Here is a 228,005-nt window from a genome sequence, read left to right on the forward strand (position 1 = left end):
CGCACTGCACGGCTCTGCGCAACCTGGCGCAGCCATCGACATGCCTCAGCAACGCCGGAACGAGGACAACCGTGACTCCTCCACCCCCTGACGAGGGCGGCTTCTCACTCGGTCGCCGTGACGGCCTCATGACGGCCAAGCCCTGACCGCTGCCCTGGGGCAGGCTTCAGACACCAGCGCTGTGCCGGGCTGACGCCCGGAGATTCTCATGAAGGAGTACACAATGGAGTCGGCTGAGATCCGCCGCCGCTGGCTGCGATTCTTCGAGGAGCGCGGTCACACCGTCGTCCCTTCGGCGTCGCTGATCGCAGACGACCCGACGCTGCTGCTGGTCCCCGCCGGCATGGTGCCCTTCAAGCCGTACTTCCTCGGCGAGGTCAAGCCGCCCTTCGCGCGTGCCACCAGCGTGCAGAAGTGCGTCCGCACGCCGGACATCGAGGAGGTCGGCAAGACCACCCGGCACGGCACCTTCTTCCAGATGTGCGGCAACTTCTCCTTCGGTGACTACTTCAAGGAGGGGGCGATCGGCTACGCGTGGGAGCTGCTGACCGCCTCCGTCGCCGACGGCGGCTACGGCCTTGACCCGGAGCGGCTCTGGATCACCGTCTACAAGGACGACGACGAGGCCGAGTCGATCTGGCGCGACAAGATCGGCGTCCCGGCCGAACGTATCCAGCGCCTGGGCAAGAAGGACAACTACTGGTCCATGGGCGTCCCCGGCCCCTGCGGCCCCTGCTCGGAGATCAACTACGACCGCGGTCCCGAGTTCGGCGTCGAGGGCGGCCCCGCCGTCAACGACGAGCGCTACGTGGAGATCTGGAACCTGGTCTTCATGCAGTACGAGCGCGGCGCGGGCGACGGCAAGGAGGACTTCCCGATCCTCGGCGACCTCCCCGCCAAGAACATCGACACCGGCCTCGGCCTGGAACGCCTCGCGATGATCCTGCAGGACGTGCAGAACATGTACGAGACCGACACGCTGCGGGTGGTGATGGACACGGCCACCGCGCTGACCGGCGTCCAGTACGGCGCGGCGCACGGCTCGGACGTGTCGCTGCGCGTCGTGGCCGACCACATGCGCACCTCGGTGATGCTCATCGGCGACGGCGTCACCCCCGGCAACGAGGGCCGGGGCTACGTGCTCCGCCGCATCATGCGCCGCGCGATCCGCAACATGCGGCTGCTCGGCGCGCCGGGCCTGGTCGTCGGCGAGCTGGTCGACACCGTCATCTCCACGATGGGGCAGCAGTACCCCGAACTGGAGGCCGACCGGAAGCGCATCGAGGCCGTTGCGCTGGGCGAGGAGGGCGCGTTCAACCAGACCCTGAGGGCCGGCACCAGCATCCTGGACAGCGCCGTCGCCGAGGCCAAGTCCGCAGGCAGCACCACACTGGCCGGCGACAAGGCGTTCCAGCTCCACGACACCTACGGCTTCCCCATCGACCTCACCCTGGAGATGGCCGCCGAGCAGGGCGTCTCGGTGGACGAGGACGGCTTCCGCCGCCTGATGAAGGAGCAGCGGGACCGGGCCAAGGCCGACGCCAAGGCCAAGAAGATGGGCCACGCCGACGTGTCGGCGTACCGGGACGTCGCCGACCGCTCCGGCACCACCGACTTCATCGGCTACACGGGCGTGATGGGCGAGGCCACCGTCGTGGGCCTGCTGGTGGACGGGGTGCCGGCTCCGGCCGCGCACGAGGGCGACGAGGTCGAGGTGATCCTGGACCGCACCCCCTTCTACGCCGAGGGCGGTGGCCAGCTCGCCGACCACGGCCGGATCCGGCTGGACTCCGGCACCGTGGTCGAGGTTCGCGACGTGCAGCAGCCCGTCAAGGGCCTGACCGTGCACAAGGGCAGCGTGCTGGTCGGCGAGGTGGTGCTGGGTGCCATCGCGTACGCGCAGGTGGACGCCGACCGGCGCCGGTCGGTGTCGCGCGCCCACTCCGCGACCCACCTCACCCACCAGGCGCTGCGTGACGCGCTCGGCCCCACGGCCGCCCAGGCGGGTTCCGAGAACGCCCCTGGCCGGTTCCGCTTCGACTTCGGCTCGCCGACGGCGATCCCCGGCTCTGTGCTCACCGACGTCGAGCAGAAGATCAACGAGGTGCTGGCCCGTGAGCTGGACGTCACCGCCGAGATCCTGACCATGGACGAGGCCCGCAAGCAGGGCGCCATCGCCATGTTCGGCGAGAAGTACGGCGACGCGGTGCGGGTGGTCACCATCGGCGACTACTCCAAGGAGCTGTGCGGCGGCACGCACGTCGCCAACACCTCGCAACTGGGCCTGGTGAAGCTGCTCGGCGAGTCCTCGATCGGCGCCGGTGTGCGCCGGGTCGAGGCGCTGGTCGGCGTGGACGCCTACAAGTTCCTGGCGCGCGAGCACACCGTGGTCGCGCAGCTCACCGAGCTGGTCAAGGGCCGTCCCGAGGAGCTTCCGGAGAAGATCGCCGGGGTGCTGGGCAAGCTCAAGGACGCGGAGAAGGAGATCGAGCGCTTCCGCGCCGAGAAGGTGCTGCAGGCCGCGGCCGGGCTGGCCGCGCAGGCCGAGGACGTCGCGGGCGTGGCACTGGTCGCCGCGCGGGTGCCCGACGGCACGTCGGCGGACGACCTGCGCCGGCTCGTGCTGGACGTGCGGCAGCGGCTCGCCCAGGCCGCCGGCGGGAGCGACCGCCCGTCCGTGGTCGCGGTGTTCACCGTGGCCAACGGCCGTCCGCTGACCGTCATCGCCACCAACGAGGCGGCGCGCGAGCGCGGCGTCAAGGCCGGTGCGCTGGTGCGGACCGCCGCGAAGACCCTCGGTGGCGGGGGTGGCGGCAAGGACGACGTGGCCCAGGGCGGCGGCACCGACGCGGGCGCCGTGGACCAAGCCATCGCTGCGGTGCGGCGCGAGATCGGCCAGGCATGACCGACGGCGCCATGACCGAGCGTACGTTCCGGCGGGGGCGGCGGATCGGCGTGGACGTGGGCGACGCCCGGATCGGGGTCGCCTCCTGCGACCCTGACGGGATGCTGGCCACGCCCGTCGAGACCGTCCCCGCCGGGCCGGCCTCCCAGGCGCGGCTGGTGGCCATTGCCGAGGAGTACGCGGCGGTCGAGGTGGTGGTCGGGCTGCCGCGCTCCCTGAACGGGGGCGAGGGCCCGGCCGCCGCCAAGGTGCGGGTGTACGCGGGCGAGTTGGCGGCGCGGCTGGCCCCGGTGCCGGTGCGGCTGGTGGACGAGCGGATGTCCACGGTCACCGCCACGCACGGGCTCCGTGCGTCGGGAGTGAAGGCCAAGAAGGGCCGTTCGGTGATCGACCAGGCCGCGGCCGTGGTGATCCTGCAGAGCGCGCTGGACGGGGAGAAGGCGGCGGGCCGCCCTCCTGGGCAGCGAGTGGAGCCGGCGCAGCCCGCAGCAGGGGACGATCCGGGGAGGCCGAATGAGTGAGCTGGGTCATACGAGTGGCGAGGGCACCGTGTGCTGACGGCCCCTTAGCGGATGATTTGTCCTACTGCGAAACCAGGTCCCGGATACTTTAGGGTAACGTTCCGCAGCACGGCGGGCCGATGGCACGTCGGTTCGATCGTCGGCGGGGAAGTCCCGTCCGGCCGGAGGGGGATACCGGTCGCCACGTCGTCCAAGGGGAAGCATGACCGACCAGGGCCGGGGCTACGGCACCGCACCATGGGGCCACGGGGACCCGAACCAGGGCGCTCCCTATCCAGGGTCCGTCGGCTACCAGCACGCCCCGGGCTGGGGTGACCCGCAGACCGAGGACCCGTACGGCACCGGACGGCAGCCCGTGTACCCGGGCCAGCAGCAGGCCCCGCAGCCGCAGCAGCCCATGCACCCCTACCCCCAGCAGGCGCCGCAGCCGCAGCAGCCAATGCGGCCCTACCCGCCGCAGCCGTACCCCCGGCAGGCGTATCCGCAGCAGGCTCGCCCCGCGCCGGCTCCCGGCCCCATGCTGGGCCCGGACGGCATCGACTGGGAGGCCGAGGCCGCCGCGCTCGACGCCCAGGCCGAGGCCCCGGTGTACGCGGGCGGGGAGGGACACGGAACACACGAGGAGTTCCCCGAGGGCGGTCACGACGCCGGATCGCACGACGGCGGGGACCACGACACCGGCGGCTTCTTCGCCGGGCACGAGGACGGCTACGACGACGAGGAGGAGGGCTACCAGCCCTTCCTCGCCGCGGAGGACGACAGCCGCAGCGGCGAGCGCCGCCGCAAGCAGCAGGGCCGGTCCGAGCGCAAGCGCAGCGGGGTGGCCTGCCTGGGCATCTCGCTGCTGCTGGTCGCGGGCGTCGCGGCCGGCGGCTACTACGGCTACGGCTTCTACCAGAAGCACTTCGGGCCGGCGCCGGACTATGCGGGCGCCGGCATCAACGGCACGGTGACGGTCACCATCCCGAAGGGCGCGGTCGGTTGGGACATGGCCAACGCGCTCAAGACGGTGGGGGTGGTGAAGAGCGCCCAGGCGTTCGTCGACGCCTACAACAAGAACGCCAAGGCTGCCAGCATCCAGCCCGGCTCCTACACCATGCACCTGCAGATGTCGGGCACTGCCGCGGTGGCGTTCCTGGTCGACGCCAACGGCGGCGACGCGCTGATCATCCCCGAGGGCCTGCGCGCGACGGACATATACCCGAGGATCGACGCCAAGCTCGGCCTGCCCGCGGGCAGCACCGCCGCCGCTGCCAAGGCCGATGTCGGCAAGCTCGGCCTGCCCGCCTACGCGAACGGCAACATCGAGGGCTTCCTCTGGCCGACGCGCTACTCGGTCGCCAAGGGCATGACGCCCGACGACCTGCTGAAGCAGATGGTCGCGAACACGGTCGAGAAGTTCCAGTCGCTGCAGATGGACGCGGGCGCGTCCGGCGCCAAGCTCACCACGGGCTACCAGGTGCTGATCGAGGCGAGCATCCTGCAGGCCGAGGGCAACAACTCGCAGGACTTCGGGAAGATCGCCCGGGTGCTGAACAACCGCCTCAACAGCACCGCGACCCAGGGCAAGCTCGGGCTCGACACGACCCTGCAGTACTTCCTGAACAGCAAGACCTTCACCAACAAGCAGAAGGACTCGATCACCTCCGGCTACAACACCTATGTGAGCAAGGGCCTGCCGCCCGGGCCGATCAGCAACCCGGGTGACGCGGCGATCGAGGCGGTGCTCAACCCCACGCCGGGCGGCTGGTTCTACTTCATCGCGATGAACCAGAACGACACCCGCTTCGCGACGACCTTCGACGAGTTCAAGACCTATGTGAAGCAGTACTGCACCGATCACCACCAGGGCTTCGACGCCACCGCCGGACAGTGCAACTGATGCGCGCCGCCGTCCTGGGCTCGCCGATCGCGCACTCGCTCTCCCCGGTGCTGCACCGGGCGGCGTACCGGGCGCTGGGGCTGACCGACCGCCGCTACGACCGGTTCGAGGTGGACGAGGCCGCGCTGCCGGGGTTCCTCGCGGCTCTCGACGTCGAGGGCGAGGGCTGGACCGGCCTGTCGCTGACCATGCCGCTGAAGCGCGCCGTGATCCCGCTGCTGGACGAGGTCAGCGACACGGCGCTGGCCGTGGACGCCGTCAACACCGTGCTGTTCACCGCGGACGGACGGCGGACCGGTGACAACACCGACGTCCCCGGCATGGTGGCGGCGCTGCGCGAGCGCGGGGTGACGACGGTCGGGTCCGCCGCCGTGCTCGGGGCAGGGGCCACGGCCTCCTCCGCGCTGGCGGCTCTCGCTCAGGTCTGCACGGGCGAGGTGACCGCGTACGTCCGCGGCCCCGAGCGGGCGGCGCAGATGCGCGAGCTGGGGGAACGTCTCGGCGTGAAGGTCACCGCCGCGCCCTGGGAGGGCGCGGCGGAGGCGTTCAGCACGCCGTTGACGATCTCCACGACACCGGTCGGGGCGACGGACCATCTCGCGGCCTCCGTGCCGCCCTCTCCTGGCGCACTGTTCGACGTGCTCTACCACCCGTGGCCGACTGCGCTCGCCGCTGCCTGGTCACACTGCAATGGCACCGTTATGGGAGGCCTCGACCTCCTGGTGCACCAGGCAGCACTGCAGTGCGAGCTGTTCACCGGCATCACCCCGGCCCCCCTCGCGGCCATGCGCGCCGCCGGCGAGGCCGCCCTCGCCGCCTGACCGCGCAGGTCCGCAACCTGGACGGAATTCTGACCTCCGGCTCCTGTCGTGGGAGGATCGTTCCGACGCACGACAGGATCTAGAAGGAGCACCGTTGGGTACCTTGCGCTGGCTGACGGCGGGGGAGTCGCACGGCCCCGCACTCGTGGCGACGCTGGAGGGCCTTCCGGCCGGCGTCCCCGTCACCACCGAGACGGTCGCGGACGCGCTCGCGCGGCGCCGGCTCGGCTACGGACGCGGTGCCCGGATGAAGTTCGAGCAGGACCAGGTCACCTTCCTCGGCGGCGTCCGCCACGGCCTGACCCTCGGCAGCCCGGTCGCCGTCATGGTGGGCAACACCGAGTGGCCCAAGTGGGACCAGGTCATGTCGGCCGACCCGGTCGACCCCGAGATCCTTGCCGGACTGGCCCGCAACGAGCCGCTCACCCGTCCCCGCCCCGGTCACGCCGACCTCGCGGGCATGCAGAAGTACTCCCTGGACGAGGCCCGGCCGATCCTGGAGCGCGCCAGCGCCCGCGAGACCGCGGCCAGGGTCGCCCTCGGCGCCGTCGCCCGCTCCTACCTCAAGGAGACCTGCGGCATCGAGCTGGTCTCGCACGTGGTCGAGCTCGGCGCGGCCAAGGCCCCCGCCGGGCTGCTGCCCCTGCCCGCCGACGAGGCGCGGCTGGACGAGGTGCCGGTGCGCTGCCTGGACGTGGACGCCGCGAAGGCGATGGTCGCCGAGATCGACCAGGCCCACCAGGACGGCGACACCCTCGGCGGGGTCGTCGAGGTGCTGGCCTACGGCCTGCCGCCGGGCCTCGGCTCCCACGTGCACTGGGACCGTCGCCTGGATGCCCGGCTGGCCGCCGCCCTGATGGGCATTCAGGCCATCAAGGGCGTCGAGGTCGGCGACGGCTTCGAGCTCGCCCGAATCCCCGGCTCGCAGGCCCATGACGAGATCGTGCCGGGACCGGACGGCGTGCGCCGCACCTCGGGACGCTCCGGCGGCACCGAGGGCGGCCTCTCCACCGGTGAACTACTGCGGGTCCGCGCCGCGATGAAGCCCATCGCCACCGTGCCGCGTGCCCTGGCCACCGTCGACGTGCGCACCGGCGAGCCCGCCAAGGCCCACCACCAGCGCTCCGACGTCTGCGCCGTCCCGGCAGCCGGGATCGTCGCCGAAGCGATGGTCGCGCTGGTGCTCGCCGATGCCGTCGCCGAGAAGTTCGGCGGCGACAACGTCAGCGAGACCCGCCGCAACGTCCAGGGTTACCTCGACAACCTCGTCGTCCGATGACCGGCGGGTCGAACGGCCCCTCGGTGGTCCTGGTCGGTCCGCCGGGTTCCGGCAAGTCCACGGTGGGCGCGATCGTCGCCGAGCGCCTGGGCGCCGCCTACCGCGACACGGACGCCGACATCGTCGCCACCGCGGGCAAGCCCGTCGCGGACATCTTCCTCGACGAGGGCGAGCCGCACTTCCGCGCCCTGGAGGCGGCCGCGGTGCGCACCGCCCTGGTCGAGCACGAGGGCGTGCTGTCGCTCGGCGGCGGCGCGATCCTGCGCGAGGACACCCGAGCGCTGCTTGCCACCCACCCCGTGGTGTTCCTCGACGTGACCCTGCACGACGCGGTCAAGCGCGTCGGCCTGGACGCCCCGCGGCCGCTGCTCATCGGCAACCCCCGGGCGCGCTGGCGCGAACTCATGGCCCAGCGCCGTCCGCTGTACTCCGAGGTCGCCCGCGTGGTCGTGGCCACCGACGGCCTCACGCCCGAGCAGGTGGCCGACGCCGTCCTCACCGCCCTTGAGCTGGAGAAGGCATGACAGACAGTCAGGCAGCGAATGCGCACGACGTGACCCGGGTCCGCGTCGGCGGCACCGCGGGCACTGCCCCGTACGACGTGCTGCTCGGCCACAACCTGCTCGGCGAACTCGCAGCGCTGATCGGCGGCTCCGCCCAGCGCGTCGCGGTGATCCACCCCGAGGCGCTGTCCGCCACCGGCGACGCGATCCGCGACGACCTCGCGGCGCAGGGATACCAGGCCATCGCCCTGCAGGTGCCCAACGCCGAGGAGGCGAAGAGCGCCGAGGTCGCCGCGTACTGTTGGTCGGTGCTGGGGCAGACCGGCTTCACCCGCACCGACGTGATCGTCGGCGTCGGCGGCGGGGCGACCACCGACCTGGCCGGCTTCGTCGCCGCGTCCTGGCTGCGCGGGGTGCGCTGGATCGCCATGCCCACCACCCTGCTGGGCATGGTGGACGCCGCCGTGGGCGGCAAGACCGGCATCAACATCGCCGAGGGCAAGAACCTCGTCGGCGCGTTCCACCCCCCGGCCGGGGTCCTCGCCGATCTGGCGACGCTGGACTCACTGCCGCGCAACGACTACATCAGCGGGCTGGCCGAGGTCATCAAGACCGGCTTCATCGCCGACCCGGTGATCCTGGACCTGGTCGAGGCCGATCCGCAGGCCGCCACCACGCCCCAGGGACCGCACACCGCCGAGTTGATCGAGCGGTCCATCAAGGTCAAGGCCGAGGTCGTCTCCGGCGACCTCAAGGAGTCGGGCCGCCGCGAGATCCTCAACTACGGCCACACCCTCGCCCACGCCATTGAGCGCAACGAGCGCTACAAGTGGCGGCACGGCGCGGCGGTCAGCGTGGGCATGGTCTTCGCCGCCGAACTCGGCCGCCTCGCCGGGCGGTTGGACGACGCCACCGCCGACCGTCACCGGGCCGTACTGGCGTCCGTGGGCCTGCCGCTGACGTACCAGGCCGACGCCTGGCCGAAGCTGCTGGACACCATGAGGCTCGACAAGAAGTCCCGCGCGGACATGCTGCGGTTCATCGTCCTGGACGGTCTGGCCAAGCCGACCGTGCTGGAGGCCCCCGACCCCACGCTGCTGGTCGCCGCATACGCCGAGGTGGCGAAGTGACGGAGCGTCAAGCGGGGCGCACGGACGGACCGCAGCGGGTGCTGGTGCTCAACGGGCCCAACCTGGGTCGGCTGGGCAGCCGCGAGCCCGACGTCTACGGTTCCACGACCTACGCCGGTCTGGTGGAGCGCTGCACCGCCCTCGGCAAGGAGTTGGGCCTGGCCGTCGAGGTCCGCGAGACCAACGACGAGGGCGAGATGATCCGCTGGCTGCACGAGGCGGCCGACGGCCGACTGCCCGTGGTCATCAACCCCGGCGCGTTCACCCACTACTCGTACGCTGTGCGGGACGCCGCCGCGCAACGCACGGCGCCGCTGATCGAGGTCCACATCTCCAACCCGCACGCCCGTGAGGAGTTCCGGCACACCTCGGTGATCTCGGCCGTCGCCTCCGGCACCATCGCCGGTTTCGGCATCGGCTCCTACGAGCTCGCCCTGCGCGCCCTGGTCTGAGACCTCCGAGCCGGGCCCTCTTGCATGAAACCCCGCGCCCACTCGTAACGTTGACAGGGTGAAGGCTGCCGGGCGGCGCGGTATCGTCACCCCAGTCGTGCGGGCGAAGCGGGAGGTGGGCGGTGAGCGAGGGGCACTATCCGGGCAGTCTGCCCGCACCCACACCGGGGCCGCCCAGGGCCACACTGCAGCTGCGGGCCGTCCCCGCGTCCGCCGCCCAGGCCCCGCACACCACGCATGACACAGATGCCACACATGTCACCCAGGGCGGGCAGGGCGGGCAGGCCGGCGGCTACGGCGAGCTGCCCCATCCGCACCCGCGGCATTCCCAGCACCCGCAGACCCCGGTCGCGACCGGCCACTTCCTGCTTCCCACCCCTCCCACCGCGCCGCTTCCGCCCGGCGTCGGACACCCGCACGCCGTCCCCCTCGGCCCCGTCGCGGTCCTGCTCATCGGCCCGGCCGGCGCAGGCAAGACCTCGGTCGCCCGCCACTGGGCCGACCACCGGCGCACTCCGACCGCGCACATCAGCCTCGACGACGTCCGCGAATGGGTGCGTTCCGGCTTCGCCAACCCCCAGTCCGGGTGGAACGACCAGTCCGAGGCCCAGTACCGGCTGGCCCGTCGCACCTGCGGTTTCGCCGCCCGCAACTACCTCGCCAACGGCATCTCCTGCATCATCGACGACGCGGTGTTCCCCGACCGCCCCGCCATCGGGCTCGGCGGCTGGAAGCGCCACGTCGGCCCCGAACTGCTCCCCGTGGTCCTGCTCCCCGGCCTGGATGTGGTGCTGGCGCGCAACGCCCAGCGCTCCGGCGTCCGCCGACTGGAGGACGAGGAGGTCGCCCGGATCCACGGCCGGATGGCCGGCTGGTACGGCTCCGGACTGCCCATCATCGACAACTCCAAGCTGGACGTCCCGGGCACCGCCGCGGCCCTGGACCAGGTTCTCGCGCAAATCCTGGTAAATCACAGCCTCGCCCGACCGCGCAGCTGGTAGGCCGCAGCTGCAGCCCTCGGGCCCGCCCGGCCCTCCCGGGCGGCGGTATCCGCCGGGCGTACCTACCCTCGGAAGCATGTCCGACGTGCACGTAGAACGCCGTGACCGGCTGCGCGAGCGCTGCAGCGCCACCGGGCTCGACGCGGCGCTGATCACGCACCCCGCGAACCTCCGCTGGCTCACCGGCAGCGCAGGCGGTGCCGGTGTCGGCAGCGACAGCGCCGAAGGAGCGCGGGCGCTGCTGGTCACCCCTGCCGCGGCCGTCCTCGCCGCAGCGGGCCTGTGGTCCGACGCGGACCTGGGCGGGGGCCTCACCCGGGTCGGCACCGGTCCCGCCGACGACCCGGCGGTGGTCCTGGCGGCCCGCTGCTCCGGCGGCAGCAGCCTCGGGGTGGAGGAGCACGACCTCACCGTCGCCCGCCACCGGGCCGTCACCGCCGCTGCCTCGCTGCGGCAGATCCGGGACCTCGGCTGCGCCGTCGAGCAACTGCGCACCGTCAAGGACGAGCAGGAGCTCTCGCTGCTGCGGATCGCCGGGGAGATCGCCGACCAGGCCCTGGGCGAGCTGCTGGAGTCGATCGTGGCCGGCCGCACCGAACGGCATCTGGCCATGGAACTCGAACGGCGGATGATCGACCACGGCGCCGACGGCGCGGCCTTCCCGGTGCGCGTCGGCACCGGTGACCACTCCGGGCGCGCCGCCCACGCGTCCGGTGACCGAAGGGTCGAGGAGGGAGACTTCCTCACCGTCGCCCTCGGAGCCTGCTACCGCGGCTACCGGGTGTCGGCGACCCGGACCTTCGTGGTCGGCCTCGGGCCCGCCGACTGGCAGGCCGAGCTGCACCGGCAGGTGTTCTCCGCGCAGCGTGCCGCCCGCGAGGCCCTCGCCGTCGGAGCCGGGCAGGACGCGGCCGACCGCGCCGCGCACCGCGTGCTCGACTCGCTCGGCCACGCTTTCGGGCACCCGTACGACACCTCCGGCGCCGGTGTCGGGCTGGAGATCGGCGAGGAGCCGCACCTCGGCCTCCAGGAGTTGGGTAAGCTTGACAATCGTGTGCCGGTAACCGTCGGCGTGGGGGTCTCTCTCCCGGGTCGCGGCGGGGTCCGGATCGAGGACACGCTCGTCGTCCGGCCGTCCGAGGACGGAGGACCCGAGCTGCTCACCATCACGACCAAGGAGCTCCTCGCCCTGTGACCCTCGCGGGTCCATGGACACGACTCTTGGTTCTGTTGCTTGACAGACAGCGATATCTCAGGAGTTAGTGCGACCGTGGCTTCCACCAACGACCTCAAGAACGGCATGGTGCTCAAGCTCGACAACGGCCAGCTTTGGTCCGTCGTCGAGTTCCAGCACGTCAAGCCCGGCAAGGGCCCGGCCTTCGTGCGCACCAAGCTGAAGCACGTGCTGTCCGGCAAGGTCGTCGACAAGACCTTCAACGCCGGCGTGAAGGTCGAGACGGCCAGCGTCGACAAGCGCGGGATGCAGTTCTCGTACAAGGACGGCGAGGACTTCGTGTTCATGGACATGGACACCTACGACCAGATCCACATCACCCGCGCGGTGCTCGGCGACAACGCCAACTACCTGCTCGAGGGCTTCGAGGCCACCGTGGCCATGTACGAGGGCGCGCCGCTCTACGTCGAGCTGCCGACCTCGGTCGAGCTGGTCATCGAGTACACCGAGCCCGGTGTCCAGGGCGACCGCTCCACCGGCGGCACCAAGCCCGCCCGCCTGGAGACCGGCCACGAGATCGGCGTCCCGCTGTTCATCACCACCGGTGAGAAGATCAAGGTCGACACCCGCACCGGCGACTACCTCGGCCGGGTGAACAGCTAACCGTGTCCACAGCACGCAACAAGGCCCGCACGCGCGCCTTCCAGATCCTCTTCGAGGCGGACCACCGGGGCGTCGCCCCGCAGTCCGTCCTCGCTGACTGGGTGCGCCGCGCCCGGACCCCGGACGAGGGAACGCCGCAGGTCAGCGAATACACGATGGAGCTGGTCGAGGGCTACACCCAGCACGCCGCCAGGATCGACGACCTGCTCGCGACCTACGCGGTGGGCTGGACGCTCGACCGGATGCCCATCGTGGACCGCAACGTGCTGCGCCTGGGCGCGTACGAGCTGATCTGGGAGGACGGCGTCCCGGACGCGGTCGTCCTGGACGAGGCCGTGGAGATCGCCAAGGAGTTCTCCACGGACGACTCCCCGGCGTTCGTCAACGGGCTACTGGCCCGGTTGAAGGAGCTCAAGCCCTCGCTGCGCGCCACGCGCGACTAGCCAGGGCCTGTCCGTAAGGCCTCGGAGGCCCGGTTCGACCCGGACGGGACGTGCCGGGCTTTCTCTGCGCCACGGAGCGTCACGTTTGGTGACAGAGTTGTGACAGAGAGTGCGTATGGGCTGCTCGGGGCGGGGGAGGACGGGAGTAGCGGCCCACCGGCCGCACCCCTTCCCGCGGTTCCCCCCAGAACCGCACCCTTGCCCAACAGGAGACCCCCATGGCCGCCAGGCACGCCCGTACCCGCCCCACCACCCGCCTCGCCGCCCCCGCGCCGTCCCCCTGCCGCGGCGTCTCCCGCCGCCACGAGGACTCCCGCTCCCGGCGCTGCGCACCCCCGGCGGCACCCGCGCCCACCCTGCTCGGCGTCATCACCAGCTGGGCCGACTTCGAGGGGCTGCGCCGCGACGGCGGTACGGAGTACGCCTCCTTCGCCGACTACCTGCGCGACCTGGAGGAACTGCTGGACGAGCTCAGCGCCGCCGGGGGCGTCGTCCGCGGGCGCGCCTTCCATCCCGGCGACCTGGTGGACTACTGCGAGCGCTGGGGCCTCTCGCCGGCCGATCCGGAGAGCCACACCGCCTACACCGCCGACCCGGCCGCCGACGTGGAGTGGGTCACCTACGAGGAGGAACCGCTGCCGGAGTTCCTGGGGCGGCTGATCCGGGCCCGCGAACGCGGACTGGTCCACCGCCGGCTGGAGCGGATGCTCGCCGAGACCGCCGAGGCCGCGCTGACCGGGACCTTCCCGCAGGAACTGCTGCGCCACGCCTACGAGCAGGGCGCCGAGGCGCTGCGGCGGATGCTGGTCGGCGCCGGCCCCGGCCGGTTCCGGTTGGTCTGCTCGGTGCGACCGCCGGAGGGGCCGGTGGAGGCCTGGGCGGACCTGCTGCTCGACCGGGACTCGGTGCTGCGGATCGAGGAGGCCGACCTGGACCTGTTCTGCTCGCTGCTGTGCACCGCCCACGCCCTGGGGCTCCCCGGCGGCGTGCTGCTGTCCGGGCACTGTGACGAACGCGGATCGGTGGCCTGGGGCTGGGCCTTCGACGGTAGCGGCTACGCCCCGAGCAACGCCGCGGACGTGCTGCTCGACCTGTCGGCGTCGGCCACGTCCTGGATCGCGGTCTGCCTGTCGGGCGCGTCGGCGGAACCCGGCTTCGCGCTTGACGAAATCGCGCTGGAGTGACCCCGGAACCGCAGGGCGGGGCGTCACCACCCAGGTGGTGACGCCCCGCCCTGCGGTGCGGACGTCAAGACCGCCGGGGTCGGGCGGGAGCAACCGCATCAGCGTCCTGAAGGTGACGGTGAGGACGACGAGAAGCAGGCGCCGGGGAGGCGGCGCCGGATCGGTGGGGTGCGCGACGATGGCTGGGGCGGTGGAGGTCGTCATCAGGTCGCTTCCGAAGTCTGCTGTGGGGAGGGGGCTGCGGGTTCCGCGCGGGACTGTGGGAGCAGCCCCGCGCGGAGATCGCGGAGGCGCCTGCTGTCAGGCCGAGGGCACCTTGTCGAGGAAGCCGTGCACGTTCTTGATCCGCCCGTCGGCATCGGCGACCAGCACGTCGAAGCCGATGACCAGCGCCTCGCCGCCCTGCGGGCCCAGCTCCCAGGTGAAGCGCGCGATGTCGTGGTGGGCGTCGACCGGACCGCCGAGGGTGAAGACCAGTCCGGAGAACTGGCCCTGCACCGCCCCGAGGGTGGCGTCGATCGCGTCCGGGCCGTCGGCGGAGACCAGCGGGTCGGTGTAGTTGCCGTCCTCGGCCCACAGGTCGGCGACGAGCCGGCGGCGGGCAGTGGGGTCGGTCTCGTTCCAGGTGGCGAGGTAGCGCTCGGCCAGGTCCTGGAGGCTGCGAAGGTCGCTCATGGCTGGTGCTCCGGTTCTCTTCTCGACTGCCGGCCGGCTGCCGGTCCGCAAGCCGGGGACTCGTTGTCCCCGCAGGTCAAGAAGCTACGCAGGAGCGGAAAACCGGGAATCTGTCGTGCTTAGGTACTTTCCGAAAGGCGATGACCGGCCAGGCTGGATAGGGTTCGCGGGAGGCCGAGACCGGGGGAGTGGCGAGTGCTGTACGGGCGTGAGGACGAACAGGCGTCCATCGACGCGCTGTTGACCGCCGCCACCGGCGACGGCACCAGCGGGGTGCTGGTGCTGCGCGGGGAGCCGGGCATCGGCAAGTCCGCCCTGTTGGAGCACGCCGCCGCGACGGCCGGCCGCAAGGGGTTCCGGATGCTCCGCGCGACCGGTGTCGAGTACGAGGCCGAACTCCCCTTCTCCGGGCTGAGCCTGCTGCTCGCCCCCGCCCTGGACCGGCTGCCAAGCCTGCCGGGACCGCAACGCCGGGCCCTGGAACGTGCCTTCGGCCTCGCCGACACCGGCACGGACGCCCCCCAGGCCGGTGACCGGCTCCTCGCCGGGCTCGCCGTGCTCACACTGCTGGCCGAACTCGCTGAGGACCGGCCCCTGTTGTGCCTGGTCGACGACGCCCAGTGGCTTGACCGGGCCTCCGCCGAGGCGCTGCTGCTCGCCGCGCGGCGGCTCCAGGCGGAGGGCGTCGTGCTGCTGCTGGCAGCCAGGGAGGGTGAGGGCTCCTGGGCGGCACCCGGACTGCCCGAACTGCGGCTCGGCGCGCTCGCCGAGGCCGCCGCGACCGCCCTGCTCGCCGCGTCGGCCACGACGCTCACGCCATCGGCACGCCGCCGGGTGCTCGCCGAAGCGCACGGCAACCCGCTGGCGCTCAGCGAGCTGCCCGCGGCGCTCGGCGCCCGACAGCCGGGAACGCCAGGAGCGGCGGGCCTGGTCGAACCGCTCGGGCCGACCGGCTCCGTCCCGCTCGCCGGACGGCTCCAACTCGCCTACCACGGGCAGGTCAGCCGCCTCCCGGCCGCGACGCAGACCCTGCTGCTCGTCGCCGCCGCCGAGGAGACCGGCGACCTCGACGTGGTCCTCCGCGCCGCCGCAACCCTCGGCGCTGCCGCCGAGGACCTGCGTGCCGCCGAGGAGGCCGGACTGGTCCGGCTGGCGTCCTCGGCTCCGGTGCCCTCCGACGGGCCGTCGGAGGTCGGGCAGCGCCTGGTCTTTCGGCACCCGCTGCTGCGCTCCGCGGTCCACCAGCGCGCCCCGCTGGTCCAGCGCATGGCAACCCACCGAGCCCTCGCCGAGGCGGTGAGCCGCGGCCCGGACGGTGCCGGCCGCCGCGCCTGGCATCTCGCCCTCGCCGCCACCGGCCCCGACGAAGCAATCGCCGCCGAACTCGAACGCACCGCCGAGCACGCGGCCCGGCGCGGCGGCCACGCCGGAGCCGCAGCCGCCTACGAACGCGCCGCCCGACTCAGCCCGGACACCCGAGACGCCACCCGGCGCTACGCCTACGCCGCAGAGGCCGCCGCCGAGGGCGGCGAACCCGACCGCGCCGCCGAACTCGCCGAGCGGACCCTGCAGCGACTGCGTCAGGACGCCGATTCCGCCGATGTGCTGACCCAGGCCCAGCTGCTGTTCGTCCAGGGCACCACCCGGTTCTGGCACGGCTCCCACCAGGCCGCGCTCGACCTGCTGCTGCGCACCGCCGACCTGATCGCCGACACCGCGCCGCAGCACGCCGCCCGGGTCCTGATCCAGGCGTTCCACGCCGCCTGGTACCTGGGGGAGGAACCCGTCGGACTGGTCCGGGACCGTCTCGCGGCGCTCCCGCTCGGCCCCGACGAGCCCGCCGCCCCGCTGGTCCGCTACCTGGTCGATGTCACCGGGCTGCTGCTCGGACGCGCCGACGGCGCCGCGCCCGCTGCGGCCGACGCCGCCGCCCGCGCCAGGCACGCCGGAGCGGTCGTCCCCGTGGACCTGGTCACCGTGTGCGGCGCCGCGCTGATCCTCGGCGGCGACGACGAGACCGCCCGCCTCGCCGGGGAGCTCGTCGCGGAGGCCCGCGCGGTGGGCGCGGTGGGGGCACTGCCGACGCTGCTGTTCTTCCTGGCCGAGGCGGAACTGTTCACGGGCCTCCAGCAGGAGGCCCTGACCCACGCCACCGAGTCGCTGCGGATCGCCGAGGACATCGGCCAGCGCCAGTGGGCCAGCCAGATGCACAGCTTCCTCGCCCACCTGGCGGCGACCGGCGGTGACGAGCAGGCGGCCAGGGACGCAGCAGACCTGTCGCTGGCAGCGGGGCCCGCGGGCAGGCCGTGGACGCAGTGGGCGCTGGGCCTGCTCGACCTCGGCCACGGTCGCGCGGAGGATGCCCTGACCCGGCTGGAGGCGCTGGTCCACGGCCCGCAGCGGCACCACGTCGCTGCGCTGCGCGCGGTACCGGACCTGGTCGAGGCGGCGGTACGGCTGCGCGAACCGCAGCGCGCCGCCGATGCCTTCGCCTACTTCGCCCGCTGGGCCGGGCACACTGGACAGCCCTGGTCGGCGGCGCTGGTCCTGCGCTGCGAGGCCCTCCTGGGCGATGACGCCGAGTCCGAACAGCGCTACCTCGCCGCGCTCGGACTCCACGCCGAGCAGCACCGCCCCTGGGACCTGGCGCGCACCGAACTGCTCTACGGGGAGTGGCTGCGGCGGGAGCGCCGGAGGTCAGAGGCGCGCACGCCGCTGCGTTCGGCCCTGGCCCGCTTCGAGCAACTCCGCGCCGCGCCCTGGGCCGGTCGGGCCCGCAGCGAACTGGGCGCCACCGGAACCGTCGCCCCGCAGGGCCGCACCCCCGGCGCGCCGGCGTTGCTGACCCCGCAGGAGTCGCAGATCGTCCGGCTCGCCGCGCAGGGCCTGTCCAACCGCGACATCGCCGCGCAGCTCTTCCTCAGCGCGCGCACCGTCGGCTACCACCTCTACAAGGCGTACCCGAAGCTGGGCGTCGCCTCCCGCGCCGAACTGCCCGGGGTCCTTACGAACTGAGCCCCCGCTCCAGGGGCGTGCGGAAGCGCGGCGTGATCCGTACGTCGCCGATGAAGGCGGACAGCCGCTGGGCCTCCGCCTCGACGGCTGCGGTGGCGTCGCCGCCGACGTCGTCCAGCAGCCGCCAGACGAGCTCGCCGTCCGGGCGCTGCGCCCAGCCGCCGACGATCCGCCCGTTCCACCACACGGTGGGGCCGATGTTGCCGGTGCGGTCGAACAACTCGGCGGTGTGCCGGGGCGGGAGGTACCAGTCGCGGTCGCGCCAGCCCATCCCGGTGGGGTCGAGGGCGGGCAGCAGCGCCGCGTAGGGGGCGGGCGCCGGGGTGGGTTCGTCGTCCCCGTCCCCGGGGAGGACGAATCCCGGACCCTCGTCCTCCAGCTGCACCTGGCGCGCGCCCACGGCGGCCAGTGCTTTGCGCACGTCGCCGAGGGTCCAGCCGGTCCACCACTTGAGGTCGGCCTCGGTGCCGGGGCCGTAGGTCGCCAGCCAGCGGCGCACCAGCTCCGCCTTGGCCTCGGCGGCCGGCAGCTGCGGCAGGGGTTCGCAGGGGACCCAGCGGAACTGGCTGGAGGCCCAGGTCCCGCGCGGCCGGTCGCGGCGGATCCGGTTCTCTGCGGCGAGCACCCGGAGCACCCGGCTGGCGACGGCCTGAGTCGTCTCGTAGGGCTTGCCCACGGCGACGAGGACCTGCTCACGCAGGGCGGGAACAGCCTCACCGAGCTCCGCGCCGGTACGCGGCGTCCCGTCCGCGAGCGCCGCCAGGGTCGCCTCCTCGGCGGCGGCCAGCCACCGGGCGTCCCAGCCACCGCCGTCGGCGAGAAAGGCCAGCAGGCCCTTGCGCTCCTTCGCGGCCACCGCACGGGCGGTGGAGGAGTCCACGATCGGCGCGAGCTCGCGGCCGACGACGAACATGGTGCGGCGCATCGCGAGCAGCCGGTGCAGTGCCGGATCGTCGTACAGCGCGGCTTCGATCGCCCCCGGGCTCGGTTCGACCATGCGCGCCGCCACCGCCAGGAACACGGTCGCCGGGTCGGTGGCGTGCAGACCGACCAGCGTGTCGGCGACGGCCTCCGGCCCCCGGGCGCGCGCGGAGGGGGCGAGGAGATGGCGGCCCGCCAGGCGCGCCCGGCGTTCGGCGGCGGTGATCTGCACGGCACCACGTTAGCGGCTTGGGGAGCGGTAGGGCTCGGGTCAGTGCACGCCGTCGCCGTGACACTGTGCGGCTCCGCCGCGTGGCTTCGATGGCAAGGCGCCGGGATGCCTTTGTGGCAAGGCCCCGCGGCGCCGGCCGCTGATGTCAGAGCGGCAACGCGGCAAGCGGAGGTGCCGGACGGTGGGCGCCCGAGCCCTACAGCTCCCCAGGCCGCAGGACCGACCGCTACCTCGGGGGCGGATCCTGCCTGCGCAGATCGCGGCGTCGCGTTTATTGATGGTTCGTCAGATTCTGGCTAGCCTCGCGGAAACCGGTGAACGAACGGCCGCACTCCGCGTGGCCGGACCGGAGAGGAGCAGTCATGCCCGAGGTATCCGTCAGCGCGTCCGTGCCCGCTCCCGCAGACAAGGTGTGGGCGGTCATCACCGACTTCGACCGCTTCCGCGAGTGGAACACCATCCACACCGCCTTCCCGAACGGCGGTCCCGCCGAACTCGTCGTCGGGGCCGTCTACAGCGAGAAGATGACGCTGATGGGGATGCCGTCCGAGGCCGCCTGGACCGTCACCGAGGTCGAGCCGGGACGCTCCTGGCGGCTGGAGGGCAAGGGCCCGATGGGCATCGCCCTGCGCCAGCACTACGCGCTCGCCGACGAGGGGGAGGGGACCCTGGTCACCGTGGAGAGCGAGTTCAAGGGCGCGGCCGTCAACATGATGGCGGCGCGGGTCAAGGACGCGACCACCACCGCGCTCACCGAGTCGCTGCGGAAGCTGGCCGCGCTGGTGGCCTGAGCGGCCGGTCCTTCGCGCGTGCGCCACTTCTCCCGCGCAGGTTCGCCGCCTGTCCACCGCGGCGAACCGGTCGGTAATGTGCCGGGTATGCCCACAGCACTCATCACCGGCGCGACCGCCGGAATCGGCGCGGCCTTCGCCCGACGCCTCGCCAAGGACGGCCTCGACCTGGTCCTGGTCGCCCGCGACGCCACCCGCCTGGCGGACACCGCCTCCGAGTTGACCAAGCAGTACGGCGTATCCGTGGAGACCCTGGTCGCCGACCTCGCCACCGACGATGGCATCGCCGCCGTGGAGACCCGGCTGAGCGGCGCGGAGCGCCCGGTGGAGCTCCTGGTCAACAACGCCGGATTCGGCTTCAAGGACAGCTTCCTGAAAGTGCCGATCGCCGACGAGCTGGCGATGGTGAAGCTGCACATCGAGGCGGTGCTGCGGCTCACCGCCGCCGCTCTGCCGGGGATGCGCGAGCGGGGGCGCGGGTACGTCGTGAACGTCGCCTCGGTCGCCGCGTTCGTGCCGCGCGGCACCTACGGGGCGAGCAAGTCGTGGGTGGTGCAGTTCACCCAGGGCGTCGCCCGCGACATGGCGGGGACGGGCGTGCGCCTGCTCGCGCTGTGCCCAGGATTCACGCACACCGAATTCCACCAGCGGGCCCAGGTCGACATGTCGGACGTGGGCGGCTGGATGTGGTTGTCGGCGGAGCAGGTCGTCGACGACGCGCTGCGGGATCTCGCGCGCGGCAGGACGGTCAGCATCCCGTCGCGTCGCTACAAGGTTCTGGTCGCCGCCGCCAGGAAGGCGCCGTTGGGGGCGCTCGGCGGTCTCTCCTCGCGCGCCGGACGTCGCCTCGACCGTCGCTGAGCGAGTCTGGGATGGCTACTGGTACCACTTAATGGTGTGTGACATAGTACAGAGGTGAGCGGGAGTCGGACCTGGGACGTCGTCGTCATCGGCGCGGGCATGGTGGGCGCGGCATGTGCGCACCATGCCGCCGCGGCCGGGCTGCGCGTCGCCGTGGTGGACCGCGGACCGGTGGCCTGCGGTACCACCGGTGCGGGCGAGGGCAACCTGCTGGTGTCGGACAAGGAACCCGGACCGGAACTCGACCTCGCCATGCTCTCGCTCCGGCTGTGGCACGGACTCGCCGAGGAACTCGGACGCGACGTCGTCGAGTTCGAGGCGAAGGGCGGTCTCGTGGTCGCCTCCTCTCCGGACGAACTCCTCGGGCTGAAGCGACTGATGGCTGGTCAGCTCGACTGCGGGGTAGGGGCCGAGGAGGTCCCAGCGAAGCAACTGCGCGAGCTGGAGCCCCACCTGGCTCCCGGTCTCGTCGGCGGCGTGCTCTACCCGCCGGACGCCCAGGTGCAGCCCGCGCTCGCCGCGGCCCATCTGCTGCGCGGCAGCGGAGCGCTGACCCTGTTCACCGGCACCGAGGTCACCGGGGTCGACCTCGGCGCGGACGGTGCGGTACGGGGAGTGCGCACCGCCCGCGCCGGGACCCTGGCCTGCGGCGCGGTGGTCAACGCGGCGGGTACCTGGGGTGGGCACATCGCCGAACTGGCGGGCAGCAGCCTGCCGGTGCTCCCGCGCCGGGGCTTCGTGCTGGTCACCGAGCCGCTGCCGCGCCTGGTCCGGCACAAGGTCTACGCGGCGGACTACGTCGCCGACGTGGCCAGCGGCTCCGCCGAACTGCAGAGCTCCGCCGTGGTCGAGGGAACCGCCGCAGGTCCGGTGCTGATCGGGGCCAGCCGCGAACGGGTCGGCTTCGACCGCACCCTGGCCGTGCCCGTGCTGCGGCGGCTCGCCGCCCAGGCGGTGGCGCTGTTCCCGGTACTCGCAGGCGTGCGGACGCTGCGCGCCTACCGGGGTTTCCGTCCCTACCTGCCGGACCGTCTCCCCGCGATCGGCCGCGATCCCCGGGTGCCGGGGCTCTACCACGCCTGCGGGCACGAGGGCGCGGGCATCGGCCTGGCCCCGGCGACCGGGCTGATCCTCGCCCAACTGCTGTGCGGCGAACGGCCGGAGCTCGACATCACCGCGTTCGACCCCGGCCGGTTCGCGCCGCACGACGCACGGGAGGCCCGTTGAGCCGCAATCCACTCGACCTGGTGCGGGCCCGGCCCGAGCCTGGCTTCTCCTTCACTTTCGACGGCGAGCCGGTGCCCGCACTGCCGGGGCAGACCGTCGCTGCGGCCCTGTGGTCGTCCGGCCGGATGTCCTGGCGGACCACCCGCGACGGCGGTCGCCCGCGCGGCGCGTTCTGCGGCATGGGGGTCTGCTTCGACTGCCTGGTGGTTCTGGACGGACGGCCGAACGTCCGTGCCTGTCTCGCCCCCGCACACCCGGGCGCGCAGGTCACGACCCAGGAAGGGGACGGCCATGCCGGGCTCGGAGCATGACATTGCATTCGACCTCGGGATCGTCGGTGCCGGACCGGCCGGCCTCGCCGCGGCTGTCACAGCCGCCGACCTCGGTCTGCGTACGGTCCTGCTCGACACCGCACCCCGACCCGGCGGCCAGTTCTATCGGCAGCCCGCCGCCGGGCTAGGCGCACGGCGCCCGCAGGCGCTGCACCACCACTGGCGCGCTTTCGCGCAGCTCGCACGGCGCTTGCGTCGGCACATCGGCGACGGCACTGTCCTGCACCTCGCGGAGCACCACGTCTGGTCGGTCGGCGCGGTGGGTTCTGCCGGCTCTTCCGCCTCTTCCGCCTCTTCCAGCTCTGCGGACTCGGCAGGCTGGCTGCTGCACGCGGTCTCGGGACCGGAGGGCCTGGCCGCCCGAACGGTCCGCGCACGGGCGGTGCTGTTCGCCACCGGGGCGTACGAGCGGCAGTTGCCCTTCCCCGGTTGGACGCTTCCCGGAGTCGTCGGGGCGGGCGGTGCGCAGGCCATGCTGAAAGCCGGGCTGGTACTGCCGGGGCAGCGCGTGGTGGTGGCGGGCAGCGGTCCGCTGCTGCTCGCCGTCGCCGCCTCGCTGGCCGCGGCCGGCGCCAGGGTGCCGCTGGTCGCGGAGGCAGCGGGCTATGCCGGCTACACCCGTGGGGTCAGCGCCCTGGCTGCCAATCCGGGCAAGCTCGCCGAGGGCGTTTCGTACGGCGTCCGGCTGTTGCGGCGCCGGGTCGCGGTGCGTACTCGGAGTGCCGTCGTGGCGGCGCACGGAGCGGACCGAGTCGCGTCGGTGACGGTGGCCCGCCTCGACCGGGACTGGCGTCCGGTCCCCGGCAGCGAGCGGCGGGTCTCCTGCGACGCTGTCGCGGTGGGGCACGGGCTGCTGCCGCAGCTGGAACTCCCCGTCGAACTCGGCTGCCGCACCCGGACCATGCCGGACGGCGGTCCGGCGCTGGAGGTGGACGCCTGCCAGCGCACGTCGGTTCCGGGGCTGTGGGCGGCGGGGGAGTCCACCGGCGTCGGCGGAGCCGAACTCGCCCTTGTCGAAGGCGAACTGGCCGCCCGGTCGATCACTGCGGAGCTGGGTGGACTGCCGCCGACCGGTGGCGGAGACCATCACGGGGGCCGCCGACTCGAGCGCCGACTGGACCGCCGCCTGGACCGCCGCAGAGCGCGGCTGCGGGACTTCGCCGAGCTGATGGCGACCGTGCACCGCCCCGGCCCCGGCTGGAGCGACTGGCTGACCGCGGACACCGAGGTCTGCCGATGCGAGGAGGTCACCGCCGGGCAGGTCAGGGCGGCGGTCGACCAGCTGGGCGCGGGCGACCAGCGCACCGTCAAGCTGTTGACCAGAGCCGGAATGGGCTGGTGCCAGGGGCGGATGTGCGGATCTGCGGTGGCCCGGCTCGCGGGCCAGGACGATCCGGTCGGCGGCCGGCCGTTGTCGTGCCCCGTCCCGCTGGGCCTGCTCGCGCAGGAATGAAACCCAGAGACCTGCGTCTGACGCTGCATAACATGTCACATCGCATAAGGAGCTCCTGTGTCGCACACTCCACCGAACACCGCCGTAGCCGACCCGCGCAGCCGCCCCTGGCGCGGCGTCATGGTCGCCACCGCGCTGCCCTTCCGGGACGATCTCACCGTCGACCACGACGCCTTCGCCGACCACGTCCGCTTCCTCATCGACAACGGCTGCGACGGCGTGGTGCCCAACGGCTCCCTCGGCGAGTACCAGACCCTCACCGACCAGGAGCGGGCCCAGGTCGTCCGCACCGCCGTCGAGGCCGCCGGCGAGGGCTCCAGGGTCATGGCCGGAGTCGCCGCCTACGGCAGTGCCGAGGCCCGCCGCTGGGCCGAGCAGGCAGCCGGGGCGGGTGCGGGCTCCGTCCTGCTGCTGCCGCCCAACGCCTACCGCGCCGACGACGACGCCGTCATCGACCACTACGCCGAGGTCGCCAGGGCTGGCCTCCCCGTCGTCGCCTACAACAACCCCCACGACACCCGCATCGACCTCACCCCGGCGCTGCTCGCCCGGCTCTTCGCCGAGGGCAGCATCGTCGCCGTCAAGGAGTTCAGCGGCGACGTCCGCCGCGCGTACGAGATCGCCGAGCAGGCTCCGGGGCTGGACCTGCTGGTCGGCGCCGACGACGTGCTGCTGGAACTGGTCCTGGCGGGGGCCGTCGGCTGGATCGCCGGATACCCCAACGCCCTGCCCAGGTCCTGCGTCGCCCTCTACCAGGCAGCCGTGGCCGGGGACCTGGGAACCGCCCTGCCGCTCTACCGGGCCCTGCACCCGCTGCTGCGCTGGGACTCCAGGCCCGAGTTCGTGCAGGCCATCAAGCTGTCCATGGACCTCGCCGGTCGCCGGGGCGGCGCCTGCCGCCCGCCCCGCCGCCCGCTCGACGCCGCCCGGCACGAGACCGTGACCCGCGCCACCGAGAAGTCCCTCGCCGAAGGCCTGCGCTGACGCCGCACCAGGTCCTCACGCCCACGCCCGCACTGAACCCAGAGGGGAGCTGCAGCACCATGCGCAGCCGACTCGTCCTGCACGCCGTCGACTCCCACACCGAGGGCATGCCCACCCGCGTCGTCACCGGCGGGGTGGGCGTCGTCCCCGGCGACACCATGGCCCAACGCCGCGTCTGGTTCCGCGAGAACCGCGACGACGTGCGGACCCTGCTGATGTACGAGCCGCGCGGTCACGCGTCCATGAGCGGTGCGATCCTCCAGCCGTCCACCCGCGGCGACTGCGACTGGGGCGTCCTGTTCATCGAGGTCTCCGGCTACCTGCCGATGTGCGGCCACGGCACCATGGGCGTGGCCACCGTCCTGGTGGAGACCGGAATGGTGCAGGTCGAGGAACCGGTGACCACCATCCGCCTGGACACACCCGCAGGGCCGGTCACGGTGGACGTCGCCGTCTCCGACGGAGCCGCGACCGCCGTCACCCTGCGCAACGTCCCCGCGTTCTGCGAGCGCCTCGACGCCGTCGTCGACGTACCGGGCCACGGCAGCATCCGCTACGACCTGGCCTACGGCGGCAACTTCTACGCCATCGTCGAGCTGACCGACTACGACCTGCCGTTCGAGCGGGCCGCCAAGAACGAGATCCTGGCGGCCGGCCTCGCCACCATGGCGGCGATCAACGCCGAGGACGAGCCGGTCCACCCCGAGGACGACCGCATCCGGGGCGTCCACCACGTCTACTTCACCGCACCGGGATCGGACGCCCGGTACTCCCGCCACGCGATGGCGATCCACCCCGGCTGGTTCGACCGCTCACCCTGCGGCACCGGTACCTCGGCCAGGATGGCGCAGCTGCACGCGCGCGGCGAACTGCCGCTCGGCCAGGACTTCACCAACGAGTCCTTCATCGGCACCACCTTCACCGGCCGCCTCGTCGAGGAGACCACACTCGGCGGACGCACCGCCGTGGTGCCCACGGTCACCGGCCGCGCATGGATCACCGGCACCGCCCAGTACCTGCTCGACCCGACCGACCCCTTCCCCGCCGGCTTCCTGCTCTGACGTCGGCCCGCGGGCGCTCCGGCACCCGTGGCCTGCGGCGTCCCCGGCGGTGCGGGGTATACGGTGTGCTGGTGAATCAGGACATCAAGGATCTTCCGGACATCGGATTCGTGCTGCCATGACCCCCGCCACCAGAGGCGACTTCGCCACGCTGCCGGTGATCGGCGCCGAAGGGCTCGCCGAACTCCTGGACGAGAGCGCCGCCGTCGACGCGATCGAGGCCGCCCTGCTGGGCGGCCTCGACCCGGCGTCCAGCGGCCCGGCCCGCACCCGGGTACCCGTCCCGGCGGGTGAACTCCTGCTGATGCCGGCCCAGTTCGGCGGCTATGCCGCGGTGAAGATCGCCGGGTTGGCCCCCGGCAACGCCTCACGCGGGCTGCCCACCGTCACCGGCGGCTGCCTACTGCTGGACGCGGACACCCTCCAGCCGCTGGCCCTGCTGGACGGGGCCGCCCTCACCGCGCTGCGCACACCGGCCGTCTCCGCCCTCGCCGCGCGTCACCTGGCCTGGCCCGGCGCGACCCGGCTCACCCTCTTCGGCACCGGCCCCCAGGCCCACGGCCACCTGCGCGCCCTGGCCGCCACCACTCCGACGCTGCGCCAGGTCACCGTGGTGGGGAGGAACCAGGAACGGGCCCGAGCCCTGGCCCACCAGGCCACCGCCCTCGGCCTCAGCGCGCGCCTCGGCTCCGCCGAGGACGTCAAGGACGCCGACCTGGTCTGTTGCTGCACCAGCGCGCGCGAGCCCCTCTTCGACAGCGAACTGCTCGCCTCCGAGGCGACCGTGCTTGCCGTCGGTTCCCACGAGCCAGAGGCACGGGAGACCGACACAGCCCTGGTCCGCCGCTCCACCGTGGTCGTCGAGGAGGCCGCCATCGCCCTGCAGGAGGCGGGGGACCTGCTCATCCCCATCGCCGAGGGTGCCTTCAGCGCCGGACAGATCGCCGGGGACCTCGCCGAACTCGTCACCGGGGGCCTGATCCTGCCCGCCGGGCAGCCACGCCTCTTCAAGGCCGTCGGCATGGCCTGGGAGGACCTCGCCGTCGCCGCTGCCGCCTACGAGAACCTCTCCCGCTGATTCTTCGGTGCCGCGTCATGGTGCAGGATGACGTTGTACACCGTGCCGCGGGAGGACCCCAGTGAACAGCCAAGCCGCCAACGCCCAAGGCGTGGCCGCGCTCAACCTGCCTTCGGTGCAGGAGCGGCGCAGCCTGCGCGAGCAGGTCACCCACGCCCTGCGCGCCGCCCTGGTCGCGGGCGAGCTGCGTCCCGGCATCGTGTACTCCGCCCCGGTACTGGCGGCAGAGTTCGGAGTCTCGGCCACCCCCGTGCGCGAAGCCATGCTCGACCTCGCCAAGGAGGGCCTGGTCGAGGTGGTGCGCAACAAGGGGTTCAGGATCGTCGGCCTGACCGAGCAGGACCTGGACGACTTCACCGAGATCCGCGAGATGATCGAGGTCCCGGCCACGGTGCGGGTCGCTGAGATCGCCACGCCCGAGCAGCTGGAGCCGCTGCGCCGGTACGCCCGGGAGATCGTGACGGCGGCGCTCGCGGGCGACCTGATCGGCTACGTCGAGGCCGACCGCCGCTTCCACCTGGGCCTGCTGGCCCTGCACGGCAACCGGCACCTCGTCGAGACCGTCCGCGACCTGCGCAGCCGCTCCCGACTCTACGGGCTGACCGCCCTGGTGCAGGCCGACCGGCTGTTCGACTCGGCAGCTGAGCACGAGCAGTTGCTCAACGCGATGATCGCCAAGGACCTGCCCCTGGTCGCCGAGCTGATCAGCGCCCACCTCGGGCACGTCCGCAGGCTCTGGGCGGCCGGCCGCGTCTAAGACCGACCGGCACATGGAGGGCGGCGTCGCGGGCAAGGGGGCACCTCCCGCCCGAAGGGTGGGGGAGGCTCTCGCCCAGACGGCTTCTCCTCAGTCGCCAGGGCTCCGCCATGGCTCCTTCGTCGGCACCGCCTGGACTCGGCCCTCGACCCTCCCCCAACCTTCGGCCGGGGGGACCCCCTTCTTCTTCCGCCCTCCATTTGCCGGTCGGTCTAAGCCCGACCGGTCTAAGCCCGGCCCTGCCGCCCGGACCGGAACGCGCGACGGCCGGCCCGCCCCCGAAGGGGCGGGCCGGCCGTCGCGATGGGAGCAATGATTCTGCTGTGACGTTTCTGCAGTGCAGCCGAACGGCTCAGACGGAATCGTCCTCGCGGACCGCGCGGCGCGCGTCCGGGTCGAGCACGCCCCAGTTGATCAGCTGGTCCACCAGAATCGAGGCGGGCTGGTCGTAGATCACGGCCAGGGTGCGCAGGTCGTCCTGGCGGATCGACAGCACCTTCCCGTTGTAGTCCCCGCGCTGGCTCTGGATGGTCGCCGCGTAGCGCTGCAGCGGTCCGGCCTTCTCGGAGGGGACCTGGGACAGCCGCTCCAGGTCCAGCACCAGGCGCGGCGGCGGCTCGGCCGCACCGCCCGGGGTGCTGCCGGGCAGCAGTTCCTGCACCGGGACGCCGTAGAACTCCGCCAGCTCGGCCAGACGCTGGACCGTGACGGCGCGGTCGCCGCGCTCGTACGAGCCCACGACGACGGCCTTCCAACGGCCCTGGGACTTCTCCTCGACGCCGTGCAGGGACAGCCCCTGCTGGGTGCGGATCGCACGCAGCTTGCCGCCGAGCTGCTTCGCGTAGTCGCTGGACAAATGGTCTCCCCGGACGAGATTGGCGTGACGCGGTGACTGCCTGAGACGGCACGTCCGGGAGGCACCAGCTGACACCAGCTGAGAGGTTCTCGTGGACATCCGTCGTCCGGCCGTAACTCACTGTGAGGTTACGCAGAGTGATATGACTTCGTCAAGCCGAATGGGGCAGTCGTGCGAGGGCCCGGCCTGCGGCGTCCTGCCGGGGGCCGGCGGCGGCCTGTGGCGTCGGGGAGCGGCATGATCGCCCTGGTAGGGTTGACAACGGCCACCGCCACGACCGGGGCGGCCGTCCACGAGACATCCTTTAAGGCCCGTCCGGTGAGGCGGGGAAGGAGGTCGGCTTCGGCATGACCACATCTGCCCGTAACCACAGCAGCAGCATCCCCGCGGGTGCCCGTCAGGTCCTCGACGAGGGCGACATCGCCCGTTCGTTGACCCGCATCGCCCACGAGATCGTGGAGCGAGCCAAGGGCGCGGAGGACGTCGTCCTCCTCGGCATTCCCACTCGCGGCATCCATCTCGCGCGCCGTCTGCACGCCAGGCTGGCGCAGATCACCGGCCGGGACATCCCCTTCGGGACCCTGGACATCACCATGTACCGGGACGACCTGCGGCTCAAGCCCGCCCGCGCCCTGGAGCACACCGAGATCCCGCCCGGCGGCCTGGACGGCAAGCTCGTCGTCCTCGTCGACGACGTGCTGTTCTCCGGACGCACCATCCGCGCCGCCCTGGACGCCCTCGGCGATCTGGGCAGGCCCCGCGCCGTGCAACTCGCCGTCCTGGTCGACCGGGGCCACCGCGAACTGCCCATCCGCGCCGACTACGTGGGCAAGAACCTGCCCACCTCGCTGCGCGAGGCCGTGAAGGTGAAGCTGGCGGAGATAGACGGACACGACGCGGTCCTCCTCGGCGAGCGCGGGCCCGAGCCCGGGCGCGGGAGCGACTCCGACAAGACCACGGGGAGTGCCCAGTGAAGCGACACCTGATCTCCACCGCCGACCTCACCCGCGAGGACGCGCTGCTGATCCTGGACACCGCCGAGGAGATGGCCCAGGTCTCCACCCGCGCCGTCAAGAAGCTGCCGACGCTGCGCGGACGCACCGTCGTCAACCTCTTCTTCGAGGACTCGACCCGCACCCGCACCTCCTTCGAGGTCGCCGAGAAGCGGCTGTCCGCCGACGTCATCAACTTCTCGGCCAAGGGCTCCTCGGTGTCCAAGGGCGAAACCCTCAAGGACACCGCGCTGACCCTCCAGGCCATGGGTGCCGACGCGGTCGTCATCCGGCACAGCGCCTCCGGCGCCCCGCAGCGGCTCGCCGAGTCCGACTGGCTGCACGGCAGCGTCGTCAACGCCGGCGACGGCACCCACGAGCACCCCACCCAGGCCCTGCTCGACGCCTTCACCATGCGCCGCCACCTCAACCCCGGTTCCGGCCGCGACCTTGAGGGCAAGCGCGTCACCATCGTCGGCGACGTGCTGCACAGCCGCGTCGCCCGCTCCAACGTCCGCCTGCTGCACACGCTCGGCGCGGACGTCACCCTGGTCGCCCCGCCGACGCTGATGCCCTACGGCGTCGAGTCCTGGCCCTGCTCGGTCTCCTATGACCTGGACGCCGTGCTGCCCAAGAGCGACGCGGTGATGATGCTCCGGGTCCAGCGCGAGCGCATGAACGCCGCCTTCTACCCCACCCAGCGCGAGTACTCGCTGCGCTACGGCCTCGACGTCGCCCGCGCCGCGGTGCTGCCCGAACACGCCATCGTGATGCACCCGGGCCCGATGGTCCGCGGCATGGAGATCGCCTCCGAGATCGCCGACTCGGCCCGTTCCACCATCGTCGAGCAGGTCGCCAACGGCGTCAGCGTCCGGATGGCCGTGCTCTACCTGCTGCTCGGCGGCTCCGAGCCAGCCATCGCCCAGCCTTCCCCTGCCGTCGGCGGGGAGACCCCGTCGCCCACCGCCACCCCTGTCGGAGGCGCTACGCGCCGTACCTCCGACGCCCCCGAGGAGCAGAGCACGTGACCAGCTACCTGATCAGGAACGCCCGCATCCTCGGCGGGGAGCCGCAGGACCTGCGCCTCAAGGACGGCGTCATCGCCGAGATCGGCACCGGCCTGGCGAGCAGCCCGGACGACACGGTCGTCGAGGCGGAGGGGCTGATCGCCCTCCCCGGCTTGGTCGACCTGCACACCCACCTGCGCGAGCCCGGCCGTGAGGACGCCGAGACGGTCCTCACCGGCACCCGCGCCGCCGCCAAGGGTGGCTTCACCGCCGTCCACGCCATGGCGAACACCTTCCCCGTCGCCGACACCGCCGGCGTGGTCGAGCAGGTCTGGCGGCTGGGCCGCGAGTCCGGCTACTGCGACGTCCAGCCCGTCGGAGCGGTCACCGTCGGCCTGGAGGGCAAGCAACTCGCCGAGCTCGGCACCATGAACGACTCCGCCGCCGGAGTCCGGGTCTTCTCCGACGACGGCAAGTGCGTCGACGACGCCGTGATCATGCGGCGCGCCCTGGAGTACGTGAAGGCGTTCGGCGGCGTCATCGCCCAGCACGCCCAGGAGCCCCGGCTCACCGAGGGCGCCCAGATGAACGAGGGCGCGGTCTCCGGCGAGCTCGGCCTGCGCGGCTGGCCGGCCGTCGCCGAGGAGTCGATCATCGCCCGCGACGTGCTGCTCGCCGCCCACGTCGGATCCAGGCTGCACGTCTGCCATGTCTCCACGGCCGGCTCGGTCGAGATCATCCGCTGGGCCAAGTCCAAGGGCTGGGACGTCACGGCCGAGGTCACCCCGCACCACCTCCTGCTCACGGACGAGCTGGTTCGTTCCTACGACCCGGTCTACAAGGTCAACCCGCCGCTGCGCACCGAGACCGACGTGATGGCCCTGCGCGAGGCGCTCGCCGACGGCACCATCGACGCCGTCGCCACCGACCACGCCCCGCACCCCTCCGAGGACAAGGACTGCGAGTGGGCCGCCGCGGCCATGGGCATGGTCGGCCTGGAGACCGCCCTCTCCGTGGTCCAGCAGACCATGGTCGACACCGGTCTGATGGGCTGGGCCGAGGTCGCCGAGCGGATGTCGTACCGGCCCGCCGTCATCGGCGGTCTCGCCGGACACGGCCGCCCCGTCTCGGTGGACGAACCGGCCAACCTGGTGCTGGTCGACCCCGCGTACCGTGGAACGGTGAACCCCGACTCCTTCGCCACCCGCAGCCGCAACACCCCCTACCGTGGCCGTGACCTGCCCGGACGCGTGATCGCCACCTTCCTGCGCGGCAAGGCGACCGTCCTCGACGGGGAGCTGGTATGAACGTCCTCGCGGTAGCCCCCCACTCCGCCCCGGTCACCCACGTCGCCGACCTCATCGGCTGGGTCATCGGCCTGCTGCTGGTCATCGGCCTGCTGTACTGGCTGATGCGGCAGGGCTGGCAGTGGCGCAAGACCCAGCAGTCCGGTCTGCCGGACCTGCCCGTCGCGCCGAAGCGCAGCACCGAGCCGATCCTCGAGCTGGAGGGCCGCTACCACGGCAGCACCTCGGCGGGGGACTGGCTCGACCGCGTCGTCGCGCACCACCTGGGCGAGCGCAGCCTGGTCGAGCTGACCCTCAGCGCGGAGGGCCTGAACGTGGTCCGTCCGGCCTCGGCGAGCTTCTTCGTCCCCGTGGCCGCGTTGCGCGCCGCGCGCACCGACCGGGGGATCGCCGGCAAGGTCGTCCCCGAGGGCGGCCTGCTGGTGGTGACCTGGGAGCACGGCGGCAAGCTGCTGGACACCGGGTTCCGGGCGGACCACCCGGCCGAGCACGAGAACTGGGTCACCGCGATCGAGGTCCTCATCAAGGCCCACGCCACGGTGACCGTCGAACACAAGGAAGGCGCATGATGACCGCACCGGCATCCACCCCCGAGGCGCGGCGGCGCGAGCGCGTCCCCGCCGCCTACGTCCTGGAGGACGGGCGGATCTTCCGCGGCCAGGCCTACGGCGCGATCGGCGAGACCTTCGGCGAGGCCGTCTTCAACACCGGGATGACCGGCTACCAGGAGACCCTCACCGACCCCTCCTACCACCGCCAGGTCGTCGCCATGACGGCCCCTCAGATCGGCAACACCGGCGTCAACGACGAGGACCCGGAGTCCTCCCGGATCTGGGTCGCCGGATACGTCGTCCGCGACCCCGCCCGGGTTCCCTCCAACTGGCGCTCGCAGCGCTCGCTCGACGCCGAGCTCGTCGCGCAGGGCGTGGTCGGCATCAGCGGGATAGACACCCGCGCGCTCACCCGCCACCTGCGCGAGCGAGGCGCGATGCGCTGCGGCATCTTCTCCGGGCCGGCGCTCGCCGACGACGCCGTGCTGCTGGAGCGGGTCCGCCGGTCCCCGCAGATGGAGGGCGCCGACCTGTGCGGCGAGGTCGCCACCGACGCGACCTACGTCGTCCCGGCCATCGGCCCCAAGCGCTTCACCGTGGCGGCACTCGACCTCGGCATCAAGGGCATGACCCCGCACCGGATGGCGCAGCGCGGCATCGAGGTGCACGTGCTGCCCGCGAACGCCACGGCCGAGGACGTCTACGCCGTCGGTGACGACGGCAACGGGCCCGACGGGGTGTTCTTCTCCAACGGCCCGGGCGATCCGGCCACCGCCGACGGCCAGGTCGCCGTGCTGCGCGAGGTGCTGGGCCGGAAGACCCCGTTCTTCGGGATCTGCTTCGGCAACCAGCTGCTCGGCCGCGCCCTGGGCTTCGGCACCTACAAGCTGAAGTACGGCCACCGCGGCATCAACCAGCCGGTGCAGGACCGCACCACCGGCAAGGTCGAGATCACCGCGCACAACCACGGCTTCGCCGTGGACGCCCCGCTGGACGGCGAGTCGCAGACCCCCTACGGCCGGGTCACGGTCTCGCACGTCTGCCTGAACGACGACGTGGTCGAGGGCCTGCAGTGCCTGGACCAGCCCGCGTTCAGCGTCCAGTACCACCCGGAGGCGGCGGCGGGTCCGCACGACGCCGCCTACCTGTTCGATCGATTTGTCGAGCTCATGCGAGACAACGACCAGCGCAGCATTGAGCTCATGGAGGGCCAGCGTGCCTAAGCGCACCGATATCCAGTCCGTTCTGGTGATTGGTTCCGGCCCGATCGTGATCGGCCAGGCGGCCGAGTTCGACTACTCCGGCACCCAGGCCTGCCGGGTGCTCAAGGCCGAGGGCCTGCGGGTGATCCTGGTCAACTCCAATCCGGCCACGATCATGACGGACCCGGAGATCGCCGACGCCACCTACGTCGAGCCGATCACCCCGGAGTTCGTCGAGAAGATCATCGCCAAGGAGCGCCCCGACGTCCTGCTGCCCACCCTGGGCGGCCAGACCGCGCTCAACACCGCGATCTCGCTGCACGAGTCCGGCGTACTGGAGAAGTACGGTGTCGAGCTCATCGGCGCCAACGTCGAGGCGATCAACAAGGGCGAGGACCGCCAGCTGTTCAAGGGCGTGGTCGAGGCCGTCAAGGCGAAAATCGGCTATGGCGAGTCCGCCCGCTCGGTGATCTGCCACACCATGGACGAGATCATGGCCGGGGTCGAGACCCTCGGCGGCTACCCCGTCGTCGTCCGCCCCTCCTTCACCATGGGTGGTGCCGGCTCCGGCTTCGCCCACGACGAGGAGGACCTGCGCCGCATCGCCGGACAGGGACTGACCCTCTCGCCGACCACCGAGGTGCTCCTGGAGGAGTCCATCCTCGGCTGGAAGGAGTACGAGCTGGAGCTGATGCGCGACAAGCACGACAACGTCGTGGTGGTCTGCTCCATCGAGAACTTCGATCCGATGGGCGTCCACACCGGCGACTCCATCACCGTCGCCCCCGCGATGACCCTCACCGACCGCGAGTACCAGCGGCTGCGCGACATCGGCATCGCCATCATCCGCGAGGTCGGCGTCGACACTGGCGGCTGCAACATCCAGTTCGCGATCGACCCGGTCGACGGCCGGATCATCGTCATCGAGATGAACCCGCGGGTCTCCCGCTCCTCCGCGCTGGCATCCAAGGCCACCGGCTTCCCCATCGCGAAGATCGCGGCCAAGCTCGCCGTCGGCTACACCCTCGACGAGATCCCCAACGACATCACCGAGAAGACACCGGCCTCCTTCGAGCCGACGCTCGACTACGTCGTCGTCAAGGTCCCGCGCTTCGCCTTCGAGAAGTTCCCCAGCGCCGACGCCACCCTCACCACCACCATGAAGTCGGTCGGCGAGGCCATGGCCCTGGGCCGCAACTTCCCCGAGGCGCTGAACAAGGCGCTGCGCTCGCTGGAGAAGAAGGGCAGCCAGTTCACCTTCGTCGGCGAACCCGGTGACAAGGACGAGCTGCTGACGCTGGCCCAGGTCCCCACCGACGGCCGGATCAACACCGTCATGCAGGCAATCCGCGCCGGGGCCAGCCAGCAGGAGGTCTTCGACGCGACGAAGATCGACCCCTGGTTCGTCGACCAGCTCTTCCTGATCCACGAGATCTCCGAGGAGCTCGCCGAGGCCGAGCGGCTCGACCCCGAACTGATCCGCCACGCCAAGCGCCACGGCTTCTCCGACCTGCAGATCGGCGAGATCCGCGGGCTCAGCTCGGACGTCGTCCGCGAGGTCCGGCACGCGCTCGGCATCCGCCCGGTCTTCAAGACGGTCGACACCTGCGCCGCCGAGTTCGCCGCGAAGACCCCGTACTTCTACTCGTCCTACGACGAGGAGACCGAGGTCGCGGCGCGCACCAAGCCCGCCGTGCTGATCCTCGGCTCCGGCCCCAACCGGATCGGCCAGGGCATCGAGTTCGACTACTCCTGCGTCCACGCCTCCTTCGCGCTCAGCGACGCGGGCTACGAGACGGTGATGGTCAACTGCAACCCGGAGACCGTCTCCACCGACTACGACACCTCCGACCGGCTCTACTTCGAGCCGCTCACCCTGGAGGACGTGCTGGAGATCGTCCACGCCGAGACCCTCGCGGGTCCCGTCGCCGGCGTCATCGTCCAGCTCGGCGGCCAGACCCCGCTCGGCCTCGCGCAGGCGCTCAAGGACAACGGCGTGCCGATTGTCGGCACCCAGCCCGAGGCCATCGACCTGGCCGAGGAACGCGGCGCCTTCGGCCGGGTGCTTCGCGACGCCGGACTGCCCGCGCCCAAGCACGGCACCGCCTTCTCCTTCGAGGAGGCCAAGGCCATCGCCGACGAGATCGGCTACCCGGTGCTCGCTCGCCCCTCCTACGTGCTGGGCGGACGGGGCATGGAGATCGTCTACGACGAGCCCTCCCTCGCCGACTACCTCAAGCGCCACGCCGGACTCATCTCCGAGCACCCGGTACTGATCGACCGCTTCCTCGACGACGCCATCGAGATCGACGTCGACGCCCTCTACGACGGCACCGAGCTCTACCTCGGCGGGGTCATGGAGCACATCGAGGAGGCCGGCATCCATTCCGGCGACTCCGCCTGCGCGCTGCCCCCGATCACCCTCGGCGGCTTCGACATCAAGCGGCTGCGCACCTCCACCGAGGCCATCGCCAAGGGCGTCGGCGTGCTCGGACTGATCAACATCCAGTTCGCCATGGCCGGGGACATCCTCTACGTCCTCGAAGCCAACCCCCGGGCCTCCCGCACCGTGCCGTTCACCTCCAAGGCGACCGCGGTCCCGCTCGCCAAGGCGGCGGCCCGCATCTCACTCGGCGCCAGCATCGCCGAGCTGCGCGCCGAGGGCATGCTGCCCAAGGAGGGCGACGGCGGCACGCTGCCGATCGGCTCGCCGATCGCGGTCAAGGAAGCCGTCATGCCCTGGAGCCGCTTCCGCGACATCCACGGACGCGGCGTCGACACCGTCCTCGGCCCGGAGATGCGCTCCACCGGCGAGGTCATGGGCATCGACACCAACTTCGGCACCGCCTACGCCAAGTCCCAGGCCGGCGCTTACGGGGCACTGCCGACCAAGGGCCGCGTCTTCGTCTCCGTCGCCAACCGCGACAAGCGCAACCTGGTCTTCCCGGCCCGCGCGCTGGTCGAACTCGGCTTCGAGGTGCTGGCCACCTCCGGCACCGCCGAGGTGCTGCGCCGCAACGGCATCGACGCCACGGTCGTGCGCAAGCACAGCGAGGGCGAGGGCGTGGGCGCCGAGCGCACCATCGTCCAGCTGATCCACGACGGCGAGATCGATCTCATCATCAACACGCCGTTCGGCACCGGCAGCCGCCTGGACGGCTACGAGATCCGGACCGCCGCCGTGGCCCGCTCAGTCCCCTGCCTGACCACCGTCCAGGCCATGGGCGCGGCCGTGCAGGGCATCGACGCGCTGATCCGCGGCGACGTCGGCGTCCGCAGTCTGCAGGAGCACGCAGCGCTGCTCAACGCCTCGCGCTGAGGGAGGGTCCGGGGGCCGAGCCCCCGGACCCTCCTACCGGGGCTGCGCGCCCCCTCCGGGGCTCCGCCGGCCCCGGGCACCAGGCACCCGTCCCGCTGGAAGGCGAACCCCCCTTGTACCGCTTGTTCTTCAACCTCGTCTTCCGACGCCTGGACCCCGAGAAGGCCCACCACATGGCCTTCTTCTGGATCCGCTGCGCGAGCTCCGTCCCCGGCCTGCGCACCCTCGTCGCCCGCGTCCTGGCCCCCCAGGACCCCGCGCTGCGGACCCGGGCCCTGGGCCTGGACCTGCCGGGCCCCTTCGGCCTCGCCGCCGGGTTCGACAAGAACGCCGTCGGGATCGACGGCCTCGCCATGCTCGGCTTCGACTACGTCGAGATCGGCACCGTCACCGCCCAGCCCCAGCCCGGCAATCCCACCCCGCGCCTCTTCCGCCTGGTCGAGGACCGCGCCCTGGTCAACCGGATGGGCTTCAACAACGAGGGCTCCGCCGCCGTCGCCGCCCGCCTGACCGCCCGCGGCCGTGACTCGAAGACCGTCGTCGGCGTCAACATCGGCAAGACCAAGGTCGTCCCCGAGGCCGAGGCAGTAGCCGACTACGTCACCAGCACCGAGCGACTCGCCCAGCACGCCGACTACTTCGTGGTCAACGTCAGCTCGCCCAACACGCCCGGATTGCGCAACCTCCAGGCCGTCGACCAGCTCCTCCCCCTGCTCACCGCGGTCCGCGCGACCCTCGACGCGAACAGCCCGCAGGGCCACATCCCCCTCCTCGTCAAGATCGCCCCCGACCTCGCCGACGCCGACATCGACGCGGTCGCCGACCTCGCCCTGGAACTCGGGCTCGATGGGATCATCGCCACCAACACCACCATCGGCCGCGAGGGGCTGCGCACCGACCCGGCCAAGGTCGAGGCCGCGGGCATGGGCGGACTCTCCGGGGCGCCCCTCAAGGCGCGCTCGCTCGAAGTCCTGCGCCGCCTGCACGCCCGCACCGGGTCCCGGCTCACCCTCGTCTCCGTCGGCGGGATCGAGACCGCCGACGACGCCTGGGAGCGGATCCTCGCCGGAGCCACCCTCATCCAGGGCTACAGCGGCTTCATCTACGAGGGCCCCTTCTGGTGCCGCCGCCTGCACCGGGGGCTGGCCGCTCGGCTGCGCGTCAGCGAGCATGCAACCCTGAGCGAAGCTGTCGGCGCGTCCAACGGAAGGTGATCGAATGGCGCACCCCCTCCAGATCCGAGCCGAGATCCTCGAGATCTCGCAGGTCGGGGCCTATCACCGGATGGTGCTGCGGGCCCCCGGCGTCGCGGCCCGGGTCCGCCCCGGCCACTTCGCGGCCCTGGCCGTCGGCGGGGCGGACTCCGCGATGCTGCTGCGCCGCGCCTTCTCGATCCACCGCGCCGACCCCGACGCCGAGACCATCTCGCTGATCATCGCCGAAGCCGGCCGGGGCACCCGTGAGCTGCTCCGCGCCCGCGCCGGCGACACCGTCGACCTCGTCGCGCCGCTCGGCACTGCCTTCCCGCACCCGGCCGGCGCGACGACGGCCCTGTTTGTGGCGGCCGGCTACGGCAGCGCCCCGTTGTTCGCCCTCGCCGAGCAGGTCATCGCGCAGGGCGGTTCGGCCGGCTTCATCCTCGGCGCCCCCACCGCCGACCGCCTCTACGGTGTCGAGGCCGCCCGGCAGCTCACCCCGGACGTCCTGGTCACCACCGACGACGGGTCCGGCGGGATAAAGGGCCAGGTCACCCTGCCGCTCGCCGAAGCGATCAAGGCCATCAGCGCCGAGGCCGTCTACTCCTGCGGCCCGATGGGGATGCTGCGGGCCGTCACCGAGATCGCCACGGCCGAGGGGGCGCGCAGCTTCTGCGCCGTGGAGCAGGCCATGGCCTGCGGCGTCGGCGTCTGCATGGCGTGCGTGCTGCCGGTCGTCGGCGAGGACGGCGTCAGCCGCCTGGTCCGGTCCTGCGTCGAGGGGCCCTGCTTCGACGGAACCCGGGTGCGCTGGACCGACGTCGGCACCATCCCGGCCGACCTCCACGGCGCGGCAGCGATGGGAGTGCGCTGACATGACCGACGACATGATCCCGGCCGCGAACCTGCTTCCCGACGACGTGGACCTCACCGCGCCCTTCGGTAACGGCACTCTGCCCAACCCGGTCACCACCGCCTCCGGCTGCGCCGGATACGGACGGGAGATCGCCAAGTTCCAGCCGCTCACCGAGTTGGGATCGATCACCACCAAGACGATCATGCCGTATCCGCGCGCGGGACAGCCCACCCCCCGGATGGCCGAGACCCCCAGCGGGATGCTCAACTCCATCGGCCTGCAGGGCTCCGGCATCGAGCACTTCGTCGAGCACGAGCTGCCCTGGCTCGCCGAACGCGGAGCACGGGTACTCGTCTCCATCGCGGGGGAGCGCGTCGAGGACTTCGCCGACACCGCGCGGCAGCTCAACGGACGGCCCGGCGTCATCGGCATCGAGGCCAACCTCTCCTGCCCCAACGCCGCCAACCGGGGCCTGGTCTTCGCCTGCAACCCCGCCACCTCCTACGACGTGATCGCGGCGATCAAGGAGGTCGCCGACCCGGCGCTGCCGCTCTACGCCAAGCTCTCACCCGACGTCACCTCCGTCACCGAGATCGCCGCCGCCTGCGTCAAGGGCGGCGCCGACGGCCTGTCGATGATCAACACGCTGCTCGGCATGGCCATCGACACCACCACGCTGCGTCCCGCCCTCGCCGGGGTCACCGGCGGCCTCTCCGGGCCCGCCATTCGCCCGGTGGCCGTGCGCTGCGTCTACCAGGTCCACGCGGCAATGCGCGCCGGGGCCGTGCCGGAGGTGCCGATCCTGGGCATGGGCGGCATCAGGACGGGCCTGGACGCCCTGGAGTTCGTCCTCGCCGGAGCCGCCTGCGTCGCGGTGGGCACCGCCGTCTTCAACGACCCCACAGCGCCGCTCCGGGTCCTCATCGAACTGCGCGAAGCCCTCGCCGCGCGCGGCTTCGCCAAACTCACCGACGCGGTCGGCTTCGCCCACCGCTGATTCGCCCACCACTGATTCGCCCACCTGAATCGCCACCACTGAATCGCCACCACCAAGGAGACCCCACAGATGACCGCGCCCTTCGGCACCCGGCTGCGCGAAGCCATGGACACCCGTGGCCCGCTCTGCGTCGGCATCGACCCCCACGGCTCGCTGCTGCAGGCTTGGGGTCTCGGCGACGACGTCGCGGGCCTGGAGCGGTTCACCCGGACGGTGGTCGAGGCGCTGGCCGACCGGGTGGCCGTGCTGAAGCCGCAGAGCGCCTTCTTCGAGCGCTTCGGCAGCAAGGGCGTCGCAGTTCTCGAACAGGCCGTCGCGGACGCCCGCTCGGCGGGCGCGCTGGTGCTCATGGACGCCAAGCGCGGCGACATCGGCAGCACCATGGCCGCCTACGCCGATGCCTTCCTCTCACCGACCAGCCCGCTGTTCTCGGATGCTGTCACTGTCTCCCCCTACCTCGGCTTCGGCTCGCTGCGCCCCGCCTTCGACGCGGCGCGCGCCAGCGGCTCGGGGGTCTTCGCGCTCGCGCTGACGTCGAACCCGGAGGGCCACGAGGTCCAGCACGCGATCGGCGAGGACGGCACGACCGTCGCCCAGTCCGTCCTGCGCCAGCTCGCCGCCGAGAACGCGGACGCGTACCCGCTGGGCAGCTTCGGCGCGGTGGTCGGCGCGACGCTGAAGAACATCGACGCGGACCTGGACATCAACGGCCCGCTGCTCGCCCCCGGCATCGGCGCCCAGGGCGCCACACCCGCGGACATCCCGATCCTCTTCGGCGCGGCCGCCGCAAACGTGGTACCCAGCGTGTCGCGCGACGTTCTCAAGCAGGGGCCGTCGGTCGACGCGCTGCGCGAGGCGTCCGCCCGCTTCGTGGACGAGGTGCGCGCGGCGATCGGATGAACGTGCGAGGCATCGCCCGTTGGTGTGATGGTTTGGTGAACGCCCTGTGAGGGCCTGAGCAGCGGATTCGGTCGGATCATGCTCACCGCTGAGGCGGGGGTGAGTCGAACGGCCTCAACCGCTGTGGTGTGCGTCTGCGATCCGCCTGCCGAAGGCGGGGGTTATGCCCGGAAAAGTCCTGGTCGGCAGAGTCTGACCAGGACTTTTCTGCTGTTTTTCATGACGCGGCCCGTCTGGAGGGGTAGTGTCCGGCGATAGGTCCACTGAGGAGCGTGTTCCTCGTTGCTCTCGCAGGTCAGAGCCGCTAGGTTCCTCGACGGTCCACAACAGCACGGTCCTATTCGTTCGAATCACTGAGGTGAACGGCGTGGCACTTCCGCCCCTTACCCCTGAGCAGCGCACCGCTGCGCTCGCCAAGGCAGCTGAGGCTCGCCGGGAGCGCGCCGAGATCAAGAACAGGCTGAAGCACTCCGGTGCGAGCCTGCACGAGGTCATCAAGGCTGGCCAGGAGAACGACGTCATCGGCAAGATGAAGGTCTCGGCCCTGCTCGAGTCGCTCCCGGGCGTCGGCAAGGTCCGTGCCAAGCAGATCATGGAGCGCCTCGGGATCAGCGAGTCCCGCCGCGTCCGTGGTCTCGGCACGAACCAGATCGCCTCCCTGGAACGTGAGTTCGGCAGCACCGGAGCCTGATCCGGTACCGGTCGTGTGCCGGTGGTTCGAGAACCCTCCCGGTTCCTGGATAATCGGTACATGAGTGAACGTCCGCGGCTGACCGTGCTCTCCGGCCCCTCCGGTGTCGGCAAGAGCACGGTCGTCGCTCATCTGCGCAAGCGACATCCCGAGGTCTGGCTCTCGGTCTCCGCCACCACCCGCAAGCCGCGGCCGGGTGAGCGGGACGGGGTCCACTACCACTTCGTCGACGAGGACCAGTTCGCCAAGATGGTCGCCAACGGCGAGCTGCTGGAGTGGGCCGTCTTCGCCGGGAACCACTACGGCACGCCGCGCAAGGCCGTCCTGGACAAGCTGGAGGCCGGGGTGCCGGTGCTGCTGGAGATCGACCTCCAGGGCGCTCGCCAGGTCCGCGAGTCGATGGCGGACGCCCTGCTGGTCTTTCTGGCCCCGCCCTCCTGGGACGAGCTGGTCCGCCGCCTGACGGGTCGTGGAACCGAACCACAGGAGGTCATCGACGAGCGGCTCCGCGCCGCGACGGTCGAACTGGCCGCCGAAAGTGAATTCGACGTGACTCTGGTCAACACCTCGGTCGAGGGTGTAGCGGCGGAACTGCTAGCCTTGCTCAACGTAGTCTGATCTTTTTCAGGCTGTTGTCCCAGTCACCATCCGGAAGGTTCACGTGTCCTCTTCGATGACAGCGCCCGAAGGCATCATCAACCCGCCGATCGATGAGCTGCTCGAGGCCACCGACTCCAAGTACAGCCTGGTGATCTACGCGGCGAAGCGCGCGCGCCAGATCAACGCCTACTACTCGCAGCTCGGCGAGGGCCTGCTGGAGTACGTCGGCCCGCTGGTCGACACCCACGTCCACGAGAAGCCGCTCTCGATCGCGCTGCGCGAGATCAACGCCGGTATGCTCACCGCCGAGGCGATCGACGCCCAGTAGCGCGTCCAGCAAGAGCAGCAAGAACAGGATTTCAACGACGCCGCGGTCCGTAGACACCTACGGGCCGCGGCGTTCGTACGAGCAGGGTACGAGGCACGGAGTGGGAGTCGGCATGAACGTCGTCCTGGGCGTCAGCGGTGGCATCGCCGCCTACAAGGCGTGCGAGCTGCTGCGGCGCTTCTCCGAGTCGGGCCATGACGTGCGGGTGGTGCCGACCGCCTCGGCGCTGCACTTCGTCGGCGAGGCCACCTGGTCGGCGCTCTCCGGCAATCCGGTCTCCACAGAGGTCTGGGAGAGCGTCCACGAGGTGCCGCACGTCCGTATCGGCCAGCACGCCGACCTGCTGGTGATCGCCCCGGCGACGGCGGACCTGCTGGCCAAGGCTGCGCACGGCCTCGCCGACGACCTGCTCACCAACACCCTCCTCACGGCCCGTTGTCCGGTGGTCTTCGCCCCGGCGATGCACACCGAGATGTGGGAGCACCCGGCGACCCGCGAGAACGTCGCCACGCTCCGCCGGAGGGGCGCGATCGTGATCGAGCCCGCCGTGGGCCGGCTGACCGGGGTGGACACCGGCAAGGGCCGCTTCCCCGACCCCGAGGCGATCTTCGAGCTGTGCCAGCGGGTGCTGACCCGGGGCGCGGACGCAGGGCACACCGATCTGGCGGGCCGTCATGTGGTGGTCTCCGCTGGGGGAACCAGGGAGCCGCTGGACCCGGTGCGCTTCCTGGGCAACCTCTCGTCCGGGCGCCAGGGCTACGCGCTGGCCTCGGTCGCCGCCGCGCGCGGGGCCCGGGTGACGCTGGTCGCCGCCCACACCGAGCTGCCCGACCCGGCCGGGGTCGACCTGGTCCGGGTGGGTACGGCGGCGGAGATGCGGGAGGCGGTGCTGGCCGCGGCGGCGGACGCGGACGCCGTGGTGATGGCTGCCGCGGTGGCGGACTTCCGGCCGGCCGAGTACGCAGCCGTGAAGATCAAGAAGGTCGAGGGCGCCGAGCCCGCGCCGGTGGCCTTGGTGCGGAACGCCGACATCCTCGCTGAGATCTCCAGGGGCCGGCCGGTGCCGGGCCAGGTGATCGTCGGCTTCGCCGCGGAAACCGACAACGCCCTGGTCAATGGGCGTGCCAAGCTCGCCCGAAAAGGCTGCGACCTGCTCGTGGTGAACGAGGTCGGCGGTGGCCGGGCCTTCGGCAGCGCCGACAACGAGGCCGTGATCCTGGCCGACGACGGCTCGGAGACGCCGGTGCCGTTCGGTCCCAAGGCGGCGCTGGCCGACCTGCTCTGGGACCGGGTCGCCGCGCGGCTGGCCTGACCCGGCCGCCCTGCGGCGGAGCAGGCCGCCGAAAGACGGTCACCGAGAAGGGTGCGGAACAGTTGCAGATCGGGGCGATCCGCGACACGGTGACCAGCGGGAGATCCACAAGGTGAGACCGGGTGATTCACCCGCGGCTTCCTTTGGTTACACTCCCCGCAGTAGTCCTCCATAAGTCTTTCCGGACCGTCGGCACCTTTCCTGGGTGCTGCACGGTTCAGTCAGCAGCCGCTGCAACCCAGGGAGCGCTGTGTCTCGCCGCCTCTTCACCTCGGAGTCCGTGACCGAGGGTCACCCCGACAAGATCGCTGACCAGATCAGCGACACCATCCTGGACGCACTCCTCAAGGACGACCCCACCTCTCGGGTCGCCGTGGAGACGTTGATCACGACCGGCCAGGTGCACGTCGCCGGTGAGGTCACCACCAAGGCGTACGCGCCGATCGCCGCTCTCGTCCGGGACAAGATCCTGGAGATCGGCTACGACTCGTCCAAGAAGGGCTTCGACGGCGCCTCCTGCGGCGTCTCGGTGTCCATCGGCGCACAGTCCCCCGACATCGCCCAGGGTGTCGACGCGGCGTACGAGAACCGCGTCGAGGGCGACGAGGACGAGCTCGACCGGCAGGGCGCCGGCGACCAGGGCCTGATGTTCGGCTACGCCTGTGACGACACGCCCGAGCTGATGCCGCTCCCGATCACGCTGGCGCACCGCCTCGCGAAGCGACTGTCCGACGTGCGCAAGAACGGGACCATCCCCTACCTGCGTCCCGACGGCAAGACCCAGGTCACCATCGAGTACGACGGCGACAAGCCCGTGCGCCTGGACACCGTCGTGGTCTCCTCGCAGCACGCGTCCGACATCGACCTGGACTCGCTGCTCGCTCCCGACATCCGCGAGTTCGTCGTCGAGCCGGAGCTCAAGGCGCTGGCCGACGAGGGCATCGACCTGGTCACCGACGGCTACCGGCTGCTGGTCAACCCGACCGGCCGCTTCGAGATCGGCGGCCCGATGGGCGACGCCGGCCTGACCGGCCGCAAGATCATCATCGACACCTACGGTGGCATGGCCCGTCACGGTGGCGGCGCCTTCTCGGGCAAGGACCCGTCCAAGGTCGACCGCTCCGCCGCGTACGCGATGCGCTGGGTCGCCAAGAACATCGTCGCCGCCGGGCTCGCCCGCCGCGCCGAGGTCCAGGTCGCCTACGCCATCGGCAAGGCCGAGCCGGTCGGCCTCTTCGTCGAGACCTTCGGCACCGAGACCGTGCCGGTCGACAAGATCCAGGACGCCGTCACCCAGGTCTTCGACCTGCGCCCGGCCGCGATCATCCGCGACCTGGACCTGCTGCGTCCCATCTACTCCCAGACCGCGGCGTACGGCCACTTCGGCCGCGAGCTGCCGGACTTCACCTGGGAGCGCACCGACCGCGCCGAGGCACTCAAGCGCGCCGTCGAGGCTTGATCCGCGTGGCCTGTCCTCAGGCCTGAGCAGCACCGCGCCGCAGGGCGTCATCGAGCGGGCCCGTCCGGAGTGATCCGGGCGGGCCCGCTGCTTGCCGTGTCCTGCTGTCAGCTGGTCGGACGGATCACGGCGGCGGTGCCGTACGCGCAGATCTCGGTACCGTTGCCGCCGGCCTCGGTGACGTCGAAGCGCATGGCGAGGACGGCGTTCGCACCCCGGGCGCGGGCCTGCTCGACGAGCCGGTCCATGGCCTGGTTGCGGCTCTCGACCAGGGTCTTGGTCAGCCCGCGCAGCTCGCCCCCGGCGAGTGACTTGAAGCTCGCACCGAGCTGGCTGCCGATGTTGCGGGAGCGCACGGTCAGCCCAAACACCTCTCCGATGACCTGCTCCACCTGGTGGCCCGGTACGTCGTTGGTGGTCACCACCATGACGTCGGGAGTGTGCTGGCCGCCGCCGTGCTCGTCAAGGTTCGTCATGGCTCGCATTCTGCCTGCCGGCGGCGGTCTCAGCAGCGGAGCTGTCGGTCCTTTCTGGTAGGACTGGGGCCATGAACGGCTCCGCCAGCACCCCAGACCCGGCTTCGGCACCGCCAGCCGCCGGCGGCGCGGGGGAGCAGTTGGAGTTGATCCGCGCGGAGCTGAAGAAGTCCAGGTCCAGGCCCGGGTCGTCGGCCGCGGTGCGGCTTCCGGTCGCCCGCATCGTCGTCGACAAGGGCCTGTCGCACCTCGACCAGTTCTTCGACTACTCCGTGCCGGTTCGTCTCGACGAGGTGGCCCAACCGGGTGTCCGGGTCCGGGTGCGCTTCGGCGGGCGGGTGGTGCAGGGCCAGGGGCGGCGCGAGGGCGGCACCCTGATCGACGGCTATGTCGTGGAGCGGCTGGCGGCCAGCGACTACGCCGGTCCGCTGGCCCCGCTGAGTCAGGTGCTGTCGCCGGAGCCGGTGCTGTCGCCGGAGCTGCTGCGGCTGTGCCGCGCCGTCGCCGACCGCTACGCGGGGACCCTCGCGGACGTCCTGCAGTTGGCGATCCCGCCGAAGCACAACCGGGCCGAGGCGGATCCCTCGCCGGAGCCACCGCCGTCGCCGCAGCCGCCGGAGGCGGGTTCCTGGCTGCGCTACGCGCAGGGGCCGGCGTTCCTCACCGCGCTGGCGGCGGGGGAGTCGCCGCGCGCGGTCTGGTCGGCGCTGCCCGGCGGCGAGTGGGCGTCTGAGCTCGCCCGGGCAGTGGCGGCGACCCTGGCCTCCGGTCGGGGGGCGCTGGTGCTGCTTCCGGACGGCCGGGCCGTCGCCGGGCTGGACGCGGCCCTGCTGGACCTGCTGGGTTCGGGGCACCATGTCGCTTTGACCGCTGATCTGGGTCCGGAGGAGCGCTACCGACGCTGGCTGGCAGCGAGCCGCGGCTCGGCCCGAGCGGTGGTGGGGACACGTGCGGCGATGTTCGCGCCGGTGGCGGAGCTGGGTCTGGTCGCGGTCTGGGACGACGGCGACAGCACCCACAGCGAGCCGCGCGCCCCCCAGCCGCACACGCGCGACGTGTTGCTGCTGCGTGCCGCCGAGGCAGGCGCGGCCGTGCTGATCGGCGGTTTCGCGGTGACGGTGGAGGCGGCGCAGCTGCTGCGCACGGGATGGGCGCGTCCGCTCGCGGGGGAGCGCGAGCAGGTGCGGACGGCCGCTCCGCTGATCCGTACGGTGGGTGACCACGACCAGGCAGCCGACGCCGCCGCGCACGCGGCCCGGCTGCCGACGCTGGCGTGGCGCACGGCGCGCGAGGCGCTGACGCGTGGTCCGGTGCTGGTGCAGGTGCCGCGGCGCGGCTACGTGCCCAGGCTGGCCTGTGCCCGCTGCCGGGAGCAGGCGCGCTGCGTGCACTGCGCCGGGCCGCTGGAGGCCAGGGACGCCGACGGGCTGCTGAACTGCACCTGGTGCGGGCGTCCCGAAGCCGACTGGCGCTGCCAGGAGTGCGGCGGGGTGCGGCTGCGCGCCCAGGTCGTGGGTGCCCGGCGCACGGCCGACGAGCTGGGGCGGGCCTTTCCCTCGGTGCCGGTGCGCACCTCGGGCCGGGACGGCGTGCTTGTGTCGGTGCCGGACGCTCCCGCGCTGGTCGTCTCCACGCCGGGGGCGGAGCCGGTGGCCGAGGGCGGTTATGCGGCGGCGCTGCTGTTGGACGGCTGGGCCTTGCTGGGCCGCCCCGACCTGCGGGCGGGGGAGGAGGCGCTGCGGCGCTGGCTCGGCGCTGCGGCGCTGGTCCGGTCACAGCGGCAGGGCGGCTCGGTGGTGGTGGTGGCCGAGGCGACGCTGCGTCCGGTGCAGGCGCTGGTGCGCTGGGATCCGGCGGGCTTCGCCGCAGCGGAGCTGGCCGAGCGCGCCGAGCTGGGCTTCCCGCCGGTCTCCCGGATGGCGTCGGTGACCGGCAGCCCGGCGGCGGTCGCCGACCTGCTCGGCCTGCTGCGGCTGCCCGAGGGCGCGGACGTGCTCGGCCCGGTGGCGGTCCTCGGCGGCGCCCGCGGAGGCGACGGACCTGGGCGCGAACGTCAGGACCGGGTGCTGCTGCGGGTCGCGCCCGGGCGCGGAGCGGCGCTCGCCACCGCCCTGAAGGCGGCTCAGGTGGCGCGGTTGGCCAGGAAGCAGACCGAGCCGGTGCGGGTCAGGATCGACCCGCCGGACATCGGCTGAGGCTCGGGCTGCCGGGCTGCCGGGCTGCCGGGCTGCCGGGCTGCCGGGCTGTCGGACCGCGCGGGATGAGCGTGGCCGCTCACGGCCTGCGGAGCGATGGGGCTCGGGCGCCCACCGTCCGGCACTTCCGCTTGCCGCGTTGCCGACCCTGACATGAGCGGCTGGCGCCGCGGGCCCACGTAGCTGCGCTACGAGGACGTCCCGGCGCCCTGCCATCGAAGGCCACGCGGCGGAGCCGCACCGTGTCACGGCGACGGCGTGCGCTGACCCGAGCCCTGTCGCGCCCCAGGTCGTCAGCTGTTCGGCGTCAGCTGTTCGTCGTCAGCTGTTCGGGGTCAGCACGGGAGCGTCCTCGGTCTGCAGCGCGGGGTCGCGCCGGGCCGAGGGGATGGCGGCCCGGGACAGGCCGCCGGGGATCGGCACGCCGGCCGCCGGCGCGCTCGGCTGCGCCGCCAGGACCTCCGCCAGGGCCTCCACCGCTGTCCGCTGCCCGCTCGACTGCTCGGGCAGTCCTGGGCCGACGCCGTCGGCGGAGCGGCGGGCGCCGTATCTGCGGTGTACGGCCTGCTTGGTGACGCCCAGTGCGGAGCCCACGGCGTCCCAGGAGAAGCCCAGCGAGCGGTCGAACTCGACCGCAGCGGCGACCAGGCCCTCCACGCTGTCCCGCAGTTCCTGAGCGAGGCGCACGGTGGGGGCGGGGGCGCGGCCGTAGACGACGAACCCGGCCGCCGTGGTCGGGCGACGCGGACGGTAGACGTTGCCGAGCTGTGCGGTGAGGGTGCGCAGCGCGTCCACCTGGCGGCGCACCCGCTCGATGTCCCGTACCAGCAGGTGCAGGCTGGCCCTGGCGCGGGCGTCGTGGGTGGCGTGTTCGGCCATGATGTAGGAGACCCTCTCGGAACCGGCGGTCAATCTTCCTTGACTTCCCTGACCAACGGCTGATGTGCCCACGGGGTCACGGAGGGGGCGTGCGGAGTCATTCGTACGGCTCGCGGGCGCGGACATGCGGTGCCGGTGCCCTCAGTACACTGGTGCGTCTGTGCACGAGGTACATCTGCACGCCCCCAGCCTGACCGACGGGAGCCTGTTCCGTGGCGATTCAGCCCATCCGCATCTTCGGCGATCCGGTGCTCCGGCTGGCAGCGCAGCCGGTGACCACGTTCGACAAGGAGTTGCGCATCCTCGTCAGGGACCTCACCGAGACGATGATGGACGCCCCCGGTTCCGGCCTGGCGGCCCCTCAGCTCGGCGTCTCGCTGCGCGTGTTCACCTACCACGTCGACGGTGTGACCGGGCATCTGATCAACCCTCAGCTGGATCTCAGCGAGGACGAGCAGGACGGCCCGGAGGGCTGCCTGTCCCTGCCGGGGCTCACCTTCGACTGCGTCCGCGCCTACGGCGTCGTCGCCAAGGGTTTCAACGAGTACGGCGACCCGGTCACGGTGGAGGGAACCCAGTTGCTCGCCCGCTGCGTCCAGCACGAGACCGACCATCTGGACGGCATCATCTTCATCGACCGGCTCGACCGCGAGCAGCGCAAGGCCGCGCTTCGGGCGATCCGTGAGGCGGAGTGGGCGGGGGACTCGACGCCGCAGGTCAAGGTCTCCCCGCACAGCACCTTCGGCCGCGCGCTCTAGCCCGCGCAGCATCCGGCAGCCCCCACTGGACGCGGCCCCCGCCGGACCCCGGCCGCACCCGCCCGCAAGACTTCGTCCGTCGCCCGCCGCTCCGAGAGGCACCACCCCCGTATGAAGCTCGTCTTCGCCGGAACCCCCGAGGTCGCCCTGCCCGCCCTGGAGGCGCTGATCGCGTCCAGGCACGAGGTCGCCGCCGTCGTCACCCGCCCCGACGCCCCGGCCGGTCGCGGCCGGAAACTGGTCGCCAGCCCCGTGGCTCAACTGGCCGAGCAAGCCGGAATCGAGGTGCTCAGGCCCCGCCGTCCGCGCGAGCCCGAGTTCCTGGAGCGGCTCGCCGAGATCGCACCGGACTGCTGCCCGGTCGTGGCGTACGGCGCGCTGCTCCCCAAGGCGGCCCTGGACATCCCCCGCCACGGCTGGGTGAACCTGCACTTCTCGCTGCTGCCCGCCTGGCGCGGCGCGGCTCCGGTGCAGCACGCGGTGATGGCCGGGGACGAGGTCACCGGCGCATCGACGTTCCTGATCGAGGAGGGTCTCGACTCGGGGCCGGTCTACGGAACCGTCACCGAGCCGGTGCGCTTCGACGACACCAGCGGCGACCTGCTTGAGCGCCTGTCGCGGTCGGGCGCGCGGCTGCTCGTGGCGACGATGGACGGCATCGAGACCGGCGACCTGGAGCCGCGCACCCAGCCGGGCGACGGCATCAGCGTCGCCCCGAAGATCAGCGTCGAGGACGCCCGCGTCGACTGGAACGCGCCCGCACTGCGGGTGGACCGGGTTGTGCGTGGCTGCTCCCCTGCCCCGGGCGCGTGGACGCTGTTCCGGGGCGAGCGGCTCAAGCTGGGCCCGGTCCGGCTCGCGGCCGGTCGCTCGGAGCTGGGTCCGGGGGAGATCGCGGTGGCGAAGAACACCGTGCGGGTCGGTACGGGCAGCCACGAGATCGAGCTGGGCGAGGTGCAGCCGCAGGGCAAGAAGCGCATGGCGGCAGGCGACTGGGCACGCGGCTCGCGCCTGGAGCCGGGCGAGAGGCTCGGCGGGTAGGCCCGCGAGCGCGGCCCGTCGAGCATCCGGTTTGTCCCGTTCGGCCGGACGGGGGAGGATCGGGTCCAGCTGAGCGGGGCAGGCTCCCGCTCCAGATAACCAACGTCAGCACCTTTCCGTGAGGCCCCCATGAGCACTCAGCGCACCCCCGGCGCTTCCCGCACGCCGAACCCGTCCGGCGCATCCGGCACGCCCGCTTCCGGCTCGCCCAAGGGCAGGCCGGCGCAGGGCGGCAAGGCACCGCGCCCGCACCGCAGGCCGAAGAAGGACCCGGCCCGCATGGTCGCCTTCGAGGCGCTCCGTGCCGTGGACGAGCGCGACGCCTACGCCAACCTGATCCTGCCCTCGCTGCTCCGCAAGGCCGAGCAGCGCGAGGGATTCGAGCGCCGCGACGCAGCCTTCGCCACCGAGCTGGTCTACGGCACGCTGCGGATGCGCGGCAGCTACGACGCGATCATCGGCGCCTGCATCGACCGCCCGCTGAGCAAGGTCGACCCGCCGGTGCTCGACATCCTCTCGCTCGGCGCGCACCAGCTCCTGGGCACCCGCATTCCCGCGCATGCGGCCGTCTCCGCCACCGTGGAGCTGGCCCGTGTGGTGCTGGGCGACGGCCGCGCCAAGTTCGTCAACGCCGTCATGCGCAGGATCAGCACCCAGGACCTCGACACCTGGCTGCAGCAGGTCGCCCCGCCCTACGAGGCCGACCCCGAGGACCACCTGGCGGTCCTGCACTCGCACCCGCGCTGGGTGGTCGCCGCGCTCTGGGACTCCCTCGGCGTCTGGCAGCCGGAGCACTGCGGCCGGGCCGCCGTCTCCGAGCTCCTCGCCGCAGACAACGAGCGGCCCGCCGTCACCCTGGTCGCCCGCCCCGGCCGCTCCACCGCCCAGGAGCTGCGCGACTCGCTGCCCGAGGAGTCCACGGCTCCCGGACGCTGGTCGCCGTACGCCGTGCAACTGGCCGAGGGCGGCGACCCGGCCGGCGTCGACGCCGTCAGGGAGAACCGCGCCGGGGTCCAGGACGAGGGCAGCCAGCTCGTCGCGTCCGCCCTGGCCGCCGCACCGCTGGCCGGGCGCGACGGCCTGTGGCTGGACGGCTGCGCGGGCCCCGGCGGCAAAGCCGCGCTGCTGGCGGGCCTGGCCTCGCAGCGCGGCGCGACCCTGGTCGCCTCCGAGTCGCAGCCGCACCGCGCCGCACTCGTCGCCCGCGCCCTGGACGGCAACCCCGGCCCCTACACCGTGATCACCGCTGACGGGCTGCGCCCCGCCTGGCGGCCCGCCAGCTTCGACCGGGTCCTGGTCGACGTTCCCTGCAGCGGCCTCGGCGCGCTGCGCCGCCGCCCCGAGGCCCGCTGGCGCCGCCGCCCCGAGGACGTGGCGAACTTCGGCCCGCTCCAGCGCGGCCTGCTGAACTCGGCAGCCGACGCGGCTCGCCCCGGCGGCGTCGTCGGCTACGCGACCTGTTCCCCGCACCTCGCGGAGACCCGCGCCGTCGTCCAGGACGTGCTGCGCGGGCGCGACGACCTGGAGTGGATCGACGCCAGGCCGCTGCTGCCCGGCGTCCCCGGCCTGGGCGAGGGCCCCGACGTCCAGCTGTGGCCGCACCTGCACGGCACCGACGCGATGTACCTCGCGCTGCTGCGCCGAAAGGGCTGCGCCGAAAGGGCTGAGCCGACAGGGCTGAGCCGACAGGGCTGAGCCAGAAGGGCTGAGCCGAAAGGGCCATGCCGGGCACGGGATACTGTCCCCATGAGTCCTCAGATCAGTCCCAGCATCCTCTCCGCAGACTTCGCCCGCCTCGCCGAGGAGGCCGAGGCCGTACGCGGCGCCGACTGGCTCCATGTGGACGTGATGGACAACCACTTCGTGCCCAACCTCACCCTGGGCCTGCCCGTGGTGGAGTCGCTGCGCAAGGCCACGGACATCCCGCTGGACTGCCACCTGATGATCGACGACCCGGACCGCTGGGCGCCGCAGTTCGCCGAGGCCGGGGCCGGTTCGGTGACCTTCCACGTGGAGGCCGCCGCAGCGCCGATCCGGCTCGCCCGCGAGCTGCGCTCGCTCGGCGCTCGGGCGTCGATGGCGCTGAAGCCGGCGACGCCGATCGAGCCGTACGAGGACCTGCTGCCCGAGCTGGACATGCTGCTGATCATGACCGTGGAACCGGGCTTCGGCGGCCAGCCGTTCCTGGACATCATGCTGCCCAAGATCCGCCGCACCCGGCAGCTCATCGAACGGCACGGCCTCCAGCTGTGGCTGCAGATCGACGGCGGGGTCTCCGCCGAGACCATCGAGCGCTGCGCCGACGCCGGCGCGGACGTCTTCGTCGCGGGCTCGGCGGTGTACGGGGCGGACGACCCGGCCGAGGCGGTGCGCGGCCTGCGCGCGCTCGCCGAAGCGGCCACCGCGAACGCCTCCTGGGCCTGCCGGCACTGACATTCTCCGCAACGGGGCTTGTGGGAAACCACAAGCCCCGTTCGGCTCAGTGGCAGCGCGCTTGTGCGGACCCGCAACATATGCCGCTGAACTGGAATAACGCGCCCCTGTACGTGAGAATCGAACGTTGGGTGCAGGCGCCCGTGTTGCGCTCCCGACGGCACCTGAGGTCTACGCCAACCGCAGCCAGAGAGCCCCCTTACATGCGCTTCTTGAACCCCCAGACCGGCAGTTACGACGAGCGCCCGATGGTGCCGTACGACCTGACCTACGACGACGTGTTCATGGTGCCCAGCCGCTCGTCCGTGGGCTCCCGCCAGGCTGTGGACCTCTCCTCCGCCGACGGCACCGGCACCACGATCCCGCTGGTCGTCGCCAACATGACCGCCATCGCCGGCCGGCGTATGGCCGAGACCGTGGCCCGTCGCGGCGGCCTGGTCGCCATCCCGCAGGACATCCCCTTCGACGTGGTCGAGGACGTCGTCCGCTGGGTCAAGCAGCGCCACCTGGTGCACGACACCGCGATCACCCTGGCCCCCGGCGCCACCGTCGCCGACGCCCTGTCGCTGCTGCACAAGCGCGCCCACGGCGCGCTGGTCGTGGTCGAGGACGGCAAGCCGGTCGGTGTGGTCACCGAGACCGACTGCCAGGGTGTGGACCGCTTCACCAGCCTCTCCCAGGTCATGTCCACCGACCTGCTGTTGCTGGAGGAGGGCATCGCCCCGCGCGACGCCTTCGAGCGCCTCAACAACGCCCACCGCAAGCTCGCGCCCGTCGTCGACGGCAAGGGCGAGCTGGTCGGCATCCTGACCCGGAAGAACGCCCTGCGCGCCACCCTGTACACCCCGGCCGTGGACGCCAACGGCAGGCTGCGCATCGCCGCGACCGTCGGCATCAACGGCGACGTCGCCGCCAGGGCCGAGTCGCTGCTCGCGGCCGGAGCGGACGTCCTCGTCGTGGACACCGCGCACGGTCACCAGGAGTCCATGATCAGTGCGCTCAGGGCGGTTCGCGCCCTGGACCCGCGGGTCCCCGTCGTCGCGGGCAACGTCGTCGCCGCCGCCGGGGTGCGCGACCTGGTCGAGGCAGGAGCGGACATCCTCAAGGTCGGCGTCGGCCCCGGCGCCATGTGCACCACCCGGATGATGACCGGCGTCGGCCGCCCGCAGTTCTCCGCCGTCCTGGAGTGCGCAGCCGAGGCCCGCCGCCTGGGCAAGCACGTGTGGGCGGACGGCGGTGTTCGCCATCCCCGGGACGTCGCCATGGCGCTGGCCGCCGGCGCCTCCAACGTCATGATCGGTTCCTGGTTCGCCGGCACCTACGAGTCGCCGGGCGACCTGCAGACCGCCGCCGACGGCCGGCAGTACAAGGAGAGCTTCGGCATGGCCTCGGCCCGCGCCGTGCGCAACCGAACCTCCGAGGAGTCCTCGTACGACCGCGCCCGCAAGGCGCTGTTCGAGGAGGGCATCTCCACCTCGCGGATGTTCCTCGACCCGGCCCGCCCGGGCGTCGAGGACCTGATCGACTCGATCGTCGCGGGCGTCCGCAGCTCCTGCACCTACGCGGGCGCGAACTCGCTGGAGGAGTTCCACCAGAAGGCCGTCGTCGGCGTCCAGAGCGCCGCCGGCTACGCCGAGGGCAAGCCGCTGCACGCCAGTTGGTAGTCGCCAGTTGGTAGTTCTACGGCCGCTGCCGACTCGTACCGGCAGGACTCATACCCGCAGGGACGCCAGCGGGGTGAGCAGGCAGCGGCTCACCAGCCCCGCCGCGTCGTCCAGCGCGTCGGCCGCCACGCCGTAGGCGGCCGGCCGGTCGCGCAGCTCCCACAGCGTGACCGCCGACGCCCACGCGGCGTCCCTCGCCCGGTCGATGCTCCAGGAGCTGACCAGGTGCAGCAGCGGCTCGGCCACGTCCAACTGCTCCGGCGGCGGCATCAGCCGGTCCCGCACCTGCTCCTCGACGTCCGCCAGGACGTCGTTCACCCGGTGGAAGTCGGCGGCTAGCTCCTCGGGTGAGCAGCCCAGCGCGGTGCAGGCGTCCACGACGGCCAGCGGCAGGTCGTGCTCGATGTGCGCGTTCATCCCGGCCAGGGCGTACTGCAACGGCAGCACGCCCGGGTGCAGCCGCAGCTCCAGCAGCGGGCGCCAGCAGGCCGGGGCCCGATCGGCGGCGAGTGCGTCGAGGAAGCGGTCCGCGAAGAGCACGTCCAACTCCGCGACATCGGCGGGGTCGTGGAAGTAGCCGCCCGCGTCGAGATGCTCCCGGACGGCCTCGGTGACGGTCAGGTACGCGCCGCCGAAGACCGCCACCCCGTCCTGCGGTGGGAGCCCCGACACGAGCAGCCGCAGCCGCTCCACGATCGCGCCGACCTCCGCGCCCGGCTCGACCGCGATCTGCTCCGCTCCTGTTGCCATGCCCTCCAGCTTGCGCCGTCCCCGGCCGCACGGCGATCCACCGTCCGGGCGACGACGGCCCCAGCAGGACCGGCCGGACTGGCAGGACCCGCGCGACCCGAGCGACCCGCAGGGATTACAGCGCTCCGGCGTCGCGGGCGGTCCACACGGACGGGTAGACCGGGCGCCAGCCGAGGTCCTCGCGGAGTGGCAGGTTGTCCGCGACGCCGTTCCACGGGTCCGGATCCTGCCGGTCCGCCGCGCCCTCGGGGAGCGGGACGCCCGCGAGGCGGTAGAGGTCGAAGGCGGTGACCGGCGCGTCGTCGGTGGCGTTGAAGACCCGGCCCTCGACCCCGGGCACGCGCAGGGCCCGGAACAGCGCCTGGGCGACGTCCGCGTGGTGCACCACCGGCATGCGCTGGTGGGCGGCCCAGTCGCGGGCGAACCGCAGCGCGCCGCTCAGGTGCGGGTCGCCCTCGCCGTAGACGTATGCCAGCCGGACCGTCACCAGCGGCAGGCCGTGGCGGAGGTGCAGCTCCCGGAGGCCCGCGTCCGCCTCCGCCTTCGAGGGCGGGTAGGCGCTCCAGTCGGCCGAGGGGTGCAGTTCGTCGTCCTCGCGGGCGGGGCGGCCCTGTCCCGGCCCGTACACCAGGTTGGTGCTGGTCTGGACGAAGCGGCTGACCCCCGCGTCGAGGGCCTGGCGGCCCAGGGCGATCGCGGCGTCGCGGTTCACCGCCCACGCCTCCGCGTCGGGGACGCCGCGAAAGGCGGCGGCGACGTTCACCACGCTGTCGACGCCGTCGAGCGCCTTGGCGCGGTCGTCCTCCTCGCGGAGGTCGCCGATCACGGCTTCGGCGCCGAGCGCGGTGAAGCGCTCCGCTCGCGCCTCGTCCCGCACCAGGACCCGGACGCGCTCGCCCTCCGCCCGCCACTGCAGCAGTCGCGGGACAAAGCGCCGTCCGACCTGGCCGGTGGCGCCGGTCACCAGAATCGTGTTCATGTCCTTGGTGGTCATCTTCGAGTTCCTCACGTCGGGCTTCCTCATCTCGGGGCTCCGCGCTCCGGGTTGATGCCACAACTCTGCGCGGCCGCGAGTCCGGGCGGGAGAGACCTCCCGATCGGGGGATCGGCGATCCCTGGATATCCGGCGGCCCCGGCGGCGATGCTGGGGTATGGACCGCGCCCAGCTCGCAGACTTCCTTCGCCGCTCCCGGGTCCGCCTCGCGCCCTCGGACGTGGGCCTGCCGGAGGGAGCCAGGCGGCGCACCCCCGGGCTGCGCCGGGAGGAGGTCGCCCAGCTCGCCGGCATGTCCGTGGACTACTACACACGGCTGGAGCAGCAGCGCGGCCCGCACCCCTCGCCCCAGCTGCTGGCGTCGCTGGCCCGCGCGCTCCGGCTCAGCAGTGACGAGCGCGACCACCTCTACCACCTCGCCGGGCAGGTACCGCCGCGCGCCTCGGGCACCGAGGGCCATGTTCGTCCGGGCCTGCTGCTGATCCTGGACCGGCTGTACGACACCCCGGCCCAGGTGCTGTCCGACCTGGGGGACGTGCTGGCGCAGAACCGGATGGCCATGGCGCTGTTCGGCGACCGCAGCGCCCTGCCGGCGGACAGCCGGAACATCGTGCTGCACTGGTTCGTCGACCCCTCCTCCCACGCCCTGTTCCCCGAGGCGGACCGGGAGCGGCTCGCGCGGACCCATGTCGCGCAGCTGCGCGCGGTCGTCGCGGCCCGGCCGGACGACCGGCGCGCCGCGGCGCTGGTGCGGAGGTTGCTGGCGGACTCGCCCGAGTTTGCCGCGCTGTGGGCGGAGCACGACGTGGCGGTGCGCCGCAGCGACACCAAGACGATCGTGCATCCGGTGGTGGGCGAGATCGAGCTGGACTGCGAGGTGATGCTGAGCGGAGCCCACGAGCAGCGCCTGATCGTCTACACGGCGCGGCCCGGCAGCGTCGGGCAGGAGCGGCTGGAACTTCTGCGGGTCGTGGGCCTGCAGGACCTGTCCCGCTCGGAGCCGGCGTCCGAATCGCGTGGAGCGAAGCCGTAGCCGAACGGCGGGTTGAGCAGACGGGCTGACCGGACGGGGGGCTCGGGCGCCCACCGCCCGGCACCTCCAGCCCCAGTAGCTCCGCTACCAGGGCGTCCCGGCGCCTCGCCATCGAAGGCCACGCGGCGGAGCCGCACAGTGCCACTGCGACGTCACTGCGACGGCGTGCGCTGACCCGAGCCCTACCGCTCCCCAGGTCGTTAGCGACCGCTCAGCGCGCCGACCGTCTCGACGCGCGCTTGCCCAGCCGCAGCCCCGCGAACAGGAACGCCAGGACGAACAGCACGCAGCCGATCACCAGCAGCCACAGCAGGCCCTTGACGATGGCGCCGAGGAATCCGAACACGACCGCGACGAGCAGAATGAACAGGAACACAGCCATGAGGGCCTCCTCGGCGAAGGGGTTCCTTCTCGGTCGCGTCCGACTGGCCGCATCATGCCGCGCACGCGATCCTTGTCTTGCTCTCACCTGCAGTTTAACCCGTGCAGGTAGGTTGCGAACGCTTCCTCACCTGCTGCTCTCGCAGCGTCCGAGCGCCGGAAACGGCCCTGCCTCACCCCCTTGCGAAAGGTCGGCCGGATCTCATGGCCACTGGCCCCCGTGAATCGATTCGGACCGCACGTGAGCCGGCTCCCGACCGCCCCCGGATAGCCCGCGCGGCGGCCGGGATCCGTGCCCTCCCGGCCGGGCGCAGGCTGGCCTGGGCGGTGTTCCTCACCACGCAGCTGCTCCTGCTGGTCCAGTGGGCCGCGTTCTACCCGGGCATCTTCAGCTGGGACTCGCTCACCTATGTATGGCAGGTCACCACCGGCCACTGGGTCGCCGACCACTCCGTGGCCTACGACGCCCTGCTGTGGCTCTCGCTGCAGGTCACAGGGGGTGTCGCGGCGCTGACCCTGCTGCAGACGGTCGCCGCGGCCGCCGCGCTCGCCTACACCGCCACCGGGCTCCACCGGCTGGGTGCGCGGGCCCGCTGGATCTGGGCCGCCACCACGGTGGCCGCAGTGATGCCGTCGACGGCGTCGTTCCTCATGTTCGTCTGGAAGGACGTGGGCTTCGCGCTCAGCGCGCTGCTCGCGTTCGCCGCTGTCGCCCACCTGGTCGCCGCCCGACTCGACGGCAGCCGCAGGCGCCGCCGGGACCTCTGGCTGCTCGCCCTGGGCTTGTCCGGTCTGGGCCTGTTCCGCAACGACGGCCTACCGGTGGTGCTGGTCGCAGTGGTCGTGCTGATCATCTTCCTGCCCGGGTCCCGCCGGGTGCTGACCGCCATCGGCGCCGGCGTCTGCGCGCTGACCGCAGGACTCACCCTGGTGGTCTACCCGGCGCTGGGGGTCCAGTTGCCGCACGGGGACTCCGTGGTCGCGCTCAACCTCGCCGACGTCGCCGTGGTCTACGGGGAGGACCCGAAGAGCTTCACCGCGGCGGACCTCGCCCTGATGACGCAGGTCGCCCCGCTCTCGCACTGGAGCGGCCAGGCGGCGAACTGCTGGTTCGCCGATCCGACGATGTACCCCCCGATGGACCGCCGCGCCGTCGACCGCCTGAGTGGTCCGCTGCTGTCGCTGTGGACCCGGGTCCTGGAACGCACGCCCCAGCTCGTACTGAAGGCGCGACTGTGCCGCGGGCAGATCGCCTGGTCCCCGGTGGACGGACCGTCGAACATACCCGGCGCCGCGACCGTGGTCGCCGGACCGGAGATGCCCGGTGGACTGCCCGCGGGATGGAACGACAACTTCAACTGGTCCTACCCGAACGCCAGCCTGCACGGAAACCCCTACCTTCCGGCACTGGTCTCCCACCCGTTCTCCGCGACCCTGCGCAGGGAACTGGTCAGTGTGTACAACCACAGCAAGTCCAGCACCTTCCAGTGGCTGTTCTGGCGGGGCGCGAGCTGGTGCTATCTCACCTACGCGGTGCTGCTCTGGACCGCCTTCCGCCGCCGGGCCCGGCCGGTCGTCGGCCTGATCGGGGTCACCCTGGGGCTGCAGCTGACCGTGCTCGCGGCCAACCCGTCCCAGCTGGCCCGGTACATGATCGCGCCGATCTTCATCGGGCTGATGTGCCTGCCGCTGCTCTCGGTACGGCGGCGCAACCGCGTGTCCGTGAGTCCGGAAGGCCCCGAGAGCCCTGAGCCCTGAGCCCTGAGCCCTGAGCCCTGAGCCCTGAGCCCTGAGTTCTGAGGCGGAGCAGGCTTCGCCGGCCTGGGCATGAGTCCGATGAGAAGCCGTTCGGCGTCAGCCTTCGGCGAGGTGGGCCGGGAAACCTCCGGTGGCGACCGGGCCCCAGCGCTCGGGGGTGATCCGCAGCAGCGCCTTGCCCTGCTTGAGCATCGCCGCGCGGTACTCGTCCCAGTCGGGGTGCTCACCGGAGATGCAACGGTAGTAGTCGACCAGCGGCTCCACGTCCTCGGTCGCGTCGATCACCTCGGCGGTTCCGTCCACCTGGACCCATGGGTCGTCGAAGTCCTGGGACAGCACGACGATGCTGACGCGCGGGTCACGGCGGGCGTTGCGGGCCTTCGCCCGCTCCGGGTAGGTCGACACCACGATGCGCCCCGAGGCGTCCACTCCGCAGGAGACGGGGGAGGCCTGCGGGCGTCCGTCGGCCCGGGTGGTGATCAGCAGGCCCCGGTGGCGGGGGCGCACGAAGTCGAGGAGCGCATCGCGGTCCACTGCGGTGTTGGTGGCGACTCGTCGCGTCATGCGGGCAGTCTAAGACCGACCGGCACCATGTGCCGGTCGGTCTAAGCTCGGGCGGACGCCGCCACCGGGTCGGCGGCGGCGGACGGATCGTCAGGAGTTGCGGCGGGAATGGCGAAGAAGGCGAAGCGGGGCGGCCAGGGCACCCCCGCGACAGTGGCGCTGGAGGCGGCCGGAGTGGTGTTCACGGTCCACGCCTACGAGCACGACCCGGCCGCGGACTCCTACGGCGAGGAGGCAGCTCAGGCCATGGGGGTGAGCCCGGAGCGGGTCTTCAAGACCCTGCTCGCGGAGGTGGACGGCACCCTCACCGTCGGGGTCGTCCCGGTCGTCGCCCGGCTGGACCTCAAGGCCCTGGCAGCCGCCGTCGGCGGCAAGCACGCCGCGATGGCCGACCCCGTCGCCGCCGAGCGCAGCACCGGGTACGTCCTCGGCGGCATCTCCCCGCTGGGCCAGCGCAAGCGGCTCCGCACGGTCGTCGACGCCACCGCGCTCGGGCACCCCACCGTCTTCGTCTCGGCGGGCCGGCGCGGTCTCGAGGTCGAGCTCGACCCGCAGGAACTGGTCGCCCTGACGGCCGCGACGGCAGCGGCGATCTCGCGACGCGGCTGATCCCGGGCGGCCCTAACGACCTGGGGAGCGGTAGGGCTCGGGCGCCCACCGCCTGGCACCTCCGCTTGCCGCGTTGCCGACACGCCCCAGTAGCTCCCCTACAAGGGCCTCCCGGCGCCTTGCAATCGAAGGCCACGCGGCGGAGCCGCACAGTGTCACTGCGGCGGCGTTCGCTGACCCGAGCCCTATCGCTCCCCAGGTCGTAACTCTCGGCGGCCCTACTCCCGGCGGAGTACGCACAGCTCGCCGTTGCGGCTGACGAGCCGTTTGCACCGCCTGGTTACCGTAGAGAGCATGCACTTCCTCCAACGCTGCCGCGCTGCGGTGCGCGCGCACCCCTACTGGGCGGACGGGCTGCTGGCGGTTGTGCTGTACGCGGCCACGCTGCTGAACCCGGTGACCCATGACCCCGCCAAGGCGTGGTCCGACCTCGACCCGTCGATCGTGCTGCTGATCGCCGGGATCCCGGTCTTCGCGCCGCTCGCCTGGCGCCGCCGCTATCCGATCGGCGTCCTGGTGGTCACGGTCGTCGGGACGCTCGGCTTCATGGTCATCGGACCGGTACGCGGACCGATCCTGCTCGGTTCGGCCCTCGCCGTCTACACCGTGTCCTCCGTCGTCGAACGCCGCATCGCGCTCGCCATCGGCGGCGTGTCCGTGCTGTGCCTGGGCGGCACCAGCATGAGGCTGTCGGTCGAGGCGTGGGACCAGCCGGTCAACGCTGTCGCCTTCGTCTGGATCGCCCTCGCCGTCGCCGTCGGCGAGGCCGTGCGCAACCGCCGCGCCTTCGTCGCTGCGATAGAGGAGCGTGCCCGGCGCGCCGAGCACACCCGCGAGGAGGAGGCGCGCCGACGGGTCGCCGAAGAGAGGATGCGGATCGCCCGCGAGCTGCACGACATCGTCGGCCACCACATCGCCCTGATCAACGTCCAGGCCGGCGTCGCCTCGCACGTCCTGGAGACCCAGCCGGAGCAGGCCCGGCAGGCGCTGGCCCATGTGCGCGAGGCGGGACGGGCCGCGCTCTCGGAGCTCAGCGCGACCGTCACCGTGCTGCGGCAGGGCGACGAGTCCGACGCCCCGCACGAGCCCGCGCCGGGCCTCGACCGGCTGCCCGCCCTGCTCGACAGCTTCGACCGGGCCGGGCTGCGGGTCAGCCGCTTCGACGAGGGCGAGCCGCGGGCGGTGCCGACCGCCGTGGACCTCACCGCCTACCGTGTCGTGCAGGAGTCGCTCACCAATGTGCGCAAGCACGCCGGGACGTCCGAGGCGACGGTGCGCCTGGTCTACCGGCGTGATGAGTTGTGCATCGAAGTGGAGGACGACGGCCCCGGCGCAGTGGGAGCGTCGAGGTCGTCGACGGGCGGCGAGTACGGCGGTGGCACCGGGCACGGCCTGATCGGGATGCGCGAACGTGCGGCCTCCGTCGGGGGCCGGTTCCGGGCCGGCCCCGGGCCCGACGGCGGATTCCGGGTACGGGTCGACCTGCCGCTGCCCAGGGTCGTGGCGCCCCGGCGAGTGCGGGCGACGACTCTGGGCAGCGCGACGACAGGAGCGGTATGACGATCAAGGTGTTGCTCGCGGACGACCAGGTGCTGGTCAGGGCCGGGCTGAAGGTGCTGGTGGACTCCGCGCCGGACCTGGAGGTCGTGGCCGAGGCCGCGACCGGTCGCGAGGCGGTCGCGCTGGCCCGCGAGGCGCGTGCCGACGTGGTGCTGATGGACATCCGGATGCCCGACATGGACGGCCTCGCCGCCACCCGCGCCATCATGGCCGACGAGGACCTCGCCGGGGTACGCGTCCTGGTGCTGACCACCTTCGAGGTCAACGAGTACGTCTTCGAGGCGTTGCGCTCCGGCGCCAGCGGCTTCCTCGGCAAGGGCGCCGAACCGGACGACCTGCTGGACGCGATCCGGGTGGTGGCCAGGGGCGAATCGCTGCTCTCCCCGGCCGCCACCCAGGGGCTCATCACCCGCTTCCTGGAGCAGCCCGACCGCCCCCCTACCCCCAGCCCGTCGAGCCTGTCCGCGCTCACCGAGCGGGAACGCGAGATCGTCGCCCTGGTCGCGACCGGCGGCTCCAACGACGACATCGCCGAGGAGCTGGCGGTGAGCCCGCTGACGGTGAAGACGCACGTCAGCAGGGCGCTGCTGAAGCTCGGCGCGCGGGACCGGGCCCAACTGGTGGTCCTCGCCTACGAGTCAGGACTGGTCCGCCCCGGCGAGCGGTGACCCGGTGACGGACGCGCTGACGAACGCGGTGACGGACGCGCTGACGTGAGACAGGCCACAGCGGACCGCCTTGCCAAAACGAGGCGGGATCATGGCAGACTGTGAGCAGTAGTACGACGTTTGCGCACTCCGGGGTCGGTGAAAGTCCGAACCGGCGGTTACAGTCCGCGACCCGTCCGCTTCCAGTGGCCGGTTGACCAGGTGAAATTCCTGGACCGACGGTTAAAGTCCGGATGGGAGGCAGTGCGCGGCGGACGTCGGGTTTGTGCTGCGCCAGAGGTGGCTCTGGCGGCGTTTCCGCGCCGTCTCCACCCCTCCCGCGATCATGCCCGTGGCTTGTCGTCCGCGTTTTCTCCCTGACAGCCCCCGGAGCCCGCGCCTGGTAGCGCGAGGAGGACCCGGTGGGCATTTCTTTTGAGCTTCAGCTGTTCTCGCTGGACGTCCGCGCGCTGCACCCTGCCGCTGTCGACTCCGCCGCTGTCGAGGAGAGCTGAGCATGTTCACGGGAATCATCGAAGAGCTGGGCGAGGTCCTCGCCGTCGAGGATCTGGGGGACTCCTCGCGCATTCGCCTGCGCGGCCCGGTGACCACCGGCGACGCTCGCGAGGGGCAGTCCATCGCCGTCAACGGCGTCTGCCTGACCGTCCTTGACAGCAACGACCAACTCGCGGCCGCTCCGGGCGAGTTCAGCGCCGACGTGATGGCGGAGACGCTGCGCCGGTCGAGCCTCGGCGCGCTGCGGGTCGGCTCCCGGGTCAACCTGGAGCGGGCCATGGCGCTCGGCGCGAGACTCGGCGGCCACCTGGTGCAGGGACACGTCGACGGCACCGCCGTACTGCTCTCCCGCGAGCCCGGCGAGCCGGGCGCGGACGGCACGCCGCAGTGGGAGGTGCTGCACTTCAGCCTCCCCGCCGCGCTGTCCCGCTACCTGGTCGACAAGGGCTCCATCACGGTGGACGGCGTCAGCCTCACCGTGGTCCAGGCCGCTGCGGAGTCCTTCTCGGTGAGCCTGATCCCCGCGACGCTCGCCCACACCACGCTGGGCCTGAAGCGGGTCGGCGACACGGTCAACCTCGAGGTCGACGTGCTCGCGAAGTATGTCGAGCGGCTGCTCGGCGACCGCGCGGCGACCATCGAGGGCACTTTCGAGACCACCGTCGAAACCGGAGCCTGAGCCGCGATGAGCTTCGTCAACGACCTCAACAGCCAGGCGTTCACCGTCCTGGGCGAGCACATCAAGTGGTCCGACATGCTCGGCAACCTGCTCGGCCTCGGCGCCCTCGCCCTCGGCTGGCGGCGCTCCGTGATCACCTGGCCGGTCCAGCTGCTCTCCGGCGTCGTCCTGGTCGCCGCCTACGCGTCGGCGCACCTCAGCGGCGGCATAGGCAAGCAGCTCATCGTCATCGCGGTGTCGGTCTGGGGCTGGCTGCGATGGCAGCGCGGACGCCGGGACTCGGGCGAGGTCGCCGTCCGCTTCGCCTCCTGGACCGAACGCGCCTGGCTGGCAGGCGGAACCGCCGTGGGCACGATCGGTGTCGCGCTTCTCTTCCAGGCCTACAACCTCTCCTGGGCCCCGTGGGCCGACGCCTACCTGTTCGTCGGCACCCTCGCGGCGATGGTCGCCCAGGGGCGGGGATGGGTCGAGTTCTGGTTCGCCTGGCTGGCCGTGGACGTCGTCGGCGTCCCGCTGGCCTTCAACAGCGGTCTGGCCTTCTCCGGCCTGATCTACATCGTCTACTTCGTCCTGGTGATCGCCGGGATGCGGTCCTGGTGGCTGCGCACCCGCGCGCCGCAGCCGGGTACGCCCGTCCTGGAAGGGGCAGCAGCATGACCGCCGTAACGGAACTGACCGTGCATCACAGCGAGCTCTACGAGGACCTGACCCTGGACACGGTCGAGTTCGCCATCGAGCAGATCGCCGCCGGCCGTCCGGTCGTCGTCGTGGACGACGAGGACCGCGAGAACGAGGGCGACATCGTCTTCGCCGCCGAACTGGCCACGCCGGAGCTGGTCGCCTTCGCCATGAGCGAGTGCCGCGGACTGCTCTGCGTGCCGATGACCGGCGCGGACCTCGACCGTCTCGACCTGGAGCAGATGGTCGAGCAGAACACCGAGAGCTACCGGACCGCCTTCACCGTCTCTGTGGACGCCAGGGACGGCGTCACCACCGGCATCTCGGCCGCCGACCGCGCCCGCACCATCCGGCTGCTCGCCGACCCGGAGAGCACCCCCGGCACCTTCGTCCGCCCCGGCCATGTCTTCCCGCTGCGCGCCAAGGACGGCGGTGTCCTGGTCCGCAACGGGCACACCGAGGCAGGACCCGACCTGTGCCGCCTGGCCGGGCTGCGCCCCGCCGCCGCCATCTGCGAGATCGCCAAGGCCGACGGCACCATGGCCCGCTTGCCCGACCTGGTGCCGTTCGCCCGCCGCCACGGACTCGCGATCATCTCCATCGAGGACCTGATCGCCTACCGCCTCCGCACCGAGCCGAAGGCTCCGCGGACGTCCGCGTCTCAGACCACGACACCGCAGGAGTCCACGCCCGAGCCATCCACCCCGCAGACCTCCACCCCGCAGACCTCCACGACAGGCGTGACCCGCGCCGCCGTCACCGCGCTGCCCACCGTCCACGGGGACTTCACCGCTCTCGGTTACCTCGGCGAGCCCGACGGCGTGGAGCACATAGCCCTGGTAGCGGGCGGTCTCGACGAGGAGGGGAAGCTCCCCGACGGCGAGGACGTCCTGGTCCGGGTCCACTCCGAGTGCCTCACCGGCGACGTCTTCGGCTCGCTGCGCTGCGACTGCGGCACGCAGCTCACCGCCTCCCTGGACCGGATCGCCGCCGAGGGCCGCGGCATACTCCTGTACCTGCGCGGACACGAGGGCCGCGGGATCGGCCTGCTCCCCAAGCTGCGCGCCTACCAGCTGCAGGAGGCGGGACGGGACACCGTCGACGCCAACCTGGAGCTCGGCCTGCCCGCCGACGCCCGCGACTACGGCGCGGCGGCGCGGATCCTGGACGACCTGGGCGTGCAGACGCTGCGGCTGCTCACCAACAACCCGGACAAGCAGGTCGCACTGGAGGGCTTCGGCCTGAAGGTCCTCGGTCGCGAGTCGGTGCCGGTCCAGGCGGGCGAGCACAACCTGCGCTACCTGCTGACCAAGCGGGACCGGATGGGGCACGAGCTGCCCTGGCTCGCCTAGTTTGTTGCTTTCCACCGGACCATCAGAAGAACGATCGAGAGGACGACGCCCGTGAGTGGCGAGGGTGCACCCATCCTGACCGTGCAGGACTGCCGGGGGCTGCGGGTCGCGGTGATCGCGGCGCAGTGGCATGAGAAGGTCATGGACGGGCTGATCGACGGCAGCCTGCGGGCGCTGAAGGAGTACGGCGTCGAGGAGCCGACGGTGCTCCGGGTCCCCGGCAGCTTCGAGCTGCCCGTAGTCGCGAAGCGGCTGGCGGACCGGGGCTACGACGCCGTCGTCGCCCTCGGCGTCGTCATCAGAGGCGGCACGCCACACTTCGACTATGTGTGCGAGGCGGCGACGATGGGCCTCACCCAGGTGTCGGTGACCACCGGGGTCCCGGTCGGCTTCGGCCTGCTGACCTGCGACAACGACGAGCAGGCGCTCGACCGTGCGGGTCTGCCGGGCTCCAAGGAGGACAAGGGCCACGAGGCGACCACCGCCGCGCTGGCCACCGCCGCCCTGCTGCGCGGCGTCTCGGGTCCCCGGCGGTAGCGCGGACGCACGCGGATGTAACCGTCCGTTCCCTGGGACACCGACGCGTCGCGGGGAACGAACCGCGTAGGGTGGGGCACATCATGGCGCAGAAGACATTCGAGGAGCTCTTCGTCGAGCTCCAGCAGAAGGCAGCATCGGGCGAGCAGGGCTCGCGTACCGCCGAGTTGGTCGGCCAGGGCGTGCACGCGATCGGCAAGAAGGTCGTCGAAGAGGCCGCCGAGGTCTGGATGGCGGCCGAGCACGAGTCGGACGAGCGGACCGCGGAGGAGATCTCCCAGCTGCTCTACCACCTGCAGGTGATGATGGTCGCGCGCGGCCTCACCCTGCAGGACGTGTACGCCCATCTGTAGACCCCGCCCTTGAGTTCGACGGGAGCGGGGCACCGAGCACATCCGGTGCCCCGCTCTTCGCATGTCCGCACCCCAGCGTTCCCGTCCGTCCACCGTTCCGTCGAAAGGCACCAGACTCATGTTGCGCATCGCCGTTCCCAACAAGGGGTCCCTCTCCGAGCCGGCGTCCGCGATGCTCCATGAGGCGGGCTACCGCCAGCGCAAGGACTCCAAGGAGCTCGTTCTCGTCGACCCCGAGAACAACGTCGAGTTCTTCTTCCTGCGCCCCCGCGACATCGCGATCTACGTCGGCTCCGGCCGGCTCGACATCGGGATCACCGGCCGCGACCTGCTGCTGGACTCCGGCGCCGACGCCGAGGAGGTGCTCGCGCTCGGCTTCGCCGGCTCCACCTTCCGCTTCGCCGCCCCCGCCGGGACCGCGAACAGCGTCAAGGACCTGGAAGGGCGCCGCATCGCGACCTCCTACACCGGTCTGGTGGAGGCGCACCTCGCCGAGCACGGCGTCACCGCGGCGGCCGTCACCAAGCTCGACGGGGCGGTGGAGACCGCCGTTCAGCTCGGCGTCGCCGACGTCATCGCGGACGTGGTGGAGACCGGCACCAGCCTCCGCAACGCCGGGATGGAGGTCTTCGGCGAGCCGATCCTGGTCTCCGACGCCGTCGTGATCCGGCCGACCGGAGCCCCGGAGGACAACGGGGCCGACCAGTTCCTGCGCCGCCTGCAGGGTGTCCTGGTGGCCCGCCGGTACGTGATGATGGACTACGACATCCGTGCCGAGCGCGTCGCGGAGGCGGTCGCGCTCACCCCCGGCCTGGAGTCGCCCACGGTCTCGCCGTTGCACAGCGAGGGCTGGGTCGCCGTGCGGGCGATGGTGCTCCGCAAGGAGGCACAGCGGATCATGGACGACCTGTGGGCCATCGGCGCCCGCGCCATCCTGGTGACCAACATCCACGCCTGCCGCCTCTAGTCCCACGGAGGCCCTCGCATGACCGTCCAACCCAGCCGCGCCACCGCCGCGCTGCCGAGCCTGCCCAGGACCTGGCGGCCGGTGCTGACCCGCGTGGTGCTGCTGGGGCTGGCCGTGGTCAGCATCGGCTTCTTCAGCGCGATCGCCGCGCTGGGGCCGAGCAACTGGCAGCGCCACGACCGGATCGGCATCGCCGTCAGTGGGCTGCTGTTCGCACTGGTCCTGAGCGTGCTCGCGCGCCCTGCCGCGAAGGCCGACCGGCAGGGGCTGACCGTGGTCAACTTCGTCCGCAGCCGCCGGCTGGAGTGGGCCGAGATCCTCGGCGTCAACCTGCGCCGAGGCGACCCGTGGGTGCTGCTCGACCTGGCCGACGGCGGCACCCTGGCGGTGGTCGCCATCCAGCCGGGAGCGGGGCTGCGGCAGGCCGTCCGCGCCGCCCGTGAGCTGCGCGCCTGCGTGGACGCGTACGGGACCGCGCGCCGCTGAGCTCTGCCGGGCGTCGCGTGCCGAATAGGTGCGCATGATCCGATCAGGCATTCTTGGGGGACGCCGTACCCGAGCCTGGAGACGATTCCGCCCCGATGGAACCCCCTAGTACGACCCCCTGCAGCGGCGGTGCACTGTGAGCACCGCCTGGCTGCTGCTGGGGGTGGCCCTGCTGCTGATCCTCGCGAACGGGCTGTTCGTGGCCGCCGAGTTCGCTCTGGTCACCGTGGACCGCGGCGCGGTGACCCGTGCTGCCGAGGGCGGGGACCGGCGGGCACAGCGGGTGCTCGCCGCGCTGCGCAGGCTCTCCTTCGAACTGTCGGGGGCTCAACTCGGCATCACCGTCACCTCGCTCATGGTCGGCGCGCTGGCCAATCCGGCCCTGGCGACGTTGCTCGCCCCGCCGCTGACCGCCGTGGGCGTGCCCGCCGGAGCCGTGCGCGGCGTCGCCGCCGTGGTCGGGATGCTGGGCGCCACCGTCGTGCAGATGGTCATCGGTGAACTGGTGCCCAAGAACTGGGCGATCTCCCGCCCGCTCCAGGTCGCCCGGGCCGTCGTCGGACCGCAGCGGATCTTCTCCACCGTCTGCCACCCCGCCATCGTGGTGCTCAACGGCTCGGCGAACCGCCTGGTCCGGGCGCTGGGAATGGAACCCGCAGAGGAGCTGGCCTCCGCCCGCAGTGCCGAGGAGCTCGTCGCCCTGGCCCGGCACTCCGCCAGCGAGGGCGCGCTGGAGGCGGACACCGCCGACCTGTTCGTCCGGACCCTGGGTCTGGGGGATCTCACGGCGGAGAGTGTGATGACGCCCCGCGTGGACGTCTCCGCGCTGCAGGACCTGGCGACCGCGGCGGACGTGCTCAACCTCACCCGCGCCACCGGACTGTCCCGGTTCCCGGTCTACCACCAGAGCATCGACGAGGTCACCGGCGTCGTCACCCTCAAGGACGCCCTCGGCGTTCCCGCCGACCAGCGCTCGAGCGTACCGGTCACCAACCTGATGTCAGCCCCGCTGCTCGTCCCCGAGACCCTCCCTGCCGAACGCCTGCTGGAACTCCTGCGCCGGCAGCAGCCGATGGCCGTGGTCGTCGACGAGTACGGCGGAACGGCCGGGGTCGCCACCCTGGAGGACATCGTCGAGGAGATGGTCGGCGAGGTCATGGACGAGCACGACGCCGACGAGCACCCCGAGTTGAGCCCCGTGCCGCCGGTCGACGGGCACCCCGCCTGGCAGGTCGACGGACGCTGCCGGATCGACCAGCTGGAGGCCATCGGCCTGTACGCGCCCGAGGGCCCGTACGAGACGGTCGCCGGGCTGGTCGCGGACCTGCTCGGCAGGCTCCCGGCGGAGGGCGACAGCTGCGCCGTGCCCGGGTGGCGGCTGATCGTGGTGGCCGTGGAGCGGCGGCGCACCGAGGCCGTGCTGCTGGTGCGGGACGGCGGCACCGGTGACGGCGCCGAGGGGGCGGAGCGTTGAGCGCCGTCCAGATCGGCTTCTCGATCCTGCTGCTGTTCGGCAACGCCTTCTTCGTCGGCGCCGAGTTCGCGCTCGTCTCCGTGCGCCGCAGCCAGATCCAGCCGCTCGCGGAGGCGGGCGACCGCCGGGCGCGCACCGTGCTCTACGCGCTGGAGCACGTCTCGGCGATGATGGCGGCGGCGCAGCTCGGCATCACCGTGTGCTCGTTGCTGCTCGGCGCGCTCGCCGAACCCGCGATCGCCCACCTGCTGGAGAGCCCGTTCCACGCCGTCGGCGTCCCGGCCGGGTGGATGCGTCCGCTGTCCTACGTGGTCGCGCTGACCATCGTGGTCTACCTGCACATGGTCATCGGCGAGATGGTGCCCAAGAACATCGCGCTGGCCGGCCCGGAGCGGGCGGTGCTGTGGCTCGGCCCGGCGCTGGCGGCTGTCGCCCGACCGCTGCGGCCGGTGATCCACTTCCTGAACGCGCTGGCCAACCTGGTGCTGAGGCTGCTCGGGGTGGAGACCAGGGACGAGGTCGAGTCGGCCTACACCAGCGAGCAGCTGGCGCATCTGCTGCACGACTCGCGTGACGCGGGCCTGTTGGGCCGGGTGGCGCAGGAGCGGCTCGAGGACGCTTTGGAGCTGGGCCGGCGGCCGGTCCGCGAGGTGCTGATGGCGGGGGACGAGGTGGTCACCGTGGACACCGAGGTGACGGCGCTTCGGATGGAGCAGCTGGCGGTGCGGACCGGCTTCTCCCGCTTCCCTGTGCTCGGCGGAGACGGCACGTTCCTGGGCTATCTGCACGTCAAGGACGTGCTGGAGCTGGAGGACCGGGAGGCGCCGGTGCCCCGGCGGCTCTGGCGGCCGATCCTCACGCTGCCGGACCGGATGCCCCTGGACGACGCGCTCGGCGCGATGCGCCGGGCCACCTCCCACCTCGCTGCGGTGGTGGACCCGGACGGGCTGCCGCTGGGGCTGGTCACCATGGAGGACGTGCTCGAGGAACTGGTCGGCGAGGTCCACGATCCCGACCACCGCCGGGACCACCGCTCGCTCCCCGGGTCGTAAGAGCTCAACAGCTGCTCAAATGCCGTACGCAGCCGGCGACGGCTGCGGGAGCATCTCTTCGTACGGCAGTACGACAAGAGCACACCACGGGGTGAGGAGAAGCGCGTGAGCGACCGAAGGCTGGAGGTCGACGGCGTCACCAAGCGGTACGGCGAGACGATCGCCCTGCAGGAGATGACGTTCGACGTACGGGCGGGGGAGATCTTCGGGTTCGTCGGCAGCAACGGCGCCGGCAAGACCACGACCATGCGCATAGCGCTGGGCGTGCTCGCCGCCGACGCGGGGGAGGTGCGCTGGGACGGTTCCCCGGTGACGCTGGAGACCCGCAGCCGGATCGGCTACATGCCCGAGGAGCGCGGGTTGTACCCGCGGATGAAGGTCGGCGAGCAGTTGGAGTACCTCGCTCGGCTGCACGGGCTCAGCCGCGCCGACGCGGTCCGCGCCACCAGGGAGTGGACCGGGCGGCTCGGGGTGGACGGCCGGATGGGCGACGAGGTGCAGAAGCTCAGCCTCGGCAACCAGCAGCGGGTGCAGCTCGCCGCGGCACTGGTGCACCACCCGGAGATCCTGGTCCTGGACGAGCCGTTCTCGGGCCTCGACCCGGTGGCCGTGGACGTGATGAGCGAGGTGCTCAAGGAGAAGTGCGCCGACGGCGTACCGGTCATCTTCTCCAGCCACCAGCTGGAGCTGGTCGAGCGGCTGTGCGACCGGGTGGGCATCATCCGGGCCGGCAGCATGGTCGCCTGCGGATCCGTGGCCGAGCTGCGCGGCAGCGGCACCGAGGAACTCGTCGTCGAGGCCCCGCAGGCTCCGCTCGGCTGGGCGGACGGGCTGCGCGGTGTGACGGTCAGGGAGTTCGAGGCCGGCCGAACGGTGCTGGCGCTGGGCGACGCGGCCGGCGACGCCGACGACCAGGCGGTCCTCCGGGCAGCGCTGGCGACAGGCCCGGTCCGGGAGTTCGCCCGACGGCTCCCCTCACTGACGGAGCTGTTCCGGCACGTGGTCAGCGCGGAGTCGGCGGGCGCGGAGTCGGCCGGCGCGGAGGCGGCGGACCTGACCGACGTGGAGGCGGCGGCATGAGCGAGAAGGCACAGCGGCTGCGGATCGGCTCGCGCGAGGCGGTCGTCCTGGTCGCGGCCCGCGAACTGAAGGTCCGGATCCGCAGCAAGGCGTTCCTGATCCTGCTCGCCATCACCGCCGTCGCGGCCGTGGCCATGCCGCTGATCTTCCACTTCACCAACCTCTCCGCGGGGCCGACGAAGATTACGGTCGTGCAGCAGGACACCACCCTGGCGCCCACGCTGGAGGCCACCGCCGCGCAGCTCGGCCAGAAGGTCAGCGTGAGCACGGTCGCCGACCACGCGGCCGGAGTGGCCGAGGTCCAGTCGGGCCGCAGCGCGGTGCTCGCCGAGGCCGGCCCGCAGGGCGGCATCCAGGCCACGGTGAAGAAGAGCCTCAGCGACCCGCTGAAGCAGCTGTTCCAGGTGGTGGACCAGCAACGGGCGCTGAGCGGGCAGATCACCAGGCTCGGCGGCGACCCGGCGCAGGTGCTCCGGGCCGTCGGCAGCGCACAGGTCGAGGTGACGGCGCTTCAGGCGAGCGACCCGCAGAACGGCCAGCGGATTGCCATCGCCATCGTCGCGGCCCTGTTGCTCTACATGACCCTGATGTTCGTCGGCCAGTCCGTGGCCCAGGGCGTGGTGGAGGAGAAGTCCAGCCGGGTGGTCGAACTCCTGCTCGCCACGCTCAGGCCCTGGCAGCTGCTCGCGGGGAAGGTCCTCGGCGTCGGCATCCTCGGACTGCTGCAACTGGTCGTGCCCGCCGTGCTCGGCGTCGGCGTCGGCCTGGCCACCGGGGCGATCAGCCTCTCTCTGGGCAGCTCGGTCGGCACGGTCGCCTGGGCGCTCGCCTGGTACGCCGTCGGCTTCTCGCTGTACGCGCTGGTGTTCGCCGCGCTGGGGGCCACGGTGTCCCGACAGGAGGACGTCGGCGGGCTCACCTTCCCGGCGACCGCGCCGCTGATCCTGGCCTGGGTGGTGGGTATCTCGGTGGTGCCGACCAATCCGGACAGCACGCTGGTGACCTGGCTGTCCATGGTGCCGCCCTGCGCGCCGGTACTGATGCCGATGCGCATCGCGATGGGCGTCGCACCGCTGTGGCAGGTGCTGCTGTCGCTGTCGCTGGCGGCCGGCTTCTGCGTGGTCCTGCTGCGCTTCGCCGGGCGGATCTACCGGAACTCGGTGCTGCGCAGCGGCGCGCGGGTACCGCTGCGGGAGGCGCTGAAGGCCGCCTGACGCCCGGTCGGGCACCGACGGGCGGAGCCGCGGGTCAGCTCCGCCCGTCGATCAGTTCCCCGTACGCCTGCAGCACGTCCGGCAGGCGCAGCGTCGCCAGGTCCTGGCGGGTCGGCGGCTCGGCGAGGACGGAGAGCCGCAGGTCGCGGTAGGCGCAGGACTTCTCGTACAGGGTGCGCATGAAGCGGCCGTTGCCGAGGTCGTCGATCCAGCCCTCGTGGACCACGTGTGCGCAGATGCTGCGCAGCTCCTCCAGCGCCTCCTCGTCCCAGTAGTCCCCGTCGCTCGCCGCCAGGGCCTGGCCGATCGCGGTGAGCTCGGCCGGACGGTAGCTGGGGAAGTCGACCCGGCTGGTGAAGCGGGAGTTGAGGCCCGGATTGGCGGCGAGCAGCCGGTTCATGCCCTCCGGGTACCCGGCCAGGATCACGACCAGGCGGTCGCGGTTGTCCTCGGCCCGCTTCAGCAGCACCTGCAGAGCCTCGTCCCCGTACGCGTCGCCCTTGCTGTAGCCGGAGTTGGCGAGGCTGTACGCCTCGTCGATGAAGAGCACGCCGTCCAAGGCGGAGTCGATCAGCTCGTTGGCCTTCACCGCCGTCTGGCCCAGGAACTCGCCGACCAGGTCCGCCCGCTGCGCCTCCACCAGATGGTCGCCGGAAAGCAGCCCGAGGGCGTAGAAGACCCGGCCGAGGATCCGCGCCACCGTGGTCTTCCCGGTGCCGGAGGGGCCCGAGAAGACGAAGTGTCTCTTCGGCGGCTGCACCGGCAGGCCCTGGTCGGCACGCAGCTGCGCCATCCGCAGCTGCGCGGACAGTGCCAGCACCTGGCGTTTGACCGGTTCCATGCCGACCATCCGGTCGAGCTCGGCCAGCGCGGCCTCCAGCCGCGGCCGGTCCGGCTGCGAGGTAGTGCCGGGCGGCAGCGCCGCGGTGGGGAGGGCGCGGTGCCGGGCGGCGGTTCCGCCGCGGCCGTCGGGCTCGCGGTCGGCGTCCGGGCCGAGGCCGTCCTGCGGTTCGGCGTCGGCGTCCGGGTCGGCCCCGGACGGGACCGCCGACTGCTGCCCGGGTTCCAACAGCCCCGGCAGGTAGGAGCTTTCGCCGTCCGGGTTCTCCCCGAAGGTGTCGTAGAACGCGCTCTCGAACGCCTGCTCGCCGCCAGGGTCAAGCCCGCCGAGATCGGATCCCCCCAGCTCGAGACCGCCGAGGTCGAGACCGCCCAGCTCCGGACCGCCCGGCTCGGTCCGGCCCGGCTGCCCGCCGCCCGGCTCCGTACCGCCCAGCTCCGCGTCGCCCGGGTCCAGCCCCAGCGGGTCGCCCAGCTGCGCGGACCCCGCTCCGCTCGCGTGGCGCGGCCGCTGCAGGCTCGGCGGCGCCGGAGCCTCCAGCATCGCCGGGTCGACGCCGTCCTCGGCGGTGATCGCCGCCAACCGGGCGGCGGTGTCCATGAACCCTGGATCGACCCGGTGCACCGCCCGGTACAGCGACAGGGCGGCGGCGCTGCGCCCGCCGCCCTCGTACGCCCGGGCCAGCCAGTACCGCAGCTCCTTGCGCTGGGGCTGCTCCGAGCGGCAGCGGGCCAGCGAACCGGCCAGCGGCAGTTCGGCCTGGCCGCACATGTCCAGTCGGACCCGCGCCATCCCGCCGAAGAGCCCGGCCTCGATCCCCAGCAGCGGATCGTCCAGCAGTCCGTCGGTGTCCCGGATCAGCTGCTCCCAGTCCTTCAGCAGGTAGGAGCGGCAGGCGTGCAGAAAGCGCACCGAGTTGTCCTGCTCCCGGGGCGGGCAGTCGCCGAGCGCCCGTTCCAGCTCGGCCAGGTGCCGACCGTCCAGCCAGTGCGAGGCGTGGGCCAGGGCGAGGTCCCTCGCGTCCTCCAGGACCGGCTGCACCCACCAGCCGAGCCAGTACCAGGAGCTCAGTGGCCGGCGGTGGCGGCGGCGCTGCTCCCCGAACCGCGCTCGGTGCCGGTGCATCGCCAGCAGTGCCGCCGAGGTCTCCGAACGCAGCGCGTGCAGGCCCAGCCAGGCGTCGGCCATACCGGGGTCAATCCGCACGGCCGCGCGAAACTCCTCCTCGGCGCGGGTGTAGGCGCCCGCGGTGTAGGCGTCCATGGCGCGAAGCCAGGCGCGGTCGGCCAGGCTGCGGAGGCGCCTGCCCTCAGTGTCCTCAGTCCCCACCGGTCAGTCCCCCTGCTGTGCGCGGCTGTGCCGGTCACGGAGCAGCTGACCGCGGGCCGGCCCCCCGGAAACCCATTGCGGACAACGTTCCATGACGGTCCGTCGGCGCACCCCAGTCACGTGTGCGCTCTGGGGGCATCGTACCGGTGACGTGCTGATCCGGAAGGGTGCCGCGCATCGACCGGGGCCAGAGCTTGGTCGGAGAGTCGTGCGCGAAGCGGGGCGGGCGGGGCTCCGGTGACCCATGTGATCACGGGGAGTCACCGGACGATGTCCCAAGGCCCAGCGGAGACAGAACGATCTGCCGGCCACGGGGGAACGGCCGGCAGATCGTGTCCTGGAGCGCACGCTTGCCTCTGTGTGCGCTGAGGAGAACGTAGTTGGTGTCGAGGTGGCAGGTCAAGAGACTCCGGCCGGGGAGGCACGGCGACACCGGCCGCGGAACGGCGGCGGACCGGGAGGTGTGTGTACGTGTCAAGACTGGCTGCGAGTCAGGCCACCGGGCCTCGGCTCAGGTGATTACCCGGAGTGACTGTGCGGTCGGTTTGAGTGCGATCGTAGGGCCAGGGTGATTCCGTCGACCAGCAGATCGGCGTAGGGCCGGCTTGGGTCCGTGGCGAAGTGCGACGCCTCCGCGCGCGCCCAGGCCCGCCAGAAGGAGGCCAGGGCCGGGCCGTCTCGGGCCTCACCACGGGCCCGCGCCGCCGCTGCGGACAGATCCATCCACACCAGCCCGGCCAGGTACGGCCGGACAGCGCGCCGCCCTGCGCCCACGCCCTCGATCAGCACCACAGGGGCGGGCAGGATCTCGTGCACACCCGCGAACCGCCGCTCGCTCCAGTCGTACACCCGGTGCCGGGCCGTCTCGCCCCGCTCCAGCGGTTCCAGGACCTCGCCGCACAGGCGATCCGTCCACTCGAACGGTTGCTCGTGGGTCGCCAGGTCGTCCAGGTGCACCACGGGGGCACCGCCGAGGGCTGCGGCCAGCGCCTCGGCGAAGGTGGTCTTGCCGGAACCCGCGTGCCCGTCCACGCCGACCAGGCGCACCGCGCCGCAGGACGGCGGCAGCGCGTGGATCCGCGCGGCGAGGGCGTCGAGCTGCGTGCCGGGCTGCGTGCCGGGCTGTGTGCTGGGCCGGGTCGTGGGCCCGGGACTGAGCCGGCTCGGCGTGCCCGGTGCGGGGGAGTGGTGCATGGCGCTCCAGGGTAGCGCCCACCTGGGGGTGAGCTCTGGTGACGGCAGGGCCCGAATGGGGCATACTCACCTCGCCATGAAAGTTAGCGCTCGTTCACTGAGACCCGGTGACGGCGCCCGGCGCACCCCTCCCGGGGCGCGCCCTTGGCCGGCACGGCGCCCGCGACCCGGAGGTGCCCGCGCTGCGGAACAGGAGGCATGAGCCCGCGATGAGCCAGCAGAAGCAGTCGTCCACGTCGTCCCCTTCGTCGTCCACACCGTCGTTCAAGGCGCTGGACCGTCAGCTCCCCACCGAGGAGGCCGCCGAGCTGCTGGCGCTGACCCGGGACCTGGTCGACCGCGAGCTGCGTCCGCACGCGGCCGACGAGGAGGCCGAGGCCGTCTTCCCGCGCGAGACCTTCCGGGTGCTGGGCCGGGCCGGCCTGCTCGGGCTCCCCTACGGCGAGGAGTTCGGCGGCGGCGACCAGCCCTACGAGGTCTACCTGCAGGTTCTGGAGGAGCTCGCGGCCGGGCGGCTGACCGTCGGCCTCGGCGTCAGCGTGCACACCCTCTCCTGCCACGCGCTGGCGACGTTCGGCACCGAGCAGCAGAAGCGCGACTGGCTGCCGGAGCTGATCGGCGGCGAACTCCTCGGGGCGTACTGCCTGTCCGAGCCCCAGTCGGGCTCCGACGCGGCGGCCCTGCGTACCCGCGCCGAGCTCGACGGCGCCGGAGACGCCTACACGGTGACCGGGACCAAGGCGTGGATCACCCACGGCGGCGTCGCCGACTTCTACAGCACCATGGTGCGGACCGGCGTGGACGGCCCGCGCGGCATCAGCGTTCTGCTGGTGCCCGCGGACACCCCCGGGGTGGTGGCCGACGCCCCCGAGCGCAAGATGGGCCTCAAGGGCTCGCCCACCGCCCAGGTCCGGTTCGAGGGTGCCCGCGTCCCCGCCGAGCGCCTGGTCGGCGCCGAGGGGCAGGGCTTCGCCATCGCGCTCTCCGCCCTCGACTCCGGCCGCCTCGGCATCGCCGCCTGCGCGATCGGCGTCGCCCGCGCGGCGCTGGACCACGCGGTGGAGTACGCGCGGACCCGCACTCAGTTCGGGCGGCCCATCGCCGAGTTCCAGGGCCTGTCCTTCATGCTCGCGGACATGGCGACGGCGGTGGAGGCCGGTCGGGCGCTCTACCTCTCGGCCGCGAGACGCCGGGACGCGGGACTGGCCTTCGGCAAGGAGGCGGCCATGGCCAAACTCTTCTGCACCGACGCGGCGATGCGCGTCACCACCGACGCGGTGCAGGTGCTCGGCGGTTACGGCTACACGGCCGACCACCCCGTGGAGCGGTACATGCGCGAGGCGAAGGTACTGCAGATCGTGGAGGGCACCAACCAGATCCAGCGCATGGTGATCGGCCGCAAGCTGACGGGCTGAGCGGAGCAGCCCCCACTAGGTCGGCGGCGGCGCCGGTCAGCGGCGCTGCTGCGCGGGGATCCGGATCCGGACCGGCCGCGAGCCGGGACCGCCCACGTGCGAGAACGGCTGGCGGCGCCAGTCCAGCTCCGGCGGCAGCGCCAGCAGGGCCTCCAGCGACGGCTCCGGGTCGAAGTCGGGCTCGTCCTCGAGCTCGTCGGCCTCGTCCACCAGGGTGCCGGAACCGGCGCACACGGCGGGCGAGAAGGGATGCCAGGCTGTCGGCAGCATCGCGTGCTGCGGGAACCGCTCCTCGTCGCCGACCAGGGCGATCGGGCGGTCGCACTCGGGGCAGCGGAGCCGCTGGATGTCCCAGGTCTCCCCCTCGCCGGGGTCGACCCCCGGCAACTCCGGCAGCTCCGACGACGGTTCGACGGCAGGCGTCAGCTCATCAGTGGCAGACATGTGATCCCCCTCGATGAAGGATGGCGACGGCCCTGGCGGTACGCGGCAGGAGGTCGATCGCCACAGTGGTGCGTCCTTCCGCGCCAATGTCATCCCCGGGCGGTGGAAGGAGTCACACCCAGGACTTCCCGGCCGAGCCAGGAAATAATCCTGCGAACGGACATCCCTCGGCGCAGGCGCTGTGGCCTTGGTCACAGTGCGGCGGCGCTTCTCCGCCCGCCGGGCCTCGCGCCGCGCGCACGCGCCTTGGACCGCCCGGCACCCGTAGGCCGGCGTCGTGGGGAAGGGGGCACCTCCCGCCCGAAGGGCGGGGAGGCTCGCCTGAACGGCTTGTCGTCAGTTGACCGATGCTCCGGATCGACTCCCTCCCCGGCACCCCCGCCCGTCGCCCGACCACCACCCCCAAGCGAAGCGCTTCGCGCCCACCCCTCGGCCCTCGCCCCGCTCACGCATCCAGCCACCAGGTGCCGGTCGGTCTTAGACCGACCGGCAAATGGAGGGCGGCGTCGCGGGCAAGGGGGCACCTCCCGCCCGAAGGGTGGGGGAGGCTCTCGCCCAGACGGCTTCTCCTCAGTCGCCAGGGCTCCGCCATGGCTCCTTCGTCGGCACCGCCTGGACTCGGCCCTCGACCCTCCCCCAACCTTCGGCCGGGGGGACCCCCTTCTTCTTCCGCCCTCCATTTGCCGGTCGGTCTTATGCGCCCCCGTGTGCGCCCCCGCGCTCTGCATACGCCCAGTGCACGCCGTGGTGGACGACCGCCGCGTGAACTCCCGGAGTCGGATAGCCTCCCCTGTCGTGGAGGATCTCGACCGTCAGATTGTGCAGCTGCTCGTCGCCGACGGGCGGATGAGCTACACCGACCTGGGCAAGGCCACCGGCCTGTCGACCTCGGCGGTGCACCAGCGCGTCCGCCGCCTGGAGCAGCGCGGGGTCATCCGCGGCTACGCCGCGATCGTCGACCCGGAGGCCGTCGCGCTGCCGCTGACCGCCTTCATCTCCGTCAAGCCCTTCGACCCCAGCGCGCCCGACGACGTCCCCGAACGGCTGGCCGCGCTGGAAGAGATCGAGGCATGCCACAGCGTCGCCGGGGATGAGAACTACATCCTCAAGGTCCGCGTCGCCGTCCCGAGCGACCTGGAGCACCTGCTCACCCGGATCAGGACCGCCGCAGGCGTCTCCACCCGCACCACCGTCGTCCTCAGCACTCCCTATGAGGCCCGCCCGCCCCGGCTGCACTGACGGGGCCTCGACCCAGACTGCGGCGACCCGCCACCGACTCGCCGGCCCGCGCGGGGCAGACTGGTTCCCATGAACCAGGCAGTGACCCTCCCCGGCCCAGGCGAACCCACCGTGCGCACCCTCCTGCTCCGCGGCGGCGACGTCTACAGCCCCGCAGACCCCTTCGCCACCGCTCTGCTGGTGCAGGACGGTACGGTCGCCTGGGTCGGTTCGGACAGCGCCGCGGACAGCTACGCACGGGACGCGGACGCCGTCGTCGACCTCGCGGGCGCCCTGGTCACCCCGGCCTTCGTGGACGCCCACGTCCACGCCACCTCCACCGGGCTCGCGCTGACCGGCCTGGACCTCACCGGCTGCCCCAGCCTCGCCGAGGCGCTGCGCCGTATCGAGGACTTCGTCCGCACCGGCGGCGGGCCAAGCGGGCTCAGCGTCGGCGGGCTCGGCGTGCTCCGCGACGGCGTCCTGATGGGCCACGGCTGGGACGAGACCACGTGGCCGGAGAACCGCCCGCCCACCCTCGACGAGCTCGACCGCGCCTGTGCCGGTGCCGCCGTCTACCTCTCCCGCACGGATGTCCACTCGGCCCTCGCCTCCACCGCGCTGCGCGCCCTCGTCGGGTCCGGCCTGGCCGCGCGTCCCGGCTACCACCCCGAGCGGCCGCTGACCCGCGCCGCCCACCACGAGGTCCGCCGAGCCGCGCTCGCCCACCAGACGCCGGAGCAGCGCGAAGGGGCGCAGCGGGCGATGCTGCGCCGGGCCGCCGAGCTCGGCATCGGTGCGGTCCACGAGTGCGCGGGTCCTGACATCTCCTCACCCCAGGACCTCACCGCCCTGCTGGCCCTCGCCGCCGAGGGCGACGGGCCGGAGGTGTTCGGCTACTGGGGCGAGTTCGGCGCCGTGGACACGGCCCGCCGCCTGGGCGCCGTCGGCGCCGGCGGAGACCTGTTCGTCGACGGCGCTGTCGGCTCGCACACCGCTTGTCTGCATCACCCCTACACGGACGACGACGCGCATGTCGGCGCCGAGTACCTGACGGCGGCGCAGATCGCCGAACACGTGGTCGCCTGCACCGAGTCGGGGCTCCAGGCGGGCTTCCACGCCATCGGCGACGCCGCCCTCACCGCCGTCGTCGAGGGCGTCCGCGCGGCAGCGGACAAGCTCGGCCCGGCCCGGGTCCGTGCCCTGCGGCACCGGGTCGAGCACGCAGAGCTGCTCGGCCCCGACACCATCGCCGGGTTCGCGGACCTCGGACTCACCGCCTCCGTCCAGCCCGCCTTCGACGCCGCCTGGGGTGGCTCCGACGGCATGTACGTCACCCGGCTCGGTGCGGAGCGTGCCCGCGCGATGAACCCGTTCGCCGCGCTGCTGCGCGCCGGGGTGCCGCTGGCTTTCGGCTCCGACGCCCCGGTCACCGCGCTCGACCCCTGGGGCGCCGTCCGCGCCGCGGCCTTCCATCGGACGCCGGAGCACCGGATCTCGGTGCGCGCCGCCTTCACCGCGCACACCCGCGGCGGCTGGCGCGCGCTCGGCCGGGACGAGGCGGGGGTGCTGGTGCCGGGCGCGCCCGCCTCCTACGCCGTCTGGGCCCCGGCGGACCTGGTGGTCCAGGCCCCGGACGAGCGGGTCGCGAACTGGTCCACGGACCCGCGCTCGGGCGTCCCCGGCCTGCCCGACCTCACACCGGGCGGGGCGGTGCCGACCTGCCTCGCGACGGTGGTGCGTGGGCGCACGGTGTACCTGGCCGGCTGACACTGGCGACCTGGGGAGCGACGGGGCTCGGGCGCACGACCCGAGCCCCGTCGCTCCCCAGGTCGTTACCTGTCGGTGCGCCGTCCGAGTGGTCATCGGTGTCCGGATACCGCCGAACGAAGGGTGTCCCGATCGCCGCTCCAACCGCGTCCGCAGCGCGCTGACCTGGCCGTTGTCTTCGTTTGGGCTGGTCGGAGGGCGGTTGACAGCGGACCGGCGCGGGCGAGTAGGTTCGGCGGCGTCCACCTTCCGGAATCCTCCGCAGGACCGACCGACCGGAACACCTCCACGCAAAACCCGGGACCACAACTGGGCCAACGAGCGGCGCCCCCAGGGACGCCGACAGGCAGCCAGGTCCAGTGGCTCCAGGCCTGGGGAGCGCGGGCGCCGGCAGGCCACCGGGTCCGGTCGGCAGGTGCGACCCGGGCACGGCCCGGACGCTCAGTAGACAACGGCCCTCGGTCGATCCGCAGCCGGCGGGTCCCAGGTCGGACCGAAGAGCGTTCGGGCCGCGCCCGTTGCCGGGGCCTGAAACGGAGTCAGAAGCCCCCGCCGTCTTCCTACCGCCGTCGTCCGCCCGGGTCTCCGCCCGCGTCCGTGCTGCGCCGGGCGGGGGACCGTCCGGCGTGCCTGGGCGCACGGGAACGGGGTTTGCGGACGTTCTCGGCGAGGTTCACACCCGGCCGGGCGGCGTTGTCGGGAGTATGAGCGGGCTGGCAGGTGGCGCAGAACACCTCCGACGCAGGACCGGACGCCTCGTAGGCCATGTCACCGGGCGGCAGGTAGTGGGTGCCGCAGTCCTGACACACGAACAGCGGCCGGCTCACGTCGTCGGTGGTGGCCATCAGCCGATCCTTCCGGTGCCGCCGCAGTTGGTGCAGGCGGAGGTGTAGTTGCGCTGTACCGGGACCTGGTTGCCTGTGTCGTCGAGCTCGAACTCGTAGCTGGTCTTGTCGGTGAGTCCGGTGCCGCCGCAGGCGCTGCAGGGCTGGTCTCCCATGGTCACCTCCCGCTCACGCATATGACGGTAGCGCGTGACCCGGCGCGCGGGGGAGAGGACCGGCGCACCGGGGCGTAGGGCGGCGAGACGTTCGAGCACGCTGCCTGCCGGCAGTCAGCTGAGCGATTTCCCTCTATCGATCGGGTAAGCGGGAGTCAGCTGTAGTGGCGCAGTTCGACGGTGTTGCCGTCGGGGTCGGCGACGTAGACGGACTGGCCGCTGCCCCGGGCGCCGAAGCGTGGTCCCGGGCCGTCGACGACCTCGAGCCCACCAGCGGCGATGACCTCCTGCCAGTCGAGGGGCTCGACCTCCAGGCAGAGGTGGTTCATGTTGTCGCCGGTACGCTCCTGGAGGAACAGGTCGATGATCGTTCCCGGGTCGATGCGGACCGAGGGGAACGGGGCCTTGCCCGCTCGCCATTCCTCGACCCGTACGGGTTCCAGTCCGAGCGTGCCGCAGTAGAAGTCGAGCGAACGCTCGACGTCCGCCACGTTCAGCACGATGTGGTCAAGGCCGATGACGCGCACGTGGTCCTCCAGAAGATCGTGTGGTCCGACGGGCAGCGTAGCCGCGGTTGATCATGGACGCACGGGCCGTTCCGGAGCGGGACGTCAGGTCGCGGTGAGGAGGTCGTGCAGGCCGGTCACCGCGAGCAGCCGCTGCAGCCGGGGGCGGACCTGGGTCAGCCGCAGCGGGACGCCGTGGTGGGCGGCCATGCGCTGGGCGGTGATGAAGGCGCCCAGGCCGGCCGAGTCGCAGAAGTCCAGCAGTGCGGTGTCGACGTCGATGCGTCGCACCCGGGGGTCGCCCAGCAGTTCGGCGATGTCGCTGCGCAGTCGCGGGCCGGTGAGGAAGTCGAGCTCTCCGGCAAGGAGGATCTGTACGCTGCCGTGGTCCTCAAGGATGGCCAAGTACAGGGGCGGGGCGTCGCTCATCGGCATCCTCTCGCACGCACCATAGTCTCGTCGCCAGCCCGTACGCCGCAGAGGTGTGAATGGTTCACCCGATCGAGGCCGGGTTTCGTGGAGGGCTCGGAACTCCTGCCGCCGGAGCTGCTGCCGCGGCGCTCTGTGCAATCCATCGTGCACATGCCATGATCGCGGGGCGTTCAATTGGCCCTGGACGCCCGACGGCGCCCCACCTGATGGTGGGGCGCCGTTTCCTAAGACCGACCGACAAATGGGGGGTGGGTGAAGGAGGGGGTCGAGGGAGGGGGCACCCCCGGACGAAGTTTGGGGGAGAGTCTGGGCGGGGCGGAGGAGGGAGCCATTGCGGAGCACTGGCGACCGACGACAACCCGGTCAGGCGAGAGCCTCCCCCACCCTTCGGGCGGGAGGTGCCCCCTTGCCCGCGACGCCGCCCCCCATTCGCCGGTCGGTCTAAGCCCGGCGGCATCGGGTCGCCGCTCGCATTGACGGGTGGCGAGCGGGTAGATCTCCGGCATGGCTGACGTCTTGGTGGAAGAGAACTTCGCGCGGATCGCAGGGGAGGACATGAGCGTCATCCTCGACATGTTCAACCGGATGGGTATTCGCGCCGACCCGACCGGACCCCGCATCATCAGCGAGCGACGGCGCTGGGTGCTGTCGCTGCACTGGCTGCGGCAGGGGCCGGTGCCGGAGGCGACGCAGGAGAGACTGCCGCAGGCGCTGGTCGAGGTGCGGCGGCACCTGGTGGCGGTGGGGAAGGTGCCTCCCATGCGCCTGGATCTCTACGGGCCCGGCGAGCAGCTGCTGCTGAGCGTCGAACCGCAGGCCGAAGCGGTGTAGTGGCAGGCCACGGGGCCCGCCCTGGGGATGCGGGCACGATGCAGCGCGGTGATCCTGGTGGTGCAGGTTATCCGTGAGGAGGGCAGTCATGTCCGTGCTCGAAAAGATCAAAGGCATGCTCAAGGGTCACGAGGACCAGGCCCAGCAGGGCGTGCAGAAGGCCGGAGACTACGTCGACCAGAAGACCCAGAACAAGTACAGCGGGCAGGTCGACACGGCCCAGGAGAAGCTGGACGAGCAGCTCGGCAACCGTCCGCCCACTGACCCGCCGGCCTAGGAACGGGCGGCTGACGGCCGGCTGACGGCCGTCTTCGTCGCGGTGCGGCGCCAGCACCGCGGGGACCCGCAGTACCCGGTCACTCTCGATGACCTCGGCCCCGCTCCGGCAGCCCGGCGCGGGGCCTCCACGATCCCGCCCTTGTCCCTCCTGGGAGTTACCGTAGGGCCCCGCGCGCCACGTACCCAGCTGGAAGCTGTACCGTCGTCGCACGCCGTGCGCTTCGCGTCGCGGCGCCGAAATGTACCCAAGTGTGAGTGAGTGTGGCGTTCGTGGCCCTGCCTCTCGACCCCGGCCGCTCCGTCGCCGCCGAACCGGCTGCCGACCGGGGCACCGGCTCGGGCGCTCAAGCGGGCCCTCCGTCCGCACCGGCAAGGGCCGCGCGGTCGGGGCGCTCCCGGCTCGCCCGCCGTTGGACGACCATCCGCGCGGGACTCCCGCGTACCGGCCTCGCCGTGCTCTGCGGGCTCCTGCTCGCCCTCTCCTTCCCGCCCTACGGCCTGTGGCCGCTGTCGCTGGTCGCCGTCGCCGGGCTCAGCCTGCTCACCCGTCGGCGCACCCCCCGGCAGGCGGCATGGACCGGCTTCGTCTTCGGCGCGCCCTTCCTGCTGTGGCTGCTGTTCTGGCTGAACGTGATCGGTCTGGACGCCTGGTCACTACTCGCCCTGTTCGAGTCGCTGTTCCTGGCCGCGATGGCCGCCGGGCTCGCGATGGTGTCCCGACTGCCCGGCTGGCCGTTGTGGACCGCCTGCCTGTGGGTGGCCCAGGAGTGGGCACGGGACCGGGTACCGCTCGGCGGCTTCCCCTGGGGAAGACTCGCCTTCGCCAACACCTCGACCCCCTACACCCCACTCGCGGCGCTCGGCGGCGCGCCCCTGGTCAGCTTCGCGGTGGCACTCAGCGGCGCCCTCCTCGCCGCGGCGGTCCTCGCCGTCGCCCGACGGAGCGAGGGACCCCGGTGGCAGCTGCGGGCGTCGGGTTTCGCCGCGCTCGGCCTGGTCACGGCGCTTGTCGGCTACGCCGTGCCGCTGCCGACGGCGGGGACGACCGCGGGCGGCCCGGCCTCCGCCGAGATCGCCGTGATCCAGGGCAACGTGCCACACGCCGGGATGGACTTCCTCGGCCGCCCGATGCAGGTGCTGCAGAACCACGTCCAGGCCACCGAGAAGCTGGCACTGGAGATCGCGGCCGGGCGGGCGCCCAAGCCCGAGCTGGTGATCTGGCCGGAGAACTCCTCCGACGTCAACCCCTACCTGGACCTGAACGCCTACTACGCGATCCAGCAGGCGGTCGACTCCATCGGCGTGCCGATCCTGGTCGGCGCGCTCGTCGACGGCCCCGACGCGCAGCACGTCCAGAACGAAGGCATCGTGTGGGCGCCGACCGGCTCGGCCAAGCCGGGCCCCGGCGCGCACTACACCAAGCAGCACCCGGTGCCCTTCGGTGAGTACGTCCCGTTCCGATCGGTGCTGTCGAAGTACATCACCCGCCTGCAGCGGGTGGCTCGGGACTTCGCCCCGGGGAAGGGGACCGGTATCCTACAGGTCGGTCCCGCAAAGATCGGTGACGTGATCTGCTTCGAAGTGGCGTACGACGGCATCGTCGGCGACGCGGTCAGCAAGGGAGGCCGCGTGCTGGTGGTGCAGACGAACAACGCCACCTATGAGCACACCGACCAGCCTGACCAGCAGTTCGCCATGTCGCGCCTGCGCGCCGTCGAGCACGGCCGGGCCGTGGTGATCGCCGCCACCAGCGGCATCAGCGCGGTCATCGAGCCCGATGGCAGCGTGCTCCAGCGTACCCAGCTCGCCACTGCCGCCGAGCTGGAGGCAAGGGTTCCGCTCCGTGACGAGCTGACCGTTGCCGACCGGGTCGGTGCAGCCCCGGAGTGGTTCCTCTCATTCGTCGGTCTGCTGGCCGTCGCGGGCGCAGGGCTGATAGCCAGGCGACGGCGGTCGCAGCGCATCCAAGAGCGCACAAGCTGACGAGAATCCACGAGAACTGACGATGCTGAAGAAGGGGCCGGTCCGTGACGGACAGCACCACTGAGGGCACCGAGACCTTTGGTGACCTGGGCAAGATCCTCGTGATCATCCCGACGTACAACGAGATCGAGAACATCTCCCGTATCACCGCCCGGGTGCGCGCGGCGGTGCCCGAGGCGCACATCCTGGTCGCGGACGACAACAGCCCTGACGGGACGGGCGAGGCGGCCGACCAGCTCGCTGCCGAGGACCCCAACCTGCAGGTGCTGCACCGCAAGGGCAAGGAAGGACTGGGGGCGGCCTACCTGGCCGGCTTCCGCTGGGGGATCAGCAACGGCTACGACGTCCTGGTCGAGATGGACGCCGACGGCTCGCACCAGCCTGAGCAACTGCCGCGCCTGCTGACCGCGCTGCGTGGCGCGGACCTGGTGCTCGGCTCGCGCTGGGTGCCGGGCGGGCGGGTCGTCAACTGGCCCAAGAGCCGCGAGTTCCTCTCCCGTGGCGGCAGCACCTACTCCCGGATCATGCTGCGGGTGCCGATCCGCGACGTGACCGGCGGCTACCGTGCCTTCCGCAAGCAGACCCTGCTGGGCCTCGGCATGAGCGAGGTCGCGTCCCAGGGCTACTGCTTCCAGGTCGACCTGGCCTGGCGCGCGGTCCGGTCCGGCTACCGGGTGGCGGAGGTGCCGATCACGTTCGTCGAGCGCGAGTTCGGCGCCAGCAAGATGAGCCGCAACATCGTGGTCGAGGCACTGTTCCGGGTCACCTCCTGGGGCATCAACAGCCGCCTGGGCCGCATTCCCGCACCCGTCCCCGACCGCGACGCGTAGGGCCGGTCCGGCCGCGGTGAGCCGGCACACCCGGCACCCTGGTCGGCAGCGGGTCCCGGGCGGAACATGCGCCCGGTCCCGCACGTTGACCAGGGCGCAGGCGTGCGCGAGGCACGTGGGACCCAGGGAAGTGGACGGCACCGTGAGCCAGGTACGAGCGAACAGCGGGACAGGTCGCCCCCGCCCGCGCGGGGTGCGTCGGTTCCTGCCCCTCGTCGTGGCGGCCTGGGTCGTGCTGGAGATCTGGCTGCTGATCGCAGCGGCTCAGCTGATCGGGTGGTTCGGCCTGCTGTGCCTGCTGATCGCCTCCGCCGTGCTCGGCGGCTGGGTGATCAAGCGGGCCGGGCTGCGGGCGCTGCGCTCGACCGCCGCGGGGATGCGCGGCGGGGCCCCCAGCGGCGACCCCGTCACCTCCGAGACGCGCACGGCGGTCCTCATCGCGGGCGGGCTGCTGCTGATCCTGCCCGGGCTGCTGTCGGACGTGCTGGGTCTCGCCTGCCTCTTCCCGCCCACCTCCGCGCTGCTGCGCCGGATCCCGGAGCGGTTGCTGCGCCGCAGCGGACCGCTGGGCGACGCCTACCGGCTGCAGGAGCAGCTGCGGATCCACCGGCCGGACGGCAAGGTCGTGCCGGGAGAGGTCATCGTCGGCGAGGTCGTGGACCCGCCGTCGCAGGAGCGGGGGCAGGAGCACACCCCCGAGGACCCGTACGGCTACGGCGGCGGCCGCGACCAGCTGCGCTGAGCGGGCGCCACGAACCGCCGGCGCTGAGTCGAACGACGCCGACGCGGACCCAGACGCGGACTCAAGCCGACGCGGACACATACGACAGGGCCCGGGACGCGGCGCTTACTGGAAGCGCTGCAACCCGGGCCCTGTCGTGCCCGCCCCAGGGGGCGGGCGGGCTGGATCAGGCGGACTTGCGGGTGTCGCGCGGGTGGACGGCGATGTTCATGCCGCCGGACCGCAGGACGGCGAGCCGCTCCGCGAGGACCTCCTCCAACTCCTCACGCGTACGCCGCTCCATCAGCATGTCCCAATGCGTCCGGGCAGGCTTCGCCTTCTTTTCCTCCGGCTCCTCGCCGTCGAGCAGTAGTGCCTCGCTGCCGCAGAAACGGCATTCCCACGCGGTCGGAATCTCGGCCTCTACGGAGAACGGCACCTCGAAGCGGTGTCCGTTCTGACATGCGTACTCGACGGTCTGGCGCGGGGCCAGATCGATGCCGCGGTCGGTCTCGTAGCTGGTGGCCCCGAGTCGCGTGCCGCGGAGAGCTCGCTCACTCATGAATCGTGCCTCCCGGGCTTATGGCCCACAGGACTGGATGTCGCTGTCTTCGTCGGTTGGTGCAACGTGCGGCAACCGTCGAAGATTCCCGTTCGGGACCAGCGTCTTCCGTCGTGCCGCCCCTGTTTGTACCCACACCTGCCCGATTTGTCACATCTGAACGCTGATGTCACCCTAAGTTGCTGACATTTTGCGTGCCGTGACCATACCGAAAGGCTGTTTGCGGCGTACACTAGCGGCCTTTTGGCTGTCTGTCGTCCGCGACTCGGCTGCGGACGCGATGTGACTGGTATCTCACAGTCGCTCGGGGACCGGATTGCCCACCGCCTCGATGGCGCGGCGGACCGGTACCTGGAGCAGCAGTGCGAAGCCGATGGCGAAGAAGACCAGCAGCGAGATGATCGCCGAGCGGTAGCTCCCGGTCAGCTGGTAGGCGAGGCCGAAGACCAACGGGCCCATCCAACTGGTGCCCCGGTCGCTGATCTTGTAGAGGCTGAAGTACTCGGCCTCGCGGCCGGCCGGGATCAGATGCGAGAAGATCGACCGGGACAGCGCCTGGCTGCCGCCGAGCACCAGTCCGATCAGGCACGCCAGTACGAAGAACCAGACCGGTTGCCTGGCGGGCATCAGATAGCCGAGCGTCAGCGTGAACACCCAGCCGACCAGCGAGCCGAGCACGGTGCGCTTCGCGCCGTAGCGGCGGGCCAGCCGCCCCAGCAGCAACGCGCCGCCGATGGCGACGATCTGCACCAGCAGGATCGCCACCACCAGCGTGGTCTGGCCCATGTGCAGTTCGGCGCTGCCGTACAGGGAGGCCTGGGAGACGACGGTCTGGATGCCGTCGTTGTAGCAGAGGAAGGCCACCAGGAAGAGCAGCGTCAGCGGGAACCGCCGCATCCCGCGCAGGGTCGAGAGCAGTTCCCGCAGCGTGCCGGAGCTGCTCCCCGCCTGCTCGCCGCCGGCAGGCCGGGCGACGCCGGTTCGCGGCCGGGCGGGAAGGCGCAGCATCGGGGCGATGGTGAACAGCGCCCACCAGGCGCCGGCCGAGGCCAGGCAGAGCCGTACCGCCGTACCTGAGGAGAGGCCGAGGGCGGCATGGCCCTCGAACATCGCCAGGTTGACGACGAGCAGCAGACCGCCGCCCGCGTAGCCGAAGGCCCAGCCCTTGGACGAGACCGCGTCCCGGTCGTCCGGTGCGGCCAGTCCGGGCAGGAAGGAGTTGGCGAGCGCCGCCGACACCGCGTAGGAGATGTTGGCGACCAGCAGCAGCGCCCCGCCGAGCAGGTAGCGGTCCCCGCGCAGGAAGAACATGCCGAGAGTGGCCGCCGCGCCCAGGTAGGCGAAGCAGCCCAGCATCCGCCGGTGCCGGCCGGTGCGGTCGGCCACCGCCCCCGCGAGCAGCATCACGCCGACGGAGAGCAGCACCGAGGCGGAGATGGTGTACGGGAAGAACGCGCCTGCCCGTACCGGGATGCCGAACGGGTGGACGTCGCCGTGGGCGTCTGCGGCGTTGCCCGCGACGGTGGTCAGGTAGGGGCCGAGGAAGACGGTCAGGACGGTCGCGGAGAAGGCGGCGTTGGCCCAGTCGTTGAGGTACCAGCCGTACTGCTGGCGGCGCAGCGTGCGCGCGGCCTGGGTGTCCCCGGTGGCCGTGGCGTCGCTGACGGCTCCTGGCGCCGGGACGACCGGGTTCTGATGGGTGCTCACGTGCGACGTACTCCCCCTGGGCCGGTCGGACTTACTGGGACCAGGCTCCGCGCTGGATCAGTGCATCGCGCAGGATGTCGATGCGATCCGCCATGATGCCATCCACGCCGAGGTCGAGGAGCGCGTGGATCTGTTCCGGGGTGTCCACGGTCCACACGTGCACCTGGAGGCCGAGCCGGTGGGCGGCGTTGACGAAGGGGCGGTCGACGACCGGGAGGCCGGAGGCGGGCCAGCGCACCGGGACCTGGACGCAGACGGCCTGTCTGCGGGCCGCTGCCCCCAGTACCCGGTCCACCGGCACCGGGCCGCTGAGCGAGCGCAGCCGCAGCCCGAGGACGCCGCGCGGGGCCAGCGAGGTGGCGAGTCGCGGGCCGGCCGCCGCGCGGACTGCCGCGAGCCGTCCGTCCGAGAAGGAGCCGACGCAGACCCGGTCCCAGGCGGAGGCGCGGCGGATGACGTCGGCGAGGGGCCGGACCGCGCCGGGCGCCTTGACGTCGATGCTGAAGCGCGCCTGCGGGAAGGCGCCCAGGAGCTCGTCCAGGCGCGGAATCGGCTCGCGTCCGGCGATCCGCGCGGTGGAGACGGCGCGCCAGGGCAGTGAGGCGATGGCGCCGACCCCGTCGGTCATCCGCTCCAGGTGGCTGTCGTGGAAGGCGACGAGGACGCCGTCCGAGGTGGCGTGGACATCCGTCTCCAGGTACCGGTAGCCGAGCCGGACCGCGCGGGAGAACGCCGCCATCGAGTTCTCGGGTCCGCCGAGCGCGCCGCCGCGATGGGCGAAGGCCAGCGGTCCTGGGTTGTCCAGGAAGGGGTGGCGCGGGAGGCGTCGGCTGTTCACGGGCAGAAGTATGCATCCCGGCACGGCGTGGTGGGGGGTCCTCCGCGATCGGATTACGACAGGGGTTCGAGGCCGGATGCCGGGCCGGCCCGGGTGGCCGTCGTAGCGTTCCGCGTGGCTGCCGCGGAGCCGATTCATCCGATCGGGGTGCGCGCCCCGCTTGACGGTCGCCCACGTCGGCGACCTGGATGAACAGAGGATGTCGCCCGCCCGTCATCCGGGCTCCGGCGGCTGGCGGCCGTTCGCCAGGCGGCTTCCCGCCAAAGTACTCCGCTCACGAACAGTCGTGTACGTGCCATTCTGGTGTGGCCCTGGACGGAGGTGGTGCTCAGCCAGGGCACACGATGTCCCGCTGCTCTGTGGGGGAGCAGCGGGACACCTTCGTCTCGGACCGTACCGACGTCTCAGACCGTACCGAGGTCGCGTTCGACGGCGGCGAGCTCCTCGGCAGTGCCCTGGACCTTGGGCCCGGTGAACCACTCCCGGGCTGAGGCGGCCCACCAGATCCCGGCGAAGCCGATCACTGCGACGACGGCGATGGGCGCGTAGTTGAAGGTGTGCACGGTCACCGGGCTGGCCTGGGGGAGCATGAACAGCACGGTGATGATCACGACCCAGCCCACCGCGAGCACGCCGACGATCCCGCTCCAGCGGCCCAGGTGCCATGGCCCGCGCTGGAAGGCGTCGCCCTGGCGGAGCCGGAGGAAGGTGGGGATGACGTAGGCGATGTAGAGGCCGATGACGGCGATGGAGGTGACCGCCGCGTATGCGGTGGCGTTCCACAGGTAGGGCAGCCCGAGCACGAAGGCTCCGGCGGCGGCGAGCCACACCGCGTTGGTGGGGGTGCGGGTGCGCCCGTTGATGCGGTGCCAGAGCGCGGATCCGGGCAGCGCGCCGTCGCGGGAGAAGGCGTAGATCATCCGGGAGTTGGCGGTCACCGAACTCATGCCGCAGAACAGCTGGGCGCCGATGACGACGAGCAGCAGCAGCTTGCCGCCGGTGGCTCCGACGGCGTCGATGAAGATCTGCGCGGGCGGCACGCCGGTGGAGCTGCCGAGCTCGCCGGCGTAGTTCTGGATCGCGTAGGTGATGCCGATCAGCAGCACCCAGCCCGCCAGCAGCGACACCACGATCGACATGACGATGCCGCGCGGCCCGGAGCGGGCGGCGTCGTGGGTCTCCTCGGTCATGTGGGCGGAGGCGTCGTAGCCGGTGAAGGTGTACTGCGCCAGCAGCAGGCCGAGGGCGGCCACGTAGAGGGTGCTGTGCCAGCCGGTGGTGTTGGCGAAGTGGGTGAAGACGAAGGAGGTGGACTGGTGATGGGCGGGGGCGATGGCGAGTGCGCCCACGATCAGCAGGACGCCCACGACGTGCCACCAGACGCTGATGTTGTTGAGCAGTGCGACCAGACGCACGCCGAAGGTGTTCAGCGCCCCGTGCAGGACCAGGATCAGCCCGAAGAGCAGCACGGTGTGGCCGGGCGTGGCGGTGAACCAGCCCTGGATGTCGAGCAGGGCGTTGAGGAACTGGGCGGCGCCGAAGTCGATGCCTGCGGTGACCGCGACCTGGCCGATGAAGTTGAACCAGCCGGTGAACCAGCTCCACAGCGGTCCGTGGCTCGGGGCGAGCTTGGCGGCCCAGTAGTAGAGGCCGCCCGCGGTCGGGAAGCTGGAGCACACCTCCGCCATCGACAGGCCGACCAGCAGGGTCATCAGTCCGACGAAGGGCCAGCCCCAGACGATGAGGACGGGTCCGCCGGTGATCATGCCGTAGCCGTAGAGGGTGAGGCAGCCGGAGAGGATGGAGATGATCGTGAAGGAGACGGCGAAGTTGGAGAACCCGGACATGGTCCGGGAGAGTTCCTGGGCGTAGCCGAGTTCGTGCAGGCGCTGTTCGTCGGCGGTGCGGGCAGGGGCGCTGTCGGCCGGGGCGGGGGGAGGAGTGGGGGCAGGGGCGGGGGCGGGCTCTGAGGACATGTGCACCTCTCGTCGGGTGCGGGCTGCTCAATGGTCTGAGAGCAGTCCATTGGCGCACTATTGAGCCTGCATCCGGAGGGGCCGTCAAGAGGGTGCGCCAGTCGTCGTATACGGAGCAGAAGCCCCCGGCGGGACCGCCGGGGGCTCAGCATGGTTGATCTGCCTGCTGGTTGACGGTATGTCAGGGGAGTTGCAGGGCCGAGGGAACAGGTTTTTCGATTTCCCCGGTGCGCTCCTCGTCGCTCTCCGGCTTGGCGAGGGACAGCATCGCGGGGGCCTCGGTCCGGCTGTCGTCGTGCGGGAGCAGCGCGATCACGGCGTCCCGCTGGTCCGGCGGGGTCTCCTCGTCCAGCGGGTCCGGCGCGGCCGGGACCTGAAGCCGCACAGGGGGATTGACGCCCAGGTGGGCGTAGCCGCGCCCGGGGGGCGTGTGGCTGGACGGGGTGATGTCCAGCGGCGCGCCCAGGGCCTCCGGCGCGAGGTCCGGGTCGAGGGCGCCCAGGACGACCCGGGCGCGGGTGGCGGACCGCACCGTCGGCTTGATCCGGTCGAGCGCTTCCAGGTGGTCGACGACCACGACGGTGATGTGCGCGGTGCGCCCGTGCCGCAGCGGGATCTCCAGCAGGTCCTGCGGGTCGGGCCGGTCCTCGGCCTGGGACAGCTCGCTCAGCTCCACCGGGTGGTCCAGCATCAGCCACAGCGGGCGGGTGGTGTCCGGCGGGGGAGTGCCGCCGGTGCGCTTCGCCAGGTTGTGGGCGTCCAGGCGGCGCTGGGTCTCGTGCACCGCCCATTCGAGCGCGGCCAGCGCGCCGTGCAGGCTGGTCTCGACCGTGTGCACGCCCGGCCGCCCGACCAGGCAGGCGTGTTCGCCGGTGCCGGCGCCGTCGATCACCACGATGTCGCCGTACGGGAGGACCTGCAGGGCGAGCGACCGCAGCAGCGTGGACGTGCCCTGGCCGTGGGTGCCGAGCGCCAGCAGGTGCGGTTCGCTGGAGCGCGGTCCCGTCCGCCACAGCACCGGGGGCTGGTGGGCGGTGCCCGATCCCTGCCGTACCGGGATCATCCGGTTGGTGCTGGCGGTGTCGGTGAAACCGAGTACGACCTCGCCGTGGGCGGTGACGTAGGGCTGCGCGACGATGTCCGTGGGGAGCGGGGGCAGCGCGGCGACCTGGAGGTGGTTGGTCTCCTCGTCCCAGGTGAAGCGGTACTCGCGGCTGCGCCCCGCCTTGCTGTGAATCACGTGTTCGATGCGCGCACGGGCGTGCGGCTCGGTGTCGGTGAAATAGGCGGGGTAGCGCAGGTCGAGCGTGGCCAGCCGGCCCTCCGCGTCGAACTCCCAGCTGCCGAAGGCGTCCTTGAAGTCGCCGCCGTGGCTGTAGAGCGGAGTCGGGTCGGAGTCGTGCACGAGGTACGGGGTGAGCGCCGTGTAGATCGCGGCGAGCTTCAGCTGGGTGGTGTCGGGGGCGGGCGGGGCGGCCGGCGCGCGGTCCCGCCCGGCCCAGGCGGCACTGCTCATCAGGGCGAGCAGTGCGAGCAGTGGCCCGTACGGGAGCAGGGCGATCGCGGCGACCGCGGCCGCGGCCAGGAGGACCGCCGGGCCGCGGCGGTCCTTGGGCAGGCCGCCCCACCACCTCACGGTCCACCGGCCGTGCGACCGCAGGCCGCGGCCGATGGTCAGCAGCGGGCCGAACATGTCAGCGGCGTGGTCGCCGGCGGTGCGTGCGAACTCGCGCCCACGGGCGAGATGCTCGGTCAGGGTCATCGGTCTCTCCGGCAGCGGTGCTGTTGCTGGGGACGGGCAAGGGCGCACGCAGACGGGCGCGGTCGGTCACGGTCAGGGACCTGATCAGAACTTGATGCCGCCGAGGAGGCTGGCAAGGCTCGCGCTGCCGGCCTTGATGCTGGGGGCGATGGCGGTGCCCGCAAGGTAGAAGCCGAAGAGCGCGCAGACCAGGGCATGGGAGATCTTCAGGCCGTCCTTGCGGGCGAACACGAAGACGACGACGCCGAGCAGGACGACTCCTGAGACGGAGAGGATCACGGTGGGCTCCTCGGGTGCGGGGACATTGCTCTGGGTTGTGGGCGACGCCGTGGGGTGGCGCCGGGACAGGATTGCCAGCAGTCCATCACAGAATGTCTCTTTATGGTGACAAAAAGTAATAGCTGACGGATAGCCGCAAATGGGTGGTTTTCGAGAGCCGCGGCGGGCTGCGGGCCGCTGGTGGCCGCCCTGGTGCTGATCGTGTCCCGCCACCCGGGGCCGTCGCCGCGCGACGCGCGGCACGTTCGCCCGTATGGGTGCCGTGGCGGGCGCCCGGGGGCGCGCCCGAGCGAGGCGGACGCCGAGGAGCGGCGTGTCGTGCTGCGCGGCACGGGCCCGACCGCCATCGGCTTCACTCTCGCCGACCCATTCCAGGTACCTGAGGGCCTGGACCCGGCACAATGGCGTGGCTCGCACGACCGTGCGGGCGTCGAGCGGGAGTGAGGAGCGGCGTGATGACTGAGCCGGTGGACCCTGGACTGAGAGCGGCCGACGAGGCGGTCGACCCCGAGGTGGTGGAGCTCGCCGGACGCGTCTTCGATGCGGCCCGTGCCGGGGACGCTCCCGCACTCGCGGCCTACGTCAACGCGGGTGCGCCCGTGGACCTGTGCAACGAGCGGGGCGACAGCCTCGTCATGCTCGCCGCGTACCACGGCCACGCGGACGCGGTCCGGACCCTGCTCGAACGCGGGGCCGATGCCAACCGCGCCAACGACCGCGGGCAGACGCCGCTCGCCGGCGCTGTCTTCAAGGGCGAGGACGCGGTCATCGAGGCGCTGCTCGCCGGCGGAGCCGACCCGCACGCCGGCCAGCCCTCGGCCGCCGCGACGGCGGAGATGTTCGGCCGCACCGCGCTGGTGGAACGCTTCGCGGCCTACTGAGGCGCGACCGGAAGGCGCGACCGGAAGGCGCGACCGAGTCGTCCGGTTAGGATCTTCGGATGGATATTCGAGTCGTGGGCTACGCCCATCCCGACGCCCGGCGTCTCGTCGCGGAGGTCCAGCAGGAGTACGTCCGCCGCTACGGCGATGTCGACCTCACCCCGGTGGAGCCTGCGGACTTCGAGCTGCCCCGCGGGCTCTTCGCCGTCGTCTACGACCAGGAGGGCCGTGCCGTGGGCACGGGTGCCTGGCGCGCTCGCGAGGCGGGGGAGCAGGGCCTCGCCGACGGCGACGCCGAGCTGAAGAGGATGTACACCGTTCCTTCGGCGCGTGGGCGCGGACTCGCCCGGCTGATGCTGCGCTTCCTCGAGGACGAGGCCCGCCGCGCCGGGCGGCGCCGCGTCGTCCTGGAGACGGGGAACAAGCAGCCCGAGGCACTCGCGCTGTACGCGTCCGAGGGCTACCTCCCGACGGAGAAGTTCGGCATCTACCGCGACCACCCGGACAGCGTCTGCCTGGCCAAGCAGCTGGACGACGAACAACCCGGGCCGGCGACCGAACGGCAGGCGGACCGGCAGCCTGGGCAGCACACCGAGCCGCAGGCCGAGCGGACCGGCGCGCCCGTCGCGGCCCAGGCCCGGATGGGCTAGCCGGAGCGGGCGGCGACCCGGACCGGGCCGCAGACTGTGGGCACAGACTCCTGCCCCAGCCGCCGGAAAGGCCGCGCCATGCCCTGCTGCATTGACCGCAAGGACCTCGGACTCCTGGCGCTGCGCCTCGGCACCGGCGGGGTGCTGTTCGCGCACGGCTCGCAGAAGCTCTTCGGCTGGTTCGGCGGCGGCGGCCTCCAGGGCACGGCCGGGGCGATGGAGCGCATGGGCTTCAGTCCCGGCGGGCGAAGCGCGCTCGCCGCAGGGCTCGGCGAGGCGGGAGGCGGGATGCTGCTCGCCCTCGGGCTGGCCACCCCCGCCGCCGGCGCCGCCGCCGCGGGCGCCATGGCGGGTGCCGTGTCCGTGCACGTCCCGGCCGGGTTCTTCAACCAGTCCGGCGGCTACGAGTACCCGGCCTATCTGGGCTTCGTCGCGGCGGGCATCGGCATCACCGGACCCGGCAGGTACTCGCTGGACCACCTGACCGGCCATCGTATGAACGGCGCAGCCGTCGTCCTCCTCGCCTTCGCCGCCAGCGCCGCCGCCGCAGGCGCGGTGGTCAGCCGCCGCGCCGCCGCCGCAGCGCCCGTACCCGGGCCGGACGGTGACGACGAGTCGGACGACACGCTGTGAGCGGCGGCGCACGACCTAAGACCGACCGGCAAATGGAGGGCGGCGTCGCATGCAAGGGGGCACCTCCCGCCCGAAGGGTGGGGGAGGCTCTCGCCTGGCCGGGTTGTCGTCAGTCGCCAGTGCTCCGCAATGGCTCCCTCCTCCGCCCCGCCCAGACTCTCCCCCAAACTTCGTCCGGGGGTGCCCCCTCCCTCGACCTGCTCCTTCACCCACCCTCCAATTGCCGGTCGGTCTAAGGCGTAGTGTCGTGCACAAGGCCGCCTCCCGCGGACGGGAGCCGGTTCCGGCGCGACGGCGGGACGGCGGGACGCCATGTGCTGGAACTCGACTGCTGACCTGGTCGCGGGCGGTGTGGTCACCCTGGTAGGTGCCGCGGCGGTGGCGAGCACCCGCAGGGTCCGCGATCTACCGCTGGCCGCGCTGCCGCTGATCCTCGGCGTCCACCAACTGATCGAGGCGCTGGTCTGGTGGGGGCAGGAGGGGCGGATCGGCACGGGGGAGGCGGCAGCGGCGCGGACGCTGTGGGCGGGCATCGCGTACCCGCTGCTCCCCGCCCTGGTCCCGATCGCGGTCCTGTGCGTGGTGGACCCCGCACGTCGGCGCCGGATGCTCGGCTTCGTCCTGGTCGGGCTGGTGACCTCGGCTGCGCTGGCCCGCGCGGTGGCCACCGGGCCGGTCACGGCCGAGGCCGTCGGGCACACGCTGCGCTACGGCGTGGGCGTACAGATGGCGCCGCTGGTCACGGCCGGGTACCTGGTCGCCACGGTCGGGGCGCTGCTGGCCTGCGGTCAGCGAGACATCCGTCTGCTCGGCGTCGTCTCCGGTGTCGGGGCGCTCGTCTGCGTGACGCTGTGGCAGGCCGCGTTTGTCTCCACCTGGTGCGCCCTGGCTGCGGTGAGCAGCCTGTTCGTGCTGCGCTGGGTCCGGCGGACGCGGCCCGCGGGCCACCTGTTCGGCGACGGCTGATCCCTACGGACATGTCAGCAGTCCTGCGGTAGCGGTGGGGCGGGCGGCGGTGCTGTGCTTGGCTGGAAGCCCCTCGGAAAGGAGCACGACCATGGTTGAGTCCGCTCGCGGACGCGTGCGCGTCGAGCCCGGCTCCAAGCGGGTCCGGGCGTTTCTCGACGGCGGCCTCGTCGCCGACACCGTCCGGCCGGCCCTGGTATGGGAGAAGCCCTACTACCCGACGTACTACCTGCCGCTGGAGGACGTCCGGGCCGAACTCGACGACACCGGCAAGGTCGAGCGGTCACCGAGCCGCGGTGACGGGCACGTCTACGACATCCGGTTGGGGGAGCGCACGGTCACCGGCGCCGCTCGGCGCTACCCCGACTCGCCCCTGGAGCCGCTGCGGGAGCTGGTCCGGCTGGACTTCGACGCGCTGGACTGGTTCGAGGAGGACGAGCCCATCTACGTCCACCCGCGCGACCCCTACACCCGGGTCGACGTTCTCGGCAGCAGCAGGCACGTCCAGATCGAGGTCGACGGAGTCACCGTCGCCGAGTCCCGCCAGCCGCGCATCCTCTTCGAGACCGGGCTGCCGCCGCGCTACTACCTGCCGATCACCGACCTGCGAATGGACCTGCTGCGGCCGTCGGACACGCAGAGCCACTGCCCCTACAAGGGAACGGCCGCCTACTGGTCGCTGCAGGTCGGCGACACCCTGCACCGCGACCTGGTGTGGATCTACCGCACGCCGCTCCCGGAGAGCCAGAAGATCGCCGGCCTGGCCGCCCTCTACAACGAGAAGGTGGACCTGTACGTGGACGGCGTGCTGCAGGAGAAGCCGCGGACGCCGTTCAGCTGACGCTGCACCGGAGTCCGGTCGGCGCCCGCGAGCAGCCCGCTGCCCGGGCGCCGACCAGCCCCCGGCGGTAAAATTGCGTCCATGGGAGAGCTTCCCGCCGCGCCGCAGCTCCTGCTTGAGACCGACGGTGACTCGCAGCTGATCAGCCCGAGCCGCTCCTACAACGTCGGGCGGGACCCGCTCAGTGACATCGTCCTCGCCGACCCCCGGGTCTCCTGGCACCACGCCGTCCTGCACGTGAGTGACGGCCACTGGACGCTGGACGACATCGGCAGCTCCAACGGCACCTACACCGACGGCCGCCAGGTGCGGCACCTCGACGTCGGCCCCGGCTGTCTGCTGCGCTTCGGCAATCCCACCGACGGCCCCTGGGCCGCGCTGAGCGACCTCCCCCGCCCGACGGGCCGCCTGCGTACCCCCTCGGCGCTGACGTCGATCACCGGGTCGTTCCGGCAGCCGACCAGGATCCGCGAACTGCCGGCCCGCACCATCCGGATCGGCCGCGCCCCGGGCAACGACCTGGTCGTGGACGACCTCGTAGTCTCCCGGAACCACGCCGAGCTTCGCGCCCGCGAGGACGGACGCTACGAGATCGTCGACCTGTCCAGCCACAACGGCACCTTCCTCAACGGCCAGCCGGTGATCCAGGCCCTGGTCGGTCCGGGCGACCTGGTCGGCATCGGCCACTCCGTCTTCTGCCTCGTCGGCGACGAGCTCCAGGAGTTCGTCGACACCGGCGAGGTCACCCTCGATGTCGAGGGTTTGGTCGTCCGCATGGGTGAGGAACAGCGCACCCTCCTCGACCACGTCTCCTTCCCGGTGGGGCAGAAGAGCATGCTGGCCGTGGCCGGCCCGAGCGGCGCGGGAAAGTCCACGCTGCTCAACGCCCTCACCGGGCTGCGGCCCGCGGACGAGGGAACGGTCCGCTACGACGGCCGCGACCTCTACCGGGACTACGCCGAACTCCGCCAGCGCATCGGCCTGGTGCCTCAGGACGACATCCTGCACACCCAGTTGACCGTGCGCCGGGCCCTCGGCTACGCCGCCGAGCTGCGCTTCCCCGGCGACACCGCCAAGGTCGAGCGACGTGCCAGGGTCGAGGAGGTGATCGAGGAACTCGGGCTCCAGCAGCGGGCGGACCAGGTCATCTCCAGCCTCTCCGGTGGCCAGCGGAAACGCGTCAGCGTCGCCCTGGAACTGCTCACCAAGCCCTCCCTGCTCTTCCTCGACGAGCCCACCTCGGGCCTGGACCCCGGCATGGACCGCTCGGTGATGCACATGCTGCGCGGCCTCGCCGACGACGGCCGCACCGTCATCGTGGTCACCCACAGCGTGCTCAGCCTCGACGTCTGCGACCGGCTGCTGCTGCTCGCCCCGGGCGGCCGGATCGCCTTCTACGGTCCCCCCGGCGAGACCCTCCCCTACTTCGGCTTCCCCGGGTGGCCGGACGCGTTCGAGGCGTTCGAGAACGATGCGGACCGCGACTGGGCGGGCGAGTACCGGAACTCCAACCCCTACCGCCAGTACATTTCCTCGGCCATGGAGCACGCCGGACGGAGCGTCACCTCGGCCAGGCCCTCGCTCCCCTCCCCGACCGCCCAGAGCTGGGGATCCCAGCTCCGCACGCTGATCCGGCGCTACGCGGCAGCCCTCGCCGCCGACCGCACCTTCCTCGTCATCATGGTGGCGCTGCCCTTCGTCATGGGCGCCATGGCGCACGCCCTCGCCGGCAGCCGGCTGACCCAGACCACGGCACTCAACGCCCTGCTGATCCTCTGCGTCGGCAGCGTGCTCACCGGAGCGGCCAACGCCGTGCGCGAACTGGTCAAGGAACGGGTGATCTACCAGCGTGAGCGCGCCGTCGGCCTGTCGCGCTCCGCCTACCTCTGCTCGAAGGTCGTGGTCCTCGGAGCGGTGACCGTCGTCCAGGCGTTCGTCCTCACCATGGTGGCGCTGTTCGGCGTCCGGCTCCGACCACACGGCGGGGGCGTCTTCCTGCCTCCCCTGATCGAGATCACGCTCGCCGTCGCCCTGCTCTCCTTCACTGCGATGATGCTGGGCCTGCTGGTCTCCGCTCTGGTGAAGAAGGAGGAGGTGACCATGCCGCTGCTGGTGCTGCTCGCCATCGTGCAGGTGGTGTTCTGCGGTGCGCTGCTCCCGCTCAACGGCGTTCCCGGGCTCCAGCAGCTGTCCTGGCTGGTTCCCTCGCGGTGGGCCCTGGGAGCCATGGCCGGCACGATCGACCTGCACCAGATCGTCCCGGGGAAACTCACCTCCGACCCGCTGTTCGCGCACAAACCCGGCACCTGGCTGCTGAACATGGGCATGCTGGTCGTCCTGTCCGCGTTGCTCGCCTTCTTCGTCTCCCGCCTGCTGCGCCGGCACGAACCCGCCGTCATGCGGAGATAGCCGGTGAACACGCTCGAGTTCCAGCCGACCCACGTGGTGCCGCCGGAGGGCCTGCCCACCTGGGCCAGCCCGGACCCGTCCGATCCGTCCGCCCGGCTCGATCCGCTGCTCCCGGTGCAGCTGGCCGAGAACCGGGGAGACTGGGCCCGGGTCGTCTGCTCCAACAACTGGTCCACCTGGGTGGACGGCCGGCTGCTCGTCGCCCTGCCGCACAGCCCTCCCGGGACCCAGCAGCCGCTCACCCGTACGGAGGATCCCCGCCCGCTGCTGGCCAGGGTCGAGCACGCCCTGGCGGAGTACCGCCGGCAGGTCGACGAGCTCGCGGACGGGCGGACGGACCTGGAGACCTTCCGTCGCCGCACCCGGGGGTTCCGGCTCGGCGCCGTCGTCGACGGTGACGGCGCCTGGCTGCTGGACCTCGAACAGGGCCGCTGGTACTACAGCGACGGGCTGCAACTGCAGACCTACGCCACCGTGGACGTGCCGCCCGCCGCCGCCGACGACGGCGTCGAGGAGCCCAGCCCGCCACCGGGCCCCTCGCCCACCCAAGTGGGTGACCCCTGATGCCCGCCACGACCGACGGCATGATCGGCCGACAGATCGCGGGCTACCGACTGGAGCGCGAACTGGGCCATGGCGGCATGGCCGTCGTCTACCAGGCCAGGGACCTGGCTCTGGGCCGAACGGTCGCGGTCAAGCTGCTGGCGCCGGAACTCGCCCGCAACGACGTCTTCCGGAAGCGGTTCGAGCACGAGTCGAGGGTCGCCGCGGCCATCGACCACCCGCACATCGTCCCGGTTTTTGAAGCCGGGGAGGCGGAGGGGATCCTCTTCATCGCGATGCGCTACGTGCAGGGACGCGACCTGCGGGCGCTGCTCGACCGCGCGGGGCCGCTCTCCGTGCGCCAGGCCGTCCGCATCGCCGCCCAGGTGGCCTCCGCCCTGGACGCGGCGCACGCGCACGAGCTGGTGCACCGGGACGTCAAGCCCGGCAACATCCTGGTGGCGGAGGGAACCGACAGCGACCATCCGGAGCACGTTTACCTGACCGATTTCGGCCTGACCAAGAAATCGCTCTCGCTGACCGGCCTCACCACCGTGGGCCAGTTCGTGGGCACGGTCGACTACGTGGCGCCCGAGCAGATCTCCGGCCGCCCCGTCGACGGCCGCTGCGACGTGTACAGCCTGGGCTGCGTGGTCTTCGAGAGCCTGGCCGGCGTGACCCCGTTCCGGCGCGAGGACGACTTCGCCCTGCTCTGGGCCCATCTCCACGACCCGCCTCCGGCGCTGACCGCCCACCGGCCCGAGCTGCCGGTCGAGGTGGACCAGGCCATGGCCAGGGCGCTGGCCAAGTCGCCGGACGACCGCTACGACACCTGCCTGGACTTCGTCACCGCCCTCCGCCGAGCGGTGGCGGGCCGCGGACCGCACGCCGGCCGGCCGCAGGTGGGCTGGGCTCCGACCGAGGTGGCTCCGGCGCTCCGGCTACCGCCCCCGGAGCCGCCCGTGCCGCCCCGGCCGCCGCAGTGGGCGACTCCGGTGTTCGCAGTACGGGAGTCGGCGTCCGGCCGGCCGTTCCTGCCGTGACTCCTCCTGTGACGCAGTGCCAGGCGGGTTCGCCGCGGTTGCGGGCAACCGGGATCGGGTGCAGACAATTGGGGATGCGGGAAGGGGCGCGATCGGGCGGCCGGGAGAGCAGCTCCCGAGTCTCCCTGCCGCCCGGTGGGGTACAGACGGGTCGCACATCACTGCGGCGCCGGTCGTCCATGCCTGGGAGGCAAGGCTCGTGAGTTCCCAACCGCCGTCAGGGCCCCCGTCCGGCCCACCGTCAGGTCCACCGTCCGGCCCTCTCTCGGGCCCCTCGTCGAACCCACCGGCGTCGGGGCAGGTCCCGGGTTCCCCGTCCGGGGGCCGGCCGGGGCCGGTGCCGCCGTCCGGCCCGCCGACCCAGGCGTCCGGGCCGCCCTCGCAGCCTCCCGGCCCCTACCGGGTCTCCGCCGCCTCGTCCGGCGGGCCACCGCGCCCCTGGTGGCGCCGCGGATGGGGGCTCGTGCTGGCGACAGCCGTCGTGGCGGCCGCGGCCGTGCTGGCCGTGGTACTCACCAGGCCGTCGACCGCCCAGGCCGTCACCCTGCAGCCGGCCGGCTCGACCGGGCCGGACCCCTTCACCCCCTCGGTGGCCGGGAAGGCCACGGCCTCCGCGTCGGCCGCCCCCGGATCGGGTGCCTCGACCACCGGCAACCGCAGCGTGCACGGCTCGGACGTCGGCCTCTACGGAGGGACGGAGCGGCTCTCCAGCTGCGACGTGGCGCAGCTCTCCGCCTTCCTCGTCGCCAACCCGGACAAGGGAAGGGCCTGGGCGGGCGTCGAGGGCATCTCGCAGAACTCCATCGCGCCCTATCTGCGCTCGCTCACCGCCGTGGTGCTGCGCATGGACACCCGGGTCACCAACCACGGATTCAGCAACGGCGCCGCGACCGAGTTCCAGTCCGTGCTGCAGGCGGGCACAGCGGTACTGATCGATCCGCGCGGGCTGCCCCGGGCGCGGTGCGCCTGCGGCAATCCGCTGCTGCCGCCGGTCGGGCTGGACTCCTCGGAGACCTTCACCGGTACCGCCTGGCCGTCGTTCCGCCCGACGGACGTCGTGGTCGTCGTGCCGTCAGTGACGCAGGTGACCGTGATCGTGCTCTTCGACCCGTCGACCGGGGCGTGGTTCTCCCGCCCCGTGGGGGGTGCCGGAGAGACGGACCACCGGGTGCCGCCGCCGAGCCCCACGGCGACTGAGTCGTCGAGTGCGTCGTCCAGCGCGTCGTCCAGCCCGTCCGGCAGCCCGTCGGGCAGCCCGTCGCCGAGCGCTTCCTCCGGCTCGCCGACGTCTCCCTCGTCCTCGCCCTCCCCGTCGCCCTCGCCCTCGGCGTCCTCTTCCGGACCACCGAGCTCGTCGTCCGCGGCGTCGAGCGGGACTTCGTCCTCGGCGGCGAGCTCGCTCACCACGAGCTCATCCGCCGCGGTCTCGCCGCTGACCGGAAGTCAACTCGCTCCGCCCTCCTGAACTCCCGCACCAGCCACCGACCGAAGGAGCCTTTGGTGCCGATCTATCAAACCGCCCACTACCAGGTGAGAGCAGCGGCCGTGGACAAGGTCGTCGCGGCGGTCAGGACGTTCGTCCAGTACGTCACCGACAACGAGCCCCGCACCCGGATGTACGCAGCCTGGCAGCAGCAGGACGAGCCGACGAAGTTCGTCCACCTGTTCATCTTCGAGGACGAGGCGGCGCACGAGGCGCACGGCAGGTCCCAGGCGGTGCGGGAGTTCGAAGCCGTCTACCGGCCGGAGCTGGTCGGCGGCCCGGTCGTCTTCACCGACTACGGGCTCGTCGCGGCGAACAGCTGAGGCTATCGCTCCCCAGGTCGTAAGACCGACCAGTCCAAGACCGGTCGGTCTACCCCGCGCCGGTCCGCGCCGCGTCGGACTCCGAGCCGACCACGTTCTCAGGGAAGTGGCAGGCCACCACGTGCCCGGTCCTCAGCTCGCGCAGCGGCGGTTCCTCCAACCGGCAGATCTCCTGGGCCTTCCAGCAGCGCGTGTGGAAGCGGCACGCCGGCGGCGGGTTGATCGGCGAGGGGACGTCCCCGGTGAGCAGGATGCGCTCCCGCCGTTCCTTGCGCTTGGGGTCGGGCACCGGTACCGCCGACATCAGCGCCACCGTGTAGGGGTGCATGGGGGAGCGGTAGAGGGAGTCCCGCTCGCCCAGCTCGACGATCTTGCCGAGGTACATCACCGCCACCCGGTCGGAGACGTGCCGGACCACCGACAGGTCGTGCGCGATGATCACGTAGGTGAGGCCGAGTTCCTGCTGCAGGTCGTCCAGCAGATTGACCACCTGCGCCTGGATGGAGACGTCCAGCGCCGAGACCGGCTCGTCGGCGACGATCATCTTGGGCCGCAGGGCGAGCGCGCGGGCGATGCCGATGCGCTGCCGCTGCCCGCCGGAGAACTCGTGCGGATAGCGGTTGTAGTGCTCCGGGCTGAGCCCGCACAGCTCCAGCAGTTCCTGCACGGCCTTCTTCACCCCGCCCTCGGTCTTCACGTGCTGGAGCCGGAAGGGCGCGCCGACGATGGTCCCGATCGTGTGCCTCGGATTCAGTGAGGAGTACGGGTCCTGGAAGATGATCTGGATGTCGCGGCGCAACGGCCGCATCCGCCCGCGGCTGAGGTGGCTGATGTCCCGCCCCTCGAAGCGCACCGTGCCGGCCGTCGGTTCCAGCAGTCGCACCAGCAGCCGCCCCGTCGTGGTCTTGCCGCAGCCGGACTCGCCCACCACGCCCAGGGTCTCGCCCGGCAGGACGGCGAAGTCGATGCCGTCCACCGCGCGGACCGCCCCGATCTGGCGCTGCAGCAGCCCCTTCTTGATGGGGAAGTGCTTGACCAGACCGCTGACCTCCAGCAGTGCCTCGCCCTGCGGCCCGGGCACCGGTACGGGACCGTCGGCGCCCGTTGTCGCCTCGTTCAGCACGGCCATCGCCTCCTCTCCGCAATCTCTCGCCCCGCACACGGCGCGGTCCTCACAGCCGCGGCTCCACCTCCTCGGTGAAGATGCGACGCCGCTCCTCCGGGGCGAGGTGGCAGGCGACGGTGTGGGCCGGGTCCGTGGTGGCCACCAGTTCGGGCAGCACCGTCTCGGAGCTGCCGCCCGTGCGGTCCGCGTACGGGCAGCGCGGGTGGAAGGGGCATCCCGGCGGGATCCTGATCAGGCTCGGCGGATTCCCGGTGATCGGGAGCAGCCGCTCCTGCCGCTCCCGGTTCATCCGTGGCATCGAGGCCAGCAGGCCCCAGGTGTAGGGGTGCTGGGGCGTGCTGAAGATCGCCTCCGCCGGGCCCTTCTCCACGCACCGGCCCGCGTACATCACCAGGATGTCGTCGGCGAGTTCGGCGACGACGCCCAGGTCGTGGGTGATGATGACGACCGCGGAGCCGAACTCCTTCTGCAGGTCCCGGATGAGGTCCAGGATCTGCGCCTGCACGGTGACGTCCAGTGCGGTCGTGGGCTCGTCGGCGATCAGCAGGGCCGGGTCGTTGACCAGTGACATGGCGATCATCGCGCGCTGGCGCATGCCGCCGGAGAACTGGTGCGGATAGTCGTCGACGCGGCTGGCGGGCTGCGGGATGCCGACCCGGTCCAGCATCTCGACCGCGTGGGCGCGGGCTTCCTTCTTGCCCGCGTCCGGGTGGTGCGCCCGGTACGCCTCGATGATCTGGGCGCCGATCGAGTAGAAGGGATGCATCGAGGTCAGCGGGTCCTGGAAGATCATCGCCATCTTCTGGCCGCGCAGCCGGCGCACCCGGTCGGCGTCGGCGCCGATGAGTTCCTCGCCGTCGATCCAGACCTCGCCGGAGATCCGGGCCCGGGCTGAGCGGAGCAGCCCCATGATGCCAAGGGAGGTGACGGACTTTCCGGAGCCGGACTCGCCGACGATGCCGAGGGTCCGCCCGCGCTCCAGCTCGAAGGAGATCCCGTCGACGGCCTTCACCAGGCCGTCGTCGGTGTCGAAGTGGATCCGGAGCCCGCGCACGCAGAGGAAGGCGTCGCTCGGCGGGGCGCCCCCCAGCACGGGGCTGGTGGTGCCTTGCGGCTGCTCCTGCTGCCGGGTCCGCCGGTTCACGAGTACCTCACCCGGGGGTCGACCGCGACGTAGAGCACGTCCACGACCAGGTTGGCGACGATGATGAAGAAGGCCGCCAGCGTGGTCACCGCCATGATCTTGGGAAGGTCATTGTCGGCGATCGCCTGCACCGCGTACTGGCCGACGCCGGGCAGCGAGAAGGCCGTCTCGGTGAGCACCGCACCGCCGAGCAGCAGCCCCAGGTCCAGTCCGAAGACGGTGATGATCGGGGTGAGTGCGGCGCGCAGGCCGTGACGGACCACGACCTGACGCTCCGGCAGCCCTTTGGCGCGCGCGGTGCGGATGTAGTCCTCGTTCATGGTCTCCAACATGCCCGCGCGGGTCAGCCGCGCGTACAGCGCCGAGTAGAGGAAGGCCAGGGTGACCCAGGGCAGGACCAGGTTCTTTGCCCAGAGCGCCGGGTTCTCGGTGAAGGGGACGTACTGCAGGTTGGGGAAGATCGGCCACTTGTAGCTGAACAGGGCCAGCGAGATCAGGGCCGTGAAGAAGATCGGGAGGGAGACGCCGGCGAGTGCCAGGCCCATGGCGAGCCGGTCGAAGACCGATCCGCGCTTCAGGGCCGACAGGACGCCGATGGAGACGCCGCTGATCACCCAGATCACCGCGGCACCGGCGGCCAGCGACGCTGTGACCGGGATGCGTGCGGTGATCTCGGGCCACACCGGCAGGTGGCTCTTGAAGGAGTAGCCGAAGCAGGGGACGTTGCAGACCGAGGCGTCAGGTCCGTAGTGGAACGTGCGACCGGCGATGATTCCGTGCGCGAACTCCCACCACTGCTGGTAGAGCGGCTGGTCGAAGCCGAGGTTCTTCTCGACCGCGGCCAGCGCGGCCGGGCTGGGGTCGCGCCCCACGTACTGGGCGGCCAGCTGGGTGCTGGTCTCCCCGGCGAGGCGGGGGACCAGGAAGAAGATCGCAAAGGTGATCATGGTGACGACGATCAGCAGCAGGATCGCCGCGAACACCCGGCGAATGATGTACGCACCCACGGCGGGACGGCGCGGACCGCCGCCGGCGGGTTGCCCCGCCGGCGGCCGCCACCGCTTTCACCTCCTCGTTCTGTTCTGCTTCTCTTCGATGGCCTCTGTTGGGGGTTGGGTCACTTCGTGCTGCCGACGTTCAGGTAGTCGTACATGCCGTACGCCGGGGTGACGAAGACGTTGGTCGCGCTGGCCGGCCGGTACAGGAGGTCCTTCCGGTACAGCAGCGGAACCAGCGGGGCCTGCTGCATGGCCGCCATGTCGATGGCGCCCCAGGCCTTGGTGCGGGCGGCCGGGTCGGTGTTCTCGATGGCCGCGGTGAGCATCTGGTTGATGACCGGACTGTTCAGCTCGGACAGGTTGCTGTTGCCCGACGCCTTGATGGTCCGGCCGTCGAGGATCTGCTCCAGGAAGCCGTAGCCGGTCGGCCAGTCGGCGGCCCAGGCCATCATCATCAGGCCGAGGTCGTGCGCGTGGACGAAGGCCGGCGCTCCGGCGTTGTCGGTGAAGTACTTGCCGGACGGGTACTGCTGGATGGAGACGTTGATCCCCACCTTCTTGAGCGAGGCCTGCACGGCCTGCGCGATGGCGATCTCGTTGGGCCGGTCGGAGCGGGCCGACAGGCTGGTGGAGAAGCCGTTCGGCATGCCGCACTGGGCCAGTTGCGCCTTGGCGGCGGCGAGGCCCTGCGGCGAGTCCGCACCCTGGTCGCCAGGGGTCTGGTAGAGGTTGAACGGCGTGTAGCCGGTGACGCTCGGCGGGAGGACGGTGCTGGCGATGTCCCCGTGCACGTTGCCGCCGGTCGCGGTCTGCGCCGACAGCTTGTCCACCGCGTACTCCACCGCCTGGCGGCAGTGCACGTTGTTGAACGGCGCCACGTTGGACGAGATGGCCACGTAGGCCAGGGCGCCGCTCTGCGCGTCGTCGATGTGGCTCTTCTGGCTGGAGTTGCTGAGCGCCGTGGCCTGGGTGGAGGCGGCGATACCCGCACCGGCCAGGTCCAGCGTGGCGTTGCCGGCGATCAGGTTGCTGTCCACGGTGGTCTGCGCGACGTTGAAGGCGATCGTGATCTTGTCCGGGTACTGCTTGCGGATCGGGTCGTCGGCCGCGCTCCAGTCGGGGTTCTTCACCAGCGTCGCGCCCTTGCCGTCGGTGTAGCTCTGGAACATGTACGAGCCGGACGACACGATGCTGTTCACATAGGTCGAGCCGGTGTCCTTGGCCTGCGGGACGGGGGCCGTCTGCGGGTTGCTGACCAGGTAGTCGAAGTCTGCGAACGGCTGGTTGAGGTGGAACACGATGGTGGTGGCGTCGGGAGTCTGGACGGACTTCAGGTCACCGGTCTTGTCCTTGTAAGGGCCCTGGTACGCGGGGGTGTTGTCGACCAGGTACTGGTGGAAGTACGTCGGGCCGTTGGACAGCACGTCGGGCGCGTAGTTGCTGCGCTCGATCGCGTACTTGACGTCCTTGGTGGTGATCGGGGTGCCGTCGGAGAACTTCTGGCCGGCACGGATGTGGTAGGTCCAGGTCTTGCCGCCGTCGCTGGCTGTGCCGAGGCCGGTGGCCAGGTCCGGGACCAGCTTCAGGCCGCTCTGCCCCGGAGCGGGCTGGAAGGTCGTCAGCGCCCGCGCGTAGAGGCGGGAGACGTCCCACATGAACGCGTAGTAGGTGTTGCCGGGGTCCATCGAGTCCGGGGTGCTGGACAGCTGGTACGCGACCGTGCCGCCGGTGTGCGTCGAGGCGTTGACGGTCCCGGTGAGGCCGGCGTTGTACGCCGTGGTGCCTCCCGCGCTGGTGCTGCTGCCGCCCGAGCTGCAGGAGGTCGCGGCGAGTGCCACCGCCGCGGCCGCCGCGACGAGGGCGGCTGCCTTTGATCTCCTCATGGTGCTTGTGCTCCTAGTTCTGTGAGGTCGGGGCGTCAGGAGCCGGTAGTGGGTCAGTTGCTCCGCGGGTCCAGCGCGTCGCGAAGGCCGTCGCCGAGCAGGTTGAACGCCAGGACAGTGATGAAGATGGCCATGCCAGGAACGACCATGAACCACGGGTCCGCCTGGTAGAGGCTGATGGACTGGTTGAGCATCCCGCCCCAGGAAGCCTGTGGCGGCTGGATGCCGACTCCGAGGAAGCTCAGCCCTGCCTCGAAGAGGATGTTGGTCGGGATCAGCAGCGTCGAGTAGACGATGATCGGCGCCACCAGGTTCGGTAGCAGTTCCTTGAAGAGGATGTACGGTCCGCGGGCGCCGAGGCTGCGGGCCGCGTCGATGAACTCGCGCTCGCGCAGCGAGAGCGCCTGCCCCCGGATGATCCGGCCCATGTAGGGCCAGTTGAAGAAGCCGATGACGAAGATCAGCACGCTGATGTGCAGGGTCAGACCGTGCAGTCCGAAGGCGCCGCCCTGCAGTGAGGCGGACAGCGCGATGGCGAAGAGCAGCAGCGGGAAGGCCAGGAAGATGTCCATCAACCGGCTGATGGCCGTGTCCACCCAGCCTCCGTAGTAGCCCGCGACGATGCCGAGGACGGTGCCGATCACGTTGGACAGGATGGTCGCACCGAACGCGACGGCCAGGGAGACCCACGCGCCCTCGATGATCCGTGCGAGCAGGTCCCGGCCGTACTGCGGCTCGACCCCCAGCGGGTGGGCCCAGCTCACACCGCCGAAGGCCCCGTTGGGCTTCAGCAGGACCGGGTCGATCAGGTTCTGGTGGAAGGCGTTCGGATCCAGCCCGAACACGGCCTCGATCGGTTTGGCGAGGACGGCCAGCAGGATCAGGCAGACCACGACGACTCCGCCGGCCACCGCGACCTTGTCGCGCTTGAACCTCATCCAGGCGATCTGCCCGAGCGAACGCCCCTCGATCCGGGCGGCACCCATGCCGACCAGCACGGCTTCCGGCTGCGCCTCGGCAGCCGAGCCGGTGACGTCTATGGGTGCTGTCATACGCGTGCACCCCCGGGCCGACGGCCGTCGGCGACTCGAGCCTGTGGGTAGCGAGCTGATTATACGCATATCAGACATTTTTTGATATGGAAAAAGTAGCCTTGCGGCTGTTTGCACCACTGAGATCGCCATCATGCAGATATGCCGGGTTTGATGATGTATGCCGGGTAGCCTGAGGCTCGCCTGAGCCTGACCTACCCGAGGTATGACCAGTCCGCTGAGTGTCGGAGGTGCCGCGTGAATGTTCCCGCCGCGCGAGTCGTGTTTTCCGGGGACGACCGATCGGAGGCAGCCGCCGCGGTCATGGAGATCCTGGCCGGCGGGTCGCTGACGCTGGGGCCCTGGACCGAGCGGTTCGAAGCCGCGTTCGCGACCGCGCACGCGGTTCCGCACGCGGTCGGGGTCTGCAGCGGCACCGCGGCGCTGGAGATCGCGCTGCGGATCGTGGGCGTGGCCGACCGCGATGTCGTGGTGCCGGCCAACACCTTCTACGCCACCGCCGCGGCCGTCCTGCACGCGGGTGGCCGACCGGTGTTCGCCGATGTCGAGGCTACGACGTTCGCGCTGAGCGCGGTCGGCGTCGAGGCGGTGCTCACCCCCACCACCGCCGCCGTCGTGCTCGTCCATGTCGGCGGTCTGATCACCCCCGAGGTCGACGCGCTCCGACGGCTGTGCGACTCGCGCGGGATCGCGCTGATCGAGGACGCGGCACACGCGCACGGGTGCACCTACCAGGGCCGGTTCGCCGGGTCGTTCGGCCTGGCCGGCGCCTTCTCCTTCTACCCCACCAAGCTGACCACCAGTGGCGAGGGAGGGATGCTGGTCACCGACTCGCTCGAACTGCGCGACGAGGCACGCGTCTACCGGGACCAGGGCAAGGGCTCCTTCACCACCAACCACCACGTCCGGCAGGGGTACTCCTGGCGCCTGAGCGAGGTGAACGCGGCGATCGGCGAGATCCACCTGCGCCGGCTCAAGGAGTTCATCGACATCCGCCGCGAGGTAGCGAGCCGCTTCACCGCCGCGCTGGCGGCCATGCCCGGCCTGGAGCCGCTGGTCGAGGCACCGGGCTGCCGCAGCAACTTCTACAAGTACATGGTGCTGCTCCCCGAGGGCGTCGACCGCGCCCTGTTCAAGCGCGAGGTCTTCGAGCGCTTCGACGTCCGGCTGCCCGGAGAGGTGTACGACCTGCCGCTGCACCGGCAGCCGGTGCTCGCGGAGTTCGCGGACGGACCGCTCCCGGTGGCCGAGGACGTCTGCGCCCGCCACATCTGCCTGCCGATCCACTCCGACATGCGGAGCGACGAAGTGGACCAGGTGCTGTCCGCCCTCTCCGCCGTCCACGCCGACCTGATCGGCTGAGCGCCGCCATGAGGGCAACTGTCACCGGAGGATGCGGATTCATCGGCTCGCACGTCGTCGACCGGCTGCTGTCAGCCGGACACGAAGTCGTGGTGGTCGACGGCACGTTGGGCCGGACCAACCCGGCCGCCTCGTACGCGCGGGCCGACATTCTCGACCTGCCGGGTCTGACGGCGGCGATGGAGGGAAGCGAGGTGGTGTTCCACCTCGCCGCGATGTCCAACGTGGACGAGATCGCCACCGATCCCGTCCGCGCCACCCGGATGAACGTCGAGGGCACGGTGTGCGTGCTGGAGGCCGCCCGGCGCAGCGGCTGCGCCCGGGTCGTACTCGCCAGCACCGTCTGGGTGTACGGCGCCGCGCACGGAGAGGCCGGGCCGGGCGGCGTCGAGCTGACCGAGGACGTCCCGTTCGACGTCGGACGGGTCGGCCACCTCTATGTGGCGGGCAAACTCGCCGCGGAGCTGGCCGTGCACAGCTACCACGACCTCTACGCGCAGCACTACACGATCCTTCGGTACGGCATCCCGTACGGACCGCGGATGCGGGACGAGCTGGTCGTCGCCCGCTTCGTGCAGGCCGCCCTGGCCGGCCGGCCGATCACCATCGCCGGAGACGGCGGCCAGACCCGCAACTGGGTCTATGTCGAGGACCTCGCCGAGGCCCACGTCCGCGCCCTGTCGCCGGCCGCGCAGGACCAGACCTTCGCCCTGGAGGGCGACACGGCGGTGTCGATCAAGGAGATCGCCGACACGGTGAGCTCGCTCCTCGGCCCGCTCGCCGTCGAGCACGTCCCGGCCCGCGCCGGTGACTACGCCGCCCGGGCGATCTCCAACGCGAAGGCCAAGCGACTGCTCGGGTGGTCGCCGAGCACCGGGTTCGCCGACGGGGTCCGCCGGTACATTGACTGGTACCGGTCGTCCGGCGCCGCCGGTGACCTCCCGCCGACGTCGTCCTGACGGGAGGTCACCGTGCCCCACGCGCTGCTGCTCTCCGGGTCCCTCGGCCAGGGCCACGACGTGATGGCCCAGGCCTGCGCGGACACGCTGCACGGTCAGGGCTGGACCACCGAGACCGCGGACGCGATGGGCATGCTGGGCCCCCTCGGCTCCGCCGCCGGAGAGGCCGTGTTCCGGCGGATGCTCGCCTGCCCCGGCCTCTACGACGCCTTCCACTTCGCCGCCCTACGACCGGGCGCCCGGATCGCGCTGCTCGCCGAAGCCGCCGCGCGGACACAGCTCGAACCGAAGGTGCGCGAGCTGCTGGAACTGGGCGCGCCCGATCTGGTCATCTCGCTCTTCCCGACCGCCGCGGCTGCCGTCAACCGGCTCCGCGGCCTCCGGCCGGGCACGGCCCACCTGGTCTTCTGCACGGATGTGACACCGCACCAGCTGTGGGTCCAGGACGGCACGGACCTCTTCCTGGTCACTTCGGAGGTCGCGGCCTGCACCGTACGCCGCTACCGGCCGGACGCCCGCATCGCCGTCGTGCCGGCTCCTCTGCGGGCCGGCTTCTACGACCCTCCCGCCCGGGCCGAGGCGCGCGACGAGCTGGGCATCCCGGAGGACGCCCGCTGCGTGCTGCTGATGTCGGGGGCGTGGGGGCTCGGCCCGATCGCCGGCGCCGCCGTCGGGCTGGCATCCGCCGGACCGCACGTGCTGGCCGTGGCCGGTCGCAACCGGCGGCTCGAAACCCGGCTCCGCGAAGCAGCTCGGCGACTGCCGCAGCTGCACGCCATCGGCTACACCGAACGCGTTCCCACCCTGATGGCGGCCGCCGATCTGGTCGTCACGAGCTCGGGTGACACCTGCAGCGAGGCCCGCGCGCTCGGCCGCCGGCTGCTCCTGCTGGACGTGGTCCAGGGCCACGGGCGGGACAACCTCCAGCACGAACTGGAACTGGGCCGGGCCGAGGTGACCTCGGGGCGCCCGCACGAGGTGGTCCGCAACGCCCTCGCCGCGCTCGACGCACTCGCTGACGCCGACGGACCCGAACAGTCCGCTCCGCCGCCCTCGCGGGCCCGTTGGGAGGCCGCGTTCTCCGCCGCGCTCGCCCGGGTGCCGGCGCTCGACCGGGTCCGCGTCCCGCGATAGGCGGCGCTGCGACGGGCGGCGCCGGGCGCCGGGCCGTGATCGGCCGAGCCGCCGTGATCGGCCGAGCCGCCGTGACCAGCCGAACCGGCGTGATCAGCCGAACCGGCAGGCGAGGCGCCGGAACAGTCCGGGCGCGCCGCCGTGGATCCGGTCGGGCAGTCGCAGCCAACCGGGGACCACCCGCTCCTCCTGACCGCTCGTCAGCAGGTCGAGGATCGCGTCGGCGATCCTCTCCGGCGGCACCGGTCGCGGCCACTGCCGGTGGTAGGGAGTCCCGCGCCGGCTGAAGTACGGCGTGTCGACCACCCCGGGGAGCACCAGCCGGACCCGGACCCCGCTGCCGTGCAGTTCGTAGCGCAGGCTCTCCGCGAACATGGTGAGGCCGGCCTTGGTGGCTGCGTAGACGGCCTCGTCCCGTACGCCCAGGCGGGCGACGATGGAGCCGACGATGACCAGGCAGCCGCTCCCGCGCTCCACCATCCCGGGCAGCAGCAGGCGCGCGAGCCGCAGCGGCGCGGTCAGATTGACCGTGATCATCTGTTCGAGGACGTCGACCGGCATACCGGGGAACGGCCCGCGCCAACCGATGCCCGCGTTGGCGATCAGCGCGTCGACCCGTCCGGCCACATCGAGCGCACGGCTCGCGAGCTCGTCCGGCCCGCCCGGCTCGGACAGGTCGGCAAGAAGGGCGGTGCCGCCGACCCGGTCCGCGACCTTGCACAGCCTGGCGGCGTCCGTGCCGGAGAGCAGTGGATGCCAGCCTGCCTCGGCCAGCCTGGCGGAGGTCGCCGCGCCGATGCCGGAGGACGCCCCGGTCACCAGGGCGACCGGCACGCCGGTGCCCGCCGGGCCCCCGTTCAGTCCGTCGACCATGGCGCTGAGCCTCGCGGCTTCGGGTCCGGCGATGCGTGCTCGGTCATGGGTTCCACCTCACAGCTCCGGGCCGGCGGGCCCTGGCCGGGATGACCGGCGCCGCCCGAAACATCTGTACGTTGCCACCGTCGCACGAACGGTGAACGGCCGCGCGTCCGTCCTCCGCCGGTGACGCCTTCCGTTGCGGAGACTTCGCGGTCCCGCTGCTCCGACTCGATCTCCCCGAACCGGGAGAGCACGAACGCTCCGCCGACAGCGATCGCGAATCCCGCCGCCGCCAACCAGGTGAACCCCGGCCGGGCCCGGTCGCCGAGGACCACCACACCGATCAGCCCGGGCACGAACGTCTCGCCGACGACCACCCCTGCGGTGGCGACCGTCACCGAGCCGCGCTGCAGGGCCAGTGCGTAGCACAGATAGCCGCCCAGACCGCCGGCCATCAGTGCGTAGGTCGCCGGGTCGGCGAACAGGTCCGCCGGGGAGGACGGGGCCAGCACCCGCACGCTCAGGTTGACCACTCCGAACACGGTGCCCGCGATCAGCCCCAGAGCAGCAGCCACCACCTTCCCCCGCCGGTGTGCCAGCGGCAGGGTGAGCAGCAGCAGGGCGCCCGTCGCGGCCAGCAGGCCGAAGTGGAAGCCCGTCCCGACGGCCTGGTGTCCCTCCGGTCCGGAGCTCACCGCCAGCATGGTGAGTCCCGCGACCACGGTGGCGATGGCGAGGACGTCGCGCCGCGCCAGCCTGCTTCCCAGCAGCCACACGGCCGCCAGCGCGGTCACCGCCAGGCTCGCGCTGGTCACCGCCTGCACGACGAAGAGCGGCAGCCGGTGCAGCGCGACCACGATGAGCGCGAAGGCAGCGATGTCGAGCCCCGTTCCCAGCAGGAACTGCGGAGAGCGGGCCACCCTGCCCAGCAGGCGCAGACCCGGCCGGTCCTCCTTGGGCATCCTGCGGGCACCACGAGCCTGGAAGACGGAAGCACAGCCGTAGCCGATGGTGGCGAGAACGGCGGCGGCTAGTCCGAGAAGCATGGTCCCCTCGCTCGCGACGGCTCGGCGGCCTCCGGACGGGGCCCGGAGCTGGCGGTGCTACGAATCCCATTCCTCGAGGTAGCGCTCGACCTCCTCGGACGTGCAGACCGCGCAGACCGGCGGTCCGGCCATGGCGACGCGCGCGGGCCATGACTGCAGCGAAAGCTCGTCCCGGACCAGCGGCCTTCCGCAGCGGGGACACCGGCCCCAGGGGGCATCCGGGTCCGGTGAGTCATCGGCCGGCGCGCCGTACGGGTGTTCAGTCACGGTGGACACGACCCTTCGGGGCGAAATGCCCGACTCCTCCACCATGGCACCGTGTCAATGCGGGGTCCATCCTGTGCGGCGCACGGGTGAGGCCCGCGGTCGAGCTGCCGGCGCGACGGGCCGCCCAGGCGAGATCCCCGCTGCCCTCGACGCATCGTGACAACGGTTGTGCAATTCGCTTCGCGAGAGGCGCGGATCCCTGCCGTTCCGGTCACGTATCCGATTCGCTTGACTGCGATAGGCAATCAAGGGTTGGATATTCCCGTAGGGGGTTCGACGGAAGGGTCCGTCGGGATTTCTGCTGCTCCCTGGAGGATCAATGTCGGGAATCGTCGATCTCATTGATCGAGCTCGTTTCGTATGTGACGCATTCGCGACGTTTCTGATCGGTTGTGGAACGGTACTCTCATGCTGGGAAGAATTACGTTGACGGCGGTCCGACATGTCTCGCCGCCGCCGTTGCCGGTGCACATACGCTCTGCGGCGACCGCGCCCCTGGTGCAGACCCTGTCCCGCTGTCCCGACAAGCAGCTCTCCGGCGTGCTCCAGGTCTCGGGCGATCCAGGGGGCGTCCTCCATCTGATGGGCGGGGAGGTCACCGCCGTCGACACTCCCGGCGCGCCGGACGCCGCGACGCTGCTGCTGCGCTCCGGACGGGTCAGCGAGGTCGACCTGGCTGCCGCCTTCACTACTGCAGCCGCCGACGGTCACGCCGGAGCGAAGCTCATCGCCAAGGCCCTGTTGGGCGCGGCGGAGCTTCGGTTGGTGTGCCTGATGGCCGTGCTGGACGGGGCGTTCGCGGTGGCAGCGGGACGGATCGACGCGTGTTCCCTGGAGAGCAGCGGGGTCGCCCACGTGCTCTCGGCAACGCCCGGTGTCGAGCCCGAGCGGCTGATGCGGGAGACCGAACGCCGCCTCAGGGCCCTCGCCTCGCGCCAGCACCCGATCTGCCCCTACCGGGACCGAGTGGTCCCGGCTACCGAGGCCATTGACCGGATGGCCGGTCCGCTCGGTGGCGAACGTCGAGAGATCCTGCTGCGCGCCAACGGCCGGCGCAGTTCCAGGGACATCGCCTTTCTGATCGGCCGTGGCGTCTACGCGGTCACGGTGGAAACCTCGCGGATGGTCAGCGAGGGCCTCGCAGTCGTCTGCCGACGAGGCGCCGACTCCGGCGGGCGCCGACCGTCCGCGACGCCCGGACCGGATCCGACGCTGCCGGTCGGCACCAGGCGGGAGCGGAGCGGCGACCGGCTTCCCCGTCGGAGCCCGGGAGTCAGCGCCATCAACGACGTCCTGCCATTGCGGCCTGCGGGCCGAATCGTCGACATACCCTGACAGCCGATGGAAATCCGACCACACTTCTGCTGCTCCTCCCCGTTGCGCACTGCCGGGAATTCTGGAATTGGCTTCCGGTGATTTCCCCGCGCGCCGTCCGTAATCTTCGGATCGGCGCCGCACTGCGTCGGCCGGAGTGACTGGCGAGCTCGACATGGAAAACGGAGACATTGTGGACGACAGCACTGATCTGCTGCTCGCCGAGATGCGTTCGCTGCGTGAAAAGGTGGTGGGCATCACCGACACGGCAGTGGTGGCGATCGACGGTCTGCTGATCGCGGCCGACACCGACGAGCCCGTCGACCCGGAGAGCCTTGCGGCCCTGGCCGCCGCCGCTCTCGGGCTCGCCCGCCGCACCGGGCAGGCCACCGGCAAGGGCCTGCTCCGCCAGACGGTGGCGCACTGCAGTGGGGGCTACGTCGTGGTGCACGCCGTCGGGGACATGGCACTGATGGCCGTGCTCGGCGATACGGGTCTGGACATGGCGCGCCTTCAGGTCGAGTCCCAGGCGGTCGCCGAGCGGATAGACCGCCTGCTCACCTCGCGGGAGCCGGCCTCCCAGGGCTGAGCAGCAACGACCGGGCGCGGCCTCCCGCGGACGGAAGCCGTACTCGTGCGGGGTGCCCGGATCGGAATCCGGATCCGCACCGCCGCCGGAACTACACAAGGAGATTCAATGAGCACATCGGGAACCTCAGGACCCCAGGAAATCCAGAGCTTGACCGAGCGGGTGTTCAGCCTGGTCAAGCACCTCCGAGCGGATGTACCGGAGTGCCTTGCGGCCGGGATCATCGACATGTCGACGGGCATGCTGCTGTCCGTGGAGACCGTCGACTCGCACCCGCCGGAGGTGCTCGACATGCTCGCGGCGGCGACCCTCGACCTGTTCCAGGGACGCAACGTGGTGATGATCGAGGACATATTCAAGGAGCGCCGGGGGGTCGTGACCAGTCGTCACTACTTTCAGGAGATCCTCGTCAACAGCGACAACCTGACCCACGTCTTCATGAGGGTCGACAGCGGCGACGAGGTCGTCGCGGTGGTGGTGTGCCGCAAGTCCGTGAACGTGGGCATGCTCTTCGCTCAGGCCAGGCGCGTGCTGAAGGAGCACGGGCGGCTCTGACCGCCGGGCGGCCCCGCCGGACGGGATCCGGCGGGGCGCGCGCCGCTCACGGTCCTGGCACCGTCCCGGAAGCCGCCCACGCCAGGAGCTGCGGCGCGGTCCAGCTGTTGATCACCCGTTCCGCACCGATACCGCACTCCTCGGCGCGGGAACAGCCGAAGACCTGCCAGTCCAGCTGCCCGGGCGCGTGCGCGTCGCTGTCGACGGCGAACAGGAGGCCGTCCACCGCGGCGGCCTGGCGCAGCAGCGGACGCGGCGGATCGAGCCGATCGGGCCGGGAGTTGATCTCCAGCGCTGTTCCGTGCTCGGCGCAGGCAGCGAGGACCTCCGCCGCGTCGAAGCTGGACGGCGGCCTGGTCCGGCCCGTCACCAGCCGCCCGGTGCAGTGGCCGAGCACGTCGACCCGCGGGTCGGACGCTGCGGCGACCAGACGGCGGGTCATCGCGCGTGGCTCCATCCGCAGTTTCGAGTGCGCCGAGGCCACCACCACGTCCAACTGCTGCAGCAGCTCGTCCTCCTGGTCGAGCGAGCCGTCGTCCAGGATGTCGCACTCGATGCCGGTCAGCAGCCGGAAGTCCGGGTACCGGGTGTTGAGCTCGGCCACCACGGCGAGTTGCTCGCGCAACCGCTCGGGGGACAGGCCGCGGGCCACCTTCAGCCGCGGCGAGTGGTCGCTCAGCACCATCCACTGATGGCCCAACTCCCGGGCCGCATCGGCCATGGCGTCGATCGGACTGCCGCCGTCCGACCAGTCGGAGTGCACATGGCAGTCCCCCACCAGGGCGCTGCGCAGGGCGGAACCGCCCAGATCCGTGCGGTCGGGCTCCCGCGACTCGAGGTCGGCGAGGTAGGCCGGTGTCCGCCCGGACAGGGCCTCGGCCACCACCCGGGCAGTCTTCGCGCCCAGCCCGGGCAGCGCTTCCAGCTGCCTGGCCGCCGCCCGTCGCTCCAGTTCCTCCTTCGGCAGGTCGGCGATCACCGCTGCCGCCTTCCGGAACGCCTGCACGCGGTAGGTGTCCGCGTTGCCGCGCTCCAGCAGGTAGGCGATCCGCTCCAGCGCCCGTTGCGGCTCCATCCGCCTCCACCTCGCAGTAGGTCAGTGCCGGCGCAGTACGTCAGTGCTTGGCCCGACTCGGCTGCACCCGCTTGGGTTCGCCGGCCATCTTCGGGTGCTCAGGAGGGTAGGGGAGGTCGCCGAGCCCGTGGTCCCGCTGGTCGCGGGCGGCGAGCTCCAGCGCGGCGGTGATGTCGAAGGCGTGCTGGTCCATGTCCGCGTGCAGGTCCCCGACCTCGGCGTAGCGGGTCGGCATCGTCACGACGTCGAAGTCCCGCGGCTCGACGGTTTCCGTCTCCTCCCAGCGCAGCGGCGCGGAGACGGGAGCGTGCGGGAAGGGACGGACCGAGTACGCGGACGCGATGGTGCGGTCGCGGGCCATCTGGTTGTAGTCGACGAAGATCTTCTCCCCGCGCTCCTCCTTCCACCACGCGGTGGTCACCCGCTCGGGCTGCCGACGCTCCAGCTCGCGCGCGACGGCGATGGTCGCCCGGCGTACCTCGACGAAGGTCCACCGGGGCTCGATGGGAACGAAGACGTGCAGGCCACGACCGCCGGAGGTCTTGGGCCAGCCCTGCAGGCCGACCTCGTCCAGCACCTCCCGGAGCACTTGGGCAGCGCGCGCGGCGTCGGCGTAGTCGGTGCCGGGCTGGGGGTCGAGGTCGATCCGCAACTCGTCGGGGTGGTCGGTGTCCGCGCGGCGCACCGGCCAGGGGTGGAAGGTCAGGCACCCGCGATTGGCGGCCCAGATCAGCGCCCCGACCTCGCTCGGGGACATCTCGTCGGCGTGGCGCCCGCTGGGGAAGGAGATGCGGGCGGTCGGGATCCAGTCCGGGAGGTCCTTCGGGACGCGCTTCTGGAAGAACGACTCGCCGCCGATGCCCTCCGGGTAGCGCTGCAGGGTCGTCGGACGGTCGCGGAGCGCGCGCAGCGCGCCCTCGCCGACCGCCAGGTAGTACTGGACCAGGTCGAGCTTGGTGAGGTTCCGATCCGGGAAGTAGACCTTGTCCGGGTGGGTCACCCGCACGGTCCGCTCGCCGACCTGCATTTCCAGCGCGTCTGCCATGCCTTCACGCTAGAACCGCTCCCGGGGGCGCGCCTCCGGACCGTGCCGGGTATCAGACCGACCGGCACATGGTGGCTGGCGTCGCGCCACCAATGCCGGTCGGTCTCGGTATGAACGGCCGGGCTGCCAGGGGGCGCCGGGACGCCGACAGTCCCACAATCGGCTCATGGACCTTCCTGTGATGCCGCCGGTGAAGCCGATGCTGGCGAAGCCGGCGTCGAGCATTCCGCCCGGAATGCAGTACGAGGCCAAATGGGACGGCTTCCGCGCGATCGTGCACCGCGACGGCCCGGAGATCGTGATCGGCAGTCGCAACGGCAAGCCACTCACCCGCTATTTCCCCGAACTGGTGAGCGCACTGCTGGAGCAGTTGCCGGACCGCTGCGTCCTGGACGGCGAGATCGTCCTCGTGACCGGGGACCGTCTCGACTTCGACGCCCTGCAGGAGCGGATCCATCCGGCCGAGTCCCGGATCCGTCTGCTCGCCGAGCGCACGCCCGCCTCCTTCGTCGCCTTCGATCTGCTCGCACTCGGCGACGCCGCGCTGCTGGACACACCGCTGCGGGAACGTCGCCCGGCCCTGGAACAGGCGCTGGCGGGCGCGACCCCGCCCGTGCACGTCGCCCCGGCGACGATGGACCGGGCCGTGGCCGAGGAGTGGTTCAGCCGCTTCGAGGGCGCCGGTCTCGACGGCATCATCGCCAAGTCGCCGGACCTGCTCTACCGCTCCGACCAGCGGCTGATGGTGAAGGTCAAACACGAGCGCACCGCCGACTGCGTCCTGGCCGGCTACCGCGAGCACAAGAGCGGGCCAGTCATCGGCTCGCTCCTCCTCGGACTGTACGACGCCGCCGGCCGGCTCCAGCACGTGGGCGTCTGCGCCTCCTTCCCCATGCGCCGACGCGAGGAACTGATGGCCGAGCTGGCCCCGCTGCGCATGGCCGAACCGCAGGAGCACCCCTGGGCCGACTGGGAGAGCGAGGCGGCGCAGGCGACGGACCGGATGCCCGGCGCGCAGAGCCGGTGGAGCGCCGGCAAGACCCTGGAGTGGACGCCGCTGCGTCCCGAGCGCGTGTGCGAGGTCGCCTACGACCACATGCAGGGCGACCGCTTCCGCCACACCGCCCAGTTCCGCCGCTGGCGTCCCGACCGGGAACCGCAGAGCTGCACCTACGCCCAACTCGACGAACCGGTCCGCTACGACCTCGCGAGCGTCCTCTCACCCGGCTGACCACGGCCTGTCCGGCCGCCCGGCCTGACGACCTGGGCCGTCAGCGCTCGAAGGTCACCGTCACCGGCGCGTGGTCGGACCACCGCTCGGCGTGCGTCGCGGCCCGCTCCACCCGCGCCGAGATGGCGCTTCGGGCGATCCCCTCGGTCGCGAAGACATAGTCGATGCGCCAGCCGGAGTCGTTGTCGAACGCGCCGCCGCGGTAGGACCACCAGGAGTACGGCCCGGCGACCTCGGGGTGCAGGCGGCGGACCACGTCGACATAGCCCACTTCGTCGACGACCTGACTGAGCCAGGCGCGCTCCTCCGGCAGGAAGCCCGCGCGCGTGCGGTTGGCCCGCCAGTTCTTGAGGTCGACCTCCTGGTGGGCGATGTTCCAGTCGCCGCACACCAGGACCTCGCGGCCGTCGGCGGCGGCGCGCTCGCGAAGGATCTTGAGGTGGTCGAGAAACTCCGCCTGGAAGCGCTCCTTCTCGTCCTGGCGGGGCGTGCCGACCTCGCCGGAGGGGAGGTAGAGGCTGGCCACGGTCAGGCCCGGGAGGTCTATCTCGGCGTAACGGCCGCTCCGGTCGAACTCGGCGGAGCGGAAGCCGATGCGCCGCGCCTCCGGTTCGGCACGGGAGAGCAGGGCGACTCCCGCACGGCCCCTGGCGACGGAGGGGGCCCAGAGGACGTGCCAGCCCTCGGGGGTGCGGACGTGGTCGGCGAGCTGCTCGGGCTCGGCCCTGACCTCCTGCAGGCAGACGACGTCGGCGTCGGTCGCGGCCAGCCACTCGACATAGCCCTTGCCGGTGGCGGCGCGGAGGCCGTTGACGTTGGCCGTGGTGACGGTGAACGTGGTCATGATTCCCTGCGGGGTCGGTGTGGTCGGACCGGCCCATTGTCCCCCGATGGCCGCAGCGCCTCAGCGCCGGGTCACCAGGGGGCGACGAACAGGGTCTGCGCGGCCCGGCCGATCATCGACTTCTCGTCCATGAGCATGCTGTCGGTGAGACCGACCCCGGCCTGGTCGATGGTGGTGCGGGAGTCGAGGCCGACCCAGTCGCTGATCGGCGCACGGCGCAGATGGACCGTCAGATCGGCGTTGACGTAACGGAACCGGGTGATGTCCAGCTCGCCGGAGATCCCGTTGCCCGAGTCGGCCGCGGTCAGGACCCGGCACAGGCCTGAGGTCTCCTCGTCGGCGACCAGGGGGTGGCGCATCCGGAACCAGCAGGCGGCCGGGCCCGGTTCGGTGAAGGAACCGGAGGCGAAGCGGACCTCCATGGCGGTGTGGTAGCCCTCGTCCCAGCGAACCGGGAAGGAGCCTTCCGGGGTCTGCTCCGGAGCCGCCGTCGGACGGGGGACGTCGATCTCGGGCGCGGCCCCGTCCACGATGCGCATCCGCAGTGCCGTGGCCCGCATCGCGACCTTTCCGTCCGGGCCGCGCAGTTCCGCCTCGACGCGCTCGACGTTGCGCCCGGCCTCGGCCGGCCGTGCGGCGACCGTGACCTCGGCGATGGGGACCGGGCGCAGGATCTCGAAGGTCATCCGCACGACGCGGAAGCCGGGGCGGGCGTCGGGCAGTCGCTCCACGGCCCGCCCGAGCAGCGCCGCCGGCGGGCCGGCGTGCTGGGCGTCGGGACTCCACGGGCCGCGGGTCAGCCCGGTCGAGGCGAAGCGCCCGTCGCCCAGGGGGAGGTAGAAGGCATCTGGGGTGGCCATTACCGCAGAGTAGCGTGGCGCACCGCGGGGTGGGCAGGCCGGGTTGACCCCAGGGGTCCCTTCCGTGCGGGGTGGGCCGTCGGCCATGCTGTCGGGGTGGACCCTCCGGGTGGGGTGTTGGGGGTGTCCGTGTTGTTGGGAATGTTGAGGATGTCGTGGAGGGAGTGAGCGGCGTTGCTGACACGTACCCGTCTGTTCGGTGGGCGGACCAGGGTGACGTTCCGGTTGGGCGCGGAGGAGCCGGACGGGACGGTGAGTGTGGTGGGTGACTTCAACGGCTGGCAGCCCGGTTCCGCCGAGCTGGTACGCAGGCGCAACGGCACCAGGACGGTGACCGTGACCTTCCCGCCGGGGGAGCACCGGTTCCGGTACCTCGCCACCGGCGGGCGGTGGTTCGACGACGAGAGCGCGGACCGGATAGACCCCCAGGGGAGCCTGATCCGGGTCGGCTGACCACGGCGTGACGAGGCGTCAGCCGCTCGCCTCGCCACCGGTCGCGGGCCTGCGCCCGTGGCGCATGAGGACGGCGACGACCAGCCCGAGCAGTCCCGCGCAGGCGGCGAACAGCAGGCCGTCGCGGTAGCCGGTGTCCGTGTAGAGGCCCGGGAGGACGTGGTACCCGCCCGTCAGGGAGGCGGGCACGCCCGTGATGGACACCTTGAACTCGGCCGGATTGGCGGCGAGGAACGCCGTGAGCACGGCGGTGCCGACGGAGGTGGCGAGGCTGTTGACGACGCCCAGCATCCCCGCGCTGATGCCCTGTTGGCGCGCCGGCACCGCTTCGACGATGAGGTTGGGAGCGGAGGCGTAGAAGGAGCCGAAGCCCAGGCCGAAGATGATCGCGATCACGGCGTACTGCCAGGCGGAGTGCGCGAAGAAGGCGTACAGCACGGTCGAGAGGGTGAAGGTCGCCATCGCCACGATCAGCGGCAGCCGTGGCCCCACCTTGCGCGACCACTCTCCGGCCGCACCGCCCGAGAGCATGCCGGTGCCCCCGGAGAAGACGGCCGAGTGCAGGCCGTAGCCGAGCAGGGTCGCGCCGAGCCCGTAGGCCATCAGCCCGTTGAAGCCGATGTGCAGGATCGGCGCCTGGGCGGCGGTGAGCCTGCCGCCGGATCCGGCGATGACCTGGCTGGTGACGAGCTGGGTGAGCTGGGCCCGGCCGGGGGTCTGCAGCATGTAGGGGATGGAGTAGCCCTGCACGCCGACCACCACGCTGCCGAGCAGGGCGGCGAGCAGGACCACGCTGACCCTGGGCGAGAACAGCAGCTTCAGGTCCATGATCGGCTGAGCGGTGCGGCGCTCGACCGCGACGAAGGCGAGCAGCAGGGCGATGCCTCCGGCCATCCAGCCCCAGGCGGTCGGACGCCCCCAGCCCCAGGTCGCGCCGTTCGAGAGGTAGAGCAGGACCAGGCCGACACCGGTGGCCAGCAGCAGCGCCCCGGTCACGTCCAGCCGCTGCTGGGTGCGCAGCGGCGACTCGGGGACGACCAGGACCAGAAGCGGGACCACGACAGCGACGAAGATCAGCAGAAACCAGAACAGCGACCGCCAGGAGTAGTGGTCGAGCAGCCAGCCGCCGAGCAGCGGGGCGACCAGCGCGGACATCCCCAGTCCGGTGGCGATCACGCCGATCGAGGCGGGGATGTAGCGGCGCGGCAGGATGTCGCGGAACAGCCCGTACGCGACGGTGGGCGCGCTGATGGCCACGGCCTCCAGGGCCCGTCCGACCAGGAACAGCGCCCAGGAGCCGGTCAGTGCGCAGAGCAGCGTGCCGACCGCGAAGGACGCGCCCGAGATCAGCATCATCCGGCGCTTGCCCCACAGGTCGGACATCTTGCCGAAGATCGGCGTCGTCGCGCCGCCGACCAGTCCGAAGATGATGACCATCCAGCTGATGTTGGCGCCCACGCCCGGAAACGACGGCGCGATGTCGCGAGCGGCCGAGGCGACCATCGTGTACTGCAGGGCGGCGATCTCGGCGAAGAGGACGACGACCGCGATGACGGCGAAGATCCGGAGGCGTGAGGCGCCTTCGAGGCGTGCCGTGGGCGGTTCCGGGGCGGTGGTGGGGACGGGCTCGGGGGTGGCGGTCCGGCCGTCGGGGTCCTGGGCCTGGGTCACGGGGCGGCTCCTTGGAGCTGGGTCGCGGAGGTCCCCGAACGGTCGTCCGCAGCAAGTATGTAACAGGTCGTCAGAAAGAAGGGAAGGCAAAGGGGAGGAGGCGATCCCCTGCACGTGGCGGCGGTCGCGGCAGCGGCCGGCGGCGGGCAGGCGGGGCGGCTGTCCGTCGGTGCCGGGCGTCTGGTTGAATGGGGCCATGAAGCCGTATGCCGTCGACGCAGCCCGGAGCGGGAGGACGAGGCGTCTTGACCTCGACCTCGAGCCGTTCTGGCCGTCCCGGCAGCCCTTCCACTTCGACGAGACCTGTCGCCGCTCGCCCGGCGCGCAGGTCCGCGTAGGCGGCTGAACGGGCACCACGGCCCGCACTTCATCTTCAGCACCGACTCGCAGGCGACCACTGGCGCGCAGACGATCTCCCACGTCTCTTTCGCGCGAAAGCGAGTTCTGCCATGCCGAACGTCTCTCCGCTGGCCACCCCGCACACCCGGACCGTCACCGCGCTGGTGCCGGGCTCCGCCTCCCCCTCGTCGTCCGCCGGTGCCGGCGCCACCGGTGCCAGTGCCACCGGGCATGCTGCCGCCGGGCATTCCGCCACCGGCGTGCCCCGACTGCGTTCGGTCGGTGCCGGGGGGCATCCCGGGCACGTCCCGGTCCCCGCAGCGGCTCTCCCCCCGTCAACCGGGGTCTTCCGCCTGCCGGAGGGCGCGGTCGTCGCGACCTGGCCGCAGGCCGCTCTGCCCGAACAGCTCGCCGCCGTGCTCCCCGGCGTCGGCGCCCTCGGCGGTGCCGACAGTGCGATGGTGGGTTACCTGGTCCTGGTCCCGGCCGGAGCCTCGGTCGGGTTCCCTGGCCTGGCCGCCGCCCCAGCCACCGCCTCGGCCCCGCCCGCTGCCCCGTCCGTTGCCCCGCTCCTCGCCGCCGTCGCGCCTGCGCCCGTGCAGGCAGCAGAGGAGCAGGTCGGCATCCAGTTGGACGTGGAGCGCCGCACCGCGCGGGTGGACGGCGAACCGCTCGAACTCACCTATCTGGAGTTCGAGTTGCTCGCGCACCTGACGGCCCATCCGCACCGGGTGCACACCCGCGACCACCTGGTCAGCGCCGTGTGGGGGTACGGGCACGTCGGTGACGGGCGCACCGTGGACGTCCATGTCGCGCGGCTGCGCCGAAAGTTGGGCGCGGACTACCGGAAGGGCATCGTGACGGTCCGCCGCGTCGGCTACAAGTACGTTCCCCCGAAGGCGGGTTGACCGGAGCTGGCAGAACCGGAGCGGGCAGGTCAGCTCTCGCTGACCTGCCCGCCGTCGACGACGATGCGCCGCGTGATCTCCACCGCCTCCAGCATCCGCCGGTCGTGGGTGACCAGCAGCAGCGTGCCGGTGTAGGAGGCCAGCGCGGACTCCAACTGCTCGATGGCCGCGAGATCCAGGTGGTTCGTCGGCTCGTCCAGGACCAGCAGGTTTACGCCCCGGCCCTGTAGCAGCGCCAGCGCCGCACGGGTGCGCTCGCCGGGGGAGAGGGTCGCCGCCGGGCGCAGCACATGCGCGGCGCGGAGGCCGAACTTGGCCAGCAGCGTGCGGACTTCGGCCGGAGGAAGGTCGGGCACGGCCGCCCCGAAGGCGTCCAGGAGCGGCTGATCGCCCAGGCTTTGCTGTCCCAAGCTGTGTTTTCCGAAGATGTGCCCCCGCGCCTGGTCGACCTCGCCGACCACCACGCCCGGGCCGAGTGACGCCTGTCCCGCGTCCAGGGGCAGCCGTCCCAGCAGCGCGGCGAGCAGCGTCGACTTGCCCGAGCCGTTGGCGCCGGTGATCGCGACCCGGTCCGCCCAGTCGATCTGCAGGTCCACCGGGCCGAAGGAGAAGTCGCCGAGCTGGACCCGAGCGCCGCGCAGCGTCGCTACCACCGAACCGGAGCGCGGCGCTGCGGCGATCTCCATCCGCAACTCCCACTCCTTGCGCGGCTCGTCGACCACGTCCAGCCGCTCGATCAGCCGCTGCGTCTGCCGGGCCTTCGCCGCCTGCTTCTCGGTCGACTCGGTCCGGAACGCCTTGCCGATCTTGTCGTTGTCGGGGGCCTTGCGGCGGGCGTTCTTGACGCCCTTCTCCATCCAGGATCGCTGGGTGCGGGCGCGGGCCTCCAGCGAGGAGACGGTGTCCGCGTACTCGTCGTACTCGGCGCGGGCGTGGCGGCGCGCGGTCTCGCGCTCCTCCAGATAGGCGGCGTAGCCGCCGCCGAAGTGGTTGACCTGCTGCTGGGCCAGGTCCAACTCCAGCACGCGGGTGACCGTGCGGGTCAGGAACTCGCGGTCGTGGCTGATCAGGACGGTTCCGGCGCGCAGGCTGGTGACGAAGGACTCCAGCCGGTCCAGCCCGTCCAGGTCCAGGTCGTTGGTGGGCTCGTCGAGCAGGAACACGTCGTAGCGGCTGAGCAGCAGGGACGCCAGACCGGCGCGGGCGGCCTGGCCGCCGGAGAGCGCGGTCATCGGCAGGTCGAGGCCGACGGTCAGGCCGAGGTCCGCGGCGACCTGCTCGGCGCGCTCGTCCAGGTCCGCGCCGCCAAGCGCCAGCCAGCGGTCCAGCGCGGTGGAGTAGGCGTCGTCCGCGCCGGGGGTGCCGTCCACCAGGCCCTGGGTGGCGGCGTCCAGCTCGGCCTGGGCCGCGGTGACCCCGGTGCGGCGGCCGAGGAAGTCCCGTACCGACTCGCCGGGGCGGCGCTCCGGCTCCTGCGGGAGGTGGCCGACGGTCGCGGAGGGCGGGCTCAGACGCAGCGAGCCGGCCTCGGGGGCGTCCAGGCCGGCCAGCAGGCGCAGCAGCGTGGACTTGCCCGCGCCGTTGACGCCGACCAGCCCGACGACGTCGCCCGGGGCGACGACCAGGTCGAGGTCGGAGAAGAGGACACGTTCACCGTGCCCGGCGGTGAGGTCTTTGGCGACGAGAGTGGCAGTCATCAGGGGGCCGATCCTATCGGGAGCGACGTGTGTGGTCGGGTGCGGCATGATCGGTGCAGTCGACGAGAGGCAGGCAGGGACGTGGGCGACACCAACGGCGTGGACCAGCAGCGTGGTGACGAAGCGGTGCGCTTCACCTCGGAGCTGATCCGGATCGACACCAGCAACCGGGGCGGCGGCGACTGCAAGGAGCGCCCCGCCGCCGAGTACGCCGCCGAGCGGCTGGCCGAGGCCGGCTTGTCGCCGCTGGTGCTGGAGTCCGCGCCCGGCCGTGCCAACGTCGTCGCCCGGATCAGCGGCAGCGAGCCCGAACTGCCCGCGCTGCTCGTCCACGGCCACCTGGACGTCGTCCCCGCGCAGGCCGCCGACTGGAGCGTGCCGCCGTTCAGCGGGGAGATCCGCGACGGCGAGGTCTGGGGCCGGGGCGCCGTCGACATGAAGGGCATGGACGCGATGATGCTCGCCGTCGCCCGCGCCTGGGGTCGCGAGGGCCGGGGACCGCGCCGCGACGTCGTGTTCTGCTTCACCGCGGACGAGGAGGACAGTGCCGCCGCGGGCGCCGACTGGCTCGTCCGGCACCACGCCGACCTGTTCGAGGGCTGCACCGAGGCGATCGGCGAGTCCGGCGCCTACACCGTGCACACCGTCGGCGGGCAGCGGCTCTACCCGGTCGCGGCCGGCGAGCGCGGCACCGCCTGGCTGCGGCTGACCGCACACGGCACAGCAGGTCACGGCTCCAAGCCGAACCGGGCCAACGCGGTGACCCGGCTGTCGGCGGCGATGGCCAGGATCGGCGAGTACGAGTGGCCGGTGCGGATCACCCCGACGGTGCGGGCGTCGCTGCTCGCGCTGGGCGAGGCGACGGGCCTGCCGCTGAGCGCACGCGAGGTGGACGACCCCGGCTTCGACGCGGACGGGTACGTCGCGCGGCTCGACCCGGCGGCCGTGAAGCTGGTCGCCGCGGCCATCCGCAACAGCGCCAACCCGACGGTCCTGCAGGCCGGTTACAAGACCAACGTGATCCCGGGACTGGCCGTCGGCGAGGTCGACGGGCGCACCCTGCCAGGGGCGGGCTCCGTCGCCGAGTTCGAGGCCGTGCTCGACGAGCTGACCGGCCCCGACGTGGAGTGGAGCTATCTGCACGGGACGACGGCGCTGACTGCCCCGGTGGACGCGCCGATCTTCGCCGCCATGCGGGCGGCCCTGCTCGCGCACGATCCGGGCGCGAGTGTGGTGCCCTTCTCGATGACGGGCGGGACTGACGCCAAGCAGTTCTCGGAACTCGGCATCGCCGGGTACGGCTTCTCGCCCCTGCGCCTGCCGCCAGGATTCGACTTCCAGGGACTGTTCCACGGAGTGGATGAGCGGGTTCCGGTGGACGCCCTGCACTTTGGCGCGGCGGTGCTCGACGACTTCCTGAGCACGGTGGGGTGACCCGCTCTCCGCTACCACTCGGAACCATCACCACCGCGCGACCGTTTGCCGGGTGCGAGGCGGATTGACACGGTAGCGACAGGGAACGACGGGGCCGAACGATGCGGCCGTACGAGAGGTGGCAGGGAATGCGGCGGACGCGGGGAAGCGCAGTCGGGGTGGCGCTGGGCGCGGTCACGGCCGGAACCGTCGGGGCACTGGCCTGGGCGGCCCGGGAGATGCCCGCCGCGTTCGGCGGCGATCCGAAGGCGGGGGAGCGCGGTCAGCGGATGCGCGACTCGCCCCGATACCGGGACGGCGTGTTCCACAACGTCTCTGAGCCCGAGTCCGGTGCGCCGCGCGGGCCGGAGGGCGGCGCCCGGACGATCCTGAAGGAGATGCTCTTCGGGAAGCAGCTGCGGCACCCGTCCCGGCCCATCCCGGTGGTGCGGGACGCGATCCCGGAGGCCGCCGACGCGGCGCTCTCGGTCACCTGGTTCGGGCACTCGACAGCCCTGGTCGAGATCGAGGGACGACGGGTGCTGCTCGACCCGGTGTGGAGCGAGCGCTGCTCCCCGACCCAGTCGGTGGGACCGCGCCGCATGCACGAGCCGCCGGTGGCACTTGACGCGCTGCCCAGGATCGACGCCGTGGTGATCTCCCACGACCACTACGACCACCTCGACATGCGCAGCATCCGCGAACTCGCCCGTACCCAGGAGGCGCGGTTCGTCGTGCCGCTGGGCGTCGGGGCGCACCTGGAACGGTGGGGCGTCGAGCGCGACCGGATCGACGAGCTGGACTGGGAGGAGGAGACGCGCATCGCCGGCCTGCGGCTGGTCTCCACGTCGGCGCAGCACTTCTCGGGGCGCGGTCTCGCCAACAACGGCACGCTGTGGAGCTCCTGGGCGATCATCGGTGCCGAGCACCGGGTCTTCTACAGCGGCGACTCCGGTTACTTCGACGGCTTCGCCGAGACGGGCCGGCGGCACGGGCCGTTCGACCTCTCCCTGATTCAGATCGGCGCGTACAGCGATCACTGGCGCTCGGTGCACATGACGCCGGAGGAGGGCGTGAGCACGCACCTGGACGTCACCGGGCTGAACGGGCGGGACCCCGAGGGACATGCCGGACTGATGGTGCCGGTGCACTGGGGGACCTTTGTGCTCGGGCTGCACGACTGGTCGGAGCCGGTGGAGCGGCTGTGCACGGACGCGGACGAGCGGGGAGTGCGGGTGGCGGTGCCGCGTCCCGGGGAGCGGGTCGAGGTGGCCCGGCCGCCGAAGCTCGACCACTGGTGGCGTGCGGTGGTATGACGCGGGGTGTGAGGCGCGGTGGTGTGACGCGGGGTGGTGTGACGCGGGGTGGTGTGACGCGCGGTGGTGTGAGGCGTCCGCCGTCACCTGAGGCGGGCGGGCGCCGCCGGCAGGGGAAGCGAGGACCACACGATCTTGCCCCCACCGGCCGTCCGGTCGACGTCGCAAGCGCCGCCGGCCTCCGCGGTGATCGCCTTGACCAGGAGCAGGCCCCGCCCGCCCGTTCGCCCGAAGTCGTTCTGCAGGGCCTTCGGGCGGTACGGGTGATTGTCCTCCACGGAGAGCCGCACCCAGCCGGAGCCGATGACCACCTCCACGACGATCTGCGGGGACAGCAGCGCGGCGTGGCGTACGGCGTTGGTGACCAGTTCGGAGATGATCAGCAGCATTCCCTGGACCAGGTCCTCGTACAGGGGACCCGTCAACCCCTGCGCGATCAGCAGGTCCCGCACGGCGTGCCGCGCCTGCGGCACCGAGGCGTCCACTGCCGGGGCGGCGAACCGCCAGACCCCCTCGACCCCGAGCCCGCCCGGTGACAGGTCGGGATGCGCGGGGTCGACGGCCCCGAAGTCGGGGTCGGAAGGGACGTCTCCGCGGACATGCATCTCTGTGCCGCCATCCTCTACGCGCACGAGCCCTGAGGGGCCCCCGGCTGCCAACGCCGTTCGGCTCATCCGATATGAGACCGTGTCGCTACGGAGTGCGCCGAGCTGGATGCACAAAGTGGCCACTTTGTGACGCTTCGGGATTGGCTTTGGCGAAAGACAGACCACTTCGCATCGGTTCGCGACGATAGCCCGGCGGGCGATTGCTCGCTGCCCCGCCGACCAGGCGGAGACGGCCCCGGGGACGGTCAGGGGCTCGGTCAGGGGCACTCCGTTTTCTTGGTATTGTTTCCCCTGTCAGCGCGACGGAGACGGCGCGATGACCACCCGGTCCGGGTGGCGGAATGGCAGACGCGCTAGCTTGAGGTGCTAGTGCCCTTCGGGGCGTGGGGGTTCAAGTCCCCCCTCGGACACTCCCAGAGACACATCAACGGTGCGGTCCTCGATCTGATCGAGGACCGCACCGTTGCGCGTTGGCGGGCTCGCCTGCGGGAGCCGAAGCCGTCACGCCCGCAGCAGACCGTTGTAGACGGCTTGGCTGGAGGCACACGGCGAGACGCCGAGCTGGTCACGAAGCACCTCACGCAGCTCGGCGTAGACGCCGAGCGCCTCGGCCACGTTGCCCTGGTCGGCGAGGGCTCGCATGAGTACCTGGTAGGCGCTCTCCCGGAGCGGAGCCAGACGCACGAGCTGCCGACCCGCCCGCACCGCGGCAGGGAGTTCCGTCCCGCCAGTGCCCAGTGCGGCGGCCGCATAGGCCTCCAGGGCCCGGACCCGGACGTCGGCCAGCTGGTGCCGCTGGTCGTCGACCCAGGGCGCGTCCTCTCCCGGCAGGAACTCACGTTCGGCGATGAAAAGTGCCACCAGCGAGGGGCCCCAGGCGCGCTTCCACTCGTGCAGGGCGACCTGGGACTCGGCGCGATGAACAGCCTCGGCCGCGACCTCCACGTCGACCCGGTCGCCGTTCTCCAGCCGTAGACGCAGACTCGACCGGCCGTCGAGGACTCCTGGTCCGAGGAGCTTGCGCAACTTCGAGATCAGAGCGTTCAGCCCGGTATCGGTGGCCGCGGGGAGCCGGCGGGGCCAGAGGGCCTCGATCAGCTCGTCACGGCTGGTCGGCCGGTGGCGCTTGAGGACCAGATAGGCGAACAGCAGTCGCCCCTGACGCCCGGGCAGACGACCTTCGAGGCGCTCGCCGTCCCGCTCGATGACGGTCGGCCCGCAGAGCTGGATCCTGGTCCGTGGCGACGACACCAAGGTCATGCCAACATTTTATCAACATTGTTGGCCTACAACGTGGAGGAGGAGGAAGCGATGGCCAGGATCATCCGATGCGAGTGTGGGTACGTGGCCCGGGGCGACACCGACGACGAGGTGATCGCCGCGATCCGCAGCCACATGGGCACCGACCATCCCGCCCTCTTGACAAGCGTCAGCAGGGAGGACCTGCTCGGCTGGATCCAGGTGGAGTAGCCCGGACGTCGAGTAGCCCAGACCAAGAGGAGGCTGGACATGGTTGCTCTGGACACGGCGGTGAAGCCTCATGCGACATCCAGGTCTGCGGTCCTGGTGGACCGGGACTGGGTCGAGGAGCATCTCCACGATTCGAGGGTGCGGCTGGTGGAAGTGGACGTGAGCCCGGCGTCCTACGACGAGTGGCACATCGAGGGTGCCGTGCTGTGGAACGTCTACCGGGACCTCAAGGACGCCGACTACCGGCTCGTGGACACGGCGGCGATCGAACGTCTGCTGGTTCGTTCCGGCATCACCCCGGATACGACCGTGGTCTTCTACGGCTATGCGCCGGCCATGGGCTTCTGGCTCATGAAGCTCTACGCCCACGGCGACGCCCGCATCCTCGACTGCGGGCGGGCAACGTGGCAGGACGAGGGCCGGCCTCTCAGCCAGGACGTGGGTAGCCCGGCCGCCGGCAGCTACTCCCTCACCGACGAGGACGATCGGATCCGCGCCCACTGCGCCGAGGTGGAGCAGGCGATCGGCGACCCGGTCTGCACCATCGTCGATGTCCGAACCGGGCCGGAGTTCCGAGGCGAGCGGTTCTGGCCGTCGGGTGGACTCGAGGAGGGCGGACGCGCCGGCCACATCCCCTCGGCGGTGAACGTCACCCTCGACGGTCTCCTCGACGATCGCGGCTCCTACCGGAACGGCGCTGACCTTCAGCAGGTCTTCGCTCCGCTCGACCTCTCCGGCAGCGGGGAGCTGATCTCGTACTGCACGATCGGCGGTCGTGCCTGCACCGCCTGGTTCGTGCTCACCTACCTGCTGGAGCGCGAACACGTCCGCGTGTACGACGGATCCTGGGCGGAATGGGGACGCATGCCGGAGACGCCGGTGGCGTGACGAACCGTCAGGAGTCTGACGGGCTCGGCCACGCACCTTCGGAGGCAAGGTCGAGGACGAGGGCGGCGATGTTCCAGGCGTCGTCCTCGCCGCTGTGGTGGCGTCCCTCGAGCGGGAGCCCGGCGAGCGTCAGGGCCTGGGCCATGCCGGGGCGTTTGCGCAGTCCGTGGGCCTCGGTGAAGACGAGTTTGGCGTTGGTGTGCCGGTGGCCGAAGGGGTACACGGTGCCGGTGGCCCGGCACTGCCGGGTGAACTGGTGCCGGTCGTAGTCACCCCAACTCGCCCACTGGCGAGAACCGGACCGGTGCTCGGCGGCCAGCAGGCGGCAGGCCCGGTCGAAGTCGACGCCGGTGTCCACCTCGGACTGTGTCAACCCGGTCAGCTCGGTGCAGAAGTCGCTCACGGTCGATCGTGACGGGCGCACCAGAATGCGGTGCCGGCCCACCCGCTCGCCCCGGCCGAGGTCGACGACGGTCAGGCCGATCTCGATGATCTCGCTGACCGCCCCGGGCGGCGGTTGGCCGTCCCAGCACGTCGCCTCGACGTCGACGACGTTCAGCAGTCCCTCGGCACTGTCCATGCCGCCGAGCGTAGACAGCCGACCACCGGCTGGTCACCCTGGTTTCCGTCGGCGGCGCGCGGAGGCGCAGGCGAGTACCGGCCGGAGCCTGTCGCGACCGCTGCGGCAGTGCCATCATGACGGGTTCAGTTGCATGACTCGGCAAGGGAGACATCCTGGTGGCTCGTACTCCGCTGCGCCCGGTCCGGTGGTCGCCTCCGCCAGACGCCGATCCGGTGCGCCGCCGCACCGCGGTCAGGACCCTGCCGCCGGTCACGCTCCTCACGATCCCCGGGGAGGGGCCCGAGCACGTCACAGTCGACGCCGAGGGTCGCATCATCACCGGCCTCGCCGACGGCCGGATTCTGCGGATCAGCGCCGATGGCGGCCGGGTCGAGACGCTCGCCGACACCGGCGGGCGCCCGCTGGGCATCGAGCTCTACGGGGACGACGCTCTCCTGGTGTGCGACGCGACCAGGGGTCTGCTCCGACTCGATCTCGGTGACGGCAGCACGGACGTGCTCTGCGACTCGGTACAGGGCGAGCCGCTGGTGCTGTGCAGCAATGCCGCCGTCGCCGGGGATGGCACGATCTACTTCACCCAGTCGTCGCGCCGGTTCGGCTTTGACGACTACAAAGGCGACCTGATGGAGCACTCCGGCACCGGTCGCCTGCTGCGCTGTCGGGACGGCAAGGTCGACGTCGTCGCTGACGGGTTCCAGTTCGCCAACGGCGTGGTCCTCGCACCGGACGAGGCCAGCGTGATCGTGGCCGAGACGGGTGCCTACCGGCTGACCCGGCTGTGGGTGAGCGGTGAGCGCGTCGGGACGAGCGAGCCGTTCGCCGAGGTGCCGAGCGGCTTCCCGGACAACCTCACCGTCTCGGCGGACGGGCTGGTCTGGGTCGCGATGGCCAGCCCCCGCGACGCGCTGCTCGACCGACTGCAACCCAGGCATCCGATGTATCGAAAGGCGATCTGGGCGCTGCCCGCGCGGCTGCAACCCGGTCCCAAGGACATCGCCTGGGTGATCGCGTTCGACGCCGCCGGTCATGCCGTCCACGACCTGCACGGCTGGGGCGTCGGCTACCGGGCGGTCACCAGCGCCCGCGAGCACGCCGGCCGGCTCTACCTCGGCAGCCTCACCGAACGCGCCGTCGCGGTGGTCGATCTCGACCGCTTGAGAAGCAGGTAGGGGATCGCTTTCACCAGCGGCTGCCCGCCTCGGTTCTGGCGGGTGACCTGGCGGGCGGCCGTTGCCGCGGGCCGGGCGTCTCGGCAGCCGGGCCGGGGGACAGGCCGGTGGAGGAGTCGGGGGGAGTCGCGGTGACGACGCCCAGCGGGGCGGGGTCGGTGTCGGGTAGGGGCAGCACGACGGTGAACACCGCGCCGGGTCCCTCGCTCACGCTGATGCTGCCCGCCTGGCGCTGCACCAGCCGGTGCACCATGGCAAGCCCCAGGCCGCGCCGGGCGGTTCCCCGGTCGGGGCGGGTCGACCAGCCGTCCTCGAAGATGGAGTCGGCGGCCCCCTGGGGAATGCCGGGCCCGGTGTCGGCGACGCGCACGGTCACCGCGTCCTCCGACTCGACGATCGACAGCCGAACCTCCGGGCCGCCGGGAGGAGCCGGGGCGCCGGCCGCTGCGTCGACCGCGTTGTCCAGCAGGTTGCCGACGATGGTCAGCAGGCGGCGCAGGTGCGGCGGCTGCTCGCCCAGACGGGAGCCCTCGCTGAGGACGATCCGCACTCCCCGTTCGGCGGCGACCGTGGTCTTGGCGATGATCAGGCCCATCATCAGTGCGTTGCCGATGTGCTCGCGTACCGACTCGGCGAGCGCTGGCTCGGCGCGGGCGGACTCCACCGCGAACTCGACGGCCGCCTCGTGTTCGCCCAGCTCGAGCAGGCCGGTGAGGATGTGCATGCGGTTGGAGAACTCGTGCTGCTGCGCACGGAGTGCGTCGGTGAGGCCGCGAACCGAGTCCAGCTCGCGCAGCAGGCCGACCAGTTCGGTGCGGTCCCGTACCGTGACCACGGCGCCCAGTTCGCGACCGTGTCGCGACACCGGCATCCGGTTGATCACCAGGCAGTGGCTGTCGGTGAGCACGGTGAGGTCCGTTCCGCTCAGGGTGCCGTCCAGCGCCTGCCGCAGGCGGCCTTCGGGCAGGCTCTCCTCGTCCAGGACGGAGCCGAGTGCGGCCGTCAGGCCGAGCAGGCGCCGGGCCTCGTCGTTGACGACGGTGATCCGCCCGTGCGGATCGAAGGCGATCACCCCCTCCCGGATGCCGTGCAGCATCGCCTCCCGGTCCTGGAGCAGGCCCGCGATCTGTTCCAGTTCCAGGCCGAAGGTGGAGCGCTTGAGCCGGCGGGCCAGCACGTAGGAGGCGATCGAGCCGACGACCAGGGCGATTCCGGCGTACAGGCCGAAGGTGGGCAACTCGCGGAGCACCTCGCCGACCACAGCCCTCTCCGGGATGCCGACCGAGACCTCGCCGAGGAGGGTGCCGCTGGGGGCGTAGAGCGGCGCCTTGCCGTTGGCGGACCGTCCGGTCGCACCCTGGTCGATGCCGACATGGCCCCTGCCGTCCAGCACCGCGATCGGTTCCGTGACGGGCTGCCCGATCAGGGCGGGGATGGGGTGCGAGTGGCGGACGCGATTGAGGTCGATCACCACGACATAGGAGGCACCGGAGGCCTGCCGGATCCGTTCGGCGGCCGTCTGTACGGGGCCGCCCGCACCGCCCGTTCCGCCGTGCGCCATGGCGTCACGAATCTGCGGGTCCGCGGCGGCGGTCCGGGCGATGGCCAGAGCCCGCTGCTCGTAGGAGCGGTCGAGCGCGCTGCGCTGGGCGAAGGCGAGCAGAACGAAGCCGATCACGCTGGTGATCGCGAGGATGACCAGTTGGCCGGCCAGGATCCGCGTGGACAGCCTGTGCTTGCGGGTGCGGCGCTCAGTGCCCGTGCGGCGCTCAGGGCGGGTTGTGCGCCCGTGCAGGATCGACAGTCCGGGCATCTGACGCCCTCCGTCCCTGCGGATGATCACCGCCCGGCGCAGGCGGCAGTGCAGGCGCCTTGCCATGGTCGCGCCCGGGCACGACAAGCGCGCCGCGCCGCTTCTTCAGGTTACTACCGGTCACCCGGGGCGCAGCCGTCCTGGGGGCTCGACCAGAACGGTCGAGGGGCGCGGTCGAGCTGGGCTGCTGAGCAAAACGAGCAAAACCATGACCTATGAGATAAACCAACGAAATGATCCCAAGAATTCCCTCATTCGTTTTTCCGGTTTACGTTTCTAGTACCCGTAGGACATATGGGTGACAAATACCCACTTTCCGGCGGCGGCCCCAGGGAGAGCCCGGGGCGCTCACACTGCGAGGAGGTGACGACAGTGCGCCAGATCCAGATCCAGATCCAGCTCCAGGACCGCCGATCGCCCGGCCGGCCACCGGCTCCCGAGCCCGACCTGCGTACGCCGTCCGGGCACCCGCTGCCGTACTGACCGGCACGGAACCGCCCGACACGCCATCCTCACCAGCGCCGCGACCGACTCGAACCCGGCAGCGCCGCCGAACCACCGCATCGCTCCCGAAGATCGCTCCCGAAGATCGCTATCGAAGCGGCGGTGAAGCCCACAGCGCCACCGCCCGGCCGCACGGCGGCTGAGCAGCAAGATCTGGAGTGCGATCATGTGCCAGCACCGCCCCCCGTGTCCCACCTCCGCCGACCTCGACCGGGAAGCCGCGCACGTGGTCGCGGCGTACCCAGGCCAGGGCTGGAGTCTCCTGTGCAACGGCGTCCTGCTCTTCGAGGACACCGGTGAACTGCTCCCCGACGGCTGTGTCATCGCCCCGCACCGGCCCACCGATTCGTACTCGCTCCCCTCACCGCGTCGGGTGGCGCGACTCGGCGCGGGCGTGGCGGCCCTCAGCGTGAGTGCGGCGATCTGATGACCCCCGGAACGGCGTGCCGAATCGTCCGACCTCTGCCCGGGAGATGGCACCGATGCTCGGCACCCTGACCGTTTCCGAGCCGGGCCACGCACGGGTCGCCCTGGCGAGCCGTACCGCTGGACCGGCGTTCGCGCCTCGGTCCGCGCAGCAGGCGCTTATGGCCGCGCCCGCGAGGGAGTGCTGGGCCCGGACCGCGCGCCGGTTCGCCTCGGTCCTGCTTTCGCACTGGCGGCTGGGCGCCGCCGACCGGGACTCCGCAATCCTTATCGTCGGGGAGCTGGTCGCCAACGCCGCGCAGCACGGGCGCTCGGACATGACGCTGCGTCTGACCCTGCACCCGCACGTGCTGGACATCGCCGTGGCAGATCACGGCGGGCCCCTCCCGAGACGGGCATCCCGGTGTGAGGACGCGGACGAGCACGGCCGGGGGATCGACATCGTCAGAGCTCTCGCGACATGGGTGGAGATCCTTCAGGACGAGACCGGCCGACAGGTCCGGGCCGGCCTCAGCGTCACGGTGCCGCACCCGCGCGCGTTCTGACGATCGCGCCCGTTCGGACGATCCCAAGGGCCGCCGATCCCCGTGCCGCCGATCCCCGTTCCGCGCGACCCGTTCCCCGGACCGGGCCGCGGCTGGAAACTGGATTCCCAGCAGTGCCGCCAGCCGGATCCGTGGGGGGAATCATGTCCGCGTTCGAGGGCTTTGGCGTGTCCATCTTCGGCATCGCCGTACTGATGGCCGTGGCGCTCGCCTGGGCCTGGGTGTGGCGGCGCCGAGCGCGGCGCTGCGAGGGAGTCGTCGTCGAGGCCTTCACCGCCCGGACCGCCGCGCCGCCGACGTGGACGACGATCGAGACGCGCCGGGTACGCGTGCGCTACACGGACCAGGGCGGGCGGGTGCGCGAGTTCCGCGAGGACTCCCTGCTGGACGTCGGTGCCAAGGTGACCGTGCTGCACTCGTGGCACTGGCCGAGGGTCGCGCAGATCGGCAAGCCCGCTGCGGGCGGTCCCGTGTCCGCAGACGGCACCGCCCATCCCAGGTCGTAGCGGGGCTCAGTTGTAGTGGGGCTCAGCTGCCGACCAGGCGCAGTCGGGCCAGGGACAGCGTGGTGGTGCTGGGTGAGCCGGTCAGGGGCGTCCGGTAGTCGGGTGTCGCAGCAGTGAAGGCCCAGACCAGGTCGCCGGTGGGGAGAACCGCGATGTCGCCCGAGATGTGGGCGGGCGCCACCGCGTCCGGGGTGAGGAAGTGTCCCGCGGTGTCGATCAGGCGCAGGTGGGTCCCGCTGAAGCGACCGGTGCAGGTGCCGCTCGCGCAGGAGGCGTTGGAGACGCTCTCCCAGGACACGAGGAAGCGGTTCTTCCCGTAGCTCGCGATGTGCACGTTGACGTGGTCGGTTCCGGGATCGTCGGTGAGGTACACCGGCTTCCCGGTGGGGGTGGACCCGTTCGAGAGAACGGCGAGCGCGACCTGGTGGGTCGACCAGCGTGGGGCGACCGTCCAGCCGCGCCCGCTGGAGTCCTGGGAGTTCTTCACCGCTGCGACCGCTCCCCTGGAGGCGAACGCGGTGGCGTAGACACCGGAGGCGGATCTGGCGATGGCCCCCGTGCTGTCCGGGAAGGCACCACCGCAGTAGCCGGCCCAGCACTGCTCGCGCTGCACGACCGGAGCCTCGTCCGGGGCGCCGATTCCGGTGCTGACCAGCAGGCCCGAGCGCCAGTCGTCGAAGCAGAGCGAGGTGAAGGGGCCTGACGCCTCCGGGTAGAGGGCGATCCCCTCGTTGTGGCTGCAGCCCCAGTCCCAGCCGCCGGACTGGCGGGTGCCGTCGGCGCTCGCGTACACCAGCTTGTCGCCGTAGTGGCCGTCGGCGGGGCCGCCCGCGCCGTGCACCACGAAGTAGGCGCCGTAGCGACTGCCGTTCCAGGCCAGCTGCCCTGCGAGTCCGGGGCTGCTGTCGTTGCTCGCCGCGCCGGTGAGGCGGTCGGTGAAGACCGCGCTGGAGCCCCGGTAGCGGATCAGGGCGGCGGCGGTGTCGCCCCACTTGTTGCTGTCCGGGACGCGGGTGAGCAGCGCGAAGCCGTCGTTGTGGGCGACCAGGCCGCCCACCTCCTGCGTGCCGGGCACTACGGTGTCCGCGCCGCTGCGGGCCAGCGCCGGTGTCAGCGCGGTCACATGGACGCCGTCCGCTGCGGGCCAGGCCACCCGCACGGTGCCGCCCGGGGAAGTGGCCACGGCCACCCGGGTCCACTGGGCGAGGTCGTTGTAACCCGGCTCCAGATAGTGCAGGGCGGCAGGGAGTCGCAGTTGAGTGACCGTCAGGCGCTGGGTCAAGGTGGAGCTCGCCGGCAGGCCTGCGCTTGGCGGCGCGGGGTGGGCGGCGGCAGCCGCAGCGGACGTCCGGGTCGGCGCCGCCGCAGGGCTGCTCCGCGCCGTGGCGGCGGTGCGGGAGGCGGCCGACACCGTCAGCGGAGCGTTCACCGGTGCCGTGGTCCTCGCCTGCGCGTACGCCACCACTCCGCCTGCGGCCACCATGCCGACGGCGGTGGCCGCGACCACGGGCTTCCACGCCAGGGTCTTCCGGGCCGCGTGCCCGCCGATCCGCCGGGCGGCGGAGTTGGAGGCCGCGGCGTGCGGCAGCGGTGCGGACAGCGGCGGCGCGGCCGGCAACGGCACCAGAGCGAGACCCACCAGCAACTGCTCCGCCGGCACCAGGTCGGCGGCGTTCGCCAGGCAGCGCGAGCAGTCACGCACATGCCTGGCGAGCCGCTTGCGCCACAGCGCCGCCGGACGCCCGTCCCAGGCGGACGCCGCGACGGCCAGTTCCGCGCAGCGAGGATCCGCCGCCAGCGCGCGGACCACCGTTCGTGCCGTTTCCAACTGCGTCTTGACGCGCTGCACCCGTACGGCGGCGTGCTGCGGCTCCAGGTCGAGGGCGGTGGCCAGTTCCTCGCGGGTGAGCCGGCCGGCGGCCTCCAGCCACCACAGCGACAGCAGTTCCCGGTCCTCGGAGCCGAGCCACCGAGTCGCCTCCACCGTCTCCCTGCGTTGTCCCGACAGTCCCAGCCGAAGGATCGTCAGCCCCTCGAAGTCGGCGCCCGGATCGGCGTCCCCGGCCAGGTCGTCCAGCGGCCGGGGACGGGCGCTCCACTGCTGCCCCCGGCTGGTGCGCACCTTGTTCAGCGCGATCGCCACCACCCAGGACCGCAACCGCTCCGGCTCCCGCAGCTGCGGCAGGCCGCGGCAGACCCCGAGCATGGTCTCCTGCACCACGTCGTCGACATCGGCATGGCCCTCCAGGGCCCGCCCGACGACGTTGTAGACCAGGGGGAGGTAGGCCGCGACGATCCTGTCGCGGGCGCGCTCGTCACCGGCCTGTGCCGCAGACACCGTAGAGATATCCAACTGCCCGTCCATACGCCTCGCCGCTCCCGATCGCTCGAACACCATGACTGTCCGTACAGGAGTCCGGGCGGACGCAGGCCGCATAACAGAAAAACGGCCGTCCGTCGGTGGCGCAGGACGTGTCAGCCACCGGCCATCGGCCCGGACCACCAGTCGCGTGTCACCCGGCGGACCGCCGATTTCGCATCACCGGGTTAGCGCATATTGATTTCCGGAGGCTGTCCAAGGACCAGCAGGAAGCTGTGAGTGGGAATTTCCACATTGCTTCATGGAATCTCCATCGTTCGCCGGGAACCCGATTCGCCGGAGCATTGTCTGTAAGGTCGACAGCTCGATCGACAGGGAACGGCCCGGCGGAGGGCATATGCACGACACGCTCATGATCAAGCTCGGTGACCTGGCGAACTCGGCCAGAAGGCACCGGAGAATCTCCCCGGTCGAGGCGTTCAAAAGGCTGTGGCCACTGGCCCGCCGTCATCGGCTGCTCATGCTGGTCTCCGCACTGGGGCTCGTCGTCTCCGCCGCGTGCGACACCGCCGCGATCCAGGTCTTCGAATACCTCACCGACCACGTTCTGACCACCGGCCGGATCGGTGCCTTCTGGATTCCGGCCGGTATATGGCTCGCGGTCGCGGTACTCGGTGCGAGCGCGACCTTCGTCGGCAGCTACACCGCGAGCTGGGTCGGCGAGCACTGCCTGCTCGAGTTCCGCGACCGGGTCTTCCGGCACGTCCAGCGACTGCCGCCGGACTTCTTCGACAACCGGCAGACCGGCGACCTGGTGGCCCGGCTGACGAGCGACATCGACGCGATGGAGCCGCTGATGGCGTCCACCCCGGTCACCCTGGTCAACACCGCGGTCAGCATGGTGTTCTTCGCGGGCGCCGCGCTGTGGGTCCGCTGGGACCTCGCACTGATGACCTTCGCCGCCGCCCCGCTGTTCTGGTTCGCGGCCCGGGTCTTCTCCAGCCGCATCCGCGGGGTCACCCGGGACGAGCGTGACGCGAACGGCGCGCTCACCACCGCCCTGGAGGAGAACCTGGCCAACATGACCCTGGTCCAGGCGTACAACCGGGAGGAGACCGAGCGGGAGAAGGTCCACCGCGAAGGGCTGGCCTGGCTGCGCAACGCCGTCGCCGCCTACCGCCTCTCCTACGCATACGGCCCGCTGGCCGAGGTCATCGAGACGGTCTGCGTCCTGGCAGTCGTGGGGGCAGGGGCCTGGGAGATCTCCGCCGGACGCCTGACCCTGGGCGGGCTGCTCGCCTTCGCCGCCTACATCGGCTACCTCTTCCCCCACATCCAGTCCCTGGGCTCGATCGCCATCGGGCTCTCCTCCTCCACCGCCGCCGCCGAGCGAGTCTTCGAAGTACTCGCGGTGCAGCCCTCGGTGCAGGACGCCCCCGGCATCCGGCCCTCCCGGCCCGGCCCCGGGGCGCGTGGCGTGATCAGCTTCGAGCAGGTGGCCTTCACCTACCCCGGGTCGCAGCGCCGCATCCTGGAGGACCTCTCCTGCACCGCCTGGCCCGGTCAGCTGGTCCTGCTCGACGGGCCCAGCGGGGCCGGGAAGTCGACCCTGGCCAAGCTGCTGCTGCGGCTCTACGACCCGGCCGAGGGCAGAATCACCCTGGACGGCGTGGACCTCCGGGATCTGACGCTGCGTGAACTGCGGGACCAGGTGACGCTGGTGCCACAGGAGACCATGGTCTTCCACGGCACCATCCGCGAGAACATCGCCTACGGCAGGCCGGGCGCGACCGGCGCCGACGTGCGACAGGCCGCGGTGGACGCCGATCTGGACGGCTTCGTGTCCGACTTCCCGGACGGCTACGACACCGTGATCGGCCAGAACGGACGGCTGCTGTCCGGCGGCCAGCGGCAGCGGCTCGCGATCGCCCGCGCGATCATCAGGGACACACCTGTGCTCATCCTGGACGAACCGACCACCGGACTCGACGACGAGTCCGCAGCCCGGGTGATGGCCCCGCTGCGGCGGCTGATGGGGAGCAGGACGACCTTCCTGATCACCCATGACCAGGCGCTCGCGACCCAGGCCGACGTCGTGCTTCCGGTCACCCCCGGCGCCGGTCCGCACCCCCGGATCCCTGCTGCCGGTCCCAGTCGCGCCCGCGCGGCGGTGGACTACGTCCCCGACAGCTACTGGCGCTGATGATGACCAGGGACCTGACATCCGGCGGGCGGAGTCGCGAGTACCTGCGCCGCCCGGACGGCACGCCGGTCCGGGTGCTGGTCGTGGACGACGAACCGGCACTCGTGGAGCTGCTGACCATGGCGCTGCGCTACCAGACCTGCGACGTCGAATCCGCCGGCGACGCCGCCGGCGCACTGCGCGCCGCGCGCGAGTTCCACCCCGACGCGGTCGTCCTGGACGTCGGACTGCCGGATCTCAGCGGACTCGAGCTCTGCCGGCTGCTGCGCGAGGAGCTACCGGGGATCCCGGTGCTGTTCCTCACCGCCAGAGACGCCGTCGAGGACCGGATCGCGGGTCTGAACGCCGGTGGCGACGACTACGTGACCAAGCCGTTCAGCCTGGAGGAGGTGGTCGTACGGATGCGCCGCCTGCTCCGGCGCACGGGAGTGTACAGCCCCCGGCCGACCCCCTTGCTGGTCGCCGGAGACCTGACCCTGGACCAGGAAAGCCGCGAGGTTCGGCGGGCCGGGCACCTTCTGCCGCTGACCCGGACCGAGTTCGCGCTGCTCGGTTTGCTGATGCGCAATCAGCGGCGGGTCCTCACCCGCACCCAGATCCTCGACCAGGTCTGGCCGCACAACCCGGATGCCCGTGGCAACGTCGTGCCGCTCTACATCTCCTACCTGCGCCGCAAGGTGGACAGCGGACGGGCGCCCACGATCCACACCGTGCACGGCGTCGGGTACACGCTGCGCCCCGCGGACTGAAACGAACCGGGGGGAGCGGAAAGGTAGAGCGGAAAGATAGAGCGGAACCGGAGAGCGGAACCGGAGAACGGAAAGGCGGTGAGGTCCGGAGGGAAGTCACCTCCGGACCGCACCGCCTGGTCGGAGCCCCGTTCAGGGCGCCCCGGTCACGGCGTTCCGCTCGGGCCCGGCCCCGCTACCGGGCAGCGCGGTGCTGCTGCCCGGGCAGCGGCGGCGGGAGCTTCTTGTGGTGCTTCTTCGGCGGCGGCGGAGGGGGGAGAGCCTTCTTCGGCTTCCGGACGGGGATGAGAGGTGCGAAACCCATGGTTACTCCTTGCTGGGCCTGGATCCCGGGCGGGTTCCAGGGCTGTTTTCGAAACTCGGCGACGGGTGGATATTCACCTCCGAATGCAGTGGCGGATACCCGGGACAATGGGGTCTTCCGAAACCCCGTCGACCGAACGATTCGAATGTACCCCATTGCCAGCCGGGTTCGCGTTCACGATATTCGAAGGAATGCACCGGCATTGCCGTGGCCTGCGGTTATATGAGTCAGATGTGTGCGGATCATAGAAGCTTGATATCTTCGGGCAGAATGCCGGGGAAGCCTTCACGGCCCGATCACAACTCGAACTCGGAATCTGCTCGGTCGGACGCAGCCTGCAGGGTCGGTGGGGGAGCCGGAGTCGGTCCGTAACGCCGCCGGCTCCGTTCGCGGCAGCGGGAGCGGAGCTGCGGGCCCTGCCGACGGTGAAACACCCGTAGGGTTTCGGGGACGAGCCATCAGACCGGATCAGGAGCCTTGCCCATGCTGTCGTCCGCCCAGTCCTCCACCTCCCGTCGCGACGATTTCGGGACGCTACCGGACGGCCGCGACGTGCATCGCTGGACCCTCGCGGACGAGACCGGTCTGACGGCGTCCGTCCTCACCTACGGCGCGATCCTGCAGAGCCTGACCGTCCCCGGCACCGACGGCCGGGCGGTGAACGTCGCGCTCGGATACGACACGCTGGGCGGGTATCTGACCCGGGTCCCTTACTTCGGCGCCACCATCGGCCGGTTCGGAAACCGCATAGCCGGGGGCCGGTTCACGCTCGACGGGCGAGTGCACGAGGTTCCGCTCAGCGACGCCCCGCGGCCCAATTCGCTGCACGGCGGCGAGGAGGGGTTCGACACCCGGTTGTGGGAGGCCGAGCCGGTCGACGGCGGCGTCGAGTTGACGCTGGTGAGCGCGGACGGCGACCAGGGCTTCCCGGGAACCCTGCGCGTCTCCGTCCGCTACACCCTGACTGCGGGTCAGCTCCGCATCGACTACCGGGCGACCACCGACGCGCCCACCGTTGTGAACCTCACCAACCACTCCTACCTCAACCTCGCGGGCGAAGGCGCAGACACGGTCCTCGACCACGAGCTGGCGCTCGCCGCAGACGCGTTTCTGCCCGTCGATCCACAGCTGATCCCGCTCGGCGCCGCCGGGTCCGTGGCCGGTACGCCCTTCGACTTCACCACCCCGCGCGCGCTCGGGGAGCGCATCCACGAGGCCCACGAGCAGCTACGCCTGGCCGGGGGATACGACCACTGCTGGGTGCTCGACGGTGGCCGCACCGCGGAGCCCCGCCCGGTGGCATGGCTCGCCCACGCGCCGTCGGGTCGTGTCCTGACGGTGTCCACGACCGAACCCGGCATCCAGGTCTACAGCGGCAACGGCCTCGACGGCAGCCTCACCGGCCCGTCCGGGCGCCGTTACGGTCGCTACGCCGGAGTCGCCCTGGAGACCCAGCACTTCCCCGACTCGCCCAACCGTCCGGACTTTCCCTCCACCGAACTGCGCCCGGGCGCGGAGTACCGCTCGACCACGATCTACGGGTTCGGCGGGGAGGCCCCCCGGCAGTAGGGAGGCCCGCCGGGCAGGATCGGCGGACGCGGCTGCGCCCCGGTGGACCTGACGTCACCTCACCGGGGCGCGCGGGCCGGTGGAGTCGCGGATGACCAGACGGCAGGGCACCGGCTCGACGCCGTGGTGGGGATTGCCGTCGATCGCATCCATCAGGCGCAGCGCGGCGACGCGGCCCACCTCCAGGAGGTTGGTGTCGACCGTGGTCAGCGGGGGACGCGAGGCGAGTGCCATGACGTCCCAGTTGTCGTATCCGACCACGGCGATGTCCTGGGGTACGAGGTGTCCGGATTCGCGCAGGGCGTCGGCCACGCCTCGGGCTATCTGGTCGTTGCCGCAGAAGAAGGCGTCGCAGTCGGGATCCGCGCGCAGGACGATGTCCGTGGCCTGGCGCCCCCAGCTCTCGCTCCACTCGCCGTGGTGGACACGTCCCGCGGCGAGTTGGAGCCCGAACTCGGCCAGCTCGGAGCGGGTGTGCGCGGCGCGGGCCGTGGCTGCGGCGTGGTGCTCCGGGCCGGTGACGTGGGCGATGCGGGTACGCCCGCTGTCGGCGAGGTGCTGCACGGCCAGCCGAACTCCGTGCGCGTCGTCGGAGACCACGGAGCTGTCCTCCGGATCGGTGGAGGGACCCAGAGCGTAGACGACGGGCACCGAGATCGGTCCCGGCAGCGGCGGCCTGGGGTCGGTACGGCGGCCCGCGACGATGATGCCGTCCACGCCGCGCGCGGTCAGGGCTCGCAGATGGTGGCGTTCACGGATGGCGTCGCCGCGGGTGTCGCAGAGCAGCACGGAGATCTCGCCGGCGCCCAGCGCGTCCTCGGCGCCGAGCAGGACCGGCATGCCGAAGCGCCCGATGCTGTCCGTGGTGATCAGGCCGACGGTCCAACTGCGGCCCGACAGAAGGCTCTGGGCGATGGCGCTGGGCTGGAAGTTGAGCTGCTCGGCTGCGGCACGGACCCGTTCCCGGGTTTCGGGGCGAAGTCGGCCCCTCCCGTTGATCGCCTTGGACGCGGTGCCGGGGGTCACCCCGGCCAGCGCGGCCACGTCGGTGAGCGTGGCACGTGGCGCGGTGGATCCCCGTTCGGCGGTCGGCATGGGAAAACCTTTTCTCAAGTGACGGTCAACTGTCAATCCTTGCACAAAGACCAGGTGGGGGTTCACACAGGTCGCAGAAATCCCTTGTGTGCAACTCCTTGACGCGGGGCGGAGCGGGCTCTAGCTTCTGCGAAGGCAAAGGGTTTCCCACTGCGTTTCCTCTGATTCACGGAGCTGCTCCATGACCTACCCCGCACCCGACGATCCGCCCCGGACAGGCCGCTCCGGGCCTGTTCGCCCTGGACCCGATGCCCGTATCGCTCTGCAGCCGGCCACCGCCGCCCACATCAGTGACGGCTTCTGGTTCGCGCGTCGTCAGGTGAACGCTCACATGAGCATTCCACAGGGTCCGGGTCTGCTCGAGTCGGCAGGCAACCTGCACGACCTGCGCCTTGCCGCCGGCACGGCGAGCGGCGAGTACCAGGGCCACTACCCCTTCATGGACTCGGACGTCTACAAGTGGTTGGAGGCCGCCTCCTGGGAACTGGCTCACACGGCGCCTGAGGACGCGGGCCCCGAACTGCGCCGGCTGGCCGACGACGTGGAGCGCATCGTCACCCTGGTCGCCGAGGCCCAGCAGCCCGACGGATACCTCAACACCTGGTTCCAGGTGGCCAAGGGCGGCGAACGCTACCAGGACCTGCGCTGGGGGCACGAGCTCTACTGCGCGGGCCACCTGATCCAGGCGGCCGTCGCGCACCACCGCTCCACCGGCCGGGAGAACCTGCTCGAGGTGGCACGCCGGTTCGCCGACCACATCGACACCGTCTTCGGCGCCGACAAGCAGATCGACGGCATCGACGGGCACCCCGAGGTCGAGACCGCACTCGTCGAGCTCTTCCGTGAGACCGGCGAGCGCCGCTACCTCGACCTGGCCGCCTACTTCGTGGACCGCCACGGACACGGGCTGCTCGGCGGCGAGGCGTACTGCCAGGACCGCACGCCCCTGCGCGAGGCCGAGAACGTCGAGGGCCACGCGGTGCGCCAGCTCTACCTGCTTGCCGCAGCCGCGGACCTGGCCGCCGAGACCGGCGAGACCGAGCTGCGCGCGGCGAACGAGCGGCTGTGGCTCGCCATGACCGCAACCAAGACCCACCTGACCGGCGGCCTGGGCGCGCACCACGACCAGGAGGACTTCGGCGACCCCTACGAGCTGCCCAACGAGCGTGCCTACTGCGAGACCTGCGCCGCCGTCGCCTCGATCCAGTGGAGCTGGCGGATGGCCCTGCTCACCGGGCAGGCCCAGTACAGCGACCTGATCGAGCGGACCCTGTTCAACGGATTCCTGGCCGGGGTCTCCCTGGACGGCGAGAGCTGGCTGTACGTCAACCCGCTGCAGGTGCGCGACGGCCACACCGATCCGGGCGGTGACCAGTCCGCGCGGCGCACCCGCTGGTTCCGCTGCGCCTGCTGCCCGCCGAACGTGATGCGGCTGCTGGCCAGCCTGCAGCACTACCTGGCCTCCACCAACGGGGAAGGGTTGCAGCTGCACCAGTACGCGACCGGCCGGTACACCGGCGACGTCGCCGGCGCGCCAGTTGTTGTTAGCGTTAACACGAACTATCCCTGGGACGGCCGGATCACCCTGACCGTCGACCAGGCTCCTGGGGACCGGCCCTGGACACTGTCGCTGCGCATCCCGCAGTGGTGCGAGCAGTACGCCGTTCAGTGCGGCCCGGACACCCTGGAGGCGCAGGCCGCCGACGGCTGGCTGCGCCTGGAGCGCACCTGGCAGACCGGCGAACGCGTGGTCCTGGACCTGGACCTGGAGCCGCGTCTGACCCGGGCGGATCCTCGGGTGGACGCCGTGCGCGGCTGCGTGGCCATCGAACGCGGGCCGCTGGTCTACTGCCTGGAACAGGTCGACCACCCCGGTGGCGGTCTGGACGACGTGGTCCTGGACACCGGGCGTCCGCTGGCCGTCAAGCACCGTCCCGATCTGCTGGGCGGAGTCACCGTGGTCGCCGGCGCGGGATGGCGCCGCAGCCTGCCCGTGCCGCAGTGGTGGCCCTACCAGCGCACCGACCAGCAGCCTGACGCCGCCGACGAGACCGGCGAGCGCGTCGAACTCACCGCCGTCCCCTACTACGCGTGGGCGAATCGCCAGGACGGCAGCATGCGCGTCTGGCTCCCCACGGCGTAGTCGTTCCACGCCTCGACTCCTCAACCCCGACTCCTCAACCCCCGACCAGCGACACCTTCCCCGCGTTTCCCCGCCGGATCCCCTTCCGGCGTCCCACCCTCCCCGAAATCCTGAGGTCCTGACATGAGACGCCCCCGTCGTCACATCACACTCGCCGCCGTCGCCGCCGCGGTCGGCGTCCTGGCCACCACCAGCGCCTGCGCCGGCTCCAGCACCGCCACGGCCTCCTCCCCGGCGAAGGCCGGCAGCTACACCTTCTGGGACCCCTACCCGCAGTTCGACGGCACGTCCGCCTGGGCCAAGCTGGTGAGCTCGTGCGGGACCCAGGCCGGAGTCACCGTCAAGCGCACCGCCTTCGACACCACCGATCTGACCAACAAGGCGCTGCTGGCCGGGCAGCAGGGCAACTCGCCCGACGTCATGCTCGTGGACAACCCGGTCGTCTCCACGCTCCAGTCCGCCGGGATCCTCAACAGGACCAGCGACCTGAGCCTGGACACCTCGGCGATCCAGCCCAACATCATCGGTGCCGGAACCGTCGACAAGGCCGCCTACGGCGTGCCCATCGGCGCGAACACCCTGGCGCTCTACTACAACGCCGACGTCCTGTCGGCGGCCAAGGTGGATCCCGCGTCCATCACGGACTGGAAGTCCCTGACCGCGGCCCTGCAGAAGGTCAAGGCGGCCGGCAAGAAGGGCATCACGTTCTCCGCGATCGGCACCGAGGAGGGCAGCTTCCAGTTCCTGCCGTGGTTCTGGGGGGCGGGCGCGGACCTCACGAAGGTCAACTCGGCCCAGGGCGCAGCGGCCCTGAGCCTCTGGAAGGGCTGGATGACCGCCGGCTACGCCCCCAACGACGTGCTCAGCAACACCCAGACCACCAGCTGGCAGGAGTTCGCGACCGGTCAGTACGCCTTCGGCGAGAACGGCACCTGGCAGTTGGCGAACGCGGCCAAGGCCGGCTTCAAGTACGGCGTCATCAGCATCCCCGCCGAGTCCGGTGGTTCCGCGCCCGCCCCCACCGGCGGTGAGTTCGTCACCGTGCCGGTGCAGAAGGACACGTCGCGCTACGCGACCACCGAGAAGATCGTCTCCTGCTTGATCAGCAACACCAACCTCCTTGCCACCGACAGCACGCTGTCCTACATCGCGCCGGTCGCCGCGGTGCAGACCCAGCAGGTCCAGCAGAACGCGGCGCTGAAGCCGTGGGTCGCCGCCGTCGCTGCGGCGAAAGGCCGCACCAGCAACGGTCTGGGCACCAAGTACCCAGTGATCTCGGAGCAGTTGTGGACGGCGGTGCAGGCCGCGCTGTCCGGGTCGCAGAACCCGCGGGCGGCACTGGACGCCGCCCAGCAGGCCGCCGCGTCCAAGATCGGAAACTAAGACCGACCGGCAAGGACCGACCGGCAAGGACCGACCGGCAAGGGCCGGTTCGGCCGGCACCTCGCTCGACACCCCCACCCTCCCCACCCAAGAGAGCGGAGCTATGGTCCCCACCACGAGCCGCCAGTCCCGCAGATCCCTCACCCGCGCCGCCGCCGCGCTCGGCGCGCTGGCCCTGGCCGCGGCCCCGACCGTGCTGGCCGCCCCCGCCCACGCGGCGGCCACGGCGTCCACCACCCTGGTCGTCAACGCCAACCAGCCCTTCCGCACGGTCACCCACGCCGCCTCGGGCAGCCTGTACGGGCTGTCCAGCGCCACGACCCCGGCCGACAGCCTGGTCACCCCGCTGCACCCGAACACCTTCGTGCAGATGGCCCCGGGCGGCTCGCAGCTGCCCAACGGCGAGACCGCCCCCGGCGGCGACGCGCTGGTGGTGGCGGCCAAGGCTGCGAACGCCGGCGCCAAGGTGGTCGTCCGGATGCCGGACTGGTATCCCAACTTCCCCTACAAGTGGGTCAGCTGGAGCAACTGGCTGTCGGCCGTCGACACCCAGATCGGCTCGGTCAAGGCATCGGGCGCGGGCAACATCAGCGCCTACGAACTGTGGAACGAGCCCGACTGGACCTGGGACACGACTAACGCCGGTGCCTTCGACGCCGGCTGGGTCACCACCTACCAGGAGGTCCGCTCCAAGGACACGGCCACCCCGATCCAGGGCCCCAGTTACTCCGCCTGGAACCTGTCGTGGATGACGCAGTTCCTCACCTACGCCAAGGCCCACAACACGCTGCCGGACATCGTCAGCTGGCACGAACTGCAGGGCGACCAGAACATAGCCGCCGACGTGGCCGCCTACCGGAACCTGGAGTCCAGCCTGGGCATCAGCGCGCGGCCCGTCGCCATCGAGGAGTACGGCACCACCAGCGAGGTCGGCGTCCCCGGCGCGCTGGTCGGCTACGTCGCCAAGTTCGAGCGGGCCGGAGTCAACAACGCCGAACTGGCCTTCTGGAACCTGTACGGCACCCTGGGCGACACCCTGACCACCACGGGGGGCTCGCCCAACGGCTCCTACTGGCTCTACAAGTGGTACGGCGACATGACCGGGAACATGGTCAGCACGGTGCCTCCGGCCCAGACCGGAATCGACGGCGCCGCCTCGGTGAACAGCGCCGGAAACCAGGTCAGTGTCATCTTCGGCGGTGGCACCGGCGCCACTGCGGTGACGGTCAACGGCCTGGGCTCCCTGTCGGCCTTCGGCAGCACGGCCCATGTCCAGCTCCAGTACACCCCGTCGCCGGGCCGCACCAGCGGGGTGTCCGCTCCCATCACGATCTCCTCCAGCGACTACACCGTCGTCAACGGATCGATCACCGTCCCGGTGGCGATGAACGCCGCCGACGGATACCACCTGGTCATCACGCCCAGCGGCAGTTCGACCACGCTCAGCGGCACCTACCAGATCGTCAACTCCAACAGCGGCCTGGCCCTGGACACCCAGAACGCCGGCACCGCGCAGGGAACCCTGGTCGACCAGGCCACCTCCAGCACCGGCACCGACCAGTCCTGGACCCTCACCCCGGCAGGCTCCGGCCTCTACAAGATCGTGAACAAGGCCAGCGGCCTGCTCCTGGGCATCACCAACGCCTCCACCAACGCCGGGGCCACAGCCCTGATCTGGGGGGACAACGGCACCACCGACCACCTGTGGCAGCTCATCCCCACCAGCCGCGGCTCGTATCAGATCGCCAATGACAACAGCGGGCTGCTGCTGGGAGTCACCAACATGAGCACCGCCTCCGTCGCCCAGGTCCTGCAGTGGAACGACAACGGCACCGCCGACCACCTGTGGAACCTCGTGCCGCGCTGACCGACCGGCTGGGGCGACTGCGCCGCTCTCGACGCGGAGCCGCCCACCCGCGGCTCCCCGTCGAGCAGTTGCCCCAGCACGCTGCGCGCAGTCCAAGCCGCGAAGGGGCGTACCGGCGACAACCTGGGTGCCGCGTACTCCACGATCTCCCAGCGGCTCTCCAACGCCGTCCACCTCTCGCTCGGCGGAGAGACGTCGCCGCAGGCCGCGCTCGCGGCAGCCCAGTCCGCCGCAAAGTAGCAAGGATCCCGTTACCGTGAACCACACCGCACAGCTGCCACGACGCCGACCGGCCTCCGATCGCCGACCCGTGAAGGGCACCCCCACGTCGGCGCCTCCGCGTCGTCGCGCGAATCCTGAGCGCTGGGCTGCTTGGGGGTTCCTCGCCCCGGTACTCCTGTACCTGGCGGTGTTCTACGCCTATCCGCTGTACCGGAACCTGGATCTGAGCCTGCGTCACTACACGCTGCGCTCGTTTGTGCAGGGTGGTGCGCCGTTCTCGGGGCTGGCGAACTACCGCCAGGTGCTGGGTGATCCCACGTTCGTACCGGCGCTGCTGCACACGGTGGTGTTCACCGCGGTGAGTCTGGCGTTCCAGTACGGGATCGGGCTGGCGCTGGCGGTGTTCTTCACCCAGCACTTCCGGCTCTCGGCGACGCTGCGCGCGCTGTTCCTGGTGCCGTGGCTGCTGCCGCTGATCGTGTCGGCGTCGACCTGGTCGTGGATGCTCAACAGCGACTCAGGGGTGGTCAACGCGGTGCTGCACGGGCTGGGCATCGCCCCGGTGCACTGGCTGACCTCGCCCACCTGGTCGCTGGCGTCGGTGACGCTGGCGAACATCTGGATCGGCATCCCGTTCAACCTGGTGGTGCTCTACAGCGGGTTGCAGGCCATTCCGGGCAGTCTGTACGAGGCAGCCGCGCTGGACGGCGCGAACGCCTGGCAGCGGTTCTGGCGGATCACCTTCCCGCTGCTGCGGCCGGTCTCGGCGATCACCCTGCTGCTGGGACTGGTGTACACGCTCAAGGTGTTCGACATCATCTGGATCATGACCCGGGGCGGTCCGGCGGACTCCTCGACCACCTTCGCCACCTGGTCATACCGGCTGGGCTTCGGCAACCTGCTGCCCGCCTTCGGCCCCGGTGCGGCGGTGGGCAACCTGCTGGTGGTCGCCGCCCTGGGCTTCGGCCTGCTCTACATCCGCGTCCAGCGAAAGCAGAACACCCCGTGACCACACGATCGACGACCACGGCAGCCCGCACCACCTGGTGGAAGACCGCCCTGGGACTGGCCCTGACCGCGGTCATGCTGTTCCCGGTCTACTGGATGGTCAACGTCTCGCTGACCCGCGACCAGGACATGCGCCGCACCCCACCGGCCTGGTTCCCGCTGCACGGCACCCTGGACGGCTACCGCGCCGTCCTGCACGAGCAACTGCCCTACCTCGGAACCAGCCTGGGGATCGGACTGGGCACCGTGGCGCTGACCGTGGCGCTGGCCGCCCCGGCCGGCTACGCGCTGGCCAAGCTGCGCCCGCGCGGTGGCGGGGTGCTCAGCTTCCTGCTGCTGGTGGCGCAGATGATCCCGGGGATCATCATGGCGATGGGCTTCTACGCGATCTACCTGCGGTTGGGCCTGCTGCAGTCGGTGCCGGGGCTGATCGTGGCCGACTCCACCCTGGCGGTGCCGTTCGGCGTGCTGATCTTCACCGCGTTCATGTCCACCATCCCCGGCGAGTTGTTGCAGGCGGCCAGGACCGACGGCGCGGGCAGCGTGCGCACCTTCTGGTCCATCGTGCTGCCGATGAGCCGCAACGCGGTGGTCACCGTGTCGCTGTTCGCGTTCCTCTGGTCCTGGTCGGACTTCGTGTTCGCCAGCACCCTGGACGGCGGCGGCGCCCGCGAGCCGATCACCCTGGGCATCTACCACTACATCGGCAACAACAACCAGCAGTGGAACGCCATCATGGCCACGGCCGTCGTCGCCTCCCTCCCGGCCACCCTGATCCTGGTCCTCGCCCAGCGCTACATCGCCGCCGGCGTCACCACCGGAGCCGTCAAGGACTGACCCGGCGACCGGCCCGAACCAGAGTGGACAACGGAACGGTCGTGATCTAGTTTACCGGCGTACGAATCGTTGGGAGATTGGCCAGACCGTTGAATGATGTCGTGACCGGTGAGCTCGATGCCGTCGACCGGGAGATCCTCCGGATCCTGCAGGCGGACGGCCGCGCCACCCATGCCGCCATCGCCAAGACGGTCGGGCTGACCGGCCCGTCCGTCTACTCCCGGGTGCGGCGGATGGAGCGTGACGGCGTGATCCGCGGCTACACCACGCTCATCGACCCGCAGGCGCTCAACCAGGGCCTGGTCGCACACATGCGGGTGGTGACCCGTGCCGACGCCGACGAGCAGCAGCCGTTCGAGACCTTCGTCCACGGCGAGCCGCAGGTGCTGGAATGCCACGACGTCGACGGTGAGGACAGCTATGTGCTCAAGGTGCGTACCGGGTCCCCGCAGACCTTGCGCCTCCTCCTCGCGCGGATCCGGGCGATCCCCGGCGTCACCCGGACCGTGACCTCCATCGCGCTGGAGACCATCAAGGAGCCCACAGCCAGCGCACACCTCACCGCGCCGCAGCCGGTGCGGAACCAGGAGGTCCGGCCGTGACCGAGGCGCTCTGGCTCGGCGTGCTGCTCGGTGCGGGCGCGGCGCTGTCCGTCGGCCCGATCTTCGTGACGATCCTGCAGACCTCCGCGACCCAGGGATTCGCGGCCGGGCTCCGGGTCATCCTCGGCTCCGCCACCGCCGACCTGATCCTCATGGTCCCGGCGCTGGCCTTCGCCGGGGTCATCAGCGCGGTCGCCGGGGCGGCGGTATGGGTCGGCTCGGTCGGCGCGGCGTTCTTCCTCTACCTCGCCGCAGTGGCGGTGCGCGACGCCCGCCGGCTGTGGCGCCGTCAGGCCGCCTTTCCGGCGGCGGAGTCCTGGGCCTTCTGGAAGGGGGTCACGGCCAACCTGGTCAACCCGCTCTCCTGGACGTTCTGGCTTGCCACCGGCACGCCCACGATGCTGCAGGCCCGGCATGCGGCAGGCTGGGCCGGGCTGGTCCTCTTCACGGTGACCTGGTTCGCCGTCGCCTCAGGACTGGAAGCCGCCCTCGCCTTCGCCATCGCTCGTTCCGGCCGTGGATTCGGAATCCGCGGCCAGAGCCTGCTCAACGCCGCGTCCGGCGCTCTGTTCGTCGCCCTCGCCGCCGTCCTGCTCGCCCGCGACGTCCTCCCGCAGCTCTCATTCGCATGACCTGGCCCTTGACATCCTCGTGGACAGAACGGCGGTGAGAGAGGGTTCCTGGCTGTTGCCTGTGCGCGCTGTGTTGACTTTGGGTCAGCTGGCGGTTTGACTGCTCTCCAACACACATTTGGCAACGTTGTCACGCGGACCAGCGACCCCTGACAACGTTGTCTCCAGGCTGGGCGCATGCAGTGGCCGAGAAGACCGTCCCCGTCCCTTGGAGGCACGTGATGGCACGATCCGGGCGCCCTGGCGCGTCCGTCCTCCGCACAGCTCTCGCCGCGTTCTCCGCGGCCGCGCTGGTGGCGCTGCCGCTGCAGGCGCTGGCGGCTCCTGCCGCCCACGCGGTCGGCCTCGTCAACGACCCGGCCTCGCTGGTGAATCCCTTCATCGGGACGTCCGGCGCGGTCGACACCTTTCCCGGCGCGGACGCGCCCTTCGGCATGGTGCAGTGGAGCCCTGACACCACCAGCCGTCCGGACGGCGGCGGTTATGAGTACACCGACAAGAAGGTCTCGGGCTACAGCCTGACCCACATGTCCGGGCCGGGCTGCCCGGCCGCGGGCGATCTGCCCATCCTGCCCTTCACCGGCGCGATCAGCGGCAGTCTCGGTGCGACCACGGTCGGTTTTGACCACAGCAAGGAGAGCGCGCAGGCCGGGTACTACGCGCTGACCGACGCCGCCGGAGTGGCCACCCGACTGAGCGCCACCACCCGGGCCGGGATCGGCCAGTTCACCTTCCCCAGCGGGTCCGACGCCCATCTGCTCCTCAAGTTGAGCGGAGGCGCCACCAAGATCGACGGAACCCGGGCGCAGGTGGTCAACGACCACGAGGTGGTCGGCGCGATCGACAGCGGCCACTTCTGCGGCGCCAACAACACCTACACGCTGCACTTCGACATCAGCTTCGACCACCCCTTCAGCAGCAGCGGCACCTGGGTCGGCAGCACGGTGAACCCGAACGTCAAGACGTTGAAGCTGGGCGCCCCGGTGCAGCAGCCGACCCCCCGCTCGACCCGACCGGCCCAGCAGGAACCCCACTTCACCCTCCCGGAGCGGACACAGCCCACGACCCACGGCAGCAACGGGGCTCCGGCGACCAAGGCCCCCACCAACCCGCCGGTGGTCGGCGCCAACGGCGTCTACCTCGGCTTCGACACCTCCACGGCATCGACCGTCACCGCGAAGGTCGGCATCTCGTACACCTCGGACGCCAACGCCACGGGCAACCTCGCCGGCGAGATCCACGGCTGGGACTTCGACGCCGTGCGACAGGCCACCCACGACGCCTGGAACCGGACCCTCGACCGGATCCAGGTGGGCGGCGGAAGCAGCGACCAGCAGACCGAGTTCTACACGGCCCTCTACCACGCACTGCTGCACCCCAACGTGTTCTCCGACAGCAACGGGCAGTACATGGGGATGGACCGGCAGATCCACACCACCGCCAAGGGGCACGTCCAGTACGCCAACTACTCGGGCTGGGACACCTACCGCTCGCAGACCCAGCTGATGGCCGTGGTCGCCCCGCACGTGGTCTCGGACGTGGTCCGGTCCATGCTGAACGGCTACGACCAGACCGGGATACTGCCCAAGTGGGCGCAGAACAACGGGGAGAGCTACGTCATGGTCGGCGACCCCGCCGACGGCATCATCGCTGACGCCTACGCCTTCGGCGCCCGCGACTTCAGCACCGGCCACGCCCTGGATGCGATGACCTGGCAGGCCACCCACGCCAACAACGACCGTCCGGGCGAGTCCGTGCGGGACGCCAAGGGATACCTCCCGATCGACAACAGCACCTGGGGCTGCTGCAACTTCTACGGCCCGGTATCGACCCAGCAGGAGTACGACACCGCGGACTTCGCCATCGCCTCGCTCGCCAAGTCCCTCGGGAAGAAGGACCTTTACACCTCCTTCGCCGGCCGGGCCCAGGACTGGCAGAACGTCTTCGACCCGCAGACCGGCTACCTGCAGGCCAAGCTGGCGAGCGGCGAGTTCGCGACCGGCTTCACCCCCGGTACCTCCAACGGGTTCGTCGAGGGCACCTCGGCCCAGTACACGCCGATGGTCCCGTTCAACCTCCAGGCGCTGATCCGCTCGCGCGGCGGGGTCGACGCCTACGGCAGCTATCTGGACGACCTGCTGTCCAACCTGGCCAAGCCCGGCAGCACCAACGCCGACCTCAGCAACGAGCCCAGCCTGGAGATCCCCTGGGAGTACGCGTACCTGGGCCAACCCTGGAAGGCCCAGAAGGCGGTGCGGGACGTGCAGCAGCAGCTGTACTTCAACGCTCCGGTCGGCTCCTTCGGCAACGACGACCTGGGTGCGATGTCCTCCTGGTACGTGTGGTCCGAGCTGGGCATGTACCCGGAGACGCCCGGCACCGACACGCTCGTGCTCGGCAGCCCGGTCTTCCCGACCGCGCGCGTGCAGATCGGCAGCGGGCACGCGCTGACGATCAACGCTCCCGCCGCGGCCACCGGCAGCCCGTACGTGCAGGGCCTGAAGGTCGACGACAAGGCATGGAACCAGCCCTGGGTGAGTTTCGCCGAACTGTCGGGCGGCGCGACCCTGGACTACACCCTGGGCAGCACTCCCAACACCGCCTGGGGCTCGTCGGCTTCCGCCGCGCCGCCCTCCGACAGCACCGGTCAGCGCGACATCGTCGCCGCGACCGGCCCGTCAGGCGCCGGTCTGGTTCTGGCGCCCGGCGCGAGCGGAACCGGAACGCTGGACCTGGTCAACATCTCCGGTAGTCCGGTCAGCGTCTCCTGGTCGGCGAAGCCGCCCGCCGGGGTGACCCTGACCGCCACCGCCGGAAGCGTCACCGTCCCGGCCAACTCCCGCGCGGAGCAGCAGTTGCAGGTGACCGCGGGAGGCGCTGAGGGCGCCTACTCGGTGCCGATCAGTCTCAGCACGGGCGGTGTCGGCACCCTGCCGCCGACCGCGCTGCACGTCGCGGTGGCCACGGCGGGCTCGTTGTGGCCGTACGCCACCGGGACCGGCGTGTACGCCGACGGTGCCACCTTCGGCGGCGGCTTCGACGAGCAGGGCTGGGCCTACTCGCAGAACGCGCTGGACGCCGCCGGGGTGAAGACCGGGAGCACGGTCACCGCGGACGGCATCACCTATCCGTGGCCGGCCGGGGCGGGCAAACCGGACAACATCGCTGCGGCCGGCCAGACCATCCCGGTCTCCGCACCCGCGGGTGCCACCGCAGTCGGGTTCCTCGGCGCCGCGATCAACGCGCCCGCGAAGGGCACCAGTGGTGTCGTGACCGTCACGTACACCGACGGCTCCTCCGACAAGGTCACCCTGGCCCTGGCCGACTGGACCCTCGACGCCGGGTCCAGCAAGCCGGTCGCCGGGACCAGCACGGTCGTCACGACGCCGTACCGCAACGTCGCCGACGGCACCCGGGACAAGGTGACCACCTACGTGTTCAGCAGCAGGCTCCCGCTGACCGGGGGCAAGCAGGTCGCCAGCGTCACCCTGCCGGTGACCGCGGACGGGACCCTGCATCTGTTCGGCATCGGCTTCGCGAGCTGATCGCAACCGCTGACGCGCACACGGCGCGCGGGGTGGACGGCCGACCTCGGCCGTCCACCCCGCGTCGCATGCCGAACGAGCTCACAGCACCAGCGGCCGGTCCGACGGGCGGATGGGCGCAGGCATGGCGGCAGACCCGGTCAGCTTGCGGTCGACGGCGGCGGCGACCGCGCGGCCCTCGGCGATCGCCCAGACGACGAGCGACTGACCCCGGCCGGCGTCGCCCGCCACGAACACCCCGTCCGTTCCTGCGGTGAAGTCGTCAGCGCGGGCGAAGCTGCCGTCCGCGGCCAGCCGCAGGCCGAGCTGCTGCACCAGACCGCTGTCCGGCTCAGGCCCGGAGAATCCCAGGGCCAGCAGGGCCAGGTCCGCCGGCAGCATCCGCTCGGTGGCCCGCTCGGACTGCCACTCCTCCGGCTCCACCTCCAGGTGCAGCGCTCGCACGTGGCCGCTCGGGTCGCCCTCGAAGCGCAGCGTGGACGCCGAGAAGACCCGTACGTCTCCGTCCGCCCGCTCCCCGGCCTCCTGGTGGGCGCTGGAGGTCCGGAGGACCTTCGGGTACACCGGCCACGGTTCGTCGGCGGGCCGCTCCCGGCCGGGTGACGGGTGGATGTCCAACTGCACGACGGAGGCCGCGCCCTGGCGCAGCACGGTACCGAGGCAGTCCGCGCCGGTGTCGCCGCCGCCGACGATGGCCACGTGCCTGCCCTCGGCGCTGATGGGCGGCGGACCCGCGAAGTCGCCCGCGCAGGCGCGGTTGGCGAGCGGGAGGTACTCCATCGCCTGGTGGACACCGGCCAGCTCCCGACCGGGAACCGGCAGGTCCCGCCAGGCGGTGGCGCCGACGGCGACCACCACCGCGTCGCAGCGTTCGGCCAGTTCGGCGGCGTCCAGATCGCTACCGACGGCGACCCGGGTACGGAACCGGGTACCCTCCGCGCGCATCTGCTCCAGCCGCCGGTCCAGCCGCCGCTTCTCCAACCTGAACTCGGGAATGCCGTACCGCAGCAGCCCGCCGACCCGGTCGTCCCGCTCGTAGACGACGACCGTGTGCCCGGCCCGGGTGAGCTGCTGGGCGCAGGCCAGACCCGAGGGACCGGAGCCGATGACGGCGACGATCTTGCCGGACATCCGCTCCGGGGGCAGGGGCCTGACCCAGCCCTCCTCCCAGGCCCGGTCGGCGATGGAGACCTCGACGTTCTTGATCGTGACCGCGGGCTGGTTGATGGCCAGCACGCAGGCGCTCTCGCACGGCGCCGGGCACAACCGTCCGGTGAACTCCGGGAAGTTGTTGGTCGCGTGCAACCACTCGCCGGCGCTCGCCCAGTTGTTCCTGGAGACCAGGTCGTTCCAGTCGGGGATCAGATTGCCCAGCGGGCAGCCGTGATGGCAGAAGGGGATGCCGCAGGACATGCAGCGCCCCGCCTGCTTGTCGATGATCGGCAGGAGGCTCTGCCCGTCGTAGACCTCGTTCCAGTCCCGGACGCGTTCCTGGACCGGGCGCCGGACGGATTCCTGGCGGGGAGTGGTGAGAAATCCCTTGATGTCGGCCATGGCGAGCTCCAACGTCGGCGGCCCTCGGCAGAGGCCGCCGCCTGTTCTCGCCACGATACGTCTCCACCGACAGCGTGGCGCGATGTCGTCGCCCGGGATGCAGGTCGGTCTTGCCGGTCGGTCTTCAACGCAGGCACGCCGGACGCAGGCGCGCCATTCGGGCCGGCGCGGCCTACAGTCGCAGTGTGGGGGGCCGCATCGCCGCCATGGGAGCATCCGATGACCTCAACTCACCCTTCCAGCCACGTCGACGTCCTCCTCACCGGCTGCGACGCCCAGGACGCGGACGCCGTGTTCCACGCCCTTGAGGCCGTCTTCCCGCACGTGGAGCCGACCGCCCGGATGTCGGCCGGCCCGTCCAGCGGCAGGTCGAGCCACCCGACCGTGTGGTCCATGAGCGTCGACATGCACACCCACCACACCGGAGCGGGACCCGCCGCCCTGAGCGGCGCTGTGGACGCCGGTGTGAGCGGATGCCCGCACGACGTCCACGAGGTCCAGGACGCCCTCGCTGAGGCGTTCGCTGTGGAGTCGCGCGGCGCGGTCTCCGGTGACCAGGAACTGGAGGTCCGGCTGCGCCTGACGACGCTCGCCCATGCCTGAACTCAGCGCTCCTGCGCGCTCTTGGGCAGCGGCTGCTCGGCCCAGATGATCTTGCGGGTGGGCGTGTACCGGGTACCCCAGTGCTCGGCGAACTGGGCGACGAGGAACAGTCCGCGTCCGCCCTCGTCCATCGTGGCCGCGTAGCGCAGATGCGGGGAGGTGTTGCTGGTGTCCGAGACCTCGCAGATCAGGCTGCGGTCCCGGAGCAGGCGGACGTGGATGGGTCCGGTGGCGTAGCGGATGGCGTTGGTGACCAGCTCGCTGAGGATCAGCTCGGTGGTGAACACCAGGTCGTCCAGCCCCCACTCCTCGAGGTGCCGGCTGGCCGCGGCCCGCACACCGGCGACGGCGGACGGGTCCAAGGGCACGTCCCACTCGGCGATCCAGTCCTGCGGCAGCGCGCGGGTGCGGGCGACGAGAAGGGCGATGTCGTCCTTCGGGTAGGCGGGCAGCAGCGCGTCGAGCACCGCATCGCAGGTCTCCTCCGGGGGCCGGCCGGCCTTGGCCAGGGCCTCGCGCAGGAGGTCGAGTCCGAGGTCGATGTCGCGGCTGCGGTCCTCGACGAGTCCGTCGGTGTACAGGACCAGCTGGCTGCCCTCGGGCAGTTGCACTTGTACCGTCTCAAAGGGCAGGCCCCCCAGGCCCAGCGGCGGGCCGGCCGGCAGGTCGAGGTACTCCACTGTGCCGTCGGGATGGACCAGCGCGGGCGGGAGATGGCCGGCCCGGGCCAGTTCGCAGCAGCGCGAGACCGGGTCGTAGATCGCGTACAGGCAGGTCGCCCCGGCGATCGAGGCGTCGCCGCTCGCGCCGGCCTCGTCCTTGTCGATCCGGCTGACCAGCTCGTCGAGGTGCGCGAGAAGGTCGTCGGGGGGCAGGTCCAGCATGGAGAAGTTGTGCACGGCGGTCCGCAGCCGGCCCATCGTGGCAGCGGCGTGCATGCCGTGCCCGACGATGTCCCCGACGACCAGCGCGACCCGGGCGCCTGGCAGCGGAATCACGTCGAACCAGTCGCCGCCCACCCCCGCCTGCGCGGGCAGGTAGCGGTAGGCGACGTCGAGGGCGTCCTGTTCGGGCAGCCCGCGAGGAAGCAGGCTCTGCTGCAGGGTCACGGCCATGGCGTGGTTGCCGGTGATGGCCGAGATGATCTGCTCCTGGGTGGCGTACTTCGTGTCGAACACGCCGGTGATGCGGCCGAGCCGCAGCACCGCCACCCGGTCCGCGACCGCGCGCACGCTCTCCAGGTCGTGGCTGACCAGGAGCACGCCGAGGCGCTGGTCACGGAGGCGCTCGACCAGCTTGAGGATCAGGGCGGTCTGCCCGACGCCGAGGGCGGCGGTGGGCTCGTCCAGGACCACGATCCTGGGCTTGCCGATCAGCGCGCGGGCGATGGCGACGGTCTGGCGCTGGCCTCCGGAGAGCGAGCCGACCGGGACGCGCACGCTGGGGATCCGGGTCGAGAGGTCGGTCAGCAGCCTGCGACAGCGCTTCTCCATCTCGACCTGGTCGAGGAAGATGCCGAATTTGTGGAGCTCTCGGCCGAGGTAGAGATTGCTCACGGTGTCGAGGTTGTCGCAGAGCGACAGGTCCTGGTGGACGGTGGCGATGCCCAGGTCCTGGGCATCGCCAGGAGTGCTGAGGTCGACCGCCCGGCCCTCCCACTCGATCACCCCGCTGTCCGGCGGGGACACCCCGGCGATGGCCTTGACCAGGGTGGACTTCCCGGCACCGTTGTCCCCGACCAGAGCGACGACCTCTCCCTCGTTGATCTCGAGGTCGACGGCGCTCAAGGCCTGTACATTGCCGAACCGGGTGGAGACCCCACGCAGGGCGACCAGGGGAATACGTGCCACGGAAACCAACACCTTCCCTAGCGCGGTTCAACGGGGGACGGAACGGACCAGAAGGAGCGCGATGTCGTCGGTACGATGCTCGGCCTGCTTGATCTGGCCGATGAGCATATCGGCCAAGTGGTCCAGCGGTTCCCCGCCGTGGAGGGCGAGTTTGGCGCACAGGTCGGCCAATGCTTGGTCGAGGTCGACGCCGGGCGCCTCGATGAGGCCGTCGGTGTACAGCGCCAGAGTGGCGCCGATCGGCAGGTCGATACGGGTCAGCGGGTACTCGGCGGTGGGGTCGACGTTCAGCATCATGCCGCTGCGCGGCTCCAGCAGACTCGCCCGGCCGTCGGGGCTCCGCAGCAGCGGCGCAGGGTGCCCGGCATCGGCCAGCCACGCCTCCCGCCTGGTGAGGTCGACCCGCAGGTAGGCGCAGCTCGCCAGCAGGGTGGTGTCCAGGTCGGCCAGCAGGCGGTTGGTTCGGGCGAGCACGGTGCTGGGGTTGGCGTCGGCCGTCGCGAAGGCGCGTACGGCGGTGCGGATCTGGCCCATCAGGGCGGCGGCGTTGACGTTGTGGCCCTGGACGTCGCCGATGACGACGGCCACGGCGTCGCCGTCGACGCGGATGAGGTCGTAGAAGTCGCCGCCGATGTCCAGGCCCTCCGTGCCCGGCAGGTAGCGGGCGGTGGCCTCAAGTCCCGGGACTTTGGGCAGAGCCTGGGGCAGCAGGCTGTCCTGCAGACCGTGGGCGAGGCCGAGCTTGGTGTCGTACAGGCGGGCCCGGTCGAGGGCCTGGGCGACCAGGCCGCCGAGCGAGGTGAGGACGGTGCGTTCCTCCGTTCCGAACCGGTGCGGCGCGGCGAACGCCAGCACGCAGGTGCCGATCAGCCGGCCCGAGGTCACCAGCGGCAGGTAGGCCCAGGCGGACATCCCGTCCTGGGTCTCGCGGCGGCCGGGATAGAGCCGCTCCAGCTCGGCACGCGACTCGAAGAAAGCCGGCACCGGGCTGGTCGACGCTTGGACGCCCGGTGTGGGCTCGGTCAGCGGAGTTCCGTCGAACTTGTCGATCAGGCCGGGCGGGTAGCCGCGGTGGCCGACCTTGCGGAGCCGGCCGCCTTCGACCAGCAGTACCGCGACGGCCTGGCCGCCGAAGGCCGGTACGATCTGGTCGGCGATCATGCCCACCACGTCCTGCACGCTCACGGCCTCGGTCAGCGCGCTGGCGAGGTGGAGGATGTGGTACAGCGCTCCGGGCCGCGTGTGCACGACCGTGTCGGGGGGTGAGTCGGCGGCGGGCAGGTCGTGCTGGGAGGCCTCGGCGTCGCTGATCCGTACCGTGACCCCCGAGGGGTCCGGGTAGAGCTGGAAGTACAGCCAGCGGTCCGGCGGCCTTACTGCCACGAACGATGTGGACTGCCCGCTGATCACGGCAGCCCGGTAGTGGTACTCGTACACGGGATCGACGAGCCAGGGCAGCGCTGACCACGGCCGCTCGCCGAGCAGCTGTTCGACCGGTTCCCCGAGCAGCTCGGCCGCGGTCGGCGTGACGCAGGTCAGTCTGCCGTCCAGGTCGATGCCGCACATGCCCTCCGGCAGCCGCGCCACCGTCGCTGTGAGCGGGTCGGCGGCGGCGTACTCGGCGGTGATCGCCACCGAGCGCGGGCCGGGCCGGAGCGGTTTTCCCGTCCGCGCCGCCCGCTCCACCAGCTCGGCCAGATCCGCCGCGAGCAGGGCGAGCCCGTGTCGCTCGGCAGACGACAGCTCCGGCGGATGCGAGGCGGGCCAGAGAACGAAGACGGTCCCGAGCGTCACCCCGTGCGCGACGATCGGAGCCGCGGCGAGGCAGAACGCGTACGGCATGGCCACGGCCACCCGCGGATACCGGCGCGCCATCTCCTCCGCACCGCCCACCCACACCACGTGGCCGCCGCGCACCGCGTCGGCCACCGGAATCGGTGCCGCCAGGCCCACCCGCTGCCATGGTCGGGTGAACCCGCGCGCGGCCCCGAGCGTCAGCGCCAGTTCCAGCAGATGGCCGTCCTCGGACAGGAGGTAGAGCCCGCCGAGATGCGCGTCCAGCCGGTCGGGTATCGATCGCAGGACCTCCGCCAGCGGCTCGAGGTCGTCCTTGGCGGGCGGCTCGGCGCCCCCACGTCCGGGCCGCGAGGATGCGGGCCGTGACGCGCCCACCGCAACCACCTCATTCGAGCCGACGGGGTGCACCTGCAATGTCCACTTCCCATACTGGCCCGTCGGGGCACCACCTGTCCCGGTAGAGGCCGGAATGCCCGGCCGCGGGCCGGCCCGGTTCCACCGGCGCCGAACCACTGCTCGGTGCCGGTCAGCGCGCGGACGCCGTTCTCGGTGACCGTGGGAGTTCCGGTGGCACGATTCGACCAACTGGGCGAGCGACTCCCGGGGGAGCCCACAGCGCCGGAGAGCACGGTGGCGCCCGCGAGCCATTCCGGCTCGCGGGCGCCGCATCGGAGGGGGTCGGTGCCTGCGTGCGTCAGACGTGCAGCAGTCGCAGGTCGATCGCGTCGGCCATCACCTTCATGCCGATGTCGTCGGGGTGGAGGTGATCGCCCGAGTCGAAGAACGGGTTGAGAGCGGCTGGGTTCGCTGGGTTGCGCATGGCCTGGTCGAAGTCGATGACGCCGTCGAAGGCGCCGCCGGTGCGGATCCACTGGTTGACGCTCTGACGGATGGTCTCGGCTGCGGGCGTGTAGTACCCGTTGCCCTGGTCGGGCATCAGGGTGGCACCGATGACCCTGACGTGGGCCGCATGTGCCTCGTTGATCAGGGCGCGGTATCCGTTTTCGAGGTCCCCGGCCGTCAGCGGCGCGCCGTTGGGACCGGCGTTGTTGCCGATGTCGTTGATGCCCTCGAAGAGGATCACGTCCTTGACTCCTGGCTGGCCGAGGGCGTCGTGGCCGAAGCGCTTGAGGGCGCTGACGCCCTGCCAGAGATTGGGGACGTCGGTGAGCACCCGGTTGCCGCCGATCCCGGCGTCCACGACGCTGAGCTTCTGCGGGGTGCCTCCGGTGCCCAGCCGCCGGGCGAGGAAGTCGGGCCAGCGGGTGTAGGTGCCGGTGGACGAGTGGTAGCCGTCCGTGATGGAGTCCCCGAAGGCGACCACCGTTCCCTTCGCGGTCGGCGAGACCACGTCCAGCCCGGCCAGGTAGTACCAGGAGGTCGTGGTGGAGCCGAACGCGTCCACGAGGTCGTCGGCGGCATGGTTGCCTGGGGCTGTGTAGGTGGTGTCGAACGCGTCCGAGTGCCAGGTGGAGGCGCCCGTGCTGCCCGGCACGTAGAGGCTGACGAGCACGTTCTCCCCGGCGCTGAGCGAGATCGGGATGACGTCGCTGATCGCCTGCTCACCCGCGGGGATGGTGACCTGGCCGGAGTGACCGAACGTCACGTTCACCGTGGTCCCGCGCACGGCGTTTCCCCCGCTTGCCTGGACCGCGATGTCCACGGCGCTGACGTTGAGCGGGGTGCTGCTGTACCGGTTGGAGAGGGTGATGCGTGCGCCGGAGCCGGCGACACTGCTGTGGGCCACCATCCGGATGGTCTGGTCGTTGAAGGCCGGGCCGGCGGTGGTCATGCTGGGCGACCAGCTGCTGACCCAGGTCCCCGTGTGCTGTACCGAAGCCGCGGCGCTGCCCGCCGCATGCGCGGCGCCGAGTGGCACGAAGGACAGGGCCATGCCCGCCAACGCGGCGGCCACGGACACCAGTGCTCGGCGACGCGGTAGGCAGTCCACCCGCGGACGTCGAATATTTTGGAACATCGTTGTTCTCTCCACTCTTCTCGACTCGTCCGGCGCTTCTCAGAGGTTCCGCAGCGTGACGGACTGACCGGGCCTGACGCTGATCTGTCGCGAACTCCCGTTGGCGAGCAGGGTGGTGGCTCCGCCGCCGACGCTCCTCAGCGTGGCCTGGGTGACCTTGCCGTTCTTCCAGCTGAGGTCGGCGACGAAGCCGCCGCGCACGCCCACGCCGGATACCGAGCCGGAGGCCGCCCAGGCGGCCGGCAGCGCCGGCAGCAGCTCGACGTGTCCCGGCCGCGAGTAGACCAGCATCTCGACGACCGCCGAGGGGGTACCGAAGTTGGCCTCGATCTGGAAGATGCCGCGGCCCGGGTTGACCTCGTAGATGTCGAAGAGGTTCATCGCGCTGCCGTTGCTGCCGTTGACCGACGGCTTCAGGTTGGTGACGACGAGCTGGTACGCCTTCTCCGCGTTCTTCAGCCTCGCCCAGCACAGGCTGCGCCAGGCGTTGGCCCAGCCGAAGCTGTTCATGCCGCGCGCGGTGAGGAGGGCGGTCGCACCGGCGAGGATGTCCTTGGGCGTGGAGTCGTCCGGACGGATCCGGTCGCCGGGGAAGAGGCCGATGAGCGGGGAGAGGTGACGGTGGGTGGTTTCGCCGAGGTTGTCGGGCGACATCCACTCCTCCAGCCAGCCGGTCGTGGGGCTGACCACGGGCAGGTAGAGGCGCTCACGCAGACCGTCGATGGTCGCGCTGTAGGCGGTGTCCTTCCCGAGAGCCGTCGTCGTCGTGTGGTAGTGGCCGAACAGGTTCCACACCAACTCCTGGGCGTAGGTAATGCCCTTGGCATCCAGCGGGCCCTGCTCGGGCGACCAGTCGCTGTCGGCGATCAGGACCTCGCGGGACGCCCCGGACGCGTCCGTGACGGTGGTGGTGATGAGGCGCGCCTCCCAGAACTCCACGGCGCCCTTGATGAGGGGGTAGATCTTCTCGAGGTAGGCGCGGTCCTGGGTGTACTCGTAGTGCTCGAACAGGTTCAGGCAGAGCCAAGCGTTGCCTGCCGGGTGCCACCACCAGCCGCCTCCGCCATACGGGTTGGTGGAGATGGCCACGGTCCAGCCGGCGATCCTGCCGCTGGAGTTGCGGTACCTGTTGGTCGAGGCGTTGAAGAGCCGCTGGGTGACGTCCGTCCAGGAGGGCAGCTGCGCCAGGCAGTAGTCCGCGAAGGCGTCGAAACACTGGGACAGGCCCGCGCGGTCGGCCATCCAGTAGTTCATCTGGATGTTGATGTCGGTGTGGTAGTCGGCCATCCAGTCGGGGTTGTTGCCGTCCAGCCACAGCCCCTGCAGGTTCAGCGGCAGGCTGCCCCGCGAGCCCGAGACCATCAGGTAGCGGCCGAACTGCACATAGGCGGCCTCGAGTTCCGGGTCGGGGAGGTTGTCCCGCCACCGGGCCTGCACCCGTCCCCAGGTGTCCAGTGCCCGCTGCGCGGCGGACGACGTACCCAGGTCGATGGCGAACTGGCCGAACGCGGCGCGGAAGTCGGCGACATGGGTGTGCAGCAGGGTGGTCGCGGACTGGCCGGACGCGACGAGGACCTTCGTCCGGGCGAGGTGCTCGGGGTCGACGGTCGGGTCGCGGAACTGCGCGGCGGCGTTGGGCGCGTAGTTGGTGCCGCCGCTGACGACGACGGTGAGGTCCGTGCAGCCGCTGAAGGAGATCGACGTGCCGGCGGCGCCGACCTTGCCGCTGCTGCTGTACGCGGTGACGGCGGCGCCGTACTTCAGACCGTTGGCGAAGGCAGCCCCGAACGACACAGTGGGACCGGCGCTGTTGGCGGTGGACTCACCGTGGGTGCCGGCGAGCGAGACGGTGCCGGTGTAGGCTCCGCCGCCGCGCTGGGAGAAGTGCAGGACGATGACGTCGTCGGGGCGGCTGGCGAAGATCTGCCGCTCGTAAGTGACTCCGGAGACCTCGTACGAGGCGCTGACCAGGCCCTGGGCCAGGTCCAGGGTACGGCGGTAGTTGTCGACGGAACTCAGGTCGTGGCCGGGGATGTCGACGGTGAGTTGGGCGAGCAGGGTGTAGGACCCGAAGTCGTCCCGGCCGTAGGGGAACTGACCGTCGCTCTGCAAGGTGTCGTTGAGACCACCGGTCCACAGGGTGTCGTCGGTGATCGTCAGGAACTCGCTGGCGGGGTCATTGCTCGCGAGCGCTCCCAGGCGCCCGTTCCCGACCGGCAGGCCCTGCTGGATCATCGAGTTGGGAGAACCGGGGGCCTGCCACCACAGCTGGTTCTTCGCGGCGTCGGCCGCCGACAGCAGGGGAGACCCGGTGGGGCGGAGGGGGGCCGCCGACGCTGTGAAGGCCGACATGGTGCCCATGGTGGTGGCCACGCCGGCAGCGGCGGCGAGAGTGAGGAAGTTCCTACGGCTGGGGCGGTTGTTGCCTGATTCGGTGTGCTGGATGTCCACGGCTCTGCACTCCACAGATTCAGGGCCTGTCAGACAAGCCCTAGCGAACGGCAAGGGTGGGAACGCCGGTTGCGCGCGGGGCCCGGGTGGTGTCGCCGGGCCCCGCGGCGCACGTCAGACGGAGAGCGGTACGTCGATCTTGTCGATGTCGGGTGCGTATCCGCTGCCGCTGTCGAAGGTGATGGTGTTGGAGCCCGCCTTCAGGGCCAACTGGATGCTGACGGTGTCGACCGTGTTCCAGTCGCCGGTGGACGGGAACGGCAGGCTGGTGCCGTTACCGCTGTTGGAGTAGACCGTCACCGGGCGGGGGTCGCCGCTGATGTAGGCGACCTTGACGGTGTAGATCCCGTCCTTCTTCACCGTGATGTCGTTGAACTGCAGCTTGCCGCCGAGGTAGAGGTTGCCGACCTTCAGATTGTCCGAGCAGGCGGCGCAGCCGACGATGGAGGCGCCGCCACTCAGCGTGTTACTCAGGGACTCGGCCTCGTAGCTCGTGGTGGCCAGCTGGCTTCCACCGGGCTTGATGGTGAACAGCCGCGAACCGTGCGCGGGCAGAGCCTCGGTGATCTTGTCCTGGTAGGACCCGAGGTCCCGCTTGTTCCACAGGTCGCGCACGGAGGCACTGCCCTTGAAGCCGAAGGACGCCCAGTCGGCGGTCACCGAGGCCGGCGAGTCGGCAAGGTTGAACAGGGCTACGGTGTAGCTGCCGTCAGCCTTCCTGGTTCCCCAGACCTGCTGGTCGCCGACCGGGGTGACCGGGCGCGCCACCGGCGAGTTGTTCTGGTCGACGGCGATGACTTCCTGGTTGGTCAGCAGGGAGACGCCGTAGCTGTCCAGCTTGGTGAGGTCGTCACCGGTGAAGAGCGGCGACTTGTTGATGGCCCACAGGGTCATGTAGCTCTGACGCTCGGCGTTGCTGAGCCCGTCCATCTGCCCGTTGCCGACATCGAGCGAGTCGAGGTCGTTCCAACCACCCGGGCCTGCCTTGTTGCTCCACGCGGGCGCGTCGTTCCAGCGCCCCTTCACCGAGTTGTTCCAGGTGACCAGCGTGCTGCAGTAGCACTCGACGTCGGTCTCGATGCGCCAGCCGTTGGAGTACTCCTGCCAGTCGGCGGCGTGCGCGATGTCGAGCGACCACGACAGCTCGAAGTGGATGGGGCGCCCGGTGGCGGCGATGGCCTGGTGCCAAGCGGCCACGTCGGGGACGTTGTTGTAGTTGTCACCGGACTTGAACGAGCCCGGGCCCACGCCGTCCAGCTTGAGGAAGTCGTAGCCCCAGCCGGCGAGCATCTGCGCCTGCGAGTCGATGTACTTCTGCGCGCAGGGGTTGCCGAAGTTCACCTTGTAGGAGCTGTCCCAGCCGTTGGTGGTGCGCAGGTCCGGGTAGACGATGTCGGCAGTGGTGCAGCCGGGGGCGTTCCAGATCGGCACCTTGCCGCCGCCGTAGGCCTCCTTCTCCAGGCCGACGGGCAGGTAGATGCCGGCCTTGAGACCCTTGGAGTGGATGTAGTCGGCGACCGACTTCATCCCGTCGGGGAAGCGGGTCGGGTCGGCCGCCTGCCTGCCGTACTGGTCGTACCCCGGCTTCCAGGAGTTGTCGCGCCACCAACCGGCATCGATGTTGACGTAGTTGTAGCCGTACTGCTTCAGCTTGGAGGCGAGGGCATCCGTCTGCTTCACTACCTGCGCCTCGGTGAGGTAGCTGTAGCTGCCGTTCGGGTTGAGGCCCGGGTACGAGGAGGACTGCATGCTCCAGCTGGACCAGCCCATGTAGGGCGTGGCGGCGATGGCCGAGGTGGCGTTCGCCGGGGCGGCGGGAGCGGTGGAGGGGGCGGTTGTGGACGCGGTGGGGTCGGCGTTCGCCTGGGTGGAGCCGCTGACGGCGGTGGCGAAGCCGGCCGTGACGGCCAGGGCCAGCATGGCTCTTGCGGTGCGGCGCCAGGCGCCGGCCGGGATTCCGGACAGGGGGGAGTACGAGGATGACCGCATGGGTCGAACCTCCAGTGGTGGGGTCATGGGGATTAGGCAGGGGAACCGGGCAGGGCACGTGCGTTCCGGACGCCGACGGTCGGTCGCCGGGGGCGACCGTCGGAGGCGTTCAGGTCGGCGGCTCAGCCCTTGCCCGGGCCGATGGTGGGGCCGATGGTGGGGCCGCTGATGAACTGGCGCTGGAGCGCGGAGTAGTTCGGCAACGCGGGGACCGCGGTCATGAGGGCGTCGGCCGCGATCAGGTCGGGGTTGGTCACGTACTGTGGCGTCGCCGCCGAGCGGCGGCCCCGATGCCGAACAGCCCTTGGAGCACCGTTCTGTACTGAGGATCTGAGAGGGTCTGACGGGTGCGGCTCTGCGGCGTCATTGCTACTCCTCGTACGTGTCTGATCCGATGAAGGACTGGATCGCGGTGGCCGCGGCCCCGCGCGCCCACTCCTCGAAAGGCAGTGGACGTGTCATCACGTCGCACTGCACGGCGGTGCCGAAGGCGGACGCGGCGAAAGCGTCGCGGATACCCTCGGCGAACAGGTCGTAGGCGGCGAGCCCCTCGCCCGAGATGATCACTCGCTGCGGACCGAAGAGGTTGACCACCGAACCGATGGCCTTCCCGATGGCCTGGCCGGCCCGCGCGTAGACCTCCCGTGCCCCGGGGTCGCCACTGCGGGCCAGGTCCAGCGCTTCGGCTACGGTGGCCACGGGCTTGCCGGTGACCTCGCGGACTCCCCGCAGGATGGCGGGATCCGCCGCGATGGCCTCGACGCATCCGTTGTTGCCGCAGTGGCAGCGCGGACCGAGCGGGTCGATGGACAGATGTCCGATCTCGCCGGCCACCCCGTACGCTCCGGACACCACCCGGCCGTGCACCACCAGGCCACAGCCGACGCCGGCGCCCACAGTCACCAGGGCGAAGTTGGAGAGTCCCACTCCAGCTCCAAACCACTGCTCGGCGACGGTGAGCGCCCGTACGTCGTTGTCGACCGTGACCGGCAGTCCGGTGGCGGTCCCGATGATCTCGGCCAGCGGCAGGTCCCGCCACTCCAGGAAGGGCGAGTAACGCACCACGCCGTCCGCGCGGTCGACATCACCCGAGACAGCGACTCCCAGACCCCGCACCGGCGCACCGAATCCGTCGGCCTCCGTGAGGAGTTCCTGCACCAGCGCGGTGATCGCGGGAAGCACTGCCTCCGGCTCGCGGTTCGTCAGTCCGAGGTGCCGGGCGACCCGGACGCGGCAGCACAGATCGGCCAGGACGGCGATGATCTCGTCGCCGGTGACCTTGACCCCGATGAAGAACGCCCTGCCCCCGTCCACCCGCACGGGATTGGCCGGACGCCCGAGAGCAGACCGCGCACCCTCGTTCGGGTCTTCGACCACGTAGCCGAGCTCCATCAGCGGGCGCACGGCTTTGGTCACCGCGGCCGCGGACAGCCTGGTCCGCCGCGCTATCTCGGCCCGGGTGAGAGGGCCGTGGGAGAGCACGGTCGTGAAGACCAGGGAAGCGGCCGGCGTCGTCGCCAGGACCGCCTCGTGAGCAGAGGCCGAGGGCATGGCCGGAAACCTAGGGTCGTTCTTTTCCGCTGTCAATGAAAGAAGCATGATCCTTTTGAAGATCCTGAGAAAACGACGCTGGATCTGCAAAGCCAAGACAAGATCGGGCTATTGACAGCCAATCAAAGGCGCGCTTGGCTGCTCCTTGCTCCTGTGGCGCTAGCGGAACGCGAGGCAGCACCCGCGTCCAGGCACCGGACCTGTGGAAAGGACTCAGTTGATGCCCACCATCCCCGCGCGGATCGTCTCCCTGCGCGCGGCCGGCGCCGCCCTCGTCGTGGAACTCACCGAGCCGGTGCCCCGGGTCCTCCACTGGGGCGCGGACCTCGGCGCTCTCTCGGACGCGGACCACGCCGCGCTGAGTCTGACCGCCGAGGCGGCCGTGCTGCACAACTCCCTCGACACGCCGCGCCGGTTCACCATCTGGCCGACCGAGGCGGACGGTTGGTCCGGAACCCCCGCCCAGCAGGGGCACCGGGCGGGCACCGCGACCACCCCGCGGCTCGCCACCACAGGCGTCGACCACCGCGAACTGTCCGAGGGCGGCGGGGAACTGGTCGTCGAGCTCCGCGACAGCGTCGCGGAGCTCGATATCGCCATGACCTTTCGCCTGGAACCGTCGGGCGTGTTGGGCGTGCAGACCCAGGTCACCAGTCGGCCCGGCACGACTGGCGCGGCGCCGTACGATCTCGCGGGCCTCCAGACACTGCTGCCGTTGCCCGAACGGGCCGCCGAGGTGCTGGACTTCACCGGGAAGTGGAGCCGCGAACGGTCGCCGCAGCGCCGGCCGTTGGGCTTCGGCACGTACAGCCGGGAGGTTCGGCGGGGCAAGCCGGGGGTGGACTCGCCGTATCTGCTCGCGGTCGGTGTGCCGGGATTCGGCTTCCGGGACGGCGAGTTGTGGGGGCTGCACGTCGGCTGGAGCGGTGACCAGCGGTATGCAGTGGAGCGCCTGCCGGAGGGCGCCGGAACGCACGCCGCCGTTCTGGGCGGCGGCGAGTTGCTGCGGGCCGGTGAGGTTCGGCTCGGCCCGGGGGAGTCGTATCGCACGCCGGTCTGCTACTTCGCCTGGTCCCGGCACGGCCTGGACGGACTTGCCGACCGTTTCCACACCCTGCTGCGGTCTCGTCCGTCCCACCCGGCCGGTCCGTGCCCGCTGATCCTCAACAGCTGGGAGGCCGTCTACTTCGACCACGGCTTCGACCGTCTGCGACAGCTCGCCGACCGGGCCGCCGACGTCGGCGTGGAGCGCTTCGTCCTGGACGACGGCTGGTTCGTCGGGCGCCGCGACGACACCGCCGGACTGGGCGACTGGACGGTGGACGAAAAGGTGTGGCCCGACGGCCTGTCCCCTCTGGTCGACCATGTGCGGTCGCTCGGCATGGAGTTCGGGCTGTGGGTCGAGCCGGAGATGGTCAATCCCGACTCCGAGCTGGCCCGCAGCCACCCCGAGTGGATCCTCGGCCCGTCGCAGGGGCTCGGCCCGAGCGCCCGCCACCAGTACGTGCTGGACCTGGGGAACGAGGACGCCTGGCAGCACCTGCTGGCCCGCCTCGACGCCCTGGTCGGGCAGTACGCGATCGACTTCCTGAAGTGGGACCACAACCGTGAGCTGCATGAAGCGGTGCAGCGCGGGCCGGGCGGCGTGGACCGGCCGGGCGGACACGCCCAGGTGGTCGCGGTGTACCGGCTGATCGACACCTTGAAGGAACGACACCCGGGACTGGAGATCGAATCCTGCGCCAGCGGCGGCGGCCGGATCGACCTCGGAATCCTGTCGCGGACCGACCGGGTCTGGCCCTCCGACTGCAACGACGCCCTGGAGCGCCAGTCGATCCAGCGCTGGACCGGCCAGCTGCTGCCCCCCGAACTCGTCGGCACGCACGTCGGACCCTCGCCCAGCCACACCACAGGCCGCCCCGGGTCCGACAGCTTCCGCCTCACCACCGCCCTGTTCGGACACGCGGGCATCGAACAGGACCTCACCCGCTGCACGCCGGAGGAACTCGCGCGCCTGACCGCGTGGGCCGCGCTCTACCGGGAGTTCCGCCCGCTGCTGCACACCGGGCGGGTGGTCCGGGCGGACCTGGACGGCGAGGCGACACTGCTGCACGGCGTGGTCGCCCAGGACGGGGCGGCCGCCCTGTTCTGCTGGACCCGCCTGACCACCTCTGCCGAGGGCCAGTCGGGCCGGATACGCCTACCGGGCCTCGCCCCGGACGCCGCGTACCGGGTCCGGGTCCGTACCGAACTGGGCCTGCCTTCGTTCCACCAGACGACCGGTCCTGCGTGGACCTGTCGCGCCCTGGACGGCTGGGTCGATCTGCCGGGCGCGGTCCTCACCCTGGCGGGGCTGCCGATGCCGACGCTCGACCCGGAGCAGGCCATGCTCATCGAGGTGCGGCGGCTGCCCCCGGCGGCTCAGAGTCCGTTGGTCCAGGCGTAGCTGGTGGGCACCGAGACCGTGGCGTTCTCGGAGGCGGTCCCGTAGACCAGCGCTATCTCGTCGTGGGCACCGAGGACGATCGAGGCGGGGTCGCCGGTGACCTTCTTGCCGTCGACGTACGCGGTGAGGGTGTGGGTCGCGTCGGTCTTGGCGTCGCCGAGCTGGGTGCCGCTCAGCGTGACCTGCCATTCCTTCATGAACTGGCCGAGCGAGTAGCTCTTGACCGTGGGCGACTCGATGTGGACCACGCCCGTGGTGTCGTGGGTGTGCAGGGGGGAGAGCTGGTTCGCGGACTCGTCGATGCCGACCAGAGCGGGGACGGTGACCTGCTTGCCGTCGACGTAGACGTCGAGGTGGGCGTGGATGTGCTCGGCGGTGCCCTCGGCGGCGAGCATCGGCAGGCCCGCGGCCTTGACCGCGCCGGCGGCGTCGGCGGGGGCGCTCCACCGGGCGGTGCCGGAGGCCGACGTGGAGGAGTGGTTGCTGTTGACCGCGACCGTGACGATGCCGCCGACCACCGCGAGCGCGGCCACCGCGACACCGCTGCGGAGCAGCAGCTTGTTGCGGCGCTCGCGGGCACGCTCAGCTGCCTGCTGGGCGGCGATGCGCGCCTTGCGCTCGGCGGACTTGGGCTTGGCGGCCATGGCGGGGGCTCCTGAACAGAACTGGCTGAATCGGACACTTCGACCGTAAGCCAAGTAGTAGTTCAAAAGGGAATGTCTGTGACGTACGCCTCCCGCGCTTCTCCCGGCCTCGGGCCTTTCCGACCGGTCTTATGCCGGGTCGATCGGCGTGGTTCCCCGGAGCCGACGGCTGACCTCGCCGAGTCCCTGGGCGAGGTGGTCGCGCTGCTCGGCGGTGAGGACGTCGATCAGAGCCTCGCGGACGGCCTGGACGTGACCCGGTGCCGCCCGCCGCAGCACGTCCATGCCCTCGTCGGTCAGCTCGGCGAAGACCCCGCGGACGTCGCTGGGACAGGAGCGCCGGGTGACCAGGCCGGCCCGCTCGAGCTGGGTGATCTGGTAGGTCAGCCCGCTCTTGGAGGTGACCAGCCGGTCGGCCAGCTCGGTCATCCGCAGCGCGCGGCCCTCGGTGGCAGAGAGCTGGACCAGCACCTCGTACTGGGTGTGCGACAGTCCCGCCTCGTCCTTGAGCTGCTGTTCGAGCTTTCGGGTCACGAGGTTGCTGGCGGTCAGAAAGGCCGTCCAGGCAGCCTTCTCCTGGTCGTCCAGCCATCTGGGTTCAGCGGTCATGCTCGTAGCATAACGCCGTTGTTCAAATTTGAATCGTGGTGTAGCGTCGATCCCGTTCAGCTGGTTCAAATTCGAACCAAAGCGGATCGAACGGAGTACCAAGAAGATGTCGCAGAACCTCCCCGCCGCCACCGTGCGCACCCGCGTCCGAGTTCCGCTGCGCTTCGGCGACGGCTACTCCGTGGACGCCGAGCTGGTCACCTTCCACGGCCTGGTCGACGGCGCGGAGCACATCGCCGTCGTGCTCGGCGACCCCGCGGCGGCGTCGGCCCCGCTGGTGCGGCTGCACTCCGAGTGCCTGACCGGCGACGTCTTCGGATCGGCTCGCTGCGACTGCGGTCCGCAGCTGCGTGAGGCCGTCGAGCGCATCGCCGAGACCGGCGGATACCTGCTCTACCTGCGCCAGGAGGGCCGGGGAATCGGCCTCTACAACAAGCTGGACGCCTACGCGCTGCAGGACCAGGGCCTGGACACCTACCAGGCGAACGCCGCCCTGGGCCTTCCCGAGGACGGCCGGGACTACAGCGCAGCCGCACAGATGCTGGCCGCGCTCGGTGTGGACACACTGGACCTGCTGTCCAACAACCCGGACAAGGCCGACCAGCTCACCGCCCTCGGCATCGACGTCGCCGAACACGTCCCCACCGGGGCGCACGTCACCGACTCCAACCTGCGCTACCTGCGCGCCAAGGTCGAGCACACCAACCACACCATCCAGCTCGCCACGCTGGCCGGCTGATCCGGAAAGGAACCGACCCGATGACGACCGCGGCCCCGGAGCGCATGCCGGCCCTCTACCTGAGCCACGGCGCGCCGCCGCTCGCCGACGACCCGATCTGGCCCGGCCAGTTGGCCGCCTGGTCGGCCGACCTGCCCCGGCCCAAGGCCATCCTGGTGGTCTCGGCCCACTGGGAGGAGGCTCCGCTGGCCCTGGGCGCGACCACGACCACCCCGCTGGTCTACGACTTCTGGGGCTTCCCGCAGCACTACTACGAGGTCACCTACGCCGCCCCCGGCGCGCCCGCGCTGGCCGAGACCGTCCGCAAGCTGCTGCGCGCCCCTGGCACCCCGGTCCAGGACATCCCGGACCGCGGCCTGGACCACGGCGCCTACGTGCCGCTCGTGGAGATGTTCCCTGACGCGGACGTACCGGTGCTGCAGGTCTCCATGCCCACGCTGGACCCGCAGCGGCTGCTGGAGATCGGCCGCAGGCTCGCTCCGCTCCGCGACGAGGGCGTGCTGATCATCGGCAGCGGCTTCTTCACACACAACCTGCGGGCGCTGAACACGGACGGCACGGTGCACTCGATCATGTCCGAGTTCGACGACTGGGGCAGGCACGCCCTGGAGGCGCAGGACCTGGACGCGCTGCTGGACTTCGAGCGCAAGGCCCCGGCCGGACGGCTGGCCCACCCGCGTACCGAGCACTTCGCTCCGCTGTTCGTCACGCTCGGTGCGGCGCACGAGGAGCTGTCCTCGCAGCGCAGCGTGATCGACGGCTTCTGGATGGGCCTGGCCAAGCGCTCGATCCAGTTCGGCTGATCGGCAGGTCGCAAGTCCCTGCCACGTCGCCCTTCCCTGCCACGTCGCCTTTCCCTGCCACGTCGCCTTTCCATGTACGGCGATGCCATGGATAGACGCTCCTCTCCCGCTCCGCGCGAGGTGTGGCGATAGTGGCTGTGACAGATGCCGCAGGGTCAACCGTGAAGGACCAGATCATGGCTACCGAGACATGGACTCCCGCCCCGCTTCCCGACCTGGCCGGACGCACCGCGGTGGTGACCGGAGCCTCCAGCGGGCTCGGCGCGTTCACCGCCCGCGAGCTCGCCCGAGCCGGGGCGCGAGTGGTACTGGCCGTACGTGACCCGGCGAAGGGGAAGACGGTCGCCGGCGCCATCGCCGGTGACACCGAGGTGCGCGCGCTGGACCTGGGCGACCTGGCCTCGGTACGGGCCTTCGCCGACACCTGGTCCGGGACCTTGGACATCCTGGTCAACAATGCCGGGATCATGGCCGTGCCGCAGGGCCGAACCGCCGACGGCTTCGAGCTGCACATCGGCACCAACCACCTGGGCCACTTCGCGCTCACCACCCTGCTGCTGCCGCACATCAGCGACCGGATCGTGACCGTGTCCTCGGGGCTGGCCCGGATCGGGCGCATCGACCTGGACGACCTGAACTGGGAGCACCGCCGCTACAAGCCCATGCGCGCCTACGGGCAGTCCAAGCTCGCCAACCTGCTGTTCACCCTCGAACTGCAACGCCGCCTCACCGAGGCGGGAAGCCCCGTGCGTGCCCTGAGCGCCCACCCAGGGGTGGCCGCCACCCCGCTCGACCGGCACGTCGGCGGCCTGCAGGCCGTCTTCACCCGCATCGGGTACCGCTTCATCGGCCAGAAGCAGCCCGAGTTCGGCGCGCTGCCCACGCTGTACGCCGCCACCCAGGACCTGCCGGGCGACTCCTACGTCGGGCCCGGCGGCCGCAGCGGGGAACGTCCGCGCGTCGAGAAGCGCACCGCGCGCGACAGCGACACCGCCGTCGCCCGCCGCCTGTGGGATCTGTCCGAAGAGATGACGGGTGCTCGGTATCCGCGCTGACCGGGCTGCCACGCCCACGACAGGACACACCGTGCCCGGGTCACACCTGCACCGGCGGAATAATGGAGATGTGGACCGATCCCAACTGGCCGACTTCCTGCGCCGCCGACGCGAGGCGCTGCAACCCGAGGACGTCGGACTGGTCAAGGGCCCGCGCCGCCGTACCCCGGGCCTGCGCCGCGAGGACGTCGCCGCGCTGACCGGCATGTCGGTGGACTACTACGTCCGCCTCGAACAGGAACGTGGCCCGCAACCATCCGAACAGATGACCGCAGCGCTTGCTCGCGGCTTGCGCCTGTCCCTGGACGAACGCGACCACCTGTTCCGCCTGGCCGGCCACCCGACGCCGGGCCGCCTCACCCGCACCGACCACGTCAGTCCCGCCATGATGCGCGTCCTGGACCGTCTCGAGGACACTCCCGCCCAGGTCGTCACGGACCTCGCCGAAACCCTCGCCCAGACCCGCCCGGCCACGGCGCTGCTCGGCGACCAGACCCGCTTCACCGGCCCGGCCCGAAGCATGATCTACCGCTGGTTCACCGACCTTCGCTCCCGGTCCCTCTACCCCGAGGCCGACCACGACCTGCACGGCCGCATCTTCGTCTCCCAGCTGCGCACGGCTCACGTCCGCAGCGCCCAGAGCCCGCGCAGCACTGCCCTGGTCCGGCAACTCCAGGCTGCCAGCCCGGAGTTCGCCCAGCTGTGGGACCAGCACGAGGTCGGCTTCCAGCACGACGACCGCAAGGCGCTCATCCACCCCGAGCTCGGAGAGCTGCACCTGCACTGCCAGGTCCTGCTCGCCCCCGACCAGGCCCAGGCCCTGCTCATCTTCACCGCGACCCCCGGCACCGACAGCTATGACAAGCTCAAGCTCCTGGCCGTCATGGGCGCCCGGACCATGTGACGGCGCCCTCCATGTGCCGGCGGGGGCCGCGCAGTACCGGCCAGACGACCCTGGGGTGGAACAGGGCGGTGGGCGGTGTCAGCAGCGCCATCACCTCGGCGAAGGCGGCGCAGACCGCCTCGTCGCGGGTGGCGCGGCTGATGACCTGGTCGAGGTAGCGGTGCTGCCAGCGGACCAGGGCGCCGGAGGGGCCGCCGATCGTGCTCGGGAACCGTACGTCCTCGGCGGAGGAAATCAGCCAGGCGTCCTTGGCGGTGGCGGCGATCCGGGACTGGGCCTGCCGCGCGGTTCCTGGGCGCAGCCCGCGCTGCCGCAGGGTGTCGCGAAGCGCCACCGCTCCCAAGGCGGCGATGGAAATGCCCTGCCCGTACACGGGGTTGAAGGTGCAGGCGGCGTCGCCGAGAACGACGAGACCCTCGGGAGCGATGCGCTCGTAGTGCCGTCGGATGCTCGCGCCGGGGCGGAAGCCGCGCACCTCCCCGGCGGGCTCGGCCCCGTCGAGGAAGTCGCGCAGGGCCGGATCACGGAGCAGCCCGAGGTGCTTGTCGAATCCCGCCTCGCCCGGTTCCGGTTCCGCCCCGCGCATCCCGCCGACGCTGACGATCCATCGGTCGTCCTCCACGGGGAGCAGCACGCCCATCCGGGGGTGGTCCGGGGCCTTGGTCTGGATGTAGAGGGCGGTGGGGTCGGCGCCGGCGGCGCGGCGGAACAAGCGGCTGGAATAGGCGATCCCGGCGTCGACGCGCTCCTCGGCGACCTCGGGAAGTCCGAGAGTCCGTAGCCACTTCGGCATCCCGGACGACCGGCCCGAGGCGTCGACGACCAGTTCGGCGGGCAGGTCCTCGACCGGGGCCCCAGTGACTCCGCGGGCCCTGACCTGAACACCTGACACGGCGGAGCCGACGCCGAGCAGGCCGACGACTTCGGTCCCCTCCAGGAACTCCACGGAGGGCTCGCTCCGCAGGCGTCGGAGCACGGCGTCGTCAAGCGCTGGTCGGGTGCAGGAGAGGAAGGTCAGATCGCTGCTGAAGCGGGGCATCCATCCGGCGGCGCTGAGCCAGCGGAGTCCGCCCGGCAGCGCGACCGGGACCGCTCCCCGCGCGAGCAACTCGTCGGGCAGGCCCGGCAGGAGGTCCTGCAGGGCCCGGCGTCCGCCCTCCATCAGCAGATGGGCGTGACGGCCCTGCGGTGTGCCCGCGCGGAAGCCCGGTTGGCCGGGACAGCGGTCGCGTTCCACCACCACGATCCGGTCGACCTGACCGACCAGCGCCCGTGCCGCGAAGCATCCGGCGAGGCTGCCGCCGATGACAACTGCCGTCCTCTGCCTGTCTGCCGTCATGCCCGGTGAGCGTAGCGGCGGCGCGCGGTCGCTGGTGAGTGTTCCCCGCGACCGTCCGGCCGCCCGGTGGAGGGTCGCCGGGCAGAGCCCGCAGCGCATACGCTGACCAGGCAGGACGTCAGCAAGGCAGTCACGGACGGAGCAGCAGGGAATGACGGCGCAACAGCTTCCCTATCTCACCCTCTCCGCCTCCGGCGGTCCGCTTCTGCACGAGACCGAGGTGAAGAAGTCCCGCTTCCTCTGTTCCCTCGCCCGGGTCGAGGACGAGGCGCAGGCACAGGCGTTCATCGCCTCCGTCCGCAAGCAGTACTGGGACGCCCGGCACAACTGCACTGCCTTCATCGTCGGCGACCAGCCGCGCCGGGAACGCTCGAACGACGACGCCGAGCCTGCGGGCACCGCCGGCGCGCCGATGCTGGAGGTCCTGCGACGGCGCGGACTGACCGACACCGTCGCCGTGGTGACCCGCTACTTCGGCGGGGTGCTGCTGGGCGCGGGTGGCCTGGTCCGGGCGTACGGGGGCGCGGTCTCGGCGGCGCTGGGCCAGGCGGTCGTGGTGGAGCGCCGGTCTGTCGCTCTGCTCGCCGTCACCGCCGACCACACCCGCGCGGGCCGGTTGGAGAACGACCTGCGAGCTGCGGGACATGTCGTCCGGCAGGTCGAGTACACGGCGGAGGGCGTCCGCTTCGACGTGGGTGTCCCCGACGCGGACGTTCCGGGCTTCCGGGAGTGGCTGGCAGCGGCGAGTACTGGCACAGCCGGTGTCGAGCGGGTCGGCTCGGATCATATGGACGTGCCCTGGGTGTGATGACGGTGACCCGTCCGGCCGCGGCGGGTGGCGGATCCCGCCGGGGCTGGGTGAGAGTGGATGCAGCGCTGGTCCCTGGTGGAGCGGTCGACCGCGCGAGCCGGGCTGTCGCCCGCCCGGCGCACCGGGAGCCCCCGCAGCAGCATGCGGGGGCTCCCGCGTTCCGCCGGCGTACCGGTCCACGCTGCGGATCTCCTGCGACGCGCGCAGGCTGGTGGTATGGACACACCGACTCCGGCGCTGTTCGCGCGCCGCACCCTGGTCGTGGTGGAGGGCGTGGTTCCGGGCGATCCTCCGCACCGCCCCGTGGACATCCGCGGGCATCCTGCCGGCGAGGCCTACGGCCCCGAGGACATCCGGGAACTGTGCCGCGCCCGCGGCTTCCCGGACGTGGACCTGGACAACCCCGCGGTCGTGACCTGGAACGGCGGTGGCCCGGACGTCTGGGCCTAGGAGGGCGGGCCCGTCCCGCCCCGGGCCTCGGGCCGCGGTCGCCCGCGGCCCGTCGGCCGATCCGATCCGCCTCCCACCCTCGGGAGGCCGTTCATGAAGCCTTAGACCGACCGGCACATGGGGGGCGGCGTCGTGGGCAAGGGGGCACCTCCCGCCCGAAGGGTGGGGGAGGCTTTCGCCTGGCCGGGGGGACCCCCTTCTTCACCCACCCCCTATGTGCCGGTCGGTCCGACTCAGGAAGCCACCTCCAGCTCTCCCAGCAGGCGGCTGCGCAGGGCCAGGTCGATCTCGAATCGCGAGTGCGGGTCCGTGAGCGCGTCGCCGAACAGTTCCTCCAGGCGGCGCATCCGCTGCCGCACCGTCTGCGGGTGCAGACCCAGACTGCCCGCCACCTCCGGCGCGCTGCCGCTGCTGGCCTCCAGCCAGGCCAGCAGAGTCTCCTCCAGTCGGCGGCGGCGATTGGGGGTGAGCCCGCTCAGCGGGGCGAGACAGCGTTCGGTGACGAGTCGGATGAGGGCCTGGTCGCTGAGGAGCAGGACCGCCGACAGGTTCTCGTCGCAGTAGATCGGTCCGGGCGTGGTGGCGAGGATCCTGCTGGGCAGGCGTTCCGCTACGGTCCGGGCCCATCGCAGCGACTCGGCGGCCTGCGCCCACGGCACGCTCGGGCCGACCACGGCAGGCTGGCCGCCCAGCACCTCCGCGAGGCGCTCGCGCGAGCCGCGGTCGTCGGGCTGCGGCAGCATCAGGTATCCGTCGGTGCCGTCCAGGTGTGCGAGCACCTCCGGCCACTGCCGCAGCTGGGCCGCACCGGTGGCGCTTGCCGAGGCAGGGGTCCTGGGGGAGTCCTCGACCACGGACGGTAGCAGTACGACCGCGGAGAGCGTCTCGGGAAGCTCCCACTGGGCTTCCCGCGCGGCTGCGGCGACCACGTCCGCGGGCTCGCTCGACACCAGTAACTTCAGCAGTCGCTGCCGGCGCGACCGCAGTGTTCCGGTCGCGTTCGCTCGCGCCTCGGCATAGCCGGCGACGGAGGCGACCACCATCTGGTCGGTGTACGCGAAGATCGCCTCGGCGAGCACGGCCATCGTCCCCATGGACATCCCCGCATGGCGCGCGACCTGTGCGTACCGACGCCAGGCCAGGCGCGCCCCGAGCCGGTACGCGGCCTGGAGTGGGTCCAGGCCGCGGCCCACGCGCCACTCACCCCGCCCGAGGGCGCGGTAGACGATGGCGGAGTCGGCGGTCACCGTGCGGTTGTCGCCGATCAGATCGACGAAGTGTCCGAGCGCACGGGTCGCCGCGTGACTGATCCCCGCGCTCGAGCCCGCGTCGGCGAGCCCGGCGTACTCGGGGATCTGACGCCGTATCTCCTGGAGGATCTCGGGGACCAGCCGGGAGTTCTCGGCCCGCACCATCCTGGCGAAGCCTGGCGGCAGGGCTACCCACGGGCGGTCGTGCGGCACCGTCCGGGGGGCGGCCACCCGGTGTCCGAGGGTCGCGGATGCGGCTGCAGTGTCGCGATGGACGGGGGCCGAAGCGGCGCGCGACGGGCGGGACGAGTCGGTCCGCTGCGGTGCGAAGCCCGTGCTGCGGTGAGTTGCGGTGGACATGCAACCTCCTTGGCTGGTCCGGCGGGTGTCTCAGCGCCGAGGGAATGCGCTGAAGGCCCCCGCCGACCATGGGGGGTGACGTGACAGCCAGGACCTGGCGTGCCGGTCGAGGCGGCGGGGCCTGGAGTCGACTGGAGTCAACCTGTGGTGCGGCCGAGCCAAGGCGAGCATATGGCGAGTCTGACGCTCCGAACGGAACCAGGGACTTTCGTTAGGATTTGATAAGAGGGTCCTCATCATGGTCCTCACAACAGCGTTGTCCCATGGCTGCTGACCCGGAGGCAGACGCCTCCGGGTCAGCAGCCATGGGACAACCGGGTCAGGACGTGCTGGCTACGGTGCTCGGCTGGGGAGCCTTGTCTCCCGGCTTGCTGGGCGCCGGGGTCGGGCTTGTCGTCGGGTTCGTCGTCGGGCTCGGGCTTGTGCTCGCGCTTGTACTCGGCGTCGGGGTCTGGGCCTGCGTCTGGCTCGGGGTGGGCGTCGGAGAAGCGATCCTGGTCGGCAGAACGGCCTGGCGGCACTGGAGATCGACCAGGGAGATGGTCAGCCGCGTACTGAGGAACGTGAACAGGTTCGCGGCGCGGTCGGGGGAGACCGCGGCGAGGAGGAGCTTCCGGTCGAAGTTGAGGCGCCAGGTGCTCAGGCTGGCGAGCCTGGCGCAGTAGGCGGCGGGGTCGCCGTCCTTGGCCGTCCAGCCGACGAGGGGTTGGCCGACGCCGAGGCGGTAGAGGTCGGTTCGGGACCGGCTCTGGTGCTGGTCCATCAGCGCCATCGGGGCGTTGAGCGGAACGAGTGCCATCGGGGCGTGCTGGCGTCGGGCGGCCTGCAGCTCGTCGAGGGCGAGTGAGGTGGTGTGGTGGCCGGGGTTGGCCAGATCCGGTGCGCGCCACGGGGAGCAGCCGAGCGCAGGGTCGATGAAGGAGTTCAGCAGCGGGACGTCGCCGCCGTTCGTCAGGGTGGCGACGGTGTCCAGCCGGGTGGAGTTGCGCTGCGTCCACTGGGCGATGCGGCCGTTGCGGTCGACCAGGTAGACGGCGGTCACCCCGGTGCTGGGGTTCTGGTCGGCGAATCCGAAGTCGCGGGTAGTCGGACAGGGAGCGCCGTCTCGACCGGTGCCGAGCGCGGGAACGGTCAGTGTGCCGGTGCGCACCGCGCTGCCGGCCGCGTTGAAGAAGGCCGATGCGTTGCAGTAGGCGAAGCGTCCGAACCGGGCGTCGGAGGAGCCGTCGGTGCACCGGCCGGCGCGGAGGCTGTCGTCCTGACCGCGAAGTGTGAGCGATCGTCCGTTGAACCCGAACCAGATCCCGACCACGGCGTGGTGCGGCAACCAGGGGACCACCGGCGCTGCCGCGGGTCGGCTGCCGCGGTCCACCACGACCGGGTTGTAGACGTACACGGCTCCGCTGGCCGGGTCGACCACGGTCGCCTGCACGAAGGCTGCCTGACGTGCGTTCGCCTCGTGGCACGGCCCCTGGCCGCGCCCGGAGGCGACCAACTGGTAGGGCGTCGCCAGCCCCCGCGCGCTGAGCGGGTTCTCGGGCACGATGAGCGTGCAGTCGGATCCCAGCCCCGCCGGGAAGGCCGCCGCGGAGAGGGCGGTTCCGATCGAGGATCGCTTGGCCCCGCTGCCGGTGGAGGCGAGGGCGAGGCTCAGCAGTGCCGCGACTGCGGCGAAGCCGCCGACGAGGGCGGCGAGCAGGGTTAGTCGCCGACGATGCAGACGAGGAATCCCGGAGGACCGGTGCTGACGCTGATGCTGGGAAGTGAGCACGCAGGCTCCTCTGTCGCAGGTCGCCGTCATCGGAGTGAAATCGAGAGAAGGGCTGCCACTCCGGGCGCTGACGGCAGGAGTCTAGGCACGCGGTGCCTACCGGCGAACGTGATCCACGGCTGCTACCCGCCATTCCTTAAAGGCTGCGGCCGAGGCTGGTGTTTCTCGGTGGGATCGCTCACCTGCGCGCGGGTATGTGCGTTGTGGCGGCGGTAGATTGGATGCGAACAGTGGTCGGTCGAGGCGGTGGTCATGGCCGCACGAGAGCGGGCGCGCCGGAAATGGCGCGCCCGCGGGGCGACTCGGGCGGTGGACCTCCTGTCAGCCAGGCCGCCTCGTCGGCCGGGTCAACCGGCGTTCAGGAAGTGCTCACCCGGCCTGCTTGACTCCAGTGCCGCCGACGATGCTGCTGCCCTCCTCGCCAACTCGTTGGCCTGGCGGCCCTGTTCGACTGGGGGAGTGGTGCCGACAGCTGCAGGAGGTCGCTGCGGGGTCTCGGTCTGACCCTGACCCTGGGCCGGTGTCGCGGACTGGGGTTGGGCGCTCAACCTGTGGCTGGCGGCCTCGTCGAGGCTGACCGTGCGCTGCATCGCGGTGGCCAGGCGGCTGGCCTCCCTGCCGAGGGCGGCGATGTCACTCCAGCTCAGCCGGACCACGAGGCGGAGCTCGGCCCTCCCGTCCGGGGTCGCCAGGAGAAGGGGCTCGGGGTGATCGTTCACGGGACCGTCCTTGGGGAGTCGAGGGCCGGCGGACGCTTTGCGCGGGAACGAGCGGGCGCCGCTGCGGAACTGACGGAGTGCCGGTCGGCATCTTCGAGTGGCCTATTGGGCTCAGGATGACGACGGTCAGGAGTATATGCATGCGATGTGGCACCGAACCGGCGCGATGAGCCGCGGTTGTTTCGATCCGGGAAATCACGTCGGTGGGTCCGGGATTGGACGCTCAATTCGCTCATGCGGGTCACTGCGTCGGGTCGGCTGCCGAGGTGACCGGAGAAGCACTGCGTACCTGTCACGGGTGAGTGCTTTCCGCGCGGAAACCCTCGCCCGGAGGCGGTCTTTACCCGACATCGGGTGAGACTTCCCGATAAGGGCGGTGCGACCGTGCGACCTGCCTAGACTCCCGCTGTCATTGTCTGTCGTCGTCCCGAGCTGCTGGCAGTTCCGGTTCCGAAAGAGGGGGGCCGCGCCCATGGACGAGAGGACCGGTGGGACCGGCGGTACCGGCGGGTCGGATCCGTCCGACGCCGAAGCGGTCCGACGGATCCGCGCGGGGACGGAGGTGGGGGGCCGGGTCGCGGTCAAGGCCGCCGAGAAGGCCCTCCGCGAGTTCCAGGACCGCCACTACGCCGCTGTGTTCGCCCTGGCGCGCGTCTACTGCGGCTCGTCCCAGGCCGCGGCCAACCTGGCGGCCGAGGCCTTCACACGTGCTCTGAGCGAAGCACCGAACGATGACGACGCGGAGGCGAACTGGCGGGCCCGCGTCCTGGCTGCCGTGAGCGGTACGGCGGAGAGCTGGTACCTGCGCGGTCGTCGCAACGAGCTCCGCGAGGACTTCCAGCCCTGGCGGCCACATCCGAGCCGTCCGGGGGACCTGCCCGCGCCCGGGGCCGTGCCCGCCGCCGGTACCGTGCCCGGGAGCGAGGAGACGGTCGTCCTCGACCCCACCGCGTGGGCCGAGGGCGGTGCGGCGGGTGCCGGCTCCGGGCCGGCGGCTCCGATGTGGGCCGAACCGGTCGCCGGCGGCCCGCGGCGCCTCCGCTCCCTCGCCGGCCTGGCCCTGATGGTTCGTTCGCTCGGCGGCCGCACAACCCGGCACCGCCGGTTTCCCAGCCGCGCCGTCCTGCCCGCCATCGCCGTCGCGGTGCTGTGCGCAGCCGTCGTGGCCGGGATACCCCTCGAAGGCGCCCTCCACAAGAACACGACCGGCAGGGCGACCGGCAGCTCGACTCCGCGCCCCGGCCGCCCGACCCCCCCGCCGTCGGCGGTCGCGCTCGGCGGCGGGCCCGTGGCTTCCGCCTCGGCCGCGTCGCCTTCAGCTGCGTCTCCTGTTCCTTCCGCCAGCACGTCGCCACTCGCGTCCGGGACGCCCACGTCGAGCGCTCCTCCGAGCCCCACCGCCACCGCGCCGGCGACGCATGGCATCGCGCTGAGCGACCTCCGCTGGGCCTCCTCCGTGAACGGCGAGGGTCCGGTGGAGCGGGACGAGAGCAACGGCGGCCGTGCGGCCGGGGACGGGCAACCGCTGAGCATCCGGGGCGTCGTCTACCGCAAGGGCCTCGGCGTCAGCGCGCCCAGCGACGTCACGTACTACCTCGGCGGTACCTGCACGACCCTCCGGGTGGACGTGGGCATCGACGACGAGGCGGGGCGAGGTGGATCGGTGGTCTTCGTGGTCTACCGGGATGACACGCAGGTCGCCCAGAGCGGGACACTGACCGGGAACGACCCCGCGGTGCACCTCACCGCCGATCTCACCGGCGGCAGCGTCCTGCGGCTCGTGGTCGTCGACGGCGGCGGGAACGGCTTGGACCACGCCGACTGGGCGGCCCCCCTGCTCACCTGCGGCTGAAGGTGACGAGGAGGGCCGATGAGGGGTCGGTCAGGGCAGGGTCCAGTTCTGCGCGTTGGTGCCGTTGCAGGTGTAGATCTGCAGTTGGGTGCCGGCAGTGGTGGACGACCCGGGGTCGTCCAGGCACTTGCCCGACTCCGGGTTGACCAGTGAGTTGTTCGCGCCCGGCTTCCACTGCTGCGCGCCGGTGCCGTTGCACTGGTACCACTGGGTCTTCGTGCCGTTCGCGGTACCGCTGGAGGTGACGTCCAGGCAGCCGCCGGCGACCTGGAGTGTGCCGTCGGCTTCGACCGTCCACCGCTGGGCGGCGCCTCCGTTGCAGGTCCAGATCTGGATGTGACTGCCGTTGGTCGCCGCGCCGTTGTTGTCGTCGGCGCAGAGGCTCGACGAAACCCCGGAGACGATCGGCCCGTTGGGCGCGGCGACCGCGGCCGTGAACCCGATGGCGAAGACGTGCAGCCCGCCGGTGTCGGTGTCGGACGGCAGGCGCACGTCGGAGACCGTCCTGCCGGCGCTCAGGTTCACCGGAGCCGTGGCGAAGACATAGGTCTTGACGTTGTCAGAGGCTGCGCCGGCCTGATTGCGGTAGGCGGCGGTCACCGCGACCGCACTCCCCGGGAGGGCCGAGCCGCTGCCGCCGCCCAGGGTCCAGTCGGAGAAGGCGAGCGGGACCGACTGGCTGGTGCCGTCGGTGAAGTCCACCGTGGCGGTGCCGCTCGAAGGCCCGTTGTTGGCCGAACCGAGGAAGGAGATCGCCCCCGATCCGGAGACCGGGACCGTCTCGCCGTTCGCCTCGTAGTTGTCGCGCTGGCCCGCCGCCGCGCCGGGCCAGGAGAAGGACACCCCGTTGGCGGTGATCGTGGAGCCGGGACTCACACCGGCGGTGGCGAGGGCGTTCGCGGAGTAGCTGTAGCCGTTGCCGTCGAAGTTCGCGGACGAGGATGCCGAGTCGGTGGATATGCCGACGTCCGAGTAGCCGGGGGCGCCGGGGTAGGAGGGGGGCGCCGCGGAGGCGGCCGAGGCCCAGGAGGTGTTGGCGGAGGTCCCGAGCGTGTAGGTCAGGGTGCCGCCGCTGGTGATGCTGCCGCTGGGCGCGTACGCGGCGTCCCACGCGGAACCGTTCCAGGTGGCCGACTGCACGTACGGCGCGTTGTCAGCGGCGTTGTCGCCGTTGACGGTCAGGCTGTTGCCGGAGGGCAACGAGATCACGGTCTGGGTGAACAGCGGGCTCCCCAGAGCCAGATCGGCGGTGCCGGGAGTCTCGGGGTACATCCCGAGGGCGGACCACACGTACCAGGAGCTCATCTGGCCGAGGTCGTCGTTGCCCGCCAGCCCGGACGGGCTGTCGGTCCAGATCTGGTCCTGGACCTGCCGCACGACGTGTTGGGTCTGGGACGGCTGGCCGATGTAGTCGTACTCCCAGGGGATGTTCAGGCTCGGCTCGTTGCTCAGGTCGGTGTGTCCGCCTGCGCCGGTGAGCGAGGAGAGGTCGGTGTTCAGGAAGCCGGCCATCGCCGCGTTGCCGCCCATGGCGGTGGCCAGACCGTGCAGGTCGAACGGCACCATCGGGGTGTACTGCCAGGAGTCGCCCTCGACGAAGTTCGTGCCGGAGGTCGCCGAGAACCCCGAGGTCCACGAGCCGGACCTGTCACGCGGCTGGACGAAGCCGGTGCCGAAGTGGAAGAGGTTCCGCCAGTCCTGCGCGCGGTTGGCGAAGGCCGTCTGGTGCGTGCTGTCTCCCAGAGCTCCGGCCAGCGCGGAGACGGCGAAGTCGGCGGAGTTGTACTCGAGCGTGGTGGAGGCGGGGCCGTAGAAGTTGCAGCAGCCGTAGCTGCCGTTGCTGGGCAGGTAGCCGAGCTGTTCGAGGTAGTCGAGCCCGGGGCGGTTGTTGTTGGCGCCGGTCGCCTCCGCGATCATGTCGGTCAGAGCGGTCGCGCTGTCGAAGTTCGTCGCGCCGAAGGCGTGGTAGTCGGCGAGGATCGCGTCGGCGGGGTCGCCGACCATGACGTAGGTCTCGCCGTTGTTCTCGGACCACTTGGGGAAGCGGCCGGTCTGGCTGTAGTCGTCGACCATCGACTGTGCGGTGTCCGAGGCGGCCTGCGGGTCGACCAGGGCTTCGAGTTGGGCCTGGGAGCGGTAGATGTCCCAGCCCGAGTAGTTGGCGTAGGCGGCGCTGTGGCCCGGGTCGACGGTGTGGGTGGCGGAGTCGAAGCCGTAGTACTGGCCGTTGCTGTCGCTGATCACGTTCGGGTGCAGCAGGGAGTGGTAGAGCGCGGTGTAGAAGACCGCCTGCTGGGCGGCCGTCCCACCCGCGATCTGGACCCGGCCGAGCACGGAGTTCCACGCGCTCTGCGCGGCGCCCTGGACGCCGCCGAAGTTCCAGCTCGGGTTCTCGGCGGTCCGGTTCGCCACCGCGTTGGCGGTGGAGACGTAGGAGATCCCGACCTTGGCCTGGACCACCTGGGTGCCGGTGGTGTTGAAGGTGACATAGCCGTCGCTCGCGGCGGCCTTCGGGGTGGCAGCCCTGGTCGTCTTCGGCGGCACGCCGTGCAGGGTGGGCTTGTTGACCCCTTCGGGGGCGCTCTGCGAGGCGCCGGGCGAGGCCGTGGCGGGCGGGGGCGCGGTGACGGCCGCCGTGCCGTTGGAGCTGAACGGCTGGTCGAAGACCATGTCGAAGTACACGGTGTAGCTGTTGCCGGCGCCGCAGAACTTGCCGCTGGTGACCTGCCCGCTCACCTCGGTGCTGTTGACCGCGGTGAACTGCGTGTTGGAGTCCCCGTTCTGACTGCCCGCCAGCTTGAAGACCAGATTGGCCTGGGTGGTGGACGGGAAGGTGAACCTGGCCATGCCGCTGCGGGTGGTGGCGGTGAGCTCGGTCTTCACGCCGTTGTTCAGGGCGACCGTGTACGAGCCGGGGGAGGCGGACTCGCCCGAGTGGGAGAACGCGTCCGTCGCTGCGGTGTTGACGGAACCGACAGTCGGCAGGATCGGGATGTCCCCCGCGGCGCCGCAGCCGGGACCGGCGATGTGGGTGAGGCTGAAGCCGGTGATCGACGAGTCCTTGTACTCGTATCCGCCGCCGTCCGGCCGGGACGGGGTGTCCGGGCTCCACTGCACCATGCCGAACGGGAGGTCGGCGCCGGGAAAGTCGTCCGCGCTGTTCGAGGTGCCGATGAACGGGTTGACCAGCGCGGCCGGCGCGGTGACCAGAGCTGCCCTGGCGTTCCGGGCGGACGCCGAGGCTGCCGAGGGGGCGGCGGCTGAGGCGCCGGTCGTGGCGAGGGTCGCCAGCAGGGCGCCGACGGCCAGGAGGGGTAACCCAGGTCGTAGGGCCTGTCGGTCCCAGGAGCGTCCGTACCTTCTGCTCAGTCTTGCCATCGTTTGATCTCCCCTTCGCTGTGCGAGCGGGTGGGCGGGTGGATCGTTTCGGGTGGCGCGCCAGTCAGGTACATGACAACGTTGTCATCGCAGGTCAGCCCTGCCCTCGTGAGGATCGGCAGTCGGATGCGCGGCTTGACAACGATGTCTGGATTCAGGAGGACCATGGCTCCACGGGCGCGAGGTGTCAAGAGACTGGGCCGAATCGGGACGGAGCGGCCGCGTGGCGATCACCGGAGCACGTTCGCGCGCACACCACCGACCCCCTGCTCACCGGCACTGTGACGTGCGGCACTAATCGCCTGGTTAACCTGCCGTTCACAATTGAGCAACAGCCGGGAAATTGCAGCCTGTGATCCTCACTGCTCAGCAGGACAGCGGACCTCCCCACCGACGCGGAGCACCGCGACCGCGCGACCGCTCTGTTCCCACCCCACCGCGAGGAATGCCGCCCGTGAGCTTCAAGGCTGAGTACATCTGGATCGACGGCACCGAGCCGACCGCCAAGCTTCGTTCGAAGACGCGGATCCTGGCTGACGGTGCCGAGCTGGCGACCTGGGGCTTCGACGGCTCCAGCACCAACCAGGCCGAGGGCCACGCTTCGGACCGTGTGCTCAAGCCGGTCTTCTCCTGCCCGGACCCGATCCGTGGCGGCGACAACGTGCTGGTGCTGTGCGAGGTCTTCAACATCGACGGCACCGCCCATGAGACCAACACCCGCGCGCTGCTGCGCCCCATCGCCGAGCAGTTCGAGGCGCAGGAGGCCATCTTCGGCATCGAGCAGGAGTACACCTTCTTCAAGGGCGAGCGCCCGCTCGGCTTCCCGGTCGGCGGCTTCCCCGCCGCCCAGGGCGGTTACTACTGCGGCGTCGGCGCCGACGAGGTCTTCGGCCGCGAGGTCGTCGAGCTCCACATGGACCGCTGCATGGAGGCCGGCCTGGCCATCTGCGGCATCAACGCCGAGGTCATGCCCGGCCAGTGGGAGTTCCAGATCGGCCCGGTCGACGCGCTGACCGTCTCGGACCACCTGTGGGTCGCCCGCTGGCTGCTCTACCGCACCGCCGAGGAGTTCGACATCTCGGCCACGCTCGACGCCAAGCCGGTGAAGGGCGACTGGAACGGCGCGGGCGCGCACACCAACTTCTCCACCAAGGCCATGCGTGAGGGCTACGACGCCATCATCACCGCCTGCGAGTCGCTCGGCACGGACCAGGACAAGGTCCTGGAGCACGTCAAGCAGTACGGCTTCGGCATCGAGGACCGCCTCACCGGCCTGCACGAGACCGCCCCGTGGAACGTCTACAGCTACGGCGTCTCCGACCGCGGCGCCTCGGTGCGCATCCCGTGGCAGGTCGAGGTCGAGAAGAAGGGCTACATCGAGGACCGTCGCCCCAACGCGAACGTCGACCCGTACGTGGTGACCCGCCTGCTGGTCAACACCTGCTGCTCGGCGCTGGAGAAGGCCGACCAGGTCTGATCCGCCCTCGCTGAGAACCAGTGACGCGGCCCCCGCCGGATCTTCCGGCGGGGGCCGCGTCTTTGTCATCCCGTCCCGTCCAGCAGAGGTTGCAGCAGTGGTTGCAGCAGGGGGACGTAGCGCTCGGCGACGTCCGACGGGGCGAGCCGGCGCAGCTCGTCCGCCTGGACCATCGCATACAGCGCCCCCAGGCCGAGCAGCACGCCGACCGCCATCTCCGCGCGCAGCGGGGCGTCCGGGCCCGGCAGGCGCGCCGCCAACCGGGCCACGACCCGGGCCTTGAAGTTCGCGCGCACCGACGCCCCCTGTTCCTCGTGCAGGCGGGAGAAGGCGATCCGCAGGATCGGGTCGCGGCCCTGCTCGTTCTGCGTCGCCAGGACCTGCAGCACCATGTGGTGGGCCAGGGACTCCAGCGGCGCGGCGAACAGGGCGTCGATCTCCTCGTCGTCGAAGGTGAAGACGTGGGCGAAGAGCTGCTCCTTGCTGCCGAAGTACTTCATCACCAGGGCCGGACTGACCCCTGCTCGCTGGGCCACGGCGGCGATGGTCGCGTCGGCGTAGGCGTGCCGTCCGAAGCAGTGCCGGGCGGCACGGAGGATCTCGGTCCTGCGGGCGTCCGCGTCGCGCGGACGCGAGGATGACGGGCTGTCAGCGAGCGGCCGGTCGGCAACCGGGGTGTCAGTGAACGGGTCGTCGGCGAGCGGGGCGTCGGTCACGAGGGTTCACCGGCCTTGGCTGTCGTTCGGGACGATTCGAGGGGCAGGTCGAAGTCTCCCCGTCGGCGTGGGATCGCGCAGGCAGCCACGCAGGCGAGCAGGGCGACTCCGCCGGCCATGGCGAAGGCCGTCCGGTAGCCGTCCAGGGCCGGGGCGGTGACACCTCCGCTGGTGACGAGGTTCCGGGTGAGGACGGCAGCCACCGCCGCGCTGCAGACGGCCTGGCCGATGGTGCGCATCAGCACGTTCAGGCCGTTGGCGGCGGCGGTCTGCTGCTGCGGGACGGCCTGCATGATCAGGGTGGGCAGTGCCGAGTACGCCAGTGCCGTGCCGGTGGAGACGACGGCCGCACCGACGATGACGGCGACCAGTTGCCTGCTGTCCGCGATGCGCAGCAGATACCCGGAGGCGATGACCAGCGCGCCGAGGGCGAGTGTCGTGCGCGCGCCCCGGGCGGCCGAGATGCGGGCGGACAGCGGAGCGAACGCCACCATCAGCACGCCGCTCGGCAGCAGGCACAGGCCCGCCGCGGCGACACCGAGGCCCAGCCCGTAGCCGGTCGCCCGGGGCGCCTGCACCAGCTGCGCGGTGACGAGGGAGTTGGCGTAGAAGGCGAATCCGGCCAGCAGCGCCGCCAGGTTCGGCAGCGCCACCGCCGGGCGCGCCGTCAGCCTGAGGTCGACCAGCGGTTCGGCGGTATGCAGTTGGCGGCGGACCCATCCGGCACCCACCGCCAGGGACAGGACGACGAGCGCACAGACGCGTGGGCTGGTCCAGCCCCAGTCGCCGCCCTTGGACACCGCGAGCAACGCGCCGGTCAGGGCGACGGCGAGGCCGAGGGCGCCGAGCAGGTCGAAGCGGCGGGCGGCGGAGTCGCGTGTCGAGCCGCTCGTGGGCGTCTCCTGGACCACCCGCCAGGCCAGCGCCAGCGCCAGCGCGGCCAACGCCGTGGTCGCCCAGAACATCAGGTGCCAGTCCGCGTACTGCACCAGCAGCGCCGCCAGCGGGAGGCCGACGGCGGCGCCGATGCCCACGGTCGAGCTCATCAGCGCGACAGCGGAGCCGATCCGCTCCCGGGGGAGAATGTCGCGCAGCACGCTGACGGAGAGCGGGATCACGGCGGCGCCCACGCCCTGCAGCGCCCGCGCGGCGATCAGCACGCCCAGGTTCGAGGTGAGCGCGCAGACCAGCGAGCCCAGGGTGAGCGCGGTCAGCGCGGCCAGCAGCATCCGGCGCTTGCCGAACATGTCTCCGGCCCGGCCGAGCACCGGCGTGGCTATCGCCCCGGCGAGCAGGGTCACGGTCACCACCCAGCCGACGTCGGCGGGGGAGGAGCGGGTCAGCCGCGGGAGATCCGGCAGCAGCGGCACCACGGCGGTCTGGACGAGTGTCGCGGTGATGCCGCCGAAGCCGAGGACGGCCAGGACTGAGCGGCCGGCGGGATGCTGCGGCATAGGTGCCCCTCTGCAGGTGAATAAGCGTTCACCAGGCTAGGTGAATGGGTGTTCACCTGGCAAGACGATGCGGGTGGCGGGGGACCAGCTGGCGTGTTCGCCGGAGGCCCGCGCAGGTCAGGGCGTAGGGTGGCGACTCGGCCTAGTGGTGCTCCGCGAAAGTAGTGCGAGGGTACGAGCGGCGTCTGGTGCGGTGCATGGGACCGACGACAACGCGGCCAGGTGCCGTGCCGGACGCCGCGAGCCTCGCAGGACTCCGCGGGGTACCAGTGGCGTGTGCGTGTTGCCAAGGGCGGTGGGGAGAACCTATGGACCGTCGGCGGTTTCTCGGAGCTGCGGTAGCGGTCGCCGCGAGCGCGGCCGGTACGGCGGTGCTGGCGCTGCGCTCCCTGGGCGGTTCGCCGGCAGCCGGGAGGGTCCAGGCTGCCCGGGCCACGCGGACGTCCGCTCATCCGTCGGCGTCGGCGTCGGCGTCCGCGTCCCTGTCGCTGGAGCTCGCCGAGCAGCAGCGGGCCGGGAACCCGGACTGGAGACTTCGCTCCGAAGGACCGCCGGAGGCCGTGGAGGGCTACGCCGACCGGATCAGCGTGCTCCCGGGGGAGCCGTTCTCCCTGCACGTCTCCACTACGGCGTCCGCGTTCACCGTGTCCGCCTACCGCGTGGGCTGGTACGGCGGCGCGCAGGCACGGCTGGTGTGGCGGTCGCCGTCGCAGCGGGGCCGGCGGCAGGCGGCCGCGAGCTTCACCTCGGCGACCCGGACGGCGTACGCACGCTGGGACCCGTCGCTGACCGTCGCGACGGACGGTTGGCCGCCCGGTGCCTATCTGCTCCGCCTCGACGCCTCGAACGGCCACCAGCGCTATCTTCCGCTGGTGCTGCGCTCGCCCAGTGCGGCGGGCCGGACCGTGCTGATGCACGGGGTCGCGACCTGGCAGGCGTACAACCTCTGGGGCGGCTACAGCCTCTACCAGGGAAGTGACGGCGCGTACGGCAACCGATCGCTCGTCGTGTCCTTCGACCGGCCGTACGACGGCAGCGGAGCGGAGAAGTTCCTGGTGTACGAGCGTGCCCTGGTGGTGCTGGCCGAGCGCCTCGGCATCCCGCTCGCCTACACCACCGGACTGGACGTGCACCTCAGCCCGGCCGCGCTGGACGGGGCGAGCGCGGTGCTGTCACTGGGCCACGACGAGTACTGGTCCCCGCAGCAGCGGGCCCGGGTCACCCGAGCCCGGGACGCCGGGGCCAACCTGGCCTTCCTCGGCGCCAACGCCTGCTTCCGGAGGATCCGCTGGCAGGCCGGCAACCGGCAGGTCGTCTGCTTCAAGTCGGACTTCCGGGACGATCCCGCGTACTGGCAGCACCCGGCGGAGGTCACCACGGATTTCCGCGCGAATCCGGGCGCCGACCCGGAGTCCTCGCTCATCGGTGTGCTCTACGAGGGCTTTCCGACCGACGCCCCCTACCGGGTGCACGCCGCCGACCACTGGCTGTTCGCCGGGACGGGCGTGGCGGCCGGGGACACGTTCGCGCATCTGGTCGGCGTCGAGTACGACCGGGTCACCCCGGGCTCGCCGACGCCGCGCCCGATCGAGATCCTGGCCCACTCCCCGCTGGTGTGTGCCGGTGCCCAGAGCCACTCGGACACGGCCTACTACACGGTGCCGAGCGGGGCCGGGGTCTTCGCCTCGGGAACGATGCGCTGGGTCGAGGGCCTGATGGCGGGCACGGGCGACGACGGGGGCGCGCACGGGATGGACGCGCGCACCGGGGCCCTGGTCACCAGGGTGACGGAGAACCTGTTGACGGCGTTCGCCCAGGGACCGGCCGCGCGGAACCGACCGGCGCCCCGGGACAACATGCACGCGGTCTACGGCTGATGCCGCGGCCGAACCGGCCGCACGCGGACAGCGGACCGGGGAACAGCCGGTCAGACGTTCTTGATCAGCGAGATGTCGAACTCGAGCACGATCTTGTCGCTGACCAGGACGCCGCCGGACTCCAGCGGGGCGTTCCAGGTGATGCCGTAGTCCTTGCGGCTGATCGCGTGCGAGCCTTCGAAGCCGAGGCGCTGGTTGCCGAAGGGGTCGGTGGCCGCGCCCTGGAACTCGAAGTCGATGGTGACGGGGCGGGTGACACCCTTGATCTTCAGGTCGCCGGTGACCTTGACGGTCTCGTCGTCGGCCAGGGTGACCCCGGTCGAGACGAAGTGGATCTCCGGGTAGGTCGCGATCTCGAGGAAGTCGTTGCTGCGCAGGTGGCCGTCGCGGTCGCTGTTGCCCGTGTCGATGCTGTCGACCTTGATGGTGAGGGTGGCCGAGGACTGCTCGGGCTTCTCGGCGTCGACGACGACGCTGCCGGTGAACTCGTGGAAGGCACCGCGGACCTTGGTGACCATCGCGTGCCGGGCGACGAATCCGATCCGGGTGTGGGCGGGGTCGGGGGTGTACGTACCGGAGAGCTCAGGGGTGATGGCGGTGGTCATGGTTTCTCCCTGTGGTTGATGTGTCATCAACAGCGTAGCAAATGTGGGTGATGCGTCAACCATCTCTTGTAGGATGAAGCCATGGACGACATCGACCCCCGCTGGCTGGACGACACCGAGCAGCGCGCCTGGCGCGCATTCCTGCGGATGCAGGCGCAGCTCACGGCCCGGCTGGGGCGAGAGCTCCAGGCCGATTCGGAGCTGTCGCTCGCGGACTACGACGTGCTGGTGCACCTCACGGACCCGGCAGGGGGGCGGCTGCGCATCCTGGAACTCGCTCGCGAGCTGGACTGGGAGAAGAGCCGGATGTCCCACCATCTCTCGCGCATGGTCAAACGTGGGCTGATATGCCGTGAGGAGTGCCCAGCCGACGGGCGTGGCGCTTTCATCGCCATCACCCCGGCCGGGCGAGCCGCGATAGAGGCGGCGGCGCCCCGGCACGTCGAGACGGTTCGCCGTCTCGTGTTCGATGCGCTGAGTCCTGACCAGGTCTCGGCGCTGGCGGAGGTGTCCGAGCGGATCCTGGAGCAGCTCGACTCGCCCTGCCGTACCCCGGTCTGAGCCACGCCCGACCCGAGGCCGACCTGACGCAGACGCGGCGGTCAGCGAGGATGTGGGGTCATGGCGAACATTTCCGAACTGGTCACGCTGCTCGGTCTCGAGCCGCACATCGAAGGCGGATGGTTCCGGGAGACCTGGAAGGCACCGGGCGAGGTGGTCCCTGACGGGTACCCGGGGCCGCGGGCCTTCGCTACCGGCATCTACTTCCTGCTTCACCCGGGTGAGATCTCGCGCTGGCACCGGGTCCGTTCGGACGAGCTGTGGCTGTGGCACCGCGGTGGGCCGATGCGGATGCGCCTGGGCGGGGCCGATGCGGCTCCGGACGAGTCCCGGGCGGTCGACTCGGTTCTCGGACCCCGGGTCGAGGACGGGGAGCTGCCGCAGTTCGTCGTTCCCGGCGGCGTCTGGCAGTCCGCCGAACCCGCCGGCGCCGAGCCGGTGCTGGTCACCTGCATCGTCGCGCCCGGTTTCGACTTCGCCGACTTCACCATGGCCTGAGGGACGGGCCTGAAGGACGGGCCTGAGGGATGCCCTGAGACGACCGCCCGCCAGGTCCCCTGTGCCTGGCGGACGGTGGTCTCGCTGCGCTGCACTGGGGTAGACGCCCCGGCGCGCCGAAACTCATCGGCCTCGGCGCTGTTCTCCGATCTGACCTGTCAGTGCGCCGTCCTAGGCTTGCGGTGCGGTCGAAGGAAGCAGTCCTGAGAGGGGATCTTGAATGGTCGAGCTGAGGACGACAGTGACGGCGGAGCCGACGCCGGAACCGACGCCTGCGCCGCCCGATGCCCTCGCTGAGCGGCTGGAGCAGCACCGGGTCGAGCTGACCGGCTACTGCTACCGGATGCTGGGTTCCCTGTTCGAGGCGGAGGACGCCGTGCAGGAGACCATGGTCCGCGCCTGGCGGGGATATGAGGGCTTCGAGGGGCGGGCGTCGCTGCGGTCATGGATGTACCGGATCGCGACCAACACCTGCCTGGACATGGCCGAAAGCCGGGCGCGCCGGGCCCGTCCGATGGACCTGAGCGCGCCGGTGCCCTCGTCCACGCCCCTGTGCGCCCCCTTGCCGGAACAGATCTGGCTGGGACCCGCCCCGGACGCCCGGGTGGTGCCGGAGAGCGGCGATCCGGCGGAGATCGCCGCGTTACGGGACACGGTCCGGCTCGCCTTCGTCGCGGCCCTGCAGCACCTCGCGCCGCGCCAGCGGGCAGTGCTGATCCTCCGTGAGGTCCTGGCCTGGAGGGCGAGCGAGGTCGCGGACCTGCTGGGCACCACGGTCGCCTCGGTCAACAGCGCGCTGCAGCGGGCGCGGGCCACGCTGGCCGCGAGCGGGGTCTCGGGCGGCAGGACGCCGGACAGGTCCGGCGCCGCCAACGCCGCGCGCCCCATGGACCCGGCGCAGCAGGTCCTGCTCGCACGGTATCTGGACGCCTTCGAACGTTACGACGTCGACTCGCTGACGACGCTGCTTCGCGAGGACGCCGTCCTCTCGATGCCGCCGTTCCCGCTCTGGCTGCGCGGTCCCGCGGACATTCGGGGGTGGCTGCTCGGCACCGGCATCGGCTGCCGCGGGTCGCGACTGGTACCGGTGGCCGTCAACGGCGGCCCCGGGTTCGGGCAGTACCGCTCCGCCGGCCCCGGCGGAGGTTTCGTGCCGTGGTCGCTCCAGGTGATCGAGGTGTCGGGAGGACTGATCGCGGGGATCAACGCGTTCCTCGACACGGAGTCCCTGTTCCCGCTCTTCGGCCTGCCCCCGCGGCTCGACGCGTAGCCCGCGCCGGCGCAAGCGTTTGTGCCTAGGACACGACGTCCTTGGCTCGGAAGTGGCGGAAGGCCAGCGCGAACAGCACCAGGGCGTAGGTCGCCGAGATCGCCGTCCCCTTGATCATTCCACTCCACTGGAGCTGCGTCTGGAGCGCGTCGATCCATGAGTAGGCCCAGTAGGTGGGAAGGAAGTCCCGCGCCCCGCCCAGGGCGGTGATCGCGCCCAGGATGTTGCCCAGGATGGTGAGGCCGAGCGCCCCGCCGACCGCGCCCAGCGGGGCGTCGGTGACCGTGGAGAGCCAGAACGCCAGCGCGGCGGTGACCAGTTGGCTGGCCAGTACGAAGGCGATGGCCACCAGCAGCCGAGGGACCGCCTCCCCGGCGGCCAGCGAGCCGCCGGTGGGGAGTTGCAGCGCGCCCCAGCCGTAGACGGCCGAGCCTGCCGCCAGCGCGACCAGCGGTACCAGGACCGTCGTTGTGGCGCTGAACAGCAGGGCCACGGTGAGCTTGCTGACCAGGAGCCTGGTGCGCGGCACCGGGGCCGCGAGCAGGTAGCGGAGCGAGGCCCAACTCGCCTCGGAGGCGATGGTGTCGCCGAAGAACAGCGCAACCGGGACGATCATGAAGAAGCCGGAGCACAGGAAGAGGCAGGTGGCGGTGAAGTTGGCGCCGGAGGCGGTGGACACGCTCAGAAAGGTGACCTGGTTGCGGTCGTTGGCGGGTGCTCCGCCGATCTGGAAGGCCACCAGGATGATCAGTGGCAGTGCGACCACCAGCGCCGCCATCGCCAGCGTCCTGCGCCGGCGCAGCTGGCGGACGGCTTCGACGCGGAGAGGCAGGGTGCGGCCCGCCGGGTTGCTGGTGCTCACCGGGAGGCACCTCCGATCAGGGTGAGGAAGGCGTCCTCGAGGCGGCGGTGCGGTCCGACGCTGTGCACCGGGATCTCCAGCCGGACGAGTTCGACGAGCAGGTCGGGGACGGTGGTTCCGGCGAGCCCGAGCAGGAGGCCGCCGTCGGTCGGCAGTGCGGAGACGACCCCGGGGAGTGCCGCGACCTTGTCGAGCAGGGTGTCGGACAGGGGGAGCGGTGTGCCGACGAGCACGGTGTCGCCGGAGCCGGTGATCTCGGCGACCGGACCGGCCTGGGCCAGTTCGCCGTGGTCCATGACGACCAGGTGGGTGCAGGTCTGTTCGACCTCCGCCAGCAGGTGGCTGGACACGATGACGGTCCGTCCGGCGGCTGCGTAGCGGATGATGACGTCGCGCATCTCCCGGATCTGCGGTGGGTCGAGGCCGTTCAGCGGCTCGTCCAGGATCAGCAGGTCGGGCAGCCCCAGCATGGCCTGGGCGATGGCCAGGCGCTGGCGCATGCCCTGGGAGTAGGTGCGCACGGCCCGCTCCACGGCGTCGCCCAGCCCGGCGATGTCCAGAGCCTCCGTCAGGTGGGCCTCAGCGAGGGGCCGCCCGGTGGCCCTCCAGTACAGGTCGAGGTTGGCCTGTCCGGACAGGTGCGGGAGGAAGCCCGGACCCTCCACGAACGCGCCGACCCTGGACAGCACGAGGGATCCGGGCCGGACGGCCTCACCGAAGACGTGGATCTCGCCGCCGTCGGGCCGGATCAGTCCCATCAGCATCCGCAGGGTGGTGGTCTTGCCGGCCCCGTTGGGGCCGAGCAGACCCAGGACCTGCCCGCGCTCCACCCGGAACGACAGGTCACGCACCGCGTAGCGGTCCTCGGAGCGTGCGTAACGCTTGGTCAGGCCGGTGATCTGGAGCGGAACGTCGGCCAGGTCCGCTCGCGGCGCCGGTGGCAGGGTACGGCGCCGCCCGGTGAGCAGCAGGGCGGCCGCCGCCAGTACTCCCAGCAGCGGCAGCCCCCAGACCCACCAGGGCAGCGGGACTGCGACGGCCCGCAGGTCCGGATCGGTCGGGACGCTCAGGTCGTTTCCGGTGAGGGACACGGTGTAGGTGGCGGGTGCGTTCGGCGAGGCGTATCCGAGGTCGGTCGAGGCCAGCACGAGTCGCAGCCGGTGCCCCGCCTGGACGCCGTAGTCGACGGCAGGCAGCCGCACCAGGACGTCCGTGCCAGCTCTGGCGCCGGTGACGCGCAGCGGCGTGACGAGTTGCGAGGGCAGCACCTGGGTGCCGCCGGTGCCCGGGCTGACGTCGTAGAGCTTCGCGAACAGCACGGCCTCGTCGCTGTCCGCGCGGACATGGACCAGGACGGTGGGGGAGCCGGTGATCCGAAGCGCACGCGTCAGCGGCGCGGAGTCGAACTTGGCGTACTGGCCCGGGAAATCGAGGGAGATCCCCAGCCCGAGTCCGGACAGCTGTCCCAGCGCGCCGAGCCCCGGTACCGAGGAGATCGCGGGCGGGGCGGCCCCCGCCGGGTTGTTGACGGACTGTGCCCCACCGGTGAGCGGGATCGCCCGGAGGATGCCGTCGAGCCCGGGGTAGCGGGTCGCGCTCGCGCCGCTCAGCTGGACCGTGGCGGTGGTGCTGTCGATGCCGCCGGTGCGGGTGACCCGGAAAGCGGGGCCGGCGTCGGCGGACGCGTCACCCTTCAGATAGCGGTCGAACCAGCTCACAGTGCGCTGTTCGACGCGCTTGGCCTCCAGGTCGCCGCCGTCGTGGCCGCCGGAGATCCAGTCCATCGAGACCGGCGCGCCGTTGGCGCGGATGGCGCGGGCCGCCTGGTCGGCCTGGTCCAGTGGGAACAGCGAGTCGGTCTGGCCCTGCAGCAGCAGCGTGGGCACCTTGATCCTGGTGGCGACGGCCGAAGGGCTGCGGGCCTCGAGCATCTGCCGCGCCGCGTCGTCGGGCCGGCCGGCGACGGCGACGCGCTGGTACATCGCGCAGAGGTCCGGCGTGAAGCGCCCGCAGCCGGAACCGGCGCTCTGCGTAGGCGGCGCGGCGGTGCCGGCCGGGGCGCCGGCGGTGCTGGAGCCTGTGGTTGCGGGACCGTTGGTTGCGGGACCGGCGGTGGTGGAGCCGGTGGTGAAGAAGATCCCCGACCAGAGCTTCTTGAACACCCCGTCAGGAAACAGCGAGTCCGCGAGGTTCCAGTAGGTGATCTCCGGGGCGATGGCATCGACCCGCTTGTCGTATCCGGCGGCCAGCAGCGACACAGCGCCGCCGTAGGAGGCGCCTGCGATCCCCACCCGGGGGTCGCCGGGGGCGTCCAGCTTCACCTCGGGGCGCCGGGCCAGCCAGTCGATGAGACGGCTGACGTCGGCGACCTCACCGCTGGGGTCGTTGAGTCCGATCTGCCCGGTGGAGGCGCCGAATCCCCGCGCGGACCAGGTCAGCACGGCGTAGCCGTCCCTGGCCAGATCCTGCGCCTCCCCGCGAACGTCGTCCTTGCTGCCGCCGAAGCCGTGCGCGAGCAGAACGGCGGGACGGCGCAGGTCCGGGCTGCCGGTGGTGAAGTACGACGTGTCGATGCGCACGACGTGGCTGCTGCCCGGGGACTCGGGGAAGTCCAGCACCTGGTCGGACTGATGGACGGAGGCCGGCTGCTGCGAAGCGACCGCCGTCCAGGTGCCGACCCCCAGCAGCAGGGCTACGGCGGCTGCGCTCGCGAGCAGAGCGCGCCGCGGGCGGAGCAGTCGAAAACCCATGCGGGTTGCCTTTCGGAGGAGCGGGGAGCCGGTGCCCGGAGGGCGGAAATCGGTGCGGGACGGTCAGTCCTGGGCGAATGAGCCCAGGTAGGCGCTCGCGCCCTCCGGGCTGAAGAACCAGGAGGGGAGGTCCGAGGGGTTGTCGAAGGCGTTGGCGAAGCGGTCGGCGACCGGCTGGATCTGCCCGGCCGCGCCGATGAGCTGAAGCACGTGCTCCGGCGGCGGCGCGAGCATCGCGTTGGACCAGCCGGTGACGACGTCCGTGCCGCCGCTCCAGAAGGCGTCGAAGGCCGCCTCCATGAAGGCGCGGTCGAAGGGCTGGTCGCCGTGGGCGCGGATCGCGTCGAGGTAGCTCGCGGCGCACTTGGCCGCCGCGTTGGACCCCTGGCCGGTGATCGGGTCGTTGGTCACGACCGCGTCGGCGACGCCCAGCACCAGCCCGCCGCCCGGGAACTCGCCGACTGGCCGGCGCACCACCGGGGTGAAGCGACCGGCCAGCGTTGCCCGACCGTCCGTCAGCTCCACCCCTCCCGCCGCGCGCTCGTACTCCCAGGGGGTGTACTGGCGCATCAGCTCCAGGGTGCGCTTCAGCTGGTCCGCCGGGTCGAGCGCGGGCTCGAAGACGTCGAGCGGACCGCCCGGCACGCCTTCCCAGAAGAGGATGTCGCACGGTCCCGAGGCGGTGAGCGCCGGGATGACGAACAGCTCGCCGATGCCGGGAACGAGATTGCAGCGCACCGCAGGGAAGTCGTGTTCGGGGCGCGGTGCGAGGCCGTGCACATAGGAGACGGCGAGGGCGCGCTGCGGCGCCGCGTACGGGGAGCGCTCGGCGTCGCGGGTGAAGAGCGACGCCAGCTCACCCTTCCCCGTGGCCACCAGAGTCAGGTCGTGATCGCGCGCCAGCAGCTCCAGGCCGGGCACGGTCACGCTCGCGACGGACACCGTGCCGCCGCGCTCGGCGAAGAGCTCAAGCCAGGCGGGCATCTTCAGGCGCTGGTCCACGGACTGGGCCGCACCGTCGAGGTGGCCGACCCAGTCGATGACCCGCGCGGCCTCCGGGCCGCTGACCGAGACGCCCAGCCCCTCGACGGCGGGGGCCTGCCCGTCCCACAGGTTCAGGCCCAGGTCGCTCTCGTGCCGCAACGCCGTGCGGAACATGCACTGGGTCGAGAGGACCCGGCCGCCGCGGATCTCGTCGGGTGTGCGGTCCGTGGTCACGCTGACGTCGTGACCGTCCGCCTGCAGCCCGAGCGCGAGCTGCAGCCCGGCCTGACCTGCACCGACGATGAGTATCTTCGCCAAAGGAGGCTCCTTGGAAGGGAAATGATGAAGGATGAGGCAATCCCGCGAGAGGGGCCGCGCCGCCCGTACCGCCACCCGTGCACGGGAGTCATCAGTCGCGGCCAATCAGATCACACGGCGCATCCCGATCTCCAGCGAGCCCGCCTCCCGACAGGGCAAGCTCCCCTCATGACCGTCTCCCTGCACCACATCGTCGTCGACGCCCGCGACCTGCCGGCCCAAGCCCGGTTCTGGGCCGGGGTACTGGACTGGCGGATCCTCTCCGAGCGCGAGCGTGAGGTCGTCATCGGCCCCGAGGAGACCGCTCCGGTGGGCATCTGCTTCATGCCGGTGACGGAGGGGAAGACGCTCAAGAACCGGCTGCACCTCGACCTCAACCCCGGCCCCGACGAGCGCGACGCGGAGATCGAGCGCATTCTCGCTCTCGGCGCGCGCAGGGTGGACATCGGGCAGACCGGCAGCGAGTCCTGGACCGTTCTCGCCGACCCGGAGGGCAACGAGTTCTGCGTACTGCGCCCCAAGACCACACTCATCAGGTGACGGCCGCGGGCCATGCGACATCCGCGTGATGTCCCGACATCCAGACCGGTCGGAGTCGCCGACGGTAAGATCGTGTACCGAGAGCAGCTTGTCGGCCGTGCGAAGATCACCGATTCCCAGGAGGACAGATGCGCGACGAAGAGATCCGCACCCACATCCGCTCCCTGATCGACGAGGAGCACGCGCTGCGCGGCGCCTCCACCGAGACCGACCCGGCCCGTCTCGCCGCCGTGGAGTCGGAGCTCGACCAGTGCTGGGACCTGTTGCGGCAACGCCAGGCCCGGCGCGAGTACGGCGAGAATCCGGACGACGCCGAGGCCCGTCCGGTGCGCACGGTGGAGACCTATCAGCAGTAGCGCGGCAGCTCGCACACCTGGCAGCGACGGCGGGGTGTTCGGCGCTCAAGCGCGGGCAGGCGTACGAACGAAGCACCGGGCGCCCCCAGCGCCGCCGGACCCTGTGAGCGAATGAGGTCGGATGAACTCGAGCCAGCCTCACCAGGGCTCCACCGGAGAGGGAGCGCTGCCGCAGGCTTCCGCGGACGGCCGGGTCCCGGACGGCCAGATCCGCCGGCTGGCGCTGTTCGGCAGCAAGGGCGTGGTCGGCCGATGCCGGGACTTCGCCCGCGACGGCCTGCGTGACTGGGGCTGGCTCCCCGCCACCGGCGACCCCGACCGGCAGGCGTCGGCCGACGACGTGCTCCTCGTGGTCTCCGAGCTGGTCACCAACGCCTGCCTGCACGCCGGAGGCCCGACCTCGCTCCAACTGCGCGGCTCGGCCGGCCTGATCAGGGTCGAGGTGCACGACGCCAGCACCAATCGCCCCCGACCGCGCACCCCGCAGGACCTCGCAGGCCCCGGAGGCCACGGCCTGTACGTGATCGACCGCCTCGCCCGCCGCTGGGGCGTCACCGTGCACGAGGACGGCACCGGCAAGTCCGTCTGGGCCGAAGTGGCGCAGCCCTGACCGGACGGGCCGTTCCCCTCCAGATCAGGGGGCATCGAGCCCTTCGTCGGCGAGCGCCCTGACGGTGGCGATGGTGTCGGCCTCCGCCGCGCTCTTGTCGTCTCGGTACCGCAGTACCCGGGCGAAGCGCAGCGTCAGCCCGGCCGGGTAGCGGGGGCTTCGCTGCAGGCCGTCGAAGGCGATCTCCACGACGAGCTCGGGCCGGACGTGGACCACCCAGCTGTCGCGCCGGACCTCCCGCCGCAGCAGCTCCCTGGTCTGGAAGGCCAGGGTCTCGTCGGTGAGCCCCTTGAAGGTCTTGCCGAGCATCACCCACTCCCCGAGGCCCTCCGCACCGTCTCCCCGCGCTCCGAGGTGCAGGTTGCTCAACAACCCCTCGCGCCGCCCGCTGCCCCACTCGGCCGCCAGAACGACCAGGTCGAGCGTGTGCCGTGGCTTGACCTTGATCCACCCGGCTCCGCGCCGCCCTGCGGCGTAGGGGGCGCTCGGGTCCTTGACCACGACGCCTTCGTGGCCGTGGGCGAGGGCGTCGCGGAAGAACGCGCCGGCGGCCGCGTCGTCGTCGGTGACCAGGCGTGGCACCCGCAGATCCGGGGGCACGGTGGCCGCCAGCTCCTCGAAGCGCCGCTCGCCGGGCAGGTCGAGCAGGTCGGTGCCGTCGCGGTGCAGCAGGTCGAAGAAGAAGACGCTCAGCGGGACCTCCGAGCGCAGCTTCTCCGCGTCCTGGCGTGAGGCCGCGCGGGCGGCCGTGACCTGGAAGGGCCGGGGCCTGCCGTCCGCGCCGAGGGCGATGGCCTCGCCGTCCAGGACGGCCGAGCGCACCGGCAGCGCGCGGGCCGCTTCGACGACCTCCGGCACACGGGAGGTGATGTCGTCCAGGCTGCGGGTGTAGACACCGATCCGGTCGCCGTCCCGGTGCACCTGCACCCGGATTCCGTCGAGCTTCCACTCCAGCGCAGCGGGGCGGACCCGCTCCAGCGCCGCGGCGACATGCGGTGCGGAGGCCGCGAGCATCGGCCGGACCGGCCGTCCCACCTCCAGCCCGAACGCGCGCAGCGCGTCGGCACCGCCGTTCATCGCGGCGGCGGCCACCGCGGCGGCGGAGCCCCGGAACATCAGGGCCCGCCGGACGTCCGTCGTGCGGACACCGAAGGCCTTGGCGACGGCGTCCCCCATGACCGCGTCCAGTGCCCCCTGACGCAGGTCACCGCCCAGCACCCCGCGCAGGAGCGCCTGTTCCTCGGCCGTGGCCCGGGAGAAGAGGTCGGTCACCAGGCGGTGCCGCTCGGCCTGCGAGCCGGTGCCCTGGACGTCCGCGATGGCCTGCAGCGCCCGTTCGGTCTCGGCGATGCCGAGTCCCGGCTGCTGGGCCGGGGGCGGGAGGTCCCGCAGCGCCGCCGGGCCGACGCCGACCCGCATCCGCTTGGACTCCCCGGACAGCAGCACGACCGCCGCGCGCAGATCGTCCGGCCCGAGGTCGCGCAGCAGGGCGGCGAGCAGCGCCACCTTGGCATTGCGGGCCGGCTCGGCGGCCAGGGCTCGCGACGTGGCCGCGACCTGCTGCAGCAGCATGGGTCCCATTCTGGCCCGGCCACCCCGGTGGCGCAGCGGGGCTCTGCCGTCCGTGGCTCAGTACGGGTCCGCGGATATCACGCGGGCGGTGAGATGACGCCTCTGCGCCGCGATCACGGCGCCCTTGCGACGAGCCGCGGCGTCCTCGGTGTTCGCCCGGGCCCAGGCGGCCTCGATCGCCTCCTGCAGGGACGTCGCGCGAATGATGAAGGTGTGCGTGCCCGAGCCGCCCGACCTGGTGTGGAACGGGATGTCGACCGACCAACGAGGTCTTTCTTCCCGGGCACTGGACGTCAGCAGCATCGGACTCTTCCTTGACATCGGTGGGTGGACGCCGATGCCGATTTTCAGGTAATGGAGTCATGAGCGGCCCGGCGCGCTGCATTACATAAAGCCAGGGGCGTGACACGCCGTCAAGGGGAAAACAAGGATTCAAAGATTGAACGCAGCGATGATTCCCGACCCGGTCAGGCCTTGGCCGGCTTGGAGGGGTCGACCTCGAGTCGTCGATCGTCCGACTCCGGGACGACTGTACTCGGCCCCGACTCGAACAGTCCGCGGACGTATGCCTCGACCAGGTCCTTCGGCCCCGCTTCCCCCGACAGCTCGACCACGACCGTGTCGCTCCCGGCCCGGGCAAGAGCTACTTCCGCGCTGCCGGGCGGAGTGACCTGAACACTGGTGTCGACCCAGAGCATGAGACCTGGGATCGGCTCCCTCCGTCTGGCCTCCACGTCGGATTTCATCCTCGTGGTCAGCGCGGGAGGCGGAAAGGCCGACTCGATGGCGGTCGCCACGCTCGTCGTCGCGGCCGCGTGGCCAGTGAGCTCGACCCGCACGAACGGATCGGGAGCCTGGTCTGGCGTAGCCATCGTCCTTACCTCCAGCGGTCGCCCCACCACCAAGAGTGCGCCCGAGCCGGGCACACCGCACCCGCCGGGTGTCACCCTGGTGACCAGGCGCCCGGACAGGCTGCGGCCCATCGTCCAGGGCGGGCGGGCGGAGGGCGATCGGGGCGGCGGCGGATGCGTCCGGACGGGCGAAAGTGCCGGCTCCTCGGCGTGCGGCGGACCGCAGGCGCGGGCGGGCCCCTCCCTCGCCGTGGTGAAGGCCGAGGAAGGGGCCCGGATGGGGGACCGGCGGTCCGGTCGGCGGTCACTGGATCTTGTGCGAGACCTCGCAGCCGCCGGCTCCGTTGTTGAAGTCGTTGGCCCAGGTCGACTGGACCGCGAACTTCCCAGTGCCCAGGGTGATGTTCTGCGAGGCCCCCTGGCCGGAGGAGATCCAGGCGCAGAGGTCACCGTTCTCCGCGCCGGAGGAGTCGGTCCAACCGCCGGCCGGGTTCTGGTCGGTGATGGTCTCGGCGTACTCGTGGCCGCCGACGATGGTCACACCGTCAAGATTTCCGGGGGAGTTGACGAAGCCCTGCCCGCAGCTGGCTCCGGCGTCCGGGAGGTAGGGCATGTTGGTGAACGCGATGTCCCCGTACGGAGAGGTCGCGGCGCCACCCGAGAGAGTCGTGTCCTTGTTGTAGTCGTGCCAGGCGCAGAATCCCTGGTTCTGGTAGTCGTCCGGGTTGGTTCCGGTCGGGAAGGTGATCACGTACTGGGCGTTGCGGTTGGTCGCCGCGGTGGTGTTGAGGAAGTGCTTGGCCGCCTTGATCGCCTCGAGGGCGATCTGGTGTCCGTTGGCGGCGGCCGGGGCGGCACCGGTGTTGTCGACCCACACGCCGGCCAACGCGCCGGCGGTCGTCGGGTGGCCCACATGGGCTGCGCTCGCCGGACAGCTCTGGGCCCCGGTCGCGACTCCCTGGCAGTACTGGGTCATGACTCCTGACCAGGTCTCACCGCCGGTGCCCAGTCCCTTGAAGAAGGCCTGCTGGTCGGGCGCCATCCCGGCCTTGTCGCCGGACAGGTGGTACAGCCCCTTGCTGTCCTTCGTGGCCTTGCCCCACTGGGTGCCCCAGTAGATCACGTAGACCTTCGGAGCGCCGGTGGTGACGCCGATGCCGTCGATCGCACCGCCGTAGTTGAGGTCGGCGGCGGAGGCGGCTACCGCGGCGGGACGTGATATCCCGTGCCGAGCAGCCGAGTTGAGCATGGGCACGGCACCGTGGCGGTAGGCGTGGCCGGCTGCCGGGCCGGCGGTGGTCTGCGCCTGAGCGAGACCGCTTCCGCCGAGGATCCCGGTGGCCAGGGCGAGTGAGGAAACCGCTGCGAGCGTCGCGGACGCGGCCCGGCGCGATGAGCCGGCACGAATGATGCGTGGCATACGGAGGAGGGTCCTTCCGTGCAGTCGTGTGGGGCGGAGAGGACGGCCGGATCCGTGAGAGCTCGTACCCGGCCGATCGCACGGTTCACTCGGTGGGCAGCAACAGCCCCATTGGATCACCACGATGCGTGGTGGCAGACTCATGATGACGTACAGTCAAAAATTGCGCTACACCCGGCTGGTCCGCGTGCCGCCCCGTGCCGCTGTCCGGGTGAGGGGCTGCCCCCGGACAGCCGCGTCCGGCGGCGCCGTCGCGTCTCGTGAGCGAGGATCGTCGGAAACATCACCTGACTGGGGAGCCCACGGTCATGCTGGAGCGCAAGAACCGCAAGAACACCACCGAGGTCACCTTCGTCCTGCCCGCCGAGCATCCGTGCGGCGAGGTCAGCGTCGTGGGCGACTTCAACGACTGGAAGCCCGGCGCCCACCCGCTTGCCGCGCGCAAGGACGGGGCCCGCGCAGTGACCGTCACCCTGCCGCTCGAGCAGCGCGTCCACTTCCGCTACCTGGCCCATGGCGACTACTGGTTCGACGACCACGACGCCGACGGCCACGACGGCCGCAACAGCTACCTGCACACCTGACGGGACCGCACTACCGTGGAAGCGACCAGGCCCGCCTACCGGGGCCACGTCGGCGAGGGGGCTTCCCGTGGTGGTCTGGAACGGTGTCAACTTCACAGCGGACGGGCGTGAGCCCACCACGGGCGAGGAGTTCTACCAGATCGGCCTGTACTGCTGGAACAGCGGGCAGTACAGGCCGGCGGCCGCGTTCTTCCTGGAGCACGCGGCGGTCGGCGGGCACGCCGTCGCGGCCGAGCTGCTGGGCCATGTGCTCTACCTGCAGGGGGACTACGCGAGGGCCGTCCCCTGGTTGCTGCAGAGCCCTGCATCGCGCAGGGCCGCCTACTACCTCGGGACCCTGTACCAGCAGGGCTGTCCCCAGGCCGGCTTCGTGCAGTCCTACGACGCCGCAGCCGAGTGGTACCGGAAGTCCGCCGCGCTCGGCGAACCGGAGGCGATGCTCGCGCTCGGCGAGCTCTATCTCGATCGGCTTCTGCCGATCACCCGGGCTCCGGTGGACCACGCGCTGGAGTACCTCCTCCGCGCCGCCCAGGGCGGCCACCCCTATGCCCAGTACCGCGTGGCCGAGCTGTACCGGACCCTCGACGCGGACCTGGAACGTGCCGCTGCCTTCTACGAGCAGTGCCTGGCCAATCCGGCCAGGGAAGGTCACTCCCTGGGCTCGCTGATGACGCTGCAGAGCGAGGCCGCGCTGCGCGAGATCCGGTCGACCCAGGCGTCGCGCGGGTGGGAGCAGCGGCGCCGGGCGGTCAATCCGACACGGCCTCAGAGTCCTTCCGGCTGAACCCGTTCATCCGGTGCGACGGAGGGTCTCGGCGGCACTCGCGGAGGTCAGGGCGCGGCAGGCGCTGGGGCGGCGCGGGGCCTGGTGGCCGCCGGTGGCGAGCATGCGCACCTCCCCGAGGTCGCTGATCTCCGCGCGGACGGTGCCGGTGACGTCACGGTAGACGGGATGCCCGCCGGGCCCGGTCTCCTTCGTGCGGTACACGACGAGGACATCGGACTCAGGTGTCTCGCCCCACACCGCGGCCGGCGCGAAGGTCAGCTCAAAGGCCGGACTGTCTCTGTGCATCATCACTGCCACCGTCCAGAGGTCGGTCGGGATCTCCGCAAGCGCGCCCGAATCCCGGGCGACCGCGAGCCGTGCTCACCCTTCGTCGTACCACCACCGGGCAAAAGCCGCAAAAGGTACCGAGGGCCTGTCCGGTCGATCTTCGCGGGGCGCCCACCGCCGCAGTGACACCACGCGACGGAGCCGCATGGTGTCACTGCGACGGCGCGCGCCCCGCGGCGGAGCCGCTGACGCCCGCAGCGCGAAGATCGGCCGGACCGGCCCCAGTGGTGGCAGCGTCCGGTCAGGCCGGGCTGATCAGCGAGAACACCGCTCCCTGCGGATCGCACAGACCGGCCGCCGTCCCGTAGGGCCCTTCGGTCGCCGGGCCGACCGGTTCCGCACCCAGGTTCAGTGCCCGTTCGACGGCGCGGTCGAGGTCGGGGACCGCGAAGGAGATGTGCCAGTGCGGGCGTATCGGCACCGGAGGGTAGGCATCGGCGGTGCGCATGGCCGCGACCTTGCGGCCCTGCACGCGCAGGACGACGCGTTCGTGCTCCCAGGACACGTCCAGCTCCGCCGGGTCGAGCGCGGCCCAGTCCAGCACGGTTCCGTAGAACAGCGCGGCGGCGAACGCGTCGCTGCTCAGTTCGATCCACACCGGCGCACCGGCATGCTGCATCCGCCGGGCCGGCCCGGGCCGGCCCTGCCACAGACCGAACACGGCGCCGTCCGGGTCGGTGGCGATCGCGACGCGCCCGGAGGGGAAGTCCACCGGCCCCAGGCCCACTGTGCCGGCGCGCTCGCGCACCCGCCGGGCCGCCACGTCGATGTCGCCCACCCCGAAGAACGTGGTCCACACCGCGGCGGAGGGCCAGCCCTCGGGCAGCGCCCCGATCCCGGCCGTCCGCACTCCCCGCACGGCGGCGTGCACGTACGGGCGCGGATGTCCGGGTGCGGCTTCGAACTCCCAGCCGAGCAGCGGACCGTAGAACGCCTGGGCGGCATCCAGGTCGGGGGTCAGCAGGCTCACCCAACTGGGGGCGCCGGGAACGCAGGGCACGCGCTCGCGTTCCAGCTTTTCTGCCTGCTCCAGTACTGTCATCGCCACCTCGGTTCCATGCAGCCCATCATGCCCCCAGGGCCTCGCGCGGTGCCCTTCCGGCAGGGCGGGGCGGGCTGGCGCATGGACGCGTGTACATGACATGATTGGGGCGCGCGCCTTCCCCCCGGACGCGCAACGGCGCCCCGGGTCGCGTGGATGCGGGGCGCCGTCGGCCGGTGTTCGACCCCGGCGCTTGACCCCTCGCTGCCTGCCCCCCAGCGTCGGCCGTCCCGGTGCGTCGCGCGGTCGGGCTCAGCGGATGGCGAGCAGACGCTCGGCGTTGTCGTGGCAGACCGCCCGCAGCCAGTCGTCGCCCAGGTCGAGGCGGGCCAGGGCCTCGAGAGCGTGCGCGTAGTTGTAGGGGATGTTGGGGAAGTCGCTGCCGAGAAGGATCCGGTCGCCCAGATCGATGAGGCGGGGCCGCTCGTCCCTGGACTGGTCCTTGGGAAACGGCGCCCGCTGCTCGCTGAAGTCGGTGAAGGCCATCGTGGTGTCCAGCAGGACTCCCGGGTGGTTGACCGCCAGGTCGAGGAAGTCGGTGTACTCGGGCATGCCCATGTGCGCGACGATCAGCCGCAGTCGCGGGTGGCGGGAGAGCAGCCGCGCGATCGGTTCGGGTCCGGTGTGCTTGCCGGGGACCGGGCCCGAGCCGCAGTGGGTCACCACTGGGATCCCGGTGTCGGCCAGCAGGCCCCAGACCGGGTCCAGCTGGGCATCGTTGGGGTCGTAGTCGCCGACCTGCAGGTGGGACTTGAAGATCCGGGCACCTCCGTCGACCGCTGCGCGGACGTACTCGGCGGCCTCCGGCTCCGGGAAGAAGGTCGCGGTGTGCAGGCAGTCAGGGGTGCGGGAGGCGAAGTCCGCGGCCCAGGAGTTGAGCCAGGCGGCCATCCCCGGCTTGTGCGGGTAGAGCATCGAGGTGAAGGCCCGCACGCCCAGGGCGCGCAGGGTGGCCACGCGCTCGTCCTCCTGCTGCCGGTAGGCGATGGGCCAGGTGCGGCCGACCATCGGTCCGGCGGCGTCGAAGTACGCCCAGACCTTGGCGAGCACCCGCTCGGGCATGAAGTGCGTGTGTACGTCGATCAGCCCGGGCAGACCCAGGTCGCGCCAGAACGCGGTCACCTGCTCGTCGTCGGCGGGTATCGCCATGGGTAGGACCACCTCCACCAGGAGATGGTGCCAGAGCGGTGGTCGGCTGACCGCTGGTCAGGGTCCTGGATACCAGGCCAGGGCGTGGGCCTCGGCGAGAGTGTCGCGCACCTGGATGCGGTAGCGGGACGCCTGAGCGGGGTCGCTCTCGGAGAGCGCCGCCGCGGCGAGGGCGGCCGCGGAGGTGGCCCAGGCGAGCAGACGGACGGCGTCCTGGCGAGAGGTGTCGCTGAGCGTGTCGTCGGGTAAGTCGGCGGCATGCCGGGCGAGGAGAGTCGACAGCACACGCAGATGGGTGCGTGTGGTTGTCGGGCTGGGCAGGGGGTCTGGTGCGTGACGGCCCACAGCGATCTCCCGGCGGCTTCGGCGTCTACCGACGCCATCCTCGCGCATATGCGCTTGGCATGTTCATGGATCCGAAAGAAAGTGTGCAAACGATCAGTTGCACGCCTGAGCCAGAGGGGGGACCACCCGTGCCCATCGACTACGTCAAGCGCCCGTCGCATCCCGAGCCCGGACCCGGAATCAGTCTGGAAAAGGTCCAGGCTGCCGCGCCCGGCTTGGTCACCTTCTACAAGCAGGCGGCGGTGAGCCTGAGCAAGCACGGCCTGGGCGCGCAGCGTGCCGCCGTCTACCTGGTCCTCGACCGCTCCGGCAGCATGCGTCCGTACTATCAGGACGGCAGCGTCCAGCACCTCGCCGAACAGGTGCTGGCGCTGTCCGCGCACCTGGACGACGACGGCGTGGTGCCGGTGGTGTTCTTCTCCACGGCGGTCGACGGGGTGGACGAGATCTCGCTCGACGAGCATCGCGGGCGGATCAACGCCCTGCACGAGTCCTACGGTCACATGGGTCGGACCAGCTACCACCTGGCGATGGAGGCGGTGATCGAGCACTACCTCGCGTCCGGTGCCGCCGCCCCCGCCTTCGTGGTGTTCCAGACCGACGGCGGCCCGATCAACAAGGGCGCGGCGGAGCAGATCCTGTGCCGGGCGGCCGGGTTGCCGATGTTCTGGCAGTTCGTCGGTTTCGGCGATGACGAGTTCCGCTTCCTGCGGCGTCTCGACGACCTTCCCGTCCCGGGCCGCCGGGCCGTCGACAACGCCGGGTTCTTCCCCGCAGGGAAGGATCCGACGCTGATCCCGGACACGCAGCTCTACGACCGCCTGATGGCCGAGTTCCCGCTGTGGCTTGCGGCAGCACGTGCCGCAGGCATCCTGCGCTGAGCGGCGACGCGGCGGGGAGGTCATGGCAGAGGGCGGGATACGATACTGCATACGACGTTCGCAGAAAAGGAGGGTCCGTGACCGAAGCGTCCGGCCACAGCATCTGGCTACGACCCGAACGCGCGGGACGAGGTCCTGCGCCTGCGTTCGACCGCGACCGGATCGCGGCGGTGGGGGTCGCCCTTGCCGACGCGGACGGGCTCGCGGCCGTCACCATGCGGGCCGTGGCGGTCGTCCTGGGGGCTGCTCCCGCGTCCCTTTATCGCTATGTCGCCACGCGCGACGAACTACTGGAACTGATGATCGACCGGGTCAACGGCGAGCTCTCCTATGCCGCACTCGGCTCCGGACGATGGCTCGACGACCTGCTCGCTCTGGCCCGCCAGAGCAGGAGCGTCTACCTCGCCCACCCCTGGCTGCTCGACGCGACCGCGACAAGGGTCCCGCTGGGACCGAAGGCTGTCGACTACCTGGAACATGCCCTGGCCGCTCTCGCCGAGCTCGACGTCAGCCCGAGGACCAAGCTGGAGGCGATCGGGACCTACGGCGCGATCGTCCGCTCGATGGTGCGCATGGAGGTCACCCAGCGCCTCGCTGGGCAGAGCGTCCCGCAGTGGCAGCAGGCACAGGCCGAGTACCTCACCCGGGTTGCCTCGGCAGGCCACCACCCGCACCTGGCCACCGCCCTGGCGACACCGCCCCCCGGAGCCGAGAAGCAGCAGCCGGAACCGCTGTTCGACCGGGTCGTCACCCGCGTCCTGACCGGGCTGCTCCAGACGGCCTGCCCAACCTCCGCCGTCTGAGCTGCGTGGATGTCAAGCTCCCGGCTTTCGGCGCAGACGGTGGCCACCGTGAACGGCTTCCTGCCGTTCGTGGCGATGTTCCTCGTCGTCACCTGGACCATCCGCTAACGCCGGTGAGCCGCGGCCCGCGCCGCCGCCGCTCAGAGCGGCTGCTCTCCGGAGCCACGGGGGAGCAGGCGGGTGGGCAGTTCGATCCGCTGGGGCTCGCCCCGGTCGCCCTCGATCCGGCGGAACAGCAACTCGGCGGCGGTTCGGCCCATCCGTACCGGGTCCTGCGCCACCACGGTGACCGGAACCGCCAGCAGGTCGGCCAGCTCGAAGTCGTCGAAGCCCACCAGCGCGGGACGCCGCTCCATGGACGCCAACTCCCGTAGCACGGCCACGGTGGTGCGGTTGTTGCCGCACATCAGCGCCGTCACCGGCCAGCGGCCGACGAGCATCCGCCCGAGCGCCAGACGGATGCGCACCGGGTCCGGCGGCCCCATCGAGACCCAGTCGTCCTGCACCGCGTACCCGGCGCCGGCCATGGCGCCGCGGTAGCCGTGCAGCCGCTCGGCCGCGGTGAAGATGTCCGCCGAGTCGCCGAGGTAGCCGATCCGGCGGTGCCCCTGGCGCAGCAGGTGGTCCACCCCGGTACGGCTGCCGCCCACGTTGTCGCAGAGCACCGTGTCGACGTCGAGGCCGTGGACCGGCCGGTCCACGGTGACCACGGTCGTGCCCGCCGCCAACTCCGCGGCCAGGTAGCCGTGGTCGGCCGCGGTGGGCACGACGATCAGCCCGTCCACCCGGCGCGAGGTGAAGGCCAGGGCGAGTTCACGCTCGCGGGAGGGGTCCTCGGCGGACGAACCGGTGAAGAGCAGCGAGTCGTGTGCCCTGGCCACCTCCTCCACCGCGCGGCTGAGCAGGGAGTAGAACGGGTCCGCGAGGTCTTCGAGGATGATCCCGATGCAACCGGCGCGGCGGCCCTCGCGAAGCAGCCGGGCGCTGTCGTTGCGGCGGAAGCCCAACTGGTCGATGGCTTTGCGGACGCGGTCGGCGGTGGCCGCCTTGACCCCGGGCTCGCCGTTGACCACGCGCGAGACGGTCTTGAAGCCGACCCCGGCGACGGCCGCCACGTCCTTGATCGTCGGGCGCCCAGCCGTCGCGGGCTGCTCCGTGCGGTCTGGCATCGGTGCCGCCTTTCCGGATGCCGTCGACGTCGGCGGGTCTCGTGGGGATCGGGATGGGCAACGTCGGGGTGGAGCGCGGGGGCACCGTGGACAACGTTGCCGGATTATAGCCGTCCGTCCGATCCGAATGCGCCGTCGGCCCGCATTCCGCGCTCGGTGCGGGCGGGAAGGACAACGTTGTCATCTCGCCCGGCGTCGGGCGTGCCGAAGCCGACTGCAGGTGCCGTCCGGGCTGTGGTCGGGGCAGTTTTGGACAACGTTGGCACACATCACAGCCGCTCCGCTAGCGTCCGTGCCGGATGACTTCCGGCGGCCAGGGTCGGTATCGCGCCCGGCCGGTGACTGCGTCCCAGGTCCTTTCGGGTGCACTGATGTTGGGCCTTTCCGGTCCAGCGCGGTGCGGTCGGCGCGGAGGCGCGAACGGGCCTGTTGGCGAGGCTCCGCAAGTTGTGAAAGAAGCCTTGACAGTGCACGTGGAGCCGTGAGTGGATGCCAACCGCGACAACGTTGTCTGCGAGCGGGGGCAAGGAGGAGACGTGTCAGAACCGCTGCTCGACGCACGCGGCCTGAAGAAGACCTACGGTCAGGTGGAGGCGCTGCGAGGGGCCAACTTCACCGTGTATCCGGGTGAGGTGGTGGCCCTCATCGGCGACAACGGCGCCGGGAAGTCGACCCTGGTCAGGAATCTGGTGGGGGCGGCGACTCCGGACAGCGGAGAGATCCTGCTGGACGGGAGCCCGGTCTCCTTCGCCAGTCCCAGGGACGCGCAGCGGCTGGGGATCGAGACCGTCTACCAGGATCTGGCGCTCGCCGCCGACCTGGACGCGGCGGCCAACCTGTTCCTCGGCCGGGAGCAGGTGCGCCGGGGACTGCTCGGCGCGTTCGGCGTGCTGGACAAGCAGGGCATGCGCGAGCGGTCAGTGACGGCCTTCGCCGAACTAGGCGTCGAGCTCAAGGACATCGACGCACCTGTCGCCACCCTGTCCGGCGGCCAGCGGCAGAGCGTCGCCATCGCCCGCTCGGTTGCCTGGGCCTCGCGGGTGGTGTTCATGGACGAGCCGACGGCGGCCCTGGGCGTGCTCCAGCGCGAGCGGGTGCTCGACCTGATCCGGCGGGTCCGGGACCGGGGCGTGTCCACGGTGCTGATCAGCCACAACATGCCCGAGGTGCTGTCGGTCGCCGACCGCGTCGAGGTGCTGCGGCTCGGCCGCCGCGTCGCGCGCTTCAAGGCGTCGGAGACCTCGCTGGAGGAGTTGGTCGGCGCGATGACCGGCGCCCTGGTGCACGAGGAGGAGTCGGCGTGAGCGACGCACGTGAAGCAGCTCCGCTGCAGCCGCTGGACGACGGCCCTGCCGCGGCCGCGCCGGCGAAGTCGCTGCCGGCGGCGCCCAGACCGACCGCCGCGCTGCTCTGGCAGCGGGCCCGTGGCCAGAACACCGTCTGGACCTTCCTGGTCCTGCTCGTACTCGTCGCCGCCTTCTCGGCGTTGAGCCCGAACGCGTTCGCCACCACCTTCGAGTTCAAGAGCATCGCGATCGAGTCGGCGATCCTCGTGGTCCTCGCGGTGGGGCAGACCTTCGTGATCGTCACCTCCGGAATCGACCTGTCGGTCGGCTCGGTGCTGATCTTCTCCGGCGTGGTCGCGGTGAAGACGATGAACGCGCTGGACGCGAACTCCAACGCCGCCTGGTGGGTGGTCGTCCTCGGCGCGCTCGCGGGCATGGCCGCCGGCCTGCTCTGGGGCATCTTCAACGGGATCTGGGTGGCCAAGGCGAAGGTGCCGCCGCTCATCGTCACCCTGGGCACGCTCGGCATGGCCCTCGGCTTCGGGCAGATCCTGACCCACGGCGTGGACGTGGGCAACATCCCCGACTCGCTGGCCAACACGGTGGGCAGCGGCAGCATCCTCGGCGTGCCGTGGCTGATCGTGATCGCCGTGCTCATCGTCGTGCTCGCCGCCCTGGCCCTGAACATCACCCGCTTCGGCAGGTACACCCGGGCCGTCGGCTCCAACGAGGAGGCCGCTTCGAGGGTCGGCATCCGGGTGGACCGGCACCTCATCAAGGTCTACGCACTGTCCGGCCTGCTCGCCGGGCTGGCCGGCGTACTCAACCTGGCCCACTACAGCAGCACCACGCTGACCAGCGGCGCCCAGGACAACCTCAACGCCATCGCCGCGGTGGTGCTGGGCGGCACCAGCCTCTTCGGCGGTGTCGGCACCGTGATCGGCACCGTCATCGGGGTCTTCATCCCGGCGGTCCTGCAGAGCGGATTCACCATTCTCCAGGTCCAGTCCTTCTGGCAGACAGTCGCGGTGGGCGCGGTGCTCATCCTGGCCGTCTTCTTCGACCAACTCAGACGGCGCGGACGGAACAACAGATGACCCGCACTCGGCCCACGACGCGCAGGCGCACCGGCCGTCGAGAGCGGACCCACCAAGGAGGAAGTCACGTGAACACCAAGGTTCTGGCGACCGGCGCGACCACTCTGCTCGTTCTCGCCGCGGCAACCGGCTGCAGCAGTTCGAGCGGTTCGACCGGTTCGAGTGGCAACGACGGCAAGGTAGCGGGAAAGTCCATCACCTTCGTGGCCGGGAAGACCGGCGACCCGTTCTACATCACCATGAAGTGCGGTGCGCAGGCCGAGTCGCAGAAGTGGGGAGTGCAGTTCACCGCGACGGGCTCGGTCGACTGGAGCGTGCCCGAGCAGGTGGCCTCGGTCAGCAGCGTCACCAGCTACCACCCCAGCGGGGTACTGATCTCGCCGGTCGACCCGCACTCGCTCGAGGGGCCGATCAAGACCCTGCAGGGCAACGGCACCAAGGTGGCGATCGTCGACACCACGCTCGCCGACTCCTCGATCGGGATCACCCGCATCTCTTCCAACAACCTGCAGGGCGGCGAGAAGGCCGCCGACACCATGGCCGGGCTGGTGAGCAGCACCGGCGAGGTGGTGGTCCTCACCCCGGACCTGACCACGACGACGACCAACTCACGGATCCAGGGCTTCAAGCAGGAGCTGGCCGCCAAGTTCCCCAACGTCAAGATCGACGACGTGCGGCAGGTGGGCGACACCGCGCAGGGGGCGGCATCCGCGGTGACCGACGAGCTCTCCGCGCACCCCGGTCTGGTCGGTATCTTCACCGCCAACTCGCAGACCGGCGAGGGCGTCGGCACCGGCCTCAAGAACTCAGGCAAGCAGGGGAAGATCAAGGTCGTGTCCTTCGACGCCGGGCCGCAGCAGGTCGCGGCGCTGCAGAGCGGCGCGGTGGACGCGCTCATCTCCCAGGACCCGTACGGCATCGGGCAGCAGGCGGTCGACCAGTTGGTGGCGTCGCTCACCGGGAAGCCGGTCAACGGCGGCATCCAGACCGACCTGGCCAGCATCACCCGGGACAACGTGAGCAGCCCGACGGTGGCCCGATTCCTCTACAAGACCGACTGCGGCTCCTGACCCCCCAGCTCAACGGCGCTCCCCAACAGGGCAACTGACGAAGCAACCTGTCCCGGACGCCCCCACCCGTCCCGTGACGGCGGCGCGGGCGGCATCACCCCCATCACGGTCGCGACCGACACGGCAGGACCGCTGATCCCGACCGGACCGGGCGCCTGCGCGGTGGGCTTCAGCCCGGACGGCCCCACCGCCTGGCTTGGGTGATCGACTCCACCGTGAACGAGTCCGGCCGATCACCGTCGCCAGGGCACCGCCGGCGCCGCGGTCACGGTCGGCAACGTCCCCGACGGGGTGACGGTCACCGGCTGACCCGCACGCGCGACAACACGACTCCTGCCCGGCGCGCCTTCCTCCCCCGACAGCGCGCCGGGCAGGGCCCTGTCAGCCCGTCAGTGAACGCCCGTCAGTGAATGCCCGTCAGTGAATGCCCGTCAGGGACCGCTCGTCAGAGAATGGATCGCGGACTACCTGATGTTGCACAACCCGCGGACCAGGGTGGTCGGTAGAGTGCGTGGCTGTGCGCGCTCCCGCGACCCGGGCGCACGGGGCGTGGAATGGCATCGGCCCGGGAGAGCTCCGTGCCCCCTCAACGGCAGAGAAGAGCAGCGAGATGACCTCCATCGAACAGCACACGGTGCCGGACGGACCGGGTGCCACCCTCCCGCTGCGCGGCGACACCCGCATCCCCGTGCTGGGGCTGGGCGTCTTCCGCGCCCCCGCCGGCGGGGCCACCCAGACGGCCGTCACCGCCGCCCTGAAGGCCGGCTACCGGCACATCGACACGGCGGCCGTGTACGGCAACGAGGCCGACGTCGGCCGCGCGCTGCGCTCCGGTGTCGTGGACCGCGACCAGGTCTTCCTCACCACGAAGCTCTGGAACGCGGACCACGGCTACGAGCGGGCCCTGGCCGCCTTCGAGCGCAGTCGGCGCCTCCTCGACGTCGACCACGTCGACCTCTACCTCGTGCACTGGCCGGTTCCCGCGCTGCGGCCGGAGACCTGGCGGGCGATGGAGCACCTGCTGGAGTCAGGCCGGGCGAAGGCGATCGGCGTGAGCAACTACATGCCGCGCCATCTGGAGGAACTACTGCGTAGCGCCAACCACGTTCCGGCGGTCAACCAGATCGAGCTGAGCCCCTACAACTACCGCTCCCGCCTCGACACCATCGAGCTCTGCCGGGCCAACGGCATCCAGGTCGAGGCGTACAGCCCGCTCACCAAGGGCCTGAAGCTGGCGGACCCGCCGCTGGTCCGGATCGCCGGCGCGCACGGCCGCAGCACCGCGCAGGTGCTGATCCGCTGGGCGCTGCAGAAGGGAGTGGTCGTGCTGCCGAAGTCCACCCGCGCGGAGCGCATCGCGGCCAACGCCGACGTCTTCGACTTCGCTCTGACCGACGCCGAGATGGCGACCCTGGACGCGCTCGACGAGAACCTCGCCACCGGCTGGGACCCCACCACGGCCCCCTGACCTCACCAGTGGTCCTTGCCTCCGCCACGCCACTCGACCTCGGCCGAGTCGTCCAGGTCGACGGTGACGCCGAGGAATCCGAGCTCGCGCTCCAGATCCTCGACCGAGCGGGCGGCGAACGAGAGAGGACCCGAGGTCTTCCACGCGGTGACCGGCCGGTACCGGTCCTCGGTCTCCACCGCCACCGGCCCGACGACTACCCTCGGCGCTGCCGCTCTGCTTCCGGAACTGCTGCTTCCGGAACTTCTGCTGGTCGAACTGCTGCTGGTCATAGCTCCAGGGTGCGGCGGGCCGGAACCATCCGCATGCTCAGCAGGCCCCCGCCAGGGCCGCCGGACGGAGCAGCGACCCGTGGTTCACCTCGTTCTGCCCACGCGTCTGCGCGGCTCGCTCGCCGGGATCTCGGTACGTACGCCCGTCCGCTCCGCCAGAGGTGTCTTGCCAGGGCGGTGCGCGGAGGCGGACGATCGGAGGCACAGTCGCGTACGCGCTGTCGTCCACGGAGGTGAGCGGTGTCCGTCGCAACGGAGCTGTCCGACGCAGACCCGATGAAACCCCGGGTCGGTCGCGCTCCTGTTCCCGACGGCCTCGACCTCGGCCTGTTCGGTCCCGACTCGGTGACCTGGCGCGTTCATGCGGACCCGACGATGCTGCTGGCCGGGATCCGCGCGTTGCTGCTGCAGGCGCTCCACCCGCTGGCGATGGCCGGGGTGGCCGAGCACTCCGCGTTCCGGCAGGACCCCTGGGGCCGGCTCCGCCGCACCGCCGAGTACCTGGGCGCCGTCACCTACGGGACGACGGCCGAAGCCGAGGCGGCCATCGCCCGCGTTCGGGCCGTCCACCGCTGGGTGCGCGGCACCGACCCGCACACCGGGGCCGCCTACAGCGCCGAGGAGCCCGCGCTGCTGCTCTGGGTGCACTGCTGTGAGGTCGACTCCTTCCTCGACGTGACCCGGCGGGCCGGGCTGCGCCTCACGTCGGCCGAAGCCGACCGTTATGTGACGGAGCAACAGACGGTCGTCCGGCGTCTCGGCGTACCCCGGACCACGGCCGTACCAGGTAGCACCGGCGAGCTGGCGGCCTACTTCCGGGACGTACGGCCCCAGTTGCAGGTCGGCCCGGCTGCCCGGGAGGCCGCCCGGTTCGCGCTGCTGCCGCCGCTGCCCGGCTGGGTCGCCCTGCTCACGCCGGCGCGCCCCACCTGGACCGGCCTGTCCTGCACGGCGATGGGGATGCTGCCGTCCTGGGCCCGCCGGATGTACGGCCTGCCCACCCCGCCGGGCGCGGACCTCGCCGCCACGCTGTCGGCCCGCGCCTGGCGGTCCGGTCTCGTACTGCTGCCCGGCGCGCTCCGCGAGGGACCGCATCTCAAGGCGGCCAGAACCCGGATGCGCGGGACGACGCCGTAACGGATCGCCCTTGGCAGGTGCAAGGGAGGGCGTCACCGGATTGGCCGCGCCGTGTCGCGCCGGCTCCGGACCGCCCGCAGGCTGGTGGCGGACATGCGGGCCTTGTCGCTCACCTCCCCGAGGAGGAATCCCCATGAACGCACCGTCTCCGGTCAAGGCCGGAACCTCGTCCCCGGCAGGGAAGTCCGCCGAGGAAGAGTCCCCGATCCACATTCTCTGGATCAACGCCGGGCTGAGCTGTGACGGCGATTCGGTCTCACTGACCGCCGCGACCCAGCCGAGCATCGAGGAGATCGCACTCAGCGTGCTGCCCGGCCTTCCCAAGATCGCCGTTCACTGGCCGCTGATCGACTTCGAGTGCGGTCCGGTCCAGGGAGCGGACACCTTCATCGAGTGGTTCTTCAAGGGGGAACGGGGCGAGATCGACCCGTTCGTCCTGGTGATCGAGGGGTCGATCCCCAACGAGGCGATCAAGCCCGAGGGCTACTGGTGCGGGTTCGGTGACGATCCCGAGACCGGCCAGCCGATCACCACCAGCGAGTGGATCGACCGGCTCGCTCCCAAGGCCCTGGCAGTCGTCGCCATCGGCACCTGCGCCACCTACGGCGGCATCCACGCGATGGCGGGGAACCCGACCGGAGCGATGGGCGTACCCGACTACCTCGGCTGGGACTGGAAGTCCAAGGCCGGCATCCCGATCGTCTGCGTCCCGGGCTGCCCGATCCAGCCGGACAACTTCTCCGAGACGCTGGTGTACCTGCTCTACCAGGCGACGGGCGCCGCACCGATGATCCCGCTGGACGAGCACCTCCGCCCGACCTGGCTGTTCGGCGCCACGGTGCACGAGGGCTGCGACCGGGCCGGCTACTACGAGCAGGGGCAGTTCGCCACCACCTACGACTCGCCCAAATGCCTGGTCAAGCTCGGCTGCTGGGGCCCGGTGGTGAAGTGCAACGTGCCCAAGCGCGGTTGGATGAACGGCATCGGCGGCTGCCCCAACGTCGGCGGCATCTGCATCGCCTGCACGATGCCCGGCTTCCCGGACAAGTTCATGCCGTTCATGGACGAGCCTCCCGGCGGCAAGGTGTCCAGCACAGCCAGCGCCGCGTACGGGTCGGTGATCCGCAGGCTGCGGTCGGTCACCGCGAAGACCGTGGACAAGGAGCCCAAGTGGCGCCGTCGGGGGGAGAAGCTCAGCACCGGCTACCAGCCGCCGTGGTGAGCATCCGACAGGGGCGCGACCGGCGTTCCCCGTCCCCGCGTACGTAGACCTCCCGCACCGAAGAAGGGCACGGCAGAAACGATGGCACCGACGACGAAGGCGGCCGGCGACGGCAGCGGCCTGGTGGAGATGTCCTGGGATCCGATCACCCGGATCGTGGGCAGCCTCGGCATTCACACGAAGATCGACTTCAAACAGAAGCGGGTCGCCGAGTGCTACAGCACCTCGTCGGTGTTCCGCGGCTACAGCGTGTTCATGCGGGGCAAGGACCCCCGCGACGCGCACTTCATCACCAGCCGCATCTGCGGGATCTGCGGTGACAACCACGCGACCTGCTCGGTGTACGCGCAGAACATGGCGTACGGGGTGAAGCCGCCGCACCTCGGTGAGTGGATCATCAACCTGGGCGAGTCCGCCGAGTACATGTTCGACCACAACATCTTCCAGGAGAACCTGGTCGGGGTCGACTACTGCGAGCGGATGGTCCGGGAGACGAACCCCGGCGTCCTGGAACTGGCCGAACGCACCCCCGCGCCGCACGCCGGCGAGCACGGCTACCGCACCATCGCCGACATCATGCGGTCGCTGAACCCGATCGAGGGCGAGTTCTACCGCGAGGCCCTCCAGGTCAGCCGCTACACCAGGGAGATGTTCTGCCTGATGGAGGGGCGCCATGTGCACCCCTCCACGCTCTACCCCGGCGGCGTCGGCACCATCGCCTCCGTCCAGCTCTTCACCGACTACCTCAGCCGGCTGATGCGCTACGTGGAGTTCATGAAGCGCGTCGTCCCGCTCCATGACGACCTGTTCGACTTCTTCTACGAGGCGCTCCCGGGCTACGAGGAGGTGGGCCGCCGACGCGTGCTGCTCGGTTG

Annotated in this window: 207 protein-coding genes, 1 tRNA gene, 3 pseudogenes and 1 riboswitch (2 of these 212 cut by a window edge); of the genes and pseudogenes, 137 read left to right on the forward strand and 74 right to left on the reverse strand. The window is 71.4% G+C overall.

The window, feature by feature from the left end:
- From ABIA33_RS09605 to ABIA33_RS09670, 14 genes are all read left to right on the forward strand, one after another.
- Nucleotides 1-91, forward strand: partial view of a DUF6167 family protein gene (locus ABIA33_RS09605; protein WP_370079269.1) — the final stretch only. The gene continues 284 nt to the left of window position 1, outside the view; 91 of the gene's 375 nt are visible here — the last part of the coding sequence; its start codon lies off the left edge, out of view; its stop codon occupies nt 89-91.
- A 132-nt stretch (nt 92-223) separates the two neighbouring features.
- Entirely contained in the window at nt 224-2,905 is a 2,682-nt protein-coding gene (alaS, locus tag ABIA33_RS09610) for an alanine--tRNA ligase (protein ID WP_370079785.1), read from the forward strand.
- A gap of 11 nt (nt 2,906-2,916) precedes the next feature.
- Nucleotides 2,917-3,426 carry a Holliday junction resolvase RuvX gene (gene ruvX, locus ABIA33_RS09615; RefSeq protein WP_370079271.1) on the forward strand — a complete coding sequence of 170 codons (510 nt, stop codon included), beginning with the start codon at nt 2,917-2,919 and terminating at the stop codon, nt 3,424-3,426.
- A gap of 202 nt (nt 3,427-3,628) precedes the next feature.
- Nucleotides 3,629-5,308: an endolytic transglycosylase MltG gene (mltG, locus tag ABIA33_RS09620; RefSeq protein ID WP_370079273.1), complete on the forward strand. Its 1,680-nt coding sequence runs from the start codon at nt 3,629-3,631 to the stop codon at nt 5,306-5,308.
- Complete coding sequence (locus tag ABIA33_RS09625; RefSeq protein ID WP_370079275.1) at nt 5,308-6,129, forward strand: shikimate dehydrogenase; 822 nt, start codon at nt 5,308-5,310, stop codon at nt 6,127-6,129. Before mltG ends, ABIA33_RS09625 begins: the two co-directional genes overlap by 1 nt.
- A 94-nt stretch (nt 6,130-6,223) precedes the next feature.
- Entirely contained in the window at nt 6,224-7,408 is a 1,185-nt protein-coding gene (gene aroC, locus ABIA33_RS09630) for a chorismate synthase (protein WP_370079277.1), read from the forward strand.
- Nucleotides 7,405-7,932, forward strand: coding sequence for a shikimate kinase (locus tag ABIA33_RS09635; RefSeq protein WP_370079279.1), 528 nt, complete (start codon nt 7,405-7,407; stop codon nt 7,930-7,932). The genes aroC and ABIA33_RS09635 overlap by 4 nt, the downstream gene beginning before the upstream one ends.
- The gene (gene aroB / locus ABIA33_RS09640; protein ID WP_370079281.1) at nt 7,929-9,041 is read left to right on the forward strand and encodes a 3-dehydroquinate synthase; all 1,113 of its coding nucleotides are present in this window, start codon (nt 7,929-7,931) and stop codon (nt 9,039-9,041) included. Before ABIA33_RS09635 ends, aroB begins: the two co-directional genes overlap by 4 nt.
- On the forward strand, nt 9,038-9,493 hold the full coding sequence (gene aroQ / locus ABIA33_RS09645; protein WP_370079283.1) for a type II 3-dehydroquinate dehydratase: 456 nt from the start codon (nt 9,038-9,040) through the stop codon (nt 9,491-9,493). The genes aroB and aroQ overlap by 4 nt, the downstream gene beginning before the upstream one ends.
- Nucleotides 9,494-9,615: 122 nt before the next feature.
- Nucleotides 9,616-10,494, forward strand: a complete 879-nt coding sequence (locus ABIA33_RS09650; RefSeq protein WP_370079285.1) for an AAA family ATPase — start codon at nt 9,616-9,618, stop codon at nt 10,492-10,494.
- Between the two features lie 76 nt (nt 10,495-10,570).
- Entirely contained in the window at nt 10,571-11,689 is a 1,119-nt protein-coding gene (locus tag ABIA33_RS09655; protein WP_370079287.1) for a M24 family metallopeptidase, read from the forward strand.
- 75 nt (nt 11,690-11,764) lie between these two features.
- On the forward strand, nt 11,765-12,331 hold the full coding sequence (gene efp / locus ABIA33_RS09660) for an elongation factor P (protein ID WP_370079289.1): 567 nt from the start codon (nt 11,765-11,767) through the stop codon (nt 12,329-12,331).
- A gap of 2 nt (nt 12,332-12,333) precedes the next feature.
- Entirely contained in the window at nt 12,334-12,774 is a 441-nt protein-coding gene (gene nusB / locus ABIA33_RS09665) for a transcription antitermination factor NusB (protein WP_370079291.1), read from the forward strand.
- Nucleotides 12,775-12,992: 218 nt separating this feature from the next.
- The gene (locus ABIA33_RS09670) at nt 12,993-13,958 is read left to right on the forward strand and encodes a hypothetical protein (protein WP_370079293.1); all 966 of its coding nucleotides are present in this window, start codon (nt 12,993-12,995) and stop codon (nt 13,956-13,958) included.
- A 300-nt stretch (nt 13,959-14,258) separates the two neighbouring features.
- Here ABIA33_RS09670 and ABIA33_RS09675 read toward each other — a convergent pair whose 3' ends face one another.
- On the reverse strand, nt 14,259-14,633 hold the full coding sequence (locus tag ABIA33_RS09675) for a nuclear transport factor 2 family protein (RefSeq protein ID WP_370079295.1): 375 nt from the start codon (nt 14,631-14,633) through the stop codon (nt 14,259-14,261).
- 195 nt (nt 14,634-14,828) lie between these two features.
- Between ABIA33_RS09675 and ABIA33_RS09680 the strand changes: the two genes are divergently transcribed.
- Entirely contained in the window at nt 14,829-17,648 is a 2,820-nt protein-coding gene (locus tag ABIA33_RS09680) for an AAA family ATPase (RefSeq protein WP_370079297.1), read from the forward strand.
- Here ABIA33_RS09680 and ABIA33_RS09685 read toward each other — a convergent pair.
- Entirely contained in the window at nt 17,638-18,801 is a 1,164-nt protein-coding gene (locus ABIA33_RS09685) for a winged helix DNA-binding domain-containing protein (protein WP_370079299.1), read from the reverse strand. The two genes, ABIA33_RS09680 and ABIA33_RS09685, sit on opposite strands and share 11 nt — an antisense overlap.
- A 362-nt stretch (nt 18,802-19,163) precedes the next feature.
- Between ABIA33_RS09685 and ABIA33_RS09690 the strand changes: the two genes are divergently transcribed.
- From ABIA33_RS09690 to ABIA33_RS09730, 9 genes are all read left to right on the forward strand, one after another.
- The gene (locus ABIA33_RS09690; RefSeq protein WP_370079301.1) at nt 19,164-19,592 is read left to right on the forward strand and encodes an SRPBCC family protein; all 429 of its coding nucleotides are present in this window, start codon (nt 19,164-19,166) and stop codon (nt 19,590-19,592) included.
- A gap of 87 nt (nt 19,593-19,679) precedes the next feature.
- The gene (locus ABIA33_RS09695; RefSeq protein ID WP_370079303.1) at nt 19,680-20,453 is read left to right on the forward strand and encodes an SDR family NAD(P)-dependent oxidoreductase; all 774 of its coding nucleotides are present in this window, start codon (nt 19,680-19,682) and stop codon (nt 20,451-20,453) included.
- A 54-nt stretch (nt 20,454-20,507) separates the two neighbouring features.
- Nucleotides 20,508-21,680 carry an NAD(P)/FAD-dependent oxidoreductase gene (locus ABIA33_RS09700; RefSeq protein ID WP_370079305.1) on the forward strand — a complete coding sequence of 391 codons (1,173 nt, stop codon included), beginning with the start codon at nt 20,508-20,510 and terminating at the stop codon, nt 21,678-21,680.
- Complete coding sequence (locus tag ABIA33_RS09705; protein ID WP_370079307.1) at nt 21,677-21,991, forward strand: (2Fe-2S)-binding protein; 315 nt, start codon at nt 21,677-21,679, stop codon at nt 21,989-21,991. Before ABIA33_RS09700 ends, ABIA33_RS09705 begins: the two co-directional genes overlap by 4 nt.
- Nucleotides 21,972-23,465 carry an FAD-dependent oxidoreductase gene (locus ABIA33_RS09710; protein ID WP_370079309.1) on the forward strand — a complete coding sequence of 498 codons (1,494 nt, stop codon included), beginning with the start codon at nt 21,972-21,974 and terminating at the stop codon, nt 23,463-23,465. Before ABIA33_RS09705 ends, ABIA33_RS09710 begins: the two co-directional genes overlap by 20 nt.
- Nucleotides 23,466-23,585: 120 nt before the next feature.
- Nucleotides 23,586-24,449 (forward strand): dihydrodipicolinate synthase family protein, encoded by an 864-nt coding sequence (locus tag ABIA33_RS09715; protein WP_370079787.1) that lies wholly within the window; start codon nt 23,586-23,588, stop codon nt 24,447-24,449.
- 59 nt (nt 24,450-24,508) lie between these two features.
- Nucleotides 24,509-25,510, forward strand: coding sequence for a proline racemase family protein (locus tag ABIA33_RS09720; protein WP_370079311.1), 1,002 nt, complete (start codon nt 24,509-24,511; stop codon nt 25,508-25,510).
- A 118-nt stretch (nt 25,511-25,628) separates the two neighbouring features.
- Nucleotides 25,629-26,588 carry an ornithine cyclodeaminase family protein gene (locus ABIA33_RS09725; protein WP_370079313.1) on the forward strand — a complete coding sequence of 320 codons (960 nt, stop codon included), beginning with the start codon at nt 25,629-25,631 and terminating at the stop codon, nt 26,586-26,588.
- Between the two features lie 61 nt (nt 26,589-26,649).
- Complete coding sequence (locus ABIA33_RS09730; protein WP_370079315.1) at nt 26,650-27,345, forward strand: GntR family transcriptional regulator; 696 nt, start codon at nt 26,650-26,652, stop codon at nt 27,343-27,345.
- A gap of 352 nt (nt 27,346-27,697) precedes the next feature.
- Here ABIA33_RS09730 and ABIA33_RS09735 read toward each other — a convergent pair whose 3' ends face one another.
- Nucleotides 27,698-28,201, reverse strand: a complete 504-nt coding sequence (locus ABIA33_RS09735) for a transcriptional regulator (protein ID WP_370079317.1) — start codon at nt 28,199-28,201, stop codon at nt 27,698-27,700.
- A 347-nt stretch (nt 28,202-28,548) separates the two neighbouring features.
- Here ABIA33_RS09735 and pyrR point away from each other — a divergent pair, with 347 nt between their 5' ends.
- From pyrR to metK, 15 genes are all read left to right on the forward strand, one after another.
- A complete protein-coding gene (pyrR, locus tag ABIA33_RS09740) occupies nt 28,549-29,175 on the forward strand; it encodes a bifunctional pyr operon transcriptional regulator/uracil phosphoribosyltransferase PyrR (RefSeq protein ID WP_370079319.1) in 627 nt (208 codons plus the stop codon).
- Entirely contained in the window at nt 29,172-30,221 is a 1,050-nt protein-coding gene (locus ABIA33_RS09745) for an aspartate carbamoyltransferase catalytic subunit (protein ID WP_370079321.1), read from the forward strand. Before pyrR ends, ABIA33_RS09745 begins: the two co-directional genes overlap by 4 nt.
- Nucleotides 30,218-31,507: a dihydroorotase gene (locus tag ABIA33_RS09750; protein WP_370079322.1), complete on the forward strand. Its 1,290-nt coding sequence runs from the start codon at nt 30,218-30,220 to the stop codon at nt 31,505-31,507. Before ABIA33_RS09745 ends, ABIA33_RS09750 begins: the two co-directional genes overlap by 4 nt.
- Nucleotides 31,504-32,076, forward strand: a complete 573-nt coding sequence (locus ABIA33_RS09755) for a hypothetical protein (RefSeq protein ID WP_370079324.1) — start codon at nt 31,504-31,506, stop codon at nt 32,074-32,076. The genes ABIA33_RS09750 and ABIA33_RS09755 overlap by 4 nt, the downstream gene beginning before the upstream one ends.
- The gene (gene carA / locus ABIA33_RS09760) at nt 32,076-33,281 is read left to right on the forward strand and encodes a glutamine-hydrolyzing carbamoyl-phosphate synthase small subunit (protein WP_370079790.1); all 1,206 of its coding nucleotides are present in this window, start codon (nt 32,076-32,078) and stop codon (nt 33,279-33,281) included. The genes ABIA33_RS09755 and carA overlap by 1 nt, the downstream gene beginning before the upstream one ends.
- Nucleotides 33,274-36,579: a carbamoyl-phosphate synthase large subunit gene (gene carB / locus ABIA33_RS09765; RefSeq protein WP_370079326.1), complete on the forward strand. Its 3,306-nt coding sequence runs from the start codon at nt 33,274-33,276 to the stop codon at nt 36,577-36,579. The genes carA and carB overlap by 8 nt, the downstream gene beginning before the upstream one ends.
- Nucleotides 36,580-36,692: 113 nt before the next feature.
- Nucleotides 36,693-37,793: a quinone-dependent dihydroorotate dehydrogenase gene (locus tag ABIA33_RS09770; RefSeq protein WP_370079328.1), complete on the forward strand. Its 1,101-nt coding sequence runs from the start codon at nt 36,693-36,695 to the stop codon at nt 37,791-37,793.
- A gap of 4 nt (nt 37,794-37,797) precedes the next feature.
- On the forward strand, nt 37,798-38,649 hold the full coding sequence (locus ABIA33_RS09775) for a dihydroorotate dehydrogenase electron transfer subunit (RefSeq protein WP_370079330.1): 852 nt from the start codon (nt 37,798-37,800) through the stop codon (nt 38,647-38,649).
- 1 nt (nt 38,650) lies between these two features.
- Nucleotides 38,651-39,628 (forward strand): dihydroorotate dehydrogenase, encoded by a 978-nt coding sequence (locus ABIA33_RS09780; protein WP_370079332.1) that lies wholly within the window; start codon nt 38,651-38,653, stop codon nt 39,626-39,628.
- Nucleotides 39,629-39,697: 69 nt separating this feature from the next.
- Nucleotides 39,698-40,528 (forward strand): orotidine-5'-phosphate decarboxylase, encoded by an 831-nt coding sequence (pyrF, locus tag ABIA33_RS09785; RefSeq protein WP_370079334.1) that lies wholly within the window; start codon nt 39,698-39,700, stop codon nt 40,526-40,528.
- A gap of 367 nt (nt 40,529-40,895) precedes the next feature.
- On the forward strand, nt 40,896-41,219 hold the full coding sequence (gene mihF / locus ABIA33_RS09790; protein WP_370079336.1) for an integration host factor, actinobacterial type: 324 nt from the start codon (nt 40,896-40,898) through the stop codon (nt 41,217-41,219).
- Nucleotides 41,220-41,279: 60 nt separating this feature from the next.
- Nucleotides 41,280-41,837 carry a guanylate kinase gene (gmk, locus tag ABIA33_RS09795; protein ID WP_370079338.1) on the forward strand — a complete coding sequence of 186 codons (558 nt, stop codon included), beginning with the start codon at nt 41,280-41,282 and terminating at the stop codon, nt 41,835-41,837.
- 43 nt (nt 41,838-41,880) lie between these two features.
- Nucleotides 41,881-42,147: a DNA-directed RNA polymerase subunit omega gene (gene rpoZ, locus ABIA33_RS09800; RefSeq protein ID WP_030248832.1), complete on the forward strand. Its 267-nt coding sequence runs from the start codon at nt 41,881-41,883 to the stop codon at nt 42,145-42,147.
- 112 nt (nt 42,148-42,259) lie between these two features.
- Nucleotides 42,260-43,459, forward strand: coding sequence for a bifunctional phosphopantothenoylcysteine decarboxylase/phosphopantothenate--cysteine ligase CoaBC (gene coaBC / locus ABIA33_RS09805; RefSeq protein ID WP_370079340.1), 1,200 nt, complete (start codon nt 42,260-42,262; stop codon nt 43,457-43,459).
- A 250-nt stretch (nt 43,460-43,709) separates the two neighbouring features.
- Nucleotides 43,710-44,918, forward strand: a complete 1,209-nt coding sequence (metK, locus tag ABIA33_RS09810; protein ID WP_370079342.1) for a methionine adenosyltransferase — start codon at nt 43,710-43,712, stop codon at nt 44,916-44,918.
- Nucleotides 44,919-45,025: 107 nt separating this feature from the next.
- On the opposite strand, the gene ABIA33_RS09815 is transcribed toward metK, so the two are convergent.
- Nucleotides 45,026-45,394, reverse strand: a complete 369-nt coding sequence (locus tag ABIA33_RS09815; RefSeq protein WP_370079344.1) for a YbjQ family protein — start codon at nt 45,392-45,394, stop codon at nt 45,026-45,028.
- Between the two features lie 71 nt (nt 45,395-45,465).
- On the opposite strand from ABIA33_RS09815, the gene ABIA33_RS09820 reads away from it, so the two are divergent.
- Entirely contained in the window at nt 45,466-47,589 is a 2,124-nt protein-coding gene (locus ABIA33_RS09820) for a primosomal protein N' (protein ID WP_370079346.1), read from the forward strand.
- Nucleotides 47,590-47,910: 321 nt separating this feature from the next.
- On the opposite strand, the gene ABIA33_RS09825 is transcribed toward ABIA33_RS09820, so the two are convergent.
- A complete protein-coding gene (locus tag ABIA33_RS09825; protein ID WP_370079792.1) occupies nt 47,911-48,468 on the reverse strand; it encodes a hypothetical protein in 558 nt (185 codons plus the stop codon).
- A 212-nt stretch (nt 48,469-48,680) separates the two neighbouring features.
- Between ABIA33_RS09825 and def the strand changes: the two genes are divergently transcribed.
- The 5 genes from def to ABIA33_RS09850 all read left to right on the forward strand — a co-directional run bounded on the left by def (nt 48,681) and on the right by ABIA33_RS09850 (nt 54,364).
- On the forward strand, nt 48,681-49,226 hold the full coding sequence (gene def / locus ABIA33_RS09830) for a peptide deformylase (RefSeq protein WP_370079348.1): 546 nt from the start codon (nt 48,681-48,683) through the stop codon (nt 49,224-49,226).
- Nucleotides 49,227-49,337: 111 nt separating this feature from the next.
- Complete coding sequence (gene fmt / locus ABIA33_RS09835; protein WP_370079350.1) at nt 49,338-50,267, forward strand: methionyl-tRNA formyltransferase; 930 nt, start codon at nt 49,338-49,340, stop codon at nt 50,265-50,267.
- Between the two features lie 129 nt (nt 50,268-50,396).
- Nucleotides 50,397-51,962: an RsmB/NOP family class I SAM-dependent RNA methyltransferase gene (locus ABIA33_RS09840; protein ID WP_370079352.1), complete on the forward strand. Its 1,566-nt coding sequence runs from the start codon at nt 50,397-50,399 to the stop codon at nt 51,960-51,962.
- A 51-nt stretch (nt 51,963-52,013) separates the two neighbouring features.
- Nucleotides 52,014-52,700, forward strand: a complete 687-nt coding sequence (rpe, locus tag ABIA33_RS09845; RefSeq protein ID WP_370079354.1) for a ribulose-phosphate 3-epimerase — start codon at nt 52,014-52,016, stop codon at nt 52,698-52,700.
- A gap of 203 nt (nt 52,701-52,903) precedes the next feature.
- Nucleotides 52,904-54,364 (forward strand): GuaB1 family IMP dehydrogenase-related protein, encoded by a 1,461-nt coding sequence (locus ABIA33_RS09850; RefSeq protein WP_370079357.1) that lies wholly within the window; start codon nt 52,904-52,906, stop codon nt 54,362-54,364.
- 48 nt (nt 54,365-54,412) lie between these two features.
- Here the strand turns inward: ABIA33_RS09850 and ABIA33_RS09855 are convergent, their stop codons facing one another.
- On the reverse strand, nt 54,413-55,114 hold the full coding sequence (locus ABIA33_RS09855) for a DUF5995 family protein (RefSeq protein WP_370079359.1): 702 nt from the start codon (nt 55,112-55,114) through the stop codon (nt 54,413-54,415).
- 115 nt (nt 55,115-55,229) lie between these two features.
- Nucleotides 55,230-56,108: an NAD-dependent epimerase/dehydratase family protein gene (locus ABIA33_RS09860; RefSeq protein ID WP_370079361.1), complete on the reverse strand. Its 879-nt coding sequence runs from the start codon at nt 56,106-56,108 to the stop codon at nt 55,230-55,232.
- A gap of 157 nt (nt 56,109-56,265) precedes the next feature.
- Here ABIA33_RS09860 and ABIA33_RS09865 point away from each other — a divergent pair, with 157 nt between their 5' ends.
- Nucleotides 56,266-57,141 carry a helix-turn-helix transcriptional regulator gene (locus tag ABIA33_RS09865; RefSeq protein WP_370079362.1) on the forward strand — a complete coding sequence of 292 codons (876 nt, stop codon included), beginning with the start codon at nt 56,266-56,268 and terminating at the stop codon, nt 57,139-57,141.
- 211 nt (nt 57,142-57,352) lie between these two features.
- Here ABIA33_RS09865 and ABIA33_RS09870 read toward each other — a convergent pair whose 3' ends face one another.
- On the reverse strand, nt 57,353-57,523 hold the full coding sequence (locus tag ABIA33_RS09870) for a hypothetical protein (RefSeq protein WP_370079364.1): 171 nt from the start codon (nt 57,521-57,523) through the stop codon (nt 57,353-57,355).
- A gap of 203 nt (nt 57,524-57,726) precedes the next feature.
- Here ABIA33_RS09870 and ABIA33_RS09875 point away from each other — a divergent pair, with 203 nt between their 5' ends.
- A complete protein-coding gene (locus ABIA33_RS09875; RefSeq protein ID WP_370079366.1) occupies nt 57,727-59,280 on the forward strand; it encodes a DUF6020 family protein in 1,554 nt (517 codons plus the stop codon).
- 96 nt (nt 59,281-59,376) lie between these two features.
- On the opposite strand, the gene ABIA33_RS09880 is transcribed toward ABIA33_RS09875, so the two are convergent.
- Nucleotides 59,377-59,844: a PPOX class F420-dependent oxidoreductase gene (locus ABIA33_RS09880; protein ID WP_370079368.1), complete on the reverse strand. Its 468-nt coding sequence runs from the start codon at nt 59,842-59,844 to the stop codon at nt 59,377-59,379.
- A 108-nt stretch (nt 59,845-59,952) separates the two neighbouring features.
- On the opposite strand from ABIA33_RS09880, the gene ybaK reads away from it, so the two are divergent.
- The 14 genes from ybaK to ABIA33_RS09950 all read left to right on the forward strand — a co-directional run bounded on the left by ybaK (nt 59,953) and on the right by ABIA33_RS09950 (nt 73,048).
- A complete protein-coding gene (gene ybaK, locus ABIA33_RS09885) occupies nt 59,953-60,453 on the forward strand; it encodes a Cys-tRNA(Pro) deacylase (protein WP_370079370.1) in 501 nt (166 codons plus the stop codon).
- A 294-nt stretch (nt 60,454-60,747) separates the two neighbouring features.
- A complete protein-coding gene (locus ABIA33_RS09890; RefSeq protein ID WP_370079372.1) occupies nt 60,748-62,013 on the forward strand; it encodes a sensor histidine kinase in 1,266 nt (421 codons plus the stop codon).
- Nucleotides 62,010-62,681 (forward strand): response regulator, encoded by a 672-nt coding sequence (locus ABIA33_RS09895; protein ID WP_370079374.1) that lies wholly within the window; start codon nt 62,010-62,012, stop codon nt 62,679-62,681. Before ABIA33_RS09890 ends, ABIA33_RS09895 begins: the two co-directional genes overlap by 4 nt.
- 120 nt (nt 62,682-62,801) lie before the next feature.
- Nucleotides 62,802-62,932: riboswitch (FMN riboswitch) on the forward strand.
- A gap of 245 nt (nt 62,933-63,177) precedes the next feature.
- Nucleotides 63,178-63,855 carry a riboflavin synthase gene (locus ABIA33_RS09900; protein ID WP_370079378.1) on the forward strand — a complete coding sequence of 226 codons (678 nt, stop codon included), beginning with the start codon at nt 63,178-63,180 and terminating at the stop codon, nt 63,853-63,855.
- 6 nt (nt 63,856-63,861) lie between these two features.
- Nucleotides 63,862-64,512 carry a nicotinamide riboside transporter PnuC gene (locus tag ABIA33_RS09905; RefSeq protein ID WP_370079380.1) on the forward strand — a complete coding sequence of 217 codons (651 nt, stop codon included), beginning with the start codon at nt 63,862-63,864 and terminating at the stop codon, nt 64,510-64,512.
- Entirely contained in the window at nt 64,509-65,885 is a 1,377-nt protein-coding gene (ribB, locus tag ABIA33_RS09910) for a 3,4-dihydroxy-2-butanone-4-phosphate synthase (RefSeq protein WP_370079382.1), read from the forward strand. Before ABIA33_RS09905 ends, ribB begins: the two co-directional genes overlap by 4 nt.
- 51 nt (nt 65,886-65,936) lie before the next feature.
- The gene (ribH, locus tag ABIA33_RS09915; protein WP_370079384.1) at nt 65,937-66,422 is read left to right on the forward strand and encodes a 6,7-dimethyl-8-ribityllumazine synthase; all 486 of its coding nucleotides are present in this window, start codon (nt 65,937-65,939) and stop codon (nt 66,420-66,422) included.
- 83 nt (nt 66,423-66,505) lie between these two features.
- Complete coding sequence (locus ABIA33_RS09920; RefSeq protein ID WP_370079386.1) at nt 66,506-66,775, forward strand: phosphoribosyl-ATP diphosphatase; 270 nt, start codon at nt 66,506-66,508, stop codon at nt 66,773-66,775.
- A 118-nt stretch (nt 66,776-66,893) separates the two neighbouring features.
- The gene (gene hisG, locus ABIA33_RS09925) at nt 66,894-67,742 is read left to right on the forward strand and encodes an ATP phosphoribosyltransferase (protein WP_370079388.1); all 849 of its coding nucleotides are present in this window, start codon (nt 66,894-66,896) and stop codon (nt 67,740-67,742) included.
- 18 nt (nt 67,743-67,760) lie between these two features.
- The gene (locus ABIA33_RS09930; protein ID WP_370079390.1) at nt 67,761-68,228 is read left to right on the forward strand and encodes a PH domain-containing protein; all 468 of its coding nucleotides are present in this window, start codon (nt 67,761-67,763) and stop codon (nt 68,226-68,228) included.
- A gap of 136 nt (nt 68,229-68,364) precedes the next feature.
- The gene (locus tag ABIA33_RS09935) at nt 68,365-69,702 is read left to right on the forward strand and encodes a hemolysin family protein (RefSeq protein WP_370079392.1); all 1,338 of its coding nucleotides are present in this window, start codon (nt 68,365-68,367) and stop codon (nt 69,700-69,702) included.
- Entirely contained in the window at nt 69,699-70,754 is a 1,056-nt protein-coding gene (locus ABIA33_RS09940; protein ID WP_370079394.1) for a hemolysin family protein, read from the forward strand. The genes ABIA33_RS09935 and ABIA33_RS09940 overlap by 4 nt, the downstream gene beginning before the upstream one ends.
- A gap of 105 nt (nt 70,755-70,859) precedes the next feature.
- Nucleotides 70,860-71,834 (forward strand): ABC transporter ATP-binding protein, encoded by a 975-nt coding sequence (locus ABIA33_RS09945; RefSeq protein WP_370079396.1) that lies wholly within the window; start codon nt 70,860-70,862, stop codon nt 71,832-71,834.
- Nucleotides 71,831-73,048, forward strand: a complete 1,218-nt coding sequence (locus tag ABIA33_RS09950; protein ID WP_370079398.1) for an ABC transporter permease — start codon at nt 71,831-71,833, stop codon at nt 73,046-73,048. The genes ABIA33_RS09945 and ABIA33_RS09950 overlap by 4 nt, the downstream gene beginning before the upstream one ends.
- A gap of 34 nt (nt 73,049-73,082) precedes the next feature.
- Here ABIA33_RS09950 and ABIA33_RS09955 read toward each other — a convergent pair whose 3' ends face one another.
- A complete protein-coding gene (locus ABIA33_RS09955; RefSeq protein ID WP_370079794.1) occupies nt 73,083-75,152 on the reverse strand; it encodes an AAA family ATPase in 2,070 nt (689 codons plus the stop codon).
- A 585-nt stretch (nt 75,153-75,737) separates the two neighbouring features.
- On the reverse strand, nt 75,738-76,412 hold the full coding sequence (locus tag ABIA33_RS09960) for a uridine kinase (RefSeq protein ID WP_370079400.1): 675 nt from the start codon (nt 76,410-76,412) through the stop codon (nt 75,738-75,740).
- 209 nt (nt 76,413-76,621) lie between these two features.
- On the opposite strand from ABIA33_RS09960, the gene ABIA33_RS09965 reads away from it, so the two are divergent.
- Nucleotides 76,622-77,827, forward strand: coding sequence for an acyl-CoA dehydrogenase family protein (locus ABIA33_RS09965; protein ID WP_370079402.1), 1,206 nt, complete (start codon nt 76,622-76,624; stop codon nt 77,825-77,827).
- Nucleotides 77,828-77,863: 36 nt separating this feature from the next.
- Here ABIA33_RS09965 and ABIA33_RS09970 read toward each other — a convergent pair whose 3' ends face one another.
- The gene (locus ABIA33_RS09970) at nt 77,864-78,271 is read right to left on the reverse strand and encodes a hypothetical protein (RefSeq protein ID WP_370079404.1); all 408 of its coding nucleotides are present in this window, start codon (nt 78,269-78,271) and stop codon (nt 77,864-77,866) included.
- Nucleotides 78,272-79,066: 795 nt separating this feature from the next.
- On the opposite strand from ABIA33_RS09970, the gene ABIA33_RS09975 reads away from it, so the two are divergent.
- Entirely contained in the window at nt 79,067-79,510 is a 444-nt protein-coding gene (locus tag ABIA33_RS09975; protein ID WP_370079406.1) for an Lrp/AsnC family transcriptional regulator, read from the forward strand.
- A 69-nt stretch (nt 79,511-79,579) separates the two neighbouring features.
- Nucleotides 79,580-81,259: an amidohydrolase gene (locus ABIA33_RS09980; RefSeq protein ID WP_370079408.1), complete on the forward strand. Its 1,680-nt coding sequence runs from the start codon at nt 79,580-79,582 to the stop codon at nt 81,257-81,259.
- Nucleotides 81,260-81,819: 560 nt separating this feature from the next.
- On the opposite strand, the gene ABIA33_RS09985 is transcribed toward ABIA33_RS09980, so the two are convergent.
- The 4 genes from ABIA33_RS09985 to ABIA33_RS10000 all read right to left on the reverse strand — a co-directional run bounded on the left by ABIA33_RS09985 (nt 81,820) and on the right by ABIA33_RS10000 (nt 83,194).
- Complete coding sequence (locus tag ABIA33_RS09985; RefSeq protein WP_370079410.1) at nt 81,820-82,104, reverse strand: hypothetical protein; 285 nt, start codon at nt 82,102-82,104, stop codon at nt 81,820-81,822.
- A complete protein-coding gene (locus ABIA33_RS09990; RefSeq protein ID WP_370079412.1) occupies nt 82,104-82,358 on the reverse strand; it encodes a hypothetical protein in 255 nt (84 codons plus the stop codon). The genes ABIA33_RS09985 and ABIA33_RS09990 overlap by 1 nt, the downstream gene beginning before the upstream one ends.
- A gap of 56 nt (nt 82,359-82,414) precedes the next feature.
- Nucleotides 82,415-82,786, reverse strand: coding sequence for a VOC family protein (locus ABIA33_RS09995; RefSeq protein WP_370079414.1), 372 nt, complete (start codon nt 82,784-82,786; stop codon nt 82,415-82,417).
- An 84-nt stretch (nt 82,787-82,870) separates the two neighbouring features.
- Entirely contained in the window at nt 82,871-83,194 is a 324-nt protein-coding gene (locus ABIA33_RS10000; RefSeq protein WP_370079416.1) for an STAS domain-containing protein, read from the reverse strand.
- A 507-nt stretch (nt 83,195-83,701) separates the two neighbouring features.
- Between ABIA33_RS10000 and ABIA33_RS10005 the strand changes: the two genes are divergently transcribed.
- From ABIA33_RS10005 to fxsA, 5 genes are all read left to right on the forward strand, one after another.
- Nucleotides 83,702-84,028, forward strand: a complete 327-nt coding sequence (locus tag ABIA33_RS10005) for a hypothetical protein (protein ID WP_370079418.1) — start codon at nt 83,702-83,704, stop codon at nt 84,026-84,028.
- 88 nt (nt 84,029-84,116) lie between these two features.
- Nucleotides 84,117-84,305 carry an antitoxin gene (locus ABIA33_RS10010; protein WP_370079420.1) on the forward strand — a complete coding sequence of 63 codons (189 nt, stop codon included), beginning with the start codon at nt 84,117-84,119 and terminating at the stop codon, nt 84,303-84,305.
- 272 nt (nt 84,306-84,577) lie between these two features.
- Entirely contained in the window at nt 84,578-86,290 is a 1,713-nt protein-coding gene (lnt, locus tag ABIA33_RS10015; RefSeq protein WP_370079422.1) for an apolipoprotein N-acyltransferase, read from the forward strand.
- A 44-nt stretch (nt 86,291-86,334) separates the two neighbouring features.
- Complete coding sequence (locus ABIA33_RS10020) at nt 86,335-87,120, forward strand: polyprenol monophosphomannose synthase (RefSeq protein WP_370079424.1); 786 nt, start codon at nt 86,335-86,337, stop codon at nt 87,118-87,120.
- Nucleotides 87,121-87,262: 142 nt separating this feature from the next.
- Nucleotides 87,263-87,862, forward strand: a complete 600-nt coding sequence (gene fxsA, locus ABIA33_RS10025) for an FxsA family membrane protein (protein ID WP_370079426.1) — start codon at nt 87,263-87,265, stop codon at nt 87,860-87,862.
- A gap of 166 nt (nt 87,863-88,028) precedes the next feature.
- On the opposite strand, the gene ABIA33_RS10030 is transcribed toward fxsA, so the two are convergent.
- The 6 genes from ABIA33_RS10030 to ABIA33_RS10055 all read right to left on the reverse strand — a co-directional run bounded on the left by ABIA33_RS10030 (nt 88,029) and on the right by ABIA33_RS10055 (nt 94,965).
- On the reverse strand, nt 88,029-88,403 hold the full coding sequence (locus ABIA33_RS10030; protein ID WP_370079428.1) for an RNA polymerase-binding protein RbpA: 375 nt from the start codon (nt 88,401-88,403) through the stop codon (nt 88,029-88,031).
- A 294-nt stretch (nt 88,404-88,697) separates the two neighbouring features.
- Nucleotides 88,698-90,110, reverse strand: a complete 1,413-nt coding sequence (locus ABIA33_RS10035) for an MFS transporter (protein ID WP_370079430.1) — start codon at nt 90,108-90,110, stop codon at nt 88,698-88,700.
- A 31-nt stretch (nt 90,111-90,141) separates the two neighbouring features.
- Entirely contained in the window at nt 90,142-90,948 is an 807-nt protein-coding gene (locus ABIA33_RS10040) for a glycerophosphodiester phosphodiesterase (protein WP_370079432.1), read from the reverse strand.
- A 404-nt stretch (nt 90,949-91,352) separates the two neighbouring features.
- Nucleotides 91,353-92,795, reverse strand: coding sequence for an amino acid permease (locus ABIA33_RS10045; RefSeq protein WP_370079796.1), 1,443 nt, complete (start codon nt 92,793-92,795; stop codon nt 91,353-91,355).
- Nucleotides 92,796-93,105: 310 nt separating this feature from the next.
- Nucleotides 93,106-94,686, reverse strand: coding sequence for a hypothetical protein (locus ABIA33_RS10050; RefSeq protein WP_370079434.1), 1,581 nt, complete (start codon nt 94,684-94,686; stop codon nt 93,106-93,108).
- Nucleotides 94,687-94,770: 84 nt separating this feature from the next.
- Nucleotides 94,771-94,965 carry a hypothetical protein gene (locus ABIA33_RS10055; RefSeq protein WP_370079436.1) on the reverse strand — a complete coding sequence of 65 codons (195 nt, stop codon included), beginning with the start codon at nt 94,963-94,965 and terminating at the stop codon, nt 94,771-94,773.
- 318 nt (nt 94,966-95,283) lie between these two features.
- Between ABIA33_RS10055 and ABIA33_RS10060 the strand changes: the two genes are divergently transcribed.
- The 11 genes from ABIA33_RS10060 to ABIA33_RS10110 all read left to right on the forward strand — a co-directional run bounded on the left by ABIA33_RS10060 (nt 95,284) and on the right by ABIA33_RS10110 (nt 104,737).
- Nucleotides 95,284-95,409, forward strand: a complete 126-nt coding sequence (locus ABIA33_RS10060; protein WP_370079438.1) for a hypothetical protein — start codon at nt 95,284-95,286, stop codon at nt 95,407-95,409.
- An 11-nt stretch (nt 95,410-95,420) separates the two neighbouring features.
- On the forward strand, nt 95,421-95,846 hold the full coding sequence (locus ABIA33_RS10065; RefSeq protein ID WP_370079440.1) for an ankyrin repeat domain-containing protein: 426 nt from the start codon (nt 95,421-95,423) through the stop codon (nt 95,844-95,846).
- A gap of 59 nt (nt 95,847-95,905) precedes the next feature.
- Nucleotides 95,906-96,496 (forward strand): GNAT family N-acetyltransferase, encoded by a 591-nt coding sequence (locus ABIA33_RS10070; protein WP_370079442.1) that lies wholly within the window; start codon nt 95,906-95,908, stop codon nt 96,494-96,496.
- Nucleotides 96,497-96,574: 78 nt separating this feature from the next.
- Nucleotides 96,575-97,129: a DoxX family protein gene (locus ABIA33_RS10075; RefSeq protein WP_370079444.1), complete on the forward strand. Its 555-nt coding sequence runs from the start codon at nt 96,575-96,577 to the stop codon at nt 97,127-97,129.
- 312 nt (nt 97,130-97,441) lie between these two features.
- Nucleotides 97,442-98,095, forward strand: coding sequence for a DUF6629 family protein (locus ABIA33_RS10080; RefSeq protein ID WP_370079446.1), 654 nt, complete (start codon nt 97,442-97,444; stop codon nt 98,093-98,095).
- Between the two features lie 91 nt (nt 98,096-98,186).
- Complete coding sequence (locus tag ABIA33_RS10085) at nt 98,187-98,936, forward strand: DUF427 domain-containing protein (RefSeq protein ID WP_370079448.1); 750 nt, start codon at nt 98,187-98,189, stop codon at nt 98,934-98,936.
- Nucleotides 98,937-99,017: 81 nt separating this feature from the next.
- On the forward strand, nt 99,018-101,345 hold the full coding sequence (locus tag ABIA33_RS10090) for an FHA domain-containing protein (RefSeq protein WP_370079450.1): 2,328 nt from the start codon (nt 99,018-99,020) through the stop codon (nt 101,343-101,345).
- Between the two features lie 3 nt (nt 101,346-101,348).
- Nucleotides 101,349-101,909: a hypothetical protein gene (locus ABIA33_RS10095; protein WP_370079452.1), complete on the forward strand. Its 561-nt coding sequence runs from the start codon at nt 101,349-101,351 to the stop codon at nt 101,907-101,909.
- Nucleotides 101,909-102,931, forward strand: a complete 1,023-nt coding sequence (locus tag ABIA33_RS10100) for a serine/threonine-protein kinase (RefSeq protein WP_370079454.1) — start codon at nt 101,909-101,911, stop codon at nt 102,929-102,931. The genes ABIA33_RS10095 and ABIA33_RS10100 overlap by 1 nt, the downstream gene beginning before the upstream one ends.
- A gap of 463 nt (nt 102,932-103,394) precedes the next feature.
- A complete protein-coding gene (locus ABIA33_RS10105) occupies nt 103,395-104,396 on the forward strand; it encodes a DUF6777 domain-containing protein (RefSeq protein ID WP_370079456.1) in 1,002 nt (333 codons plus the stop codon).
- A 35-nt stretch (nt 104,397-104,431) separates the two neighbouring features.
- Nucleotides 104,432-104,737, forward strand: a complete 306-nt coding sequence (locus tag ABIA33_RS10110) for a putative quinol monooxygenase (RefSeq protein WP_370079458.1) — start codon at nt 104,432-104,434, stop codon at nt 104,735-104,737.
- A gap of 49 nt (nt 104,738-104,786) precedes the next feature.
- Here ABIA33_RS10110 and ABIA33_RS10115 read toward each other — a convergent pair whose 3' ends face one another.
- From ABIA33_RS10115 to ABIA33_RS10135, 5 genes are all read right to left on the reverse strand, one after another.
- A complete protein-coding gene (locus ABIA33_RS10115; protein ID WP_370079502.1) occupies nt 104,787-105,866 on the reverse strand; it encodes an ABC transporter ATP-binding protein in 1,080 nt (359 codons plus the stop codon).
- Nucleotides 105,867-105,909: 43 nt separating this feature from the next.
- The gene (locus ABIA33_RS10120) at nt 105,910-106,956 is read right to left on the reverse strand and encodes an ABC transporter ATP-binding protein (RefSeq protein ID WP_370079798.1); all 1,047 of its coding nucleotides are present in this window, start codon (nt 106,954-106,956) and stop codon (nt 105,910-105,912) included.
- A 47-nt stretch (nt 106,957-107,003) separates the two neighbouring features.
- Nucleotides 107,004-108,014 (reverse strand): ABC transporter permease, encoded by a 1,011-nt coding sequence (locus ABIA33_RS10125; protein ID WP_370079514.1) that lies wholly within the window; start codon nt 108,012-108,014, stop codon nt 107,004-107,006.
- Between the two features lie 110 nt (nt 108,015-108,124).
- Entirely contained in the window at nt 108,125-109,888 is a 1,764-nt protein-coding gene (locus tag ABIA33_RS10130; RefSeq protein WP_370079519.1) for an ABC transporter substrate-binding protein, read from the reverse strand.
- Between the two features lie 53 nt (nt 109,889-109,941).
- Nucleotides 109,942-110,940, reverse strand: a complete 999-nt coding sequence (locus tag ABIA33_RS10135) for an ABC transporter permease (RefSeq protein WP_370079528.1) — start codon at nt 110,938-110,940, stop codon at nt 109,942-109,944.
- A 237-nt stretch (nt 110,941-111,177) separates the two neighbouring features.
- Here ABIA33_RS10135 and ABIA33_RS10140 point away from each other — a divergent pair, with 237 nt between their 5' ends.
- From ABIA33_RS10140 to ABIA33_RS10150, 3 genes are read left to right on the forward strand one after another with little or no spacing between them, the layout of a single operon-like run.
- Nucleotides 111,178-112,302, forward strand: coding sequence for a DegT/DnrJ/EryC1/StrS family aminotransferase (locus ABIA33_RS10140; RefSeq protein WP_370079530.1), 1,125 nt, complete (start codon nt 111,178-111,180; stop codon nt 112,300-112,302).
- Between the two features lie 8 nt (nt 112,303-112,310).
- Entirely contained in the window at nt 112,311-113,261 is a 951-nt protein-coding gene (locus ABIA33_RS10145) for an NAD-dependent epimerase/dehydratase family protein (RefSeq protein ID WP_370079532.1), read from the forward strand.
- Nucleotides 113,262-113,273: 12 nt separating this feature from the next.
- Nucleotides 113,274-114,395, forward strand: coding sequence for a hypothetical protein (locus ABIA33_RS10150; protein WP_370079534.1), 1,122 nt, complete (start codon nt 113,274-113,276; stop codon nt 114,393-114,395).
- Between the two features lie 93 nt (nt 114,396-114,488).
- Here ABIA33_RS10150 and ABIA33_RS10155 read toward each other — a convergent pair whose 3' ends face one another.
- Nucleotides 114,489-115,268, reverse strand: coding sequence for an SDR family NAD(P)-dependent oxidoreductase (locus ABIA33_RS10155; RefSeq protein WP_370079537.1), 780 nt, complete (start codon nt 115,266-115,268; stop codon nt 114,489-114,491).
- Nucleotides 115,253-116,299 (reverse strand): hypothetical protein, encoded by a 1,047-nt coding sequence (locus tag ABIA33_RS10160; RefSeq protein ID WP_370079539.1) that lies wholly within the window; start codon nt 116,297-116,299, stop codon nt 115,253-115,255. The genes ABIA33_RS10155 and ABIA33_RS10160 overlap by 16 nt, the downstream gene beginning before the upstream one ends.
- A 675-nt stretch (nt 116,300-116,974) precedes the next feature.
- Between ABIA33_RS10160 and ABIA33_RS10165 the strand changes: the two genes are divergently transcribed.
- The 3 genes from ABIA33_RS10165 to ABIA33_RS10175 all read left to right on the forward strand — a co-directional run bounded on the left by ABIA33_RS10165 (nt 116,975) and on the right by ABIA33_RS10175 (nt 119,024).
- Nucleotides 116,975-117,901: a MarR family transcriptional regulator gene (locus tag ABIA33_RS10165; RefSeq protein ID WP_370079541.1), complete on the forward strand. Its 927-nt coding sequence runs from the start codon at nt 116,975-116,977 to the stop codon at nt 117,899-117,901.
- Nucleotides 117,902-118,073: 172 nt separating this feature from the next.
- A complete protein-coding gene (locus ABIA33_RS10170) occupies nt 118,074-118,469 on the forward strand; it encodes a roadblock/LC7 domain-containing protein (RefSeq protein WP_370079543.1) in 396 nt (131 codons plus the stop codon).
- Nucleotides 118,470-118,577: 108 nt separating this feature from the next.
- Nucleotides 118,578-119,024 carry a hypothetical protein gene (locus tag ABIA33_RS10175; RefSeq protein ID WP_370079545.1) on the forward strand — a complete coding sequence of 149 codons (447 nt, stop codon included), beginning with the start codon at nt 118,578-118,580 and terminating at the stop codon, nt 119,022-119,024.
- A 46-nt stretch (nt 119,025-119,070) separates the two neighbouring features.
- Here the strand turns inward: ABIA33_RS10175 and ABIA33_RS10180 are convergent, their stop codons facing one another.
- Nucleotides 119,071-120,099 (reverse strand): PHP domain-containing protein, encoded by a 1,029-nt coding sequence (locus ABIA33_RS10180; RefSeq protein ID WP_370079547.1) that lies wholly within the window; start codon nt 120,097-120,099, stop codon nt 119,071-119,073.
- A gap of 40 nt (nt 120,100-120,139) precedes the next feature.
- Nucleotides 120,140-121,144 (reverse strand): non-homologous end-joining DNA ligase, encoded by a 1,005-nt coding sequence (ligD, locus tag ABIA33_RS10185; RefSeq protein ID WP_370079549.1) that lies wholly within the window; start codon nt 121,142-121,144, stop codon nt 120,140-120,142.
- A 166-nt stretch (nt 121,145-121,310) separates the two neighbouring features.
- Between ligD and ABIA33_RS10190 the strand changes: the two genes are divergently transcribed.
- On the forward strand, nt 121,311-122,375 hold the full coding sequence (locus tag ABIA33_RS10190) for an ATP-dependent DNA ligase (protein WP_370079551.1): 1,065 nt from the start codon (nt 121,311-121,313) through the stop codon (nt 122,373-122,375).
- 40 nt (nt 122,376-122,415) lie between these two features.
- Here ABIA33_RS10190 and ABIA33_RS10195 read toward each other — a convergent pair whose 3' ends face one another.
- Nucleotides 122,416-123,219 carry an exodeoxyribonuclease III gene (locus ABIA33_RS10195; RefSeq protein ID WP_370079553.1) on the reverse strand — a complete coding sequence of 268 codons (804 nt, stop codon included), beginning with the start codon at nt 123,217-123,219 and terminating at the stop codon, nt 122,416-122,418.
- A gap of 71 nt (nt 123,220-123,290) precedes the next feature.
- Nucleotides 123,291-124,079, reverse strand: a complete 789-nt coding sequence (locus tag ABIA33_RS10200; protein WP_370079555.1) for a thioesterase family protein — start codon at nt 124,077-124,079, stop codon at nt 123,291-123,293.
- A 174-nt stretch (nt 124,080-124,253) separates the two neighbouring features.
- Here ABIA33_RS10200 and ABIA33_RS10205 point away from each other — a divergent pair, with 174 nt between their 5' ends.
- Nucleotides 124,254-124,532 (forward strand): isoamylase early set domain-containing protein, encoded by a 279-nt coding sequence (locus tag ABIA33_RS10205; protein WP_370079557.1) that lies wholly within the window; start codon nt 124,254-124,256, stop codon nt 124,530-124,532.
- Nucleotides 124,533-124,550: 18 nt separating this feature from the next.
- Here ABIA33_RS10205 and ABIA33_RS10210 read toward each other — a convergent pair whose 3' ends face one another.
- Nucleotides 124,551-126,203 (reverse strand): MFS transporter, encoded by a 1,653-nt coding sequence (locus tag ABIA33_RS10210; RefSeq protein ID WP_370079559.1) that lies wholly within the window; start codon nt 126,201-126,203, stop codon nt 124,551-124,553.
- Nucleotides 126,204-126,652: 449 nt separating this feature from the next.
- Between ABIA33_RS10210 and ABIA33_RS10215 the strand changes: the two genes are divergently transcribed.
- Nucleotides 126,653-127,450 carry a winged helix-turn-helix domain-containing protein gene (locus ABIA33_RS10215; protein WP_370079561.1) on the forward strand — a complete coding sequence of 266 codons (798 nt, stop codon included), beginning with the start codon at nt 126,653-126,655 and terminating at the stop codon, nt 127,448-127,450.
- Nucleotides 127,451-127,479: 29 nt separating this feature from the next.
- On the opposite strand, the gene ABIA33_RS10220 is transcribed toward ABIA33_RS10215, so the two are convergent.
- The gene (locus ABIA33_RS10220) at nt 127,480-129,147 is read right to left on the reverse strand and encodes an ABC-F family ATP-binding cassette domain-containing protein (RefSeq protein WP_370079563.1); all 1,668 of its coding nucleotides are present in this window, start codon (nt 129,145-129,147) and stop codon (nt 127,480-127,482) included.
- 81 nt (nt 129,148-129,228) lie between these two features.
- On the opposite strand from ABIA33_RS10220, the gene ABIA33_RS10225 reads away from it, so the two are divergent.
- Nucleotides 129,229-130,581: a M20/M25/M40 family metallo-hydrolase gene (locus ABIA33_RS10225; protein WP_370079565.1), complete on the forward strand. Its 1,353-nt coding sequence runs from the start codon at nt 129,229-129,231 to the stop codon at nt 130,579-130,581.
- 128 nt (nt 130,582-130,709) lie between these two features.
- Nucleotides 130,710-131,876, forward strand: coding sequence for an MBL fold metallo-hydrolase (locus ABIA33_RS10230; protein WP_370079567.1), 1,167 nt, complete (start codon nt 130,710-130,712; stop codon nt 131,874-131,876).
- Between the two features lie 83 nt (nt 131,877-131,959).
- Here the strand turns inward: ABIA33_RS10230 and ABIA33_RS10235 are convergent, their stop codons facing one another.
- On the reverse strand, nt 131,960-132,481 hold the full coding sequence (locus ABIA33_RS10235) for an ATP-binding protein (RefSeq protein WP_370079569.1): 522 nt from the start codon (nt 132,479-132,481) through the stop codon (nt 131,960-131,962).
- A 330-nt stretch (nt 132,482-132,811) separates the two neighbouring features.
- Between ABIA33_RS10235 and ABIA33_RS10240 the strand changes: the two genes are divergently transcribed.
- Nucleotides 132,812-132,894: transfer RNA gene (locus tag ABIA33_RS10240), tRNA-Leu, on the forward strand.
- 91 nt (nt 132,895-132,985) lie between these two features.
- On the opposite strand, the gene ABIA33_RS10245 is transcribed toward ABIA33_RS10240, so the two are convergent.
- Nucleotides 132,986-133,744, reverse strand: coding sequence for a BTAD domain-containing putative transcriptional regulator (locus tag ABIA33_RS10245; protein ID WP_370079571.1), 759 nt, complete (start codon nt 133,742-133,744; stop codon nt 132,986-132,988).
- A gap of 51 nt (nt 133,745-133,795) precedes the next feature.
- Between ABIA33_RS10245 and ABIA33_RS10250 the strand changes: the two genes are divergently transcribed.
- Both ABIA33_RS10250 and ABIA33_RS10255 read left to right on the forward strand, forming a co-directional pair.
- The gene (locus ABIA33_RS10250) at nt 133,796-133,954 is read left to right on the forward strand and encodes a DUF1059 domain-containing protein (RefSeq protein WP_370079573.1); all 159 of its coding nucleotides are present in this window, start codon (nt 133,796-133,798) and stop codon (nt 133,952-133,954) included.
- 39 nt (nt 133,955-133,993) lie between these two features.
- Entirely contained in the window at nt 133,994-134,842 is an 849-nt protein-coding gene (locus tag ABIA33_RS10255; protein WP_370079575.1) for a sulfurtransferase, read from the forward strand.
- Between the two features lie 7 nt (nt 134,843-134,849).
- Here the strand turns inward: ABIA33_RS10255 and ABIA33_RS10260 are convergent, their stop codons facing one another.
- Entirely contained in the window at nt 134,850-135,422 is a 573-nt protein-coding gene (locus ABIA33_RS10260; protein ID WP_370079578.1) for an exonuclease domain-containing protein, read from the reverse strand.
- Between the two features lie 158 nt (nt 135,423-135,580).
- On the opposite strand from ABIA33_RS10260, the gene ABIA33_RS10265 reads away from it, so the two are divergent.
- Nucleotides 135,581-136,594 carry an SMP-30/gluconolactonase/LRE family protein gene (locus tag ABIA33_RS10265; RefSeq protein WP_370079580.1) on the forward strand — a complete coding sequence of 338 codons (1,014 nt, stop codon included), beginning with the start codon at nt 135,581-135,583 and terminating at the stop codon, nt 136,592-136,594.
- A gap of 10 nt (nt 136,595-136,604) precedes the next feature.
- Here the strand turns inward: ABIA33_RS10265 and ABIA33_RS10270 are convergent, their stop codons facing one another.
- Nucleotides 136,605-138,407, reverse strand: a complete 1,803-nt coding sequence (locus ABIA33_RS10270) for an ATP-binding protein (RefSeq protein WP_370079582.1) — start codon at nt 138,405-138,407, stop codon at nt 136,605-136,607.
- A 670-nt stretch (nt 138,408-139,077) separates the two neighbouring features.
- Here ABIA33_RS10270 and ABIA33_RS10275 point away from each other — a divergent pair.
- From ABIA33_RS10275 to ABIA33_RS10285, 3 genes and pseudogenes are all read left to right on the forward strand, one after another.
- Nucleotides 139,078-139,251, forward strand: a pseudogene (locus tag ABIA33_RS10275) (DUF5999 family protein); the annotation flags it as partial.
- A 142-nt stretch (nt 139,252-139,393) separates the two neighbouring features.
- The gene (locus ABIA33_RS10280) at nt 139,394-139,882 is read left to right on the forward strand and encodes an ATP-binding protein (protein WP_370079584.1); all 489 of its coding nucleotides are present in this window, start codon (nt 139,394-139,396) and stop codon (nt 139,880-139,882) included.
- A gap of 143 nt (nt 139,883-140,025) precedes the next feature.
- Nucleotides 140,026-140,388, forward strand: coding sequence for a DUF3592 domain-containing protein (locus ABIA33_RS10285; protein WP_370079586.1), 363 nt, complete (start codon nt 140,026-140,028; stop codon nt 140,386-140,388).
- Between the two features lie 22 nt (nt 140,389-140,410).
- Here ABIA33_RS10285 and ABIA33_RS10290 read toward each other — a convergent pair whose 3' ends face one another.
- Complete coding sequence (locus tag ABIA33_RS10290) at nt 140,411-142,726, reverse strand: RNA polymerase sigma factor (protein ID WP_370079588.1); 2,316 nt, start codon at nt 142,724-142,726, stop codon at nt 140,411-140,413.
- A gap of 379 nt (nt 142,727-143,105) precedes the next feature.
- On the opposite strand from ABIA33_RS10290, the gene ABIA33_RS10295 reads away from it, so the two are divergent.
- Nucleotides 143,106-144,911 carry an ABC transporter ATP-binding protein gene (locus tag ABIA33_RS10295; RefSeq protein WP_370079590.1) on the forward strand — a complete coding sequence of 602 codons (1,806 nt, stop codon included), beginning with the start codon at nt 143,106-143,108 and terminating at the stop codon, nt 144,909-144,911.
- Between the two features lie 2 nt (nt 144,912-144,913).
- The gene (locus ABIA33_RS10300; RefSeq protein WP_370079801.1) at nt 144,914-145,660 is read left to right on the forward strand and encodes a response regulator transcription factor; all 747 of its coding nucleotides are present in this window, start codon (nt 144,914-144,916) and stop codon (nt 145,658-145,660) included.
- A gap of 175 nt (nt 145,661-145,835) precedes the next feature.
- Here ABIA33_RS10300 and ABIA33_RS10305 read toward each other — a convergent pair whose 3' ends face one another.
- Complete coding sequence (locus ABIA33_RS10305; RefSeq protein ID WP_370079591.1) at nt 145,836-145,964, reverse strand: hypothetical protein; 129 nt, start codon at nt 145,962-145,964, stop codon at nt 145,836-145,838.
- Nucleotides 145,965-146,447: 483 nt separating this feature from the next.
- Between ABIA33_RS10305 and ABIA33_RS10310 the strand changes: the two genes are divergently transcribed.
- Complete coding sequence (locus ABIA33_RS10310; RefSeq protein ID WP_370079593.1) at nt 146,448-147,533, forward strand: aldose epimerase family protein; 1,086 nt, start codon at nt 146,448-146,450, stop codon at nt 147,531-147,533.
- Between the two features lie 54 nt (nt 147,534-147,587).
- Here ABIA33_RS10310 and ABIA33_RS10315 read toward each other — a convergent pair whose 3' ends face one another.
- On the reverse strand, nt 147,588-148,628 hold the full coding sequence (locus ABIA33_RS10315) for a LacI family DNA-binding transcriptional regulator (protein WP_370079595.1): 1,041 nt from the start codon (nt 148,626-148,628) through the stop codon (nt 147,588-147,590).
- Between the two features lie 181 nt (nt 148,629-148,809).
- Between ABIA33_RS10315 and ABIA33_RS10320 the strand changes: the two genes are divergently transcribed.
- From ABIA33_RS10320 to ABIA33_RS10355, 8 genes are all read left to right on the forward strand, one after another.
- Complete coding sequence (locus tag ABIA33_RS10320) at nt 148,810-150,771, forward strand: glycoside hydrolase family 127 protein (protein ID WP_370079597.1); 1,962 nt, start codon at nt 148,810-148,812, stop codon at nt 150,769-150,771.
- Nucleotides 150,772-150,894: 123 nt separating this feature from the next.
- Entirely contained in the window at nt 150,895-152,154 is a 1,260-nt protein-coding gene (locus tag ABIA33_RS10325) for an extracellular solute-binding protein (RefSeq protein ID WP_370079599.1), read from the forward strand.
- A 103-nt stretch (nt 152,155-152,257) separates the two neighbouring features.
- Nucleotides 152,258-154,021, forward strand: coding sequence for an RICIN domain-containing protein (locus ABIA33_RS10330; RefSeq protein WP_370079601.1), 1,764 nt, complete (start codon nt 152,258-152,260; stop codon nt 154,019-154,021).
- 256 nt (nt 154,022-154,277) lie between these two features.
- Nucleotides 154,278-155,252 carry a carbohydrate ABC transporter permease gene (locus ABIA33_RS10335; RefSeq protein WP_370079603.1) on the forward strand — a complete coding sequence of 325 codons (975 nt, stop codon included), beginning with the start codon at nt 154,278-154,280 and terminating at the stop codon, nt 155,250-155,252.
- A gap of 74 nt (nt 155,253-155,326) precedes the next feature.
- Entirely contained in the window at nt 155,327-156,088 is a 762-nt protein-coding gene (locus tag ABIA33_RS10340; protein WP_370079803.1) for a carbohydrate ABC transporter permease, read from the forward strand.
- Nucleotides 156,089-156,189: 101 nt separating this feature from the next.
- Nucleotides 156,190-156,690: an Lrp/AsnC family transcriptional regulator gene (locus ABIA33_RS10345; RefSeq protein ID WP_370079605.1), complete on the forward strand. Its 501-nt coding sequence runs from the start codon at nt 156,190-156,192 to the stop codon at nt 156,688-156,690.
- Nucleotides 156,687-157,322 (forward strand): LysE family translocator, encoded by a 636-nt coding sequence (locus tag ABIA33_RS10350; protein WP_370079607.1) that lies wholly within the window; start codon nt 156,687-156,689, stop codon nt 157,320-157,322. The genes ABIA33_RS10345 and ABIA33_RS10350 overlap by 4 nt, the downstream gene beginning before the upstream one ends.
- Nucleotides 157,323-157,543: 221 nt before the next feature.
- Nucleotides 157,544-160,867, forward strand: coding sequence for a lectin (locus ABIA33_RS10355; protein ID WP_370079609.1), 3,324 nt, complete (start codon nt 157,544-157,546; stop codon nt 160,865-160,867).
- An 81-nt stretch (nt 160,868-160,948) separates the two neighbouring features.
- Here ABIA33_RS10355 and ABIA33_RS10360 read toward each other — a convergent pair whose 3' ends face one another.
- A complete protein-coding gene (locus ABIA33_RS10360; protein WP_370079805.1) occupies nt 160,949-162,421 on the reverse strand; it encodes a glutamate synthase subunit beta in 1,473 nt (490 codons plus the stop codon).
- A 219-nt stretch (nt 162,422-162,640) separates the two neighbouring features.
- Here ABIA33_RS10360 and ABIA33_RS10365 point away from each other — a divergent pair, with 219 nt between their 5' ends.
- On the forward strand, nt 162,641-163,024 hold the full coding sequence (locus ABIA33_RS10365) for a hypothetical protein (RefSeq protein WP_370079611.1): 384 nt from the start codon (nt 162,641-162,643) through the stop codon (nt 163,022-163,024).
- Between the two features lie 2 nt (nt 163,025-163,026).
- Here the strand turns inward: ABIA33_RS10365 and ABIA33_RS10370 are convergent.
- The 8 genes and pseudogenes from ABIA33_RS10370 to ABIA33_RS10405 form a co-directional block, all read right to left on the reverse strand.
- A pseudogene (locus tag ABIA33_RS10370) lies at nt 163,027-164,154 on the reverse strand (SpoIIE family protein phosphatase); the annotation flags it as partial.
- A gap of 213 nt (nt 164,155-164,367) precedes the next feature.
- Nucleotides 164,368-164,886 (reverse strand): annotated as a pseudogene (locus ABIA33_RS10375) (ATP-binding cassette domain-containing protein); the annotation flags it as partial.
- Nucleotides 164,887-164,901: 15 nt separating this feature from the next.
- The gene (locus tag ABIA33_RS10380) at nt 164,902-167,046 is read right to left on the reverse strand and encodes a SpoIIE family protein phosphatase (RefSeq protein WP_370079613.1); all 2,145 of its coding nucleotides are present in this window, start codon (nt 167,044-167,046) and stop codon (nt 164,902-164,904) included.
- Nucleotides 167,047-167,365: 319 nt separating this feature from the next.
- Nucleotides 167,366-168,649 (reverse strand): SGNH/GDSL hydrolase family protein, encoded by a 1,284-nt coding sequence (locus ABIA33_RS10385; RefSeq protein ID WP_370079615.1) that lies wholly within the window; start codon nt 168,647-168,649, stop codon nt 167,366-167,368.
- Between the two features lie 39 nt (nt 168,650-168,688).
- Entirely contained in the window at nt 168,689-171,100 is a 2,412-nt protein-coding gene (locus ABIA33_RS10390; protein WP_370079617.1) for a glycoside hydrolase N-terminal domain-containing protein, read from the reverse strand.
- Between the two features lie 114 nt (nt 171,101-171,214).
- The gene (locus tag ABIA33_RS10395; protein WP_370079619.1) at nt 171,215-173,089 is read right to left on the reverse strand and encodes a carbohydrate-binding protein; all 1,875 of its coding nucleotides are present in this window, start codon (nt 173,087-173,089) and stop codon (nt 171,215-171,217) included.
- Nucleotides 173,090-173,211: 122 nt separating this feature from the next.
- Complete coding sequence (locus tag ABIA33_RS10400) at nt 173,212-173,346, reverse strand: hypothetical protein (RefSeq protein WP_370079621.1); 135 nt, start codon at nt 173,344-173,346, stop codon at nt 173,212-173,214.
- Between the two features lie 112 nt (nt 173,347-173,458).
- The gene (locus tag ABIA33_RS10405; protein ID WP_370079623.1) at nt 173,459-174,640 is read right to left on the reverse strand and encodes an ROK family protein; all 1,182 of its coding nucleotides are present in this window, start codon (nt 174,638-174,640) and stop codon (nt 173,459-173,461) included.
- A gap of 220 nt (nt 174,641-174,860) precedes the next feature.
- On the opposite strand from ABIA33_RS10405, the gene ABIA33_RS10410 reads away from it, so the two are divergent.
- Complete coding sequence (locus tag ABIA33_RS10410; RefSeq protein ID WP_370079625.1) at nt 174,861-177,086, forward strand: alpha-galactosidase; 2,226 nt, start codon at nt 174,861-174,863, stop codon at nt 177,084-177,086.
- Here the strand turns inward: ABIA33_RS10410 and ABIA33_RS10415 are convergent.
- Nucleotides 177,062-177,730, reverse strand: coding sequence for a hypothetical protein (locus ABIA33_RS10415; protein WP_370079627.1), 669 nt, complete (start codon nt 177,728-177,730; stop codon nt 177,062-177,064). The two genes, ABIA33_RS10410 and ABIA33_RS10415, sit on opposite strands and share 25 nt — an antisense overlap.
- 129 nt (nt 177,731-177,859) lie before the next feature.
- Nucleotides 177,860-178,339 (reverse strand): MarR family winged helix-turn-helix transcriptional regulator, encoded by a 480-nt coding sequence (locus ABIA33_RS10420; protein ID WP_370079630.1) that lies wholly within the window; start codon nt 178,337-178,339, stop codon nt 177,860-177,862.
- Between the two features lie 106 nt (nt 178,340-178,445).
- Here ABIA33_RS10420 and ribA point away from each other — a divergent pair, with 106 nt between their 5' ends.
- The 4 genes from ribA (at nt 178,446) to ABIA33_RS10440 (ending at nt 181,840) form a co-directional block, all read left to right on the forward strand.
- Entirely contained in the window at nt 178,446-179,078 is a 633-nt protein-coding gene (gene ribA / locus ABIA33_RS10425; protein ID WP_370079632.1) for a GTP cyclohydrolase II, read from the forward strand.
- Between the two features lie 20 nt (nt 179,079-179,098).
- Nucleotides 179,099-179,881, forward strand: coding sequence for a dioxygenase (locus ABIA33_RS10430; protein ID WP_370079634.1), 783 nt, complete (start codon nt 179,099-179,101; stop codon nt 179,879-179,881).
- A gap of 176 nt (nt 179,882-180,057) precedes the next feature.
- Nucleotides 180,058-180,936 carry an oxidoreductase gene (locus ABIA33_RS10435; protein WP_370079636.1) on the forward strand — a complete coding sequence of 293 codons (879 nt, stop codon included), beginning with the start codon at nt 180,058-180,060 and terminating at the stop codon, nt 180,934-180,936.
- Between the two features lie 70 nt (nt 180,937-181,006).
- Nucleotides 181,007-181,840: a helix-turn-helix transcriptional regulator gene (locus ABIA33_RS10440; protein WP_370079638.1), complete on the forward strand. Its 834-nt coding sequence runs from the start codon at nt 181,007-181,009 to the stop codon at nt 181,838-181,840.
- On the opposite strand, the gene ABIA33_RS10445 is transcribed toward ABIA33_RS10440, so the two are convergent.
- Complete coding sequence (locus tag ABIA33_RS10445) at nt 181,818-183,179, reverse strand: NAD(P)/FAD-dependent oxidoreductase (protein WP_370079640.1); 1,362 nt, start codon at nt 183,177-183,179, stop codon at nt 181,818-181,820. The two genes, ABIA33_RS10440 and ABIA33_RS10445, sit on opposite strands and share 23 nt — an antisense overlap.
- 151 nt (nt 183,180-183,330) lie before the next feature.
- Between ABIA33_RS10445 and ABIA33_RS10450 the strand changes: the two genes are divergently transcribed.
- Both ABIA33_RS10450 and ABIA33_RS10455 read left to right on the forward strand, forming a co-directional pair.
- A complete protein-coding gene (locus ABIA33_RS10450; protein ID WP_370079642.1) occupies nt 183,331-183,987 on the forward strand; it encodes a YigZ family protein in 657 nt (218 codons plus the stop codon).
- A gap of 219 nt (nt 183,988-184,206) precedes the next feature.
- Nucleotides 184,207-184,440 carry a hypothetical protein gene (locus ABIA33_RS10455; protein WP_370079644.1) on the forward strand — a complete coding sequence of 78 codons (234 nt, stop codon included), beginning with the start codon at nt 184,207-184,209 and terminating at the stop codon, nt 184,438-184,440.
- Nucleotides 184,441-184,673: 233 nt separating this feature from the next.
- Here ABIA33_RS10455 and ABIA33_RS10460 read toward each other — a convergent pair whose 3' ends face one another.
- The 3 genes from ABIA33_RS10460 to ABIA33_RS10470 all read right to left on the reverse strand — a co-directional run bounded on the left by ABIA33_RS10460 (nt 184,674) and on the right by ABIA33_RS10470 (nt 188,540).
- Nucleotides 184,674-186,050, reverse strand: coding sequence for a PucR family transcriptional regulator (locus ABIA33_RS10460; RefSeq protein ID WP_370079646.1), 1,377 nt, complete (start codon nt 186,048-186,050; stop codon nt 184,674-184,676).
- A gap of 319 nt (nt 186,051-186,369) precedes the next feature.
- Nucleotides 186,370-187,821, reverse strand: coding sequence for a hypothetical protein (locus tag ABIA33_RS10465; RefSeq protein WP_370079648.1), 1,452 nt, complete (start codon nt 187,819-187,821; stop codon nt 186,370-186,372).
- 347 nt (nt 187,822-188,168) lie between these two features.
- The gene (locus ABIA33_RS10470) at nt 188,169-188,540 is read right to left on the reverse strand and encodes a hypothetical protein (RefSeq protein ID WP_370079650.1); all 372 of its coding nucleotides are present in this window, start codon (nt 188,538-188,540) and stop codon (nt 188,169-188,171) included.
- Between the two features lie 472 nt (nt 188,541-189,012).
- Between ABIA33_RS10470 and ABIA33_RS10475 the strand changes: the two genes are divergently transcribed.
- The gene (locus tag ABIA33_RS10475; RefSeq protein ID WP_370079652.1) at nt 189,013-190,392 is read left to right on the forward strand and encodes an NPCBM/NEW2 domain-containing protein; all 1,380 of its coding nucleotides are present in this window, start codon (nt 189,013-189,015) and stop codon (nt 190,390-190,392) included.
- A gap of 30 nt (nt 190,393-190,422) precedes the next feature.
- Here ABIA33_RS10475 and ABIA33_RS10480 read toward each other — a convergent pair whose 3' ends face one another.
- Nucleotides 190,423-193,770 carry a lectin gene (locus tag ABIA33_RS10480; RefSeq protein ID WP_370079654.1) on the reverse strand — a complete coding sequence of 1,116 codons (3,348 nt, stop codon included), beginning with the start codon at nt 193,768-193,770 and terminating at the stop codon, nt 190,423-190,425.
- A gap of 454 nt (nt 193,771-194,224) precedes the next feature.
- Between ABIA33_RS10480 and glnII the strand changes: the two genes are divergently transcribed.
- Nucleotides 194,225-195,247 carry a glutamine synthetase gene (gene glnII / locus ABIA33_RS10485; RefSeq protein ID WP_370079656.1) on the forward strand — a complete coding sequence of 341 codons (1,023 nt, stop codon included), beginning with the start codon at nt 194,225-194,227 and terminating at the stop codon, nt 195,245-195,247.
- A gap of 65 nt (nt 195,248-195,312) precedes the next feature.
- Here the strand turns inward: glnII and ABIA33_RS10490 are convergent, their stop codons facing one another.
- Together ABIA33_RS10490 and ABIA33_RS10495 are read right to left on the reverse strand one after the other, a co-directional pair.
- Nucleotides 195,313-195,963 carry a TetR/AcrR family transcriptional regulator gene (locus tag ABIA33_RS10490; protein WP_370079658.1) on the reverse strand — a complete coding sequence of 217 codons (651 nt, stop codon included), beginning with the start codon at nt 195,961-195,963 and terminating at the stop codon, nt 195,313-195,315.
- Nucleotides 195,960-197,417 (reverse strand): MFS transporter, encoded by a 1,458-nt coding sequence (locus ABIA33_RS10495; RefSeq protein ID WP_370079660.1) that lies wholly within the window; start codon nt 197,415-197,417, stop codon nt 195,960-195,962. Before ABIA33_RS10495 ends, ABIA33_RS10490 begins: the two co-directional genes overlap by 4 nt.
- 308 nt (nt 197,418-197,725) lie before the next feature.
- Between ABIA33_RS10495 and ABIA33_RS10500 the strand changes: the two genes are divergently transcribed.
- On the forward strand, nt 197,726-199,294 hold the full coding sequence (locus ABIA33_RS10500) for a N,N-dimethylformamidase beta subunit family domain-containing protein (protein ID WP_370079662.1): 1,569 nt from the start codon (nt 197,726-197,728) through the stop codon (nt 199,292-199,294).
- 50 nt (nt 199,295-199,344) lie between these two features.
- On the opposite strand, the gene ABIA33_RS10505 is transcribed toward ABIA33_RS10500, so the two are convergent.
- Nucleotides 199,345-199,899: a YceI family protein gene (locus ABIA33_RS10505; RefSeq protein WP_370079664.1), complete on the reverse strand. Its 555-nt coding sequence runs from the start codon at nt 199,897-199,899 to the stop codon at nt 199,345-199,347.
- Nucleotides 199,900-199,980: 81 nt separating this feature from the next.
- Between ABIA33_RS10505 and ABIA33_RS10510 the strand changes: the two genes are divergently transcribed.
- The 3 genes from ABIA33_RS10510 (at nt 199,981) to ABIA33_RS10520 (ending at nt 202,228) form a co-directional block, all read left to right on the forward strand.
- Nucleotides 199,981-200,460, forward strand: coding sequence for a MarR family winged helix-turn-helix transcriptional regulator (locus ABIA33_RS10510; RefSeq protein ID WP_370079666.1), 480 nt, complete (start codon nt 199,981-199,983; stop codon nt 200,458-200,460).
- Between the two features lie 60 nt (nt 200,461-200,520).
- Nucleotides 200,521-200,958, forward strand: coding sequence for a cupin domain-containing protein (locus ABIA33_RS10515; protein ID WP_370079668.1), 438 nt, complete (start codon nt 200,521-200,523; stop codon nt 200,956-200,958).
- Between the two features lie 220 nt (nt 200,959-201,178).
- Entirely contained in the window at nt 201,179-202,228 is a 1,050-nt protein-coding gene (locus ABIA33_RS10520; protein WP_370079671.1) for a sigma-70 family RNA polymerase sigma factor, read from the forward strand.
- A gap of 25 nt (nt 202,229-202,253) precedes the next feature.
- Here ABIA33_RS10520 and ABIA33_RS10525 read toward each other — a convergent pair whose 3' ends face one another.
- From ABIA33_RS10525 to ABIA33_RS10535, 3 genes are all read right to left on the reverse strand, one after another.
- Nucleotides 202,254-203,090 carry an ABC transporter permease gene (locus ABIA33_RS10525; protein WP_370079673.1) on the reverse strand — a complete coding sequence of 279 codons (837 nt, stop codon included), beginning with the start codon at nt 203,088-203,090 and terminating at the stop codon, nt 202,254-202,256.
- Entirely contained in the window at nt 203,087-205,840 is a 2,754-nt protein-coding gene (locus ABIA33_RS10530; protein WP_370079675.1) for an alpha/beta fold hydrolase, read from the reverse strand. The genes ABIA33_RS10525 and ABIA33_RS10530 overlap by 4 nt, the downstream gene beginning before the upstream one ends.
- Before the next feature lie 63 nt (nt 205,841-205,903).
- Nucleotides 205,904-207,142, reverse strand: coding sequence for a styrene monooxygenase/indole monooxygenase family protein (locus tag ABIA33_RS10535; RefSeq protein WP_370079677.1), 1,239 nt, complete (start codon nt 207,140-207,142; stop codon nt 205,904-205,906).
- A gap of 168 nt (nt 207,143-207,310) precedes the next feature.
- Between ABIA33_RS10535 and ABIA33_RS10540 the strand changes: the two genes are divergently transcribed.
- The 3 genes from ABIA33_RS10540 (at nt 207,311) to ABIA33_RS10550 (ending at nt 208,648) form a co-directional block, all read left to right on the forward strand.
- Nucleotides 207,311-207,682 carry a VOC family protein gene (locus tag ABIA33_RS10540; RefSeq protein ID WP_370079679.1) on the forward strand — a complete coding sequence of 124 codons (372 nt, stop codon included), beginning with the start codon at nt 207,311-207,313 and terminating at the stop codon, nt 207,680-207,682.
- A 128-nt stretch (nt 207,683-207,810) separates the two neighbouring features.
- Nucleotides 207,811-208,038, forward strand: coding sequence for a DUF2630 family protein (locus tag ABIA33_RS10545; RefSeq protein WP_370079681.1), 228 nt, complete (start codon nt 207,811-207,813; stop codon nt 208,036-208,038).
- A 121-nt stretch (nt 208,039-208,159) separates the two neighbouring features.
- Nucleotides 208,160-208,648, forward strand: a complete 489-nt coding sequence (locus ABIA33_RS10550) for an ATP-binding protein (RefSeq protein ID WP_370079683.1) — start codon at nt 208,160-208,162, stop codon at nt 208,646-208,648.
- Between the two features lie 24 nt (nt 208,649-208,672).
- Here ABIA33_RS10550 and ABIA33_RS10555 read toward each other — a convergent pair whose 3' ends face one another.
- From ABIA33_RS10555 to ABIA33_RS10570, 4 genes are all read right to left on the reverse strand, one after another.
- A complete protein-coding gene (locus ABIA33_RS10555; protein WP_370079685.1) occupies nt 208,673-210,220 on the reverse strand; it encodes an ATP-dependent DNA ligase in 1,548 nt (515 codons plus the stop codon).
- Between the two features lie 57 nt (nt 210,221-210,277).
- A complete protein-coding gene (locus ABIA33_RS10560) occupies nt 210,278-210,523 on the reverse strand; it encodes a hypothetical protein (protein ID WP_370079687.1) in 246 nt (81 codons plus the stop codon).
- 164 nt (nt 210,524-210,687) lie between these two features.
- Nucleotides 210,688-211,092: a hypothetical protein gene (locus ABIA33_RS10565; RefSeq protein WP_370079689.1), complete on the reverse strand. Its 405-nt coding sequence runs from the start codon at nt 211,090-211,092 to the stop codon at nt 210,688-210,690.
- 283 nt (nt 211,093-211,375) lie between these two features.
- Complete coding sequence (locus tag ABIA33_RS10570; protein ID WP_370079691.1) at nt 211,376-212,491, reverse strand: hypothetical protein; 1,116 nt, start codon at nt 212,489-212,491, stop codon at nt 211,376-211,378.
- 308 nt (nt 212,492-212,799) lie between these two features.
- On the opposite strand from ABIA33_RS10570, the gene ABIA33_RS10575 reads away from it, so the two are divergent.
- Nucleotides 212,800-213,075 (forward strand): isoamylase early set domain-containing protein, encoded by a 276-nt coding sequence (locus tag ABIA33_RS10575; protein ID WP_370079693.1) that lies wholly within the window; start codon nt 212,800-212,802, stop codon nt 213,073-213,075.
- A 67-nt stretch (nt 213,076-213,142) separates the two neighbouring features.
- On the forward strand, nt 213,143-213,859 hold the full coding sequence (locus ABIA33_RS10580) for a tetratricopeptide repeat protein (RefSeq protein WP_370079704.1): 717 nt from the start codon (nt 213,143-213,145) through the stop codon (nt 213,857-213,859).
- Nucleotides 213,860-213,865: 6 nt separating this feature from the next.
- Here ABIA33_RS10580 and ABIA33_RS10585 read toward each other — a convergent pair whose 3' ends face one another.
- The 4 genes from ABIA33_RS10585 to ABIA33_RS10600 all read right to left on the reverse strand — a co-directional run bounded on the left by ABIA33_RS10585 (nt 213,866) and on the right by ABIA33_RS10600 (nt 216,665).
- Nucleotides 213,866-214,150 (reverse strand): DUF6296 family protein, encoded by a 285-nt coding sequence (locus ABIA33_RS10585; protein ID WP_370079706.1) that lies wholly within the window; start codon nt 214,148-214,150, stop codon nt 213,866-213,868.
- A gap of 280 nt (nt 214,151-214,430) precedes the next feature.
- Entirely contained in the window at nt 214,431-215,231 is an 801-nt protein-coding gene (locus tag ABIA33_RS10590; protein ID WP_370079807.1) for a VOC family protein, read from the reverse strand.
- A gap of 252 nt (nt 215,232-215,483) precedes the next feature.
- Nucleotides 215,484-216,380, reverse strand: coding sequence for an amidohydrolase family protein (locus tag ABIA33_RS10595; protein ID WP_370079708.1), 897 nt, complete (start codon nt 216,378-216,380; stop codon nt 215,484-215,486).
- A gap of 57 nt (nt 216,381-216,437) precedes the next feature.
- Complete coding sequence (locus tag ABIA33_RS10600; RefSeq protein ID WP_370079710.1) at nt 216,438-216,665, reverse strand: hypothetical protein; 228 nt, start codon at nt 216,663-216,665, stop codon at nt 216,438-216,440.
- A 188-nt stretch (nt 216,666-216,853) separates the two neighbouring features.
- Between ABIA33_RS10600 and ABIA33_RS10605 the strand changes: the two genes are divergently transcribed.
- Both ABIA33_RS10605 and ABIA33_RS10610 read left to right on the forward strand, forming a co-directional pair.
- A complete protein-coding gene (locus ABIA33_RS10605) occupies nt 216,854-217,606 on the forward strand; it encodes a VWA domain-containing protein (protein ID WP_370079712.1) in 753 nt (250 codons plus the stop codon).
- Between the two features lie 77 nt (nt 217,607-217,683).
- Nucleotides 217,684-218,409, forward strand: coding sequence for a TetR/AcrR family transcriptional regulator (locus tag ABIA33_RS10610; protein WP_370079714.1), 726 nt, complete (start codon nt 217,684-217,686; stop codon nt 218,407-218,409).
- Nucleotides 218,410-218,549: 140 nt separating this feature from the next.
- Here the strand turns inward: ABIA33_RS10610 and ABIA33_RS10615 are convergent, their stop codons facing one another.
- Nucleotides 218,550-219,578, reverse strand: coding sequence for a LacI family DNA-binding transcriptional regulator (locus ABIA33_RS10615; protein ID WP_370079716.1), 1,029 nt, complete (start codon nt 219,576-219,578; stop codon nt 218,550-218,552).
- Between the two features lie 536 nt (nt 219,579-220,114).
- Here ABIA33_RS10615 and ABIA33_RS10620 point away from each other — a divergent pair.
- The 4 genes from ABIA33_RS10620 (at nt 220,115) to ABIA33_RS10635 (ending at nt 224,499) form a co-directional block, all read left to right on the forward strand.
- Nucleotides 220,115-220,882: an ATP-binding cassette domain-containing protein gene (locus ABIA33_RS10620; protein ID WP_370079718.1), complete on the forward strand. Its 768-nt coding sequence runs from the start codon at nt 220,115-220,117 to the stop codon at nt 220,880-220,882.
- Entirely contained in the window at nt 220,879-221,961 is a 1,083-nt protein-coding gene (locus tag ABIA33_RS10625) for an ABC transporter permease (RefSeq protein WP_370079721.1), read from the forward strand. The genes ABIA33_RS10620 and ABIA33_RS10625 overlap by 4 nt, the downstream gene beginning before the upstream one ends.
- A gap of 68 nt (nt 221,962-222,029) precedes the next feature.
- Nucleotides 222,030-223,031, forward strand: coding sequence for an ABC transporter substrate-binding protein (locus ABIA33_RS10630; RefSeq protein WP_370079723.1), 1,002 nt, complete (start codon nt 222,030-222,032; stop codon nt 223,029-223,031).
- Nucleotides 223,032-223,641: 610 nt separating this feature from the next.
- On the forward strand, nt 223,642-224,499 hold the full coding sequence (locus tag ABIA33_RS10635) for an aldo/keto reductase (RefSeq protein ID WP_370079725.1): 858 nt from the start codon (nt 223,642-223,644) through the stop codon (nt 224,497-224,499).
- A 2-nt stretch (nt 224,500-224,501) separates the two neighbouring features.
- Here the strand turns inward: ABIA33_RS10635 and ABIA33_RS10640 are convergent, their stop codons facing one another.
- Nucleotides 224,502-224,771 carry a hypothetical protein gene (locus tag ABIA33_RS10640; protein ID WP_370079727.1) on the reverse strand — a complete coding sequence of 90 codons (270 nt, stop codon included), beginning with the start codon at nt 224,769-224,771 and terminating at the stop codon, nt 224,502-224,504.
- 240 nt (nt 224,772-225,011) lie between these two features.
- Here ABIA33_RS10640 and ABIA33_RS10645 point away from each other — a divergent pair, with 240 nt between their 5' ends.
- From ABIA33_RS10645 to ABIA33_RS10655, 3 genes are all read left to right on the forward strand, one after another.
- A complete protein-coding gene (locus tag ABIA33_RS10645; protein WP_370079729.1) occupies nt 225,012-225,908 on the forward strand; it encodes an oxygenase MpaB family protein in 897 nt (298 codons plus the stop codon).
- Nucleotides 225,909-226,041: 133 nt separating this feature from the next.
- Complete coding sequence (locus ABIA33_RS10650; protein WP_370079731.1) at nt 226,042-227,130, forward strand: hydrogenase expression protein HypE; 1,089 nt, start codon at nt 226,042-226,044, stop codon at nt 227,128-227,130.
- Between the two features lie 81 nt (nt 227,131-227,211).
- Nucleotides 227,212-228,005: the start of a nickel-dependent hydrogenase large subunit gene (locus ABIA33_RS10655; RefSeq protein ID WP_370079733.1), read on the forward strand. Its footprint extends 991 nt past the window's final position; 794 of the gene's 1,785 nt are visible here — the first part of the coding sequence; its start codon is at nt 227,212-227,214; the stop codon falls past the right edge of the window.

Origin of the sequence: Streptacidiphilus sp. MAP12-16 (genome assembly GCF_041262165.1) — a bacterium.
In the GTDB taxonomy this organism is placed as follows: domain Bacteria; phylum Actinomycetota; class Actinomycetes; order Streptomycetales; family Streptomycetaceae; genus Streptacidiphilus.

Excerpts from the sequence above, each read along its gene's own strand:
- alaS (WP_370079785.1), top strand. The coding sequence starts at position 224 with ATGGAGTCGGCTGAGATCCGCCGCCGCTGGCTGCGATTCTTCGAGGAG.
- ruvX (WP_370079271.1), top strand. The coding sequence starts at position 2,917 with ATGACCGAGCGTACGTTCCGGCGGGGGCGGCGGATCGGCGTGGACGTG.
- mltG (WP_370079273.1), top strand. The coding sequence starts at position 3,629 with ATGACCGACCAGGGCCGGGGCTACGGCACCGCACCATGGGGCCACGGG.
- ABIA33_RS09625 (WP_370079275.1), top strand. The coding sequence starts at position 5,308 with ATGCGCGCCGCCGTCCTGGGCTCGCCGATCGCGCACTCGCTCTCCCCG.
- ABIA33_RS09635 (WP_370079279.1), top strand. The coding sequence starts at position 7,405 with ATGACCGGCGGGTCGAACGGCCCCTCGGTGGTCCTGGTCGGTCCGCCG.
- aroB (WP_370079281.1), top strand. The coding sequence starts at position 7,929 with ATGACAGACAGTCAGGCAGCGAATGCGCACGACGTGACCCGGGTCCGC.
- ABIA33_RS09655 (WP_370079287.1), top strand. The coding sequence starts at position 10,571 with ATGTCCGACGTGCACGTAGAACGCCGTGACCGGCTGCGCGAGCGCTGC.
- ABIA33_RS09670 (WP_370079293.1), top strand. The coding sequence starts at position 12,993 with ATGGCCGCCAGGCACGCCCGTACCCGCCCCACCACCCGCCTCGCCGCC.
- ABIA33_RS09675 (WP_370079295.1), bottom strand. The coding sequence starts at position 14,633 with ATGAGCGACCTTCGCAGCCTCCAGGACCTGGCCGAGCGCTACCTCGCC.
- ABIA33_RS09690 (WP_370079301.1), top strand. The coding sequence starts at position 19,164 with ATGCCCGAGGTATCCGTCAGCGCGTCCGTGCCCGCTCCCGCAGACAAG.
- ABIA33_RS09695 (WP_370079303.1), top strand. The coding sequence starts at position 19,680 with ATGCCCACAGCACTCATCACCGGCGCGACCGCCGGAATCGGCGCGGCC.
- ABIA33_RS09710 (WP_370079309.1), top strand. The coding sequence starts at position 21,972 with ATGCCGGGCTCGGAGCATGACATTGCATTCGACCTCGGGATCGTCGGT.
- ABIA33_RS09715 (WP_370079787.1), top strand. The coding sequence starts at position 23,586 with ATGGTCGCCACCGCGCTGCCCTTCCGGGACGATCTCACCGTCGACCAC.
- ABIA33_RS09720 (WP_370079311.1), top strand. The coding sequence starts at position 24,509 with ATGCGCAGCCGACTCGTCCTGCACGCCGTCGACTCCCACACCGAGGGC.
- ABIA33_RS09725 (WP_370079313.1), top strand. The coding sequence starts at position 25,629 with ATGACCCCCGCCACCAGAGGCGACTTCGCCACGCTGCCGGTGATCGGC.
- pyrR (WP_370079319.1), top strand. The coding sequence starts at position 28,549 with ATGACCACATCTGCCCGTAACCACAGCAGCAGCATCCCCGCGGGTGCC.
- ABIA33_RS09755 (WP_370079324.1), top strand. The coding sequence starts at position 31,504 with ATGAACGTCCTCGCGGTAGCCCCCCACTCCGCCCCGGTCACCCACGTC.
- carA (WP_370079790.1), top strand. The coding sequence starts at position 32,076 with ATGACCGCACCGGCATCCACCCCCGAGGCGCGGCGGCGCGAGCGCGTC.
- ABIA33_RS09775 (WP_370079330.1), top strand. The coding sequence starts at position 37,798 with ATGGCGCACCCCCTCCAGATCCGAGCCGAGATCCTCGAGATCTCGCAG.
- ABIA33_RS09780 (WP_370079332.1), top strand. The coding sequence starts at position 38,651 with ATGACCGACGACATGATCCCGGCCGCGAACCTGCTTCCCGACGACGTG.
- pyrF (WP_370079334.1), top strand. The coding sequence starts at position 39,698 with ATGACCGCGCCCTTCGGCACCCGGCTGCGCGAAGCCATGGACACCCGT.
- gmk (WP_370079338.1), top strand. The coding sequence starts at position 41,280 with ATGAGTGAACGTCCGCGGCTGACCGTGCTCTCCGGCCCCTCCGGTGTC.
- coaBC (WP_370079340.1), top strand. The coding sequence starts at position 42,260 with ATGAACGTCGTCCTGGGCGTCAGCGGTGGCATCGCCGCCTACAAGGCG.
- ABIA33_RS09815 (WP_370079344.1), bottom strand. The coding sequence starts at position 45,394 with ATGACGAACCTTGACGAGCACGGCGGCGGCCAGCACACTCCCGACGTC.
- ABIA33_RS09820 (WP_370079346.1), top strand. The coding sequence starts at position 45,466 with ATGAACGGCTCCGCCAGCACCCCAGACCCGGCTTCGGCACCGCCAGCC.
- ABIA33_RS09825 (WP_370079792.1), bottom strand. The coding sequence starts at position 48,468 with ATGGCCGAACACGCCACCCACGACGCCCGCGCCAGGGCCAGCCTGCAC.
- fmt (WP_370079350.1), top strand. The coding sequence starts at position 49,338 with ATGAAGCTCGTCTTCGCCGGAACCCCCGAGGTCGCCCTGCCCGCCCTG.
- ABIA33_RS09840 (WP_370079352.1), top strand. The coding sequence starts at position 50,397 with ATGAGCACTCAGCGCACCCCCGGCGCTTCCCGCACGCCGAACCCGTCC.
- rpe (WP_370079354.1), top strand. The coding sequence starts at position 52,014 with ATGAGTCCTCAGATCAGTCCCAGCATCCTCTCCGCAGACTTCGCCCGC.
- ABIA33_RS09850 (WP_370079357.1), top strand. The coding sequence starts at position 52,904 with ATGCGCTTCTTGAACCCCCAGACCGGCAGTTACGACGAGCGCCCGATG.
- ABIA33_RS09855 (WP_370079359.1), bottom strand. The coding sequence starts at position 55,114 with ATGGCAACAGGAGCGGAGCAGATCGCGGTCGAGCCGGGCGCGGAGGTC.
- ABIA33_RS09860 (WP_370079361.1), bottom strand. The coding sequence starts at position 56,108 with ATGACCACCAAGGACATGAACACGATTCTGGTGACCGGCGCCACCGGC.
- ABIA33_RS09865 (WP_370079362.1), top strand. The coding sequence starts at position 56,266 with ATGGACCGCGCCCAGCTCGCAGACTTCCTTCGCCGCTCCCGGGTCCGC.
- ABIA33_RS09870 (WP_370079364.1), bottom strand. The coding sequence starts at position 57,523 with ATGGCTGTGTTCCTGTTCATTCTGCTCGTCGCGGTCGTGTTCGGATTC.
- ABIA33_RS09875 (WP_370079366.1), top strand. The coding sequence starts at position 57,727 with ATGGCCACTGGCCCCCGTGAATCGATTCGGACCGCACGTGAGCCGGCT.
- ABIA33_RS09880 (WP_370079368.1), bottom strand. The coding sequence starts at position 59,844 with ATGACGCGACGAGTCGCCACCAACACCGCAGTGGACCGCGATGCGCTC.
- ybaK (WP_370079370.1), top strand. The coding sequence starts at position 59,953 with ATGGCGAAGAAGGCGAAGCGGGGCGGCCAGGGCACCCCCGCGACAGTG.
- ABIA33_RS09890 (WP_370079372.1), top strand. The coding sequence starts at position 60,748 with ATGCACTTCCTCCAACGCTGCCGCGCTGCGGTGCGCGCGCACCCCTAC.
- ABIA33_RS09895 (WP_370079374.1), top strand. The coding sequence starts at position 62,010 with ATGACGATCAAGGTGTTGCTCGCGGACGACCAGGTGCTGGTCAGGGCC.
- ABIA33_RS09900 (WP_370079378.1), top strand. The coding sequence starts at position 63,178 with ATGTTCACGGGAATCATCGAAGAGCTGGGCGAGGTCCTCGCCGTCGAG.
- ABIA33_RS09905 (WP_370079380.1), top strand. The coding sequence starts at position 63,862 with ATGAGCTTCGTCAACGACCTCAACAGCCAGGCGTTCACCGTCCTGGGC.
- ribB (WP_370079382.1), top strand. The coding sequence starts at position 64,509 with ATGACCGCCGTAACGGAACTGACCGTGCATCACAGCGAGCTCTACGAG.
- ABIA33_RS09920 (WP_370079386.1), top strand. The coding sequence starts at position 66,506 with ATGGCGCAGAAGACATTCGAGGAGCTCTTCGTCGAGCTCCAGCAGAAG.
- hisG (WP_370079388.1), top strand. The coding sequence starts at position 66,894 with ATGTTGCGCATCGCCGTTCCCAACAAGGGGTCCCTCTCCGAGCCGGCG.
- ABIA33_RS09930 (WP_370079390.1), top strand. The coding sequence starts at position 67,761 with ATGACCGTCCAACCCAGCCGCGCCACCGCCGCGCTGCCGAGCCTGCCC.
- ABIA33_RS09950 (WP_370079398.1), top strand. The coding sequence starts at position 71,831 with ATGAGCGAGAAGGCACAGCGGCTGCGGATCGGCTCGCGCGAGGCGGTC.
- ABIA33_RS09955 (WP_370079794.1), bottom strand. The coding sequence starts at position 75,152 with ATGGACGCCTACACCGCGGGCGCCTACACCCGCGCCGAGGAGGAGTTT.
- ABIA33_RS09960 (WP_370079400.1), bottom strand. The coding sequence starts at position 76,412 with ATGCACCACTCCCCCGCACCGGGCACGCCGAGCCGGCTCAGTCCCGGG.
- ABIA33_RS09965 (WP_370079402.1), top strand. The coding sequence starts at position 76,622 with ATGAGCCAGCAGAAGCAGTCGTCCACGTCGTCCCCTTCGTCGTCCACA.
- ABIA33_RS09970 (WP_370079404.1), bottom strand. The coding sequence starts at position 78,271 with ATGTCTGCCACTGATGAGCTGACGCCTGCCGTCGAACCGTCGTCGGAG.
- ABIA33_RS09980 (WP_370079408.1), top strand. The coding sequence starts at position 79,580 with ATGAACCAGGCAGTGACCCTCCCCGGCCCAGGCGAACCCACCGTGCGC.
- ABIA33_RS09985 (WP_370079410.1), bottom strand. The coding sequence starts at position 82,104 with ATGGCCACCACCGACGACGTGAGCCGGCCGCTGTTCGTGTGTCAGGAC.
- ABIA33_RS10000 (WP_370079416.1), bottom strand. The coding sequence starts at position 83,194 with ATGAGCGACGCCCCGCCCCTGTACTTGGCCATCCTTGAGGACCACGGC.
- ABIA33_RS10005 (WP_370079418.1), top strand. The coding sequence starts at position 83,702 with ATGGCTGACGTCTTGGTGGAAGAGAACTTCGCGCGGATCGCAGGGGAG.
- ABIA33_RS10010 (WP_370079420.1), top strand. The coding sequence starts at position 84,117 with ATGTCCGTGCTCGAAAAGATCAAAGGCATGCTCAAGGGTCACGAGGAC.
- ABIA33_RS10030 (WP_370079428.1), bottom strand. The coding sequence starts at position 88,403 with ATGAGTGAGCGAGCTCTCCGCGGCACGCGACTCGGGGCCACCAGCTAC.
- ABIA33_RS10045 (WP_370079796.1), bottom strand. The coding sequence starts at position 92,795 with ATGTCCGGGTTCTCCAACTTCGCCGTCTCCTTCACGATCATCTCCATC.
- ABIA33_RS10050 (WP_370079434.1), bottom strand. The coding sequence starts at position 94,686 with ATGACCCTGACCGAGCATCTCGCCCGTGGGCGCGAGTTCGCACGCACC.
- ABIA33_RS10065 (WP_370079440.1), top strand. The coding sequence starts at position 95,421 with ATGACTGAGCCGGTGGACCCTGGACTGAGAGCGGCCGACGAGGCGGTC.
- ABIA33_RS10070 (WP_370079442.1), top strand. The coding sequence starts at position 95,906 with ATGGATATTCGAGTCGTGGGCTACGCCCATCCCGACGCCCGGCGTCTC.
- ABIA33_RS10075 (WP_370079444.1), top strand. The coding sequence starts at position 96,575 with ATGCCCTGCTGCATTGACCGCAAGGACCTCGGACTCCTGGCGCTGCGC.
- ABIA33_RS10080 (WP_370079446.1), top strand. The coding sequence starts at position 97,442 with ATGTGCTGGAACTCGACTGCTGACCTGGTCGCGGGCGGTGTGGTCACC.
- ABIA33_RS10085 (WP_370079448.1), top strand. The coding sequence starts at position 98,187 with ATGGTTGAGTCCGCTCGCGGACGCGTGCGCGTCGAGCCCGGCTCCAAG.
- ABIA33_RS10090 (WP_370079450.1), top strand. The coding sequence starts at position 99,018 with ATGGGAGAGCTTCCCGCCGCGCCGCAGCTCCTGCTTGAGACCGACGGT.
- ABIA33_RS10100 (WP_370079454.1), top strand. The coding sequence starts at position 101,909 with ATGCCCGCCACGACCGACGGCATGATCGGCCGACAGATCGCGGGCTAC.
- ABIA33_RS10115 (WP_370079502.1), bottom strand. The coding sequence starts at position 105,866 with ATGGCCGTGCTGAACGAGGCGACAACGGGCGCCGACGGTCCCGTACCG.
- ABIA33_RS10130 (WP_370079519.1), bottom strand. The coding sequence starts at position 109,888 with ATGAGGAGATCAAAGGCAGCCGCCCTCGTCGCGGCGGCCGCGGCGGTG.
- ABIA33_RS10135 (WP_370079528.1), bottom strand. The coding sequence starts at position 110,940 with ATGACAGCACCCATAGACGTCACCGGCTCGGCTGCCGAGGCGCAGCCG.
- ABIA33_RS10145 (WP_370079532.1), top strand. The coding sequence starts at position 112,311 with ATGAGGGCAACTGTCACCGGAGGATGCGGATTCATCGGCTCGCACGTC.
- ABIA33_RS10155 (WP_370079537.1), bottom strand. The coding sequence starts at position 115,268 with ATGGTCGACGGACTGAACGGGGGCCCGGCGGGCACCGGCGTGCCGGTC.
- ABIA33_RS10160 (WP_370079539.1), bottom strand. The coding sequence starts at position 116,299 with ATGCTTCTCGGACTAGCCGCCGCCGTTCTCGCCACCATCGGCTACGGC.
- ABIA33_RS10165 (WP_370079541.1), top strand. The coding sequence starts at position 116,975 with ATGCTGGGAAGAATTACGTTGACGGCGGTCCGACATGTCTCGCCGCCG.
- ABIA33_RS10175 (WP_370079545.1), top strand. The coding sequence starts at position 118,578 with ATGAGCACATCGGGAACCTCAGGACCCCAGGAAATCCAGAGCTTGACC.
- ABIA33_RS10180 (WP_370079547.1), bottom strand. The coding sequence starts at position 120,099 with ATGGAGCCGCAACGGGCGCTGGAGCGGATCGCCTACCTGCTGGAGCGC.
- ligD (WP_370079549.1), bottom strand. The coding sequence starts at position 121,144 with ATGGCAGACGCGCTGGAAATGCAGGTCGGCGAGCGGACCGTGCGGGTG.
- ABIA33_RS10190 (WP_370079551.1), top strand. The coding sequence starts at position 121,311 with ATGGACCTTCCTGTGATGCCGCCGGTGAAGCCGATGCTGGCGAAGCCG.
- ABIA33_RS10195 (WP_370079553.1), bottom strand. The coding sequence starts at position 123,219 with ATGACCACGTTCACCGTCACCACGGCCAACGTCAACGGCCTCCGCGCC.
- ABIA33_RS10200 (WP_370079555.1), bottom strand. The coding sequence starts at position 124,079 with ATGGCCACCCCAGATGCCTTCTACCTCCCCCTGGGCGACGGGCGCTTC.
- ABIA33_RS10215 (WP_370079561.1), top strand. The coding sequence starts at position 126,653 with ATGCCGAACGTCTCTCCGCTGGCCACCCCGCACACCCGGACCGTCACC.
- ABIA33_RS10220 (WP_370079563.1), bottom strand. The coding sequence starts at position 129,147 with ATGACTGCCACTCTCGTCGCCAAAGACCTCACCGCCGGGCACGGTGAA.
- ABIA33_RS10230 (WP_370079567.1), top strand. The coding sequence starts at position 130,710 with ATGCGGCGGACGCGGGGAAGCGCAGTCGGGGTGGCGCTGGGCGCGGTC.
- ABIA33_RS10235 (WP_370079569.1), bottom strand. The coding sequence starts at position 132,481 with ATGCATGTCCGCGGAGACGTCCCTTCCGACCCCGACTTCGGGGCCGTC.
- ABIA33_RS10245 (WP_370079571.1), bottom strand. The coding sequence starts at position 133,744 with ATGACCTTGGTGTCGTCGCCACGGACCAGGATCCAGCTCTGCGGGCCG.
- ABIA33_RS10250 (WP_370079573.1), top strand. The coding sequence starts at position 133,796 with ATGGCCAGGATCATCCGATGCGAGTGTGGGTACGTGGCCCGGGGCGAC.
- ABIA33_RS10255 (WP_370079575.1), top strand. The coding sequence starts at position 133,994 with ATGGTTGCTCTGGACACGGCGGTGAAGCCTCATGCGACATCCAGGTCT.
- ABIA33_RS10260 (WP_370079578.1), bottom strand. The coding sequence starts at position 135,422 with ATGGACAGTGCCGAGGGACTGCTGAACGTCGTCGACGTCGAGGCGACG.
- ABIA33_RS10270 (WP_370079582.1), bottom strand. The coding sequence starts at position 138,407 with ATGCCCGGACTGTCGATCCTGCACGGGCGCACAACCCGCCCTGAGCGC.
- ABIA33_RS10280 (WP_370079584.1), top strand. The coding sequence starts at position 139,394 with ATGCTCGGCACCCTGACCGTTTCCGAGCCGGGCCACGCACGGGTCGCC.
- ABIA33_RS10285 (WP_370079586.1), top strand. The coding sequence starts at position 140,026 with ATGTCCGCGTTCGAGGGCTTTGGCGTGTCCATCTTCGGCATCGCCGTA.
- ABIA33_RS10295 (WP_370079590.1), top strand. The coding sequence starts at position 143,106 with ATGCACGACACGCTCATGATCAAGCTCGGTGACCTGGCGAACTCGGCC.
- ABIA33_RS10300 (WP_370079801.1), top strand. The coding sequence starts at position 144,914 with ATGACCAGGGACCTGACATCCGGCGGGCGGAGTCGCGAGTACCTGCGC.
- ABIA33_RS10305 (WP_370079591.1), bottom strand. The coding sequence starts at position 145,964 with ATGGGTTTCGCACCTCTCATCCCCGTCCGGAAGCCGAAGAAGGCTCTC.
- ABIA33_RS10310 (WP_370079593.1), top strand. The coding sequence starts at position 146,448 with ATGCTGTCGTCCGCCCAGTCCTCCACCTCCCGTCGCGACGATTTCGGG.
- ABIA33_RS10315 (WP_370079595.1), bottom strand. The coding sequence starts at position 148,628 with ATGCCGACCGCCGAACGGGGATCCACCGCGCCACGTGCCACGCTCACC.
- ABIA33_RS10320 (WP_370079597.1), top strand. The coding sequence starts at position 148,810 with ATGACCTACCCCGCACCCGACGATCCGCCCCGGACAGGCCGCTCCGGG.
- ABIA33_RS10325 (WP_370079599.1), top strand. The coding sequence starts at position 150,895 with ATGAGACGCCCCCGTCGTCACATCACACTCGCCGCCGTCGCCGCCGCG.
- ABIA33_RS10330 (WP_370079601.1), top strand. The coding sequence starts at position 152,258 with ATGGTCCCCACCACGAGCCGCCAGTCCCGCAGATCCCTCACCCGCGCC.
- ABIA33_RS10340 (WP_370079803.1), top strand. The coding sequence starts at position 155,327 with ATGCTGTTCCCGGTCTACTGGATGGTCAACGTCTCGCTGACCCGCGAC.
- ABIA33_RS10355 (WP_370079609.1), top strand. The coding sequence starts at position 157,544 with ATGGCACGATCCGGGCGCCCTGGCGCGTCCGTCCTCCGCACAGCTCTC.
- ABIA33_RS10360 (WP_370079805.1), bottom strand. The coding sequence starts at position 162,421 with ATGGCCGACATCAAGGGATTTCTCACCACTCCCCGCCAGGAATCCGTC.
- ABIA33_RS10365 (WP_370079611.1), top strand. The coding sequence starts at position 162,641 with ATGACCTCAACTCACCCTTCCAGCCACGTCGACGTCCTCCTCACCGGC.
- ABIA33_RS10385 (WP_370079615.1), bottom strand. The coding sequence starts at position 168,649 with ATGTTCCAAAATATTCGACGTCCGCGGGTGGACTGCCTACCGCGTCGC.
- ABIA33_RS10395 (WP_370079619.1), bottom strand. The coding sequence starts at position 173,089 with ATGCGGTCATCCTCGTACTCCCCCCTGTCCGGAATCCCGGCCGGCGCC.
- ABIA33_RS10405 (WP_370079623.1), bottom strand. The coding sequence starts at position 174,640 with ATGCCCTCGGCCTCTGCTCACGAGGCGGTCCTGGCGACGACGCCGGCC.
- ABIA33_RS10410 (WP_370079625.1), top strand. The coding sequence starts at position 174,861 with ATGCCCACCATCCCCGCGCGGATCGTCTCCCTGCGCGCGGCCGGCGCC.
- ABIA33_RS10415 (WP_370079627.1), bottom strand. The coding sequence starts at position 177,730 with ATGGCCGCCAAGCCCAAGTCCGCCGAGCGCAAGGCGCGCATCGCCGCC.
- ABIA33_RS10420 (WP_370079630.1), bottom strand. The coding sequence starts at position 178,339 with ATGACCGCTGAACCCAGATGGCTGGACGACCAGGAGAAGGCTGCCTGG.
- ribA (WP_370079632.1), top strand. The coding sequence starts at position 178,446 with ATGTCGCAGAACCTCCCCGCCGCCACCGTGCGCACCCGCGTCCGAGTT.
- ABIA33_RS10430 (WP_370079634.1), top strand. The coding sequence starts at position 179,099 with ATGACGACCGCGGCCCCGGAGCGCATGCCGGCCCTCTACCTGAGCCAC.
- ABIA33_RS10435 (WP_370079636.1), top strand. The coding sequence starts at position 180,058 with ATGGCTACCGAGACATGGACTCCCGCCCCGCTTCCCGACCTGGCCGGA.
- ABIA33_RS10445 (WP_370079640.1), bottom strand. The coding sequence starts at position 183,179 with ATGACGGCAGACAGGCAGAGGACGGCAGTTGTCATCGGCGGCAGCCTC.
- ABIA33_RS10450 (WP_370079642.1), top strand. The coding sequence starts at position 183,331 with ATGACGGCGCAACAGCTTCCCTATCTCACCCTCTCCGCCTCCGGCGGT.
- ABIA33_RS10455 (WP_370079644.1), top strand. The coding sequence starts at position 184,207 with ATGGACACACCGACTCCGGCGCTGTTCGCGCGCCGCACCCTGGTCGTG.
- ABIA33_RS10460 (WP_370079646.1), bottom strand. The coding sequence starts at position 186,050 with ATGTCCACCGCAACTCACCGCAGCACGGGCTTCGCACCGCAGCGGACC.
- ABIA33_RS10475 (WP_370079652.1), top strand. The coding sequence starts at position 189,013 with ATGGACGAGAGGACCGGTGGGACCGGCGGTACCGGCGGGTCGGATCCG.
- ABIA33_RS10480 (WP_370079654.1), bottom strand. The coding sequence starts at position 193,770 with ATGGCAAGACTGAGCAGAAGGTACGGACGCTCCTGGGACCGACAGGCC.
- ABIA33_RS10495 (WP_370079660.1), bottom strand. The coding sequence starts at position 197,417 with ATGCCGCAGCATCCCGCCGGCCGCTCAGTCCTGGCCGTCCTCGGCTTC.
- ABIA33_RS10500 (WP_370079662.1), top strand. The coding sequence starts at position 197,726 with ATGGACCGTCGGCGGTTTCTCGGAGCTGCGGTAGCGGTCGCCGCGAGC.
- ABIA33_RS10505 (WP_370079664.1), bottom strand. The coding sequence starts at position 199,899 with ATGACCACCGCCATCACCCCTGAGCTCTCCGGTACGTACACCCCCGAC.
- ABIA33_RS10510 (WP_370079666.1), top strand. The coding sequence starts at position 199,981 with ATGGACGACATCGACCCCCGCTGGCTGGACGACACCGAGCAGCGCGCC.
- ABIA33_RS10515 (WP_370079668.1), top strand. The coding sequence starts at position 200,521 with ATGGCGAACATTTCCGAACTGGTCACGCTGCTCGGTCTCGAGCCGCAC.
- ABIA33_RS10520 (WP_370079671.1), top strand. The coding sequence starts at position 201,179 with ATGGTCGAGCTGAGGACGACAGTGACGGCGGAGCCGACGCCGGAACCG.
- ABIA33_RS10530 (WP_370079675.1), bottom strand. The coding sequence starts at position 205,840 with ATGGGTTTTCGACTGCTCCGCCCGCGGCGCGCTCTGCTCGCGAGCGCA.
- ABIA33_RS10540 (WP_370079679.1), top strand. The coding sequence starts at position 207,311 with ATGACCGTCTCCCTGCACCACATCGTCGTCGACGCCCGCGACCTGCCG.
- ABIA33_RS10545 (WP_370079681.1), top strand. The coding sequence starts at position 207,811 with ATGCGCGACGAAGAGATCCGCACCCACATCCGCTCCCTGATCGACGAG.
- ABIA33_RS10550 (WP_370079683.1), top strand. The coding sequence starts at position 208,160 with ATGAACTCGAGCCAGCCTCACCAGGGCTCCACCGGAGAGGGAGCGCTG.
- ABIA33_RS10555 (WP_370079685.1), bottom strand. The coding sequence starts at position 210,220 with ATGCTGCTGCAGCAGGTCGCGGCCACGTCGCGAGCCCTGGCCGCCGAG.
- ABIA33_RS10560 (WP_370079687.1), bottom strand. The coding sequence starts at position 210,523 with ATGCTGCTGACGTCCAGTGCCCGGGAAGAAAGACCTCGTTGGTCGGTC.
- ABIA33_RS10565 (WP_370079689.1), bottom strand. The coding sequence starts at position 211,092 with ATGGCTACGCCAGACCAGGCTCCCGATCCGTTCGTGCGGGTCGAGCTC.
- ABIA33_RS10570 (WP_370079691.1), bottom strand. The coding sequence starts at position 212,491 with ATGCCACGCATCATTCGTGCCGGCTCATCGCGCCGGGCCGCGTCCGCG.
- ABIA33_RS10575 (WP_370079693.1), top strand. The coding sequence starts at position 212,800 with ATGCTGGAGCGCAAGAACCGCAAGAACACCACCGAGGTCACCTTCGTC.
- ABIA33_RS10585 (WP_370079706.1), bottom strand. The coding sequence starts at position 214,150 with ATGATGCACAGAGACAGTCCGGCCTTTGAGCTGACCTTCGCGCCGGCC.
- ABIA33_RS10590 (WP_370079807.1), bottom strand. The coding sequence starts at position 215,231 with ATGACAGTACTGGAGCAGGCAGAAAAGCTGGAACGCGAGCGCGTGCCC.
- ABIA33_RS10595 (WP_370079708.1), bottom strand. The coding sequence starts at position 216,380 with ATGGCGATACCCGCCGACGACGAGCAGGTGACCGCGTTCTGGCGCGAC.
- ABIA33_RS10615 (WP_370079716.1), bottom strand. The coding sequence starts at position 219,578 with ATGCCAGACCGCACGGAGCAGCCCGCGACGGCTGGGCGCCCGACGATC.
- ABIA33_RS10635 (WP_370079725.1), top strand. The coding sequence starts at position 223,642 with ATGACCTCCATCGAACAGCACACGGTGCCGGACGGACCGGGTGCCACC.
- ABIA33_RS10640 (WP_370079727.1), bottom strand. The coding sequence starts at position 224,771 with ATGACCAGCAGCAGTTCGACCAGCAGAAGTTCCGGAAGCAGCAGTTCC.
- ABIA33_RS10650 (WP_370079731.1), top strand. The coding sequence starts at position 226,042 with ATGAACGCACCGTCTCCGGTCAAGGCCGGAACCTCGTCCCCGGCAGGG.